Here is a 186267-nt window from a genome sequence, read left to right on the forward strand (position 1 = left end):
GGCTGATAACCACTTGCTTCGGTTAAGATTGCAGGCTTTAAAAGGTTCAGTGAAATTTATCGGCAGTGCATTAGCGAAAACAGGCTGCCTGATAGAGCTGGCTGGCGTTGGAGAAAAGTTTAACGGTAATGCCTTTGTGTCGGCTGTAACACAGGAAATTAAAGACGGCAACTGGACAACCGGTGTTAAGTTTGGTCTCGATCAGCAATACGTGTATGAAATGCCGGGTTTTTCCTATCCGTCTGCGGCAGGACAATTACCCGGGATACAAGGTTTACAGGTGGCAACAGTATCAAAATTGTCTGAAGATCCGCAGAGTTTGTACAGAATACAGGTAAGCATTCCGGGCAACGCCGAATCCCCGGTTAGTGCCTGGGCCCGCTATTCCAACTTCTACGGAACGGCTGCTGCTGGTGCTGGTTTTTTCCCTGAAGTTGGTGATGAAGTCGTGATAGGATTTTTGGAAAATGATCCGAGATTTCCTGTGATCCTTGGTTCGTTGTATGGTAGTAAAAAAGCATCACCCAATGAGTTAAAGGATGAAAACAATTACATCAAATCGCTTACTACAAAAAGTAAAATGAAATTGTCGTTTGACGACGAAAAAAAGATCATTAAGATTGAAACACCGGCAGGAAATAATATTGTTTTTAGTGACGACAGCAAAGCAATTGAAATAACAGATCAGAATAGTAATTCAGTAAAAATGTCTTCGTCTGGAGTTGAGATCACTAGTAATAAAGATATAAAACTGACAGCTACAGGAAACATCGAGCTAAGCGCGACAGGAAAGGTTTCAATATCTGCTACGCAGGATGCTGAAGTTTCAGGTCTTAATGTTAATGCCACAGCGCAAGTGGGCTTTACCGCAAAAGGTAATGCTACTGCCGAGCTTTCAGCATCTGGTCAGACAACGGTGAAGGGGGCGATGGTGATGATTAATTAGGCTGAAAGCCTAAAGCCTAAAGCCCAAAGCTTAAAACTTAGTTGGTCCGATGATGGAACTACTGCGCGACAATCATATGTTGTTCAAGATTAAATAAGCTTAAAGCCTAAAGCTCAAAGCTTAAAACTTAGTTGGTTCGATGATGAAACTACTGAGCGACAATCATATGTTGTTCAAGATTAAATAAGCTTAAAGCCTAAAGCTCAAAGCTTAAAACTTAGTTGGTTCGATGATGGAACTACTGCGCGACAATCATATGTTGTTCAAAATTAAACAGGTTAAAAAATGAAACCTATTCAAAATTAAGTACTTCGTACCTCGTACTTCGTACCTCGTACTTCGTACTTGAAAAAATATTATTAACAGTCGAAACTCAAACGATAACACACACAAGCTTTAAGCTTTAAGCTTTGGGCTTTGAGCTTTAAGCTAAAAAAAATTCTATGGGAATGATGGCCGCCAGACTAACGGACATGCATACATGTCCTATGCAAACACCGGGACTTCCTCCAATACCGCATGTTGGTGGCCCGATTGTAGGTCCCGGAGCTCCAACTGTATTGATTGGCAATTTGCCGGCGGCAGTGTTGGGCGACAGCCTTGTTTGTGTTGGTCCCCCCGATTCAATAGTTAAGGGTTCTGCTACTGTTCTTATTTGTGGTAAACCCGCGGCGCGCATGGGCGATACAACAGCTCATGGTGGCACAATAGTTTTAGGATGTCCTAACGTTTTAATTGGTGGATGATGGAACAAAATAGCATGCAATCGTTTCTCGGAAAGGGGTGGGGATTTCCTCCTGCTTTTGATAAAATGAATAACAGCGTTCAAATGATAGAAGATATGCTTGATGTGGAAGAAAGCATACGCATCATCCTGGACACGATCCCCGGTGAAAGGGTTATGCAGCCAGAGTTTGGTTGCTATATCAAAAAACTTGTATTTGAAAAAGCTGATTCGAATTTTTTAAATGAGGCCCAGGATATGATCCGTCATGCATTGTTGAATTTTGAACCGCGAGTTGTTTTTAATGATGTAAAGGTCATTGATGAAAATTTTGACGAGGGGGTTATTATTCTTTCGATCAACTATACGCTCAGTATTACAAATACACGACATAACATTGTCTATCCTTTCTATCTCGACGAAGGTACAAACATAGGGGAGATGAAATAGTATGATGATGGGGAACTACAATATGGCAGATGGCATAAGCCAGGCAGAAAGGTTTCCTGTGCAGTTGTCGGATAGCTTCTTTTTAATAGACGGAAAAACAACCGGCGAACTGTTGAAGTTTGCCACCGCACTTGCAACGCAGATCAATTACTACAATTTTAATCACAAGCCTGATGGAACCTGGGAGAGTTTTTTTGATAGCGATATAGATGTACTGGCCGCACTTGTGCTTCAATTTGATTTGGCTGAATGGATGAACAGGTATGATTCGTTGAAGGAGCAAATTATGCAGGTGAGTGAGAATAACGAAGCGACAATGTTATTGAACAACCTGTTTAAATTGTTGTACGATTGCTCATCGTTAATGTCACTGCTGAAAGATAAACTTGCTCTTGCTGAAAATAGCCACACTGGCCTGACTGAGTCAGCAGAATTTTCCATCTCATTCACAGGTGCACATAAGCGGTTATTGATGTATAACAGGCAAGCCGCAGACATCTTCTCTCACATCATCAAATTAAAAGGCAGCCAGGAGCAAACAGAAGATAATGATCAACTTATTTTTAAAGGAGACGACATTATAGAACAGGTACAATCTTCTGTTCTGTATTTCGATGAGCTTTTTGCGGAGATCAGGCAGGAATTCGGAAAACTGTATAAGGCTATTGAGTTTTATAGTAGCCAGGTGAGGTCAATAGGGGATCTGTATCAGCCGCATATGGCTTTGTTTGTTGCATTTCTCGAATTGTATAAACATCTTCAGTCTAACATAAATCAACTGGTAAAAAAACACCTGGACTTTTATTTCAACTCTCTTCTTGGGATAAATTATTTAAAGCCGGAATTGCAATATGTCTTACTGGTGCTTGATGCCGCCGTTAATACGGATAACTTTTCGTTGCCCCGTAAGGAGCTGGTGTTTGGTGAGTTGCCCGGTAAGCAAACCGTCTGGTATGAAACGGAAGAGGAATTATCCGTATTAAAAACTTCTGTTGTTGCTATCAGGAACATTTTTGTGAACGAGCATATACATAAACCCACCAACCGTACTTTAATGTCGCTATCGGAACACACCATTTACTGTGGTGATTATCCTGTTGTTACAAGTGCTGCTTTTGCTGCAAATCCTTTGGCGGCGCCTTCAATACCGGTCCTGGGCGAAGATCAGATCTTAAAGCCCGCTGAAGAACGGACCATGCAGGAAGCGCCGGTTGGTTTTATGATCGCATCATCATTGCTGTATGTGCGGGATGGTTCAAGACAGATTAGCATTAGATTTACGTTGACTTCAGAATCTCATAAATACCTTCAAAGCTATGTGGCTAGTTTTGCCGATGACACGGAACAAGCCAGCCAGACAGCCTTGTATGAAATACTCAACAATACATTTATAATAGACGCTACAGGAGATACAGGATGGGTGATGTTCAAAAAGATCAGCATTGTTGCGGCTAATGCAGATGAAGCATCGGGCAGTATTGATGTTACATTGGAGCTGAATGCAGAAGATCCGCCTTTAAATGTGTACAATCCGCTCGTGCATGGCGACAACTATTCAACAACAAAGCCTTTGCTTCGTTTTCTGCTCAGCAACCGTTCATTGCATAATGGGTATCATCTGTTTAGTAGCCTGGTTATCCGGGATGTGTCAATTGCGGTGGAGGTGCATGATTCTTCAGCAATACAACTGAAGAACAATCTTGGCGACCTGAATATAAATGCACCTTTTCAACCATTTGGTCCTGTGCCGGTGCCCGGCAGCTACCTTGATATCAGGAACACCAACATTCTAAACAAGTACACGGTTGATTTTTCCGTAAACATTGAGTGGTTTGATCTGCCAAAAACAGAAGGCGGTTTTGAAGCGTACTATGCAGCCTACGAAAACAACATCCGCAACAATTCTTTTAAAGTGGGAGCAAGTTCATTCCGCGAAGGATGGTTTCAACCCGCAGCAATTTCACAACAACAATTTGACCTTTTTTGTGTCGATGAAAGTAAAAGCAGGAGCTGGAATTATTTGAGTTCCACTACCGTAATAAAGGATGTTAATCTGAAAAAAGTTTGTTTTAATAATGAGCCTTTATTGAATAATGAAATAAAGAATAACAACATAAGATCCGAAGGCGTTTTGCGTTTGGAATTGCTTGAGCCTGAGGATCCTTTTGGACATAAAGCCTACCAGGTTGTATTTCCGGAAATTGTGCTGCACAACTCAAGAAGATTTGTCCGGAAAAAACCTCTTCCCAATTTGCCGTATGTACCTGTGATTAAAAGCATAACAGTCAGTTATAGTCAGCAACAAAGAGAGGTCTTGCGCCAGTCAGATGCTGTCAATGATGACCTTGATATTGAATTGACGCACATTCATCCTTTTGGTTATGAGGATATTTATCCTTCTGCCAAATTGCATCAGTACACCTTTCTGCCGCAAATTGATTATCCCTGCAATTTGTTAGTAGGACTGAGGGATGTTATTGACGACTCAGTGATCACGTTGCTCTTTGATCTGGAAGAAACCAATTTTAAACATAGCACGTGGCAGCCGGATATTATTGAGTGGAGCTACCTGGATGGTAATGAATGGGTACTTTTTAACCCTTCGGATATATTATCAGATTCAACTGAAAACTTCATTAAAACAGGAATACTTAAAATACGGTTGCCGGATAATGTTATCTACGATCATACAATTTTGCCTGCAGGTTTGTTTTGGTTGAGGGCGTCCTGTAATTCGCTTTCGGTAGTCAATAACAAACTGCGCGGCATTTTTCCGAACGTAGTAAAAGCAGTCTTCTCAACAACGGAAAATAACCTTGCACAAAACGCATTGTATGCACCGAAGGGAACAATAAAAGATTTTAAACGGAAGATCCCGCAGGTGCAGAAGATATGGGATTTCTATGGATCTCATGGCGGAAGAGCCACTGAATCTACGCCGCAATATTATATCAGGGTTAGTGAGCGTCTGCGTCACAAACAGCGGGCATTATCAGTGCTGGATATTGCTCAGCATGTACTACAGGCCTTCCCGGATCTTCAAATGGTTAAATGCCTGGATGCGGATAAACTGCAAACTGAAACAGTATATCCTGTTGATATTAAAGTAGTAGTTGTGCCCCGCAAAAAGAAAACAGCGGAAAGGGGAGTAATGCCCCAGGTAAGTTTATCTGAACTGCTCGAAATAAAAAAGATGCTGCAGGAGTCTTTGGTTTCTTTTGCTACAGTTGATGTTGGTAATCCGGTGTATGAAACGCTGAAAATTAATTGCTCCGTGGTGTTCAATAAGGAGGTGCTTAATGCGAGTGATGGTTATTTGCTTCAGCTATTGAATGAGGATATAAAACAAATGATAGCACCCTGGTTGTACGATGAAACAAATGATGTAAAAATCGGGAGTCCCATTTATGTAGCCGATATCATTAACTCAATAAAAAAACTGTCATACATAAAATTTGTGACGGAGTTTTCAATCCTTCAATTTTATGAAATGTATGATGAAAAGGTACGCGAGTTCGTTGTTAAGCTGAAAGATACTGCTTACGAACCGGTAGAACAGATATCTCCTTCAAGGCCTGATGCTGTATTTATTTCGGCAGACAATCATCTGATCAATGTAGAAAAGAATTTTGTATACGAAGTAGCTGCAGTTGCTGGCATCAGCAATCTTGTATTGGGTAAGGAATTGTTGATAATGGAACCGCCGGAACAGAAGCAAGAAGTAAAAAGTGTTGTTGCGTCGCAAGATGAAACATTTGATTTCACTGTTAAAATATAATGCTATGATTGGCAAAACCTCGGTAAAGAATTTGAACCGCGATGATTTGAAAAAATTCTTTCGCAATGGGCAAATGCCTTCAGAAAATCATTTCGGGTATTTGATTGATTCAATGATCAACAAGCAGGATGATGGTTTTCGGCATGATGATGATGAAGGCCTTGTTCTTTCATCTTCTTTGCGTAAAAGATTTGTGACCCTTTATAAATCTATGGACGATAGAAATCCGTTCTTTAGCATGGGAGCGGATGATAAAGATGAGCAGGATAATCAGAGCCTGCGCTTTACTTCGCTTACAGGATCTGCAACAGAGGCCGCGGCGCAAAGTTTTTTTCTTCATGCCAATGGTAATATGGGGGTCGGCAAAAAAAGCGAAAAGGAATATAAGGTTGATGTGAATGGTTTTGTTGCTGCCCAGGGCAGAGTTGGTACTTATATACAAGACAGTGTTCCCGCCGATGGTAAATGGCACTATATTACTCCTGATCTGGATAATTGTAGTGCGTTTGAACTGATTGCACGAACAGGGAGAAGGACGACAGGTCGCTTTGCCATTTTACACGCAATTGCATTGAGTGCTTTTGGCCGCTCAAGAAGCCGCATAAGAAAAACATCTGCTCACTATGGTTCTTTCTGGAATAAAATAACTGTAAGATGGAAAAGCACGGGTACGCACCACTACCGGTTACAGTTAAAAACAAGACGTAACTATGGCGACGGTGTGCTTATTTTTTTTAAGATTGGAAAATTGTGGGATGACGAGCTGTTTATGCCGGCGGAATATTTTTATTGACATCTGGTTTAGCGTCTGCGCTTATGTTGTTTGTAAAAAAAAGTAGTGATTATGGTGATTGAAAAGAAATATGGTCCGGAGTCCCCGCTTGATTATACTTTTTTGCGAAAGAAGGCAATAGAGCTGGTACAGAAATACGCCGGAAAAAGCTGGACAGATTACAATTACCACGATCCGGGCGTAACGATTTTGGAATGTCTGTGTTATGCGCTAACGGACCTGGCTTATCGTACTGATTTCAAAATTGAAGATATTCTTAGTTCCCCCAGTGGGATAGTAGACAGGGTAAAAAATTCTTTTTATACTCCGCAGGAAATATTGACAACTGCACCTGTTACGCTTAAAGATTACAGGCGGGTACTCATCGACAGAGTGGATGAATTGCAGAATATCTGGATTGAACCAGTGGCCAGCAGTTATACCCGTTCTAACGCGCGCGGACTTTATCGCGTTATTCTGCAATTCAACAATGATGTGACCGTTCGTTTAAAAGATGATGCGCAGCTCGAAAAAGAGTTAGTTGAAAAGGTAAGACGGTTTCTTGTTGGTTGCAGAAACATTGGTGAAGATTTTCGCGAGTTTGTCGTATTAAAACCCCAGGAGCTGGAGATAGAAGCTTCCGTCATCATACAACGGAAGAGCATTGCCGAAGAAGTGCTTGCGAAGATCTGTTATACAGCTGAATGTTATCTTAGCCCAATAGTAAAAACATACCTTCCTGATGAGCTTCTGGCGAAGGGAATGGCTATAGATGATATTTATGCAGGGCCATTATTGACTAAAGGCGTAATACTGGAGTCAGATCTTACCGAAAGAAAAGAAGTTATCGATCCTTTTGAAATTATTAAATCCATCTCAGAAATTGAAGGCGTTGTTCACATAAGCAGATTTGCCATAACATGGATGGGAACGCCTACTTCTCTCGAGCCATTCCATTTTCCGTTCCTTGATCTGGATACAAAAATACCGGCTATCCGGTTGTATCATAACAACCTGCCGCTGGTTATCAACGAAGATGTTTTCAGGGATCATCTGCATAAATTGCGGGATGCCAGCCGCGGCTCCTATATTTCGCAATTATATAAATCATCACAGCAATCAGTAATTAAAGGCGTTTATAAAAACCTGCATGAGTATGTTAGTATGCAGAATATGTTTCCCGCCATTTATGGAATAGGTAAGGAAGGCGTTGAAGAAAGTCAACCCGCATCCCGTAAGGCCAAAATCAAACAACTTAAAGCCTATTTGTTGTTTTTTGAACAGATAATGGCTAACTATTTGTCTCAGTTAGGCAAGGTGCCGGAGTTGTTTTCGCCCTTGTTTACGCTGGAGGATGATATGTATACTTATTTTACACAACCCTTATATAAAGTGCCGCATGTGCGTCATTTGTTGAATGCATTTACTGAAAGGACAAAGCTGGAATGGATCAAATTTAAAAGTGATGGAAACAACAAATATGTAGAAGCGCTGAAAGATTATACAGAACAGTCTCATCAATTCAGGAAACGAAAAAAACGTGCAATTGAACATATCCTGAGCCGCTTTAATATTATGGTGGATGCATACCCGGCTATACTGTATGAACGTTTATATGGCCGTTGGGGAAAGGATGATAAAATTGATCATGAACTTGTTTTTAAATCCAGGCTGCTTGCAAACGTAAGGGCCATTACCTGCTTTAGAAATACTGGTTTTGACTACCTGGATGTGCATGAAATGGAGGAGCAGATGAATGGCTATGAGAACAAACTCAGGCTACTGTTGTATATACCTTCTCAGCCGGAAGGAAGGATTGCGGATATGGTGCTTCAATATATTAATGTACCACCAGAAACGCCGCGGGAAGGAGAAGATAGTGAAGTGCAAACTAACCCCGTGTACACTTCTTTTTCGTTTAAAAAACAGAATGAATCGTTGTTTCTCTTTGGTGCAGACAGAAATAATTATCGCATAGAGCAATCTGTTGCCGATGGTGAATTCGAGATACACTTTAAGGATGATAAGACAGGCGCATGGGAAATGGTCGCAAAAGATAAGAGTAAGGCAAATGCGCGGAAGCGTATCGTTGATTTTATAGGCTTGCTCAATAAAGTGAGCATTAATTCCGAAGGATTTTATATTGTTGATCATTCTTTGCTGGCTCCCCATCTTGCACTGGATGTTTTTGGATTTGAATTGTACGATGAAAAGGGAAGACGGATGTTAAAAAACAAGCGCTGGCGCAGTTTCAAAGAACGGGAAGAAGATATTGACAGCATGTTTAACCGAGTAGAACACAGCATCGGCAAAGATGCCCGGGAGCTGGTTGCTATGATAAGTGAGTACTGTGATATTTTGGTGCCGCTAGAGAAGCCTGATGCGGCGGAGTTATTTATAGACAGCCTGGTTTCTGTTATTGAACTGATCAAAAAAGATGCACCGGCGAGATTTCCGGCGTTCAGGTATGTTGTCAACCGGTTAGATCTGACTGTTCTGCCTGAAAATTTCTTTGCATCAAAATTAACGGTTGTTCTGCCTTCATGGCCTTCACGTTTCCAGGAAAAATCTTTCCGGGATTTTACGCAACGGTTGTTCCGCTCCTGTACGCCTGCTCATGTGCGCCTTGAATTTTTGTGGCTGTCATTTTCCAAAATGAAAGCTTTTGAGGATGTCTATTACGAATGGTTGCCTACCATAAAAGAAATAAACAGGGATGTAGACAGAATTGCAATGAACGAAGATATGATCAGTTTTTTGTTAGATGATACTGCAACCAAAAAATGAGTGAGTGAAAAATGATTTTGTTATACAAGAGGTAATGTTTGATGTTGACTTCTCCTCACGGTCGAAAGCGCACAATCTGCAAAATGCGCTGAGTAAATTGTATAACGAACGCTGGCATTATGTAATGCAGGATTTTTTTGAAGAACATATATCTCCTCACACACGTCTGCATATAGATAGCATTGTGCTTGATCTTGGTACCGTGCCATATGATAATCTGGAAGATGCAATCACTAAAAGCCTGATGGATGCGCTTGCTGCGATGTTTATTAAACGTCCGGGTTATGATAATACGTTCGCAGGCAACGGAAGTGAGACTGAGTTATTCACCGGTAAGCTTGATGTTTTGAGCTATTTTTTTACTACCGGATTATTGCCATGGTGGACGAGTATAGATTTGCTGCGTGATATAAATAAATTGGTGGATGATCTGTTGAAAGGACAAGCAGATATGCTTGTGCAGATGATTCGTAAAGCAGGAAAAGTAAAAGCTGCGAGACAGAGGCTGATCGGGCATGTTCAGGATCCAACGCTGAAAAGCCTTGTTGCTAAAATGTTGCCGGGAGAAGCCGATTTTATAAGTGAATATCATGATAACGTAGTTAGCCTGAATGAAAAAGACCAGGTGATAAAAAGTGAAAGTAAAGTTGTTTCAAAAGCATTATGGGAAATAATTCTTGCGTTTTTGATTGAAGAGTATGGCAGCCACTTTAACAGGAAGGAATTTACGAAAAGCACACTTCGCAGCATGGCCGCTCATTTTGGAGTGCACTATGAAGATTTGTTGTTGCTGCTGATTAACCATACATCTTCGAGCCGCGCAAAAGAACAGTTGCCACTTCTACAGGTACTACATGAGATTGCGGATGAATTGGTTGAAACGCAGAATTTAGCTGATAAACAGGAAGTATCAACGCAGTGGAAATATGCATTATTTGAAAAAAATAAGTTGATGCAGGATACACATGCCTTGCTGTATTTTTTGATGAATGGTTCTTTGCCTGCTGAAGTTGGTTCCTTTACAAAAAGCCGGCTTTTTGGAATATTCCGTACGTTTCTCAATAATTATCCGGTGACCTTGCAGGCAATGATAAGAGGGTTGTTCCGAAATGAGCAGCTGTTTGAAAACGTTTTCCTGTTGGCTGAGGAAAAAACAGTAGGTATGTTATTGAGATTATTTCAGCCTGTGCGTGCTATAGCTTTAAGGGATATGTTGATCGGGAAGGAAAACCAGTTTGAAAAAACGGGTTCATCTTTAGTAAGGTTGTTGTTGCATAAAGAAACTTTAGAATACTTGCTTCGGAATCCATTTGTTGAAACACATGCACTCGATCAATATCTGCAACAAAAGTTGGATGCCGTAATACCTTTGAAAAATAATATTCCGGCTACAAGTGAAATAGCAGAAGTTTTAGAAAGGAGTACTATTAGTGCTTATGACCTTATTGTGTTCTTTCTAAGAAACGGTGTGCTTCCATGGTGGGCAGCAGACAAGAACCCCATAGAGGCCTTAAATACACTTATTGCAGGGAATAAAATGCAGGCCCGTGCTGTACTTGTTTTTGCAGGAACCAGTAAAACAATGCGTGAGCGATTGTTGCTGCAATTTCCTTTGGCCACGATAGCCGAATTGTTTAAACTATTGCCATCTTCAACAAAAACGCTGGATGCGATTGATAGCGTAGTGCAGTTAGGCAACGTTTTAAATGTGCGGTCATCTCAAACCGGATTGCCCCTTTTGTATGAAATACTGTGGCTCAATTATATTGACTTCCGGTATGAGTCCTGGAGCCCACGTTTATTTCTTCTGCAGTCAGTTACGTGGATTGTTTCTAAAGATGTGGGTAAGCCTTATGTCCAAATGCTGTATATTCTCACTGACATAATAAATAGTGCAGATAATGACGTTCTTTCAATATTCAAAGCAGCCATCAGGCAAATTACTTATAGCGGTTTTGCACGCTATTCAATAAAAGATTTTTCATCTGCTAAGCATCTTATCAACAATATTCAATACGCGTTTGCCCTGGAACCGGCTTTTTACAAACTTGAAACTGCAGGATTGGTAGAAATGTTTTTTCCTGCTGTGACTAAGCAACAGCTCGATGCAATTTTGAATGCCGGAATGAATTCCGTTGTGCTGATTCATTTACTTGACATCGTCAATGCAGGTTACAGTGACGTTTTCGATGAGTTTAAAACGGCCATGTCGTCTTACCCTGTTTTAATGAATAAATTAAAAATGGTTTTGTGGTTGCATAATCAGCAGCATCTGCTGACGGGTCTGGAAGTACAACACAAAAATGTGCATGATATTGTTTTATTGGATATGTTCAACAAATCGGATAAGGCTGACCGGTGGTCAACTGAAAAATGGCAAACACATCTTGAAGCGCCGGACACAGACATGTCATCTATTAAGAATAAGATTGGTGACGTTGTTGAATATATTTTAACGTGGGGTTCCTTGCCTCCGTCAATTACAGGTGTGCAATATCACCAGGTGGTTTTGCAGGCTGTTATTTTCTTGTATGTCAATGACAAAATGCGTTTGCAGCAATTACTGACATCTTCCAAAACACTTCCGTCAGTCCGGTTACAGTTATATCATCTGTTTAAGGATGCAGAACCAGCGAGGGGGCGCGATATAGCTGCATTTATAGAACAGTATGCAGCTTATGATAAATGGAAGTACGCACGCTCATTAACAATCGATAAGTCGCTTAATGCGAATCAGAAAAAAACATCTTTTGAGAAAACTGGAGAAAGTGTAACGAATAAAGATGATTCAGCCACGCTTCTTAGTCTTTTTTTGAGTAACCGTGATCAATCATCACTTAGTGTTCCGGATAATGCGGAGGCGGGAAAGCTGCTTAATGCAACGGATGTGCTGTTCCGGCAGGATAAACATTTGTTGGAGGATCTTCTTGCTTCATCCTCCGTCGATCCGGTTGCAAAAATGCGGCTTCATTTGTTGTTCGAAAAATTTCGGCATTCTCACAATGAATTGTTTACTTTTTTGAACAGGGATTACGAAAAAGATCTGCTTTTATGGGGGCGACAAATATTTGGATTTGACAGCCAGCGAACAGAAACTGCTCAGGAGATGTTTGCGGAATTGCTCAATCATGGCGGTGTTGATCAGGTAAGGAAGTTTTTACAGGTAGCGGCAGGCTCAGATAAAATACTAGATCTTATATCTGTTAAAGTATCGCTGAATAAGTTAGAGGACATCGTGATTTCTGTTTCTCAAAAGTGGGGCGAGGAAGCTGTAAATGCTATTAAGGCGATGAACACAATGCTCCTTGCACTGTCTGCTGAAGTGCATGCTGAAAACAGAATGCAGATTCTCTTGAATAAATTCTATCTTGAATGGTTATCTGGTAATCGCAATATATATGACATAAAAAGTTTTATGCGCAGCATTTTGGATGAAGCTGGAATTCGTGAAATTCTTCGCCGGTTAGACAAAAATGCACTTGCTGTTAATATTGATCATCAATTTAAAGGAGAGCACATCAGGCAGATAATAAGAAGCCAGATCGGATTTTTGAGTGTCAAAAGTTCTCCGGAACTTTCAAATAGCACCGATGCTTCTAGAAGTCTGTTGAAGCAACATGAGCATTCAATGCAGTTATATGAACTGGTTTCCCAGCAGTTGAATGCTGAACAAAAAGCCATTGATGAGAAGAATAAAGCGTTATTACCACAGGGTGATGTTTCAAAGATCTATATAAATAATGCAGGTCTTGTTCTGTTGCAACCTTTTATTCCCTTCTATTTTCAACTGCTTGGCCTGACAGAAAATAACATTTTTGTGGATGATGCTTCGCGTCACCGGGCTGCTTTGCTAACGCAATATCTGGTGAATGGGCAAACTGAGATGGCCGAATTTGATCTGCCACTCAACAAGATTTTGTGTGCAATAAATTTTGAGGAAGTTGTGCCTTCCGTGCTGGAACTTTCAGAGCAGGAAGTACGAATATCTGAAGAACTTTTCAAGACACTCTTTCAGCGATGGGACAAGATGAAAAATTCATCCATAGAAAATTTCCGGAACGCCTTTATGCAAAGGCAGGGATCATTAGTGAAAATGCAGGATGGATGGACTTTGAAAGTTGAACAAAGAGGCTATGATATTTTGCTGGAAACATTGCCATGGAGTTACCGTATGATCAAATTTAAGTGGATGGATAAGCCTTTGTATGTAGAGTGGATTTAGTGCTTTGAATGAGTTTTGTGGCGGGTAAATTTATACATTGAAGTTCGTGCCCGCCGGTTATGTTTATCTGTAAATTAAGTGTAGATTAGTATTACAATATAAAAAGCCTCTTCTATGCACACCAAAGCCGGTAAAACAGCTGAAAATAAAAGCGTGGCTATCGCAAATATGCCAGTTCAAAAACAAGGTGAACAGCAACCTGTTGACCAGTTTGTTGATAATCGTCCTGAAGCTCTTGCACAAAGAAAGCTCCGGGATGCTATTAACAATAGTCCTCGTGTGCAACAATTAAAAGCTTACCAGGCGATGGCTGATCATTACGCTGTAAACGGGCTGATGCAGCGAAAAGAAACTGAGGACGAAGAGCCTTTACAAGGCAAGTTTACAGGCTTAGAGAAAGAAGAGACAAATGAGCTACAAACCAGGACGCTTAGCACTCCTGTGCAAAAGCAATCCAACAATACAGGATTGCCTGATAATTTGAAATCGGGTATAGAAAACCTTTCCGGTTACTCAATGGATGATGTAAAAGTTCATTATAACTCTGATAAACCCGCACAAATGCAGGCACACGCTTATGCACAGGGAACAGATATCCATGTTGCGCCAGGGCAGGAACAGCATCTGCCACACGAAGCCTGGCATGTGGTGCAACAGAAGCAGGGCAGAGTACAAGCGACCATGCAGATGAAGAGTGGCGTGAGTGTAAATGATGATAAAACCCTGGAGCATGAGGCGGATGTGATGGGCGCAAAAGCGGTTGCAACGGGCATTACAACTCCGCAGGCGACGCTACCTGCCGGCAGCATTCAACGCAAAGAGAACATCATCCAGGCCAAATCGTACACTACCACCGCCAATAAAAACAGGCTTGGGCTGGCAGGCTCAGTAGACGTTACTGCGGGAGATACATCCATCACACTGGCGGGCACCCTGAAAAATGGCGCCAACCAGGACGTACCTGCTACCGGTACCGTGTACATTCCGCAATACAAGACCGATAAGGATAGGTCCAAAGAGCCGGTGGCTGAAAAGGATAGGGGATGGTTTGAAAAAAGGTGGGATCCGGCGGATGCCCTGCGGGTAATGAACCTCTCGGCTGACCCCAGGGGTATGAAATTGGGCCAGTTACTCACTTATCATCATGGACTCGAGGCTCAAAGACAGGGCAAGCCCTATGTGATTGCCATGAAGGTGAGTGATGCCCGGGGACCGTTTTACACACCATTGGGATTTACGGATTATAATGGCTCGAGGCCGTACGATCTGATAAAGCAGCAAAGGGATGACATAGATGCGTTGTTGCGTTCACAGCAAGGTGCAGCACTGGGACAACAAGAGGTTTCTGCATTTGTGGAAAAGCGTACGGAGTTGACGAGCGAAATGGAAGCGAGCTCGATGATCATCTCAACAGAGGATCTGATTAATAACTCTCAGCAGCAGTTGCAAACTATCTGGAATGGGTAATTGGTTGAGAGGTGTCAATATCAGGCAATATCAGGCACTCATAACATATCCCGATTAGTTCACTATCCGGGAGGACTTCCAGTAGTACCAACCACAGATTTGCATGGTATACACTCTGTGCCCCTCTGTGTCTGCTCAGTGTATCTTTGTGTAACTGTTTTTTGGACAACAAGAGACATCTTCCATAGTTTCGATGAATGCTTAACTAAGCAATATTTGCTGTTAATACATAGCCTTCCCCTCTTTTGCGAATTCTTTCCTGATCCCTTCTTCTATGTCATGGAGAAGGACAGTAGTAGAATTTCTTTTTATTGCTTTAAGCGAACAGTACCGTGCAATATTAATAATAGACCCACCGGTAAGTTCATACTTTTCAGCGATCTCATCAAGAGATGTATTTTTTTCAAACTGAACGTTTGCAGTAAAAGAGTTCTGCCACAATTTTTTTCTCAGCTCAGCATCGGGCGGAGCAAAATATATCACAGACTGGAAGCGTCGCGTAAAGGCTTCATCTATATTCGCTTTAAAATTGGTGGACATAATCACAATGCCGGGAAAGTCTTCAACCCGCTGCAACAGATACGATACTTCCTGGTTGGCATAACGGTCGTGGGCTGACGAAGTTTCGCTGCGTTTGCCGAATATTGCATCTGCTTCATCAAAGAATAATATCCAGTTTTTGTTTTGCGCCGCATCAAAAAGCAGTGCCAGGTTCTTTTCGGTTTCGCCAATGTACTTGGAAACAACCAGCGATATATCTATTCTATAAACGCTGAGTCCTGTTGTTTGTCCTAATAAAGCCGCCGTCAGCGTTTTACCGGTACCCGGTGGTCCGTAAAACAATGCACGGAACCCCGGTTTTATTTTCCTGTTCATTTTCCACTCATTCAGTAATATATCCCCATAGTTTATCCAGTCTTGAATTTCGAGTACATTGTTGAGCGTATGTTCATCCAATACAAGATCATCGAAAGAAAGAGGAGTAGTCAGCAGCCTCGCAGGAAAATTACTGCCATAATGTTTTGTGCTGGCTACACTATTGGTAAGAAGGTCAATAAAGTCTGGATGTATTTTTAATATACCGCTTAACAAAGGCTCATCCGTTGGGGCCGAATCAAGAGATAGTATATTGTATATTTTAAAAAAATGTGTGTCGCTAAAAAGCTGCAATAATTGTAGTCTTTGTTTGATGTCGTTCATCGTAAGCAGGAATGCAGCAGTTTCGCCGGTTGGGATAAAACCCGCGTGCTGATGGCCTTTTATTCCACCGAATTCAGTAAAGCCACGGTCGTAAGTTGAGTTCTTAACAAAAAAAACATCCAGTAAATGCGGTTGTAAATGCGGAGCAAGTGCAAGGATCAGTATCAGTCTTTCCGCGTGATTCATGTTGTGGCGGTTAACGGCGCCTGCATATGCTGAAGGATCCTCTGTAAGATCTGGAGGAAGTATCGCGTCAATATCGGTAGGCTGACCTTCTATGTTGTTCCAGTATAATTTAAGCCGGTGATCGATGACCTCGCTTAGCCATAAAAGTTCTTTTAAGAGCGTTTCGGCACTGGATTCACTGGTAGCTGATTTCATGTTGCGTTAAAAATAAAATTTGTTTGATAAACATTTGAGCAGGAAACTCACCCCGCTTGCTTTTTCAAAACCCCTCACCGTCATTGCAGGCGATATCGAATTCACCTCATTCAGGATCTCCACTTCTGTCCATGCAGGCTCAGTAAACTTAATATATTGTAATATAAGCATATTTAAATACGTGAACAAGTGACCTGCACATCTTAAAGATGGAAGCAGAACAGTGCAGGATGGTTTTTTTGTAGCCGATTATTATCATGCATCTTTTATGCGCGAAATTGGTATAGTTAAAGGGTGATTGTTCGAGGCTTAGACTGATTGGGAGAACTGCAGCCTTTTAATAGGCTGTTGCTGCTCATTTTTGTAATTTTAATAATTCACGATTGCCATTGAGCGCCTCAATAATATTATTCTTATAAGGGCTTGTTTATGAAAATACTGGTTGCCACAACCTCAATACTTGCGTTCATTACCTTAGGTGTAATAAATACCGGCGTGGCACAGCCTGCAGGCGCTGAAGTAGTGCAGCATTTCTGGCTTTGGTCATTTCTCGGAAGACTGCATCCAATGATAGTGCACTTTCCTGTCGGGATATTAATAGCTGCTTTATTAATGGAAGTCATCGAGTGGAGATGGAAGAATAACAATTTTAACTCAGCCATCAAAGTATTGGTTTGTATTGGCGCGATATCGGCGGTGTTTTCTGTTGTTTTCGGCCTGCTCTTGTCCAATACTGAAGAATATGGCAGTGACATCCTCGGCATACATCAGTGGACAGGTATTGCAACAATGGTGCTTGGGCTTTGTTCGGCTTATATGTATCTGAAGGGCTCCCGCCGCATGCAAGTGGCATTACTCACACTGACAGTTATTGGAGTTACAATTGCAGGACATTACGGTGCCGGCTTGACGCATGGTGAAGATTATCTTACCAGCGTATTGCCTGCAGAGGATGTATTGCCTGAAAAGGACAATCCTGTTTTTGCACTGGCAAGCCAAAAAGAACCCTTGACCGAAAGCCAGGTTCAGGACCTGAATGTGCAGGTGCGCACCATTCTTGCGCATAACTGTTATAGCTGTCATGGTTCAACAAAGGTTAAAGGAGAACTCCGGTTAGACACGAAGGATTTGATCATGAAAGGAGGAGAGCATGGTGCAGTTGTTGTTCCGGGGCATCCTGAGAAAAGCGAAATGATCAGGCGCATATCTCTTCCGCGCAGCGAAAAAAAATCCATGCCCACAAAAGGGAAGGGACTTACAAAAGATGAGATTGCAGTGCTTGCATTTTGGATAAAGCAAGGTGCACCATGGCCCGCAGGAAAGGAAAAAAGCCTGTATCGCGTAGCAGACCTCGCACCGCGAAGTCCTGCAGTTCCTGCGGCAAAAGGCGATCTTACACAACCGATAGACTTATTTGTTGACGCTTATTTTAAAAAGAAAAATATTCAATGGCAACAACCTGTAGATGATCGCACATATATAAGAAGGGTGTTCCTGGATGTTACAGGACTGTTGCCAACTGCGAATGACATAGATGCCTTCATGCAGGATAGAAGAGCAGATAAACGTTCGCAACTGGTGCAACGGTTATTGCAGCAAAATGAAGCTTATGCGCAACACTGGCTTACTTTCTGGAACGATGCATTGCGTAATGATTACTCCGGTACAGGATATATTACCGGTGGACGGTTTGATATAACGCAATGGTTATACACATCTCTTATTGCCAACAAGCCTTACGATGTTTTTGTAAAAGAACTGATCAATCCGGCAAAACAATCTGAAGGTTTTATTCGTGGCATTCAATGGCGCGGTACAATCAATGCCAGTCAGCGGACAGAAATGCAGGCTGCTCAAAATGTGGCTCAGGTATTTATGGGATTAAACCTTAAGTGCGCTTCCTGTCACGATAGTTTTATAAGCGACTGGAAGCTGGATGATGCCTATTCCTTCGCGAACATTTTTGCTGATAGTACACTTGAAATCAATCGCTGTGATGTGCCTACGGGACGCATGGCAGGAACCCGTGTGCTTTACAGCGAATTGGGGAATGTTGATGCTAAAGCTAAAAAGCAGGAACGCCTGAAACAACTTGCAGATGTACTCGTGCAGCCTAAAGATGGCCGTTTGTACAGAACGCTTGTCAATCGCATATGGGCGCAGGTGATGGGCAGAGGCATTGTAGAACCTGTTGATGCGATGGACAATGAACCATGGAGCCAGGATCTGCTTGACTGGATGGCTTCAGATTTTGTAGCCAATGGTTGTGATATTAAAAAACTGCTTTACCAGGTGCTTATATCGCGCACTTATCAATTACCCTCTCAAAGTGTAAAAGAGCCGGATCAGATAATTGCACCGGCCTATGTATTTAAAGGGATGATGCGTCGCCGCTTAACTGCAGAAGAGTTTTCTGATGCAGTTAGTGAAACCATTCAGCCTATATTTCCTGATAGTGCTGTTGTATATAAGTTGTTTCCGAATTCTGTTAAACAATCAATGCATTTTCCACGTGCCGCGTTTGTCATGAACAACGCTTTCCTTACAGCATTGGGCAGGCCAAACAGGGAAACCGTTTCAACCAGCCGCGCTTCGCAGGCAAGTTTGCTGCAGGCGCTGGAACTAACAAACGGCACTTTGTTTAATAAGGCCATGGAACGAGGGGCAGAGAGATTGCAACAAAAATATCCTGATGCAAAAACAATGATCCAGGAGGTATATAAGAGCACGCTGGGCCGCTCGCCAACAAACGATGAGCAGGCCGTAGCATACAAAATGCTGGGTGATAAACCTGGTAAGGATGCCATTCAGGATTTTGTTTGGACGATGACATTGCATCCGGAGTTTCAACTCATTTATTAATTGAAAATTGAATGTTGAAAATTGAAAATGATGGGAGAATGTGCGAATGTGCGAATGTGCAGATTGATGTAATTGAAAATTGAAAGTTGACAATTGAAAATGATCGCGAATGTGCAAATGTGCGAATGTGTAGATTGATGTAATTGAAAATTGAAAGTTGATAATTGATGTGATGTGCGGATGTGCGGATTGATGTGATTGAAATGGGAAGTTGATAATTGAAAATGTGTGGATAGCAAATTGGATAAATTGATGACTGGAAGTTGGCTAAGCATTTAGGTAATCGTTCACTTACGTTCAAGCCCTGAAGGGGCGCTGGCATTAGGGCAGGGCAACGCCCTGTCAAAAATAACAAACGGTGGTTAAAGCCCTGTAAGGGCGCAAGCAGATAAAAATATGCCAATCAATTTTATCGAAGTGAATGAGCCCTTAAATGAAAAAGAATCCTGCGCTTTTAATACGCGGGGAGAATGGTATTGATATGTTACGAATTTTAAAATTAAAAGCTGAAAGCTGAGAGCTGACGGCTGAAGGCTAAATTCTTCACCATGCAACGAAACTGGAACAGAAGAGAATTTCTAAAGACAACAAGTGCAGCTACACTGGCTGCGATGGCAGCGGGGGCACCGGTGGCAAGCCTGTTGTCAGGTTGCGGCAAAGGCAGGCCCGTGGCAACTGCGGATACAGTGATATTGCTGTGGATGGCTGGCGGTATGGCACACACGGAAACTTTCGATCCTAAAAAATATACACCGTTTGAAAAAGGTATGCAGGGTGATAGGGTTTTGAGCACATTCAAATCAATGCCGACAGCTTTAGACGGGGTTTACTTTTCCGAGGGATTACAATCCATTGGAAAGGTTATGGATAAAGGAACGCTGATCCGTTCTTATGTTGCAGCTGACATGGGGCATATACTCCATTCCCGTCATCAATATCACTGGCATACATGTTATGAACCTCCACAGACTGTTGCCGCCCCGCATCTGGGTGCCTGGATTGCAAAAGAGCTTGGTCCAAAAAATCCGGTGATTCCGGCGTTCATAGATATTGGTCAGCGTTTTACAGTAGGGGAGGCTGAAGAGTTGAAAGCCTTTCATACTGCGGGTTTTCTTGGCAATGAGTATGGCCCCTTTTTTATTCCCGATCCCAGCCAGGGACTGGAAAGTGTGCGTCCTCCTGTTGGAATGGATGCAAAGCGATTTGAAAGACGTAATCAATTATACAATGAACTCATCAATAAAAGCCCCTTTGCAGATCATGGAAGTGATTACCAGAAAGAGTCCATAAAACGCTCTATGGAGCAGGCTTACAGGTTGCTTAATTCGCCCGAGCAAAAAGCGTTTGATCTTAGTCTTGAACCCAAAGAGATCTATGATATTTATAACACGGGTCGCTTTGGATTGGGTTGCCTGCTTGCAAGAAGGCTGACAGAGCAAGGCGCTCGCTTTATTAGTGTGACTACTGAATACGAACCTTTCATGGGTTGGGATACACATGAGAATGGCCACACACGCGCAGAAGGAATGAAGAAAATGATTGATGGACCCATCTCTCAGTTGATCAAGGATCTTGATAAGACCGGTCACCTTGACCGGACTATTGTAATACTTGCGAGCGAATTTAGCCGTGATATGATGGTAGAAGGCCGTCCTGATGCCAAAGTACAGGAGCAGGTCAATCAGCCGGATGTATTAAGTGAATTGAAATTCTACGGTATGCACCGGCATTTTACGGATGGATGCTCTATACTGATGTTTGGAGGTGGTATAAAGAAAGGGTTTGTCTACGGCAAAACTGCAGATGAACGTCCATGTAAGAGTGTTGAGAATCCGATTAAGATAGACCAGGTTCATCAAACAATCTATCATGCCCTGGGTATTCCTGAAGATACACAATACGAAGTGGAAAAGCGTCCATTCTATACAACGCCAGACGGGAAGGGTAAGGCTGTTATGGATTTGCTGAAATCAGCTTAAAGCTTAGAGCCTAAAGCCTAAAACTTTGGTACACCTGGTAGTTTGTTTGTGTTCGATAAGAGTGCCTGTTGTAAGAAAGTTCTTTACAGATTCTTCATCGTCTTTTTATCAATATTATCGTCAATCCTAAACCCTTTTATCTCCTCAATATTCTGCGTAATTATAGTAAAAATGTGAACTTAGTCATAACTACAATCCAGGTACATTAAATCACCTTCTGTATCTTGTAGCTTTCGAAATCGAAACTAACGGGTGCGGGGTTTGTATTGCGTTGCGGCACTCTTTTTCAATTGCCGTACTTTTGCCGGCAAAGACAGCGTAGAGCGTGTAATGAGCAACTTATATACCTACGGGTTATAAGTCACCGTAAACAACGTATAACGTACAACTTATAACGTACAACTCCTGGCGTGAATAAACAATTGATTAAAGGCTCCGCCCTTGTTGCTTTAGGTGCAGCCTGTTATGGCGTGTTGGCAACATTTGTAAAAATGGCGTATGATCACGGCTTTACAACAGCCGAGATAACGACTGCTCAATCTTTGTTTGGTGTGATAGGTTTGTTTTTATTAAATGTGTTTTTTCGTGGAAAGAATGAACCTCAGTCAGTGACAAATAGAAAAAGCGTTTGGATGTTGGTATTGTGCGGAACATCCATGGGGCTAACCAGTATTTTTTACTATCTGTCAGTTAAATATATCGCAGTATCAATTGGTATTATTTTGTTGATGCAAACTGTCTGGATGGGCGTAGTGTTAGAGGCATTTTTGCAAAAGCGGTTTCCATCTGCCATAAAAATTATTGCTGCTTTAGTTATTCTTGTAGGGACGGCTTTAGCAGCCAACCTGGTAAATGTAAATGTAGTGCTTGATTGGCGCGGTGTTGCATTCGGTATACTTGCCGCAATATGCTACACAATCACACTTTATACAACAAATAGCATTGCATTGGAATTGCCTCCTCTAAAAAGAAGTTTATGGATATTGGTGGGGAGTCTTGCAATAATTGTGCTTGTATTCTTTCCTTCATTGCTGCAGAAGTTTGCTATTACTTCTTTGTGGACGTGGGGATTATTTCTTGCGGTGTTCGGTACAATCCTGCCTCCGTTGTTGTTAACCAAAGGCATGCCGCTTACAGGCATGGGATGGGGTACTATCATAGCCGCCATTGAAATTCCGGTTTCTGTGTTAATGGCGCACTGGTTGTTACATGAAGAAATTTCTGTTGCGCAGTGGCTCGGCATTGTTTTGATATTGGGTTCAATTGTGTTGATGAATTTATCTGCTTTAAAAATAAAGCGGCTGCAAGCATGAAGCTTTCAGCCGCTTATTAAAGCGCTTTATATTCTCAGGCAACTGTTATCTGCTTTTCAAGATAAACGTCCTGTATGTCCTGCAATAATTCAATGCCATCGTTGAAAGATCGTTGAAATGCTTTGCGTCCGGATATCAATCCCATGCCGCCTGCCCGCTTATTGATTATGGCTGTCAGCACTGCTTCTTTTGTATCGCTTTCTCCAGTAGAAGCTCCTCCCGAATTAATTAAACCTGCCCTGCCCATATAGCAATTAAGTACCTGGTATCTGCATAAGTCAATAGGATTGTCAGTTGCAAGTTGTGTATACATCCTTTCATCCAGTTTTCCATAACTGCTGCCGCCCATATTCAATGCCTTATAACCGCCGTTGATGGTTGGTAGTTTTTGTTTGATGATATCAGCCTGTATGGTTACGCCCAGATGATTGGCTTGCCCTGTCAGGTCTGCGGATACATGATAGTCCTTGCCATCCTTTACAAAAGCACTATTACGCAGGTAGCACCAAAGTATGGTTGCCATACCAAGTTCGTGTGCTTCTTCAAAGGCCTTTGAAACTTCAATGATTTGCCTGTCACTTTCCTGCGAGCCAAAATAAATTGTAGCGCCCACGGCTGTAGCGCCTAAATTCCATGCATCCTTCACTGAGCCAAACATTACCTGGTCATGTTTATTGGGATAGGTGAGCAGTTCGTTATGATTAATCTTTACAATGAACGGAATTTTATGAGCGTATTTTCTTGCAATCATGGCCAGGCCGCCAAAGGTTGTTGCCACTGCATTACAGCCACCTTCTATCGCCAGCTTAATAATGTTTTCGGGATCGAAGTACATTGGGTTGGGGGCAAATGATGCGCCGGCACTATGTTCTATGCCCTGATCAATTGGTAGTATGGACAAATATCCGGAGCCTTGCAATCTGCCATGATTAAACAGCGATGAAATACTTTTTAATGTTTGTATATTTCTATTGCTTTCTGCAAAAACAGTGTCCGTAAAATGCGGTGATGGCAAATGCAGCAAGTCTTTTTTTACGGTTGAAGATGTATAGGAAAGGAGTGCTTCGTTTTCTTTTCCTATCAGGTCAATCATTTGTTCGTAATTCATAATTAAAAGATTAATTGCCGGTTATTAAAATGCTGATTCAGTATATAAAACATTAGTTAATATAGTTTGTTCGTTTTGCTGATTCTCAACTAAAATGTTTTTTTTATGTTATGAAAAAGGGATGAGATGTTGAAGATGCAACCGGGTAAGCGAACCTGAATTTACAATTTTAACGGCTAAAGAAATACCTGTTATGAAACATTCCATAGTCACAGTTACGTTTAACGCCGCCATAGACAAAAGCACAACCGTTGCCGGTATTGTGCCTGAGAAAAAACTACGTTGTGCAGATCCGTTATATGAAGCCGGTGGAGGCGGTATTAATGTTTCCAGGGCTATTAAAAAACTTGGGGGAAAATCCGCTGCTATTTATCTTACCGGAGGCAGAAGCGGCGGTTTGCTGACTGAAATATTAGTCGACGAAGGCGTTCATTGCATACCGGTTGAAACACAACGTGAAACAAGAGAGAATTTTATTGTATTTGATAGCACAACTCAATTGCAATATCGTTTTGGAATGCCTGGAACGCTGATTGAAGATGATGAGTGGCAGGAATGTTTACAAATGGTGCGAACATTGCCTGATGTTGATTATATAGTCGCCAGTGGTAGTCTGCCTCCGGGTGTGCCCGTGGATATTTTTGCCAGAATAGCGTCTATCGCCAATAATAAGGGAGCCCGGTGCATTGTTGATACGTCCGGAGAAGCTTTGGAAGCAGTTATTGAAGAAGGCGTGTTTTTGATAAAGCCAAACCTGCATGAGCTTGCGCAACTCGTAGGCAGGGAAGAATTGCAGATTGAGGATTTGAAAGCAGTAAGTCAGGCACTTGTTAGCAAGGGGTGCAGCGAAGTATTGGTGGTTTCCATGGGTGCGGCAGGAGCAATGCTTGTCACTGCAGATCAGATGCACAAGATAAGTGCGCCGCCTGTAAGGCGCAAAAGTACTGTTGGTGCCGGGGACAGTATGATAGGAGGAATTGTATTTAAACTTGACGCTGGTGCAAGGGTTCTTGAAGCTGTTCAATATGGAGTGGCTTGTGGTACCGCTGCAACAATGAACGCCGGCACTGCACTTTGCCGTTTGCAGGATGTGGAACAGTTGTTCAGGCAAATACAAACGTCTTGAGGATGTACGATGTACGATGTACGGTGTACGATGTTTGATGTACGATGTGGGGGAGAGGAGTGAGGTGTAAGGTGTCAGGTTTCAGGTTTTAGGTATCAGGTTTGAGGTGTACAGGCTTGAGGTTTGAGGCAAGGTTTCTGGTGTTGAATATAAAGAGAGGTTAAGTGGATGATTGGATGTAACACAAAGCCCACACCCGTAACCAAATTCCTGCAGTTGTATATTTTTCCTTCCTTTTCTAAAAATGATGGTTCAAGTCAAAAACAGTTGGTAAATCAGCCGGATTCTTGTAGTAACTGATTTAGACAAGAGCCTGACGAAACCTAATAAAAAGTAAAAGGGTGCAAATGATCATCATATGCACCCTTCCTATTTTCCTAACGTTCTTACTATCTTACTATCTTACTGTCTTACTATCTTACTATCTTACGGTCTTACATGTCTTACACGTCTTATTCTCTTCTCCCAACTGGAAACGTTACACCCAAATTCAATATCATTTCATAAGTGCCAAATCCCTGCCGGGCTTTTCCTTCGTAGATTTTTAAACCGGAATAACGCGCATAGTCAAGTTTATTGGCGTATTCAAGATATACATATTTGAAAAAGGTTGCGCGAATCGCTCCTTCAAGGCCAACATTCCATCCACCCAGTTGAAAATGAGGGTCGTTGGATTTACCAAATAAAGTATTTTCAACATGCGGAATAACCGGGCCTATACCTGCCTTTGCATAAAAATCGAGCTTGACATTTTCCTTTTCGTCAACATAAAAATTCCAGCGTTTGGTCAGGTTAAACAGCAGGAAATTTGCGCCATTGTTCAGGAAGTAGGAGAATCCATTAGCCTGGTTGAACATAACGGTGCTGTCAACAGGCTTGTGGTTGAGCGTGCCTGTTATTGCCGCTTTTTGATCTGAAATAATGTATTTGGTGTGATCGAAGTTTATTTCCACACCCCATCCTTTTTTCCTGTCTATAATATAGCCAAGCCTGTAATTATATTGCGGAATAGAGAGTGCTTTAGAAAAAAGACCTTCATCCCATCCGGGATGGTCATGCGCCTTGATCTGTTTTAACGTGTAGTTGTTGCCAATAGATGGCTGGCTAACTTTCAGGTTGCTGTGAGTATACCACTCTTTATTGTATCCCCACGAAAAATAAAATTCGTGCTTCCTTTTTTTTGTTGTGTTTTGAGCTTTTACAACAAAAGGTGTCGTGAAAAAAAGGCAAAAAAATGCCTTAGTCACATTTCTGTTCAGTACGTACATATGCTAGTCATTAAATCGATGAGTTGGTTTCGGTAGGGCGGCGCAAATGTATTGCGTTTTCGCGAAAAGAAAAACATTGCGTTATACACCTACGTCAATTAACTATTTAATCGCGATAACAAACAGTGTGATTTAATGTTCGCATAAAAACGGATTGCTTGAAACAGTTTGCAATAATTTAAAGCAGTTAGTTGTCTTTATGCTTTTTTCTGTTGCAAATTATATAGCCGATCAAAAACTTAATACTTAAACCCTTTTAATTAACAGAGACGAGCTTTATCTTTAATATTCAAGCTCATGTCAGACGCCGCTAAATATACCGAGAATGGCCTGGTTGCGTTGCTGAAACAACGCGATGTACCTGCATTTGAATATTTGTATGAGCATTATTCTGCGGCATTATACACTGTTATACTGAATATAGTGGATGAAAAGGAGGCAGGTAACGATGTATTGCAGGACGTTTTTGTCAAGATTTGGCGCCAGATTGATCAATATAATGAACAAAAAGGCAGGCTGTTTACCTGGTTATTAAATATTGCGCGTAATGCGGCGATTGATTTTAAAAGAAGCAGGCAGTTTAGAAACAGTCGTCAAAACCTTGAGCTGACGGACTCCGTATATTATTCAACCGGGGTAACCCAGCTCGATACTGATAAAATAGGTCTGGCAGGATTGGTGGAAAAATTGCCGGAAGAATACAGGAAATTGATCCGTCTTAGTTATTTTGGAGGTTATACACACGAGGAAATAGCCTCGGCAGAAAATATTCCTTTAGGAACTGTAAAAACAAGAATAAGAAAAGCACTAAGTGAACTAAGAAAACTGATGTAATTATTGTGGATATTAACGCATACATAGAGAGTGGTATAATTGAAAGCTACGTAATGGGAGTAACAACGCCTGAAGAAACGGCGGAAGTTCGCTCTATGGCTGCAACGCATCCTGAAATTGCCAGTGCTATATCCGCTTTTGAAGTAATGCTGGAAAAACAGCTGAAAAGTAATGTGCAGGCGCCGCCGCAAATCGTACGAGACAAAATTTTTTCCGAGATCATATCCCCTGATGAGACCGGTAAGGTTGTTCCTATGGAATCCGGCAGAGGTGACATCTGGCGATTTATGGCCGCCGCAAGTATCTTGCTGTTCATAGCCAGTGCATTGTTGAATGTATATTACTACCGCAACTATAAGCAAATGCAAAGTAGTTATCAGCAACTACTGGCAGATCAGGGCGTAATGCAGGCGCATGTTGACAAAATGCAGACCCGGATGAATCTGCTTGACAGCAGTATGGAAATGTTGCAGGATCCTTCTATGAAGGTTGTTTCTATGAAGGGGAATGATGGCGTAGCTACCGTGTACTGGAGTAGCAAGACTAAAGATGTTTATCTGCTCAAAAATAACGTACCTGCTGCTCCGGCAGGAAAACAGTATCAGCTATGGGCCATCGTTAATGGTAAGCCCGTTAATGCCGGAATGATCGGCGACTGTGTTGGTTTGTGTAAGATGCAAAATATTCCCGAAGCTGAAGCATTTGCCATTACACTTGAAAAAGAAGGCGGAAGCCCTGTGCCTACTTTGTCAGCGCTGTTTGTAATGGGGAAGGTGTGAGGCAAAGGCAAAAAAAGCAAAATTCAAAAGTCAAAAGTAAAAAGTAAAAATTCAAAAGTAAAAAACTCTGATGCAGGCTTTCGATAAAAGGGAAACAGCTTAATGATGCATCGTCTTTTTGAATTTTGACTTCCTAGCTCTTCACAAAATCATAGATGCTCCTCGCCGCCGTGGCCGAAGCATCACCGCCGCCGGATAACAGTTGTTTTAACGCAGCATAATCTTTTTGCAGTTGCTGTTTACGTTCAGGATTTTCCAGCAAATTTTTCAACTCGCTCACAAGATTGTCAACTGTCAGATCGTCCTGGATTAATTCCTTCACTACAAGCTTATCCATAATCAGATTTACCAGCGAAATATATTTAACCTTGATCAGCCGTTTGGCGATCTGGTAACTGATATTACTTCCTTTGTAGCACACTACTTCAGGAACACCAAAAAGAGCAGTCTCAAGTGTAGCCGTGCCGCTGGTAACGAGCGCTGCAGTTGATTCAAGCAGCAGATCATAAGTTTTTCCTCTAACGGAGGTCACGTTGTTGTAAGGAGCCAACAATGGTTCGTAAAAACTATCTTCCTGGCCGGGCGCTTTTGCAACAACAAATTGATAGTTCTCAAAATGCCTGCTTACCTCGAGCATTATCGGCAGCTTTTTCAGGATCTCCTGTTTCCTGCTGCCGGGAAGTAGCGCTACTATCTCTCTATCGTGCGGATGTCCGGTCGATTGCTTTTTATAGTTGTCGATTACCTTAACAAGCGGGTGGCCGACATATTCAACATCCCAGTGCCATTTATCTTTATAATAATCTTTTTCAAAAGGAAGTATGACAAGCATCTTGTCAATATACTGCTTCATTTTCTTCACACGACTTTCTTTCCATGCCCACACTTGTGGAGAAATGTAAAAAGCTATTTTATAGCCCCGCGCCTTGCCCCATTCGGCAATGCGAAGATTAAAGCCGGGATAGTCAATCAAAACCAACACATCTGGTTTATATGCATCAATATCTTCTTTGCAGAAAGCAATATTTTTCAGGATGGTTCGCAAATTCATCAACACTTCAACAAATCCCATGAACGCAAGATCTTTGTAATGCTTTACCAGTGTGCCGCCGGCCTCGCGCATCAGATCGCCTCCCCAACACCGGATGTCAGCATCCTTATCGAGCAATTTTAATTCTTTGATCAGGTTGCTTCCATGTAGATCACCACTTGCTTCACCAGCTATAATATAATATTTCATTTGTTTGTTTTTCCCTTCGGAATAGTGAAAAGCTTCTCTATCCGGCTCGCAAAATACAACTCTATTATGATTAGGGTGTGAATTGTGTTGGCACTTTCAATTTTAATTGGAGGAAATACTTGTCCGGGATACTTTTGCTTCCGCCAAAACATCACAATTCTTTTACCCAATGATGCGCCTGAATTCTACCTTAAATAAAAAACTTGCAGAGATTACCCTTAAAGCAATAGCAGTAGTAGCTCGCGTTCCATTAAAGCATGCAATGTTTTGTTGCTGCATAGCAATATTCTTTTGCGCATGCAAAGCTGAGTATGAAACAGTCGTGCAGGATCATGTTGTGACTGATGTAGTTCAAAATTCAAAAGGTACTTATCGCATTAAGTCACGTGCATTAACCGGCTCCCGTCCTTTGAGAAAGACAAAAATTTCTCCCGGCGATACGTTGCAGTGTATGATTCTACGTAGAATTAGATAGAGTTGTAAGTTATACGTTTTATGCAGATCAGTCGTAGTGCCGATCCCTTATCTAATACAAAGAGAAATCCGGGTGTTATAGTAGTATTACCTGACACCTGACATTCATACCTCACGCCTCCTACCTCACGCCTCTGTCACGTCCTCCTACCACACACCTCACACCTCACACCTTATACCTAATTCAATAAACGTACAACGTAAAACTTACAACGTACAACGTCTTACAGCTTTCTAACCCAAATGTTACGATAGCTCACCGGGTTTCCGTGATCCTGCAGTTTGATGGGTTCGCTGTCACTGTGCTTTTCGTAAGATGCAATGCCAATGTATTGTGTGCTGCCTATAAGTGTAGCATTGTTTTGAACAAGAACACCATTGTGAATGACAGTAATACGTGCAGCCATTTTAACTGTACCGTCTTCGTTAAATCGGGGAGCAGTGAAGATCACGTCGTATGTTTGCCATTCTCCGGGTTTACGGCTGGCGTTCACCAACGGTATTAATTGTTTGTAGATACTTCCTGCCTGCCCGTTGGAATATGTGCGGTTATTATAAGAGTCAAGCACTTGCAATTCGTATTTTCCCATCAGGAAGATGCCACTGTTGCCCCGGCCTTGTCCGTCTCCTTTTACTTCAGCTGGCGTTCTCCATTCAATATGCAGCTGGCAATCGCCGAATTTTTCTTTGCTTGTTATTTCACCAGAGCCGCCTTTTACCGTCATAGCGCCGTCGGCAATATCCCATTTAATGGGGCCGCCGTCAGTTCCAACCCATGCATCTGTGCTTTTACCATCAAATAATACAATGGCGTCAGAAGGTGCAGAGGAGGCTGATGCACCGGGCGTAATAACCCTGGGCTCAGGTTTCCAGACTTCAGTAAGGGACGGTGGATCTTTTTTCTCTTGTGCCATTGCACCGGCAACACATAACAAGGCTGCCGCTCCTGTAAAAAAAATCTTTGAATTCATGTTGCAATCGTTTATTAATTGTGATTTGTTTCGTAGCCCACTTGTAAGACTGAAAAACCATTATAAATGGCTTTTTTAATGCAAAAACAGTCAGACAATTGGCGATGATTCCAGATAGCAATATAAAAATAAATAGAATCAGATACGAGAATAATGTGAAGATGGAGAGCCGCATCAAATTGAGTAGCAAAAGAGATTTTTTGTGCCTTGCTTATGATTGCAAGTTTTCTCTAGTCTCTTTAACTTCAATAGGTGATTTTCTATCAAAGAAGAATGTCATTCTATAGTGAATGATTAATAAAGGCTTTTCAGTTATTGAATCATCTTTGTATGCCTGAACAAAAAAAATCTTTCCGGCGCCGGACGTAACGAGATAGTAATAATCCTTGTCGTCATTCGGAAATGTTGTTCTTATTACCTCCGCAGCCATGCTGCGTATCTTGATCGTTGTATCATATGCTTGTTGTAAATCTTTTTCCCAATTGTTGCTGAAGCGTTTTATCAACAGGGCGCGTGTTGTATTATTTAGATTTCGAATGCTGTCCATCGTAACCTTTGAAACAACACAGCCAAAAGAATGGAATTTAACGCCGTATCTTTTTCCGATAGCATTTAATTGAATGGATGATTCGAGATCTGGAACACCAGTTGTAATAATTGTCGGAAGAGTGTCTTTGGCCAAATTATTTATGCTTCGTGTTTTAGTGCGATGCTTACAGGCAAAATATAATGCCACAAAACAAATGAAGATTAGCCGATACATACGGTTTTAAGCCAAGATGCAGAGATAGGAAAACTGCATATTTTTTAAGATCCCGTTATATCCTCATCTTAACTTTTCCTGGTATTCGAAGTTGGTTTTGAGGACTTATCACACTTTTCTTACGCCTTCAAAAAGCATTTTGGTTTTTCGCCAACTGCATTAAAACAAAAGCCCGGCTGCTAAGTAGTATAAATGCATGCCGGGCAATAAATAAAATGAATGATTTACGCTTTGATCAACAGCTTACATTCTTCCAGCAATATATCCTTGTTAATTGCTGCCGTTCCAACTTCCTCGCATACCAGGCCGCCGGCAATATTGGCCATTTCCGCAGCCATGTTAATGTCTTTTGTTGAGGCATATACAAGAGATGCTACAGCGATCACTGTATCTCCCGCGCCACTTACATCGGCAATATTTCGCAAATGAGAAGGAATAAGATTTGACTGTGTTTCATTTTGGAAGAAAACACCTTTCTCTGATAAAGTTATCAATGATGTATGGTGATCCAATCTTTCTTTCAATTGTGTATGAATGCTGTCAAGCACCTCTTTATTAACGTTTTCAACCAATATATTCAAGCCTTCTATTACTTCTTTAAGATTGGGCTTAAAGATGTCGACATTCTTATAGCTAAAGAAATTTTTACGCTTGGGATCTACTGTTATAATGATATCGTTTTCCTTACAGATCTGCGTAATGGTTTTTATGATCGTTTCGGTAAGTACACCTTTATTGTAATCTTCAAAAATTACAACGGAAGGTCTTTCTTTTTGCACATAAGTCATGAATGCCGCAACCAATGCATCTTCGTCAGTTTTTGTAATATCTTTTGTGATTTCGGCATCAAGACGCATCATTTGCTGATTGCGGCTGATAATGCGGATCTTGTTGGTGGTAATGCGTTTGTCGCTATGAACAATATATTCGGTATTGATATTGGCCTGCTCAAACAAACCCTTCAGAATTTTAGCATCATCATCGTTACCGACAACAGAAAATACAGTTGTTGCTGCCTGCAAAGCAGCGGTATTTAATGCAACATTTCCTGCACCTCCAATACGGTATTCTTTTTTGTCTACAGCAACAACCGGCACCGGCGCTTCTGGTGAAATGCGTTCCACATGTCCCCACCAATAGGTGTCCAGCATTACATCGCCTATTACCGCGACTTTTATGGAAGCAAAATCATTGAATAGCTTATTGAAATCTGTCATAATATGTCTGTTCTGTCAGGCGCAAAACTAGGGTATTAAAGGGAAAGCTTAAAGCTTAAAGCTTAAAGCTCAAAGCCTAAAACTTAAAATCGCCGCAAAATAAGAATGCTTGCGTTTATGAGTGGTTTGCAGCGCCCAATGATTTTGGCATTCGACTGTTGAACTTTAAGCGACAAAAAAAAGCCTCGCTCAATATTAGAACAGAGGCTTTCTTACATTTTATCATAAAGGTTTTTGAGATAAGCTTATTAACCGGAATCACCGGTCGCGTCAAATAGTTTTAAGCTTTTAGCTTTGGGCTTTAAGCTTTTTCTGCTCCTTCTTCTTCCCCCCATGTGCCAAATAGTAAATAGGTATGCCAATGCCGGCGATCAGCAATCCCCATTTAACGTAGGTGCTTTTATAAATAACCAGTAATACGCAAAATGCAACGCCCAGCAGTATGTAGATGGCTGGCAAAACAGGATATAAAAACGCCTTGTAAGGTCTTTCAGCATTTGGCATTTTCTTCCGCAGAATAAATATGCCAAGTATGGTCAAAACATAAAATACAACCACTACAAATGAAACCATGTCCAGCAAGTCGCCATATTTGCCGCTCAGGCACAGGAGAGAAGCAACGATACATTGTATCCATAATGCAAAACCGGGTACAGCATTTTTATTCAACTCGCCTGTTTGCTTAAAGAACAGGCCGTCTTTTGCCATCGTATAATAAACCCTGGCACCGGATAAAATAAGACCATTATTGCAGCCAAAAGTTGAGATCATGATCATAATGGCGATAACATAAGTACCCGCATTGCCAAAAATGGCGTTTGATGCGGCAACAGCTACGCGGTCTTTCTCTGCGGAAGCTATTTCCTGTAAAGGAAGCACTGCTGTGTACATTACATTCGCCGCAACGTAAATAATGGTCACGATAAGCGTTCCCAGGAAGAGGCTCAGGCCAATATTGCGTTTAGGATTCTTGATTTCACCGGCAATAAATGTAACGTTCTCCCAGGCCACACTACTGAAAATGGAGCCAACCATAGATGCGGCTATTGCGCCCAGTGCTGCTGCAATTGCATAGTGCGATACACTACCATCAGGACTCAATGCATGAAGGTCCCAGGCGTTGGTCCAGTTAGCGTGCCATATATCTCCTTTTGCGGCTAAAAATCCAAATACGATCAGGCCGAATAAACTGAGGAGTTTGATAATGGTCAGCGTCGTTTGGATGATCTTGCCATTTTTAATGCCCCGGGAATTAATGTAGGTGAGCAATATGATGGTAATGATGGAAAGGATCTGCGCAGGCGAAATGCTGATTTTTCCTATTGTAAACAGTACCAGGTCCTCACTTACCTGTGGAAAAAGATATGCCGTAAATTTCGAAAAGGCCACGCCAACTGCGGCGATGGTACCTGTTTGAATAACAGCAAAAAAACTCCAGCCGTACAGGAATCCGATCAGCGGGTTATAGGATTCTTTTAAATAAACATACTGTCCGCCGGCTTTAGGAAACATGCCACTCAATTCGCCATAGCTTACTGCGGCTGCTATAGTCATAAAGCCGGTAATAAGCCATACTGCTATAAGCCATCCGGATGAGCCTACATTACGGGTAATATCCGCACTAACAATAAAAATACCGGAGCCTATCATGCTACCGGCAACAATCATGGTCCCGTCAAGCAAACCAAGCGTTGGTTTGAATGAAGATTGGTTTTCCTGCATACTTATATATTTCTCTCAAAAGCAGCATGGAATAAGGTGTTCATTGGAGTTATTCCAGCCCTGGTTATTAATAAAATAAAAAATCCCGTTTTATGCGGGATTTGAAGATAGAATAATTAATGTAATTATTTACTTTTTGTACTCTTATGTTGCGCATTCAGGTAAAAGATCACGCTGTCTGTAATATTACGCGTAGAGTCTTTGAAATACAGATTGTCTTCTTCACTTGCTGCAAAGACATATGAGTAGCCTTTTTCCTGGCAAAATCCTTTCAAAAAGTCCTGTATTTTCAGTTTTACATCCTGCAGTTTACGCATGCCTTCTGTATTCAGTTGCTGTTGCTTTTCTTCCTGTTCTGCACGCAGATCATTCTGCATTTGGTATAATGTCTGCTCGTACTGGCTTTGCTCAGTCTGAGACATGGTTGGCCCTTTCTGCTGATACTCTTTCACTTTCTTCATGTAGGCGTCTTGCTTAGCCCTTAGGTCACGTGCGTTCTGCTCTGATTTTGCAGCAAGATTGTCCCGGACTTCTTTATAATATTCGTACCTGTTTTGTAAAGAATCCAGTTCGAAATAAGCTATTTTAAATGTCGCTGATTCAGGCCCCTTTACAGCAGGTACTGTCTGGCTGCTCTTACCCTTACCATCAAAATGTAAATAAAATAGAACACCTACTGCAATAAGCAAAACAACATTAAGTCCGATTAAAAATCTATTCATGCAAGTCCCTTTTTTCGGGGTTGGAAAGTTATAGGTAATATTAGTGATAGAATTGTTAAAATGACCTTTTTGCAGGAATGAAATAGGTGGTTGGGGGAGAAGGTGTGAGGAGTGAGGCGTGAGGTGTAAGGAGTGAGGCGTGAGGTGTGAGGAGTGAGAGCTTAAAGCTGTTTTAAGTTATACGTTGTACGTGATACGTTTACCGTAGCGAAGGAATCAGTATAAAATTGGCGCAGTTGCTACATTGACCGTTGGATATGACGATTTACTTGAAAGTAGAGGGCTGATAGCTAATTGCTGATAGCTGACCTGACAGCTCTTTGCTAATAGCTAAAACAAAACAGGAAGCTTATTCGGCTTCCTGCTTGTTATTTGTTTATACTTAAGTACTGTTTGTGTTTACTGATGATGATTCACCTGAACACATCGTACATCGTACTTCGTAAATCGTACATATTTAGTTAAGTACTGTCCGTGTTTAATGAGAATGATTCACCTGAACACATCGTACATCGTACTTCGTAAATCGTACATATTTAGTTAAGTACTGCTTGTGTTTAATGAAGATGATTCACCTGAACACATCGTACATCTAAAATCGTACATCGTACATCGTCTTATTCTTCGTCATCGAAGTTCATCGCTTCACGTGCAGTAGAAAGCAATTCATATTCTTCCTTGCTACCAACAATGATGCTTTCGAACTCTTTCTGACCAGTACCTGCTGGTATCAGGTGACCGGTGATAACATTTTCTTTCAATCCGAGCATGTCATCGCTCTTACCTTGTATAGCTGCAGAGCTTAATACTTTGGTAGTTTCCTGGAACGATGCAGCTGAGATCCAGCTTTGTACACCCAGTGAAGCTTTAGTGATACCTAACAGTACAGGCTGTGCTGTAGCTGGCTCTGCATCACGAACTTCAGCAAGTTTCTTATCGGAACGGCGCAGGATGGAGTTTTCTTCTCTCAACTCACGCAATGTTATGATTTGACCAGCTCTCAGTTTACTGCTGTCTCCCGGATCAGTTACTACTTTCTTATCAAAGATCCTGTCGTTCTCATCGATGAACTCGAAACGGTCAACCAGGTCTTCTTCGAGGAATTTAGTATCACCGGCATCAACGATCTCCGCTTTCTTCATCATCTGGCGAACGATCACCTCAATATGCTTATCGTTGATCTTCACACCCTGTAAGCGGTAAACTTCCTGAATTTCATTTACCACATATTCCTGAACTGCGAATGGTCCTTTGATTGTTAAGATATCAGCTGGAGCAGTTTGACCATCGGAAAGGGCAGCGCCTGCTTTTACGAAGTCGCCATCCTGAACCAGGATCTGTCTTGTCAACGGAACCAGGTATTTTTTAACAATACCGTCTTTCGCTTCAACAATGATCTCACGGTTACCACGTTTAACATTACCAAAAGCAACCACACCATCAATTTCACAAACTACTGCCGGATTGCTTGGGTTACGGGCTTCAAACAACTCGGTTACGCGAGGAAGACCCCCGGTGATATCACCGCTCTTACGCAGTGTTCTTGGTATCTTCACAATTACCTGTCCGGCTTTTACGCTTTCGCCTTCTTCAATGATCAGACGGCTTCCGACAGGTAAGTTGTAGTTTTTGATTTCTTTGCCTTCAACAACCAGTCCCGGAATCTTTGTTTTATCTTTTGTTTCGATAACCACTTTGTCACGGTGACCAGTTTGTTCATCAGCTTCTTCACGGTAAGTAACACCTTCAATAACATTCTCGAATTTCACTTCACCTGCAATTTCAGCGACTACAACGTTGTTGAACGGATCCCATGTACAGATTATTTCTCCTTTCTTCACGAGTTGTCCGTCTTTTACATTCAGGACTGCACCATAAGGAATGTTGTTGGTGATTAATAACCTGTCATTTTTCAGATCCATGATCCTCATTTCACCTGTACGACCGATTACAACCTGTACTTTATCGCCTTCGTTGTTTTCTGTAGTTACAGAACGAAGACCATCGAACTGGATTGTACCGTCGAACTTGGCAGTTAATGAAGATTCTACTGAAGAAGAACCGGCGATACCACCCACGTGGAAGGTACGAAGTGTTAACTGTGTACCTGGCTCACCGATTGACTGGGCAGCGATGATCCCAACAGCGTCACCTCTTTGAGCGATGTAACCTGTAGCAAGGTTTTTACCATAACATTTCACACACACACCGCGTTTGCTTTCGCAGGTAAGTACAGAACGGATCTCTACAGTTTCAATGCCTGCTTCTTCAATTGCTCTTGCAACGTCTACGGTAATTTCATCACCAGCAGCAACGAGGAGTTCTTCAGTAACCGGGTGGAATACATCATGTAAAGATGTTCTACCCAAAATTCTATCTAACAATGGTTCTACTACATCCTCATTGTCTTTCAATGCAGATGTTGCAATACCACGTAATGTTCCACAATCTTCATCAGAGATCACCACATCCTGTGCTACGTCAACAAGACGACGAGTCAGGTAACCGGCATCGGCTGTTTTAAGGGCCGTATCCGCAAGACCTTTACGCGCACCGTGCGTAGAGATAAAGTAATCCAATACGTTCAAACCACCTTTAAAGTTGGAAAGGATCGGGTTCTCGATGATCTCAGATCCTGTAGAACCTGATTTTCTCGGTTTAGCCATCAGACCCCTGATACCAGCCAGCTGTTTTACCTGCTGTTTAGAACCACGCGCACCGGAGTCAAGCATCATGTACACAGAGTTGAAGCCCTGTTTGTCTGTTGCCATTTCACGGATCAGTGTTTCTGTAATGCGGGTATCCACACGGCTCCATATATCAATTACCTGGTTGTAACGTTCGTTATTGGTGATAAGACCCATGTTGTAGCTTTCCCAAACTTCTTCAACTTCAGCCTTAGCCTGCTCAAGTAATTCGTTTCTTACTTCAGGAATGATAAGGTCATTAACGTTGAACGATAAACCACCACGGAAGGCCATACGGAAACCTAAGGTTTTGATATCATCCAGGAACTTAGCCGTTTTAGGAACGTTAGTGATCTTGATGATATCACCGATGATCTCTCTCAGTGATTTTTTGGTGGCTAATGCGTTTACGAAACCTACTTCTTTTGGTACGAACTGGTTGAACAATACGCGACCAACAGTCGTTTCAATCAATTTGTTTTTCAGTTCACCACCTTCACGCACATTGGTTTTTACTTTAATGAAAGCATGCAGGTCAACCTGGTTTTCATTGTAAGCGATTAAAACCTCTTCAGTGCTATAGAAAGCTTTGCCTTCACCTTTAACTTTTTCAGTTTCAGTGTTTCTTTTACCCTTAGTGATGTAGTACAGACCAAGTACCATGTCCTGGGAAGGCAGGGTGATCGGCGTACCGTTCTGCGGGTTAAGAATGTTGTGAGAAGACAGCATCAGTAATTGTGCTTCCAAAATTGCGGCGTTGCTCAAAGGCACGTGAACCGCCATCTGGTCACCATCAAAGTCGGCGTTGAACGCACTCGTTACCAATGGGTGAAGCTGAATGGCCTTTCCTTCCACCAAACGTGGCTGGAATGCCTGGATAGATAAACGGTGCAGTGTTGGGGCACGGTTTAACATTACAGGGTGACCTTTCAATATGTTTTCAAGGATATCCCAAATAACTGCTTCTTTTTTATCAACCAGTTTCTTGGCTGATTTTACAGTTTTTACGATACCTCTTTCAATTAATTTACGGATGATAAATGGTTTGAAAAGCTCGGCAGCCATGTCTTTTGGAAGACCGCACTCGTGCATTTTCAATTCAGGACCTACCACGATTACAGAACGGCCGGAGTAGTCAACACGTTTACCCAACAGGTTCTGACGGAAACGACCTTGTTTACCTTTCAGAACGTCAGACAAGGATTTCAATGCTCTACCACCTTCAGCTTTAACAGCGTTTGATTTACGTGAGTTATCGAACAGGCTGTCCACAGCTTCCTGCAGCATACGTTTTTCGTTTCGCAGGATCACTTCAGGAGCTTTAATCTCCAACAGACGTTTCAAACGGTTGTTACGGATGATCACACGACGGTAAAGGTCGTTCAGGTCAGAAGACGCGAAACGGCCACCATCCAATGGAACCAATGGACGCAATTCCGGTGGAATAACAGGGATGTATTGCATTACCATCCACTCAGGGCGGTTGGTAATTCTTGTGCTTGCATCACGGAAACCTTCTACAACGCTCAAACGCTTTAAGGCGTCTGCTTTACGTTGCTGAGAAGTTTCAGTAGCTGCAGCGTTACGTAATTTATAGCTTAACTCATCCAGATCCAATCTTGCCAACAGGTCGTGAATTGCTTCAGCGCCCATTTTAGCGATGAATTTCTGAGGATCTTCATCAGGCAGGTATTGGTTGTCTTTTGGAAGTGTATCAACAATATCCAGGTATTCTTCTTCAGTAAGAAGATCACCGGTATTCAGGTTTTCTTTTACGCCACCTTGTATAACTGCATATCTTTCATAATATACAATTGTCTCTAATTTCTTAGAGCTCATACCTAACAGGTAGCCAATTTTATTGGGTAAACTTTTAAAATACCAGATGTGAACAACCGGAACAACCAGTTTAAGGTGTCCCATGCGTTCGCGGCGAACTTTCTTTTCGGTCACTTCAACACCACAACGGTCGCACACGATGCCCTTGTAACGAATACGCTTATACTTACCACAGGCGCACTCATAATCTTTTACCGGACCAAAAATTCTTTCGCAGAATAAACCATCACGTTCAGGTTTGTAAGTACGATAGTTGATGGTTTCAGGCTTTAACACTTCACCAAAGCTGCGTTCTAAAATACTGTCCGGGGATGCCAGACCGATAGTAATTTTAGAAAAAGTTGCCTTAGGACGATTGTCTTTTTTAATGGCCATATTTAAAATTGCAATTTTATAAAAATTTGTCAACCGGTTATTTTGAAGAAAAGGGGGTGAATTAACTAATGCGATGTCAATAAACTATGATGCCCCAATGAATTGATAATCAATTACATTGAGGTACAAAAAGGTTAAAAACAATATGTAAAAGCCGCAAAAGACGATCCAACCGAATACAAATCTTCAAAATGCATAGGTCGGCAAAGGTAAGGAAATATATAAAAAGGAAAAAAGCAAATTTTTTTTGCTGACTATTATTTCTTAAGACCGTTAAGATAAAGTTAAAGGAAAAAACCTCAAACCGTTGTCCGTTCAACGATTTGAGGCAAAATCAATTTTTTAGAAGGGATTTGAAAGCTGTCTAAGTACGATTTACGAAGTACGAAGTACTCTGATTCAGTCAGGCTTCTTTTCTATTGGAAGTCGCTTTTCTTTCAGCTCCATATGTCTGAAACCTGAGACCTGACACCTGACACCCAATAGCTCACAGCTGATAGCTAAAAGCTCACAGCTAGTAATTCGGATTCTGTATCAACACTCCCTTACTCTCATCAATCACCACCTGCGGAATTGGCATGTAGTAATCCTTCGGACGTTTAAACGTACGGCCGGGAATTAACACAGCCCCATTGTATGGTTGTAACGGAGAAGTGGATTTTGGCTTGGAGTAGATGGTATCCAGGTTGATAATCTTCGCCTTGTCCCATCTCATCAGATCCTGGTGACGGATATTTTCGCCTCCAAGTTCTACGCGGCGTTCGTGAATAAGATCATGCATTGTTGCGCCATGGATATCCGCCAGTCCTGCACGTGCGCGAACAGCATTGATCTCTACATCGCCAGCTCCGGCTCCGGATTGCCTGATCTTGGCTTCTGCAACAATCAGGTAAATGTCTGCAGTGCGAAGGAGCGGTTGTTTCAAATCGCCATCCAGTTGACCGGAACCATCCGGATTGTATGCAGTATACTTCCTCAGGCAATAACCTGTCAAAGAATTGCTTGGTAACATTCTTCCGGTTTGCTGGCCTTCCTTTCCTGTAAACATCTGGTATGCATCGCCGGGTGCGATGGTGATCAGGTTTGTTTGATTGGCAATGGAATCTCCAACTGATAACAACGTAGTTCTCTTGCGAATACTGTCCTTTGCCTCAAACTCTTCCGCAAAATTTTCGGTAGGGTGGTGGAAACCCCAACCGTTCCAGGCTCTTGGCGTAAAGTAAATGTTGATAGGAGCGTTATTATAGTTGTTTTTGTTCCATACAGCAAATAACAGTTCTGTATTGTTTTCCTGCATGCCAAGGAAAAAGTTGTCGGTATATCTTGGTGCAAGCGCGTAGTTCGCATTTGTGATCACCTTGGTGCCAAATTCCTGTGCTTTGTCGAGCTTCTCCCAAAAAATGTACAGCTTAGCCAGTAAACCCCATGCAGCTCCCTTACTTACGCGGCCTTTATCTTCAGCACCGTAAGACTCGGGCAACATGTCTGCTGCTTTAAGCAAATCGGATTCCATTTGCATTCTTACAGAATCAACAGAAGACTTTGGAATGTTGTAATTGCCGTTTAGCACATTCTGCTCAAGGATGATGGGAACTTCTCCAAAGATCTGGCTGAGTACCCAATAGCCGTGCGCACGCAGAAAATAGGCTTCACCCATTGAGCGGGTGCGGATATTTTCATCCATGCTCGGAACTTTCGGAATGTATAATATGGCATTGTTGGCGCGTGCAATTTGTTCATACGCCCATCCCCAGGTTGGTCTTAACTGGTAAGTAGTAGGGTTAGCGTTAAATTTCTCAATGTCCCAAAAATCAGGGTGGTCACCATCAACTGAAATATCATCTGACTGGTCATCAAATGCATACAGGTTGTGACCGACTCCTTCTTCCTGCGTAAGTACATTGTAAATGCCGTTAATGCCTGTAACCACATCACTTTCATTGCGCCAGTAATTCTCAGGCGTATACAAACCAACGGGTGTTACGTCCAGTATCTTCTTCTGACAGGCAGAGGCCGCCAATACTGTAACAACCGCCAGTATGTAGTGTATATATTTTTTCTTGATCATGGTTCTCTGTTTTAAAAATTAAAGGTTGCTCCAATGGTCAGCGTTCTTGCGGATGGATATTGTGCCACGTCTACACCTCTTTGTTTATTGCCATCAGTATAACCCAGTTCCGGTGTATAGCCCTTGTACTTGGTTATATAGAACAAGTTGTAGCCGCTGAAGTAAATTCTTGTTTGCGGCATGGGAACCTTTGCAATTTGTACGTTCTTGAAAGTATAGCTAAGTGTAACAGTCTTTAGTGCGAGATAGTTACCACTTTCAACCCAGAGATCTGATGACCTGTTATTTTGATTGGCATTTGTTCTGCTCAGTCGGGGAACGCTGTTGCTTGTTCCTTCACCGTGCCACCTGTTGTTTGCTTCTGCATAAAGGTTGAAAACCTGTGTGCCGTCAAGACCTGTGAGCCTGTCAGCATTATACAGTTTGTGACCAAATGCACCGGCAAACAAAAAGGCCAGGTCAAATCCTTTATAACCAACACTACCGTTTATGCCAAGTGTTACACGTGGGTTGGGATCTCCGAGATTAACCCTGTCCTGATCATTTACAATGCCGTCGCCATTTACATCAAGGAAGCGTACATCTCCGGGTTTGATCACACCTCTGTTCGGATCGTTTTTCCTGTTTGGATCGTCATCAATGTCTTTTTGATTCTGGTACAAACCATTTGTTTTATATCCGTAGAAAGAAGCGATTGGCTGGCCCTCATAGGTTCTGGATGTTTCGATTGACTGACGTCCGTAGAATGAAGAACCTATATAATCAGCTTTAGTACCATACAAATGCGTAACCTTATTTTTAATGAAAGAAGCATTTACACCGGCTGAATAACTTACTCTTCCTGCCATATTGCTGTAGTTCAGTTCAACTTCAACACCACGGTTGTTGAGGGATCCCAGGTTTTGATTCGGAATAGTAACATTGCCGCCAGGAATGTTTATCGTTGCCCCGTAAGTTTCTACCAGTGAATATGGTATCAGCATATCCTTGGTGTTTTTGTTAAAATAAGTAACCACACCATTCAGTTTGTTTTGTAACAAGCCAAATTCAAGACTGACATTGCTCATTTCAGCCCGTTCCCATGTGATGTTGGGATTGGACAGGCTGGTTACATAAGAGCCATCAACTATGTTGGTATTGCTGCCGAAGTTGTATGTAATACCACCGCCACTCTGGATGATAGACAGATACTGGAAGTTGGGAATTTCCTGGTTACCCATCTGGCCCCAGCCGCCGGTAACTTTCAAGGTGTTTATAAAAGAAACATTATCCTTGAAGAATTTCTCGTCGGAGATCCTCCATCCCAAAGAAAATGCCGGGAATGAACCCCATCTTTTGTCTGGCGGAAACCTGCTTGAGCCATCGTCGCGCCAGGTGAAAGTGGCCAGGTACTTACTTTTATAAGCATAGTTGGCCCTTACAAAATAAGATCTCAGTCCATTTGCGCCCTGTGATCCATTGGCGAACTGATTGGCACTGCTACCGTTGTTCAGGATCCTGTGATCCCAGGCCGGATCATCGTAACCACTTCTTGCCGCTGAATAGGATTCACTGTTAAAGCTCTGTGCAGAGTAGCCAGCAGTAACATTTACACTGTGCGTGTTGTTGAAAACATTATTGTAAGTAAGAAAATAGTCAGTCAAAAATGAAGTGCCCTGACTGTAACTTCGTGTTAAATTAGCCAGTGAGTTAACCCTAGTTTGATCGGGTGTTGCAATGGCAAAATTATAACCGTTGTACATGTTATAGTCGTAACCAAAATTGGCTTTGGCAGTCAGCCCTTTGATGATTTCCAACTCAATGTATGCATTGGTTAAAATGTGGTTGTTTTTGTTGGACTGATCTGTGGTAGCCGCGGTAAATACCGGATTGTTAATGTCTCCTAACTCGTTACTGGCCTTGGAGCTTCCCCATGAACCATCGGGATTGTGCACCGGAATTGCGGGATTGAAACGCAGTGCGGTCCATACCAACCCGGTTTGTGTTGATCTTGTATCTACACCGCTGCTGTTGGTAAACGAATAAAGAAAGTTTTCTCCGACTTTTAGCCTTTTACCCAATTTGTGTTCAGAATTAAAGCGCGCACTATAACGTTGAAAATAGGTGTTGATGATCATGCCTTTTTCATCGTAATAGTTTCCTGAAAGACTGAAATTGGAACTGGCGCTTCCTCCGCGTAAGGCAACATCCACATTGTTTGTTTTGCCTGTATTGAAGAGCTCGCGTTGCCAGTCTGTACGTTGTGTGGCATAGTAGGGATCATTCCAAATAGGCGGTACGGGATTACCATCGTTGGTAAATTCTTCCTGTTTCAGCTTTACCAGGTCAGGCGCTGTCGCCAGGTCAAGATACTTGAGTGGATTTGAATTACCTGTGTACGCATTCACAGTCGTTTTAGCCTTGTCGCCAAAATTTCCTTTCTTGGTAGTGATAAGCACTACACCGTTTGCGGCCCTGGTTCCATAGATGGCTGAAGACGATGCGTCTTTCAGAATTTCTATGGAGGCAATATCATTGGAGTTAACATCGTTGAGACCGCCTGCGGGAACGCCGTCAATAACTACCAACGGATCTGCACTGTTGATTGTACCCGTTCCTCTTATACGGATTGTAGGAATACTTCCAGGTGCTCCGTCAGCGCGAACAATATCAACGCCGGAAGCACGGCCCTGAAGGGCTGACGCCGCGTTGCTAACCGGGATGTTTTTTATGTCATCTCCTTTAACGCTGGCAATGGTACCCGTCACGTCTCTTTTACGTTGGGTACCGTAACCAACAACAACAACATCTGCAAGTGCATTGGCTGCAGCCTGCAAGGTTACGTTGATTGCAGTTTTGCCCTTTATTGGAAGGGTTTGCTTTTGATAACCCACGAGCGTAAATTCCAGTTCCGTGGTACCATCTGGGACGGTAATACGAAAAGCTCCATTTTCATCGGTTGTTGTTACGGTAGATGTTTTCGGTACACCCACAGTAACACTTTGTAGTTTTTTGCCGTCGGGATCAGTTACTGTTCCTGTAACAGTAGACTGGGCAAATACAGCGGTTGTGCCAAGAATGATGAAAAGAGCAGTTAATATGCGTTGCTTCCATCTCATACTGGTGTTTGGTTTAATTGTGAATAAAAGGTCAGCTTGTTATTAAGGAAGAGCGTTTGATTTTACCTGTTTTAGAATCCTGACAGGGCCATTATTATTCGCAGCCACTATGTACAGGTTGTTACCTCCTTTTAGTTTGATGATATTCCTTGTGTCATTATTCAGGTATAGTCCTGTTTGTGCATAATCAAGCGGAAGAAAATTGCCGTTGCCTTTGTTCTTCAGAACAAGTCCGGTACCACCATCCAATGGACCTATCTGCACCCGGAAAGGATAAAAATTTCCTGCGAGAATAATGTCAGTGTTTCCGTCTTTATCAATATCCTCGGCAACCAGTCCGTTCGCCATGCTTATTTGTGCCTGTGCAGGTAATGGTTCCGCGTCGAATTTCTTGTTGTTCTGATTTCTTAAGAAAAGAGAATTTGTTTGTGTTAGTTTGATGGTCTTTGCTTTGGCTAGCTGCTCTTCTGTAAACAGATCCTTTAGCTGTGCATCCGAATAGTCACTGTAGTGGAGGAATTTCTTTTGTAACGAAGGAACCTGGTCAATCATTTCATCTCTTGAGAAATACGGATAACTCTTTCCCCCATTATAATAACATAAAACAGGGTTGATTGTTCCATTGCCATAAAAGTCACCATAGGTAATAGTTACCGGTTCCTTTACAGAGGCTTTAAAAGGAATATTATTGCCTATGTTACCTATAACCAGGTCTGTGTCTCCATCATTGTCAAAATCGCCGGCTAAAATTCTTGTCCACCAGCCTTCTGTATCGGTAAGTCCGTATTGCTTGGTTTGATCAGAAAGTACACCGTTGTGATTTTCGAAGACCTTTACCGGCATAAATTGGCCAGCGACAATAAGATCGGGCCAGGAGTCCTTATTGAGATCCACCCACATAGCGTCGTACACCATTCCACAGTTTAGCAGCGAAGTATCTTTTTGAGAAGCGTCTTGTACAAACCTGATCGCTCCGGGCCTGCTCATATTTTTCAAGACAAAGCTTTCCGCACTTACGGGAAATTTACCTGGTATGCATTTGCTGCCAACAAATAGATCCGGCAGACCATCTTTATTGATATCTGCAGCCTTTGCACATGCTCCGCTGAGTGCCTCCGCCGGAAGCGCATCTGTAACCTGCCTGAAATTGCCTTTGCCATCATTTTCAAAAATCCGGTCCTGGTAGTATTTGTTGTTTGCAGGATAGTCAGTTCCGCCGCTAACGAGATAAAGATCCATATCTCCATCTTTGTCTGCATCAAAGAACAACGCATCTGCATTTGTATATCCTTTATCGTTGTTCCAGGGTTGTGACTGAGAAGGTTTGAAGCTGCCTTCTTTTGTTTGCAGATACAATACGCTTTCTTGTCCGGCAGACGCACCGATAAAAAGATCCTCCAATCCATCGCCGTCAATGTCGGCTTTTGCCAGGCACGGGCCTAGCTTTGACAATTGGTATGGCAATAATGGAGAGATCTTAAAGTCAACGAATAACGAAGGCTGATGAGTGAAGTGAATACCAGATGATGCAGTTATGTCTTCAAAAATCGCATCCGGTGTTTTTTTTATTGGAGTTGCTGAGCTTGTATCAGCATCTTTTTCTGAGATGGTTAATAATGTGTCCGAATGAATGTTCTTTAATACAGATCTTTTTCCTCCCGGCCAGTTCACCTGTATTTGCTGAACAATGCTATCGCTGCCAAGTCCTATATGCATAACCGGGTCCACAGATGACTGAAAGCCGCGGGTCAGGAATTGTTCCTGTGTTTGATGGCTTTTGGCTGTTTCGATAGATATTTTTGCGCCTATGCCGAGTGTATTTTGGTTGTCGCCCTGCAGTTTTATCCTGATGTAATGCGATTGCTTATTGCCTGAAGTATTATTCTGGTAAATGGTCGCACGGTCATTAAGTTGATTTACAACCAGGTCCAGATCTCCATCGTTATCCAGGTCCGCATAGGCGGCTCCGTTACTTATTCCTTTTTTTGAAAGCCCCCAGTTGGTTGTCACATTTTCAAAGCCGAGATTATGATTGTTTTTAAAAAGATAGTTAGATAGTTTAGTAGCTGGCATTTGCTGGATCAGCTGCCACATTTCTTCTTTTGATCCTTTTTGGGCTGTAAGCGAAGCCGTGTAGCCGGAAGTATATTTTACAAAATCAAGATTTGTAATATCTTTAAAAATGCCATTGGTAATGAAAAGATCTTTCCATCCATCGTTGTCAAAGTCTGCAAAAAGTGGCGCCCAGCTCCAGTCTGTAGCGGAAATTCCCGCAAGCTGGCCAACCTCGCTAAAAAGCGGATCGCCCGCTGAATCCACACCATTATTCATCTGCAACGTATTGCGCATTTGCTGCTTGTGAAAATGATGTTCCTGGCGCATGGTGTATTTATCGTACGCATCGGCGCCCTTCAGCAATTTTTGCCTGTGGTTATCCTCTGGCAGCATATCAAGCACCATTATATCGGGCCGGCCATCGTTGTTATAATCAGCTATATCTGAACCCATGGCAAACTCGGAGATATGTCCTGCAGCTTTGGTCAATACTTCGTGAAACGTGCCATCGTGGTTATTGATATATAAGAAATCTCTTTCATCATAATCATTGGTAACATAAATGTCTGTCCAGCCGTCATTATTCAGATCGCTGGTAGCAACACTTAACCCGAAGTTGAGTCCACTGCCGTCGATATGCGCCTGTTCACTTATATCAACAAAATGTCCGTTGTCATTTCTGTACAGCCGGTTACCAAATTTTGGATGACGGGTTGAACGAAGTTTATCCGTATTGAAAAACGGGTTATAAAACATATCAGCATGGTTCACCAGGAACATATCCAGGTCGCCATCATTGTCCATGTCGAAGAAAGATGCGGTTGTAGTAAACGTACCCGGTGCATCAATGCCGTAAGCTTTTGCCTCTTCCTTAAACCAGGGAACACCATTTTTTAATCCCTGGTTAATATATAGTTCATTCGCGCGTTGTTCATCGGTTCCTGGTCCGGAATAACAGACATACATGTCCAGTTTTCCATCGCCATTAACATCAACCATAACCACACCGGTTTTCCACTTGCTTCTTCCGGCTACACCTGCTTTATCTGTAATATCTTCAAATTCAAAATTTCCCTTATTTAAATAAAGTTTGTTAGGCGTCATATTGCCGGTGAACATTATGTCCGGTAATCCATCGTTATTTACATCTCCTGTAGCAACCCCCGCTCCGTTATACAAATATTCATATGTGAGAATGTTGTAATCCGGGTTTTCCTGTATATCATTTTTAAATTCTATATGAGAATGGGAAGACTGTACTTCTGTAAACAATGCAGATTGTTTTTTTCCGCATGATGACACTATGAGGCACGCAATAATTGCTATTAAAAAGCGTGATGATTCCATGCAATTAATTTCCGGAGGGTGACGCAGTTATTTTCGGCGAATATGGGGTATTTGTAAGCGTGAGTTCTCAATATTATATTTTTTATTTACGAAACCGGTTTCGTAAATAAGCAGTGAAAATATTACCTTTCCCGCGGTTAAGGACTTAACAGCTAACTTATGAGCACAATCACTATCAAGCAGCTGGCTCAGGAATTAAATCTGTCCGCGGGCACGGTATCGAAGGCATTGAAGGACAGCCACGAAATAAGTGCGGAAACCAAAAAACGGGTGAGGGAAATGGCTAAAGATCTTGACTATGTGCCAAATCCATATGCCAGCAGTCTTCGACGACGCAAAAGTAAAACCATCGCCGTGGTGTTACCGGACATTGCAGACAGTTTTTTTTCTGCAGCAATAAAAGGAATAGAAACGGTGGCGCAGGACAAGGGCTATCATGTATTGGTTTACTTAACGCATGAGCTGTCTTACAAAGAATGTTCTATTCTTAACGATTTTAAGAGTGGAAGAGTAGATGGTGTACTCATTTCGGTATCACGAGAAACTACAGAGAACCATCATGTTAATGAACTGCAGGCGAATGGTATTCCGGTTGTTTTTTTTGACAGGGTATTGCCTGAAATCAACACGGCAAAAGTTGTAACGAACGATTTTGAAGCAGCCCGTATAGCAACCAAACATCTCATCGAGAAAGGATGTCACCGGATCGCTTACTTGTCCTTTTCCCGCACGTTATCGATCTCAATGGATAGACTGGAAGGGTATAAGCAGGCTCTATGTGATGCCGGTATGGAACACGCTATTGATGTGGTGTTTTGCTGTAATGATGAAGATGAAAATAACAGACTGATAAAGGAAGCCTTATCCCGCCAAAGCAAGCCCGATGGAATTCTGGCATCCGCAGAAAGTCTTACGATTGTCGCTTATCATGTCTGTCATGAAATGGGAATAAAAATTCCCGATGATATTAAAATTGTAAGTTTCTCCAATTTGGCTACTGCACTTATTTTAAATCCTTCACTTACAACTATTTCGCAACCGGCATTCGAAATGGGTGAATCTGCGGCTCTATTGCTTTTCAAATCTCTGGAAAAAAACAATTTTGTATTGGAAGGGGAACAGATTGTTATTCCTTCGGTATTAATGGAGCGGCAATCCACGGCCTGCTCAGGTGTTCCCGGAACGGAATTGAACGCATGATTTCTAAAATTACTTTTCATTAAAGCCTCAAACAGTAACTATCGGATCAAAACCGCTGTACCTTTCTGCGTAACATGTTTTCCAGCCCGTGTTTTGTATTGCATCATCCAAACATAAGATGCCGGCGGTTGTACCTGGCCATTAATTTTTCCATCCCAGCCTTTATTTATCGCCGTTGTATGGAACAATAGTTGTCCCAGCCTGTTAAACACCGAGAATGAATAATCTGAAACAAATCCGTAATTGACCACAGGACGGAGATAATCGTTTTTCATGTCGCCATTGGGTGTAAAGGCATTCGGTACCATTATCGTATCGCATGGTAATATCCCTGTTTGCGAATAGGACAGATCTATTTGAACAGAGTCAAGTACGCAGCCGGTTTTGTTGTTCACGTAAGCCTGGTACATGCCCGGCAACAATTTTATTTCATTACCCGTATTGTAGAGTGAGTTACCAATGCTATACCTGTAGGGTGTTTCCGGGCCATTGATGAAAACTTGCAGTGTGGCACGCTCGTCCACAAAACAAACGGGCGTCCTGGCAATAAGATTAACGGAAGGCTTGATAATTACGAAGGGATTGATCGTAGCTATCGTATCCCAGATACAACCATAACTGTCTTTAATGCTTATTGTATAATTACCGGGTGTGAGGCTGGTGATCTTTGCGTCATTTATAAAGGGTGAGTTGTTGTAGCTGTAAGTATACGGAGATGAACCATTGCCGGCGTTTATGGAAATATGCCCATTGTTTCTGTCATAACAATCTACATCTCTTGTCGTGATACCGATAGATGGTTTTTGAGTGGTTGTTTTTTCTACAGTTGCTAAAGTATCAAACGAGCAGCCATTGTAAATAAACGAAATGTAATGGACGCCCGCGGATACATTAGCGAAAAAGGGACTTTCCTGCACAATGCCATTGTTGAGTCTGAAATTAGTTGCCGTTTTGCCGGAAAATAACTCTATAGCTATGCTTCCTTTTTTCTCGCAGATCTCAGGAGTTAACCGGATGTTTTGTACCGGCGTTGGCAGCTTTTGCAGCGCAATGGATTGACTGGTATCAGCCACACAGCCGTTGTTGTCTTTTAACTTGAAATACTGTGTGCCTTCTTTTAACCCATCATAAAAAAGTTTATCCTGAAAAGCCTGGTTGTTGAGTGATAAATAAACCTGGCCGGCGTTCTCGTTCATTGTAAAGGTTATTGTTCCCGTTCCGGCATCGCAAAGGGTAGGCGTGCTTTGAATATTTTCAATCTGCAATGCGGAATTGGTTGTGCCCACAACTGCCTGCAATGTATCTGTGATACAATTGTTTTTGTCAGCAATCTGGAGCTGATAAGAGCCGCTGTACAAGCTTTTTATTGAGTCATTTGAAGCATAACTATTGTTGTTAAATGCAAATGTATAAGGCTGATCTTTCCCGGTAATAGATAGCGAGACTGCACCATTCGGTTTTAACCAGCAAATAGCGTTGGATGTGTTAATCACAGAACCAGGCTTGACGCGCGTATAAAAGAGTGATACTGCAGTATCCCAAATACAACCTGCATTGTCTTTTATTTTAAAAGTGTAATTACCGTTTGCCAACATCTGGAAATTGGGCGTTGAAGCAAGTGTATCATTTGAATACAATGAGAATGGAGCATTGTTTCCTGTAATGTCGAAACGGATCGCTCCATCTTTTTTTGCGGTACATGTAGGAGTATCGGCCAAGATCAATATGTTTGGATGTTCAGGTAATTCTTTTTTTACTTCAATCAATGTATCATAATTGCAGCGGTCAGTCTCAAGCGTAACCGTATAAACGTTTGCCCGTAAGTCAGGGATAGTGGTGGGTTGTCCTAAAGGAATCTGGTTCAGTCTGACTGCATTAACCCTGTTTTCATAACTAAGTGTAATGCTGCCCAAATTGCATATTTCGGGAATAGCACTAATGGCTTTTAAAGGGGTAGGAGGCATGTAAGAATTAATTGTGAATGAGGTGTCCATGTAGCACCCGATTGCAGTCGTTCCGCGCAATTTGTATTGTTTTGCATGCAGCTTTTCATACAACGGCTCAGTCTGAGACATCGTGTTATTGAGCGTATAAGTCAACGGAGGCGCATTTGTGCTGCCGGCAATATGAATTGAGCCAACGGCTTTGAAACATGTATCCGGTTGTATTAGAACGGAGACTTTTGGCACACTTCCCTTTCGTATGGTGGCTACTGAATCCGCAAAACATCCGTTGCTTGCTTTTACATTAATCGCATAAACCCCTTCGGCAAGATTGGGAAAAACGCCGCTTTGATTGGTTGCACCGCCGTTAATGCTATATGTCAACGTGGAACCTGGCGCAGCGGTGCCGGCTTTGACCTGGATACTGCCAATACTTGTAGCCGGAGAACATATATTTTCTACGTTAATCGCATCAATATTCACGCCCTCTGTATAGCCATTCTCGGTAATACTGGCTGCGTCAAAAATAGAAATCTGTGGCGTGCAAACTATCCGGCCGATTCTCCTGTTTTCAAAATCAAGCTCATAAATCGAGGATGAAATGCCGTATACTTTATTCTGGTTGCATCCATCCGGTATGTTGATAATGCCAAAGAAACTGGCCTGGTTCGGGATGTAAAGGCGGCTTAAGGAAGGTTCTTCAATATTTATTTGGATGATGCCCTGATCAGAAGCCAGGTATAATTCCTTTTTATAGAAGAAAAGGTCACCGGCGGAGAAATATGGCAGATTGCGGATAAACGTTTGCTGTCCCGAATAAGAATTAATCCCAAGAAGTGTATTTCCGGCACATATGTATAAGGTTCCATCAGGACCAATTGTCATCGCATTGCCCTGGTAAGGAGATCTGGCAATCAGCTTGCATGAATTTGGCTTATTCAGGATCTGGCGGTAAATGATACTTCTGGTTGTCAGTATGTATAAAGTATCCTTTCGCATTGCTACAGAGAACGCATCTCCATACAGACTTCTGCCACAGTCGGCAAGTGCTGTATATGCGCAAGTTTTAGGATTGAAATCGTAAAGATCCCCATAAGAATCACACACGACTGTTTTTTGAGCCTTAGCAATAAAGGCAATCAGCATCAAAACGATTGTCAGACTAGTTTTATACGAGTTTACGTTAAAAAGGGCCAAGTATCAGTTGTTTTATTTCAATGGGGACGAAGGTATCCGGGAAAAAACAAATGGCAAAGAAAACTGTATAAGCGGTCCGGTCCGATTTTAAAAATTCGATAAGCTGGAGTTGAACAAAAAAAAACGGCCCCAAAACTGGAGCCGTTTCCTGTTGTTTTATTTAAAATTTAAACACTCGCACCTTCTTCTGTTTTCTTGAATTCAAAAACAATTTTGTTGTTCTCTTTATCAAAGTCGGCAACAAGAACGTCACCTTGTTTAACGTGCATGTTAAGGATCTCTTCTGCCAAAGGATCTTCCAGGTATTTCTGGATAGCTCTGTGTAATGGTCTTGCACCGAATTGCGCATCATAACCCTTATCAGCAATAAATTCCTTCGCACTCAACGTAAGTTCCAAAGAGAATCCAAGATTGGTAAGACGTTTCATCACGCCTTTCATCAAAATATCGATGATCTCGAAAATGTGGTCTTTGCTAAGTGTGTTGAATATCACAACGTCATCAATACGGTTCAGGAACTCAGGAGAGAACGTGCGTTTCAGCGCTTTCTCAATAACAGCTTTGTTATTTTCTTCCTGGTTCTGCAAGCGTGATGCAGTTGCAAATCCAACGCCATCACCAAATTCCTTCAACTGGCGCACACCAATATTGGAAGTCATGATGATCAACGTGTTTTTGAAATCTACTTTACGACCTAAACCGTCAGTCAGCTGGCCATCATCCAATACCTGTAACAGAATGTTGTAGATGTCAGGGTGTGCTTTTTCAATTTCATCCAGCAGAATTACGCTGTAAGGTTTGCGGCGTACTTTTTCAGTAAGCTGACCACCTTCTTCATAACCTACATAGCCGGGAGGCGCACCGATCAAACGGCTCACGGTGAATTTTTCCATGTATTCACTCATGTCTATTCTTATCAATGCATCTTCAGAATCGAACATGTATCTTGCTAATGCCCTTGCCAGCTCTGTTTTACCAACACCGGTAGGACCAAGGAATATAAATGTTCCGATTGGCTTTTTAGGATCTTTCAAACCAACCCTGTTACGTTGAATGGCTTTTACCACTTTGCTGATTGCCTCATCCTGGCCTACAACCATTCCGCGCATATCATCGCTCATTTTTCTCAACTTCTCTGTTTCAGCCTGAACCATTCTCTTCACTGGAATACCTGTCATCATGCTCACTACTTCAGCGATGGCTTCTTCGTCAATTGGGTAGCGTTTGTGTTTGCTTTCCTCTTCCCAAATGCCTTTTGCTTTTTCCAGTTCTTCGCCCAAACGTTTTTCAGTGTCGCGCAAAGCAGCAGCTTCTTCAAAACGTTGGCTCTTTACAACTTTATTCTTTTCCTGTTTAATATCTTCTATCTGTTTTTCAAGATCGAGGATGTTTTGAGGAACGTTGATATTCTTTAAGTGAACTCTTGCACCAACTTCATCCAAAACGTCAATTGCTTTGTCCGGCAACAGCCTGTCTGTCATGTAACGGTCGCTCAGTTTAACACACGCATCAATTGCATCATCGCTATAGATTACATTATGGTAATCTTCGTATTTGGATTTGATGTTGGTTAAGATCTGAATTGTTTCTTCTACTGTTGGAGGATCAACCATTACCTTTTGGAAACGACGGTCAAGTGCACCATCTTTTTCAATGTACATTCTGTATTCATCCAGTGTAGAAGCGCCAATGCATTGGAGTTCGCCACGGGCAAGAGCAGGTTTGAAGATGTTGCTTGCATCCAGTGAACCACTGGCGCCACCTGCACCTACAATTGTGTGGATCTCATCAATGAAGAGGATCACATCCCTGTTCTTTTCCAGCTCATTCATGATAGCTTTCATACGCTCTTCAAACTGTCCGCGGTATTTGGTACCTGCAACAAGAGCTGCAAGATCCAGGCTTATCACTCTTTTGTCGAACAGCACACGGCTAACTTTACGTTGAACAATGCGCAATGCAAGACCTTCAACGATAGCTGTTTTACCAACGCCTGGTTCACCAATCAGGATCGGATTGTTCTTTTTACGACGGGAGAGTATTTGTGAAACTCTTTCAATTTCTTCTTCCCTGCCAACAATGGGATCCAGTGCACCGGTTTCTGCCAGTTTGGTAATATCGCGTCCAAAATTGTCTAAAACAGGTGTTTTGCTTTTAGCGTTACCCTGTTGTTTACTTCTTTGTTGTGAGGAATATCCCTTTTTCTCATCTTCAAAATCGTCATCATTTTCTTCGGCATATTCACTTCTCGGCTCATTACTTCTTACCATACCTAGTTCATTCCTGAAAATATCATAGTCTACATCAAACTGACCAAGTATTTGTGTAGCGATATTTTCTTTGTTTTTTAAAATAGATAGCATAAGGTGTTCTGTTTCTACAAGCGGGCTTTTTAAAGCTTTCGCTTCGAGAACGGTAACCCTTATAACTTTTTCTGCCTGTTTGGTCAACGGCAGGCTGTTGATGTGTGCAATATTTTTACCAGTCTTGTCCTTAACGGCAAGTTCTACCTCTTTTCTTAACTCGTACAAATCAACATTTAATTGTTTGAGGATTTTTATGGCTGTATTTTCTCCTTCGCGGATTAACCCCAGCAGCAAATGTTCTGTGCCAATAAAATCATTCCCCAGCCTAAGCGCCTCCTCCCTGCTAAATGAAATGATCTCTTTTACCTGGGCTGAAAAGTTGTTATCCATGTTAATTTAAATTAGTATTGATACAATTATAACAAATAAATTTGGACCTTGTTACAGCAGATTTATGCACATACTGTTAATCATTTAATAATACAATTATGCAAGTCAAAATTGATACCAAGGAAAAATTTACGGTTATTACGCCTGACGTTGAAAGAATATCTGACAAATTAACAGTACAATTTACGTCGCTATGCATAAATTTCCTGCAAAAAGACATAAAAAATATTATCCTTAACATGAAATATGTTAATGGAATAGACGAAAAAATTGCTCAGGAGTTGCCCGCATTGCAGGAAAAATTTGCTGAGAACAAAGCCTCTTTTGTTGTGTGTGAAATAAATAAAGAGCTTGAAAAACAATTACAAGAATATAACGTTTTGGAGTTATTGAATATTGTTCCCTCAGAAAGTGAAGCCTGGGATATTGTGCAGATGGATGAGATTGAAAGAGAACTTTTTAATGATCAGGAATAAGCTTTCCCAGCGAATTTGTCAATGTTTTAATGTTATTTTATCATTACCCAACAGAATCAGATATAGTTTAATAATCTTCTCATTATCTTGCGTTTATGGCTAAAGCGAAAAAGAAAGCTCAACCGGTTATTTTAATTACCAACGATGACGGAATTTCTTCACCTGGTATCAGAGCATTGATAGAAGCGGTAAAAGGGTTGGGTAAAGTTGTGGTAGTAGCACCGGACAAGCCTCAAAGCGGAATGGGACACGCAATAACAATAGGACAACCTTTGCGCCTGCACCCTATGCATATTTTTGAAGGCGTAGAAGCCTATCAGTGCAGCGGTACGCCGGTAGATTGTGTAAAGCTTGCTGTAGATAAAGTATTGCATCGCAAACCTGATATTTGTTTAAGTGGTGTAAACCATGGGCCGAACCACTCCATTAATGTCATCTATTCAGGCACAATGTCTGCAGCGCTTGAAGCGGCTATAGAAAGTATTCCGAGCATTGGTTTTAGCCTGATGGATTATAGTATTGAAGCTGACTTTACTGCAGCGCAAAAATATGCACGGATATTGGTTGAGCAGATATTGAATAAGCCGCTGGACAAACATTTATGCCTGAATGTAAATATTCCCGGCATACCTGAAAGCCTGATTAAAGGAATGAAGGTGTGTCGCCAGGCTTATGCAAAATATGAGGAAGAATTTGCCGAGAGAAAGGATCCCCGCGGGCATAATTACTATTGGCTTACGGGTGAATTTGTAAATTTTGACAAAGGAAAAGATACCGATGTATGGGCGCTGAAAAATAACTACATAAGTGTAGTGCCCGTTCAGTTCGATCTTACCCATTATACCCTTAAAGCGAAACTTGAAAAAGTATTACACAACTGATGTTTAAAAAAGACAACCTGCTGTATGGCGTCATTCTCGGCTTATTTGCTCCCGTTGCCGGTATGATAGCCTTTTATTTCTGGAAGTTTAGTTCAGTAAGCTTCACAGATTTTATTAAGTTTCTTGGCATCGAGAAGAAGATCATTACCAGTATGGTAAGTGTATCCCTGTTCATGAATGCGGTGCTTTTTACTATTTATATTAATAGAAAGAAGGACAGCACGGCTAAGGGGATCTTTTATATCACTTGCGTATATGCGATTGCTACCCTCTTGCTGAAGCTCGTTTTTTAGACAATATTACCCCTGTTAGATGGCATCATGTTAAAATGCCGGAATTAATTGCGTTTGCAGAAGTAGCCAGCATTTTCAATAAATCTTTTCTTTGTTACCAGGATTTAAGTTTATCCTGATCGTTCATACAGATAGAGTAATAAAAGCTATGTCGAAAATGGTCTGTATCGTTTGATCAGTTGGCATTATTCATTAAGTAAATTTTCCCGATGAAAATTGTAAAATCATTTGCCTTTTTACTGCTGAGTTTTTTCACCTTATTCAATGTATATGCTCAAAAATATACACAGAATGTAGATCCCTATATCGGATCGGGAAGACATGGCCACGTGTTTGTTGGTGCCAACGTGCCGTTCGGAGCAGTGCAGCTAGGGCCAAACAATATTTATAAAGGGTGGGACTGGTGTTCAGGTTATCACTATTCCGACAGTATTATCATCGGATTTTCTCACACGCATCTTAGCGGTACTGGCGGAGCTGATCTGGGCGATGTGCTGATTATGCCGTATACAGGGAAGCAGCGTTTGCTTCGTGGCGAACAGAATGATTATAAGAAAGGATATGGTTCGCTTTTCTCTCATAAAAACGAAACGGTAAAGCCTGGCTATTATGCAGTGAAGCTGGATGATTCAGGCATCAAAGCTGAATTAACGGCCACAGAGCGTGTAGGTTTCCACAGATACATTTTTCCAAAGAAGGAAGAGGCTCATATTATTATTGATCTTAAAGAAGGTATCGGTGACAGGGCGACAACAACTTTTATTGAGCAGGTTGATGCATATACTTTTAAAGGATACCGTTTCTCAAAAGGCTGGGCACGAGATCAACGTTTATATTTTGCCATCCGGTCTTCTGTTGCGATCAATGATTTTAAAGTGTTTAACAATGATACATTGCTGACTGGAAAAAGCGATAGCGGGCATGCGATAAAAGGTTTGATCAGCTTTGCAAAAGCTCCGTCGAAAGTGCAATTGAAAGTTGGTATTTCTCCGGTTAGTGCAGACAATGCACTTGCAAATATTAATGCAGAAGTGCCGGGATGGGATTTTGATGCAATTGTTAAACAGGCAGATGAAAAATGGAACAAAGAGTTGTCAAAAATAAACGTGCAGACAAATAATGAAACTGACAAGAAGATCTTTTATACTGCTCTCTATCATACAATGATCAACCCTTCTCTATTTAATGATCATAACAAAGATTACCGCGGTACTGATAAGAAAGAATATGCTGCGGCATCTTTTGATAATTACACCGTATTTTCTTTGTGGGATACCTATCGCGCAACGCATCCACTGTTCAACCTGGTGCAACCTGAAAGAGCAGGGAATATGATTGCGACAATGCTGGCAATTTACCAACAACAAGGCAGATTGCCCATCTGGCACCTGGCAGGATGTGAAACACAATTAATGCCCGGAATAAGCGGAGTGCAGGTTGTTGCCGAAGCCTATCTCAAAGGCATTAAAGGCTTTGATACTGCGCTGGCATGGGAAGCGGTAAAGGCTTCTACAACAAGAGATGAATTAGGACTGAAGTATCAAAAGTCTTTACAGTATATTCCATGCAATAAAGTGGAGGAAGCTGTAGCAAAAGCGATGGAATATTCTATCAGTGATGGAAGTGTGGCATTGATGGCAGCTCGCATGGGTAAAACAGATGACGCAGCATATTATGCAAAACGATCTATGAATTACAGGCTATATTATGATTCTGTTACAAAGTTCTTTCGTGGTAAAAGAGATGACGGAAGCTGGAACCCTGTTTTCAATCCTGTTAAATCATCTCATCCTTACATTGACGATTTAAGCGAAGGCAATCACTGGCAGTATCTGTGGTTGGTTCCCCAGGATGTTAATGGTCTGATCCACGTGCTGGGAGGTGAGGAGGCTTTCATCAAAAGACTTGATTCATTATTTGTCATACAGGCTGAATATGATCCAAAAGCGCCGCCAGATATTGAGGGCATGATTGGTCAGTATGCCCATGGTAATGAACCAGGACATCACACAACCTATTTGTATGCTTTTGCCGGCCAACAATGGAAGACGGCTGAAAAAGTAAGGCAAATCCTTAAAACCATGTATCATGATCAGCCGGACGGAGTCAGTGGTAATGAAGACTGCGGACAGATGTCTGCGTGGTACGTATTTTCCTCACTTGGTTTTTACCCTGTATTTCCTGCAAACGGAAACTACGTAATAGGTAGTCCGTTATTTAACGAAGCAAGCATTGACGTCGCAGGTGGAAAATTTGTAGTTGAAGCTGTTAACAATACTCCCGAAAACAAATATGTGCAGCGTATAGAACTGAATGGCAAGCCATACACAAAGTCCTTTATCAGTCATGAGGATATTATAAAAGGTGGAAAGATGCGCATCTTCATGGGAAGCAAACCCGCCTACGACTTTGGCAAAGCCCCCGGGGATCGCCCGGTTTCGGCAGCTGAAAGACAATAAGGTTAAGTCAAAAGTCAAAATTCAAAAGTTAAAAACGCTGTTGCGGGTGTTGCTCATAAGTTTTAAAAACAAACCATAATTTAAATTTGATATAAACGCCAGGTAAGTGTAGTTGATACCAATCCTGTGTTCAATCCCATCTTACCTGTCTTACCATCTTACGCGTCTTACGGTCTTACACGTCTTACGATCTTACGGTCTTACTATCTTACGGTCTTCTTTTGGTCGATTGGCAAATTTGAAATAGCTTAACGCTACCATTTATATTAATCAGCCAAACATGAAAAAAATCTTTACGATTGCGTTAAGCGCGATTGGCATTACGTCATCTTATGCCAACATAAAGCTGCCGTCCGTTATCAGCAGCAACATGGTATTACAGCAGAAGTCAGCAGCAAAACTTTGGGGATGGTGCAGCCCCGGCGAGAAAATTTATATTACCACTTCCTGGGATAATAAAACAGACTCAACCAAAGGCACCCGCGATGCTAACTGGCAATTAGCAATACAAACACCGGCGGCCGGAGGCCCCTTTACAATCACCATTAAAGGAAGTAACACCATTACACTGGATAATGTGATGAGCGGAGAAGTATGGGTTTGCTCAGGTCAGTCCAACATGGAATGGGGATATCAGCAGGGACTTCAACAGGTGAAGGATGAATTACCCGCTTGCTACAATAAGAATATCCGGTTCTTCAATATTCCAAAAACAACTTCCCTTCATCCGCAGGACGATTGCAATGCTAAATGGGAGATCTGTGATTCTAACAGTCTGAAATATTTTAGTGCCATTGGGTATTTCTTCGGCAAAAAATTAAATCAGGATATCAATGTGCCGGTTGGCCTTGTAAATAGCAACTGGGGTGGAACTCCCGCAGAAGTGTGGACCCCTGAAGAATTGGTGACAGGCAGTTCTTCGTTACAGACTGCGGCCAATAAAATAAATCCTTCAGACTGGTGGCCCTACAAACCGGGATATACTTACAATGCGATGATCGCCCCGCTTGTTAATTTTCCCATTGCAGGTGCAATATGGTACCAGGGTGAAAGCAATACCGGAACAGCATCCACCTATTCTCAATTGTTCACTACAATGATAGATGGCTGGCGTAAAGCCTGGAACAAAGAGTTTCCGTTCTATTACGTTCAGATCGCGCCTTTCAAATACGGGGATAAAAATGTAGGTGCATTGTTACGTGAAGCGCAGGCTAACAGTATTACGCACAATAAAGTTGGGATGGTAGTTGTAACTGACCTTGTAGCTGATACCAACAACATTCATCCCATCGACAAAAAGAACGTGGCATTAAGACTTGCAAACTGGGCGCTTGCAGAAACTTATGCACAATCGGTAAATGGGTATAAAAGCCCGATGTTTAAATCGCTTAATGTTAATAATGGCAAGGCATTTGTGACGTTTCAGTATGCTGACAATGGCCTGGTTTCAAAAGATAAAAAAATCACTGAATTGACGGTCGCGGGCGATGACAAAGTGTTTTATCCGGCAGAAGCAAAGATCGAAAACGGGCAATTGGTTGTGTGGAGTCCAAGTGTAAAAAATCCTGTAGCGGTACGTTATGGTTTTAGCAACACAGCAATGGGTAATTTATTTAGCAAAGATGGTTTGCCCGTTTGCCCGTTCCGCACTGATAGCTGGGATGTAGATACGTCACACAATTAAATCAAAGTTCATATTTGTTTGCAGGGAATTCCTGTGAACTTTTTTAGCAAAGCCCCACAACCGTTTGGCAAATGAAAACCGGTTGTTGGGTTTTCTTTTTTACCAAAGCACTGATAACTGTTTGAATTGATGTGCTTTATTAGTATATTTATAACAATTAGTATAGTCACATAAGTTTTAGCAGAAAAGGGCTTTTATCGGTTTCCCGATTAAGAAAAATTATTCAACATGGTTGACAGGCTTCTACGTAATATAACCGAAAGAGTTGAGCTCTCCCGCTATGAACAAGAGCTTTGCAAAACTTACTTCACGCACAAGAGGATACGCAAAAAGCACTATTTACTGCAACAGGGCGAGGTCTGCAAACACATGGCTTTCGTTCAGAAAGGCCTGCTTAGATCATACATAGTTAATGAAAAAGGTGGCGAACACATTATTCAGTTTGCGTTGGAGGGCTGGTGGATCTCTGACCTGTATAGTTTTTTAACGGGTGAAGTCTCTAACTATAACATAGATGCACTGGAAAATTCAGATCTTCTTTTGCTCAGTCGTACTGCAGAAGAAGAAATGCTTTCACGTATCCCGAAACTTGAACGTTATCTCCGCCTGCTGATGCAGAATTCTTATATAGCAATGCAAAAAAGAATGGAGCGGACATTGCGTTTATCGGCAGAAAAAAAATATGTTACTTTCGCCGACACCTACCCCGAGTTGATAAAACGTGTTCCTCAGCATATGATCGCTTCATATCTGGGAATAACTCCTGAAACACTCAGCCGCATTAGAAAACAGCTTTCACTGAAGGAAGGCGGGGTTGATTTAGATCAATAGTATTTATTGAACAATCTCAATAATCGCTTCTCGGGCATGTTATAACTTTGCATGCGCAAAAAGATTCTTTTGCTGGAATGTGCGATAATACACTAGCAGTAATAGTGATCCAGAAAAGAAAGAGGAGTTACGGATATGGCAAAACTGTCGTCTTTTAACCGGTTTATTTCAACCTTAAACAACCAGGGTTCTTTAATGCCGGTTTTGTTTATAGGTCATGGGTCTCCCATGAATGGTATAGAGGACAATATATTTAGCAACCAGTGGAAGGAGTTGGCAAAACAAATTCCCGTTCCTTCAGCAGTAATAGTGGTTTCAGCTCATTGGCTTACTCACGGAACACATGTTACGGCAATGGAATTTCCCAAAACGATTCATGATTTTGGAGGATTTCCACAAGAGCTATTTGAAGTGCAATACCCGGCGCCGGGTAATCCGGAGCTGGCAAAAGAAACAGCAGGCCTGGTCCATTCTACAGAAGTTGGACTTAGCCATGAATGGGGATTGGATCACGGTACATGGACAGTAGTGAGGCATATGTATCCGGAAGCAAACATTCCGGTATTACAATTGAGCATCGACTATTATAAACCACTCCAATATCATTATAATCTTGCGAAAGAATTATATGATCTTAGAAAGAAAGGCGTACTGATTATCGGCAGCGGAAACATGGTTCATAACCTTCGCCTGGTGGCCTGGAACAAGATAAATGAACCGGAATATGCATTCAACTGGGCAGATGAAATGAATGCATTATTTAAGAAGCATATCTCCGGAGGAAATCACGATATCCTGATCGATTATGAAAAGCTTGGGAATGCAGCGAAACTGGCTATACCAACGCCGGATCACTACCTGCCCCTGATCTATACGCTGGGTTTACAGAATGCAAATGATGATATAAGTTATTTTAATGATAAAGCAGTAGGTGGATCGCTAACGATGACCTCTGTAAAAATCGGCTAGATTTTATTTACGGTTAAACTTATAAAGTTTAAAACGTTTTTATTTAATCCCCAATGTCCGTTATTAATCACCGAACTATGAAAGGCTCAAGCCTGGTCCTCGCGGCCAGGTTTTTTTATTTGGAAACCACGGAGGCACGACGGCGGGACGAAACACAGAGATTTTGCCACAAAGACGCTAAGGCGCAAAGGAGCACAAATCGATTAAACCACGGAGGCACTGTGGCAGGGCGAAACACAAAGGATTTTTTGCCGCAAAGTCACGAAGGGCACAAAGTGCACAAAGGTTTGGCGAAGCTGGTTGGTTGCGTAATCAGTTTAAGCTTTAGGCTTTACGCTTTAAGCTGGCTTTTAAACCACTAACACAAAGAGGCACAAAGGTTTGGCGATGCTGATTGGTTGGGTAATCAGTTTTAAGCTTTAGGCTTTACGCTTTAAGCTTTACGCTGGTCTTTCCACGCCGCGTCGCTGCTTCTCTGCGTTCTTTGCGTGAAATGTCTTGTGTCGTTTCCCGGATGTATAGTAGACAACCATGGAGATTCCCATCAATAACAGGCAACCTGCACAAACTCCGGCCCAGCCGTACAGTTTCCACAGAAAAAGGCCGATTGCTGATCCACAGGCGGTGCCAATAAAGCTCATAGACATAAACACGGTGTTCAGCCTGTTCCTTGCTTCAGGAATCAGCGCGTATACTCTTGTTTGATTGGAAACGTGAACAGATTGCTGGCCAACATCAATTAGAATAATTCCGATCACAAAGCCGATGACATTTTCGCGTGTAAGATAGAGTAAGATAAGGCTAATGGTCAGAATGAAGATGCCGATGCCTACTGTCTTTCTCGGACTTCCTTTGTCACCCAGCTTGCCAACTAATGGGGCCGCCATGGCTCCTGCGGCGCCAGCCAGTCCGAATAAGCCGATTTTCTCCGAAGTGAAATGGAATGGTTCATTTGAAAACAGCAATACCATTGTTGTCCAGAAAGCGCCGAATACTGCAAAACAGCACATGTTAATGGCCGTAGACTCGCGCAACAACGGTTGCGTTTTGATTAGTGTGAACAGTGAGCGCATCAAATGATGGTATTTACCGCTAAAAGCTGATTTGCTTGCGGGGAAACGTTTGTACATAAGCCCGAGTAAAGCTGTACAAAGTGCGGCTGCGATCCAGAACATGCTGCGCCAGCCTAACCATTTGCCGATGGCACCACTTAATGTTCGGGATAATAGGATACCTATCAGCAAACCACTCATGACACTTCCAATGACTTTCCCACGTTGAGACGGCTCAGACAGAGTAGCTGAAAGGGGTAAGATTAATTGAGGAACAATTGACCCTGCACCCACAAGAAAACAACAGATCTGCAAAATGTAAAAAGTAGGAGACAGGGCAACACCGATCAGGGCTAATATGCTTATAGCAGTGGTAACCAGGATCTGCTTTTTTCGCTCAAACATATCTCCTAAGGGGACGAGCAAAAATAAACCTACGGCATAGCCTGCCTGGGTTAGCCATGTTGCACTGCCCGCAACGTTCTCCGGTATATTGAACTCTTTGGATATTAATACGATCAGCGGTTGGATGTAATATATGTTAGCAACAATAAGTCCTGTGCAAAATGCCATTAACAGGACATCCTTCTTACTTAAATGCATGGTGCAAAGTTAGGGGAAGTGAGGAGGGAAAATTGAAAAATTGAGAATTGAAAATTGAAAATGCCCCCTGACAGCCGGGCAGGAAAAGTCAAAAGTCAAAAGTCAAAACGTGCCGTGCTGCTTTGACAATTCAATCAATTAACGTTGAATTAGTTAACCGGCTTTCCAAATCTTCACATTCGCATATTTGCACATTTACTCACCCGCACATTTTTTGACTTTTGAATTTTGACTTTTGAATTATGCTAGTTGTTCACCAGCTTCATAGATCCATCACTATACCGTTGTCCTACATTTGGATATTTTGCAAGAAGCGCTTCAATATTTTCAAGATCTGTGGATGTTAGCTGGATATCTACAGCGGCTGCATTTTCTTCCAGGTACTTTCTTTTTTTAGTGCCGGGAATTGGGATAATGTCATCTCCCTGTGCAAGAACCCATGCCAGCGCCAGCTGTGCAGGTGTACTGTTTTTGGTGTTTGCAAAATCTGCAAATTCTTTCACCAGGTTTTGATTGTTTTGCCAATGCTCATCATGAAACCTCGGAAGTGTGCGGCGGAAATCATCGTCAGCCAGTTCACTTGTATTGCTTACAGTTGCAGTAACAAGGCCTCTTGCGAGTGGACTGTAAGGAACAAAAGTGATATTAAGCTCACGGCACAATGGCAATATTTCACCTTCAACGTCTCTTGTTAGCAATGAATACTCGCTTTGTAGCGCCGTTATCGGGTGAACCGCATGCGCCCTGCGAATTGATGAAGGTGAAGCTTCTGATAATCCTAGATAACGGACCTTGCCTTGTTGAACAAGTTCAGCCATCGCGCCAACCATGTCCTCAACAGGAACAGACGGATCAATTCGGTGTGCATAATAAAGATCGATTGTATCAATTTTCAGTCTCTTCAAACTGGCCTCTACTGCAGTTTTAAGATATGCAGGAGAACCGTCAAAATAAGTTCCTGAATTATCTTCTTTCAAACGGAAACCAAATTTTGTTGCAATGAAAATCTTATCCCTGTTTGGTACCAACACTTGCGATATTAGCTTTTCGTTGCCGCCAAATCCATACATGTCGGCAGTATCCCAAAAATTAATGCCCAGATCAAGCGCTTTATGAAGCGTCGCAATCGATTCAGTATCATCCACAGGTCCGTAAGCAAAGCTCATGCCCATGCAGCCAAGTCCAATCGCGGATAATTTTTCTCCGGTGTTTGCCAAGTTTCTGTATTTCATTTTTTGTCTGTTTTGAGACATAAAATTACAGCGGTCATTCTTCTGCGCCGTTATAGTTATCAAACGGAAAATTATGAAATTCAAACAAGAGGGAGATGGTCAATAGTGAATAGTCAATAGTGAAAGGTGTGGCTGGTTGCATTTTGTTGAGGCAAGCTTTATTTGTGATGGGTGAATAGTTAATAGGAAAATAGTCAAAGGTGAAAGGTGGGGCTGGTTGTGGTTTGTTGGGGCACGTTGAATTTCAATGGTGAATAGTGAAAGGTGAATAGTCAAAAGTGTGACAGGTTGCGTTTCTTCGATAGTCATGAATTATCAAAGGGCCGCTCTGTTAAGAGATTTGAAATCAGTTGTTCTGTCTCATCTTTCACTATTCACGATTGACTATTCACCATTCACTCCCCCCCAATCATTCACTTCTAAACGCCCTGGGCGTCACATTCGTTTGTTTCTTGAAAAAATTATTGAAATAAGAAGGATATTCAAAGCCAAGCGCATAGCCTATTTCAGAAATGTTCCAATCGGTGTGAATAAGCAATGCTTTGGCCTCGTTGACAATACGCTCGGCCACGTGTTCCGTTGTTGTTTTGCCTGTGATTTCTTTAACTGCTCTGTTAAGATGATTTACATGAACAGAAAGACGGCTGGCATAATCCTTCGCTGTTTTAAGTTTGAGTGTGTTTGCAGGTGTGTCTATAGGAAACTGTCTTTCCATCAACTCTATAAACAAATTGGCTATGCGCGAGGATGCATTTGAATGTGCAACAAATGTTTCAGCCGGACGCATTTTCATAGCCTCATGCATCAACAGGTTAATATAGTTGTGCATGAGATCATACTTGTATGTGTACTCAGATTCCATCTCCTCCAGCATTTTTTCAAATATGAAGCAGATGTTTTTTTGTTGCGCTTCATCGGGAAAGAAAACAGGATGGCCGCCGATCCTGTACATGGGATTGTCAGATAAATTATCGTGGCGTGATCCCGATTTAAAAAAGTCTTCAGTAAAAAGACAGAAGTACCCAGTCTGTTTTTCTGAAGTTATTTCCCATGAGTACGGAACGTTTGGATTAGAGAATAGTAAAGTATTGTTATTCAGCTCAAGGCTTTTATCTGCATAATGCAAAACACCGGTACCTTCAATAAAAGTGATCTTATAAAAATCTCTCCTGCTATAAGGCACGCAACTCTTGCACATAAACTCTTCCCTGCGATACACATTAAAATGCCCGTAGCCATTATTTCCATTAAGCGATGGCTTGTTAGCAACGGCATGCCCGGCATAGAAATCTTCGAGCGTTTGTGTTTTATTCATTCACTAAAATTATACAAATCAAACATTGCGGCAATGGGATCGGGGCGACTAAGTTAAAACTGAGTTGGATCTGATCTTGCTGAAAGTAGATATTCTTTTATACAACTAGTGAATAGTCAGTAGTCAATGGTGAAAGTCCGGTCTGGCTAAGTAAATGCATTATCGTTTAAGTGCAATTATTATTGCAGGCAAAATTCTTATTTGCTCTTATATGCCTATATGGTTTAAAAAAACTCGCTTCGGTCTGCTTTAAACTTTATAAGTTGTTTACTATGAAACGTTGTTGCGGCCGACACCTTACTTCTATACAGCTAGTGAATATAGTCAATAGTGAAGGTCTGAGCAGGCTAAGTAAATCTATTGTCGTTTATGTGTTATTATCCCAGGTAAAAGTTCTTATTTGCTCTTACATTTCTTAAATGGTTAAAAAAGCTTCGCTTCGGTCAGCTTTAGGCTTTGGGCTTTAAGCTTTAAGCTTAATCGTGTTTCAGCCTGTATTGACAATCTCTTCCATAATATTAACTGTTAACTTTTTTTGATGGATGGATGTGATATATTGCGCGCCTGTACTGCAATTAATTGTGATCTTTAAAAGTAAAATTTAGCGGATGAGAAAAAGTCTCTTGTTTGTAACGTTGTTATACTTTACAACAAATCTTAATGCTCAGCAAAAGGTAAATGCTGATAGTATCCGGAACAAAATGGAATGGTTTGCCGATGCGAAGCTCGGGATCTTTATTCATTACGGCATTTATGACGTAAATGGCATTGATGAAAGCTGGAGCTTTCACAACAAGAAAATATCCTGGCCCGACTATATGAAGCAAATGAAGGGCTTTACCGCTAAAAATTATGATCCGCAAGCCTGGGCTGATCTGATTAAACAAAGTGGTGCAAACTATGCGGTGCTAACAACCAAACACCACGATGGTGTGGCATTGTGGGATACAAAAGAAAAGCATTACAGCGTAGTAAAGAACACACCTGCAAAGCGCGATCTTGTAAAACCTTTCTTTGATGCATTGAGAAAAGACGGAATTAAATGTGGTGCTTATTTCTCACTGATCGACTGGAGTTATCCTGATTATCCCGGCTTTCTAAAAGACAGCAGCCGTTACAGTGCAGCAAATCAGCCTGAACGCTGGAATAAATTCAGGAAGTTTATGTTTAACCAGCTTACTGAAATAAGTACACAGTATAACCCAGACCTGTACTGGTTTGATGGAGACTGGGAACACAGTGCGGAAGAATGGCAAAGCCAAAATGTTCGTGCATTGTTGCTCTCAAAAAATCCAAACACCATCATCAATGGTCGCTTACAAGGTTATGGAGATTATGAAACGCCGGAGCAGAATTTCCCTGTAACACGTCCACATTACAACTGGTGGGAACTGTGCATGACGATCAATAACAACTGGGGATATCAACCACAGGACACCAACTGGAAAACACCGTATGAAGTGATTACCATCTTTACAGACGTAGTTGCAAACGGCGGTAATTTGTTGCTGGATATCGGACCAAAAGAAGATGGAACAATTCCCCAGGAAGAGGTTCATGTTTTACAGGAGCTTGGCAAATGGAATGCAAAACATAAGGAAGCAATTTTTGGTACATTGGGTGGAATTCCCCTGGGACATTTTTATGGTCCTACCACTTTGTCTAAAGATTCAACAGTACTGTACTTATTTCTGCCTGGTAAAACAAGTGGAAACGTTGCAATAAAAGGACTTGTAAATGGTATTAAAGAAGTGGAGGTTGTAGGTAATGGTACAAAATTGCAACATAAAGTAGTCGGCAAAATATCATGGAGCCCTGTGCCTGGCATAGTTTACATCAATGTACCTGACAATGTACAGGATGAATATGAAACAGTATTAAAAGTGACATTGGATAAGCCTGTTAAACTTTACAGAGGCAGAGGTGGATTAGGAACAGATATTAATTAGCCGTGAGCTATCAGCTATTAGCTTTTAGCTGAATGCCTGTATTGAATCAGTTTAATTTATTGGTAACAACCATAAAGACCCGGCAAACGTTGCCGGGTCTTTTCATAATAACTTTGTCGAAGCTTACATGCCGCGCCCCATTGTCAATTCTCAATTTTCAATTTTCCATTGTACTTCGTACATCTAAAATAATAAGCCCGTTACTTGAGGTTGTAACGGGCTTTCGTTTGAAGCAATTAGCTTGGAAATTATTATCGGTTTTTCAATCGCATTTTTAAATCCTTTGCTTTGGCGCAGAAGGACTTCTGGTTTCTTAGCATACGGATTGATCGCCGATTATATTAAGCACTCAGCTCTGTCAAAGGCTGTAAAGCCGGATCTGACATTGGCTGCCTTTTCTGTTGCTCTACTTCTTTTATATAATGTTGTTTTGTAAGTTTCGCTGTTTTATGGTCTCCGGTATGGCTCCATCCCGGAGGCATGATGATATACAACAGTTTATTTTTAAGCCCTGGGGCTCTGTAAACATCTTTTGCAAGACATACAATTTCACCAAAATAAACATCAAGAAAATTGTGAGAATTCATCTCCCTTGTAATTCCGTACTCTGGCTTAATTTCCGTTTTCTCATCCTGGTAAGTCTTGAAGACCTTATCCCAAATATTGAGCAAGTTACAAAAATTGGTATCCATATACAATGGATTTCTGGCGTGATGAACACGGTGGTGTGACGGCGTTAATATGATCTTGTTTAAAAAGCCCAGACGCCCGTCTTTTAGAATATTCTCACCTATATGTATAAATGCACCCCAGGTGCCGTCAATAAACATAATAAGGAACAAGAGCGGCGGATTCACACCCATTATGATACAAATTGAAGTACGTATCACATCTGCATATGGCGCTTCAAGGATGAAGTGCGCATAGGTTACTGAAAGGTTCATGTGTTCCAGTGCATGATGTGTTGAATGCAGGCACCAGAAGGCCCTCACTTTGTGTCCGAAATAATGATAGATAAAATGCGAAAATTCCCATATTATGTATCCGTAAATAAACCAGTACCATGTAAAACTGGTTTTTACAATGGCGTATTTTTCAAAAAGGCCGATGCAAAATGCAACGGCAGCTATTGAAATAAACCTCGAAGCAAAACGGTTGAAAATGTACAGCAGAAATACAACCTTGTATTCGGAAGCCTTAAACCTTTTAAATATAGCTGCGCGTATGATCTCCAGTATTAGTAAAAAAGGAATGAGTGGACCAATCGCAGCTCTCAATCCATCGTAAGTTAATAGCGAACTATAGTTTCCTGATTGCAGGATCTCGAAAATATGCCTCACTCCAAGGAAACGAATGGCTTCATCAAACAAGGTGTTTAAAAACTCCATAGGCTTAATTTTTAGCTTTATTAACCGGTATCATCGTTAGAAAACTAAAAATAGCAAATCCCACCGAACTAGCCGACTTTATTTATCCATATGTTTGAACAAAGTTTTTTTACCGGGATATTTAAGGATTGAAAGCCGAACATAATCGACTGAAAATAAATCTACTGCATTTCGCCACCTTCATTTCCATAAAAAATGACCCAGGTAGCAAAATCTTCCGTAAAATCAATAAAACGGTGCTCCATACTGGCAGGAACAAATAACACATCGCCGGTTTTGCAGGTAACGGTATCGCCATTGCGAAAAAAGAAACCTGATCCGCTGGCTATAATATATAATTCGTCCTGTTTGTGAGGTTGTTGATGATCCACCTTTTCAGGCTTGTAATATTCAACGCTCATGCTGCCGTGCTGCATTAATGTAGTAAATGTTGCCTGGTCAGTTTCTTTAAGTCGTGTAACAGCATCTTCGAGAGATATCTTAAAATTGGCCATAACCTGAAATTGTTGTTATTAATAGAGCTGAACAAATTGGCAACTCAACTTTCATACTCTTCAAACGCAATGCCGTTCAGCCTTAATTCGCTGAGTACCGGGTCATAAATGCTTTCAATAACAGGGATGTGTAATCCTCTTGCAGGTATCTTATTCTTCAGGATCAGATTGGCAGCGATCCCTAAGGGTAACCCCACTGTTTTCGCCATCGCAGTAAAACGGTTGTTATCGCCTTTTACAGCAAGCACACTTTTTATAACGGATTTTTTCCGGTCCTTCTCATATTCAATTTCATGCATCATAACTACCAGGTCCTTATCATCGGACTGTAATGCCAATTTTTTTTCCAATATCATTTGCATAATATCTGCAGCACTGCATGTATCCTTATTTATGAGGGACTGATCCTCCAGTCCAATAAAAAATAACTGGTTCATACTAACGTTGGCTTCATGCATCTGTCTGGCGATTTTTTCTGCAGCCATCGTCTTAACATTGTCTGTCGTTACCGTATTAAGCTGTCCATGCTGATCAACTAACATCATGTCATTTGCCACATCTGCCACGTCTGGCAGTTGCTCATCCTGTTGAACAAGCATCATCAGTTTTTCCATCAAATCCCTGGCGAAATCTATTCTTGAAGAAAGCATATTTTTAAGCCATTCGCCAAAACCATGTTTTTCAAAATGGTTTTTAAAGAATGCGGCAATGGTCATTCCGTTGGTATCGTAAATCTTCTCTTCGTTTGTCAGTTGCAGATCCACAATGTTTTTCCAGCCAAGACAAAAATCGGGATGCCTGAGTGTGGTTCGTACAAATGTATTGGCTTCATCAAGATGGTAAAGCGGAATATAGCTCAATGAATCCCTGTTTGGGTAATAAGCAAAATCCTGCAGTCCCGGCACGTGTACTAACCTTTCACTATCAAATAACGTTTCATAACCCAGGTGAACGGCCTTGTTATCCTCGCGGTATTCTGCACCGGCTTTGCCTGCAAGAATCACATTTCTCGGGTTCCAGCTTATTTTATAATGCCACGGATTATCATCGCTTTCCGGTGCGACCAATCCACCACAATGAGATTTGAAAGACGTTATTCTGGCACCGTTGTTTTTTATCCTGTGAATCAGCTGCATTGCGCTCATATGATCTATTCCCGGGTCAAGTCCCATTTCACATAAGAACAACAGATCATTTTTTACAATGTCTTTTTCGAGTTGCCTGATGTTGTCGTCGATATATGATGCCGTGATCAGATGCTTTTTTTCTGCAACACATTCTTTCGCTACAAGATAATGTAGTGCGGGCGGCATTAAAGAAATTACCACATCGGCCTTTTGTACCAGGTTTTTGCGGGCTACATCGTCGTGTATATTGATTTCAATCGGAGTAACAAGGGGATGATTGCCTGTTTTTTCTTGTGCCGCATAAAGGTTATTGTCGGCAACTATAGCTGTCCATTGGTTTTCAGACGTTATTTTTTTCAGGTACTCAATCAGTACAGAAGAAGACTTGCCTGCGCCGAACAATAGTATTTGCTTCATGTAACGCTTTATTTAATAATTACCAATCAGGCCGGTTGAGGTAAGTCAAAATTAAAAAGTCAAAAGTTAAAAGGTTCCAGCGCAGGCTTGCTAATATTTTTTTAGAGCAAGCCCTCTCGGGGCACTACAATTTTTTGATTTTTTACTTTTGAATTTTGACTTTAATTACTTCCGGTTGTTTTAGTGCTTATTAAAAATAAAAATTAATCGGCTACAACATACAAACCTTTTTGTTCGGAGCTTACAAGGGATACTTTATAGGTTATATTAGAAGCGTTAAGATCGTCAGGCGCCTTTACAGTTATATCCCTGTTAGCAGGCACATTTTTTATGTAGAGGGTTTCACCTTTTTTGTAAAATCCCTTTTTATCATAGTACTGCAAATCAACCACAACAAGATCCAAAACGGAGGTCGTCATATTACGAAGACTGAGATGCACGTCTTCAACTACGCCAGGATATCGTGCTGACTGATTAACTTTAATCAACTCATCAACTGTTTTTGTATTGCTTTTAGGCAGAACGGGCGTTTCAATCACCGGCTGTTGTTTTGCTGAATTAATAGTTGAAGGATTAATTACAGTGTTGCTTGCTGTTTGGTAAAGCTGGTCATTGCCTTTTACGGCTGCGCCGTTTTTAGTGATAGCCTGGTGAATGATACCGTTTGATGTAGTAGCAGCCGGTTTCAAACTTTTAACGGTAGCTTGTTTTGGCTGTGTTTTAGCCACTTGTTTACCATTATGCGGATTTTTTGCCGTAGTACGCAGTTTGTTTTCAGCTGCGTTGATGTAAATCGGCGTTTTAGCATGCTCTTTTGCTACTTCTGCCGGAACCGCTTGCGGTGCCTGCTGTGGTTCTTCGTCTTGTTGTGGGGCGGTTTGTTCCTCGTCAACTGCAGACTGATCTGCTACAATGGTCTTTTGTTCAGCAGGCGTTTGTTTAGGTGCAACAGTGGTTGTTGCAGCCTGAGCGTTTTCTGGTTTTTCCGGTTTAAATACCATCCAAAGTCCCAGGGCAATTACGCCCAGCACCAGCAATGTCTCCATTAATTGTTTTCCGCTAACCGAAAGTGTGGGGCCATTTTTTCGCTTGTTACCGGTTAGTAAATGCTCAACATATCTTTCTTTGATTTCCTGTAGTGGCTGCTCGAACTTGGTTGTAAGTTCTACCGGCTCCTGTTTGCGCGGTGCCGGTTTCTCGGCCGGCTTTTCCGGTTGTGGGGAAGTGGCAGGTGTATGTTGTTGCCATTCTGAATACACTTCTTTCCATGAAGGAGTTTCTTCCTTTGCAGCCGGAGCAGCAGGGGTTTCGTCTTTATCTATCCTTCTCCAGGCGGCAGAAATTCTGAATTTAGGCTTCGCTGTGGCCGGCTTTGTTGTTGCAGCAGCCGGTTTTTTATAAAACCTGTCAAACGGCTGTTCTTCAATTACGGGCGCAAATTCTTTCAAAGCCGGTATCTCGCTGGGATAAAGCCATGCAGCAGTTCTACCTTCCTCCCAAATCAGGTCGTAAGGTTTCAGCCCCATTTTAGCCAGCTGTTCAGCGGTGAAGGGGCCCGATTCTTTATTGTTTCTCAGTAAAAGGTACATAAAGCCGGAGTTAGTCACCTAATAATGCATATTGCATGCCTATTATTGTAAAAAATAAGTTATTACTCATATTTTTTTTGAAATATGGGCGTTTGGGCAATGATCTTGCTTAAACTACGTTCATGTGGGCCGTTAACAGGGCATACCCTGCGCAGCCCGCTAAATCAGGGTTCAACTAAAATGTTCGTATCATTGCACTAACTATTAAACTATGGTTCAGAAGAATTTTGGGATATATGGCGAAGATGACGCTGCAACCAGGCTCTATGTTGAGATTGGTGACAGCATCATAGCATGCTGGAGTATCACTGATAATAATGACTGGCTTCATTCTTTCGAATTATTTGAATTTGGCAAGGATATGTCTGACTACGAGGAGATATTCCGTCAGACTAAGCTTTATTCCAAATTATTGTCTCAATCCTATCCGGATGTAAAAATTATTCTCAACAATAAGGACGTGGTTGCAGTTCCGGGGAGTTTTTACAGGGAGGATTCATTGAATGATTATTTTCTGTTGGAAACGGGTGCTCCCGCTCATGGAAAGGTGATGAAGGATATAGTTCCGGATTATATAGTGGCTTATTGTATACCGGAAACAATTCTTGCTGCTGCCGAACGCGCTTTTCCGAAAGTTTCATTCTCGCATAAAAAAACGCTTCTATACAATACAGATACGCAGGAATATCCAAAGGATGCGCTATTGCAGGTAGCATTTTACAGAAATAATTGTTCGGTTGTTGTTTATCAACAGCACGCAATTTCACTGGTGCAGAATTTCTGTTACCAAACTTCAGAAGACGTGTTGTACTTTCTGTTGAATTGCATGAAACAACTGAATATTGAAAATTCGGACGCAACGGTACAGGTAAGCGGCTTGATCGATAAAAACTCGGCAATGTATGGTGAATTGTATAAGTACATTGCCAATCTTGAAACAGATGACCTTTCGGCTGATAAGCTGGATAAGGCTGTTTTTGAGGATTACCCGTTGCATTATTTTTCACCCTTTTATAAAATGGTTGTATGAGGATAATATCCGGAAAATGGGGCGGAAGAAAAATTAGCCCTCCGGCCAAAATGCCTTATACAAGGCCAACTACAGATATTGCCAAGGAAGGATTATTTAATATTCTCCAGAACAGGATCAGTTTTGATGATATAAAAACCCTCGACCTGTTTGGCGGTACAGGAAGCATAAGTTATGAACTTGCTTCACGTGGTGCATCGGATCTGACAATTATTGAGAAAGATCCGCAAATGTATTCCTTCATTAAAAAGAACATTGATACGATAGGTATTGAAAACTGCAAATTGCTTAAGATGGATGTATTTGGTTTTCTGTCTTCCTGCAACGACCAGTTTGATTTTATTTTCGCCGGTCCTCCCTATGCATTGGGAACTATTGACGAGCTACCTAAAATCATTGTGGAGAAAAAGCTGATAGCGCCTGACGGCTTTTTTGTGCTGGAACACACACCGCGTAATGCTTATGAACAATTTGAAGGCTTCAGCTTTTTGCGCAATTACGGAACAACGTTGTTTTCTTTTTTTGTTGCTTCATAGCAAAGAATGGAGTAACAGTTTTTTCTGATATCTTACAAATCCAAAAACCATTATGCGGCCCATTTTTATAACAGGCATAGGCACAGGTGTAGGAAAAACGGTAACGGCGGCCATTATTACCGAAGCGTTGCAGGCGGACTACTGGAAGCCGGTTCAGACCGGTTTGGAAGAAGGTACCGACGCCAATACCATTCAAACATTGCTTTCAAATACAAACTCCCGGGTTTTTGATGAAGTGTACAGACTGCATTTACCTGCCTCTCCGCATATTGCAGCCAAAGAAGAAAATGTAGTTATAGATACAGATAAAATTCTTGCCCGTTATCAGCAGCTGCAAAAAGATAGCGATCTGATGATAGTAGAAGGTGCAGGGGGATTGTTGGTGCCGTTAAATGACGATGAATTTATTCTTCACCTGGCAAAGAAACTGAATGCTAAAGTAATTCTCGTAAGCAGAAATTACCTCGGAAGCATTAATCATTCGTTGTTAACTGCAGCCGTATGCAAACAGCACAATATTGATGTAATTGGCTGGATGTTCAATGATCAGTTTCAGGGTTATGAAGAAGATATTGTACGTTGGAGCGGTTATCCTAAAATAGGATCAGTTCAACAAGCCGGCACCGTAAGTAGATCTTTTGTTGCTGAGCAGGCTGCTGCTGTACGATCATCACTACAAGCATTACTATGACAAAAAAGGAATTAAGAAGCACATATAAGCAAAAGCGGCTGGAAATATCTTCAAAAGAGAAACTCAGGCTGGACGATCTGCTTCTCATAAGATTTCAACAACTGGCTTTTGAAAATGTGGAAGTATTGTTGTCATACTGGCCAATGGGGCATCATGCCGAGCCAAATACGATTCTTTATACTTCGTATCTCAGGCACAGTATACCAGGCCTGCGAATCGGATACACAAGAACCAACTTTGGCGATTGCTCAATGCAGGCTGTTGAGATTAATGAAGATACACTGTACACAACAAATCATATCGGAATCACGGAGCCATGCGGCGACATATATATTGATCCTGAAGAAATAGATCTTGTATTTGTGCCGATGCTTATCTGTGATGTTGATGGTTACCGGGTGGGATATGGAAAAGGCTTTTATGACAGATTTTTGTCTCGTTGCAGGCCGGATGTTTTAAAAGTTGGTTTCAGTTATTTTGAACCGGTTTCAACAATAGACGACCGTAATGAGTTTGACATACCTTTAGATTACTGTATTACACAAGACTGTATTTATGAATTTTAATGCCATCTTTTTAAAATCTTTCAGGGTATTATTGTTGCCATTTGCCTTAATCTATGGTGTCATTGTTATGCTTAGAAATTACCTGTTTGATAAAAAGATCATTAAGTCGGCATCATTTAACCTGCCACTGATCTGTATCGGTAATTTATCGGTGGGCGGAACCGGAAAATCGCCCATGGTTGAATATATTGTAGAATTGTTGCAAAATAAATTCTCGGTAGCCACTTTAAGCCGCGGTTATAAAAGAAAAACAAAGGGCTATGTACTGGCTGGTGAACAAACTACAGCGCTGGAAATTGGAGATGAGCCTATGCAGTTCCATATTAAATTTCCCGGAATTCCCGTAGCAGTGGGAGAGGAGCGAATTGTAGCTATTCCGCAATTGTTACATGACAGGCCTGAAGTGCAGGCGATAATCCTGGATGACGCATTTCAGCATCGGTCAGTAGAAGCCGGCTTGAACATTTTGCTTACGGATTATAATAATCTCTTTACGAGAGACTTCTTTCTTCCAACAGGCGACCTGCGCGATCAACGCTCTTCCTATAAAAGGGCCGATATGATCATTGTTACTAAATGCCCCGGTTCTTTGAGTGCAGAGGAAAGACAAAAAATTAGTGATGAGATAGAACCGCTGGCAGATCAGAAAATTTTCTTCACGACAATTGAATATGGGGTACCATATCATATCAGCAGTCATAAGACAAGGTATATTACAGAGGTGGATGAGATCTTGTTGGTAAGCGGCATTGCCAATCCAAAACCGTTAAAAGATTATCTTCAGGATAGCACCGGTGCTTATTATGAAATGGTGTACAGCGATCATCACATTTTTACAATAGATGATCTGAAAGATATTCAAAAAAAATACGATGGCATACAGGTGCAACAAAAATATGTGCTCACAACAGAGAAGGATGCTGTAAGATTATTTAAATTTAAGCAGCAACTGGAGCATATGGCCGTGTACGTGTTGCCCATCACTCATAAATTTCTGTTTGAAGAGGGCCCGCTTTTTGATGCTGCGATACAGGGATTTATAAGAAATTTTAAAGACAAGCATGATGCCGGCAATTAGTTGACCGGCAATAAAAAGATAGTCATGGGAAGAAAAGATTCAAAGAAGAAAAATAAAGTGAAGACGAAACCGGGACAACCCGGCGGATTGAAAGGTGCTTTGGAAATTACCCGTTCTGGTATCGGATATGTTGTTATTCCGGATGGAAGCGGCGATATATTGGTGCGGCCGGGAGATTTTAATACAGCATTAAACGGAGACACCGTTCGCGTGCGTGTTGTAAAAGAGAATATCGGAAGCGGACGTAAGGAAGGTAAAATAACCGAAGTGGTTCAACGTAAACAAACCGAGTTTATTGGTACACTACAAATGGCAACAAATTTTGCCTTCTTTGTGCCGGACACAGATAAGCCAATGCCGGATCTGTACATTCCATTGGAAAACTTGCATGGTGCACTCCACAAGCAGCGCGTTGCAGTCAGATTGGTTAAATGGGATAAAGATGATAAAAAGCCCGTGGGAGAAGTGATCTCAATTTTGCAGGAAGGCGACGAGAATGATGTGGCCATGAAGGAAATATTAGCGGAGGCCGGATTCCCATTGTCCTTTCCTGATAAGGTAATGGAAGAAGCCGCGCGGCTGCCGGACATCATTAGCCAGAGTGAAATAAATAAAAGAAAAGACTTTCGGGATATATTGACATTTACGATTGACCCGATTGATGCGAAGGATTTTGATGATGCGCTTTCAATAAGATTACTGAAAAATGGTCTGTATGAAATAGGCGTGCATATTGCAGATGTGAGCCATTATGTTGAACCCGATACAGTGCTGGACGAGGAAGCTTACAAAAGAGCGACATCAGTGTACCTGCCGGACAGAGTAAATCCTATGCTGCCTGAGCATATCTCCAATGTGTTGTGTTCATTGAGGCCACGTGAGGATAAGCTGACTTTCTCAGCTATTTTTCAAATGGATATTAAGGGAAAGGTAAAGCAATATTGGCTTGGTAAAACCATTATTCATTCTGATCACCGTTTTACTTATGAAGAGGTGCAGGACGTGATAGAAAAAGGTGGAAGCGACAGCCCTTATAGTGATGAATTGTTGCTATTAAACAATATAGCGCAAAAGCTGCGTAAACAGCGGTTCAGCAAAGGCGCTATCAACTTTTCATCACAGGAAGTAAGATTTCAGCTGGATGAAGAAGCAAAGCCCATCGGCATAGTTGTGAAAGAAAGTAAAGAAGCGAATCAACTGATTGAAGAGTTTATGTTGCTCGCTAACAGAACAGTTGCTGAGAATGTTTCAAAAATTAAGGTAAACAAGAAGAATATTCCGTTTCCATACCGTATTCACGATCAGCCTGACGAACAGAAATTGCTGCCGTTTATAACTTTCGCAAAAAAATACGGTCACAAGTTCGATATAAGTTCACCCGAAAAAATTGCCCAAAGCTTCAACCAGATGCTGGACGATGTAGAAGGAAAGCCCGAACAGCATGTATTGGAGCAACTGGGTATCCGCACAATGGCCAAAGCTGTTTATTCAACGGAGAACATTGGACACTATGGCCTTGCTTTTGAATTCTATTGTCATTTTACATCACCCATCCGGCGTTATCCGGATGTAATGGTGCATCGTGTATTGGAATCCATTCTCCACGAAAAACCGATGATCGATAAGAAGATGGATGAAAAATGCAAGCACAGCAGTGAGCGGGAGCGTGCCGCCATGGAAGCTGAACGTGCGAGCAATAAATACAAGCAGGTTGAGTTTATGAGGAACTACCTGGGTGAAACTTTTGAAGGTGTCATTAGTGGTGTTGCCAGTTTCGGATTCTGGGTTGAGACCATTGACTATAAATGTGAAGGACTGGTAAGTATAGCCAGCTTATCAGATTATGATGATTTCCGTTCGGTAGAAGGTGACTATAGTCTTGTTGGTTTGCGCAGCGGAAGAAAATTCAGAATGGGAGACAAAGTTACCATCAGGGTAGTTGCTGCAAACCTGGATAAACGTCAGCTCGATTATGAATGGGTGTTGAGACCAGATGAAGAAAGCGAAGATGCTAAAAAAGTTCCTGCTAAAAAAGCTGCACGAAAAAAGGCTGCGGAGAAAGCACCTGCGAAAAAGAAGGCTGCGGCTGCAACGAAGAAAGCTCCTGCAAAAAAGAGTAAGAAAGAGAGTTAATAAACAACCCAGCGTTGGGTGCGGTTCCATTTTGAGAGCACATCAACACCGAATGAACTACGCGCTAAAGCCTGAGCAATTGAGCTGACTGCAGTTGTTTGGTGTCAGCTTTGCAATGTATGCAAGCACACCAACAACCTGTGAGAGAAACAGGAATTTGCTACGTCTGGTATTATTAGTATTATTATTTAACCGGATTTAATAAGTCAGGAAGTCCTTCTTTGTCGAATAATATTTTGCCAATTTTTAATTCTGACCAGCCTTTTTTTAGTTGATAGTTAAATGATGGAGAGCCATTCTGCAAATCACAATCGAAATAGAAAGCCGCAATTTTGTTCTCCTGGGATAATGCCATATCTTTTAACTGGCTTAAATGTGTAGAAATCAGAAAATACGATTGGTTGAACTGAGTTAGTCCTATAATTGTTGAAGAACTTATATGTAACGCGTCTTCAATGTTTGTTCCTCTGAACAGCTCATCAAAAATCGCAAAGCATTTCCTGTTATCCGAGGCATCAGTTACAACCTGCTTTAAGTTTTTTAATTCAGTCATGAAATGACTATAACCCTGCATTATGTCGTCATTAAGATTGATCGCGATGGAAATGCTATCGAAATATGGCATTGCAGCGGCCCCGGCAGGCACGGCCAATCCCAGATGTCCGAGATAAACCGACAAGCCTAAAGCTTTTAAGAACGTTGACTTGCCGGACATGTTGGGTCCTGTGAAAATGATGACGTTATTACAAAGTGTAATATCGTTTTTAACCGCTTGCTTTAATAATGGGTGATACAGGCTTTTAAATGAAAAATCATTTTCAGTAAAGATTGGAAAACTATAGCCATACATGACGATCGCTTTACTGATCGAAAGATATGCTTCGAAAATAAACAGGCGTTTCCAAAAATTTGAATGTTCGTCGTTCGTAACCTTTTGGGTAAGCAAATCCATGAAGTTCACAATGTGACTGACGCGGACTTTATTTTCCCTGATTAATCTTTCATTATTAATAAGATTAAGATCCTCCAGAAATTGGGCTATTTTCTGCAGTTCCTGTCTGTAGCTCTCCGGAAATACCCTGGCGTCAATTCTTTTAAAATAGAAGTGATTCAGTCTATTCAGGAGTAAAACAGACTGAATAAATTTTGACCGGGCCCAGTCACGTCGTTCTTTTGAAAATTGAAGATCAATCATTAGAGTGAGCTTCGGAATAGCTTTGGTATGGAGGCTTGCAAGAAAATTATACACTTCGAAAAAGTCCAGCTGGGAATAAGAATAATCTTTTAAGATGTCATGATTAGCAATAAACCCTCTCAGTATTTCCTGTCTTGATAATATCTCTTCTTTAGATTTTAAAGGCTCGCTCAGTACTTGTACCAGCTCTTCCTTCGAGAAACTATTTTCGGTGCGGTCAAACAGTGGTAAAATCTCCTGCCTGATTCTTAAAGCGCTGGTGTTATTCATTAAGAGTTTGTATATATGCCCGTTAGTTTCATGATAGTTATAGCGACTACTGAAAGCAGTGCCAGTAATCCCCATAAAAGCGATTTCTTTGTTTTTGAATCCAGATTCTTACTCATCCATGCCTTATAAAAACTCCAACCTGTCAAAGCCGTACAAACAGTTCCAGTTGCCCCAACAAGAAATTTATTGCTTGCGACATAAACGCATATCATGCATGCGAGATTTATCAATGACAGCAAAGTGGTATATTTCTGCAATTGCGGTTGTGAATTTTCCGTATTTACCTTGTTTACGCTAGCAATTAGCGATTCGAATTCTTCATAGTTGTCAATTTGGGCAGGAACAATGATCTCATCCGCGGGATCTTTACTCCTGATTATAAATGTTCCATTCTTGTATTTTGCAATCGAAGTGATGTCGCTATAGTATATCGATATTGTTGGTGTATTTGCCTGCTCTCGCGTAATCGAATTATTTGATACTGTTAATATATAACTGTCCATGAGAGACTTTTGCCTTTTTAAACCTTTTCGAATTCCCCAGGCCAATATGAGTACAAAAAAAGGAACGGCGATAAACAGCCATGTAAAATCGGTTTCCTTGCTAGTAGTATTGGAATAGTTTATTGCAATAGCGGCAATGCTTACAAGCAATAACATTGGGATGCTTCTGATGAGCATTTGTTTTTTTATCTCCTTGAATTTGTTCGGGTTGACGGTAAACTGCTGCATGGCTTTGAATAAGAATTGATACGGTATTTATAAAACGAAGCAATTTAGCGTGTGATAGTATTATTTGATGAATTTGTCACAATTAAATTTTCGGGCATGTAGCCAGCCACTTCAATCTGCTTACAGTGGGTTTTTGATTAGGCGAAGGGCGTGTAAGCATTCCAATAACGGTTAAGGCTATGTTTTGCAACCCTAAAGCAATAAGCTTATTGCTGATTGCTGACAGCTCACAGCTCTTTTATTCACATTTGTCCGGCCCCCATCGCTATAATTTCAATTCATCCTGTATCTTCACCCCCATGAAATCTTTTAAAGAGCTGGTTGCCAGTTTTGCAGAGGTATTTAATGTGAGTCATTTTCCTAAAGAACCTGCGGGTTTGTATGAGCCTGCCGATTATTTTCTCACAATAGGGGGCAAGCGCATCAGGCCGGTAATGTGTTTAATGGGTAATGAATTGTTTGGTGAAATAGTTCCGGATGCTTTTCACGTAGCCACAGCGATTGAACTTTTCCACAATTTTACTTTAGTTCACGACGATATAATGGACAAGGCAAGCCTGCGTCGCGGGTTGCCGACAGTTCATACAAAATACGATGAGAATACAGCCATTTTAAGTGGTGATGTGATGATGGTGGTGGCATATTCGTATCTTAATAAAATTAATGTATCTTACCTCAGCAAAATTTTAGGGTTGTTCAATAGAACGGCCAGGGAGGTTTGCGAGGGCCAGCAACTGGATGTAGATTTTGAACGCCGGAATTCGGTTTCATTGCCTGACTATATCAGGATGATTGAGCTGAAGACCTCTGTCCTGCTCGCCGCCAGCCTTCGTATGGGGGCTATATTAGGCGGTGCCAGTGAAGGAAATCAGAATGAGTTGTACGAATTCGGTAGAAACCTTGGTATCGCTTTCCAGGTACAGGATGACTACCTGGATGCTTTTGGAGATCCCGAAAAATTTGGGAAAGATGTAGGCGGAGATATCAGGCAAAATAAAAAGACTTTCCTGATGCTGCACGCGCTGGAAGTTGCAAATACCCAACAAAAAAATGAATTGCTAAGCCTGATGGAGGAAAATCCTGCAGATAAAGTTGAACGGGTTTTACAAATATTCAGGGATTGTGATGTTGATGGCTGGGCAAAATCACTCAAGCAACAATATCTTGATAAATCTATGAAGCACCTGGAAGATATAGCTGTAGTTTCTTCACGCAAAAAACCTTTGCGCGAGTTGGCTGACTTTCTTATCCAAAGGGAGCACTAGAAAAATACAAGTACAAGCTAAAATGCCGGAACTATGAAAACACCGGTATCAATCAATATAACATGTCTTTATTTCGTAAGAAATCTCTTGAGAAAATTGTTGCTGAGGCACAAGCCGGCGAACTGGATGGTCATGCGCCTGGCATGAATAAAGTGTTAGGTGTTCGTGATCTTACCTTTATGGGAGTTGCCGCCGTTATTGGTGCCGGTATTTTTTCCACGATTGGTACGGCAGCGTTTAACGGAGGCCCCGGTGTAATATTCCTATTTATTATTACGGCAATTACTTGTGGCTTTACTGCGCTCTGTTATGCTGAATTTGCTTCGAGGGTTCCTGTTTCCGGAAGTGCTTACACATACTCTTATGTCACTTTCGGAGAGCTGATCGCATGGATTATTGGCTGGGCTTTGATCCTGGAGTATGCTATCGGAAACGTGGTAGTGGCTATATCCTGGAGCGCATATTTCAATAATATTCTCAAAGCAATTCATATCAATCTTCCCGAATGGCTTACAATTGGCTATCAGACCGCCAAAATGAATTATGATGCCGCTATTGCTGCGAATCAAAGTACCGCAGACCTTGTGTACACACATGCTCCGTCAATACTGGGATTTAAACTCGTGGTAAATCTACCCGCATTCATAATTGTAGGGTTAATCACCATGCTTGCTTATATCGGTATTAATGAAAGCCGGCGAAGTGCCAATTTTATGGTGGGATTAAAGATTGTCGTGCTGATTTTTATTGCCATCGTTGGCTTTTGGTTCATTTTTTCGAATGGAACAACAGATAACTGGTCACCCTTTCTTCCCAAGGGAATGACAGGTGTTTTGAAAGGCGTTTCTTCTGTGTTCTTTGCCTATATAGGGTTTGACGCTATATCAACAACAGCAGAAGAGTGTAGCAATCCACAGCGGGATCTTCCGCGTGGAATGATCTATTCATTGGTAATATGTACCATCATTTATGTAGTTACCACATTAGTGATAACAGGAATGGTAAATTATAAGGAGTTTGAGGGTGTGGCAGATCCGTTGGCATATGTCTTCGATAAGATCAATATGCACAAGATCGGGTTTGTTATTTCTGTATCTGCGGTTATAGCAGCCACAAGTGTATTGCTTGTGTTCCAGATTGGTCAGCCAAGAATATGGATGAGTATGAGCCGCGATGGCTTGCTTCCAAAGCGTTTCAGCACAATTTCACCCCGTTATAAAACACCCGGTTTTGCGACTATGATGACCGGACTTCTGGTGGGTTTGCCCGTGCTTTTTGTGGACGATAAATTAATGACCGATCTTACCAGCATCGGAACGTTGTTTGCATTTGTGCTGGTTTGCGGTGGAGTTTTATACCTGCCAAAACTTGCCAGGCAATCAGGGAAATTCAACATCCCATATATCAACGGAAAGTTGATCTATCCGGTGCTTGTGGTGTTGATCATTGTATTGATTGCATTGTTTAAGCCTTACCGTTTTGATGATGCTTTTCATGGTTTATACCTGAAAGATCGTGCGGTTCTTCAAAAAGAATTAACTGTCAATGACCTGAACAATATACAGAGCGTTACTTCCGGAGGAGCGAAAACACTCTCAATTACTAAAGAACAGTTGAATGAGTTTAGCGACGCGGAGTTTGGTGACACGTTAAGAAGTATTCCTACGTTGCATAACAAGATATTCCTCGGGGGATTGCTGGCAATTGTCCATAACCTTCCTATTTATCTCTTCCTTTTACTGATCGTCTTTATGGGGATATTCAGCTTCGCAAAAAGTTTCTCACTGATCCCATTGCTAGGTGTTACCTGTTGTGCTTACCTGATGATCGAGATCCCGGCCAAAAGCTGGATGGTATTTTTCGGATGGATGGCAATAGGGCTTAGTATTTACTTTTTGTATGGAAGAAGTAGAAGCAAGTTAGCGCTGCAACGATAAAGTTGTTTCTTTTTTAATATACTTAAGGGTTACACAGAGCTACACGGAGAAGACACAGAGTAGCACGGAGATATTCTCTGTGCGACTCTGTGTCTTCTCTTGTATTTCTCTGTGTAACAGTGTATTTGATAATGCGAAATGCCTAAATCTTACCCGCTTGTATTCGTCCTATGGAATCTGTAGATATCTGTTTTCCATGATTACGTTAAAGTGTATTTCAGCTTTCAGTGCCCTGAAAACCTTAATTATAGTGTCAATTGTTGCACTGTTTGCGTTGCTTTCCAGTTTTGAGATTTGGGATTTTTGAACACCGACAAGTTTTCCAAGTCCGTCCTGCGTAAGCTGGCGTTCCTTTCGGGCTTTTTTAATCATCAAACCCAGAACTTCCATATTAAGTTCATATTCGTATGTCTCTCTTTCTGGGGATCCTCTCTTTCCGATGAATTCATCCTTCATCTCATCAAGGGAAATAGTTTTTCGTGGTGTCATATCATTTGCTGTTTTGCTCAAAATATCTTTTTCGAATGCTAATAGCTTTTTCAATTTCTTTTGAAGGCATTTTGTCTGTTTTTTTGATAATGCCGTGCGTAGCAATCACCAAAGTTCTCTCTGGCGAGCTCTGATCCCAAAAGGCCAACAGTCTGTATTGAAGATTGCCGTATTTTGTTCGGAATTCCCAAATTTCATCACGCAACTTTTTAAAAAGTTTTGAATCGTTTGTTCTTTCCGCTAAATCAAGATTCCATAGTATTTTGTTGACGGCATTCTTATCAATCTCTTTGAAAAAATTTCTGATCTCAGGTAAGAATTCCGTCTGGAAACATCGGGTTGGGTTTTCAGACATGGCACAAAAGTAAATAAAAAAGTTTCCAAAATTGGAAACTTTTTTATTTACATCGCACATCGTACACCGTACCCGCCCGAACGTGCCGTCGGTACGGGCAGGCATCTAACATTTCTTCCTATTCCTCACTTACCGGTTTATGCTTCACATAATTCCTCCATTTCTCAATTACCGCTTCCATGTCTTCAGCTAATGGTGATTCGAAGAACATTTCTTGTTTTGTTACAGGGTGCACAAATCCAAGTGTTTTTGCATGCAGGGCACATCTTGGACAAATAGCAAAACAGTTGTCCACAAATTGTTTGTATTTGGTATATACAGTTCCCTTTAAAATCCTGTCGCCACCATATTCCCAGTCATTAAAAAGCGTATGCCCTACATGTTTCATGTGAACACGGATCTGGTGTGTACGACCCGTTTCAAGAATGCATTCAACAAGGGTAACATAATTCATACGCTCAAGTACCCGGTAGTGAGTAATAGCATGCTTGCCGGTTTCTCCTTCCGGATAAGCTGCAAACATTTTCCTGAAACGCTGATGGCGTGCAATATGTGCGTTGACGGTTCCTTCATCTTCCTCCATATTTCCCCACACTAATGCGACATATTTACGTTGAACTGTGTGATTGAAAAATTGTTTGGCCAGACTGGCTGCGGCTTCTGCTGTTTTAGCCAGCACAATTAAACCGGTTGTGTTTTTGTCTATGCGATGCACCAGTCCATAGCGGGGCAGTTCATCTTCGTTAATTGACGGGTTTTGTTGCAGTAAATGGAATGCAACACCGTTCAGCAATGTACCTGTATAATTTCCAACGCCGGGATGTACCACCATATTGGCAGGCTTGTTGATCACCATCACCGCATCATCTTCATAAACTATATTGAGTGGAATGTTTTCAGGTTTAACATCCGTAGTTTCCGGGTTAATATAGCTCATCAGGATTATTTCATCGCCCGGTTTAACCTTGTAGTTGCTTTTCTCCTGTTTGCCATTTACTGTGAGAAAGCCTGCTTCAATAGCATTCTGGATCTTATTTCTACTGGCATTTTCAAGCCGCATCTGAACCCATTTGTCAATACGCATAGGTTCCTGTCCCTTATCCACATAAAACGATTTTCGCTCATACAGCTCTTCAGGCTGATCATCATTCATTATTTCCTGATCGGTGTTCATATCAGGCAAAAATAAGCAGAAAGGTGGAAGGGGAAAGCTTAAAGCCCAAAGCTTAAAGCCTAAAGCAATGAGCCTTTGACTGACTCCGGCATTTTCAATTGTCAATTTTCAATTCTCAATTAACTAAATTTGCAAAATGAGCAAAAAAGTAGTGTTTAAAGATCTGGGTGCGCAATCTTATAAAGAGGTATGGGATTACCAGGAGCAGTTGCTGAAAGAAAGTGTTAATCTGAAATCTCCGTCAAATACAGGCGAAACACCTTTACCGGTTAACTATTTTTTATTTGTGGAGCATTCCCCGGTTTATACGCTTGGCAAAAGCGGAAAACCTGAACATGTATTGATTAACGAGCATGAGCGCGAGGAAAAAGGCATAGAATATTTCCATATAAACAGGGGAGGAGACATCACTTTCCACGGGCCGGGACAATTGGTAGGCTATCCAATTCTTGATCTGGATCAATTCCGTACCGATCTTGGCTGGTATTTACGCAGCCTGGAAGAGGTAATCATCATGACCATTGCAGAATATGGTTTAAAGGGCGATCGCAGCCCGGGAGAAACAGGTGTTTGGCTTGATCCCGACTTAAAAGGCAAAGAACGTAAGATCTGTGCAATGGGAATAAAAAGCTCCCGTTGGGTTACGATGCATGGCTTTGCGCTGAATGTTAATACCGATCTTTCTTATTTTAATCATATTATTCCATGCGGCATACAGAATAAGCAGGTGACCTCAATCGAAAAAGAATTGGGTCATCCTGTTTCAATGGAGGAAGTAAAGGAAAAACTTAAACGCAATTTCGAGAAGGTGTTCGAAGTCGAACTGGTTTAGGTTTCAGGTATCAGGTATCAGGTATCAGGTATCAGGTATCAGGTAACAGGTGTGAGGCTAGAGGTGTAAGGTGTAATGTAAGGCATAGGCACGCTATACTTTGTAAATTGTACTTCGTATTTGACATCGTGCATCTAGTACTCTAAATTCTTCACATCATATATTCTCTCACGCTGTTGCACCTATGTACTTCGTAAATCGTACTTCGTACTTATACATCATACATCATACATCGTACATCTAACATTGAATGACACCGTACATTGTTAGAATTCTCTCTGTAAATAAAACTTATTCTTCTCCTTTAATCTGTCATTCTCATACAGTTCAAAGTAGAACCATCCGGAATGAAGAAAATTTGCTTTGTCAAGTGTAAGATCGCTTTGCGCGAGATGATGGATGGTGAACAATTCATGGAATGAATCGTCAAAGAAGACGATTTTATATTTATTGTTCGTTGCGTCAGGGATATTGATGTAAATATTCCCTTCCTTGTTGGTGAAGATATATCTTGACGGCACAAATACTTCGCCGCGGGAAACATACGGACGAACCATAATGGTGCTGTCGTTGATAAAGAAGAGACTATCCTGGGTCTGGTATACGATGGAGTCTTTGAATTGTTTATATTTTTCGTAAGGAACAACAGCATAAACTTTATCCCGCACCTGGATAGTGACGTTTTTGTTCATAGCCATCTTATCATCCGCCTGCTGTTCAACGAAGCCCATTCCGGATCTTTTTGGTTTTGTGAAATAGTATGCTCCGCCATTCAGCACATAAAAAATCCGGTAATACATTCTCCCGTTCAGATTGGATGGATCGATAAATCCATTTTCCGGAAGCTCCGGCGAGGGCGTAGAAAAAACAGTACGGAAATTGCGCAAACTGTCATAAGAGCGCTGAACATTTATTTGTACGAGAGCGTCTCCATAGGGGTTTTGCCAACTAACACGGATTCGGTTTTGCCCTAAATTTTCTGCTTTAAACACGAAGCTGGTGTCTTGCTGCGCGAATGAAGAATAAGCCGAAAAAAGTATAAGAGCAAATAACAAGACCTTTCTAAACATCATTCAAAAAAAAATTGTAGACAAATATAACAGACTTGATTATAAAAACGGCAACACACCCGGCCTTAATGATAAATTACCCTGCAGCCCTCCACAATGCACTGTGAGCACTTTTGAGCCTTGCGGAATAATATGTTTTGTTATCATATCTTTTATAGCATATAACGCTTTAGAAGTATATACAATATCAGTGGGAAACCTGTGTTCGGTCCATATATCCCTCATAAAATTTAATAATTCTTCCGGATGTTTTGCATAGCCGCCGAAGTGATAATCGTATACAATTTTAAACGGATGGTGCTTGTCCGGTAATATTGCCCGGACCTCATCTTCTATGCTGAAATTGTTTTTCAGGACACTTACGCCTATTACCTGTTGATGTGGGAAAGATGCGGTTATTAGTCCGGCCAACATGGTACCTGTGCCTACTGCACAAACAATATGTGTGTAACTGGCAAGATCATTCGCGAAGGATAATATCTCGGCTGCACCCTTTACACCAACCGGTCCGTAGCCACCTTCACTGATCCAGTAAACACCGGGGAAGTCCGGTTTGATCTTTTCTGCATTGTTATATTCTTCCCGGCTTACAAAATGCAGATGCATGCCAAGTTCTTCGGCATCACGGAGCGTGTGGGACAGTTGTTTTGGCCGTTCGCCTCTTATTACGCCAATACACCTAAGGCCAATTGCCTGCGCCGCATAGGCTGTAGCTATGATATGGTTGGAATAAGCTCCTCCGAAAGTGCCGATTGTTTGGGCGTTCTGACTTACGGCTTCCTCCAGGTAGTATTTTAGTTTGAACCATTTATTGCCACTAACTACCGGGTGAATTTTGTCGATGCGCAGAATGTCCAGCCTTGTGTTGTTGGCTTTCAGCCAATCAGCATCAAACGTTTGCGTGTTTATTGAACTAAAATGCAATATATCTTTCAGCATTATATTTCGGTAAGTTTTTTGTAATCGATTATTCCTTTTTGCAAAAATTGTTTTATATCCATTAGATTCGCAAAGTTTAAAAAAATAGATATGCAAGCAACACTAGTTATTCTGGCCGCAGGAATGGCCAGCAGATACGGAAGTATGAAGCAAATACAATCCTTTGGCCCTTCAGGTGAAACCATCATGGATTATTCTATTTATGATGCAATTAAAGCCGGATTCACAAAAGTTGTGTTTATAATACGTGAAGATTTTGCTGAGAACTTCAAGGCGATCTTCGAGCCCAAACTCAAAGGCAAAATTGAAACCGCTTATGTTTACCAGAAGCTGGATTCTTTTACAGGTGGAAGAGAAATTCCTGCCGACAGAGTTAAACCATGGGGTACTGCTCACGCGGTATTATGTTGCAAAGACGCGGTAACTGCTCCATTTGCAGTGATCAATGCAGATGATTTTTATGGTGCTGATGCATTTAAAAAAGCATACGAATTTTTGAAAGATAAATGTAATGACCAAACTTATGCTGTAATTGGCTATGAATTGGCAAACACATTAAGTGAGCACGGAAGTGTAAGCCGCGGTGTTATTGCTGAAAATGACAAGCAGGAGATGGTTGGCATTGACGAACGCTTGAAGATTTACAGAAGTGACGATAAAATTGTTTATGAAGATGGCGATGTGCTGACTGAATTGGCCCCTTCAACCAATGTAAGCATGAACTTTTTCTGCTTCGCTCCAAGCTATATCGCTATGTGTGAAGAAGAGTTTGGTAAATTTTTAGACGCAAACATCAAAGATCTTAAGTCTGAATTTCTGATCCCCCGCATGGCTGATCATTTCATTAAAACCGGGCAAGGCGTAATCGACATCGTTCCTACCAGTGCAAAATGGTTTGGCGTAACCTATAAAGAAGATGCTCCAATTGTTCAGGCAAGCATTGATAAGCTGATTGCTTCGGGAGAATATCCTTCAAACTTGTGGGAGAACTAATTAACAATTGAAAATTGACAATTAATAATGGATTGCAGTTTTCGTTTAGAATACTGAATATGTTTTTGAATAAAAGAGTGTGAGAAGTTGAAGTGTCTCACACTTTTTGTCATTTTCATCTACAATTAGCCCTTTCTAACTATTTCATAAAAAAAAGCGTGAGTAAATGACGTTCTCACGCTTTTATCATTTTCAATTTTCAACTTTCAATTTTCAATTGATTAAGGGAAAATTCCCAATTCCGCATACGAAGTACCAACCTTGTTAATGGCTACAACATAAGCTGCAGTACGCATGTCGGGTATTTCCGGGTTGGATTTCCAGGTGTTCATGATCTCTCTTGTAGCTTCAATCATCGTTTCTTCAAGACCACTATACACCAGGTCAACCTCATCAGGGCCATGTTCAATTAACTTCTTGTCGCTGTCATTCACTTCTTTCCCTGTAAGTGTCTCCATCTGACCAAGAATATGCTTATTCATGTTTTCAGTGAAACGTTTTTCCATACGGCCGTAACGCACATGGCTAAGGTTTTTCAGCCATTCAAAATAAGAAACGGTAACACCGCCTGCATTAAGGTACATATCAGGAATTACAAGCGTTCCATTTTTGGCAAGGATGTCATCAGCATCTGGTGTTAGCGGACCATTAGCTGCTTCGCCTATGATCTTTGCTTTAACACGCCCGGCATTTTCGCCATTGATTACATTTTCCAATGCAGCAGGAATCAAAATATCACATTCCATTTCTAATGCGTCACCGGTCTTGGCGAGGTTGGTAGCGCCAGGGAAATTAAGAATTGAGCCGGATGTTTTTCTGTGTTGAAAAACCTCTTCTTCGTTTAGGCCATTCTCGTTGTAAATAGCGCCTTCATATTCTGAAATAGCTACAACTTTAGCGCCGTGCTCACGGAAGAATTTGGCAGAGTGATAACCCACGTTTCCAAGTCCCTGTACAATCACACGTTTATCTTTTATACCCACTGGTAAACCGAGACGTTGCATTACATCTGGCATGTTGCACACTTCTCTTACGCCGAAGAACACACCCAGGCCTGTAGCTTCTCTACGACCTCTTACGCCGCCCTGGGAAACGGGCTTGCCTGTGACACAACCCATTGCGTCCACTTCTCCGGGATGCATGGTAACATAAGTGTCGAGGATCCATGCCATTTCTCTTTCGCCCGTACCATAATCCGGCGCCGGAACGTCAGTGCCCGGTCCGATGAAATTCTTACGGATCAGTTCGGCAGTATATCTTCTTGTGATTTTTTGAAGTTCAAAGGCTGAGTATTTTCTCGGATTGATCTTAATACCGCCTTTACCTCCACCAAAAGGAACATTTACAATAGCGCATTTGTAGGTCATAAGGGCTGCAAGCGCCATTACTTCATCCTGGTTAACTTCGTCACTAAAGCGGATACCACCTTTACACGGCGTTTTGTGATGAGAATGCTGCACACGGTAAGCCTCTATCACTTCAATTGAGTTGTCATCTCTGCGTACAGGGAACCTGATCTGGTAAACGGCATTGCAGGCTTTAATTTGCTCCAGTACGCCCGATTCCCAACTAGTGAACTTTGCTGCCTTATCAAAGCTTCTTGTGACGCTGTCAAAAAAGCTGTAATTCTGCTCAGACATAAAATTGATTTTTTAGTAGTGAGTTATGAGTTGAGGAGTTGAAAAATGGCTATTTATAAATACTCCATACGAGGAGAACAAGAAAAATATTTAGCTAGACGTTATCTGTAATGAGCGGTAGTAGAACGTTAGCAAGCAATCGATTATTTGGCTAGGGTTTCGTTTTATTGTCTTTTTCCAGGCGGCTGATTTTTTTATCAAGATTAAACAGGTAAATAAAAATGCCAAGTACAATTACCACAACAACTGCAATTACCACGTAAATTTTACCATTGCTTCGCATAACGTCGGCAGAAGGGGCTGTTTGTGCGTTGGCAAAAGAATGCATCATACAAAGTATGATTAACATTGCGATAGAAGAAAGCTTATTCATCCGTAAATTTTTCATTTTTTGGTGAGTATTCATTAAGTCCTGCAACATGTTAATATGTTGCCAGGACAAGTTGGTTAGATTAGTTCATTGATGTTTTATGTACCAAAACACTTACCCTTGCTCTTAGTGTAGCAATCCAAACGCCCAGCAAAGTCCAGCCGATGATCGCAGGATAGAACACCAGGCGCATGGCAGGGTCAAGGTCGCCGCTGTTCAGTCCCGGATTGCCCTCACTTCCTTGTCCGCCAGGGTGCAGCGATTCTGTCAATCTCGGCAATATCCATATTGTTGGGAATAACATACAAAAAGCAAAAATGTTATAGACCGCACTAATGCGAGCTCTCTTTTCTTCGTCATTAAACGAACCTCTCAAAACAAAATAGGCGAAATAAATGAGTAGCGCTATAGCTGCGCCATTTTGCTTAGGATCACCGCTCCATGGCGCACCCCATTGATAGTTTGCCCATATTGCACCGGTAACAATTCCTAAAGCCCCGAAGAGTGTTCCAACGGCTGCAAAAGCACTTGATTTGATATCATTGATTGCTTCGCCATTCCTGAGGAACTTAACTGCATATACGACTGAAGTACCCAGCAATATCATCATTCCAAACCACATGGGAACGTGGAAAAACATGTTCCGGATTGACTCCTGCATACGGTCGTCCAGTTTTGGGATTTTTACCAGGAATCCGTTAATGCTTGTATATATAAGCAGGATGAATGCCAATATTTTCCACCAGGCTTGTTTGATCATAATTTGAATTTTACACGTTCAGTAACTTGAACCATTGTGCGGGGCAAAATTAGGGGAAAGGAGTATTGCAAACATGCGTTAGTTTTAAATTTTTTGTTGAAACAAAAAATAGTGAGTAGTCATAGTTAATAGCCAATGGTCAATAGTCAATGGTCAATAGTGAAAGGTGCGGCATCAGAAACTTCAGTCGAACCCGTTCATTTTTGAAGATCTTATAACTTATAGTTTACAAACAACTTAACCCTTTAAGCTTTTCCCCTCCGCTTCAAAAAACGTATAACGTACTACTTACAACGTATCACCACTTTTAAGCTTTAGGCTCTGAGCTTTAAGCTTTTCCCCTCCGCTTCAAAAAGCGTATAACGTACAACTCACAACGTACAATCAGTTCTAAGCTTTAGGCACTGAGCTTTAAGCTTTCCCCATCCGCTTCAAAAAACGTATAACGTACTACTTACAACGTATCACCAGTTTTAAGCTTTAGGCTCTGAGCTTTAAGCTTTTCCCCCTCCGCTTCAAAAAACGTATAACGTACAACTCACAACGTACAACCAGTTCTTAGCTTTAGGCTCTGAGCTTTAAGCTTTTCCCCTCCGCTTCAAAAAACGTATAACGTACTACTTACAACGTATCACCAGTTTTAGGCTTTAAGCTCTGAGCTTTAAGCTTTTCCCCTCCGCTTCAAAAAACGTATAACGTAAAACTTACAACGTATCACCAGTTTTAGGCTTTAAGCTTTGAGCTTTAAACTAATCCTTCCACAAGAATGGAAACAATATTACAGAAAGAAAGATCACCAGTATATCAAACCCCACCAGCAACAATGTCATTTGCCAGAAACTTCCCTGAACCACATCGGAAAAAGCCACTTTGGATATCCTGGAAAGAAGCAACAATTGAGGTATAATTACCGGAAAGCCCATAATGGCCATTAGCGCAGCCTGTTGTTGTGCTTTGGCGGCGATGGCGGCTAAAAAGGTAAATACAAAACTTAGCCCCACACCGCCCAATATGCTGATACCCACAAAAGTAAGCGTGTTTGTGAGCGGGTTATTAAGGAACAAAATGAAAATTACCAGGCTGAGGAGACTCATGGCAAACATCAATACACCGTTAAACAGCAATTTGGAGAGCATAAAATCTCTTGCTCCTGCAATAGAATAAAAATAAAGCATGCGCCCCTTGCTTTCCTGCAAAAAACTTTTGGCAACGGCGTTGGTACAAACAAATAACTGAACTACCCAAAACAAAGCGTTCCATACTTCATCTTCAGGATGTCCCATCGTTAAATACACAACAAATATGGTAGATGCAACGTAAAGCAGAATACCGTAAAAAGTGTACTGCTGGCGTATTTCCAGTAATAAATCTTTTTTGAAGAGTGTGTATATATGTCTGTAGGAATTCGTTTGCATTGGTTGCAAGGTAATGAAGTTATATTAACTGCACAGCGTCAGGCAATTGCGATGGTGTTGTTATCTTCGTTTTCATAATAGCAATGCCTGCACCTTGGCTCATAGGCTTCTTTCTCACCGAGCAATATCTGATCATCTCCGCTCGTTTTTCTGTAAGACATGCTTGCAAGGTTTCCACATCTTACGCAAATGGCATGCAGTTTGGTAATAAAGTCGGCAATTGCTAAAAGTTGAGGCATTGGTCCGAAAGGGTTGCCCTTGTAATCCATATCCAGGCCGGCCACGATAACTCTAACGCCGCGCACGGCTAAAAGTTCGCAGACATGAATAATCTCGTTATCAAAAAACTGTACCTCGTCAATTCCAACAACGTCAATGTTCTGGCATTCAGAAAGAATATCCTTAGAATCTATAACTGGTATAGAAGGAATGATATTTGCGTTATGACTAACAATTTGAGCCTCGTCGTATCTCGTATCGATAGCAGGTTTAAAAATTTTTAAAGAAAGATTGGCGATTTCGGCACGCCTCAGGCGACGTATAAGTTCTTCTGTCTTTCCACTAAACATGGAACCGCAGATAACTTCAATCCAGCCGCGGCGTTCCCCTCTGATACTTGGCTCAATAAACATTTTCTTAATCTTAATATTGTTGCAAAAAACCTTTGTAACTTTAAGCGCTATTTAAACCATCAAAAGTATTATTTCCCATGGAAAGAGTGGGCATTTTAATAGAACGATTGCAGGAACAATATCAACAACATGCGGATAACTATTATTTGATTGTAACTGCACAAATGCTATTGGCTGAACTGCAGCAAAAGCAAAAGGTAGCTGATGCAGATAAAAAAGTAGCCGTGATTATGCCTGCAGCGGGCCAGTCTATCAATCATTTGGCTGGCAGTGCAACTGAGCAAAAGGAGCCTTCATTTGTAAATAATATAAGTGCGCATACTTCTAATAACAATGGAGCTGCTGTTGCTGCGCCTCCGGTTCAGGTGAAAGAAGCTCCTGCGGTTGAACCCGTAGCAGAAAAAATTGTTGCACATGAACATCATGACACAGAGCATGTTTCACATATTGACAGAGAGAAAGAAAAAGAACGTTACAGATGGGCCTTTGATCCCGTTGCCGAAGTGCCTACGCTCGCGCACCAGGATAAAACCGTTTATGAGTTAAATGAAGTGATGAAAGCAAGCGAGCAAAGTTTAAACGAAAGGCTGAGGGTAGAAAAGCTTGAAGTTGCGTCACTTTTGAAAGAAGCTCCTATTCGTGACTTACGTAAAGCTATCGGTATTAACGACAGGTACTTATTCTTAAGCGAGTTGTTCCGCGGTGACGAAACGATGTATGAAAGAAGTATCAAAACAATCAATGATTTCAAAATTCTTGCAGAAGCAGAATACTGGATCCAGCGCGAATTGAAAACAAAAATCGGTTGGAATGAGTCATCAGAAGCTGTGCGTTTATTTGATCAATTAGTGAGAAGACGTTTCGCATAAATATATTGCATGATATTGCCGGTTGCGCCGGATTTTTCATGAACATAATCGCCTGCATTTTTGCAGGCATTTTTGTATGTAGCACCGTCACCTAATAGTTCGTCAAGCTGCTGCTCCAGCTCCAATGCATCATCAACTGTAAAAGCGCCACCTTTTTCAACAAGTTCTACAGCCTCAAAATATTTGTCGTATACAGGTCCGAATACAACAGGTTTATTATAAACGGCAGCTTCGAGTACATTATGAACACCGTCACCACCAAAGCCACCGCCAACATAGCAGATGGTTGCATACTTATAAAGCCTGCTCAACATGCCAATGTTATCAATGATGATGGTATTGATTTCCTGCAAGGGTACTTTGCCCTGCAGCAACTGTTGATAGGTTGAATAACGTACTGCATGTTTGTATAATGTTTCACATTCCCTGATGCGTTCTTCACTTATATCATGTGGTGCAATAATGAAACGGTAATCGGTATGTATGTGTGAGTAGTGATCCAGTTCTTCATCATCTTCTGTCCATGTACTCCCGGCAACAATCACTGTATGGTTTGATGCAAAGTCTTTAAGATCGGGGATGTCGGTAAAGTTGCCGGCTATTTGTAATACACGGTCAAATCTTGTATCCCCGCTTAAACTTGCATTCGTAATTTGAATAGACTTTAATAGTTCAATTGATTCGTCATTTTGTACAAAGAAATGAGTGAAAGCTCCGAGCATCTTTCTGTGAAAACCGCCATAGCTTTTAAAGAAGGGCTGGCTTTTTCTGAAGATACCGGACACCAGCAGTAAGGGTATATTTCTTTGCCGCGCTTGTAATAAATAATGATACCAGAATTCATACTTTACAAAAAGGATCAGCGAGGGGTTAACGATATCGTAAAATTTTTTTGCATTAGATGCAGAATCCATCGGCAGATAAAAAATATAATCTGCATAAACATATTTCTTCTGTACTTCATACCCTGATGGAGAGAAAAAAGTCAGCACGATTTTACAGGAAGAATCTACTTTTTTAAGATCTTCTATCAAAGGCCTGCCCTGTTCAAATTCACCCAGGGAAGCGCAGTGAACCCAGACAGTTTTTGATGTGTTGCCCGCAAGTTTTTCCTCAATTTGCTGAAGCAAACCTTTTCTACCCTGCACCCATTTCCTGGCTTTTGGGTTAAATGGTGAAATCAGGCTGGCAATAAAAGGATAAAGGCTGGTGAATATATTGTAAAATATTTTTTGCATATGTCTTTGTAGAGAAAGGATATGTAAAGATAGTTAAAGTCAAAAGTTATTAATAAAAAAGCTGCGGGTTGCATTGAAGAGACCAGGCGGTAAATAAAATTTCGGTGGTTTCGGAAAAATTGATACATTTGCATTCTTCAATGTATTTTTAAATGACTATTGCATTTAAACAAGTGGAAAAGATATCTAAGGCGCTGGGCGATGCCAACAGGCTTAAGATACTGCACCATATCTCTAAAAAGGGTGGGTGCGGACAGTGTTGCGAGATCCAGGATGTGGTAGATCTGGCTCAGCCTTCAATAAGTCACCATATAAAAATTTTGATCGAAGCAGGTCTTATTGAACCTGAGAAAGAAGGAAGAAACCACAAATACACGCTTAACAATCATGTATTGCAGCAATACATAGACGTAATTGGCGCTCTTCAATCCTAGAAGCCCCTTTTTTTGATTTATTAATCGAAGTTTTTAAATATATAAATTCATCAATTAAATTGATAGTTGTATGAGTGCATCACTGCCATTCACACCTTACAAATTGGGAGACATTATCCTCAACAATCGCCTTGTTATGGCGCCTATGACCAGAAGCAGAGCCGTTAACAACGTTCCCAACGATCTTATTGCAGAATATTATGCCCAGAGAGCTTCTTCCGGGCTAATCATAACCGAAGGTACCTCACCTTCACCTAACGGTCTTGGCTATGCGCGCATCCCGGGCATATTCAGCGACGAACAGGTTGAAGCCTGGAAAAAAGTAACCAAAGGGGTTCATGATAAAGGAGGAAGAATATTTGTGCAATTAATGCACTGCGGTCGTGTAGCGCATAAAGCAAATATGCCTGAAAGTGCTGAAATTATTGCTCCTTCAGCGATTCCCGTTAAAGGCGAGATATGGACAGATGCAGAAGGTATGCAACCTTATGCGCTTCCCCAGGCAGGTACGTTAGCGCAACTCGAACAAACTAAAAAAGAATTTGTACAAGCTGCAGTGAATGCTATCAAAGCAGGGTTTGACGGTGTTGAATTGCATGCAGCCAATGGTTATTTGCTGGAGCAGTTTATTTCTCCGCTTACCAATCAGCGCACAGATGAATATGGTGGAAGTATAGAGAACAGAGCGCGTTTTGTACTGGAAGTCGCCAGCGCGGTGGTTGAAGCAATTGGTGCACATAAAACCGGCGTCCGTTTGTCTCCATATGGTGTTAATGCGGACACAGGATATTATGAAGAAACTGATGAAACACATATATACCTGGCGGAAGAGTTTCAGAAATTGAATCTTGTATATCTGCACCTGGCAGACCATTCAGCAATGGGTGCGCCTGAAGTTCCTCAAAGAATTAAAAAAGCAATTCGCCAGAAATTCAGAAATACACTTATTCTTTCAGGTGGATATGATCTGGAAAGTGCAGAGAATGATCTTAGTTCCGGTTTTGCTAATCTAGTCGCATTCGGACGACCATTTATTAATAATCCGGATTTGACGATACGGTATAAAAATCAATGGCCGCTTGAAACAGAGCTTGACTTTTCAACATTTTATATGCCCGGCGCAAAAGGTTTTACGGACTACCCTTTTTATAAATCGCAGCCGGTTTTACAATAGAACTTAGTAATACTTCAAAAATAACAAGACAATGAAAAACAATTTATCAGTATTGGCTCCCAGGTTGGTACTTGGACTTATATACTTCGTCTTCGGACTTAACTTCTTTTTGCATTTTATTCCACAATCAGGGCCTGCGCCTGAAGGTGCTGCTGCCGCATTCACCGGCGGTTTGTTCCAGTCAGGTTATTTCTTTCCCTTCCTTAAATCGCTTGAAATAGTATTTGGTTTATTGTTGCTGATCGGATGGCTGGTGCCGCTGTCGTTGATTGTGCTTATGCCCATTAGTATAAACATTTTATTATTCCATTTACTGTTGGCTCCTGGCGGATTCCCTGTGGTGCTTTCATTAGTAATAGTCGTATTGAACCTTATTGTGGCATGGCATTACAGAAATTATTACATCCAGCTGTTTAAGGTAAAAGCACAGGCTGTATAGCTATTGGCTATCAGCAATCAGTTTTCAGCAATCAGCTTTTAGAGAGGTGAGAGGTATCAGGTGTCAGACAACATCGTACATCTAACATCGTAAATCGTACATCGTACATATTTAAATTTTGTTCTTGAGATTTGGTTGGTATTAGAATGATGATTAAGAGAGAGTGATAAAGGGTCGGCATTATGCCGGCCCTTTTAATTTTAGAAAAAGTTTTTCTAAAAAATAGCACAATAAAATAAAATGTATTATTTTACTGCCGGATTTACCATTTCTGCTTATCCTATAAGTGTTCACAACACCCGAAAAGCTTCCTCAGCCGATTAGCAAGCCTCAATTGAAAATCTGCAATATCCATATATTATTGGCGAATATTCATTATTAGAATACATTAGCTTTGCCCGCGTAAAATAAGATGACTATGAAGCCAATTCAAATGGTTGATTTAAAGAACCAGTATCTTAGAATAAAAGAGGAGATTGATAAAGCTGTAATTGATGTATTGGAAAGCACTGCTTTCATTAATGGAAAACCTGTACAGGAATTCGCAGATAATCTTGCAGCTTACCTGGAAGTAAAACATGTAATTCCTTGTGCAAATGGAACTGATGCGCTGCAAATTGCAATGATGGCATTGGATTTGCAACCGGGTGACGAAGTTATTACGCCGTCCTTTACTTTTATAGCAACCACAGAGGTGGTGGCGCTACTTAAATTGAAGCCGGTATTTGTGGATGTTGATGAAAAAACCTTTTGCCTCGATCCTGACTCGGTAAGAAAGGCCATCACACCAAAGACAAAAGCGATAGTACCTGTTCATCTGTATGGCCAATCGGCCAATATGGAAGCTATCATGCAGATAGCTAAAGAACATGACCTGTATGTGATAGAAGATAATGCGCAGGCAATTGGAGGTGATTACACTTTTAGTGATGGTACCACCAAAAAAACAGGATCCATCGGAACTATAGGATGTACATCGTTTTTTCCATCGAAAAACCTGGGTGCCTATGGAGATGCAGGTGCAGTGTTTACGAATGATGATGATTTGGCTGCGAAGATGAAAATGATCGCCAATCACGGACAAAGCAAAAGATATTATCACGATTTAGTCGGTTGTAATTCCAGGTTGGATACAATACAAGCCGCTATACTGAATATAAAACTGAAACATTTGGATAATTATATCTTAGCAAGAAGGCAGGCAGCTGATTTTTATGATAAGGCGTTTGCCAATCAGCCAAAAATCACGGTTCCTTTCAGAGAGAAAAATTCTTTACATGTGTTTCATCAATATACATTAGTTTTGCGTGAAGCCCAGCGGGACGGTCTCAACCAGTTCCTAGCATCCCGCAACATCCCATCCATGATCTATTATCCTGTGCCAGGACACTTACAGAAAATGTTCCAAGCCTATAATGCCAGCTCTGCCCAATTGCCCGTCACTGACTGGTTAACGGAGAGAGTTATTTCATTACCTATGCACACTGAGCTGGATGCAGAGCAATTACATTTTATTGCTTCATCCGTATTGGAATACATCAACTCTTAAAACAAAAAGTATATGAAAATTGCAGTTGTAGGTACAGGTTACGTAGGATTGGTAACCGGCACCTGTTTTTCTGAGACCGGTAACTATGTTACATGCGTAGATATCGATAAGGAGAAAGTTGCTAAACTATCAAATGGAGAGATTACCATTTTTGAACCAGGACTGGAGAAATTATTCGCAAGGAATCTTAAAGAAGGCCGTCTGCAATTTACTACCTGTCTTGCTGAGGGTATCAAAGAGGCTGAAGTTATATTCCTTGCATTGCCAACACCGCCCGGTGAAGATGGCAGCGCTGATCTTAGCTACATTCTTGGTGTAGCAGAAGAAATCGGTAAACTTCTTACTGATTACAAGATCATCATCGACAAAAGTACCGTTCCCGTTGGTACAGCTGAGAAAGTAAACGCTCAGATCAGGAAAAATTATTCAGGAGATGTTGATGTATTAAGTAACCCGGAGTTTTTGCGTGAAGGCGTTGCTGTAGATGATTTCATGAAGCCTGACCGTGTTGTTATCGGTACTACTTCTGAAAGAGCCCGTAAAGTAATGAGCGATCTGTATGCTCCTTACGTTCGCCAGGGTAACCCTATCATCTTTATGGATGAAAAATCTGCTGAGTTAACTAAATACGCAGCAAACTCTTTCCTCGCTACAAAAATTTCATTCATGAATGAAATTGCACAATTGTGCGAAAGAGTAGGAGCAGATGTTGACATGGTTCGTAGAGGTATTGGCAGCGATGAACGTATTGGTAAACGCTTCCTTTTTCCCGGTATCGGATATGGCGGAAGCTGCTTCCCTAAAGACGTTAAAGCGTTGATCAAATCTTCTGTAGAACATAGCTATGACTTCAAGATCCTTCACGCAGTTGAAGAAGTGAATGAAGCGCAGAAACTGCACCTGCTGCCTAAGATTAAAGAATACTTTGACAATGATCTGACCGGCAAACATTTTGCTTTGTGGGGATTAGCTTTCAAACCTAATACAGATGATATCCGTGAAGCTCCGGCTTTGTACATCATTGATGCGTTGTTGAAAGCCGGTGCAACTGTTACTGCTTACGATCCCGAGGGAATGAAAAACGTGCAGAAATTGCTCGGACATAAAATTGCTTTCGCGCACGATCAATATTCTGCATTACATAAAGCTGATGCATTGATCATTGCGACTGAGTGGAACGAATTCAGAACGCCTGACTTTGAAAAGATCGCTGCTTTGTTGAAAGAAAAAGTGATCTTCGACGGACGTAACCTTTTTGAAGTTGAGCGTACACGTCAGGCTGGTTATCACTATGTAAGCATAGGCAGACCTTAATTAACTTCTGTACAACTTGTGAATAGTGAATGGTCAATGGTGAAAGGCACAAACTGGCTGAGTAGGTATAAACTGTTTTAGTCAGTACCATCCTTCAGGATTAGGTCTTATACGTCCTTATATGACTTATATGGTTTAAAAAACTTCACTTCGGTCAGCTTTCAGCTTTGGGCTTTAAGCTTTATCAGTTGTTTACAAAGAAACGTTGGCACGGCCAACAACTTACTTATATGGAAAGAAAAAGAGTATTAATAACCGGTGCTGCCGGCTTCTTAGGATCGCATCTTTGCGACCGCTTTATAAAAGAAGGTTTTCATGTAATTGGGATGGACAATCTTATTACAGGCGACCTGAAAAATATCGAGCATCTTTTCAGTCTTGAACAATTTGAATTCTATCATCACGATGTGAGCAAATTCATTCACGTATCCGGAAAGCTTGATTACATCCTTCACTTTGCTTCACCGGCAAGTCCGATCGATTATCTTAAAATTCCTATCCAGACATTGAAAGTGGGTTCATTGGGTACGCATAACTGTCTTGGATTGGCGAAAGCAAAAGGTGCCCGTATTCTTGTTGCTTCTACAAGTGAAGTATACGGCGATCCGCTGGTGCATCCGCAAACGGAGGAATACTGGGGTAATGTAAACCCGGTTGGCCCACGCGGTGTGTATGACGAGGCCAAACGTTTCCAGGAAGCTATTACCATGGCTTACCACACGTTCCATAACGTGGAAACAAGAATCGTCCGCATCTTCAATACATACGGTCCGCGCATGCGTCTCAATGACGGACGTGCATTGCCGGCGTTCATCGGCCAGGCGCTTCGTGGCGAAGATCTTACCGTATTCGGTGATGGCAGCCAGACAAGAAGTTTCTGTTATGTAGATGATCTTGTAGAAGGCATTTACCGCCTTCTGATGAGTGACTATGTAAGACCTGTGAATGTTGGTAACCCAAGCGAAATCACCCTGAAGGAATTTGCTGAAGAAGTGTTGAAGCTTACCGGGTCAACAGTTAAGATCGCTTACAAACCTTTGCCTGTTGATGATCCTAAACAAAGACAGCCGGATATTACAAAGGCCAAGGAAATTCTGGGTTGGGAACCTAAGGTGTCAAGAGCCGATGGATTACGCATTACTTACGAGTACTTCAAATCTTTACCTAAAGAAGAGCTTGTTAAACAGCCGAAAGAGTTTCAAAGCTTAAAATAGTCTGATTATTTTTTTCAGCCGCTGATTGTTCATTGCAGGAGTGTACACTTTTGAATGAATGACCGGCGGCTGTTTATTTATCCCTTATTGCAATATTATCCTGTAAATTCGCGTGATATAGCCCGGTTGAAACCATGCTGTAGCAGGTTTTCGTGAGGCTTATTCACCGTTGAATTTTACAATACATGATACTTAGCTGGTTAATAGAAAAACGCAGCAAGCTTGCTGTAATAGGATTGGGATATGTAGGATTGCCTGTTGCGCTTGGTTTTGCAAGGAAGCTTCCGGTGATTGGTTTCGACATCAACGAGGAAAGAATAAGAATGATGCAACTGGGTTTGGATCCTGCCAATGAGATGTCCCCGGATGATTTTCTTGATGCTGATATTACTTTTACTTCTGACGCAAAAGATCTGAGTGAGGCTTCTGTTTTTATCATTGCAGTCCCCACTCCTGTAGATGAGCATAATGTGCCGGATATCACCTTATTGATCAAGGCATCAGCTACGGTAGGTGCCGTAATAAAAAAGGGCGATTATGTGATCTATGAATCCACCGTTTATCCCGGTTGTACCGAAGATGATTGTGTACCTGTAATAGAGCAGGTAAGCGGGTTTACAATGGGAGAGGATTTCAAGGTGGGTTATTCTCCTGAACGTATAAATCCCGGAGATAAAATCCACACATTTGAAAATGTTATAAAAGTTGTAGCAGGATGTGACGATGAAGCAGCGAAGAATATTGCTGCGATTTATAGCCTTGTTGTAAAAGCAGGTGTGCATGTAACGTCTAACATAAAAGTTGCGGAAGCAGCGAAAGTAATTGAGAATACACAGCGCGATGTAAACATTGCGCTAATGAATGAGCTGGCGATTATATTCGACCGGCTTGGCGTGAATACATACGAAGTGCTTGAAGCAGCGGGTACAAAATGGAATTTTCTGTCATTTAAACCGGGTCTCGTTGGCGGACATTGCATTGGCGTAGATCCTTACTATTTAACGTATAAGGCTGCGGAGCTGGGCTTTAATTCCCGTGTTATATTATCTGGTCGGTATGTGAATGATAATATGGGCAATTACATTGTAAAGAAGATTTTACAGCATGTTATTGCCAATAACTCCAATGTAAAAGATGCACATGTGCTGATAATGGGCGCGACTTTCAAAGAAAATGTAAGTGATGTCAGGAATTCCAAAGTTGCTGACGTTGTAAGGGAATTGAAAAAATATCATTTAAATGTTGATGTATACGATCCCCGTGCAAATGCTGATCATATAGAAGAACAATACACTTTTACACTGATTGACAAGCCTGCAAAGATCTATGATGCAATAATTGTAGCTGTTGCGCACCAGGAATTTATGGAGCTTGATGAAGCCTATTTTCTTGCTATCAGCAAGCCAAATGCTCTAATAGCAGATTTAAAAGGATGCTACCGGAATAAAATTAAGCAAAGAAAATACTGGAGTTTGTAATTTGCGGCATGCAAAAAAACACAATAATAGTATCAGGGAGGAATGGACAGTTGGGTAACGCGTTAGAGGCGTTAACTGCGTCCGATAGCGCGAATGAATATATTTTTCTTGGCAGAAGTGAACTGGATCTTTCCCAACCGTCTTCTATAAGCCGGATTTTTGATCAATACAAGCCTTCGTGGTTTATTAATTGTGCAGCATACACAGCGGTTGACAAAGCTGAGTCAGACCAGGAAAATGCTTATGCTATCAATGCGGAAGCCGTGGGCGCAATTGCTACGCTTTGTGAAGCCCACAATACAAAACTTGTACATATCTCCACCGATTATGTGTTTAACGGCAATGGTACCAGTCCTTATCGTGTTGATGAGAAGACAGAACCAATAAATTATTATGGTTATAGCAAATGGCTTGGTGAAAACCTTGCGTTGAAGAACAATCCTCACTCCGTTATAATCCGTACATCATGGGTGTATAGTGACCACGGCAACAATTTTGTGAAAACGATGTTGCGGTTGATGAAAGATCGCTCAGAGATCCGTGTTGTCAGCGATCAGATTGGTTGCCCCACATATGCTTATGATCTGGCTGCGGCAATTCTTAAAATTGTGCAGGAAACCGAAGCCGGCAATGCGCATTACGGCGTTTATCATTTCAGCAATGGCGGCGCTATTTCATGGTGCGAGTTTGCCTCTGCCATCCGCGATGAAGCAGGTCTGCATTGCCGTGTTCAACCTATTCCAACCAGCGATTACCCCACACCTGCAAAGCGTCCGCACTATTCAGTAATGGATACACAAAAAATTCAAAATGACTTCGGTGTTCAAATCAAACCCTGGCGGGATAGCTTGAAAGAATGCTTGAAGAAATTGATAATTGAAAGTTGAAAATTGACAATGAGGTGGAGGATATAATGACTGCCTTTTATTCGAAAAAGAAAGGCAGTTACACAGAGCTGCACTGAGGACACACAGAGGGCTGTTGAGTAAACACAACAGTTTTTTTTGGATCTTGCATTTGCTTCGTCATTAGCTTAATCAAAAATCTTTGTGCCTCTTTGCGTCTTAACGTCTTTGTGGCAAAAAAAGCAGTGTTCGTTTGTGTCGCCCTGTCTCCGTGGTTCCAAAAAAAATCCCGCCGAAGGCGGGACTCTTGTTGGTCCATAAGGATTCGAACCTTAACGAACAGAACCAAAATCTGTCGTGCTACCGTTACACCATGGACCATTACCGTTAATGGGCTGCAAAAATAGGGGCTGAGATTAAATCAACCAAAAAAAAGTAAACAATTTGTTTGTTTTTTTTCAGGTGGTTATTAGTTATAATATGAAGCGAACATGTATATCAATATATAACGAAATACATATAAAGCACTAAGTTTGGCAATTGAAAAAAGAGCGTTATGGCATATTCATCATTGGAAGCGTGTTTAAATGACCTGGAGAAAAATAATCAGCTTATACGTGTCAGGGAAGAAGTAGACCCATATCTGGAAATGGCAGCCATACATTTGCGTGTGCATGAAGCTAACGGCCCTGCCTTGTTGTTTGAAAATGTAAAAGGTTCTAAATACAAAGCAGCGTCTAATATTTTCGGAACAATTGAACGCAGCCGCTTTATTTTCCGGGATACATTTAAAAAGGTGCAACAGTTAATCGATCTCAAAAATGACCCGGTAAAAGCCATCAAACATCCCATACAAAATTTCAACACGGGTTTGGCTGCGATGAAAGCACTGCCGCTAAAAAATCCATCTTCAAAACCTGTATTAGCTAATGAAATGCAAATTAGCGATCTGCCGCTTATTTATCACTGGCCGATGGATGGAGGTGCTTTTGTTACATTGCCGCAAGTGTATACAGAAGACATTGATCAACCCGGCATCATGAAAGCAAACCTGGGTATGTATCGCATTCAGTTATCAGGAAATGAATATGAACTAAATAGAGAAATTGGTTTGCATTACCAGATCCATCGTGGTATTGGTGTGCATCAGTCAAAGGCAAATAAAAAGGGACAACCATTAAAGGTCAGCATTTTTGTAGGCGGGCCCCCATCTCATACTTTATCAGCTGTAATGCCGTTGCCTGAAGGCATGAGCGAGATGACTTTTGCTGGTGTACTTGGAGGCAGACGATTCCGTTATACATACCATGATGGATATTGCATAAGTACCGATGCTGATTTTGTAATAACAGGAGAAGTGCATGGCAATGATACAAAACCTGAAGGGCCGTTCGGTGATCATTTGGGATACTACAGCCTTACGCACCCATTTCCTGTTTTGAAGGTACATAAAGTGTACGCCCGCAATAATGCTATATGGCCATTCACTGTAGTTGGACGACCACCACAAGAAGATACCATGTTTGGTGAATTGATTCATGAACTAACAGGCAATGCGATCAAAGAAGAAATTCCCGGCTTAAAACAAGTACATGCAGTAGATGCATCAGGTGTGCATCCTTTATTGCTTGCTGTAGGGAGCGAACGCTATACACCTTATCAACAGGTAAAGCAGCCGGCAGAGTTACTTACGATAGCCAATCATATATTGGGCACTGGTCAATTAAGTCTTGCAAAATTTCTGTTTATAACGGCGGATGATAGAAATCTTATTTCTGCTTATAAGATCGAAGATTTCCTGCAATACGTCCTTGAAAGAATTGACTTTTCACGCGATGTTCATTTTCAAACAAACACAACTATAGACACCCTTGATTATTCCGGTACAGGAATCAATACAGGTAGTAAAGTCATTCTCGCTGCATATGGTGATGTAAAAAGGAATTTGTGTAAGGAAATTCCTGCAGTGTTGAATGAACTAAGATCATTTGAAAAAGCACGCCTTGTACTGCCGGGTGTAATAGCAGTGCAAACAAAAAAGTTTGCGGACTATGAGACCGCTCAACAAGAATTTGACTCATTAAATGATCAGTTAAAAGACAAGCTGGAATTGTTGAAAAGTGTGGCTTCTATCGTTGTTTGTGATGACGCTGATTTTATTGCAGCGTCACTCAATAACTACTTATGGGTTACCTACACACGATGCAATCCGTCTCATGATTTGCATGGCATAGACAGTTTCACTCAATATAAACATTGGGGTTGCAACGGTCCATTGGTATTCGATGCAAGAATAAAACCTCATCATGCGCCGGCACTTGAAAAAGATGCTGCAACGGAAAAGAAGATAGACAGACTGTTCATTATCGGTGGAAGCTTACACAATAAAATAAGAGGATTATAGCCTTATGATTGCGGTCATATAATTGTTTGTAGTGCAGTTCTACATTTGCTGAAACCTTAAAGTAAATGTAGTACTTATGAAAAAGTATTTTACCCCCCTTCTTGCAACTATCTTGCTTATTTCTGCCTCATGCAATTCACCTGAGACTGATACTGCTGCCAGGCCGGCTGCACAATCTGCAGAAACAGGCAAAGGCCAGTCTGGTGTAAGTGATGACGCTTCGGAAAAGAATGTCGTTCAAATCGCAGCAGGCAGCAAAGACCATAGTACCCTGGTAAAAGCAGTACAGGCAGCCGGTCTCGTAGATGCGTTAAGCAACGCCGGTCCCTTCACTGTATTTGCGCCTACAAACGAGGCCTTTAACAAATTGCCTGCCGGCACACTCGATGAATTGCTAAAGCCAGAAAAGAAAAATGATCTTATCGACATCCTGCAGTATCATGTCTCTCTCGGTGTGTATAAAGCAGATGCTTTAAATGATGGCCAGGTACTTGGACAGGTAAATGGCGGCAATATCAAAATAACAAAGAAAGATGGCAAGGTGATCGTCAATGGAACAGCCACCGTTGTAGCTTCCATACCTGCATCCAATGGCATTATTCACGTTATTGATGGCGTGTTGGTTCCTGCTAAACAATAATTTTCAATGAAATTCCTTAGACACATAACTGTAGCCTGGCTTTTGTCACTGATGATTATTCAATCATTAATGATGCTGGGTATGTGTTTGCTATACAGTTACAGTAAGGATGCTGTTATTGAGAAGTACTGTGTTAATAAGAACAAACCGTCAATGCATTGCAACGGTAAATGTTACCTGTTTAAAAAAATGCGACAGGCCGAAGAAAAAGGAGGTGCCTCAGAAGAGAATGCATCTTCCTTTTTCTTCTTTGTGTTTGTTAAACCGGAAATGTATATACGGCTAAGCAGGCCAACCAATATAAACACTAAACCATTACTGTATAATCAGCCTCTTTATCAGTTTATCTGGTCCAAAGACTTTTTTCATCCTCCACTGGTGTGATTTATTTATTAACCAGTCCAAAGTCGTTTAGTTAAGCAGGCAGCGTCAACTTTGGGAGATGTCTCCTATCGTCGACATGACGATCCTGGCTTATCAGAAAAAGTAATCACACTAGCACTGGCAACAAGTACATAATAATGTGCAAGTCTGGAACCGCATCGTCACCTCGACGAAAGGAGAGGTCTCCCGAATATTGACCTGATCGTGATACTTTATCCGCGTTGCATATTGCCAACTATTAACTAAACAATATTTATTATCCAATTTATTCGTGTGTGAGTATTGTCTTCATGCACTCATGGCTTATTGCCATTGATAAACTGATTTCTAACCATTAATGATAAAATATGTTCTTTAAATATGCTTGCATGGCAAGCGCTGTATGCGCATGCCTGCTAATGAGCTCTTGTAGTAAAACCTCAGACGCAGTAGTTGTAAATCCTGAAGATAAGTTATTGAAGGTAGGCGAATCTTATGCTGAAGGCGCAGCAACAAAAGTGGTGTTGTATGCAGACCGGACCCTGACTGCAGGGTATAACAAGATGTACGTTGCATTGTATGATTCTGTGAACAGCACACAAAAGACAACCAATGCGGATCTTGTACTATCTCCTGAAATGACGATGAATATGAACGGGATGACAATGAAACATGGTTGCCCTGTAGAAGATCCGTCCTACGACGCTACGAATAAATTGTTTGCCGGTGCCATTGCATTTTCGATGGCTTCCACTACTGCTGACAGTTGGTCGCTCGCTGTTAAAATAAACAATAAGGAAAATCACAAAACAGGTGTCGCAAGTTTTTCTCTCAATGTTGCGGTTACCACAAATAGCAGTATCAAGTCCGTTACATTAACTGATGGTACTAAACTTACAATCGCTGTAGTCGCTCCGGGCAAGCCGGTTGTTGGCGTGAATGACCTGGAACTTGCGATCTATCAAAAGAAAGATGCTTACCAGTATTTGCCTGCTACAGGATATGCGATAAAGCAAGATGTGGAGATGCCTTCAATGGAACATGGTTCGCCTAATAATATAGATCCTGTGGAAACTTCGGCTGGTCATTATAAAGGAAAAGTGAACTATACCATGACCGGTGATTGGCGAATAAATCTTAGTATACTCACGGATGGAAAAGCCGTTTCTAACGGATTGTATTTTGATCAGAATGTCCGGTAAATGTCAGTTCAAATTAGCAAATACAGTTACACAGAGAGTCACGGAGGAAGCACAGAGTTGCACAGAGAATAGATCAGGGCTCACCGGGGAATCCTGCTTAACTAAAAGACATTGACATGTTTTTCCTTAAAAAGAATTTGATGAAAAAAATAGGTTTGGCGATCCTTATCTTTTCTACTATGAGAGGATCATCTCAGGATACATTGACTTCGATCGGATTGTTGCATGACGTTACTGTCACTGCGATAAAGGAGCATGTATCGCCTTCAATGCGTTTTTTAAAAAAGCAATTTTTTAGCACGACAGAAGATATGCTGTGCAGAATGCAGAGTGTATACCTTGTCAGGCGGGGTGCATATGGGCAGGAGCCGGCGATCCGCGGATTAAATGGTGGGCAAATAAACATGACGATAGATGGCATGCGTGTATTTGGTGCCTGTACGGATAAAATGGATCCTGCCACAATTTATATTGAGCCCATTAACTTAAAGAACATCCAGGTGAGTACTTCCGCAGATGGAGGTGTGTCTGGCAGTTCGCTGGGCGGAAGTATGAATATGCAATTGTATGATCCCATTTTTGCCACTGGAAAAAAGCTGGATGGCAATCTTTATGTTTCTGGTCAAAGTGTTGCGAATGGAATTAACACAGGAGGTGATTTTAGTTATGCAACTGCTAACGAAGCTATGCGGATAAGTAGCGTGTACAGGAAACAGCAGGATTATAAAGATGGAAATGGAATTGTTGTAGCGCACAGCGGTTACGAGAAACTGAATGCTTCTCTGAGTTACAAAAGAAAGTTAAGTGATCATTCAACGCTTAAACTGGACGCGCTTGTAGATGACGGCTGGAATATTGGTTATCCTGCACTGCCAATGGATGCGGGCTACGCAGCAGCACGGATCTTGTCGGCGACATACTTGCGCAATATGTCAAAAAGCTGGATCAGCAATTTGCAAGTGAAGGGTTATTACAACAACGTTCGTCATTATATGGATGATAGTCATCGTACGGATATTGATATGCATATGGATATGCCGGGAAGAAGTGAAGTAGAGGGTGCAATTATCCAGGCAACCACTCCGAAGCTGGCAAATCATTTAATTACTGCGAAAGCAGAGTGGTACAGGAATGCAGCCGTAGCATCCATGACCATGCATGAAGATCATGAACGGTCAATGTACATGCTCACATTGCCCAATACAGAGCGCAACGTAACATCACTGACAGTGAAAGATCAGTGGAGTGTTGATTCTTTAAATAAAATATTCATCTCCTCAAGTGTTGATGCCGCATGGATCAATATGAATGCTGACTTAGGTAAAGCAGAGCTGGGTGTGTTTGGTCAGTCAGATTTTAATCAATCCAGATCAGCGTGGTCAGTTAATGCGACCTGGCAAAGAAAGATTGCAGGAAACTGGCAGTCGAGAGTTGGAATTGGCCGTGGTGAACGTTTGCCTGTAAACAATGAGTTGTTCGGGTATTATTTGTTTAACCGGCAGGACGGCTTCGATTATGTGGGTAATACATCGCTGAAAAATGAATGGTCCATCAACTCCGAAGCTTCTTTGAAATACACATCAACGATGGTTGAATGTGATCTTTCTATCTTCTACAACAATATTCATAATTATATCATTGGTTACATTATTGAGGGTGCAGTGCCGATGACCAAAGGAGCTTCCGGAGTGAAACAATACAATAACAATGGTGTGGCTAATTTATATGGAGTTGAGGCTACGGCAATTTTTTCTCCTGGCTGTCATTTAAGGATTGTCCATACTTCCAAATGGATGCAGGGGCAATATCAGAACGGCGGCTACATGCCTATGATTTCGCCATACAGAGCAGTAACATCCGTTGGATATTATCCTGGCAAGTTTGCTTTCTCAGTAGAGAATGAAGCTGCAGCTGCTCAGTACAGGTATGACAAAAGTTATGGAGAAGATTTGACAAACGGTTATGCTGTGTTTAATGTAAAATGTGATTATTCGTTTCCGGTAAAAGGATCAACAATAAAATTATTTGGCGGGGTTGATAATATGTTTAATAAAGTATATCATGATCATTTGGACTGGGGAAATATCAATCGCCCGGGAAGGAATGTAGTGATGGGAGTGCAGGCGAGGTTTTAACGGAGAAGAACTTCTGGTGAATAGTGAATGGTCAATAGTGAAAAGTGCGGCGGATTAATTGTTTCCGGTTAGCGAGCATGTTTGAGTGGAAATAATGTAAATCAGCGAGGCGCGAGGCTTCGCTGATTGCATTTTGGTTTGTTGCTTTCATTAGTAATCTGGATTATATCATGAACTTCAAACTAAGCAAAGAAATGCCAGGCCCAATTTAAGGTAATCCCGAAGGGCAATGTCATTAAGTTAAGAGTTGACATATCAAACGCTCATAAAAATATCGCTATCAGTTCATATTCGAGAGACCTCTCCTGTCGTCGAGGTGACGTTGCGGTTGCTGACTTGCTCATTATTCTATACTTATTATTGATACTGTTGTGATTACTTTTTCTGATAAGCCAGGATCGTCATATCGACGATAGGAGATATCTCCCAAAGTTGAAAATGTCTGTGCTTAACTTAATTACATTGCCCGAAGGGATGGAATTATTATAGAAAGATGTACATGTGCGTATTTAAAACCCAAAGCCCGCCTGACCGTACGGGCAAGGGTTGATATTTTATTATACTAACTCCTCGGCTTTTGAATAAATTTATAGCCTTATCTCTAACAATTTCATCCCTTCGGAGTGTACGTATTGAGTTTAATGTTTTAGTAAAGCCTTGCGTGCGTTGGATGTTATTTCAATTGTTGTGATCTATACACATCGCTACAAGCGATAGAGTAATACCACGAAGCCTGGAAGCATAGCGGAGCGGATGGTATGCCGCAAATTGGATGTTGTAAAGAAGCAATGCATTTTGTCGCCACATGCATTTCGCGAAAGATTTTGAACCATGTAAGGAGTATAAGAGCATATAAGGGCTTGCATTCAATGCTTGCCGTGAAAATATAAGCGAGCAGCACTTTAACTGAGGCTGAAGGCCTCACAGAATTAGCCCAGGGCAACGCCCTGGGAAAAATACCAAATGGCAATCAGGCCCTAAAAGGGCGAAAGCAAACAGATCAATTATTGTCCGTTAATTTTCGATTCTTCAGAATTTACCGGGCAAGTAAATTAGTCTGCAGGTCCAATTCTGTTCTATGTTGGAATATTGATCTATGCGGCTTGCTGAGGCTTTTCATCGGCGTTAAAATTCATCGCTAGAAGCGATAGAGTAAGGCTGCGAAGCAAGGAGGCTTCGCGGAACTTTAAACCTCCTTGCTTCGCGCAAGAAATAACGGCTTCAACACAGCGGAAATGTTTTTTAGAAAAATAGTATTAGTTTTTTTATGAACTTAAAGGAGATATGTTATTACCCACAATTTTTGTCTGCATTACTACTGATATGCTTGTCGCCCGGCGTTTGGCAAGCTCAGCTTTTTCTCCTTCAAATAATTCATCAACGGTTTGTGTGAACAACTTGTTCCACTGCGAAAAATGTTTTTTGGATAGCGGATTTTTTTCGTGCAACCTGGTGTGGCTTTTCATCGGATTGCCGTTGTATGTGCCTGAATAAAATATGGCGTTGTCCCAAAAATTATACATCGTCGCGAGATGTTTGCTCCAATTGGTCTTTTCAAAAAAAGGGCCGATCAATTTATCCTGCGACACCTTTTGGTAAAATGAATCAACTATCAGCTTAATGTCCTCTACAGTTTCAATATCTCTTTTGCCGTTTTTTTTCATTGTGGTAAAGGTTAAGTGGTTATAGATCTTTTCTTATGAATTTCCTGGTTGAGAAAAATAAGGGAACAATGATCCAGAGCAGCAACACAACGAACGAAATGCTGATGCCTGTCGTCGTTCCAAAAAAGTCTTTAAATATAGCGCCGGTATAACCCATCAATGCTGATACGTCCATTTTCAATAAAATCAAAATCCGGCCAAGATCAATCGGGTTTAAGGCACTTACTCCAATCATCGCTTTTTCTAGTGGATAGTCGGCAAACTGAAACAACAGGAACAACACTATTCCATCAAATACCAGGGCGAAGTACAGCCAGATAAGAATAGTAATTCCTATCCCTTTGGCTTTGTCCCTGGTTTTTACTGCGGCAAACATTGCCACTGCAACAAATATCACAGACAATAAAACACCAACTGCGATTATCATCAATCCAGTCGCCGTTGGTTCAAAAAGCAGAATAGGAACACCTGCACCAATCAAAAATGCGATGGTAAAAGAAGTTGCCAGGCCGGTAAAAAGACTGAGCCAGATTTTTTTTCTTTGCAGGGGCTGGCTAACCAGCAGTTCAATGAACTCGGCGCTGTTGTAAATGTAAATAGTTGAAAATATGATGCTGATGAGTGGCACGACTATAAGAACAATATTCAGCAAGCTCAGCAGACCTTTCGAGCTATTATCCTCCAGGCTGAAAATAGTAAAGGAGATCGCAAGGAGAAAAATTGTGTATGACAATATGATCTTGTTGCGAAGTATATCTGTGATTACGTATTTAATAATCTTTTTCATGTTCTTCAATTAAGGCTTGCAGAAAAGACTGTTTTATTGACATTGCACCATAACCGATGCAATAGCTCTTGATAATTTATGTTCACCGGTTTCATGCTTTAGTACCTCAATTGGCTTATGAAATACCAGTTTGCCGTCCTGCATGTAAATTACCTGTGTGGCCAGATCATCCAGCTCGCTCAGTATATGCGATGTTATCAGGATAAGTTTTCCGCTTTTCTTTTCGGCGATGATTTTTTGCTTCAGTATTTCTGATGCAACAGGATCCAATCCGGCTGTTGGTTCATCAAGTATCAATACTTCAGGATCAAACATAAAGGCGAGAGCTGCGCTCACTTTTTGACGGGTGCCGCCGGATAATGTACGCATTCTTTTATCCAGCAAACTCTTGAAGTCAAATTCGTTCAACAGGTCGTTGTCTCTTCTCCCTTCATGCATTCTTATATCACTCATCATGTCCAACACCTGGCCAATGGTCATATTCTCGGGATAGCGTCCGATTTGCGGCATATAGCCTATTTGGGATCTATACTGCCAGTTGTTGGATATATTTTGACCATTAAATGTAATGGTGCCGCTATCCGGAACAACCATTCCCAGGATGCTCTTTATTAACGTTGTCTTGCCGCTTCCATTAGGTCCAATCAGTGCAACGCACTCGCCTTTGGAACAGGAAGCGGAAACATTGTCCAATGCTATTAACTTTCCAAAGCGTTTGGTAATATTTGTAGCTATGATCATAGGTTCATTGGTTTAATCAGAGGCTTTGCGTCGATCAGATTCTCAGGGGTAAGGGAGGGTAGAACCTTTTCGGTCTTATCCAGCAATGTTGTCATAAAACTTCTGAAAAGGATCATGGCAGGCGGATTCCTTTCTACTATCATGGAGTACATGCTGACAGGCCTGTACGGTACATCACCTACGTTGTCCTTATTCAAATCATATCCTTCGTATTTGTCCCAATAGTTGCCGTTGAAATTATTCAAAACCAGCGATCCATTGGTGCCTACGTCAAATGTATTTCCAAGGAAATTGTTTTTGTGTACCTCGTTGTCCATGCAGCTTGCCTGGATCTTCAGCGCCCAACCATTATTTCTAAAGGAATTTTTTATAACTGTTACTCTGCTGGCTCCTTCCATATAAATGCCGCTGGTGTTTTTTATAAAATAATTTCCCTCGATGTGGCTGTCTGAAATCTCTTTCAGTAAAATGCCATATGCTGCGTCACCCCAATTCTCTTCAAAATGATTGTTGAACATTTTCACATGGTGCGAATACATTACAGAAACGCCGGCTCCGTTATGTTTAAATGTATTGCCAACGTAGGTATCACTATTAGAAAACATGAAGTGAAGACCATATCGCAGATTGCGCTGGGATTGATTGCGCCATATCACTGAGTTGGTAACAAATTCAAAATAGATGCCATCACGGTGTCCCGTAATTGAATTGCCAACAATTTGCATACTATCACTTTTCCAGCAGTGAATTCCGTTGCCGCTTTGCTGTTCCTCTTTCTTGAACGCTGTTAACGTATTGTTGCGGATAATACAATTGCGGCCGTACTGCGAGTAAATACCAAAGAAGGTTTGTATAAGAACATTGTTTTGTATGGTAACATTTCTGCTGTTATACAATTTAATGCCCGCAAAATCTTCAAGACTTGAAGTGCCTGAATTAACGACTTTTAAACCATCTACAACCACACTGTCAGCTTTAATTGAAATTACCTCGTATTTGTTTTCGCCGTCAATTACAGGCAGGTTAATTCCTTTGATCGTTATTTTTTTTCTGATGATAAGATTGCCTTCTGCATAATGACCACTTTGTATAAGGATGGTATCGTGGTCTTTTGCCAGTTCCAGGGCAGATCTGATTGTGCTTATCTTTTCATTTTTACCTACCTGTATGGTGTTTGCAAGGTTGGCAGTATAATAAAAGCAGCATAATAATAGTATGAATGTTTTCATGGCTTCACTTTCACATTAAGGTTCTGTTGCTGCCCTTTCCAGGCCGCTCCATTCTATCTTTTCTCCTTCGAATTGTTCCTGCACATGCTTTATGTCTTGTGTTCGTTTGAATGCTACGATATTTCCGTTCATTGGGCTATTGAACTTGTCGCTTTTGTAAAAGAACATTTCGTCTTTAGGGAGTAACTGACCCGGGCTGTAAAAATCTGTAAAGTAAATAGCTTTCACATCAGCACTGTCAAGTGATTTCTTTTTTAAAAAGGACATGATGCAATGGGTGTCATCAAATTTAAAAACGCGTCCTTTTTTCGAAATGATCTCAGATGCAAATTTAGGATCGCTGATGTTCATTTTGCAGAAGCTGCATTGATCTCTTCCCGCATTAATGGGCTGTGGTTGGGCTGAACAGGAAGATGCAAATATGCTTATGATGAATAGTACTGCAATTGAACCGGCTAGGCGGCTGTTTTTAGTGATTCGTGCTGCTTTATATTCAAAAAAACATGAAATGCATAATACTAATGCTGTAATAAAGATCAGGAACCCGCCCGTAGCCGGGAATGAGTATGCTGCAAAATTTAATAGCTGTTTATAACCAAGTAATGGTGGCTGATAAGCCATTCCTGGCACTTTGATGGCAGCATTGTCATCAAGATTGTGTCCGTAATTATATTCCCATCTCCAGAAGTCAACCATGGCAACCAGGCAGAATAAGATGAATAATGCGGATGTTGTATAGAGTAATTTTCGTTTGCCGGCAATTGCAGTAATTAACAGTAAGACGCTAAAGAAAACAAGTATGTAAGGTAATACCGTAAATTCGATAAAGTCGTTTGCATGAAGTGTTTTCATGCCGATGTAGTGATTTAATCCATTGACAATGTCAACATCTCCGGCAAGTTTTCCTGCGTGAATGTATAAAGTAAGTCCTTCAGGATATTGTGGTGCATCCAGATCGATGCTCCATATTGGAGTAAATAAAGCACCTGCAAGAGCGATGGCGGACAGGATCAGCAGTACTCGTACCCATTTTTTTATATGTTGTTTCATGGTTGATATTTCAATAGTTAAAAACAGGTAATCAAAAGAAAAGGGAACGGGAATCCGCTCCCTTTATTTTTCTCATGTTACTTTCCGGAAGTGCTGTCTGCCGGTGGTAGATTTTTACCTGTGCTATAGGTAAGTGGAACATTGCTTCCAGCCGGGGAAACTCTTATGTATCCCTGCATTTCCTGGTGCAAAGCACTACAGAAATCTGTACAATAGAAAGGTGACATACCCACGCGGTCAGGTACCCATTTCAATGTTTGGGTTTCGCCTGGCATAATCAGTAATTCTCCGTTATTGGCACCTTTAATACCAAAGCCATGTGGTATATCCCAATCCTGTTCAAGGTTGGTGACATGGAAATATACCTCATCACCCATTTTTATGCCCTCTATATTATCTGGCGTAAAGTGTGAACGGATACAAGTCATGTACACATGAACTTTGTTTCCTTCCCTTACAATTTTGGCCGTGCTTTCACCTTTAGAAACATAAGGATTACTATTTTCTTCCAGTTTGAAGAACTTAACTGAATTATTCTTGATCAGGTCAGCAGAAACTGCCTGTGCATAGTGCGGTTCTCCAATTGTAGGAAAGTCGAGAATCAGTTGCATTTTGTCTCCTGAAATATCATACAGCTGTGCGCTTTGTGCAAGCTCAGGTCCTGTAGGCAGGTAACGGTCCTTTGTGATCTTGTTGTAGGCGATTACGTATTTGGCATTTGGTTTTTTAGTGTCGCCACCTGGTATGCAAAGGTGTCCAACTGAATAATAGGTAGGAGCACGGTCAAGCACTTTCAGGTCTTTAATGTTCCATTTAACCAGTTCTGAAGAAACAAAGAAAGAAGTGATTGCATTTCCCTTGCCATCAAATTCTGTATGTAAAGGTCCTAATCCTGGTTTCTGAACCTCTCCATGCAGTGCAGCTTCGTATTTAATTACGGGGATACCGTCGTATTCTCCTGCAAATTGTTTGTTGGCAATAGCGTTTTGTATTTTATCGAAACTGAAAACCGGGATCAGCGCAGCAAGCTTACCGCTTCCTACTATGTACTCTCCTGTTGGGTCTACATCACAACCGTGAGGTGATTTAGGACAAGGAATAAAATAGCAGATATCTTTCAGCTCTTTAGCATTAAGAACAGTGACTTCATTTTTTATTTCTGATGAAGATGTGTGCGTTTTATCATCGTATGTATTGTGCGCATATTTCACCGGAACTTTTTTTCCTTTGCCAGCTTTGAGATACTCTTCTGCTTTTTTCCAGTTCACGGCCATGATGAAATCTTTGTCACGTTGTGATGCGTTCACCTCAAGCAACGTGTTGGCTTGTTCAGTATTGTAGCAGGAGAAGAAGAACCAGCCGCTTGACTTGTTTTTGCCGGAGTGGCTAAGGTCAAAGTTAATGCCGGGGCATTCGATTTGGAAGGACACATCCATTTTGCCACTCGTTTTGTCAACTCCAATAAAGCTAATATATCCTTTGAAATTCTTTTTATAACTGTTAATGGGCACGTCGCCGTTTACATCATCAGGAGGAACAGAAAAGCGTGTTCCCGCAACAACATATTCTGTATTGTCGGTGATGAAAGGAGATGAGTGATTGCCGGCGCTGTTTGGTATTTCTATTATTTCCGATGTACGGAAAGTCTTAAGATCCACACGGGCAATTCTTGGTGTATTGTTGGCATTCACAAAAATCCATCGCCCGTCAATTTCGCCATTTGTTTGGGATAACTCGGTATGATGCAGGTCATCCCAGGGAACTGTACCATGAGAAGTGTTGAGCATCGGCTTTGTTTCCTCGCTATATCCCCAGCCTTTTTCCGGGTCAACAGAGAAAACCGGGATAACACGCAGTAAGCGTCCGCTGGGTAACCCGTAAACGCTTAACTGGCCGCTGAATCCACCAGATACAAAATTGTAGAATTCGTCATATTTACCGGGGGCAACGTACGCTTTGGACGCTGCATCTGCACTTACGGCAGTGGCTGCATTCTTTGGTTTGCAGCTTGTAGCGGAAAGCAACAATGCGGCAGAGGATGCAACCAGTAAACTTTTTGTTGAGTAATGCATAATCTCTCTTAATTAAGGATTATAAATGTTGAGTAAGGATGGTTTATGAAGATTATTTAACGCCATCGTTTTTGCGCATGAATTCATACACTGCTCTCGCTTCGTCGTCAGACAGGTTTTGATTGGGCATGCGTACAAGACAAATTTCCAACTGAGCCTGGGCTGCCGGGTCTTTGTTAAGCATTTCGTCGGTATTGGTTACAAAATTCATGATCCATTCAGGTGCATGACGTTGTGTAACATTCTTCCAGCCCGGACCGACAAGTTTCTCCTCAGTAAGCTTATGGCAGCTTTCGCATTTTAACTTGTACGTTTTGTTACCATTCTCGGCCATGGCCGCATTTAATGCAGGGGGCACATCAACATGTGTAAATTTACCTTCTCCTCTTTTGGGGTCATAAGATGGATTTTCGCCAGATTTTGCTTCTTCCTTTGCAGGTTCCGCAGCGGGAGTTTTATCGGTGCCTGCTGAGTTACCACCCCCGCATGCAATAAGAGCTGTAGTCAGAGCAAACATTGCGTAGACAAATGTTCTTTTCATAAAGGTTTCATTTTACTGCAAGATTAAAAAGATAAAAATCTCTTTTTTATGCGCGCAATCATATTTGGCGAAACGATTAAAAGGCTTCTTTATATCTTAACGGTCCACAAATAGAAAGATGTAGCGAAGCAAACGTTATACGTATATTGTTAAGTATCTGTGTCTTGATTATGTTGAAGGTTTTATGGGTCTATTTTATGCCATCATTTTTTCTCAGAAATTCATAGACGTCTCTGACATCTTCATCGCCCAGGTATTGATTGCCCATACGGATCTTATATTTTTTTAGCTGCTCTTTTGCAAAAGGATCTTTATCAAGCATCACGTCGGTATTAGTCATAAAGTTCATAAACCATTCCGGTGTGTGTCGAGTTGTAATACCTTTTAATCCAGGCCCGACCCGTTTATCTGCAGACAGGTCGTGACAACTTTCGCATCTGGCGTGATATACTTTTTTGCCATTTTCGGCCATAGCGGTATTCAGCGTTGGGGAAACTTTTACATTAGTAAACCTGCCTTCCCCCTTAGCCGGATCATACGAAGAATCAATTGGCTCAGACGGCTGTTCAGCGGGCGTTATTTCAGCGGAGATCTTGTCATTTTTAACAGGGGCTGTATTGCATGAGGTATATGTGATGATAGTAGATAAAAGCGCAATCGATATTAATTGTTTCATAATGAGCCTTTAATTACAAGAATAAACTCACAGAGTGATCTGTAAAATGCTTTTAATCAACTTTAAAATTTTCGAAGAATTGAACAGTACGGCCATTTTGTTTGTTTTAACTCAATATTTGGCAGACAATATGACTTAAATCATAAAAACTGGTGTCTATTGTCATCTTTTGGTGGTGTGAGTATATCTACGTTTGTACAAATCTTGGATTATGATCGATAGTGATCTTTTATTATCCTGGGGGGCGACCTATAAAAAAGTGCCAGCAGGCGAATTTCTTTTTAAAGAAGGCGCTTCATGCAATTTTTACTGCCAGGTTGAGTCGGGAAAATTTAAGCTTATTAATATAGAAGATAACGGTAAAGAGTATTTACAGGATATTGTTGAGCCGAGCGACTGCATCGGCGAGTTATCTCTGTTTAATGGCAGTTTGTATGAAGTTTCAGCGATAGCTCTTGTAGATTCCATTGTTATCAGGTTGTGTAAAGACAGCTTTGAACGTTTACTCCGGGACTATCCCAATTTACATAAAGGTTTTACGGACAAACTTGCAGAAAAATTAAGATTCAAATCACAGTTTCTAAAGGAATTCAGTTGTCACGAGCCCGAACATCGAATCCGTGTGCTTCTAAAATATTTAATTGCAACAAACAAGAATTACTGCAAGCACTGTAGCCAGGTTAAAATGACGCGACAGCAAATTGCAGATATGACCGGTTTGCGCGTGGAAACTGTAATACGGGTCATGCGCACAATGCATGAGAAAGGACAGCTACTGATCAACGGCGGTAAAGTATATTACAATGATATGAGTGGGATCATAACCAAATGCTGTGTTGCTTCTTAATTTGACAGCAAAAAAAATGTTGCTAACTATCAATAAATGGACGCGTCTTTCTTTAGTGAACTTCCTTGTGGTAGCGTCTTTAGGAGTTGTTCTCCGCTATAAAATTCTTTATCCGCTTTACTTCATCGAGCAGAAGCATTTATTGCATGCTCATTCTCATTTTGCATTTTCTGGCTGGGTAAGTCAAATGCTGATGGTATTCTTTGTTCACTATCTGCAGAGGCAGAACCTAAGCGCTGGCTTGCGAAAATATGAACGTTTATTGGCAGCAAACTTCATTTGTTCCTATGGTATGCTGATCGCATTCGCCATTCAGGGGTACGCGTTTTACTCCATCTTATTTTCCTTTTTATGCATTGTTATTGCCGTATTCTTCACCGTGTTTTACTGGCGTGATGTAAAAAAAGGAGGATTGGCTTCGCTGTGTTTTAAAACTGCACTTTTTTTTAACCTGCTCTCGTCGCTGGGTACGATGGCGCTGGGCTTTTTAATGTCTATAAAAGCTGCACATCAGGATTGGTACCTTGGAGCAATTTATTTTTATCTCCACTTTCAATACAATGGGTGGTTTTTTTTCGGATGTATGGGGATCATGTTTATGCTTTTACCTGCCTCAACATGCCTGATTGAGCGTGCACGAATCGCATTCTGGATGCTTGCAATCAGCTGTCTGCCTGCCTACCTTCTATCTGTCATAACGTTTAATATTCCTGTTGTGCTTTATCTACTGGCGGTTATTGCGGCAGTAATGCAGATGACAGGGATGATCTTGCTGGCAACATCCTTAAAACCGGCTCTTAAAGTTTGCAGTGGCAAAACCAGATTCTTTGGAGCACTATTGGTAATTGCTGTTATTGTTAAGTTTGGACTGCAGGCATTGTCTGTTCTTCCCGCGCTAAAAAATCTGGCTTTTGGTTACCGGCCCATAATAATTGCATACCTGCACTTTATGCTATTGGGAATCGTTTCGCTTTTTCTCCTGGTGAGCATAAGAGCGCTTTTCCGGGGCGGACGTCTTTTTAACGCTGGTTTAATGTTTTTTATAATTGCCGTTGCCATCAATGAAGTACTGTTGGTGTTACAGGGCTCAATGGCCTATTTAGAGGTAATTGTTCCGGCAACCCAGGAAATGTTATTGGGTGCGGCAGTATTTCTTTTCCTTTCAATCCTCATGATAAACGTAGGTTTCAGAAAGGCAGAAAGATCTGTGACCTTTTAGCAATGCGACTTTTAAATGATGGATGAAGACAAAATTGTGTAAGTAATTTTGAGGCTTTGACTTGAATGAAAAAGGTTTGGACAAAAAAATAGGGGCGGAGGAAAACCAACGCCCCTTTTTCAACCCTAAACCCTTAAAAAACTGAAACAAAAGTACGAAAATCATGCCAATGTCCAAGAAAAAAATCTCATTTATTTTGCGAAAAATACTACAAGGGGTTGTTTTTCAACATTTAGTTAACATTTAAGGTGAAAAAGTTGAACAGAGTTTAAACAAATGTTAACGTTTGTTATTTATGTTAAATTGGGCTAAAGAAAGGCTATAAAATAAATTAAAGGGGAGGAGCCATTTTGACGGATGTGTGGTGTGACATCAATGCTTATTTGTAAGCCGTAAATTTAAATTTGCCGGACATTACAAAAAAAGCCGCTTAAAGCGGCTTAGTTATTTTGATCAGGCTGGAGATTATTCTCCCACTTCTTCTTCCAGCTTCATGATCTTTTCGAATAATCCCTCATATTCTTTATTGGCCTCTGCTATCTTTTGCTGAACAGATTTATAGCCAGCCTCAAGACTGGTAAACTTGTTTTTATCTGAGTAGCTTTCCGGGTTGGCGAGTTCCAGTTCAAAATTGTTTTTTTCCTTATTATAGGCGTTAATTTGTTCCTCGAGTTTTGAGAATTGTTTTTGCAGGCGTTGCAGTTCTTTTTTTAATTCCCGGTTGACTGGTGTGTTGGCAGGCTTAACCACGGGCTTTTCTTCTACGATAACCGTTGGTTGAGCTGTTGCTTTGTCAATGGCTTTTTGTTTTTCCGCAGCAGCTTTCGCCTTTGCCATTCTTTCTTTCCATTCAACATATTCATCATAGCCGCCTTTAAATTCTTTTATTTCGTGATCTACGATTTCCCAGATCTTATTGGCGGTCTTGGATATAAAATAACGGTCGTGACTAACCAGTATTAACGTGCCTTCGTACTTTTTTAAAGCATCAATCAGCAGTTCAACACTATGAATATCCAGGTGGTTGGTAGGTTCATCGAGCATCAAGAAATTGGCTTTGCTGGTAATTACCTTGGCAAGCGCAACCCTCGCTTTTTCTCCTCCGCTCAGTACTTTAATTTTCTTATCTACATCATCCCCGCTAAATAAAAAACATCCCAGCAGCGATCGCAGCTCCAGTTCGGTTTTGCCGCTGCCACAGGATTTCATTTCATCCAGAATGTCGTGATTCAGATTAAGCGCTTCCAACTGGTGCTGCGCATAAAAGCTTTCTTCTACATTATGCCCCCAGATCCTTTCTCCTTCAAATTGCTCGGCGCCGGCGATAATTCTTAAAAGAGTTGATTTACCTTTTCCATTTGCACCTATCAGGGCAATCTTGTCGCCCCGGTCAATTTCCGCGCTCGCGTTTTCAACAATGGTCAGGTCGCCGAATTTTTTGGTAACATGTTTTAAAGTTGTCAAAACCCTGCCCGGTTGTTTATCCACCTGGAAATTGATCCTGAGGTTAGGTCGCTCAATTTCCACGCTTTCCACACGCTCAAGCTTGTCAAGCCTTTTCATGGCACTTTGCGCCTGTGTAGCCTTGGTAGCTTTAGCTTTAAATCGTTCAATAAAACGTTCCTGTTGTCTTATATATTCCTGCTGGTTTTCAAATGCACGTTGTTGCATTTCTATGCGCAGCTGCTTTTCTGTTTCGTAAAAAGAGTAATTGCCGGAGTAAAAATGCAGGCGCTGCTGATATAGTTCAACAATCTTGTTTACCATGCGGTCCAGGAAATACTTATCGTGACTTACAATCACAACCGATCCCTGGTAATGTTGCAGGTATTTTTCCAACCATTCAATTGAAGGAAGGTCAAGGTGGTTCGTTGGCTCATCAAGCAGCAACACATCAGGCTGTTGAAGGATCATTTTTGCCAGCAGCACACGCATGCGCCAGCCACCGCTGAACTGTTTGTAGGGCTTTTGAAGGTCGGCATTTGCAAAACCCAAACCCTGTAACACTTCTTCTGTTTTGTGGTGAATATTGTATCCGCCGAGTACTTCAAGTTCGTGAAGCTTGTCGGTATATTCAATCAATAACTTTTCGTCAGATGTTTCCTCCAGCTTTTTACCAACGGCTTCAATTTCTTTTTCCAGTTGTTTTACCCGTTCAAAGGCTCCCATGGCAACTTCAAGGATGGAATCGTTCGTGTCAAAGCTTAAAAGATCCTGGTGAAGGTAGCCAACCGTCGTATCTCTCCCTTTTTCAACCGTTCCTACAGAAGGCATATATTGGCCCACCAGTACTTTTAACAAGGTGGACTTGCCGGTTCCATTATAGCCAATAAGGCCTATACGCTCTCCCGGGTGGATATGCCATGTTGCTTCTTCAACAATAACTCTTGCTCCAAATTCAAATGTAACATTGTTCAATCCAATCAGCATGCGGTAAAATTTTTTGCAGCGCAAAACTAATAAATGTGCTTCACGTGGCAAATGTGTTACAAGCGGCGATGTTTGACACGCTTTATTCGCTACTTTTGGGTATTAAAATATTTATTAATGGGAAGCGGCAGATTTTCTTGCTCTTGCAAAATTTATGCTGGCGTTTAACGTTTACAATCAATTCACTAACAACAAAACATACGATGAAAAAGGGTTTACTGATTATTGGTTTGGCCGTTGCGGTAGTAGCAGTGTATCTTCTGTTTTTTAATAAAAGTGACGATAAAAAAGACGATGTTAAGCAGCAGCCGCTTGCTATAAGTAAAAATGATGATGCTTTTAATAAACCATTTAATGAATTTCTGAATGGATATTACACATTAAGTAATGCGTTTGTTGAATGGGATTCTACCGGGGTCGACAAGGCTGCAAACGAATTGATTCAACTGGCCGGTAAAGTTCCGTACGAGAAAATTAAAGCAGATAGCTCTATTGTTAGCACCGGTAAAAGTTTTTCTGATAACGTGATTGCGGAAAGCAAGGGAATTGTAGGTGAGCCAACATTGGAAGGCAAAAGAAGATCTTTTTATACATTGTCTGAAAACCTGTATAATCTTATAAGAACAGTGCAGTACGATCAGCAGGTAATCTATCATTTCAAATGTCCGATGGCATTTAACGATAATGAAGAAGCGTTTTGGATCAGCAATAACAGCGCAGTAACAAATCCCTACCTTGGAAAAAAGCATCCTAAGTATAAAGGTTCAATGATCTCTTGCGGTAATGTGACTGATTCAATAGACTTCAGGCAGAAATAATATTATTGCTGAAGTTGATGTTATACTGTATGAAAGTAATGGTGGTCATGATAACATAATATTTATAGCTTACAGCAGTAAGATTAACATATGCATGGTTTTTGCTAACCCTTCCTGTCGCAAAACACGAAGGGTTTTTTATTATATAATGAATTACATGAAGCATGCAATATTAACCGGGGCTTTCGTTTTTTTACTATTGTGTGCTTTTGGTCAGCGAAAGTTCACATTGCACGGATATATCCGGGATTCAGCTTCCGGAGAAGCATTGATTGGGGCTAACCTTTCCATTTTAAAGAAGAATGAAAGCACTGTATCCAATCAATATGGTTTTTATTCGATAACACTCGACAGTGGTAAGTATGATATTGTCTGTACCTATGTTGGTTACCAGCCACAAGTAATTTCTGTTGATCTTATCAGCAATACACAGTCAAATATTTTGTTGGGATCCTACAGCGCTAATATTGAAAATGTAACTGTAACCGCAACGAAGAAGGAAAGCAACATAAAGGGCGCGCAGATGGGTAAGCTTGATCTGTCGATGAATACTGTTAAAGCGCTGCCTGCTATCCTTGGTGAGACAGATATATTAAAGACGATCCAACTCATGCCCGGTGTAAGAAATGCGGGTGAAGGAAATTCCGGGTTCTATGTTCGTGGTGGTGGTCCGGATCAGAACCTGATCATGCTGGATGATGCTGTTGTATACAATACCGGTCACTTATTTGGATTCTTCTCCGTATTTAACTCCGATGCTATCAAAAGCCTTTCTCTTATTAAAGGAGGTATGCCTGCGCAATATGGCGGCAGGCTGGCATCTGTGGTTGATGTTTCTATGAAGGAAGGTAATCTTAATAAGATGGAAGTGGATGCCGGAATTGGTTTGATCGCGTCAAGATTTTCCATTCAGGGGCCTATCAAAAAACAGAAATCATCGTTCATGGTTTCTGCAAGAAGAACTTACCTGGATGTATTGATCAAACCTTTTATTAGCAAGAACAGTTCGTTCTATGGATCCGGGTATTATTTCTATGATCTGAATGCTAAAATGAATTTTATATTTTCTCCCAAAGACAGACTTTATGTAAGTGGTTATTTCGGTCGCGATGTATTTAATTATGAAAACAGGAAACGTTCTTTCAATATTAATGTGCCATGGGGAAATGCGACAGCAACGCTAAGATGGAACCATGTGTTTAGTCGCAAAATGTTTGCAAATACAACAGTTGTATACAGCGATTATAAGTTTGATTTTGCCGGTGAACAAAATGATTTTTTGGTTAAGTTGTCTTCAGGTATAAAAGATGTTAATATAAAACTGGATGTTGACTATTACCCAACCCCCGCTCATAAAATAAAATTCGGCGGCTTAAGCACCTTCCACACTTTTTTGCCAAATGTTGCCAGCGGTTCTCAGGATACGGTAACATTCACACCCAACAATGCTGTTAAGAAATTTGCTAACGAAGCGGCAATTTATATACAGGATGAATGGGATATAAACAGAAAATTCAGAGTTAACGCAGGGCTCCGGTACAGCAGGTTTATGCAGTTAGGGCGTTATACTTCTTACACTCGCGATGACAATGGCAATAAGCTTGATAGTACGGTTTATGGAAGGGGAGAAGTAGTAAAAAGTTATGGTGGCTTTGAACCGAGATTGACCTTACGGTATGCCATTGACGATGTAAGTTCAATAAAAGCCGGCATAACCCGCAATCTTCAATATATACACCTGGTGAGTAATTCGGGAACTACTTTGCCGACTGATATCTGGGTGCCCAGTACTTACAGGGTAAAACCGCAAATGGGCTGGCAATACGCTTTAGGCTACTTCCGGAATCTGAATAATAACATGTTCGAAACATCATTGGAAGTGTATTATAAAAACATGCAGAACCAGGTTGAATATAAAGAAGGCTATACGCCTAATTTTAATGATGTAGAAGAAAGCTTTGTATTTGGAAAAGGATGGGCATACGGCGCCGAATTATTTGTTCATAAACTTCAGGGACGGCTTACGGGTTGGATTGGTTATACGCTCAGTTGGACCTGGCGCAAATTTCCGGATTTAAATAGCGGGAAAACTTATCCGGGTAAATATGATCGCCGCCATGATCTCTCTGTTGTAGCAATGTATGAGCTTAGCAAGAAATGGAAATTGTCTTCTGTCTTTGTCTTCGGCACAGGTAATGCCATCTCCCTGCCAGAACGGTTTTATTTTATTGAAGGTACATTAACCCAGGAGTACAGCCGGATCAATGCTTACAGAATGGAGCCTTATCACAGGCTTGATCTTTCTGCCACGTACACGCCACATCCTGAAAAGCAAAAGAAATTTAAAACCAACTGGGTGTTCAGTATTTACAATGCATACAGCAGGCTCAATCCTTATTTCTATTATTTTGACCAGGAAGGAAATCTCACTAATGGAAATCTTACAGTGACTGCAAAGAAGGTGGCGCTGTTTCCGATTATTCCGGCGGTGACGTGGAATGTGAAGTTTTGAGGAAAGGCGTGAGGTGTGAGGTATCAAGCGTCAGGTTGTGTGTACGATGTACGATGTTAGATGCCTGCCCGTACCGACGGCACGTTCGGGCTGGTACGATGTGTGCGGATGGCTGATCGCTGATTTTCTGATTTCTTCAAGTGTAGCAGTTAAATTAAACATCGCCGCCTTTTTAAGAGGCAATCAAAAAAACACATACATGCATTTCATTTACATTGTGTGCGGTATATCAAATCAGACATCAGATATCACACATCGTACACCGTACCCGCCCGAACGTGCCGTCGGTACGGGCAGGCATCTTACATCGTACATTAAATCAGAGATCAGCAAATCAGACATTAGACATTCACACACATCGTACACCGTACACCGTACATCTGACATCGTACATTATACATTCCCGATTTTCTGGTATTTTTTATATTCTTTCATCCAATGCAACAAGCCGAAGGTAGCAATGATGGTGAATGCGAAATATTCGAGGCTATAGAACTTGATGCCCTTGATATAATAAAGAACGGTGGCAACAATATCAACCAAAATCCAGATAATCCAGCATTCTATCTTTTTCTGGATCATGAAGAAAGTGGTTACAATGCTCATGGTCAGGATAAAGGAATCGGCGTAAGGGTAGGCGCTGGGTTTGGCAAACACGATGGGAAACCATTCGTGCAGGCGACTGGCTGTTGCACCTACAACAACAGTTCCTGCCAGTCCTAATGCCATTAATAATGTGAGTTGTGATACACGCATATAGCTCACTTTCAACTGGTGTTTTTTATCTTCCTCTTCCGGTCTTGGATTGGCCCATCGCCACCATCCGATAATATTTGTCACGAAGAAAAATATCTGCAGGAACATGTCCGGATACAGTTGAACCTGGAAGTACAATATAAAGGCGAGTATCACATTGATGATGCCGATCGGCCAGCTCCAGATATTGGCTTTGGCGGAAAGCCAGATGGCTGTTAAACCTGTAATCACCCCAAAAAATTCAATATAACTCATAGGATATCCCATGATATTGAAAAAAATATGGGAGACATCAAAGAAGTTTTTCATGTATTATCTATTGATAAGTGGCGCGGAAATTACATTAAAATGCTTCCCCGGGAAACAAAAAGCCCAAAATGTTCAAATGGCGCAGTATTGGGTCTGAAAAAGCTCAACTATAAAGTATTGTTTTTTGTTATACCTAAACGGCTAACGCATGTTATCCCAAAATAGAATAAATTCGCAAACTTTAATTTTAGGGTATGATCAGGATTGAACTATCAAGAAAAGAGAACGATTTTGGTTTCGAAGCCACAGATGCAAACGGGCATACGGTAAAAATGGACACAAGTCCCGATAGCGGCGGGCATAACTACGGTGTAAGACCAATGCAGATGTTGTTGATGGGCTTAGCTGGCTGTAGTGCTATTGATGTCATCAGCATTTTGAAAAAACAACGCCAGGAAGTAAGAGATTACAAAATGGTAGTAGATGGCGAGCGTGAAGCTGGTAAAGAGCCTTCTCTTTGGAAAACGATAAACGTAGAGTTCCATATTTATGGAGATGTTGACGAAGACAAAGCGAAACGTGCCGTTGAACTGTCTGTAGACAAATATTGTTCAGTGGCTGCAACCCTGAAAGAAGCTGGTGCAGAGCTGGATTGGAAAGTATTTATACATAAGTAAAAAGTCAAAAGAAAAAAGTAAAAATTTTGCGACTTCGTTCTGTTGCCAAAACATGGAAAGTCGCACAGAGGCTTTTGACTTTTGAATTTTTACTTTTGACTTTGACTTCTCTTCCGTTTAAAACAACGCAACAACTTAATAATGTCAGATAATAATTTACATCCTATTTCACAGGCTGTCCGTATCCAGACGCCAACAACATGGCAGGGCGAGCATTCAACACCATTGTATTTAACCAGCAGCTTCAAGTTTGAAGAGGCAGATGATATGAGAGGTGCTTTTGCCGAAGAGAACGATGATAATATTTATACACGCTTTAGCAATCCTAACGTAGACGAATTTGTGCAGAAAATGGTGGCGCTGGAAGGGGCTGAAGCTGGCTTTGCAACAGCATCGGGAATGGCAGCTGTTTTTTCTTCGATGTTTGCTTTGCTGAAACAAGGTGATCACCTTATTTGTTGCAGCTCAGTGTTTGGAAGCACATTTACCATTGTTACAAAATATCTACCTAAATACGGCATAGAGTGTACACTTGTTGCTGCAGATGATAAAGATGCATGGGAGAAAGCTGTTAAGCCAAACACAAAGATGATTTACCTGGAAACTCCAACCAATCCTCAATTGGAGATCATTGATCTTGAGTGGGCAGGTCAGCTGGCTAAAAAGCACAACCTTATTTTGAATGTGGACAATTGCTTTGCAACTCCGTTGTTACAAAGGCCAATTGAATACGGTGCTAATTTGTCTGTGCATTCAGCGACAAAATGGATAGACGGACAAGGACGCGTATTAGGTGGAGTTGTTGTTGGTGATGCTGCATTGATAAGGGAAATTTACCTGTTCTGCAGAAATACAGGACCGTCGTTGTCTCCATTTAATGCATGGGTCTTAAGCAAAAGCCTGGAGACATTGGATGTGCGCTTGCAAAGACATTGTGAGAATGCCCTGAAAGTGGCACAGGTACTGGAAGAGCATCCCAATGTTTCCTGGGTAAAATATCCCTTCCTGCCAAGCCATCCTCAATATGAAATAGCAAAAAAACAAATGAAAGCCGGCGGTGGCATTGTATGTTTTGAAATAAAAGGCGGACTGGAAGCAGGCAAGAAATTCCTGAACTCATTGAAGATGTTATCAATGACGGCAAATCTTGGAGATTCAAGAAGTATTGCTTCTCACCCTGCAAGTACAACGCACTCCAAATTAAGTGAAGAAGAAAGATTATCAGTGGGCATAACTCCGGGATTGATCAGGGTTTCTGTAGGGCTGGAATATGTTGATGACATTATTAAGGATATTGTGCAGGCGTTGGGATGAGGAAAGTGAATGGTGAATAGTCAATAGTGAAAGGTGCGAGTTGCGAAGTAATTTGTGACAACAAAATTGTGCAACTGTTCTATCAAATAAAAAAGATAAAAAGCGGAAGTAGTCATTTTACTTCCGCTTTTTGTTTTGTAAGAGTTGATTTTTATTGAAAGATGATTTTCGACAATAAATCGTATTGATGAGTTTTTTTTATTTGTACATATGCACCTATCAACGTTATTGGAATTGTTGTACAATTATTTGTACAATATGGTGTGGAAATTGCTATTTTTGTAAAAAAGAAGTTTGATGGAAATTACGACCTATTCGTCTTTCAGACAGCACCTCAAGGAATATCTTGATAAAATCTTTACTAATCATTCGGCCCTTTTTGTTACAAGAACAAAAGGCGAAGATGTCGTGGTGATGTCGAAACAAGATTATGATAGTATTATGGAAACTTTTTATTTACTGCGAAGTCCTAAAAATGCAGCCCGGATTTTGAGTGCGCTTGAAGAATATAACAAAGGCAAAGGAAAAGAACAGAAACTAATAGAAGAATGAAAGTGATCTTTATTAACGAAGCCTGGGAGGATTATTTGTATTGGCAGAAAACTGATAAAAATGTTTTGAAGAAAATAAATACGCTCATTAAAGAATCTTTTAAATCGCCCCACACTGGAGTTGGCAAACCGGAACCACTTAAATATGATTTGGCAGGCTGGTGGAGCAGACGAATAGATATTGAGCATAGGCTTGTGTATAAAGTTGAGGCAGGCGCCATTATAATCCTTCAATGCCGCTATCATTACTAAGTCAGAATAGATAACACTGCGGCACTTTGTCTTTTCACAATTCATTACTAGTTTAACAGAGAATGGTCAATAATGAAATGTGCGAATTGCGGAATTTTTGTGACAACAAAACTGTGCAACTGTTCTTTCAAATAAGATAAAAAAAGCGGAAGTAAGAATGATTACTTCCGCTTTTTCATTTATAAGATCTTGTTCTATTAATTACGTGGCGTGAGTAAAATTACGCTGCTGCACCTTTCACTATTGATTATTCACTTTTCACCATTAAGAGAATCGATGCCCCCTCAAAAAATCTTCAACCTTCATTCTTTTTTTGCCTTCAAGCTGAAGCTCTGTAATGTGAATAAAGCCATCGCTGCAGGCAAACTTTAAATAGGATTTTTGGTCAGTATGGAAAGAGCCCGGCTCAAAACTGTGATTTGTAATTTCTCTTTTGCCGCGATAAAGTTTTAGCATCTTTTCATTCAGATAAGTGAAGGCGCCGGGGAATGGTGAAAGACCGCGAATGAGATTGTGAACTTCGTCTACACTTTTACTCCAATCAACTTTGCAGGTTTCGGTAAATATTTTTGGCGCATGACGAAGTTCCGATTCGGGGAAGGATGACTGGCTTACTTCCTGCAACGTTCCTTCTGAAAGTTGCTGCAATGTTTTTACAAGTAGCCGCGCGCCGACCATCATCATTTCATCATGTAATTCGCCGGCGGTTTCGTCTTCACTGATGTCAATTGTGTCCTGTAATAATATATTCCCGGTATCTATGGCATGTTGCAATTTAAAAGTGGTGACGCCTGTTTGCTTTTCTCCGTTGATGATTGCCCAATTGATGGGGGCAGCTCCTCTGTATTGGGGAAGTAGCGAACCATGTACGTTGATGGTGCCTGATGGTGGCATGTTCCATACAATTTCCGGAAGCATGCGAAATGCTACCACAATTTGAACATCTGCGTTCAACGATTTGAGTGATTCAATAAACTCAGGATTTTTCAGTTTCTCAGGTTGCAAAATATTCAGACCTTTTTCAACGGCATATTTTTTCACAGCACTTTCATTCATTTTCATGCCACGTCCTGCGGGTTTATCAGGTGCGGTAATAACGCCAACAATATTTCCACCTGCTTCAACCAGCGCATTCAGCGAAGCCACAGCAAAATCGGGCGTACCCATAAAAACAATCCTGAGATCTTTAAAATTCTTCATCGCAACAACTTTAGCTTATAAAACGCGAATATCTGCATATTTAGCAACCTGCCTGCCAATACCGCCCTCAATTTTACAATCACACGAAAATTAAATAAACACTTCATTCACACATCCGCACATTCACACATCCGGACATTCACACATCTGCACATTCACACATCTGCACATTTGCACATCCGCACATTTGCATATTCGCACATCCGCACATTCGCCCATTTACTCATACAACAAATACTTTCTTCTTATTTTTTTAAATGCATCCAGTGCCGGCTGCCAGCTCTCGCGAATTTCTTCCTCTGATCTGCCTTCTGTTATTTGCTGCATAAGTGTGCTATTCCCTGCAAGTTTGTTGAAAAAATAATCTTCAGGTCTGCCCGATTTTGGTTTTATGAAGAATGAGTCTTTTGCCGGAAATTGTTTATATGCATTCAGCAACCAACGGAGCTGTATTTGTGTAGGAAATGCCTCTTTTGTTTCAAAGAGATTCCACCCATAGCAACGCTTGTCTTTCAATTTCGGATCTTTTGCACCAGCAGTGCTTTCCGGAGTAAATGCATACAGGAAATTTGGCAAAGACGGGTGACCAAATATTTGAAAAGGATGAGGTGTGCCTCTGCCCTCGCTTAGTACTGTACCTTCAAAAAAACAGGTGGACGGATACCAGTAAACGGAACCCATCTCAGCCAAATTGGGAGAAGGTTGTACCGGCAATTCATATTTTTTTGCATGTGTATAGTTCTTGCATTTGATCACCGTTAGTTTGAAATCCGGCCTTTCCTGTTCAAAGCCCAGTGCTTCACCCAGGGTAATACGCTTATCCTGCTTGCGGATAAATTTCCAGTCGAGCCATTGTTCTCCAAGTAACATTTTAGCATATTCGCCAATGGTCATGCCATAAACTACGGGAACTGGTTGCATTCCGACAAAGCTTTTATAGGTGGGCTCAAGCACAGGACCATCTACATAAAAGCTGTTGGGGTTGGGCCTGTCAAGAACAATAAGCGGCTTGTTATTCGAAATAGCACTTTCTATCAAACCCTGCAGGGATGAGATATAGGTATAGAACCGCACACCAACGTCCTGTATGTCAAACAGCAATATGTCTACATCTATGAGATCCTGTGGAGTTGGTTTTGTTTTGCTTCCATATAGGGAAATTACAGTAATGCCTGTCGCCTCATCCTTATATGTGTCCACTTTTTCTCCTGCATCTGCTGTACCGCGAAAGCCATGTTCAGGACCGAATATCCTGGTTATTGTAATACCCAGTCTTGTAAGCGTATCGATGAGATGTGTCTGATTAATCATCGATGTCTGATTAGCAAAAACACCAATGCGCTTACCTTTTAATAATGGAATGTATTCACTTGTTTGAAAGGCTCCGGGTAATATGGCAGTGGCCCTGGATGTTCGCGGCTGAGAAAAGGCAGCACATCCTATTAGAAACATTGCCATGCATAACATCAACTGTTTCATGCAGATTATTTACCTGCTAATGTATAAACGTTTATGATTATTGCCCATTTTCTTTTAAGGTGCCACAGAGTTCGGTCCTCAATGATTTGTAGACGGCAAATGAGGTTAAAAGAGTTATGTATTTTCCGATTATACTCTTACCTTTCCGCCGGATTTCAGTTTATGCCGTTGTTGCAATTAATGATGGGCTGATTTCCGAAAATCAACCAAAATGTATTTATGCAACAAGTAAAACAAGGTGACAAAGTTAGAGTGCATTATCACGGAAAGTTAACCGACGGAACTACTTTTGACAGCAGTGAAGGTCGTGAGCCACTTGAGTTTGAAGTGGGAAGTGGGATGGTAATTCCGGGATTTGACAATGGTGTTTTAGGTATGAGTGTTGGTGATAAGAGAACTGTTGAAATTCCTGCTGAAGAAGCTTATGGTCCAAGAAATGACCAATATATCACCGAGTTTCCAAAAGACCGTTTCCCTGAAGATATGACACCTGAAGTTGGCATGCAACTGGCTATGAGCGATGGTCAGGGTCAACAGATCCCTGTTGTAATTACTGAAGTGCTGGAAGATGTTGTTGTGCTTGATGCCAATCATCCGTTGGCAGGTGAAGATCTTGTTTTTGATATTGAGCTTGTTGAAATAGTTGGAGGAAGCCCACTGATCATCATGCCGTAATAAGCAATAAATTTATTGAGAGAAGCTCTGCAGATCCCCGGATTTGCGGAGCTTTTTATTAATGGACGGTTGAAAATTGACAACTGTAAATGTTTGAAAAAATATTCAGGCTGGTCATTTTTGATTTTTGACTTTTGGTTTTTGACTTTTAATTTGTGTTGCCAAAAAATATTGACCGATATGGATAATTATGCTTTTACTGTTGCAGAGAGATTTATGCGTTACGTTCAGATAGATACTCAAAGTGATGTTGATTCAGCATCATTCCCCACAACTCAGAAGCAAAAGCAATTGAGTAACCTTTTGGCGCAGGAGCTTAAGGAGATGGGAATACGTGATGCTGAAGCAGATGAATTTGGTTATGTGTATGCAACAATACCAGCAACAATTTCCGAAAAAAGGCCGGTGGTGTGTTTTTGCGCGCATGTAGATACAGCTCCTGATTGTAGTGGTACCAATGTAAAGCCCATACTCCACAAAAAATTTGAAGGCAAAGACATTGTTCTGCCTGATGATGGTACGCAGGTTTTATCAGTTAACGAATATCCCTATCTGGAAAAACATATCGGAAGCGACATTATAACGGCCAGCGGATTGACGTTGCTTGGTGCAGACGATAAAAGCGGGGTTGCTATTATAATGGATATGGCTCATTATCTTCTTACACATAAAGAAGTAAAACACGGTGAAATAAAAATTCTTTTTACACCGGACGAAGAAGTGGGTAAAGGAACCGCGAAAGTGAACCTGGCAAAGCTGGGTGCAGATTTTGCTTTTACGTTAGATGGCGGGGAAGCCGGTACATTTGAAGATGAAACATTTAGTGCGAATGCCGTTCGTATAACAATTAACGGTGTTATTGCTCATCCTGGTTATGCTAAAGATAAACTGGTGAATGCTATTAAAATTGCCGGAGATATTCTTGCTATGCTGCCAAAGCATTCGTTCAGTCCGGAAACAACAAGCGGCAGGGAAGGCTTCGTGCATCCTGTTGGTATAAACGGTATCGCTGAACAGGCTACACTTGATTTTATTATCCGTGATTTCGAAACTTCGAATCTTGCCAAATACGAATTGCGGCTAAAAGCTATTGTTGAAGAAGTTTTGCAACAATATCCAAAAGCAACTTTCGAATTTGATGTTACAGAACAATATCGCAACATGAAAGAGGTGTTGGCTGAGCATCCTGACATAGCCCGGATGGCTGAAGAAGCATATAAAAGATCAGGACTGGAATTTGTGAAAGAGCCTATACGCGGTGGTACTGATGGCAGCAGGCTGAGCTTCATGGGTTTGCCATGCCCCAATATTTTTACGGGTATGCAGGCTATTCACAGCCGTAAAGAGTGGATAGGCGTTAAGGATATGTACAAGGCAGTTGAAGTTTTAGTAAATTTGGCGCAGGTAATCGCAGAATAACGTTGTAATCATATAATTGTTGAGGGTTTTACCGAAAAAAAATCATAACATCTTGCATGAGTGAACGAATTGATTTATTTTTAAGACCACTTATACTTCATTTCTCCAATATCCCTCTCAACGATTGCATGCACGAAAAGAACATTAATCTTGGTGGTTTATGAATGTTACGGAGATAAAAAAGATATTTAATTGTATTTGAAACGTGGATTTCAGGTGCAAACCATTAAACCTAGCTGTGCATGAGTTTTTTAAAAAAATTATTCGGGCAAAAAGAGTCGCTGGAATCAAAGTTGCCGACCAATTTGCCTCCTGCTACATCCGTACAACAATTACTGGAAACGTATGGCGGAATAGTATTGGAAAAGCAGCGGAACTTTGAGGATCTTATCGGTGACAGGTCATGGCAATTTGAGATGGCCACAGGAGAAATTACATTCGGAGAAGATCTGCACTTCCCTGTTCAGATCCTTGGCACATGGTCGTCAGGTACCTGGCTGGCTGCATGGGCCAATGATAAATCCGGCATTCCCGCCTCTTTGTTGGAACAAACTTTTCTGTTGAAAAAATATGGAGAAGAGAATGATATTGATCTTCTTCGGATCTCAACATTTGAAGGTGACAAAAATGAAGGGCTGATCATTTCAATGATCGCTTCAGGACTGTTTGGATCTGGCTGTTATTATGCTGCGGATTATGGCGATGGAATTATGTTTGTTACAATCGATGCAAAATATCTGTTACCTGCAAATTCCGGAAGTCATCAAAAAGCCTTCGCATCATTTTCGCAACTTATTTCACTGTTCGATGTAAATCACCGAGCAGCCTTTAGAAATTACCTCAAGGCAAAAGGCTACGACGTTACAGAAGAAGGTTCTGTTGTTTATGGCATGAAGGACAGTCTTGCTATAATCGGCGACTTTGATGAGGCTGACAGGCTGGTTAATTTGAAAGGATGAGCGGATGTACGGTGTTAGATGTAAGATGTACGATGTGTGATTTAAGTACGAAGTACGATTTACGAAGTACGGAGGTGCAGCATCGTGAGAGAATGTGGGACGTTAGATATATGGTGTACGATGTTAAAGTATGACGTGCGATTTACAAAGTTTAACAAAGCCATACCTCACACCTTACGCCTCACGCTTGATCCTGATGCCTGAAACCTTACACCTGATAGCTGACTGCCGATAGCAAAAACCGCTCTTTCTTCTTTCCCTAAAAGTATTTACTTTCAGGGCCGTTTAAAATAACTGCCATGAAAGAAAAAATAAGATGGGGGATATTAGGTCCGGGCCGTATTGCAAGGAAGTTTGCAAGTGATTTAAAGTTAGTAGAAGATGCAGAACTTGTTGCTGTTGGCTCGCGCTCTCTAAGCTCAGCAGAAGCTTTTGCTAAAGATTTTCCCGTACAATATATCCATGACAGTTACGAAGGCCTCGTAAAAAATGATGATGTGGACGTGATCTATATAGCCACGCCGCACAGTTTTCATTACGAGAATACCTTGCTTTGCCTTAACTATAATAAGGCTGTCCTTTGCGAAAAGCCATTCGCAATTAATAGCAGACAGGCCAGGGAAATGATCGCGTTGGCTAAAGAAAAGAAGGTATTTCTGATGGAAGCGATGTGGTCGAAATTTCTGCCTCATTTCAATAAAGTGCGCGAAATGATCGCTAATGGCGAGCTCGGCGAAGTAAAAAGTTTTCACTCAAATTTTGGTTTTAAGCCCGTTGAACCTATAGCGCCCAGGATCTTCGATCCGGCATTAGGCGGTGGAACTATTTTGGATATTGGTATCTACAACATATTTTGGGCGATGAGTATGCTGGGTGAGCCACAAAGCGTTTCTGCTACCGTTTCGCCGAATGCTACAGGAGTTGACGAGCAATGCGCTGTGTTATTTACTTATAAGAATGGTGCAATGGCTCAGTTGTATTCAACATTCACGAGTAACCTGGCCACCGATGCTGATATATGTGGCGACAAAGGACGTATCAGGTTGACTACAAGATTCTACGAGCCTTCCGCTACCATTGAATATTATCCACAGCATGTAGACAGTAAACAGATAGTTGAAGTGGATAAGGAGCCTGGTTTTGGCTATCAATATGAAGCCCGCCATGTAAACGAATGTCTGAAAAAGGGTCTTACCGAAAGTCCAATTATGTCATTCGATGATACGCTTAAGTTGATGGAAATGCTGGACAAGGTCAGAAGTTTAGGAGGCGTAAAATATCCTGAAGACGACGTTTAAAACAGTTAGTCAATTCGCCTTTTGCTGAAAATTTTAAAAAGTTAATCGAAAATTCACAGTTTCGTTGCTGTAATATCAGTTTTGCTATATTTACTTTTCTAAATGCCAAACTAATAATGCCGTACTGTGAAGTCTTAGCGTTGTTGCAGCAAGGAGAGGAGTCGGCTCTTTCAGCATTGATGAAAGAGTTTTACAACGACCTGTACAACTATGCATATAAGTTTGCAAAGGATGATGCGCTTGTAAAAGATGCTATTCAGGAGGTTTTTATTGATCTCTGGCAACGCAGACACAACGCGGATAAAATAGTGTCCATTCGGTTTTACCTGTTAAAAGCAATAAAAAATACTGTTCTCAAAAGCATTGAAAAAAGAAAACGTTTTTTGGGTGAGTCAGATGTTGAACCGGCTGCATTTGAATCCGTTTTTGATGTTGAGAAAATTATCATTGAGCGGCAGGTGTCTGAAGAACAGGCAGCACGCCTGCGTCTGCTACTGGAACAATTATCTGCCAGGCAGCGCGAGATTATCTACCTTACTTTTTATCAACAACTTACTGCCGGTGAAATTGCCTTGTTGATGAACATTAACAAACAGTCCGTCTATAATTTACTTCACGAAAGCCTCCAGAAGCTGCGTTTATACTGGAAGCAGCAGCCCCTCAATGCCGGCGCGAATGCAGCGTGTGCGCTATTGGCGATGATGATCGCCAATTAATGGACAATTGAAAAGGGACAATTGAAAATGAAATGTCTGTTTCGTTAAATGCGTCATATAGAATGCTCGTAAATATTCTTATCTGGCGCATGTTCGGGAGACCTCTCCTGTCGTGCAAATGACAGATTTTATAAAAGTTACAATTTTTCCCGTAGCGAATTAAGCTCAATAGAAATGATTGAATCGAGAACCTAATAGTCCGTTAGGACTTTAACCAACAAACGGGTTAATGTCCTACGGACAAAAGAAGCATAAATTATTGGCTTTTCTATTGAGCTTAAAGCCCTACGGGCTATCACACCAGGCTTACTGTCATTACCTTTTTGGTTGTGGTTAACCCAATTTTCCGGTCGAGGAGACGATGCGGTTGCAAGCTTGCACATTATGAGGTACATGTTATCCGTGCTGTTGTGATTACTTTTTCCGATGAGCCAGGATAGAAATATCGACGATAGGAGATATCTACACTAAACAAATGTCCTTCATTGTCAATTGTCCATTTTCAATTGTCAATTAAAAAAGTATTTCGCCGTGCCGCAATGTCTCCGTGGTTCAACATAAAAAACATCATCTTTTTTCAAAAAAAACTTTCGAAAAAGCCAGTAGAAAATTCAGATCAGGGGAACTCTTTGTCTAAAACCTGCATTTAGTATGAATGATTACCGGCAGTATACTGTAATGAATTTTGTAACGGACCCTGATTTTATGCGTTGGGTGAGATTTGGAAACCCTGCCGACGAACAATTCTGGAATAACTGGATAAATAATAATCCTGCCAGCAAAGAAATTGTAGAAGAAGCAAGGCTGCTTCTTTTGTCTGTAAAGACGAAGGAAAAAACAGCCGGCGAAGAAGAATTGCAGCAGGAAGTTGACCGGTTAATGGGTTCCATAAGAACATTTCCTGTTGAGCAAAAGGGTGTAGTGCGCGGAATGTTCGTGCAGCCGTGGATGCGAATAGCAGCATCCATAATTATTATACTTGGCTGCGCGATATCCGGCTATTTTCTATTCTCCGGTGGAAAGAAAAATAGCTATAGTTATGCCGATGTAGTTTCAGGTCATAACGACCTGATTGAAAGAATAAATTCAACCCTAAGTCCGCAAAAAATTCTATTGCCAGATAGCAGTAGCGTAGAACTTGCCGCCGGAAGCCGGATTAGCTACAGTGCCACTTTCGCGCGCAATGCAACGCGTGATGTGTATTTGTCTGGAGAAGGATTTTTTACCGTTACAAAAGATGCCAATCATCCCTTCCGCGTTTTCGCAAATGAAATAGTTACGAAAGTGTTGGGCACAAGCTTTATTGTAAAAAGTATTCAGGGAGAAAAAGACATTCATGTAATTGTGAAGACAGGTAAAGTGAGTGTTTACGCGCAGGAGAACGCATCAGCCAGCGAAACTGCTGCTCCCAAACAATTGGGTGGTATTTTGTTAACGCCCAATCAGCAGGTGATCTATTCAGTTGCGGAAAAGCATTTTGAAAAGAAATTAGTTGAAGCTCCTGAAGTTGTTACTTCTGATGAAACCAAAGTAAAGCAAGTGCAAAGTCTCGTCTTTGCAGATGCCCCTGTTGCCAGCGTGTTTGAACAAATGAAAACTGTCTATAAAATTCCCATCGTATACGACGCCGGGAAATTAAGCCACTGCACTATTACAGCAGATTGCTCAAATGAAAGTTTCTACAACCAACTGGATCTGATCTGCGCCGCCATCAACGCCAGATATGAAGTTAAAGATGGAGAGGTGGTTATCACGGCTCCGGGTTGTAAGTAACGGCCCTTCAAATTTATTCACCATTAAAACCAGCATATGTAAATAATATCACGCCCAATGAAATAAAAAAAGAAACCGGTATTGCGCCAACAACACCGGTATTCATTTAGCCCCGCCATGTGAAAAGAGGGGATCGTTTTGATCATCTAGTATTTAACCAAAACAATGTAAAGTTATGCAAAATGCAAAACTAGCCAAACAGCTAACTATTATACTAATGCGAGCCGGATTGCTGCCTTTATTATTGCTATTTATTTTGTGTGGTACAGCTTATGCTGATCACGTTGAAGGCCAACAGGTGTTAGACAAAAAAATTAAAGTTCAGGTAGAAGGTGCTGAGCTTAAAACAGTTCTTTCAAAATTGTCACAAATTGCCGAGGTAAAATTTGTGTACAGCGCACAGAAAATTCCCGTTCAGGCAATAGTAACGCTAGACGCCAATAATGAGCGCCTGGAAGAAGTGCTTGATAAATTGCTATCACCATTACAGATAGAGTATAAAGTAACGGGCAACCAGGTTGTCTTGATCAATAAAAATGCAGAAAGAGCTCCCGAGAGTAAACAGAAACTTACAAGTCCTGCAGAAAATATACTCAACGCCGCGTATGCTAACAATGTAAAAGGGCGTGTTACAGATGAAAAAGGAAATCCTCTGCAAGCTGCGTCGGTAATGGTGAAAGGAACCACCAGGGGTGTTACAACCAATGAAAATGGTGTGTTTACTATCAGGGCTGATGAGGGGGAAACGCTGGAAATTACCGCGTTGGGATATCAGCTCAATACAATTGTTGTTCCTGCCGGCAGTAATGATCTTTCAGTAATAATGAAAGCCGCTGAAAGCAGCCTGAATGAAGTGGTTGTTGTGGGTTACGGTACACAGAAAAAATCGAATATTACCGGCGCAGTAAACACGGTAAAGATGAAAGATGTAGTGGGCGACAGGCCTGTTACTTCCGTTAGCCAGGCATTGCAGGGTGTAGTTCCCGGCTTGCAGGTAACATATGGTTCAGGTGAGCCGGGCGCAAGAACTGATGTGAACATACGCGGTATGACCAGCATTAACGGAGGTAGTCCGCTGATATTAGTTGATAACGTTCCTGTACAAGATCTAAGCCTTGTTAACCCGAACGATATTGAAAGTGTTTCTGTATTAAAAGATGCTGCATCTGCTTCAATTTATGGCGGCCGTACAGCATACGGTGTGGTTCTTATCACAACTAAAAAGCCAATTGGTGATAGAAAAACAAGGTTTGAATATTCAAACAATTTTGCATTCAGCCAGGCTACAGATATACCAAAAAGTGCCACACCACTTCAAACGTTACAAATGTTTAAAGATGCCGGCGGCATTACTTATTGGGGTGAAGCGCAGGATCTTGACAAATGGATCGGTTATCTGAATGATTATAATAAAAATCCATCCCTGTATCCAAACGGTGTGGTAATAGATAACTCCAAGCACTACTGGCTAAAAGAAAACAATGAAGCCAAAGATCTTTTCAGAACAGGATTTGCTCAAACGCATAACATTGCGATGAGCGGCGGTTCTGCAAGAAACTCTTACCGGCTGGCATTGGGGGCAACAAATTCAGATGGAATACTATCAAGCAAGAAAGATAGTTACAAACGTTACAACGTAACATCTTTTGTAAATTCAGATATTGCAAAATGGTTAACTGCCCAATTGAATTTTGGCTATACCAATTCAGAAAAAAGTTTTCCGATCACATCATATCCTGCGGGGATCTTTGGTAACATTGCCAACATACCTTCTTTCGCACCAATTGGATTTGATTCGGCGAACAACAGGCCATTTGCCACGCCGAGAAATTTTACAGATCTGGCTTCTACCAGCAATGCAAAACTGAATGATATAAGAGCTACAGGACGGATCATTTTAAAACCAATGGCCGGACTTACTATTACCGGTGAATATACTTTCGATAGACTGACAAGCGATTCAACAGCGTTTGATAAGAAGTTCCTTGTAACTGATGTAAGTACTTATCTGCCGGCCACTTCAATAGCCAACTCCGTATTTACAAAAGCAAATTCCTTTACCAACTATAACTCAGTAAACTTGTTTGCCAATTATGACAAACGTTTTGATGATCATAACCTGAGTGTGATGGTTGGTTATAACCAGGAATTCAGTCATACTGAGTTGTTCTATTCACAGATGACCAATATGATCAACGATGATCTGCCTTCACTTTCCCAGGGTACCGGTGTTTTGAAATCACAGGACTTTTATACGGAGTATGCAGTGCGTGGTTGGTTTGGCCGTATTAACTATGCTTATAGGAACAAATATTTGTTGGAAGCAAACGGCCGCTATGATGGTTCTTCCAAGTTTCCTCCCAATCATAAATACGGGTTCTTTCCTTCTTTCTCTGCCGGATGGCGCGTAAGCGAAGAGAATTTTATGCAGGTACTGAAGCCTGTTTTATCAGAGTTGAAACTTCGCGGATCATGGGGTGAGATTGGCAACCAGGCTACGATCAACAGCAGTGGTTATCCGTATTTCCCTAATAACTATCCTTATGTTCCGCAAATGTCTGCCGTATATTCTAACTGGGTAGCCAATGATGCGGTATATACTACGCTCACTACACCGGCATTGGTTAGTTCAAACTTTACCTGGGAAACGGTAAGAACACTCAACCTGGGTTTAAATGTTGGCTTGTTTAAAAACAAATTGCAGGCTTCGTTTGATGCTTATCAACGTCAAACGCTTGGAATGCTTGCTCCGGGAGCGGCTTTGCCATCTATATTGGGAACATCAGCTCCAAGGCAAAATGCCGCTAACCTGAAAACCAAAGGTTGGGAGCTGGAAGCATCCTGGAAAGATAATATCGGTAAAATATCTTACTCAATCGGATTTAACCTGTATGATACAAAAGCACAGATAACCAGCTATAATAATCCAACAAAATTGCTGCAGGACAAAGATGGCAACTATATGTACTATGCCGGCCAGCAGGTTGGTGAAATCTGGGGCTACACAACTTCGCGCTATTACACTGAAAATGATTTTGCTGAAGGTACGCTTGATGCAAACGGTAAGAACGGTACATTAAAAGCAAATGTGCCTTTTGTTAACGGCTATCCGAAACCGAATCCTGGTGATGTGTTGTATGTTGACAGAGATGGAAACGACACCATTAAAACAAATACAAATACGGCAAACGATCCGGGCGATAGAAGTATCATTGGTAACACAACACGTCGCCTGCAATTTGGTATTAACGGAACAGTTGCATGGAAAGGATTTGATTTCTCGTTCTTCGTGCAAGGCATTGGTAAACGTGATCTGTGGTTAAATAATTCACTTATTTTTCCTTATGCTAACGGAAGGTTTAGTAACATTTTTGCCTCTCAAACCGATTACTGGATGCCCGATCGTCCCAATGCTTATTTCGCACGTTTATATGATGAAGGACTTGGTAATACCAGCGCTAACCGTATGACCCAAACCAAATACCTGGTTAATGGTGCTTACTGGAGATTGAAGAACGTAACGCTGGGTTACACCTTGCCTTCTGCATTACTAAAACGGGTGCATCTTGAAAAGTTAAGGGTATTTGTCAGTGGTGAAAATCTGTTCACCCGCAAGCATGTGCCGTCAGGTGTAGATCCGGAAAGTGCAGACAAAGGCTACGGCGTTGGCTATCCTTTCATGAAAATGTATTCATTCGGCGCAAACCTTACTTTTTAACGCACTTAAATCATTCTATACATGAAACGTTCACTAATCATATTAGCCGCAGTTATACTTGTTTTAAGTGGGTGCTCAAAAACTTATCTTGACAGATATCCACTTGATCAGCAAACAGAAGTTACAGCCTTCAAAACAAGCGATAATTTTAAAACATACGCGTGGGGATTGTATGGTACTGCTTTTGTTGGATACGGAAATGATAATGGCGGAGCTGATGATCCTGCTCTGTTATATGGCGATCGCAATTCAGATAATATGGGTTATGGCACAGCAGATAACTCAAATGCCTGGGCGCTGCAAACAGTTGTTGTTCCCAATTCAGGTGGTGTTCCTTCAACCGGTGTATCATGGGATTTTTCTTACATACGCAGCGTTAACCTGATGCTGGATAATGTTGATCAGTCTGCCATGACGCAGACCGATAAAGATCATTGGAGAAGTGTTGGTCTGTTGTTCAGATCCGTTCGTTATATGCAATTGTTATCAGGCTATGGGGATGTGCAATGGGTTGAACATGTAGTAAAAGATAGCGATAAAGATATTCTGTACGGTAAAAGAGATCCGAGAGATACAGTTGCTGCAAGAATATTAAGAGATCTAAAATGGGCAGAAAGCCACATCAAACCAAATGGTGATGGTCCTAATACTATTAATCAAAACGTAGTAAGAGCCATCATCAGCCGTTTTGGCTTGTTCGAAGGTACATGGCGGAAATATCATGGCCTGCAGGGTGCTCAGACATATCTCCTGGCAAGTATTGATGCATCAGCGCAGTTGTTGGCCGCATTTCCTGCTATCAATCCAAGTTATGATCTGTTGTTTAACTCAGAAAGTCTCGCAAATGTTCCCGGTGTTATCTTGTATAAAGCTTATGCTGTAAGCCAGCGTACACACGGTATGACGCGCTATTCAAGAACATCTTCCTGGAATTATGATCTTACAAGAGACGCTGTTGAAAGCTATCTATGCTCCGACGGTAAACCTGTTAAAGCGAGTGCTGATTATAGCGATTCAACGATGTACTCCGAATTTCGTAAGCGTGATCGTCGCCTGTACTACACAGTAATTCCACCGTACCGGGTTGTGACAGCTAACGGTAATGCTACCTGGTCTCACACCGGGAATGTAGCAGACAGGGAGTTTATTGATACAATGAACAATATCCGCGGGGCAAGTTCTAAAGCGTTACCTGTTTCTAACTGGAGCTCATTATACGTCGATGCGATCCCGCACTTTAGAGGTACGGGCGCTGCGTTTGTCGCATCAAGACTGGGTTATTATTTCTGGAAATTCTACAACACAACAACACCTACTGATGCGACCAATAATACAACAGATTGTCCTGTTTTACATATTGAGGAAACTATGCTGAACTATGCAGAAGCGATGTATGAAATGGGACAGTTTAACCAGGGCGTAGCAGATCAGACAATTAACAAGCTTCGTGCAAGAGCAAATGTGGCGCCAATGCAAGTGGCTGATATCAGCGCTTCATTCGATCCGGCAAGAGATGCTTCTGTAAATCCCGTGTTATGGGAGATACGAAGAGAGCGTCGCGTCGAGTTGATGGGAGAAGGCTTCCGTTTTGATGATTTAAGAAGATGGAACAAGTGCAACTATATCAATCAGCATTCTCAATTGGGCGTTCGTGTTAAAAGATCCGATTATCCTGCCAATGTGGTGAAAATATACCAGAATGCAGATCAGGGATATGTACAATATTTCCAGGATGCAACAACTAAAACATGGCCGGATTATTATTACCTGCATCCGTTGCCGTTAAATGATCTTACACTTAATCCAAACCTGGTACAAAACACAGGCTGGAAATAACGACGAAACAAATACCGTTCAGCCGAACAATTTTCATAGCAGTTAGTGTTTAGAAGAGCGGTACTGTTTCTTAGTTTTTCTCGTAGTTAAAACAGGTAACCGATTTAAATCAAACGGTTGCCTGTTCTTTTATCTGGTTATTTCATTTTCTTTGATATTTAGTCTCAGAACAATCGTTTTGCACATCTTAAAACTTGCGCATGAAAAGGATGTATTTGTTAGCCGCGTCTATGCTGATATTAGCACACCTCGGCCTGCTTGCTCAATCACCCGCAAAAAAGCCCAATATTATTTTTATTCTCGCCGATGATTTGGGATATGGAGATATTGGCCCGTACGGACAAACAAAAATAAAAACGCCTCATTTGGATCAGCTTGCTGCTGAGGGCATGAAGTATACTCAATTCTATGCTGGCACATCTGTATGTGCTCCTTCACGTTCGTCACTAATGACTGGCTTGCATACAGGCCACACATATATTCGTGGTAATAAAGAAGTACAGCCTGAAGGGCAACAACCTATTCCTGATTCTGCAATCACAGTGGGAGAAGTAATGAAACAGGCTGGTTATACAACTGGTATTTTTGGTAAATGGGGACTTGGTCCCGTTGGTAGCGAAGGCGATCCGCTAAAGCAGGGCTTTGACAGATTTTACGGATACAACTGCCAACTGCTGGCACACAGATATTATCCTACACATATTTGGGATAATGATACAAAAGTTGATCTTGATGGTAATGATAACCTGCTTCAGGCAAAGACTTATGCTCCTGAAATGATTCAGCAAAAAGCATTGCAGTTTTTGGATGACAACAAGTCCAAACCATTCATGTTATTCCTTACCTATACTTTGCCGCATGCAGAGCTACTTGCACCCGACGATAGCATCTTTCTTGAATACAAAGGAAAGTTTGATGAGAAGCCATACAAGGGTAATGATTATGGTCCAAAGGCAAACAAAGGAGGTTATACTTCACAACAATATCCTCACGCCATGTTTGCTGCAATGGTTACAAGGCTGGATGTGTATGTAGGACAGGTAATGAATAAATTGAAGGCCCTGGGAATAGATGATAATACACTGGTGATCTTTACAAGCGACAATGGTCCGCATCTTGAAGGCGGCGCTGATCCCGATTTCTTCAACAGTGGTGGAGGGTTGCGCGGATATAAAAGGGATTTGTATGAAGGCGGTGTGAGGGAACCGTTTATTGCCAGGTGGCCGGGTAAAGTAAAAGCAGGTACAGTGAATGATTATGCAGGAGCTTTCTGGGATGTATTGCCCACGTTTGCGCAAATAGCAGGAGTACAGGCACCTGCAAACACAGATGGAATTTCATTTCTCCCTTCACTATTACAGAAAAAACAAAAGCAGCATGATTACCTGTATTTTGAATTTCATGAGAATGGCGGCACACAATCGGTGAGAAAAGGGAAGTGGAAGGCAGTCCGTTTAAACGTGTTTGATAAAAACAAGACATCAGTTGAACTATACGATCTTTCAAAAGATCCCGCAGAAAAAAATAATATAGCTTCCTCAAACCCCACCAGGGTACAGGAGCTTACCAAATTGATGGATCAGTCACACGTCGAATCCTCGATATTCCCGTTTGAGAAATAAAGTCCATAAAACCATTCGTCGCTCTCTCTAATAAAGAAGGTGCGAGAAAAATAAACCTGCCTGCGTTAACGTACCTCGTGCCTGATGCCGGTTGTAACTCAAATATTATGAAGAAAATCATCCTGTCGCTTTGTTCGCTCTTTTGTTTGCATTTTTGTTTCGCGCAAATTAAAAATGTAAAGCACGTAGTGCTTATTGGTTTTGATGGATTTGGTGCGTATAGCTTTGATAAAGCGGATATACCCAATATCCGAAACGTGATGAATAGTGGCTCATGGAGTTTGCATGCCCGTTCCGTATTGCCTTCTTCAAGCGCTGATAACTGGGCGAGTATGTTAATGGGTGCAGGTACAGAACTGCATGGCTATACAGAGTGGGACAGTAAGAAGCCGGAGTTGCCGTCACAGCAGCTCGATCAGTTCAATATGTTTCCTTCGATCTTTACCTTGTTAAAGGAGCAAAAGCCAGCTGCAGAAACCGGCGTTGTTTATGAATGGGGAGGCATTGGTTACCTGTTTCCTCACAATGCGGTAAGTTTTTCATTGCATGCCGAGGGGGATAGTAATACGCTTGTGAAATCCATTGATTACATCAAATCTAAAAAGCCCTTGTTCACCTTTGTTCATTTTTCTGATATAGATGGTGTTGGTCATAATATAGGGCATGGTACACCTGAATATTATCAGCAGGTACATAAAAGTGATAAATATGTTGGTGAGATTATGCAGGCACTTGACGACGCCGGCATGAAAGAAAATACGATTGTGATCATCAGTGCCGATCATGGTGGAATTAATAAAGGCCATGGAGGCAAAACGCTACAGGAGGTAGAAATACCGTGGATAATTGCGGGACCGGGCGTAAAAAGCAATAACGAGGTAAAGGAAAGCATTATGACTTATGACACAGCTGCAACGATAGCGTATATTCTTGGGTTAAAAACTCCCCAGGTGTGGACGGGGCGCAATGTTGCGGCTGCATTTAAAAAGTAGACGGTTTTACGCAGTGAACGCAAAGAAGCGGCGACGCGACGGAACTACCTTTGGCCGTTACCTGTCTTTTTGGGTTTGGGTGAATGAATTCGTTAACATCCCCAATATAGAAGGATGGTTGCAATAGTGGGGAATTTCTTCATCTATAATCACCGCCTGTCAATTAGAAATCCCGGGAACGAACAATTTTGCGGTTTGAGGGTTTATATAGAAGGCTGAGGCGGTGTAAGCCGGCATTAATAACACCAAAGCCGCGCAGCAATTTAATCCGGAGTTCCCCTTGTTTGACTCTTTTGTAAATATTTTTGCATTTTGCCGGTTTAAAGCATTAAGGGTTTGGCAAGGTTATTGGAAAATTGGATATAAACGAAATTGTATAACCTAAAAAACTTAAATACAATGAGTGCAAAACAAATCTTAATCGGAACTATCTCCGGCCTTATTGCAGGTGCAGTTGTAGGTTTAATGGTTGCTCCCGCTTCAGGCGCTGAAACTCGTCAGAAAATTGCCGACTCTGCTGATGATCTGAAAAAGAAATTAAAAAGAATGAAGAGAAGGGCAGGCACTGAACTATCAGATCTGGAAGAAGTATTTTCAAATCAGGTCTCCGGACTGAGAGATGATGTAAGAGAAAAAATTCTTAAGCTGATCGCTCAGGGTAAAGAAAGCTACAACAACCTACGGCAGGAAGCTTCTTCTAATACTAGTATGAGTTAAAGAAAGAAAATATTTTTTTTGAGAGCCTGATGCAATATTGGGCTCTTTTTTTATATTTACTTCTGTAACACTTATTTTACTCCTTAAAACATTACTATGCTTTTGAGAAACAAAAGAAAACTGCTTGTATCTCTCGGAATAGCCTCGGTTGTCATCACCGGCGTTGCATTTAATAAACCTCAGCAGGGTTTTAAAAATGTAAAAGTCTTGTCGAACGATATTTCTCATGATAGCCTTATTGCTGTTATGAAAGAATTCAATAAATCTTTGGGCGTAAAATGTGGTTTTTGCCACGCTCCGCGCAAAGATGATGCTTCAAAACTTGATTTTGCCAGCGACGAAAAAATGGAAAAAGAAGCAGCGCGCCACATGATCAAAATGACGCGCGATATCAATTCCAACTATTTTAATTTTAATGGTTCGGCACAACCGGATACCATCCAGGTTGTAGGTTGCATTTCATGCCACAGAGGAGATCCTCATCCAAAATACCGCGAACTGTATGTTCCGGAAAAAGAGCAGCAATAGTTCAAACAAGCATATTTCGAAGAGCCACTTATTTCAAGTGGCTCTTGTTTTTTGTGTTGTAACCTCCGGCAACTTAAGCAGCTTTCGGCTAGCGGTTCGGGTGGCGAATGAATTTTTTGTAACAGTGTATCTATATGGCAAGTAATATTTGTGTGGTTGTTACGCATTGTTTATTTTTAAAACAACGGAGGCTGTGTGAGTTTTGAGGCGGAACGGCAGTACATATAACTTTTATACGGTAAAGCATGAGTAATAATGATGACAAAGTAAAAAAGGGTAGAACCAAAAAAGAGAAAATATTGCCGGTTGCAGGTTCAGAGCCTGCAGAAATTGCGAAACCTGCGGGAGTTCCGGCAGCGGATACCGCACCGGCAAAAGCAATAAAAAAAGCCAGTACATCTAAAAAGAAGAAAGAGAATAGCAGCGAAATTCCGGCCGTGTCAGCAGAACCGGTTGTTCCCAAAAAAGCAGCGGCGAGGAAAAAGGCCGTTAAAGAGCCGGAAAAAAGCGCGTCAACTCCCGGTTCAGATCCAGCTCCGGTCGAGGAAAAGAAACCTGCAGCAAAGAGAAAAACAAAGAAATCAGAAGCTGCCGCCAGTGTCACCTCAGTAGCAGCAAATATCCGTACAGAGGAAAAGGCAGCGCCGGTTAAGAAAGCTGCAACAAAAAAAGCAGCAGCACCCACAAAAAAAGTAAGCGGAGTAGTCAGGCCGGAGACAAAAAAAGCGGCCGGCAACAATACGATCATCTATACAATTGAAGTCCGGTTCTACACAAGACCGGGTGAGGACCTGTTTATTACAGGCAACCATCCCGCTCTGGGAAATGGTGATCATGATGAGGCGCTGAAAATGGATTATTTAAGTCATGATACCTGGACCGCAACTTTTAAACTAAACCGCAGTGAAATACCGGAGAGCGGTATTGGCTACAATTTTATGGTCAGGTATCCCAATGGTGTTACGGCACTGGATTGGGGAAATGATAAGATATTGAAATTGGCAGAAAGCAAGGCTTCCAGGGTACATGTTAAAGACTCCTGGAATCATCCCGGCTATTATGAAAATGCTTTTTATACAGAGCCGTTTACGCAAGTGCTTCTTCGTCGGAATGGAGAGCCGCTAAAAACGCCCGCAACAGGTCTTACCACGCATTTGTTTAAGGTGAAAGCCCCGTTGATTTTGGAGCACCAGAGTATTTGTATACTCGGCAATGATGCTGCATTCGGCAGTTGGGATGAAGCACGGCCGGCGCTGCTTACCAAAGAGGAGGATGGCCCCCATTTTATCGGAGCTTTTGATCTGGGTGAAGCGGTGTTCCCGCTTGTGTATAAATATGCAGTGTGTGAAACTGGCACCGGTAGAATAGTGGCTTATGAGGAAGGCGAAAACCGTGTATTGCATGGCGATGCAGACGATGACACTTTTACCGTTGTAAACGATGGTTTTGCTGTATTGCCAAATAATACATGGAAGGGTGCCGGTACAGCTGTTCCTGTATTTAGCCTCAGGAGCGAAAAAAGTTTCGGCGTGGGCAGTTTTTCTGATATCAAATTGCTGGCCGATTGGGCACATGCTACAGGGCTGAAGCTAATTCAGATCCTACCGGTAAACGATAGTACGGCGGCGCATTCGTGGCTGGATTCTTATCCCTATGCTGCTATTTCAGCTTTCGCGTTGCACCCGATGTATCTTGACCTTGCAGCAATCATCAACAAAGGGCAGGAGCATTTATTGACTGGGATTGAGCAGGAACGCGTTGCGTTAAACCGTAAAGACACCGTTGATTATGAGGCGGTGAACAGGCTGAAATGGGATTTTGTAAAACAGGTATATCCACTGAACAGTGCTAAAGTATTCGCTTCAAAAGAATATAAGGATTTCTATAAGCAAAACGAGCACTGGTTAAAGCCATATGCGGCGTTTTGTTACCTGAGAGATAAATTTCATACAGCACATTTTAACCGCTGGCCAGTCTTCAACCAATACAATGCCGATGAAATTGAGCTGATGATCAATGAAGACAAAGAGGTAGCAGACAGTATTGCCATGTATTATTTTGTACAATATCATTTGCATCTGCAATTAAAAGATGCGGCTGATTACGTACATAGCAAAGGCATTATTTTAAAAGGTGATATTCCAATTGGCGTATACCGTTATAGTGCCGATGTGTGGCAGCAGCCGGAATTGTACAATCTTCACCTGCAGGCAGGCGCGCCACCGGATGATTTTGCGGTAAATGGTCAGAACTGGGGTTTCCCTACATATAACTGGGATAGAATGAAGCAGGATGATTTTGACTGGTGGAAAAGGCGCTTCAGGCAGATGTCTTATTACTTTGATGCTTTCCGTGTGGATCATATCCTTGGTTTCTTCCGGATCTGGAGTGTTCCTTATAATTCCCTGGATGGAATAATGGGACATTTTGAGCCGGCTGTCCCCGTGCATATCAACGAGTTCCATGCGCGGAATATTCCATTTGATTATGACCGCCTTACAAAGCCATACATAACCGAGGAAATATTGCACGATATTTTTGGCGACCAGCAGCATTATATCCGCAATACTTTCCTGATCAATCATGGCTACGGTCACTATAGCATGAAACCTGAGTTTGATTCTCAGCGAAAGGTCTACAATTACTTTAAACATTTTGAGAACAATCCACATAATCGCTGGCTGCAGCAGGCGTTAAATTCACTGCTGGCAAATGTTATTCTGTTTGAAGCTGAAAACAGCGAAGGCGAACAATTTCATTTCAGGTTTAATATGTTCGAAACCACGTCGTTCAAGCAATTGGACGAGCATAGCCGGTTTCATTTAAATGAATTGTATGTTGACTATTTCTTTAGGAGGCAGGATGAAGTATGGAAGCAGGAAGCACTGGAAAGATTACCCCGTTTAAAGAGGTCGACCGACATGCTGATCTGTGGAGAAGATCTTGGCCTTGTACCTGCCTGTGTGCCGGATGTAATGAAACAGCTTGGCTTGTTAAGCCTGGAAATTCAGCGAATGCCAAAGGATAGTTATCACGAATTCTTTAATCCCGCAGACGCGCCTTACCTAAGCGTTGTTATGCCTTCCACTCACGATATGAGTACCATTCGTGGTTGGTGGGAAGAAGACAGGAACAAGTCTCAGCTTTTTTACAACCAGGTAATGGGTTACGAAGGATATGCACCATACCTGTGTGATGCCTGGGTAAATACTGCAATAGTCAAAGAGCATTTATATTCTCCAGCCATGTGGAGCATTTTTCAGCTACAGGATCTGTTGGGCATGAACGTAGCTATAAGAAGAGATGATCCGGCAGAAGAAAGAATTAACATACCGTCTGTTGCACGCCATTACTGGAAATACAGGATGCACCTTACACTGGAAAAGTTGATTGCAAGCACCTCTTTCAATAACGAGCTTAAGGGCTATGTTGACGAAAGTGGCCGGGGGAGGAGAGGGTAGGGTTCAAAGCCTAAAGCTTAAAGCTTAAAGCCTAAAGCCTAAGTAAGCATATTTTCTTTAGTCGATGATTACTTCTGGAGGAATATCGGTTCTACGCTTTAGGCTTTGGGCTTTCTGTGCTTCCGTGTTTCAGTGGCAAATGCCCAATCTCTCCAGTAGTTTTAAGCTTTAAGCTTTGGGCTTTCTGTGCTTCCGTGTTTCAGTGGCAAAATCGCAAATCACACCGCCAGGTTTTAAGCTTTAGGCCTTGGGCTTTAAGCTTTAAGCCTCACTCCGTGTCCTTTGTGAAAATCAACTCTGTGGCAATCTGTGGTTAAGTATTTCTGTGTTTCAGCGTTTCAGTGGCAAAATCACCAATCACTTCCCATGGTTTTAAGCTTTAGGCTTTGAGCTTTAAGCTTTGCGCTTTAAATTGCTTCTTTTTCCAACGCAAATGGTTGTTAATGAAGCTTAGTTACCGTTCTTACGAACTACCTTTTCAATACCCGTTCACAATTTCCAATGGCCGCACCAAAACGCACCAGCCTATGCTGGGCGTAGCGTTGTCTGTCGGCCCGGTCACAGGATATGGCGAAGCGCCCGCGATAGCCTACTATGACATTACGGTTGAGCAAATGATGGGGGACCTGGAACGCAAGAAAATGTTCGTGGAGAAATTTGCATTTACGGAGCCGGAGCGTTACTGGCATTATCTGCATCATCTGTATCCCAAAAATCCTTTCCTGGTTTCCGCGTTGGATATGGCTGCCTGGGACCTGTTCGGTAAAATGAAGGGAGCTCCGTTGTATTCCCTTTGGAATACGAAATGGGAAAATACACCAGCCACGGATTATACTATAGGTATTGATACAGTGGCAAAGATGTTGGACAAAATGAAAGCAAAGCCATGGCCCATCTACAAGATTAAACTTGGGACGCCCGATGATATTGGAATAATAAAAGCATTGCGCGAAAATACAGATGCAGTGTTGCGTGTAGATGCCAATGCGGGCTGGACAGTGGATGAAGCAATGCAAAAGATACCGCAACTAAAAGAACTGGGCGTAGAATTTATTGAGCAGCCGTTGCATAAAGATGACTGGGATGGAATGAAAACACTATACCGGCATTCAGTTTTACCACTGTTAGCAGATGAAAGTTGTGTATTTGAACAGGATGTTGAAAAATGCGCCGGGCATTTTCATGGCATTAATATAAAATTGACAAAATGCAGTGGCATAACGCCCGCCATAAGAATGATTCAAAAAGCCCGTGAGTTAAACATGAAAGTAATGATGGGAAGCATGAATGAATCAACTATTGGCTCTGCGGCGATAGGCAACTTTCTTCCTCAACTGGATTATGTTGATATGGACGGTCCTTTATTGCTTTCAGAGGATAAAGCTGTCGGTATAGTTTTTGATAATGGCATGGTGCATTTAAGCGGAAAACCGGGATTAGGCATAGAAGTAATATCTTAAACAGCTGATAACTAATTTGTTGAACTGGCCCTGGATTCTATGACACAAAACAAGTTTGCGATTGCTGTTGTTTGTTGAACCCTGGCGCGTTAAATCATGTAATGGAATTTTTTGTGCGATGATAAAATGATGCTGAATTTGTTAACTATTTATTTTGGTAACCTGCTGAAAAAATATTGTATTTGTAGTTTAAACGGGATACCTGTACATATGAAAAAAATGGCTTTTGATTTAAGAGTGTGGATACTTTCTTTTATGCTGACTTTCTTTGCTGTATGCGGTTACAGCCAGGCCCAGGACGTTTCCCAAAAAGAAATGCCGCCCTTTCATATCGTACTCACGAATGGTAATTACCTGAAGGCAAACGACTTAAGAAAAAATGCTCCTGCCATGCTGGTTTATTTTTCGCCGACATGCGAGCATTGCCAGACTTTCACCAAAAAAATGCTCGGCAGCATGGATGAACTTTCTCAGGTACAGATTATTATGATTTCCTATCTGCCTTATCGCGATATCAAAAAATTTGAAGCGGACTTTGGCCTGGCAAAATATCCCAATATCAAAGTAGGAACTGAAGGATACACATTCGTGGTCCAGAAATATTATGACATAAAAAACTTCCCTTTCCTCGCGCTATTTAACAAAAAAGGCAAACCCATTACAACCTATGCCACTGCTCCCGAAATCTCCGAGGTAATTAAAAGGTTCAAGGCCTCTTAGTGTTGCCAACAAGAAGTATAGTAAGTTTTACTTCCGTGCAAATGGTAATAGTCTTCTTCTTCAACAAAAAAATATTCTGGTATTTCTGCTCGTTTTATTGTTTATAAAATCGTGTGGTTGTTGACTCTCTGACGCACTTGAATTACAGATGCTTTTAGCCCGGATATTTTAATCGAACATTCTTTCGTGATTTGTGTTTTATATAAATTATTGATAAGCAATAGTAATGGTTACCGGCTAGCCCTATGTATTTGTTTATTACCGTTTAGAGAACACTTATGGCAACAACACTGGAACAAATCAAGTTATTGCGTTCACGAATGCAAGCGGCCATTATTGGCCAGGAAAATGTGATTGATAAAATATTGATTGCGCTGCTGACAGACGGAAACGTTCTTTTAGAGGGCTTGCCTGGTTTGGCCAAAACACGCGCCGTAAAAAGCCTCGCCCAAAACCTTGACAGCAAGCTTAGCCGCATTCAATTTACGCCCGATCTGCTTCCGTCAGATATTACCGGTACGGAGATTTACCAACCACAAGCGGAAGAGAAATTTGTTTTTCAGCCCGGGCCGATCTTCAGCAACCTGGTGCTGGCCGATGAAATAAACAGGGCCCCCGCGAAAGTACAGGCAGCACTGTTGGAGGCTATGGAAGAACGGCAGGTTTCTGTTGCTGGTAAAACACATAAAATGGAACCGCTGTTTATGGTGCTGGCCACGCAAAATCCTGTTGAGCAGGAGGGCACATACCCTTTGCCGGAAGCTCAACTCGACAGGTTTGTGATGAAGGTCCTCATTGAGTATCCAGATACTGATAGCGAACGGAAAATAATGGAGCTGGTAAGGAATGAGACAAAAGGCGACACAAAAAAAGAGGAACCCATTTTAAAAGATATCGTTTTTGACGCACGTAAAGAGATCAATAATGTGCAGGTTAAGGAGCCTGCTGAAAACTATATCGTAGATATAATCAGCGCTACACGCTATCCGGCCAAATTTAGCCCGGATGCTGCGAAATGGATCAATTACGGCGCCAGCCCGCGCGGAACCATCGGAATAGATCGCTGCGCAAGGGTTGTCGCCTGGCTCAACGGAAGAGACTATGTAACCGCCGATGATGTGCGCTATATTGTTCACGACGTATTAAGGCACCGCCTGATTCTTACTTACGAAGCAAATGCCGAAGGCGTAAACGCTGATAAAGTAATAGATGAGTTGCTGAAAGTTGTAGCGGTAGTTTGATGGAGGTACGATGTAAGATGTACGATGTACGATGTAAGGTGTAAGATGTGCGATGTAAGGTGTAAGGTGTACGATGTACGATGTGATTATGTAGAGTATGAAAGACCTGACACCTGATACCTAACAGCCGCCACCTCAAAGCTAAAAGCTCATAGCTGAAAGCTCAAAGCTTAACACATGTTCAAATTCAGAAAAAACAAGGAACAACATTACCCACCTGAAGTGGTGACTGATCTTGATGATCTGATGAGATTTGAATACCTGGTTCAGGGTGGAAATATATTACCTGCTCATCCCGTTTATTCGCTGCTCGCAGGCCGGCATGCGTCTAAACTGCGTGGGCGCGGACTTGATTTTGAAGAAGTGCGCCAATATGTAGCCGGAGATGATATCCGGAATATAGACTGGAAAGTAACTGCACGCACTGGCAGTACGCATTCAAAAGTGTTTAACGAAGAAAAAGAACGTCCCACATTTATAGTTGTTGACCAAAGTGCAACGATGTTTTTTGGATCGCAGCGATTTGTCAAGTCGGTTACTGCCGCTCACGCGGCGGCGCTTAGCGCATTCTACACGCTGAAACGTGGTGACAGATCTGGCGGGCTTGTCTTTAACGAAGAAGGTTATGATTACATATCGCCCAAGCGAAGTAAATCACTGGTCCAACATTTTTTGCAATGTATTGTTGAAAGAAATAAAAAACTGCCTTTACGTAAAACCGTTGAAGCTAATACTGAACTGCTAAACAGGATGCTGCAAAGAACCCGGTCCAGCATAACCCATGACTACGTGGTGACGGTGATCAGCGATTTTTTTGCGATTGATGCTGAGACAAAAATGAATTTGCGCAACTTATCATACCATAATGATGTTATACTAGTACACGTGTTTGATCCGATGGATGCCGCGTTGCCGGACGGTAAACTTTTGTTGAGCGACGGCAGAAAACAAATTGAATGGAAAAATAGCCGGCATAACTGGGGGAAAAAATACGGTGATGATTTTATACAATCACGGAATAGGTTACAGGAAGAATTCCGGCATTATAAAATACCGATGGTGTTTCTGAGTACGGCTTTTCCGGTTGAAGAACAGGTGACGAGGTTGTATGGATGATCAAAGAATGGAAGCATTTCGGTGAATGCATTATATGAACTTAAAAGCCACATTATATGAAACGCGCTTTAGGTTTTATCTTACTTCTTTTTGGCTGTTTATGTGTAAACGCTCAGAGCGACACAATAACATCCCCGGTGGAAAAGCCAAAACCAACAGCACCCTGGTTTGTGCAGCGATTTAAGGTTGCAGCCGGTGGTTTCGTGCCCATCAACAATACACAAATTGAAGTAGGTAGCCAGGATGGATCATTCGGAACTACGATTGATTTTGAAAATGACCTTGGGTATTCAAAAACTACAGGTACTTTCCTGGGTGATCTGCAATGGCGGATATCGAGAAGATCGCGATTGGATTTTGCATATTACCACATAGATCGCAGTTCGAGTCACCGCCTGGAAAAAAATATCGAATTCAAAGACAAGGTGTACCCGGTTAACGCAACTGCGAAATCGTATTTTAACACTGATATCTTCCGGCTGTCTTACGGCTATGCATTTTTTAGCCGGCCGCGTTTCGAGGCAGGAGCCCTGATTGGTGCACACATAGTAAAAGCTGGAGTAGGCTTGTCTGCCAGTGGAACCAGCGGAAACATAGATGTTAGCAATGATTTCGGTTTTACGGCACCCTTGCCTGATGTTGGGTTATGGGGAGGGTATGTAATTGCGCCGCGCTGGTCAATAAACGGAGAGATCAGTTATCTGGCGCTTAAGGTTGATAATGTAGATGGCCGCCTGATCAACTACAATATTGCAGTGATGTACGAGGTGCTGAGCCATTTCACTTTGGCGCTGGGTTACACCGGCCTCAACTTCAGAGTTGATGTAGATAAAGACAAGTACAAAGGATTTTTCAAGTGGGGTTATAACGGACCATCCCTTGTTGCTGCATATAGTTTTGGAAAGAAGAAATGGTGAGACGAAGTGATGTACGGTGTACGATGTACGATGTGTGATGTACGATGTGGGATGTACGGTGTAGGATGTGTGTACTTTCTGTTTGAAAAAAATGCAAATAAGTGTAAGATCATGGATGAATTGATTGAACCGGCACCGGTAAAATTCAGCTTTGAAGCACCGGGTTGGTATGTTGTTGGGATATTGTTTGTCCTGCTGCTTATTACAAGTGCTCTACTTTGGTACAGGCATTATAAACGTAATAATTACAGGGCTGCTGCACTGTTACAGCTCGCTAAAAAAGTGGAATTATTTATCCCTCAGCAACGGTATGATGCACTGGTGTATGAAAGTGATCTTTTGGTAAAACGCATTGCTATGAAGAAGTATGGCCGGAACAATGTGGCCGGTCTTACCGCTTCACAATGGATAGACTATATTAACCAAACATGGAAAGAAAAATCTTTCACTGCAGAAGAAGGACAACTCCTGAATCAGAAGGTTTATGCCTTCAATAACAATATTTCCAAAGAAGAGGCTGAAACATTTGTGGAGAAGAGTAAAAGGTGGATTAAAAAACACCGGTGATGAGAATTGAAAATTGATAATTGACAATTGAAAATGGGCGCTTCATATGGGAATCTGTAATCTTTTCTGTTACACACTCAACTTATAACATAATACGTACAACGTATAACGTATAACGTAAAACTTACAACGTACAACGTAAATGCATTTTGAAATAGCATACAAGTGGGTAGTTTTTCTATTGCCACTGCCATTACTCATATATTGGCTAATGCCGGCAATGCGCAGAAGGAGAGCCGCAATGCTGGTACCTTTTTTTAAAAGAGCAGCAACCGTTTCCCATCAGCGACCAAAGAAAAGTGCATGGGTTACACGTCGCAATTTTTTTGCGTGGATTGGTCTTTTTCTTTGTTGGATCTGTTTGCTTGCGGCGGCATCCTCACCCCGTTATGTAGGTAAGCCGGCTAAAAAAACTAAAACAGTACGCAGCTTTCTTATCGCAGCAGATATTTCTTTTAGCATGGCTGAGACCGACTGGGTAATGGACGGCAAAAGAGTTAGCCGTTGGGATGCTGTAAAATCCATCATGAAAAATTTTGTAAAAGAGCGCAAAAGTGACCAGATAGGCCTGGTTATGTTTGGAAGTAATGCTTATCTGCAGGCACCATTAACTACAGATCTTTCTACCATTTCCTGGTTGTTGGATCAAACGGAAGTAGGCATGGCGGGCCAAATGACCAGCATTGGACAAGCTATTGCTTTTGGTATTAAAGTATTTAAAGAAGATACCATCAAGCAAAAGATCATGTTGCTGCTTACAGATGGTATTGATGCAGGACAGGATATTCTTCCGCTGGATGCTGCACAAGCGGCGCGTAAAGATTCAATAATCATATACACATTGGGAATAGGGCAGGCCAAAGGAAGTGGCGGATATGATCTGGATGAAAAAACATTAAAAGATATCGCCAGCGCTACGAATGGGAAATACTTTAACGCGATGAATGAGGGAGAACTAAAAAAAGTGTATGCAGAACTGGATAAAATGCAGCCGGTTGAATATGAGGAAGAGAGCTATAAGCCGGTTACACTGCTGTATTACTATCCTCTTATAGCGGCTGCATTGGTCGGGTTAGTGTTTCATTTGATCAGTGGTACTATTAGTTTGTTCAGGCGGTCGTCTTGAGAATTAAGTGTCCTACACTTTAGAAGTGTAGGACACTTAATTCTTAAGCTAACTCTGTTATGTATCCTGCAATTTCAACGTGTAGGACAAATAACATCTCACAACAACTTTCAACATGTTCGATGATATAAAAAATATAATCACGCACATAGACTGGCAGCAATTTCATTTTCTGCGGCCGCTGATCCTTTGGCTATTTCTTCCCCTTGCAGCAATTGTGTTGTTGCTTGTTCTCAGCAATAAAGAAAAAAGTAAATGGAAAATGGCGGTGCAGAAAAAACTGCGCCCTTTCATGTTTACAAGAGGTAGCAAAACCGCGATCATATTGCCTTTGCTGGCCTTTGTTTTTGGAAGTAGTTTTGTTATTGTTGGCGCTGCAGGGCCTACCTGGAAAAAGAAAGATATCCCCGGTGAAAAAATACAGGCAGTGGTACTCATTGCGCTTAATCTGTCCCGTTCAATGGATGCAACCGATATTCAGCCAAGCAGGCTGCAAAGAGCAAAATTTAAAGTAAGTGATTTTCTGGATGCCAATCCAAGGGCCAGGGCCGGGCTTGTTGCATATGCGGGTACGGCCCATCCTGTGTTGCCTTTCACTTCTGATTACAAGCTGATAAAGCACCATGCGCAAAGTCTTGAAAATCGCGTAATGCCGGTGCAGGGAACTAATATGGAAGTGCTGATAAATGTAATTGATACATTGATGAGAGGTGTGCTCGCACCAAGTACTGTTTTGCTGATGACGGATGAAATAGATCAGGACGACGCAACACTAATTACGAATTATGTAAGAGGCTCGATACACAAAATAGAGATCCTGTTGTTTAATACACCAGCCGGCGCTTCTGTTCCCGGACATCGTGGAGCTGTTTCAAAACAAGATGCCGGGGTCATTCAGAACTTGTCACAGGATACAAGCATTCATATTACACCGTTAACGCTGGATAAATCTGATGTGAGCGGCATAGCTAAACGCATCGGTGATAAACTTGTTTTTGAAAAAGATACCAAGCAGGATGATAAAGACTGGGATGATATGGGCTGGTTATTGGTGATTCCTGCACTGGTAATTACGGCTTTCTGGTTCAGAAGAGGATGGGTGATACAATGGTGCTGGTTGGGGTTAATATGTGTAACTTTTTCTTCCTGCGGCGTTGATAGCAAAGAAGCTGACTGGTGGTATACAAAAGATTACCAGGGACAAAAATTATATAACCAGGGAAAATATGCTGAAGCTGCTGAAAGGTTTGCCGATGACAAGCATAAGGCAGTGGCTTATTTCAAAGCCGGCAACTATTCAGCAGCGGCTGATCTTTTTGAGCTCGACACTTCTGCAGCCGGCAACTATAACCGCGGCCTCGCTCTCGCTAAGCTCGGTCGTTATGATGAGGCCGTTGCTGCTTTTGATAAAGCAATAGATCTTGATGGTTCGCTGAAGGATAGGGCATCAAAAAACATTGTGCGGGCAAAACAACAAATTGATAAAATAGACTCCGTAAACCGTTTTACAAAGAATGATATAGGTAAAGGCAAAACGCTGAAAGAAAATAAAAAGAAAAAAGAACCTTACAAAGAAGAAAAACATAATCCGCAAGAAGGTTCATTAAGTAATGAAACACAGGTAAAACAACTGCCTCATTCAGGAGAGCGAAGTACCGAGACCGTAGCCACCAACATCCGCAAAGCAAAAGAATCAGAAACGCCTGGTAAGAATATGCAGCATGATAAACATGAGTCACTGTCCAACAATATCCTTCTGCGAAAAGCTTCTGCAGATCCGGCGGAGTTTCTTCACAAACGGTTTGTGTTACAGGAAAAGCGTTATTACAAACATGTGAGTAAAAGCAAACATCCATGGTAAAAAAACTGGCGATATTGCTACTGTTCTGTTATTCGTTTATAAAGATAGAAGCGCAGGTTAATTGTTTTGCCAATGTAGCAATTGATAAGCACAGTGTATATGCGCAGGAGCCATTTAAGGCAACAGTAACGGTGTCTACAGCCACATGGTATACAGCGCCGCTTGATTTTGACAACATTCAGATATCAAATGCTTTTATACTGCCATTCAGCAGAACTTTTTCAACAATGCTTACAGTTAATGGTAAGCAATATGCCAGCCTTCAGTTCTACTTTATTGTTTTTCCCTATAAACCAGGAAACTACAGTTTTCCAGCCATAAATATCCGGGTGGAAACGCCTCCTTTAGGAAGCTCAACAAGCCAGAAAGTAACTATAAATACTTCACCCCAAAAGTTTGTAGTTAAAGATATTCCGCAGAAATTTAAAGGAGAGAACTGGTTTGTTGCAAAGAACGTCTACGTATCCGAACACTGGAATAAATCGCTGAATAATTTAAAAGTGGGCGATGTGTTAAAACGTACTGTAGTGATAGACGCAAAAGGTACACTGCCGCAATTTATACCGGGGTTCAAAAATGATTCACTGGATTGGGCTTCTGTTTATCCTGATGATCCTGATCTTGCAGATACAAGAGATGATTACGATGCAAATGGAAAGCGAACGCAAACTATTACTTATTTGCTGGAGAAAGAAGGGACGTTTGAAATGCCGGCCATAAATATTGCATGGTGGAATCCTTATGCCTCCAGGCTATACAAAAGAAGTGCAGCAGGCGCAACCTTGCACGTAAAGGCTAATCCGAACCTGGGCATGCTTACAACATTGAAAGATAGTCTAAGTGCTTTTTCCGCAGCAAAGGAAGCTGTCCACCAACACAAAGGAGCACTACGTATATATGGTATTTTGTGGTATTGGTTCCTGCTCTATGCCTTGATAGCATTGTGTCTTACATATGTAGTTGTCCGGATGATCATAGCAGCCTATAAAAAGATCAGGCAACGGCGCAGGCTTTATGTAGTGAGTGAGCCATATTGGTTTAAGAAATTTTTGAGTGCACAAAATAAAACAGGCTCCGTGGTAAATGCCTTGTACGCCTGGTGGGACAGATGGATCGCGAAAGATAAATTTCCCTCAGTAAATCAAACACTTCAGGACGGACAGGATAAACATATTCTCGAAGAGATGAATACCTATAATAAAGAAGTGTATAATGAAGGGAACAAAAATGCCCTTGTAGATAAAGATTTTAAAACGCTCATCCGTCAATTAAGAAAAGAAAGAACAAGTACGAATGAACCTGCAAGACAGGTAGACGAACGTCAGGATCTTTGGGAAGAGTCATAATTATATGAGGATGCTCAAAGCTTAAAGCTATTGTCTTAGCTTCAATAAAGCTCCATCATTTTAAACATATTCCCCTGAGTGTTGTTAATGATAAGCAGGTGAAAATATCAACAATACCGCATGCTATTTTCAAAAATAGCTTTTCGCCGGATGTCAGATGTATAAATTTTTCAACTATTACATTAAATACGTTGTTATGAAAAAGCAAATCTTGTTAGTTTTTGTTTTGTTTGTAGCTGCCCAGCTATCTGCGCAGTCCACTGTGGATGATGATATGGCCATCATTCAATCTGTGTTTGGTAAAGAAAAAAAGGAACTTGTTGGCAGTTTCATGGCTCTGACCGGAGATACTGCCACTAAATTCTGGGCCGTATACGACGAGTACGAAGCCGAAAGAAAATCGCTGGGTAAAGAACGGTTTAATGTAATCAAAGATTATGCGAACCAATATGCATCACTTACCGATGAGCAAGCGGCGGCGCTGGCAAAACGTGTTATGGGCAATGATCTGAGTTATGCCAAAATGCACGAGAAATATTTTAAGAAGGTGGAAAAAGTAGTTGGTGGAAAAAATGCAGCGAAGTTCTTTCAGTTGGAAAGTTATATTCAAAACACCATCAGAACGAATGTTCAAAATCAGATTCCTTTCATCGGAGAATTAGAAGAAGCTTCCAAACAGAATAAAAAATCCTGATGCAGTCAAAATAATATCATGATTGTATATAAGAAGTAAGAAGGCGTGGATTAGCTAACATCCGGCCTTCTATATTTTGTAACTTAGCCTGGTGCTTAAACAGATGCAGAAAATATTATTCGCCATACTTTGCTTTTGCTGTACCGGCAAAGTATTTGGTCAGTGTGAAATCCAAAACAGGTTAAGGCCCGATGGAACGATGTATTATCACGCTCCGCTGACATTGTTATACCAGACAAGTGATATTGAACTGCAAGGTAATCTTGTTACTGATAAGGAAAGCTATTTCCTAAGGCTCATACCTATACAACAATCTCAGCCAATCAGAACAAAAGATGCTGTGAAAAAAGATCTCCTTGTAAAATTGCAAAACGATTCTGTGTATGCATTGAAATACTATGATTCATGGTACGGGAGAAAAGATTCAACGTTTAATTTGTTATACCTGTTCAGTAAAGAGCAATTGAACAGTTTTTTGAACAATAATATTCAATCTTTTAATATAGTTATAGGTAAAACGGCGCGTGTACTTATTTTTAAACTTCACCCCGATATTATAAAGCAGCAGTTTGCCTGTTTTAAATCGTCTGCGACCAAATTATAAATCAGATTTTTGGGGCTCGTGGAATATTTTTTTTGTGATGTTGGAAAACAGGTTATTGAACAGCACATTTATTTGAAGTGCGTTATAAATCTCATTTCCTCCGCTACGGGGTAAATATTCGTTGGCATAGCTTACTTCAAGTTGAAAATCATCGGTGAAAGAATATCCTGCACCAATAGTAAAACGGTTTCTGTCAAAGAATTGCGAACCGGTTAAGTTATTACTCGTCTTCAGGTATATTTCTTCGGAAGAAAAGCCATAGATAGAATTTTTCCGGATGACCTTACTGTTAAACGGATAAACCAGCTTTATTTGTTGCCTGTAGCGGTATGATGCGTTATAAACATTATTGGAGTCGAGTATATGCCTGTCTTCAAGCCGCATTCTCGTGCTTAGCGTATAACCTATCTTTTTGATGAAATAAATAGCCTGGTAGCTGGCGCGGAGTTCCGGTAGCCTGGATTGATTGATTTCCGGTACGTCCTTATTATAAAAATAGGCATAAGAGAATGACAGTTTCCATCTTGGAGAAGCGTAATAATGTACCCATGCCCGCAAATAAAGTTGAGAATTGGTGTGAAAGAAATTCTTATCAACAGGTGTACTCGTCCATGTTTGGCCAAGGTTAAATTCAAGGGCCCACTTTCCCTTTAGTGGTCTTGTAAATTGAAATTCGTTCCAGAATTGGTTGTAAGTTTTATTTTGACTGTAGCCGGTATTACATAAAAAAACGAGTATGACAAGCCGGAAAAAATAGTGCAGTAAGCGTAGGGCGAACCTACGCTGGTAAATTGTATCATGTATCTTGTTTTTTCTATTATAGGTTGGCTGCATAAAGGCGCTGCATTTTCTTTCGCATGGCTGGCCAGACTCAATATGTTACAGCAATAGCATGTTGAGTGGTGGTTATAAACATCTTATAACAACCAATTTACCGCTTTGTTTATTGATCATTACGGGCCGTAAACTGAAAATTCCATAAACCATTACCAAAATTTTATAAACCATGAATACTAAAAAGCTATAGTTTTGTGATATCTTACAACATCGTTGTTTACGTGAAAAAAGTAATCGTCGCCATATTAGCCATCGTTTATATGTCCACCACAAGTGGAGCAACGGTGCATTTGCACTATTGCATGGGCGAATTACTTAGCTGGGGTTTGTCTGCAGAGAAAAAGGAAAAATGCGACAACTGCGGAATGCAGAAGGGGACGTCTAAAGATTGTTGCAAAGATGAGCACAAGGTATTAAAGGTTGAAAATGATCAGAAGCTTTCTGAAAGCGCTTTTCAGGGCATGCAGTTAGCTGCAGTGACCCTTCCTTCTCTGTCAACAGGTTATATTACAGAGGCTTTACCCAGTGTAACTGAAGCATATCCTGTTACAAACGGTCCGCCAGATAGTAAGGTTGTTCCGGTTTATCTGCGCAATTGTGTTTTCCGTATCTGATTCTATCCTTTCTTAAGCTGAAAATACACGCTTTCAGCAATCAGCGAATTGATCAATTACCCGTATTCGCTGACGAAATTCATTCTCTTTTTTTTGATTTGTTTGGTTCGAAATTATTGCCGGGGCAGTTGATAACGGCGCATTTTGATAAGTCTGTCAAATCGCTTTTCCGCTGTTCTTATCCGGTGCTCTAATGCATGATTCGCCTGCGCGTGTCACTTTCAGGTTGAACAGTATGCTTGTTCAGCTAAACAAATCGTATCTGGGCTTTTTAATCATTTCTTCATTATAAAATCAATTGTATGAAATCAGTAAGATTAGCAATGATGGCATTGTTAACAATGGCAGGAAGCGTATTATTCGCACAAAGCACTAAAACAGAAAACATTAAAGTGGCAGGCAACTGCGGCAGCTGTAAAAAGAAAATTGACAAAGCCGCCACTATTACCGGCGTTACAAAAGCTGACTGGAACAAAGATTCCAAAGTACTTACCGTAACATACGATCCTGCTAAAGTCACCAACGATGCTATTCAAAAAAGTGTTGCCGGCGTTGGTTATGATACGGAAAAATACAAGGCAGATGATAAAGCTTACAACAAACTGGATGAATGTTGCCAGTATGAGAGGAAGAAAGGGAAATAGTTGGAAAGCTTAAAGCCTAAAGCTTAAAGCCCAAAGCTCAAAGCCTAAAGCCTTAATAATATCGGAATCATTGTTCCCGATAACTTATCATGTGAGTTTAATTATTAGGGTTAGACAAAATAATCTGTTATCGATCAACAAGCTTTAGGCTTTGAGCTTTGGGCTTTAAGCCAAAAATAACAATCATGGTTCAAAAACTTATAGAAATATCCATTCGTAACAGGTACGTTGTATTGGTGCTGGCAGTGGCCTTGTTCATCTGGGGGATTTTTGCGGTAAATAAAAATCCCGTTGATGCAATTCCTGATCTGTCGGAAAACCAGGTAATTGTTTTTACAGAATGGATGGGAAGAAGCCCGCAGGTATTAGAAGATCAGGTTACGTTTCCGTTGGTCAGCAATTTACAGGGTATTCCAAAAGTCAAAAATATTCGTGGTTCTTCTATGTTCGGGATGAGTTTTGTCTACATCATTTTTGAAGATAATGTAGATATCTATTGGGCCAGGACGCGCGTGCTTGAACGGTTGAATTACGCACAGCGACTGTTACCGCAAGGTGTAACGCCTACTATTGGACCGGATGGAACCGGGGTGGGACACGTATTCTGGTACACGCTGGACGCGCCAAGGATGGATCTGGGTGAACAACGGGCTTTGCAGGACTGGTACATAAAATACGGTCTGCAAACAGTTCCCGGCGTAGCTGAAATTGCCTCTTTCGGTGGCTTTGAAAAACAGTATCAGCTTGTTGTAGATCCGGTAAAGTTGCAGTTCTATAATCTCTCCCTGATGGATGTGATGAACAAGATAAAAGCCAATAATAATGATGTCGGCGGCCGCAAATTTGAAATGAGTGATATGGCTTATATCATTCGTGGTCTTGGTTATCTGAAGAACAAAGAGGATATAGAAAGCATTGCTCTGATAAACTACAACGGAATACCGGTTAGAATAAAAGACATAGGTAGTGTACAAATGGGTGGTGATTTACGCCTGGGCATTTTTGATGAGAATGGTGAAGGTGAAGTTGTTGGTGGTATCGTTGTAATGCGGTATGGAGAAAACGCTGACAAGGTTATAAAGTTGGTAAAAGAAAAAATGAAAGAGGTTGAAAAAGGGTTGCCTGAGGGAGTGCATTTTAAAACTGCATACGATAGAAGCGACCTGATTGATGCTGCAATAGATAATATTAAAGAAAAACTTTTGGAAGAGATGATAGTGGTGTCTCTTATTGTAATTCTCTTCCTGTTTCACTGGCGCAGCGCTATCAGCATCATTATCCAGATCCCGCTTACTGTTGCTATCAGTTTCATTTTACTCAATGCTTTTGGAATATCATCCAACATTATGTCACTAACAGGGATCGCATTAGCGATAGGTGTGATTGTAGACAATGGAATTATAATGGCCGAGAATAGTTATCGAAATCTTGCTGAGTGGCAGGAAGTAAAAAGTAAAAAAGTAAAAATTCAAAAGTAAAAATTCAAAAAAAGATACACTACGTTCATTTCGATAAAGTGAATGACAGAGGTGCGCTGCTGCACTATGAGCTTTTGACTTTTGAATTTTGACTTTTGACTTCAAGTGTGATTTTCAAAAAACGAACCGCATGGCTAATTATTATAAAATACCAAAAGAAGAACGGCTCGCTATTATAGAGAAATCCTGTAAGCAGGTATCCAGGGGTGTTTTCTTTTCAACGATTATCATTATTGCATCTTTTTTGCCGGTTTTTTTGTTAACCGGACAGGAGGGGAAGCTCTTTCATCCACTGGCTTATACAAAAACATTTATCCTGGTAGTTGATGCTGTACTGGTAGTAACGCTGGCTCCCGTGCTTATCTCCTTTTTTATGAAAGGCAGGTTCAGAGGAGAGGCTGCGAATCCTGCTAACCGTTTGCTGGAAAAGATTTATGAGCCATTGATCCGTTGGTGCGTTAAATGGCGGAAGACTGTGCTGGGGATCAATATTATTGCCTTGCTGATCAGCATCCCGATGATCATGAGTCTTGGGCGGGAGTTTATGCCGCCACTTGATGAAGGTTCTGTTCTTTTTATGCCGGTCACATTGCCGGACGTTTCCAACTCGGAAGTGAAGCGCATTTTACAAGTGCAGGACAAGATCATCAAGTCCGTTCCCGAAGTGAAAAATGTATTGGGAAAAGCCGGCCGTGCAAATACAGCAACGGATAATTCTCCTATCAGCATGATCGAAAGCATCATCCTGCTGAAGCCAAAAAATGAATGGAGAAAAGGAAAGACAAAAGAAGATATCATCAACGAGTTGAATAGTAAACTGCAAATTCCCGGCGTAACAAATGGATGGACACAGCCGATCATCAACAGGATCAACATGCTTTCAACAGGTATCAGAACGGATGTAGGGGTGAAGGTCTATGGACAAAATCTTGATACTATCTATGCATTTGCAGATAAAATACGAAAAGAATTACAGGCGGTTGATGGTGTTAAAGATCTGTATGTTGAGCCGGTAACAGGCGGTAAATATATAGACATAGACATTAAGAGGGATGAAATAGCACGTTACGGACTGAGCATTGACGATGTGAATGCCGTAATAGAGAGCGCATTGGGTGGCATGAAGCTCACGACAACAATTGAGGGCAGGCAGCGATTCTCTGTGAATGCACGATATGGGCAGGATTTTCGGGATAATCTTGAGGCTTTAAAAAGATTGCAGGTGCAGACCATGCAATTTGGCCCCGTGCCGTTACAGGCAGTGGCGGATGTTAAAATATCGGAAGGGCCCGCGATGATCAATTCGGAAAATGCTTTGCTGCGTGGTGCCGTGTTATTTAATGTGCGTGACCGCGACCTGGGAAGTACCGTAAATGATGCGCGGGGCAAACTGGAAACGATGTTGGCTAAAATGCCAAAAGGATACTTCATGGAGTGGAGCGGCCAGTATGAAAATCTTATCCGCGGTGAACGTACATTAATGTTCATTTTGCCTGTAGTACTGCTGATAATATTTGTTTCAATGTATTTCGCATTTCATTCAGCACGGGAGGCGTTACTAAGTCTCATTACAATTCCCTTTGCCCTAATTGGAGGAGCCTATATGGTTTATTTCTGGGGCGTGAACCTTTCTGTCGCCGTTGCTGTAGGATTTATCGCTTTGTTTGGATTGGCAGTTGAAACCGGTATCGTAATGGTTATATATCTCAATGATGCGATGCAACAGCTTATTGAACAAAAGGGCAACTCAGCAGCAACAATATCCAAAGCTGATCTGCGCGAATACGTGATCCATGGTGCAGCAAAGCGGTTGAGGCCAAAGATCATGACAGTGTGTGTAGCCTTGTTTGGTTTAATTCCAATCCTCTACAGCACAGGTGTTGGCAGTGATGTAATGAAGCCAATTGTACTACCCATGATCGGAGGTGTATTCACTTCGTCTATTCATATCTTACTGGTAACACCTATCATCTTTTTGATGAGCAAAGAATATGAATTGAAGAAGCACGGAAAAATCGAACTTAATTGACGGGAAAATGTGCGAATGTGCGAATATGTAAATGTGCAAATTAGAGATAACAAATTAATCGTGTTAATCTATTAATCCAGCAAATCCCGGTCCAGACAAAATCAAATAAATCTAAGTATGAAATACTTGCTTCTAATATCATTCCTCACCCTTTCGTTGGGTGCCTATTCCCAATCACGGATGAAGCTTGACGAAATACTACAGACAGTGCAGGCAAATCATCCATCTGTAAAGATGTATGATGCCGAGGTGCAGTCTATGGATGCAGCAGCAAAAGGCGCTAAAAGCTGGATGCCCCCGGAGTTTGGTACAGGCTTGTGGATGGTGCCTTATAATACGGCTCTATGGAAAAAACAGCCGGAAGGGATGAATGGCATGGGGCAATATGCGGTTTCTGCGCAGCAAATGTTTCCCAATAAAAAAGAGCAGCAGGCAAATGCACAGTATATGCAGGCTATGTCATCTGTAAACAAAGAGAATAAAGAAGGAACGTTGAACGAGTTATATGCCTCAGCAAAATCTTCTTTTTACGCCTGGATAATATTGCAAAAGAAGCTTAAGGTGCTTGACGACAATGAAGATGTGTTGAATTTTATGATCAAAAGTGCGGAGCTGAGGTATAAGAACGGGCTGGGCAAGATAAATGCATATTACAAAGCAAAGGCTGCCATTGCTAAACTTGAAAGTGATCGCATTGCATTGCAGAATGATGTACAGCAACAAAAAGTATTACTGAATACATTAATGAATCGTGAAAAAATGACGGACTTTTCTATCGATACTTCTTACGAGTTAAAGGAATACGATTTTCATGATGATAGTTATTTTGTTCAGACCAGGAGTGATATAAAAGCAGTGGAGAGGAATATCGATCTCACCTACCTGCAGCAGAATTTGGAAAAGTCTAAGCTGAAGCCGCAGTTTGGCGTACGGTACGAGCATATGTTTGGCTTTGGCGGTATCCCAATGCAGTACAGTCTTATGGCAATGATGAAACTTCCGATAGCCGGGTGGTCTTCAAAAATGTACAAGGCAAACGTTGAAAGCTTAAAATGGAAAGCAGAATCACTGGAACAACAAAAACAAATGATGGTAAATGAAGCTTCCGGTATGTCGAACGGAATGATGGCTGCGATAAAAAGTAAGAAAAAGCAGGTGCTTCTGTATGAGCAGAATATTATGCCGGCCGTGCAAAAGAACTTTCAAAGTATGCAGTTGGCTTACGAACAGAATACGGAAGAATTGTTTGAGCTGTTTGATGCATGGGAAACCATGAATATGACAAGGATGGAGTATTTTGATCAGTTGCAGGAATTGTTAAACATGCAGGTAATACTTGAAAAAGTATTGCAGCAAAAATGACAGGTCAATAAGAAAAGCTTTTTTGAAATAAAGAGATATCGTACCGTAATACTTACGGGAAAAAAAGAATAAGATGAAATACCTGGTAATAAGTCTGATGGTTTTGCTGGCTGCATGTAATGGCAGGCAACACAATCATGCAGAAGAAAAAAGCGTGCAGGCACAGGAGGAAATTTATACCTGTCCCATGCATCCGCAAATAATTGAACATAAGCCTGGTAAGTGTCCTATCTGTGGCATGGATCTGGTTAAAAAAGAATTTACCAGTCATGAAAAAGTAGATGTGGATCTGGCTACTTTGCTCAAGCCAACAAACAGTTATGTGCTTTCTTCAATTGCGTCAACCACGATTCAGAAAGACCAGAAAGAACTGACAATTAAGGCGCTCGGTTCAATCGATTACGATACACGCATGGTAAACGTAATTTCTTCCAGGGTGTCAGGTCGCATTGAAAAATTGTATGTAAAGTATCGTTTTCAGCACGTACATAAAGGCGACAGGGTTATGGACATATATAGCCCGGAACTGGTTACTGCCCAGCAAAATCTGCTCTTCATTTTAAATTACGATCCTGAAAATAATAACCTCATTCAGGCTGCAAAGGAAAAGTTGTTGCTGTTGGGAATGAGCGCTCAGCAATTGCAACAACTGATTAACACGAAGAAAGTAATCATGAGTATTACAGTGTATAGTGGTTATACCGGTCATATACATGAAGCGGGCATGATGAATGAGTCCGGTACAGCAGCGGAGCGGATGGATCTTTCAAAAATTACGGAAGAGCTGGCTATAAAAGAGGGGATGTATGTGGAAAAGGGAAAGGCCATTTTTAAGATCTACAACACCGATAATAGCTGGGCAGTGTTAAATGTATACGCCGCAGAAGCACCGCTGGTTAAAACAGGTATGCGGGTAACTGTAACGCCTGAAACAGATCCTTCTAAGTCATTTGACGGCACGATAGGATTTATAGAACCATTCTTTCGAAAAGAAGATAAGACGGTGACAGCAAGAGTTTACTTTAACAACGCCTCATTGCAGATACCGATTGGCAGCCAGGTTGCTGCGTCTATAAATGTAAGAAGCAATGAAATGGATTGGTTGCCTAAAGATGCAGTGTTATCACTTGGACTAAATAAGGTTGTGTTTTTAAAAGAGGACGGCTTGTTCAAAGTTCATCCTGTACAAACAGGAATAGGCATAAAGGATTTTATTCAAATTACCGGGGGACTGAATGCTACAGATAGCGTTGCTGCCAATGCGCAATATTTGATGGATAGTGAAAGCTTTGTGAAACAGGGGAAGTGAGGGAAGGTGTTAGGTGTGAGGTATCAGGTGTGAGGTATCAGGTGTGAGGTATCAGGTGTGAGGTTGCAGGTATTAGGATGTACGATGTTAGATGTACGATGTTAGATGTACGATTTACGATGTCGGATTTCTTCATATTATGAAACGATAGCTTGTAGCTAAAAGCTGCCAACCTGATACCTGACACCTGATACCTGACACCTGACACCCTTTCAAAAATAAATTTATGAGACAAATTATTATTGCCGTACTACTCAGCTGGATGATCATTAGCTGTGGTACAAAAAAAGAAAAGGCTGCAGTTGCAGATGATGTGTATTATACCTGTTCGATGGATCCGCAGGTGGTAGAGGCAAAGCCTGGCAAGTGTCCTATTTGCCATATGGAGCTGACGCCGGTGTCAAAAAAACTGCAGGAAGCTGCTAATGAAATTCAGCTGAGTCCGGAGCAGATAACACTCGGAAATATCCATGTGGATACTTTACGCAACGGAATGTTCAACAATAAAACGATACTGACAGGTACGCTAACCTTTAACGAGCTTACAACAAATGCAATTAGTGCAAGAATAGGAGGAAGGATAGAAAGGCTATACTTTAAAAACCTCGGTGATAGAATTGCTAAAGGTGATAGATTGTTTGATCTCTATAGTGAAGAGTTAAACAACGTAAAACAGGAGTTTTTACTTGCTGTTGAAAAACAAAGCAAACTTGGTAATAGCTTAATCGACTATAAAACGCTTGTTGAAAGTGCCAGGAATAAATTGGTTTTGTGGGGAATGTCAGATAGCCAGATTGAATCTCTTAAAACATCAGGAAAAACATCCGTGGTTACAACTTTTTATGCTACCGCATCCGGAACGGTTACGGAGTTGCCGGTTAAGGAAGGCGACTATGTTATGGAAGGAGGAACCATTGTAAAGCTTGCTGATCTTTCTGCGCTTTGGGCGGAAGCACAGGTATATACTTCGCGTCTTTCCCTGCTTAACACAAATGCCAGTGCGTTAGTGCAGATCCCTGATGTGGTTGGAAAGACATTGACCGGTAAGATTGAATTTGTCAACCCTGAAATAAATCCGGATACCCGCATTAACCTTATCCGCATCAATGTTCCGAACAAAGATGGTTCGCTTAAACCCGGTATGCCTGTTTACGTCACCATTCAGGATCCTCCGCAAAAGATGCTAAGCCTTCCTGTTGATGCAGTTTTGCGTGATGGAAAAGAAGCTGTTGTGTGGACCCAGGTATCGGCAAACAAATTTGCTAGCAAGACTGTTGAAACAGGCCGTGAAGCAGAGGGGATGATTGAAATAACATCAGGATTGAAAGATGGTGATGTGGTTGTTGTTAGCGGCGCCTATTTGTTACAAAGTGAAAATGTGTTTAGAAAATAACAGCAGATTTCGTTATTTTGATTTGACGTAAATAACGATTGCCATGCTCCATTCTAAAATTGCCGGAATAGGCATGTACGTTCCGAAGAATGTATATACCAATAATGATCTCGCCCAGTTCATGGATACCAGTGATGAATGGATACAGGAAAGAACGGGCATCAAGGAACGCCGGTACGCAGACAGAACAGGAGAAACGACTGCGACAATGGGAGTAGAAGCCGCAAAAGTGGCCATATCCCGTGCAGGTATTACACCGAATGATATTGATTTTATAGTATTCGCAACCTTAAGTCCGGATTATTATTTTCCGGGTTGTGGTGTGTTGGTCCAAAGGGCTTTACAAATAAAAGAGGTAGGCGCGCTTGATGTTCGCAATCAGTGCAGTGGCTTTGTTTACGGGTTAAGTGTGGCTGATCAGTTTGTTAAAACAGGAATGTATAAAAATGTTCTTGTAATTGGTAGTGAGAAACATTCATTTGGTCTTGATTTTAGCACCCGCGGCAGAAATGTCAGTGTGATTTTTGGTGACGGCGCCGGCGCTGTTGTGCTTCAGCCTGCTGAAAATGGAGAAGGTATACTAAGCACGCATTTGCATAGCGACGGCAATGACGCGGAATTGCTTGCAATGTTCAATCCCGGCACTCATGCCAATCATTGGATGGAGAAAAAGCTGGCTGACTTTGATGATGCATCGATTGGAGAAATGTTCATGAGTCATGCAATGATAAATAATGCTCAAAATTTTCCCTATATGGATGGGCCGGCAGTCTTTAAAAAGGCAGTGGTTAAGTTTCCGGAAGTGATTATGGAGGCTCTTGCGGCAAATAATTTAAAGCCCTCCGATATCAATATGCTTATACCACACCAGGCCAATTTACGCATAGCTCAATTTGTGCAACAATCACTCGGGTTGCGCCCGGATCAGGTTTATAACAATATTCAAAAATACGGGAATACAACAGCCGCATCTATTCCCATTGCGTTGTGTGAAGCCTGGGAAAAAGGTATGGTCAAAAATGGGGATCTTGTTTGTCTTGCCGCATTTGGTAGTGGTTTTACGTGGGCAAGTGCACTTTTAAGATGGTGATCCTTACATGATTCTGGCGGTGCTGCATTTTATGCGATATATTATTTCAACCGGGTGCCTGCTGTTTTTAATGCTTTAAGCGACTGGCTCAGCAGATTTCGCGCGGCCTGGTAGTTGATCTGCATAATGTAACTTATTTCTTCATAGTCCATGTTCCGGTAAAAGCGCAGGTAAACTATCTCTCTTTGCCTGGGAGTGAGTGCGTTTAAAAGATCTCCGACAAAACTTGCCCTTTCTTTTTCATTTTCTTCTTCAACCAGTAAAGTTTCTTTATTTATCTCAAAGGGAACATCAACAATAAAAGAGTCACCTAATGGTGTACCTTTTTTGAGTGCAATTTTTTTGTAGAGCTTATATTGAAGTGACTTAAACAAATAGGCTTTTACAGATTGTATTTCTGACGTGTTGTTGTTATTCCAGAGCTCCAGAAACAGTTCCTGAATAGTGTCTTCCAGCACATTTTTATCCTGAATAATTTTGTATCCGTACAGATAAAGCTGCGAATAATAGTTGCGGAACACTTCCCGGAAAGATTCTGTGTTTCCGGATTTTAGGATCAATGTTTCACAGGTGTTTTGTTGCGTAGTATCTTCTGCCAATTTGCAGATGTTTTAATAATCTATAGGAAAGATAAGCCAATCTTAGAAGAATTGTATCGTTCTTCACCACGGCGACAATGGCTACGAGATTAAAAATAAATTAAATCGAGAAAAAGCAGTTACAAAAAAATAAGACGGAACACTACTATATAAACTGTTGCAACTAAATGGAAAATGAGTACCTGTCTCCTGAAGAGTTTTTGTGTGATGAATCTTTTATTGATTGGCTTAACAGGTCTGATCCCAAAAAAACCGGGAGATGGGAGCAATGGATAAAAAAGAATCCCGGAAAACAGCATTTAGTAGATGAAGCTGTAGAATTGTACCATACACTGTTTGTGACCGAATCTTTGAAACCTGAACAACTGCTGTCAGCCGAGGAGAAAATATTTGAAACAATTGAACCTTCAGTACCACGTGGAAAGGTATTTAACATTCAGCGATGGATGATTGCGGCTGCAATAGCTGCAGTCTTTGCTGCGGCAGTGTTAATGTTCTATCATGAAAATAAGCAGGAAAAAATAAAGTCACAGTTTGGAGAGGTTGTGAAAAATATTTTACCCGACGGGTCAGAAGTAATGTTAAATGCCAATAGTAGCGTACGATATAACTCAGGTTGGGATTCGACCATGGAAAGAGAAGTGTGGATAGAAGGCGAGGCTTTCTTCCACGTTGCTAAAACAGCAAAACACAATCGGTTTGTAGTTCATACGGACAGGTTTGATGTTGTGGTAACGGGTACACAATTCAGCGTGGTTAATAAAGCAGAAGTGTCAAACGTGGTGTTGAAAGAGGGTAGCGTTACAGTTCAGGCAAAAAACGGCAAAGTCGTTTATATGCGTCCCGGTGATTTTATAGAGTTGAGGGATGATGCGTTGACGCAGAAAAAAGTAACAGCTGAACAGGCATTGGCATGGATGGAAGATAAGTTGTATTTCGATAAAACCCCGCTTGCAGAAGTTGTAAAAATTATATCTGAACATTATGGTGTTGCTGTTGAACTCGCAGATACAGGCCTGTCTGCAGAAACAATCAGCGGCGTCATACCCAACAACAACCTCGATACGGTATTAAAAGCTTTAGGTGCCGTATCTGACTTATCAATTGAACGGAAGGAAAACCATGTTCTTTTGACAAGGAACAACCACTAAAGCTGGCTGACTAATTACAAACATCCAAAACAATCTTGCTATGACAAGCAAAACACAGAGAATTCTGGTGTGTTGCTGCCTGCTTATTGCATTGACTGTCGGCTCTACAGCATATGCGCAAACTTCTTCAGACCGCGCATTGTATGCAGTAAACAAAAAGGCATGGCATAACACATCTTCAGCAACTGAGTATGAGCAATCCGGCCGCAATAAAAATGAAGAAAAGCTATCTGTTCTGCAAGTCCTCAATCAATTAAACAAAACCAAAGGCGTGTACTTCCTGGTAGCGGACAAATCTTTGCAGAACATAAAAGTGTTCCCCGTTAAGAACATGCAGGATGATGCCGAATCTATCCTTACTGAGTTATTAAAGGGCACTTCTCTTACCTACAAAAAAATAGACGAAAAGACCTACGTAATCATCAGGGCCAGGGAGAAAGCAGATTCTCTTAACGAGGTATCGGGTTACTACAGTATAAGCAACACACAGTATGCATACGAAGCAAGGTCCCCGCAACAAAAGATTACAGGGAAAGTTACAAACACATCCGGAGACCCACTCGTAAGCGTAAGCATTGTTGTACAGGGCAAATCAAAAGGAACAAATACAGATAGTAAAGGTGTATATTCAATTGATGCATCAAAAGGTGATGTACTTGTTTTCAGTTTTGTTGGGTTTGCTACAAAACAAATTACCCTGGGGGACGAGACCGAATTAAATGTTGTACTAAGTGAGTCTCAAACAAATTTAAGTGATGTAGTTGTTACTGCGCTTGGTATACAAAAGCAGGCGCGATCATTAGGGTATTCAACAACCGAAGTTGATGGTTCAAAATTTACACAGGCGCGCGAAGTAAACATTGGTAATGCGCTCACTGGTCAGATCGCCGGCGTTAGTGTAGCAGGTGTAAGTACTGGTCCGTACGGTAGCAGCAGGGTTATCATTCGTGGCAACGCATCATTAACAGGTAATAACCAGCCGCTGTACGTAATAGATGGAATTCCTTACGATAATAAGAACCAGGGTAGTGCGGGCATGTGGGGTGGCGCAGATTACGGAGATGGCTTATCGAATATTAATCCCGATGATATCGAAACCATGCAAGTGCTGAAAGGTGTTGCTGCTACAGCCTTATATGGCTATCGCGGAGGAAACGGAGCCATCCTTATTACTACCAAATCCGGTGCAAGATCCAAAGGCATTGGAGTAGAAGTCAATAATAATTTTACGCTGAGCAAAATATTTGATACGAGAGATATTCAATATGTATACGGTCAGGGTACGCAGGGTGTAAAGCCTGTCGATATTAATGCAGCCAATGCGACTGCGGAATCTGCATGGGGCGCTAAAATAGATGGTTCTGATGCCGTAAACTTTCTTGGAGATACGTACAAGTACAATGCGTACAAGGATAACTATAAGAATTTTTATCAGACAGGTCTGACCAATCAAACCTCTGTCGCATTGCTTGGCGGCAATGATAAAGGGCATTTCCGCCTGGGATTGTCCAATCTCTATCTCAACACAAATGTTCCCAATTCGAACATGAAGCAACAGGGAGTTAATTTCAACAGTACTTATAATGTCACCCCGAAACTGCAAATGACGCTCACTGCCAACTACATCTTTGAACAAGTAAAGAACAGGGGATCATTATCTGATGCACCTGGTAACTATGTGGCATCGCTTAACTTCCTTGCTAACACATTCGATGTGCGTTGGTTGTCACCGCGTGTAGATGCAAACAAGAATGAACTGCTGCCAGGATCACAGGATATTTATTTTGAAAATCCTTACTTCATTGCGTATGATTTTGAAAATCAGACAAACAGAAATCGTTTGACAGGTGGCCTCACTATCAAATACAATATCCTTGACTGGCTGTATCTGCAAGGCCAGGTTACCAGGGACGGATATAACTTTGATACAAGAAGTGTAACACCTAATGGCGTACAGTATTCCAATGCCGGTGGTGGTTCTATTAATATGTCTAATATCAATCAACGTGAGTTGGATTGGCACGGTATGATTGGTGTGAACAAAAAGATCAATGAAAACTTTACCATCAACGCCAACGTGGGTGTGTACTCACAGGATAATCAGTGGAAGTCATACAGTGGCGGCGGTGGACCATTCAATGTTCCCTTCTTTTACAGCATAAGCAATGTAACAAGCAGGCCGTTTAATTATGGCTTCACACATTCAAGGGTTAATTCTGTTTATGGAAACGTGGATGTAGGGTATAAAAACTTCCTGTTCATCACAGCTACAGCGCGTAATGACTGGTTCTCTATGCTGAACCCGGCCAGTAACCATTACCTGTATCCATCAATATCCGGAAGCTTTGTATTTTCAGATGCTTTTCATATGCCTGACTGGATAAGCTTTGGTAAACTGAGAGCATCTTACGCACAGTCTTCCAATACCGGTGCGGCAACTCCATATCAAACTGTGCTGACCTATGGGTTACAGGGTTATTCAATTGGCGGGCAGCCGGTAGGTTATGTTGTAAACGGTAGTATTCCCAATCAGAATTTAAGACCCGTAAAAATCCGTGAAGATGAAATTGGGTTGAATATGCAATTCTTCAAGAGCAGGGTAGGCTTTGATGTAGCTGTGTACAATAAGAAAACGGAAGATGATATAGTGCCGGTTACTGTTAGCTCAACTTCCGGATATAATTCAAATACCATTAATATAGGCAAACTTGAAAACAAGGGTGTGGAAGTATTGATAACAGGCACACCTGTAAAGACAAAGAATTTTTCATGGAACGTATCATTTAACTATGCGTATAATAACAGCAAAGTGCTTGACCTCGGAGGTGTTCCAAGTCTTTCTCTGGACGTGCCACGTTTTGGTGATGGTGTAAGTATTAGCAATGTTGTGGGAATGTCTTACGGCCAGATCATGGGTTTCAAATACAAGCGTGATGATAAAGGAAGTATTATTTACGATACATCAGGATTGCCTTTACGTTCCGATGGTATAGTGTCACTTGGTTCTGGTGTTTACAAGCAAACCGGTGGACTTACCAATGAATTTCATTTCAAGGATTTTGTTTTTTCTTTCCTGATCGATTACAAGTTTGGAGCAAATATTTATTCAGGAACCAACCTGGTATTGTATTCAGAAGGTCTGCAGAAAAATACACTTGCAGGCAGGGAAGGAGGCTATGTTGGTCCGGGTGTTACTGAAGATGGAAAACCCAACACAAAAGCAGTGCGGTCAGAAACATATTTCAATGCAATTGCGGGCGGTGCGAACAGCATTTCAGAAGAATTTGTGTACAACGCAGGGTTTATTAAGCTACGCTCAATGACATTAGGCTATGTGTTTCCCAAAAGCATTTTAAAGGACGGATTTATAAAAGGATTATCATTAACGCTGGTTGCACGCAATCTTGCTACATTGCTGAAACACACACCTAACATAGATCCCGAATCGAACTATAATAACACAAATGCGCAAGGACTTGAATTATCAGGTTATCCGCCGGTACGAAGCCTTGGATTAAACCTGAATATCAAATTCTGATTGTGTAACCAAACTAAATCATTGATCATGAAACGTACAACTATATATATCGCGTTTGCTGTTTCGGGAATGATATTGGGAAGTTGCTCTAAGGATTTTGAAGCAATCAACACGGACCCCGAGCACCTTACCAATGCTAATATGAACTACAACTACCTGCTTACCGCGGCGCAGTTAACTACATCAGGAAACAGTGATGCAAATGCTTATGAGGACTGGCGTAACAATCTTATTTATGCATCCTGCATGATACAGCATTTGTCCAGCACATTTGGCTATTGGGGCGGTGATAAATACACATATAATGCAGGCTATAATTCCGCTTACTGGGATCAAACTTTTAATAACCCGGTAAGGAACATCATTGAAGTGATTGAAAATTCAAAAAATGATACCGCTCACCAGGATTTGTATCAGATCGCGCGAATCTTCAAGGTGTTTATGTTTCAGCGCGTGACTGATATGTATGGCGACTGTCCTTACTCAGAAGCCGGTAGAGGATATACAAATGGCATCACTTCTCCTAAGTATGATAAGCAGCAGGATATTTATGCTGATATGCTGAAAGAATTGCAGGAAGCTGCAGGTGCATTGGGTAGTGGAGCAAATACAGTTGGTTCTGCTGATATTTTGTATAGCGGAGATCCCGTTCAATGGAAAAAATTTGCTTATTCTGAAATGTTACGCCTGGCAATGCGCATGGTTAAGGTGGATCCTGATAATGCCAAAAAATGGGCGCAGACTGCTGTTACAGGTGGTGTAATGACTAGTATAACCGATGATGCCGTTTTTTCACATCAGACTGGCGTACCCGGTACTGCCACTACCAACGGCAGCGCCCTTGTGTTGGATGGCGTTGATCCCAATGCGGCACGCCTGAGTGCGACATTTGTGAACTATCTTGTCGCAACAAAAGATCCTCGCTTGATCTACTTCGGTACAGTTGCCGAAGATCCAAACAACACGGATGATCTGGGGGACAATTCGCCGGCTATTCAACTTGGACAGCCAAATGGATACGATAATGCCGGCGGTGCATTCGACATAACAAAAGCGCCCGGATATCCCGGAAGCCAGGCGAAGTATTCCATTGTAAATCGCAACACTTTTGCAAGATTAGATGCACCGACTTTCTTCCTGACTTATGCCGAAACAGCATTGTTGCAGGCAGAAGCTGTTCAAAGAGGCTGGATAAGCGGAAGCGTTTCCGATTTTTATACCAGGGGAGTTACTGCTGCAATGAACCAGCTGGGGCAGATAGCAAAATATGTAAACGCCACACCTGCACCATTGCCTGCAATAAGCGCAGCGGATATTACTGCTTACCTGCAGACAAATCCCTTTAATGCCGGCGACGCTCTGAATCAGATAAACACGCAATACTGGATCGCGACATTTATGGATGAATATGAAGCCTGGGCAAACTGGAGAAGAACCGGTTTTCCGCATCTGAATGAAATAAAAAATTACCCGACCAATGTAACCAATGGAAGCATTCCTCGCAGGTTCACTTATCCATTGTCTGAAGCAACAACCAATACGGATAATTATAACGCTGCCGTTGCGGGGTTAAGCAATGGCGATAAAATGACTTCAAGAGTTTGGTGGGATAAGTAGCTGTGAGCTATCAGCTATTAGCTTTCAGCTTTGGAACTGTCTCGCTCTGCTGATCCTCCAGGCTCTGCAGTGTTTTTTCTGTCGCCTCTGGCGACCAGGCATCGTTTCATAAACGCTACAAGCGATAAAGTAGGCCGCGAAGCCAGGAGGCTTCGAAGAGTATAAAAGCTTCGCAGAGCGCAAACACAAAAGCCGTCCATTAATCGAACGGCTTTTGTGTTATATCGTTGCTTCATCTTTCACTATTCACTATTCACTATTCAATGTCGTTGAAATAAGAGTTCTTTGAAAAAGTTGTTTATAAGCAGGTTGATTTCAATAAATTAGCGGCTCAAAAAATACTACTAAGATTATAGGGTAGCCACACTTAAAAATATAAACACACTGATTGACGATGAGCAATTTATC

140 protein-coding genes and 1 tRNA gene (1 of these 141 running past the window's edge) are annotated in these 186267 nt (G+C 41.4%); 91 read left to right on the plus strand and 50 right to left on the minus strand.

All coding sequences use genetic code 11. The features are described 5' to 3' along the window. The 8 genes from vgrG to QTN47_RS05100 form a co-directional block, all read left to right on the plus strand. On the plus strand, positions 1 to 946 hold the 3' portion of the coding sequence (vgrG, locus tag QTN47_RS05065; RefSeq protein WP_369328240.1) for a type VI secretion system tip protein VgrG. The gene continues 857 nt to the left of window position 1, outside the view; 946 of the gene's 1803 nt are visible here — the last part of the coding sequence; its start codon lies beyond the left edge, outside the window; it ends in the stop codon at positions 944 to 946. Between the two features lie 443 nt (positions 947 to 1389). Further along, positions 1390 to 1692: a PAAR domain-containing protein gene (locus tag QTN47_RS05070; protein WP_369328241.1), complete on the plus strand. Its 303-nt coding sequence runs from the start codon at positions 1390 to 1392 to the stop codon at positions 1690 to 1692. A gap of 14 nt (positions 1693 to 1706) precedes the next feature. Continuing rightward, positions 1707 to 2120: a GPW/gp25 family protein gene (locus QTN47_RS05075; RefSeq protein ID WP_369328242.1), complete on the plus strand. Its 414-nt coding sequence runs from the start codon at positions 1707 to 1709 to the stop codon at positions 2118 to 2120. A 22-nt stretch (positions 2121 to 2142) separates the two neighbouring features. Further along, positions 2143 to 5898: a baseplate J/gp47 family protein gene (locus QTN47_RS05080; RefSeq protein WP_369328243.1), complete on the plus strand. Its 3756-nt coding sequence runs from the start codon at positions 2143 to 2145 to the stop codon at positions 5896 to 5898. 4 nt (positions 5899 to 5902) lie between these two features. Next, positions 5903 to 6691, plus strand: a complete 789-nt coding sequence (locus QTN47_RS05085; protein WP_369328244.1) for a hypothetical protein — start codon at positions 5903 to 5905, stop codon at positions 6689 to 6691. Between the two features lie 51 nt (positions 6692 to 6742). Beyond that, positions 6743 to 9457: a baseplate wedge protein gene (locus QTN47_RS05090; protein WP_369328245.1), complete on the plus strand. Its 2715-nt coding sequence runs from the start codon at positions 6743 to 6745 to the stop codon at positions 9455 to 9457. Between the two features lie 4 nt (positions 9458 to 9461). Then, the gene (locus QTN47_RS05095; protein WP_369328246.1) at positions 9462 to 13679 is read left to right on the plus strand and encodes a contractile injection system tape measure protein; all 4218 of its coding nucleotides are present in this window, start codon (positions 9462 to 9464) and stop codon (positions 13677 to 13679) included. Positions 13680 to 13793: 114 nt separating this feature from the next. Beyond that, positions 13794 to 15146, plus strand: coding sequence for an eCIS core domain-containing protein (locus QTN47_RS05100; RefSeq protein WP_369328247.1), 1353 nt, complete (start codon positions 13794 to 13796; stop codon positions 15144 to 15146). A 222-nt stretch (positions 15147 to 15368) separates the two neighbouring features. Here the strand turns inward: QTN47_RS05100 and QTN47_RS05105 are convergent, their stop codons facing one another. Continuing rightward, positions 15369 to 16727 carry an ATP-binding protein gene (locus QTN47_RS05105; protein WP_369328248.1) on the minus strand — a complete coding sequence of 453 codons (1359 nt, stop codon included), beginning with the start codon at positions 16725 to 16727 and terminating at the stop codon, positions 15369 to 15371. Between the two features lie 429 nt (positions 16728 to 17156). Between QTN47_RS05105 and QTN47_RS05110 the strand changes: the two genes are divergently transcribed. The 3 genes from QTN47_RS05110 (at position 17157) to QTN47_RS05120 (ending at position 22881) form a co-directional block, all read left to right on the plus strand. After that, positions 17157 to 19589 carry a DUF1549 domain-containing protein gene (locus QTN47_RS05110; RefSeq protein WP_369328249.1) on the plus strand — a complete coding sequence of 811 codons (2433 nt, stop codon included), beginning with the start codon at positions 17157 to 17159 and terminating at the stop codon, positions 19587 to 19589. 548 nt (positions 19590 to 20137) lie between these two features. After that, complete coding sequence (locus tag QTN47_RS05115) at positions 20138 to 21568, plus strand: DUF1501 domain-containing protein (protein ID WP_369328250.1); 1431 nt, start codon at positions 20138 to 20140, stop codon at positions 21566 to 21568. A 410-nt stretch (positions 21569 to 21978) separates the two neighbouring features. Continuing rightward, a complete protein-coding gene (locus QTN47_RS05120; protein WP_369328251.1) occupies positions 21979 to 22881 on the plus strand; it encodes an EamA family transporter in 903 nt (300 codons plus the stop codon). A gap of 34 nt (positions 22882 to 22915) precedes the next feature. On the opposite strand, the gene QTN47_RS05125 is transcribed toward QTN47_RS05120, so the two are convergent. After that, on the minus strand, positions 22916 to 23989 hold the full coding sequence (locus QTN47_RS05125; RefSeq protein ID WP_369328252.1) for a class I fructose-bisphosphate aldolase: 1074 nt from the start codon (positions 23987 to 23989) through the stop codon (positions 22916 to 22918). 193 nt (positions 23990 to 24182) lie between these two features. Between QTN47_RS05125 and QTN47_RS05130 the strand changes: the two genes are divergently transcribed. Beyond that, the gene (locus QTN47_RS05130) at positions 24183 to 25115 is read left to right on the plus strand and encodes a 1-phosphofructokinase family hexose kinase (RefSeq protein ID WP_369328253.1); all 933 of its coding nucleotides are present in this window, start codon (positions 24183 to 24185) and stop codon (positions 25113 to 25115) included. 452 nt (positions 25116 to 25567) lie between these two features. Here QTN47_RS05130 and QTN47_RS05135 read toward each other — a convergent pair whose 3' ends face one another. Then, positions 25568 to 26383 carry a hypothetical protein gene (locus tag QTN47_RS05135; protein WP_369328254.1) on the minus strand — a complete coding sequence of 272 codons (816 nt, stop codon included), beginning with the start codon at positions 26381 to 26383 and terminating at the stop codon, positions 25568 to 25570. Between the two features lie 297 nt (positions 26384 to 26680). Between QTN47_RS05135 and QTN47_RS05140 the strand changes: the two genes are divergently transcribed. Both QTN47_RS05140 and QTN47_RS05145 read left to right on the plus strand, forming a co-directional pair. Continuing rightward, positions 26681 to 27217, plus strand: coding sequence for an RNA polymerase sigma factor (locus tag QTN47_RS05140; protein ID WP_369328255.1), 537 nt, complete (start codon positions 26681 to 26683; stop codon positions 27215 to 27217). A 5-nt stretch (positions 27218 to 27222) separates the two neighbouring features. Further along, positions 27223 to 27996 carry an anti-sigma factor gene (locus QTN47_RS05145; protein ID WP_369328256.1) on the plus strand — a complete coding sequence of 258 codons (774 nt, stop codon included), beginning with the start codon at positions 27223 to 27225 and terminating at the stop codon, positions 27994 to 27996. A gap of 133 nt (positions 27997 to 28129) precedes the next feature. On the opposite strand, the gene lpxB is transcribed toward QTN47_RS05145, so the two are convergent. The 3 genes from lpxB to QTN47_RS05160 form a co-directional block, all read right to left on the minus strand. Continuing rightward, a complete protein-coding gene (lpxB, locus tag QTN47_RS05150) occupies positions 28130 to 29236 on the minus strand; it encodes a lipid-A-disaccharide synthase (protein ID WP_369328257.1) in 1107 nt (368 codons plus the stop codon). Between the two features lie 698 nt (positions 29237 to 29934). After that, positions 29935 to 30681: a 3-keto-disaccharide hydrolase gene (locus QTN47_RS05155; RefSeq protein WP_369328258.1), complete on the minus strand. Its 747-nt coding sequence runs from the start codon at positions 30679 to 30681 to the stop codon at positions 29935 to 29937. 211 nt (positions 30682 to 30892) lie between these two features. Continuing rightward, positions 30893 to 31363 carry an FEKKY domain-containing protein gene (locus tag QTN47_RS05160; RefSeq protein WP_369328259.1) on the minus strand — a complete coding sequence of 157 codons (471 nt, stop codon included), beginning with the start codon at positions 31361 to 31363 and terminating at the stop codon, positions 30893 to 30895. A gap of 159 nt (positions 31364 to 31522) precedes the next feature. Between QTN47_RS05160 and QTN47_RS05165 the strand changes: the two genes are divergently transcribed. Continuing rightward, on the plus strand, positions 31523 to 31627 hold the full coding sequence (locus QTN47_RS05165) for a helix-turn-helix domain-containing protein (protein ID WP_369328383.1): 105 nt from the start codon (positions 31523 to 31525) through the stop codon (positions 31625 to 31627). A gap of 41 nt (positions 31628 to 31668) precedes the next feature. Here QTN47_RS05165 and QTN47_RS05170 read toward each other — a convergent pair whose 3' ends face one another. The 7 genes from QTN47_RS05170 to QTN47_RS05200 all read right to left on the minus strand — a co-directional run bounded on the left by QTN47_RS05170 (position 31669) and on the right by QTN47_RS05200 (position 48499). Beyond that, a complete protein-coding gene (locus tag QTN47_RS05170) occupies positions 31669 to 32661 on the minus strand; it encodes a bifunctional heptose 7-phosphate kinase/heptose 1-phosphate adenyltransferase (protein WP_369328260.1) in 993 nt (330 codons plus the stop codon). A gap of 288 nt (positions 32662 to 32949) precedes the next feature. Continuing rightward, complete coding sequence (locus QTN47_RS05175; protein WP_369328261.1) at positions 32950 to 34383, minus strand: APC family permease; 1434 nt, start codon at positions 34381 to 34383, stop codon at positions 32950 to 32952. Between the two features lie 125 nt (positions 34384 to 34508). Continuing rightward, positions 34509 to 35105: an OmpH/Skp family outer membrane protein gene (locus QTN47_RS05180; protein WP_369328262.1), complete on the minus strand. Its 597-nt coding sequence runs from the start codon at positions 35103 to 35105 to the stop codon at positions 34509 to 34511. 617 nt (positions 35106 to 35722) lie between these two features. Continuing rightward, entirely contained in the window at positions 35723 to 40006 is a 4284-nt protein-coding gene (gene rpoC / locus QTN47_RS05185; RefSeq protein WP_369328263.1) for a DNA-directed RNA polymerase subunit beta', read from the minus strand. Positions 40007 to 40520: 514 nt separating this feature from the next. Beyond that, the gene (locus QTN47_RS05190) at positions 40521 to 42074 is read right to left on the minus strand and encodes a RagB/SusD family nutrient uptake outer membrane protein (RefSeq protein WP_369328264.1); all 1554 of its coding nucleotides are present in this window, start codon (positions 42072 to 42074) and stop codon (positions 40521 to 40523) included. Between the two features lie 11 nt (positions 42075 to 42085). Beyond that, positions 42086 to 45172 carry a SusC/RagA family TonB-linked outer membrane protein gene (locus QTN47_RS05195; RefSeq protein ID WP_369328265.1) on the minus strand — a complete coding sequence of 1029 codons (3087 nt, stop codon included), beginning with the start codon at positions 45170 to 45172 and terminating at the stop codon, positions 42086 to 42088. A gap of 42 nt (positions 45173 to 45214) precedes the next feature. Continuing rightward, complete coding sequence (locus QTN47_RS05200) at positions 45215 to 48499, minus strand: VCBS repeat-containing protein (RefSeq protein WP_369328266.1); 3285 nt, start codon at positions 48497 to 48499, stop codon at positions 45215 to 45217. A gap of 234 nt (positions 48500 to 48733) precedes the next feature. On the opposite strand from QTN47_RS05200, the gene QTN47_RS05205 reads away from it, so the two are divergent. Next, complete coding sequence (locus QTN47_RS05205; RefSeq protein ID WP_369328267.1) at positions 48734 to 49774, plus strand: LacI family DNA-binding transcriptional regulator; 1041 nt, start codon at positions 48734 to 48736, stop codon at positions 49772 to 49774. 38 nt (positions 49775 to 49812) lie between these two features. Here the strand turns inward: QTN47_RS05205 and QTN47_RS05210 are convergent, their stop codons facing one another. Together QTN47_RS05210 and QTN47_RS05215 are read right to left on the minus strand one after the other, a co-directional pair. Continuing rightward, on the minus strand, positions 49813 to 52914 hold the full coding sequence (locus tag QTN47_RS05210; RefSeq protein ID WP_369328268.1) for a T9SS type B sorting domain-containing protein: 3102 nt from the start codon (positions 52912 to 52914) through the stop codon (positions 49813 to 49815). A gap of 167 nt (positions 52915 to 53081) precedes the next feature. Next, positions 53082 to 55610 (minus strand): ATP-dependent Clp protease ATP-binding subunit, encoded by a 2529-nt coding sequence (locus tag QTN47_RS05215; protein WP_369328269.1) that lies wholly within the window; start codon positions 55608 to 55610, stop codon positions 53082 to 53084. A 98-nt stretch (positions 55611 to 55708) separates the two neighbouring features. On the opposite strand from QTN47_RS05215, the gene QTN47_RS05220 reads away from it, so the two are divergent. From QTN47_RS05220 to ygiD, 7 genes are all read left to right on the plus strand, one after another. Next, positions 55709 to 56086: an STAS domain-containing protein gene (locus QTN47_RS05220; protein ID WP_369328270.1), complete on the plus strand. Its 378-nt coding sequence runs from the start codon at positions 55709 to 55711 to the stop codon at positions 56084 to 56086. 95 nt (positions 56087 to 56181) lie between these two features. Then, entirely contained in the window at positions 56182 to 56967 is a 786-nt protein-coding gene (surE, locus tag QTN47_RS05225) for a 5'/3'-nucleotidase SurE (protein ID WP_369328271.1), read from the plus strand. Continuing rightward, positions 56967 to 57260, plus strand: a complete 294-nt coding sequence (locus QTN47_RS05230) for a hypothetical protein (RefSeq protein ID WP_369328272.1) — start codon at positions 56967 to 56969, stop codon at positions 57258 to 57260. The genes surE and QTN47_RS05230 overlap by 1 nt, the downstream gene beginning before the upstream one ends. Before the next feature lie 209 nt (positions 57261 to 57469). Continuing rightward, the gene (locus QTN47_RS05235; protein ID WP_369328273.1) at positions 57470 to 59719 is read left to right on the plus strand and encodes a GH92 family glycosyl hydrolase; all 2250 of its coding nucleotides are present in this window, start codon (positions 57470 to 57472) and stop codon (positions 59717 to 59719) included. A gap of 280 nt (positions 59720 to 59999) precedes the next feature. Further along, a complete protein-coding gene (locus QTN47_RS05240) occupies positions 60000 to 61403 on the plus strand; it encodes a sialate O-acetylesterase (protein WP_369328274.1) in 1404 nt (467 codons plus the stop codon). A gap of 228 nt (positions 61404 to 61631) precedes the next feature. Beyond that, positions 61632 to 62234 carry a Crp/Fnr family transcriptional regulator gene (locus tag QTN47_RS05245; RefSeq protein WP_369328275.1) on the plus strand — a complete coding sequence of 201 codons (603 nt, stop codon included), beginning with the start codon at positions 61632 to 61634 and terminating at the stop codon, positions 62232 to 62234. A gap of 135 nt (positions 62235 to 62369) precedes the next feature. Then, on the plus strand, positions 62370 to 63203 hold the full coding sequence (gene ygiD / locus QTN47_RS05250) for a 4,5-DOPA-extradiol-dioxygenase (protein WP_369328276.1): 834 nt from the start codon (positions 62370 to 62372) through the stop codon (positions 63201 to 63203). Positions 63204 to 63643: 440 nt separating this feature from the next. Here the strand turns inward: ygiD and QTN47_RS05255 are convergent, their stop codons facing one another. From QTN47_RS05255 to QTN47_RS05265, 3 genes are all read right to left on the minus strand, one after another. After that, positions 63644 to 64858, minus strand: coding sequence for an MFS transporter (locus QTN47_RS05255; protein ID WP_369328277.1), 1215 nt, complete (start codon positions 64856 to 64858; stop codon positions 63644 to 63646). Positions 64859 to 65103: 245 nt separating this feature from the next. Continuing rightward, entirely contained in the window at positions 65104 to 66090 is a 987-nt protein-coding gene (locus QTN47_RS05260) for an aldo/keto reductase (RefSeq protein ID WP_369328278.1), read from the minus strand. Between the two features lie 409 nt (positions 66091 to 66499). Beyond that, positions 66500 to 67405: a helix-turn-helix domain-containing protein gene (locus tag QTN47_RS05265; RefSeq protein ID WP_369328279.1), complete on the minus strand. Its 906-nt coding sequence runs from the start codon at positions 67403 to 67405 to the stop codon at positions 66500 to 66502. 608 nt (positions 67406 to 68013) lie between these two features. Between QTN47_RS05265 and QTN47_RS05270 the strand changes: the two genes are divergently transcribed. Continuing rightward, positions 68014 to 69354, plus strand: a complete 1341-nt coding sequence (locus QTN47_RS05270) for an alpha-L-fucosidase (protein WP_369328280.1) — start codon at positions 68014 to 68016, stop codon at positions 69352 to 69354. A 341-nt stretch (positions 69355 to 69695) separates the two neighbouring features. On the opposite strand, the gene QTN47_RS05275 is transcribed toward QTN47_RS05270, so the two are convergent. From QTN47_RS05275 to QTN47_RS05290, 4 genes are all read right to left on the minus strand, one after another. After that, a complete protein-coding gene (locus tag QTN47_RS05275; RefSeq protein WP_369328281.1) occupies positions 69696 to 70742 on the minus strand; it encodes a sterol desaturase family protein in 1047 nt (348 codons plus the stop codon). Between the two features lie 161 nt (positions 70743 to 70903). Further along, entirely contained in the window at positions 70904 to 71236 is a 333-nt protein-coding gene (locus QTN47_RS05280) for a cupin domain-containing protein (RefSeq protein ID WP_369328282.1), read from the minus strand. Between the two features lie 44 nt (positions 71237 to 71280). Next, positions 71281 to 72780, minus strand: a complete 1500-nt coding sequence (locus QTN47_RS05285) for a saccharopine dehydrogenase C-terminal domain-containing protein (RefSeq protein WP_369328283.1) — start codon at positions 72778 to 72780, stop codon at positions 71281 to 71283. A 203-nt stretch (positions 72781 to 72983) separates the two neighbouring features. Then, on the minus strand, positions 72984 to 74369 hold the full coding sequence (locus tag QTN47_RS05290; protein ID WP_369328284.1) for a hypothetical protein: 1386 nt from the start codon (positions 74367 to 74369) through the stop codon (positions 72984 to 72986). Positions 74370 to 74580: 211 nt separating this feature from the next. Between QTN47_RS05290 and QTN47_RS05295 the strand changes: the two genes are divergently transcribed. The 6 genes from QTN47_RS05295 to rnr are packed head-to-tail and all read left to right on the plus strand — an operon-like array spanning position 74581 to position 80403. Beyond that, positions 74581 to 75399, plus strand: coding sequence for a DUF3822 family protein (locus QTN47_RS05295; protein WP_369328285.1), 819 nt, complete (start codon positions 74581 to 74583; stop codon positions 75397 to 75399). Then, complete coding sequence (locus tag QTN47_RS05300; RefSeq protein WP_369328286.1) at positions 75396 to 75935, plus strand: RsmD family RNA methyltransferase; 540 nt, start codon at positions 75396 to 75398, stop codon at positions 75933 to 75935. The genes QTN47_RS05295 and QTN47_RS05300 overlap by 4 nt, the downstream gene beginning before the upstream one ends. Before the next feature lie 52 nt (positions 75936 to 75987). Next, positions 75988 to 76626 (plus strand): dethiobiotin synthase, encoded by a 639-nt coding sequence (bioD, locus tag QTN47_RS05305; RefSeq protein ID WP_369328287.1) that lies wholly within the window; start codon positions 75988 to 75990, stop codon positions 76624 to 76626. Further along, positions 76623 to 77192, plus strand: coding sequence for a 5-formyltetrahydrofolate cyclo-ligase (locus tag QTN47_RS05310; protein WP_369328288.1), 570 nt, complete (start codon positions 76623 to 76625; stop codon positions 77190 to 77192). Before bioD ends, QTN47_RS05310 begins: the two co-directional genes overlap by 4 nt. Then, complete coding sequence (lpxK, locus tag QTN47_RS05315) at positions 77182 to 78270, plus strand: tetraacyldisaccharide 4'-kinase (RefSeq protein WP_369328289.1); 1089 nt, start codon at positions 77182 to 77184, stop codon at positions 78268 to 78270. Before QTN47_RS05310 ends, lpxK begins: the two co-directional genes overlap by 11 nt. 24 nt (positions 78271 to 78294) lie before the next feature. After that, positions 78295 to 80403: a ribonuclease R gene (rnr, locus tag QTN47_RS05320; RefSeq protein ID WP_369328290.1), complete on the plus strand. Its 2109-nt coding sequence runs from the start codon at positions 78295 to 78297 to the stop codon at positions 80401 to 80403. A 184-nt stretch (positions 80404 to 80587) separates the two neighbouring features. Here rnr and QTN47_RS05325 read toward each other — a convergent pair whose 3' ends face one another. Together QTN47_RS05325 and QTN47_RS05330 are read right to left on the minus strand one after the other, a co-directional pair. Continuing rightward, positions 80588 to 81868, minus strand: coding sequence for a MutS-related protein (locus QTN47_RS05325; protein WP_369328291.1), 1281 nt, complete (start codon positions 81866 to 81868; stop codon positions 80588 to 80590). Then, the gene (locus QTN47_RS05330; RefSeq protein WP_369328292.1) at positions 81868 to 82599 is read right to left on the minus strand and encodes a hypothetical protein; all 732 of its coding nucleotides are present in this window, start codon (positions 82597 to 82599) and stop codon (positions 81868 to 81870) included. Before QTN47_RS05330 ends, QTN47_RS05325 begins: the two co-directional genes overlap by 1 nt. A gap of 299 nt (positions 82600 to 82898) precedes the next feature. On the opposite strand from QTN47_RS05330, the gene QTN47_RS05335 reads away from it, so the two are divergent. Then, entirely contained in the window at positions 82899 to 83864 is a 966-nt protein-coding gene (locus QTN47_RS05335) for a polyprenyl synthetase family protein (protein WP_369328293.1), read from the plus strand. Between the two features lie 62 nt (positions 83865 to 83926). After that, positions 83927 to 85801, plus strand: a complete 1875-nt coding sequence (locus QTN47_RS05340; protein WP_369328294.1) for an amino acid permease — start codon at positions 83927 to 83929, stop codon at positions 85799 to 85801. 168 nt (positions 85802 to 85969) lie between these two features. Here QTN47_RS05340 and QTN47_RS05345 read toward each other — a convergent pair whose 3' ends face one another. The 3 genes from QTN47_RS05345 to QTN47_RS05355 are packed head-to-tail and all read right to left on the minus strand — an operon-like array spanning position 85970 to position 87819. Continuing rightward, on the minus strand, positions 85970 to 86344 hold the full coding sequence (locus tag QTN47_RS05345; protein WP_369328295.1) for a helix-turn-helix domain-containing protein: 375 nt from the start codon (positions 86342 to 86344) through the stop codon (positions 85970 to 85972). Further along, complete coding sequence (locus QTN47_RS05350; protein WP_369328296.1) at positions 86292 to 86750, minus strand: type II toxin-antitoxin system RelE/ParE family toxin; 459 nt, start codon at positions 86748 to 86750, stop codon at positions 86292 to 86294. The genes QTN47_RS05345 and QTN47_RS05350 overlap by 53 nt, the downstream gene beginning before the upstream one ends. 13 nt (positions 86751 to 86763) lie before the next feature. Next, the gene (locus QTN47_RS05355) at positions 86764 to 87819 is read right to left on the minus strand and encodes an RluA family pseudouridine synthase (RefSeq protein ID WP_369328297.1); all 1056 of its coding nucleotides are present in this window, start codon (positions 87817 to 87819) and stop codon (positions 86764 to 86766) included. A gap of 136 nt (positions 87820 to 87955) precedes the next feature. On the opposite strand from QTN47_RS05355, the gene lipB reads away from it, so the two are divergent. Further along, positions 87956 to 88651: a lipoyl(octanoyl) transferase LipB gene (lipB, locus tag QTN47_RS05360; protein WP_369328298.1), complete on the plus strand. Its 696-nt coding sequence runs from the start codon at positions 87956 to 87958 to the stop codon at positions 88649 to 88651. A gap of 266 nt (positions 88652 to 88917) precedes the next feature. On the opposite strand, the gene QTN47_RS05365 is transcribed toward lipB, so the two are convergent. Continuing rightward, positions 88918 to 89724 carry a hypothetical protein gene (locus QTN47_RS05365; protein ID WP_369328299.1) on the minus strand — a complete coding sequence of 269 codons (807 nt, stop codon included), beginning with the start codon at positions 89722 to 89724 and terminating at the stop codon, positions 88918 to 88920. Positions 89725 to 89760: 36 nt separating this feature from the next. Next, positions 89761 to 90660 carry a 1-aminocyclopropane-1-carboxylate deaminase/D-cysteine desulfhydrase gene (locus tag QTN47_RS05370; protein WP_369328300.1) on the minus strand — a complete coding sequence of 300 codons (900 nt, stop codon included), beginning with the start codon at positions 90658 to 90660 and terminating at the stop codon, positions 89761 to 89763. Positions 90661 to 90750: 90 nt separating this feature from the next. On the opposite strand from QTN47_RS05370, the gene QTN47_RS05375 reads away from it, so the two are divergent. Then, positions 90751 to 91653: a sugar phosphate nucleotidyltransferase gene (locus QTN47_RS05375; RefSeq protein WP_369328301.1), complete on the plus strand. Its 903-nt coding sequence runs from the start codon at positions 90751 to 90753 to the stop codon at positions 91651 to 91653. A gap of 221 nt (positions 91654 to 91874) precedes the next feature. Here the strand turns inward: QTN47_RS05375 and QTN47_RS05380 are convergent, their stop codons facing one another. The 5 genes from QTN47_RS05380 to QTN47_RS05400 form a co-directional block, all read right to left on the minus strand. Then, a complete protein-coding gene (locus QTN47_RS05380; protein WP_369328302.1) occupies positions 91875 to 93293 on the minus strand; it encodes a Glu/Leu/Phe/Val family dehydrogenase in 1419 nt (472 codons plus the stop codon). A gap of 151 nt (positions 93294 to 93444) precedes the next feature. Further along, positions 93445 to 93666 carry a CcmD family protein gene (locus QTN47_RS05385; protein WP_369328303.1) on the minus strand — a complete coding sequence of 74 codons (222 nt, stop codon included), beginning with the start codon at positions 93664 to 93666 and terminating at the stop codon, positions 93445 to 93447. Between the two features lie 79 nt (positions 93667 to 93745). Further along, entirely contained in the window at positions 93746 to 94423 is a 678-nt protein-coding gene (ccsA, locus tag QTN47_RS05390) for a cytochrome c biogenesis protein CcsA (RefSeq protein WP_369328304.1), read from the minus strand. Between the two features lie 749 nt (positions 94424 to 95172). Continuing rightward, positions 95173 to 95838: a heme exporter protein CcmB gene (locus QTN47_RS05395; RefSeq protein ID WP_369328305.1), complete on the minus strand. Its 666-nt coding sequence runs from the start codon at positions 95836 to 95838 to the stop codon at positions 95173 to 95175. Between the two features lie 38 nt (positions 95839 to 95876). Beyond that, the gene (locus QTN47_RS05400) at positions 95877 to 96470 is read right to left on the minus strand and encodes a thymidine kinase (RefSeq protein ID WP_369328306.1); all 594 of its coding nucleotides are present in this window, start codon (positions 96468 to 96470) and stop codon (positions 95877 to 95879) included. A 77-nt stretch (positions 96471 to 96547) separates the two neighbouring features. Here QTN47_RS05400 and QTN47_RS05405 point away from each other — a divergent pair, with 77 nt between their 5' ends. After that, the gene (locus QTN47_RS05405) at positions 96548 to 97339 is read left to right on the plus strand and encodes a DUF8457 domain-containing protein (RefSeq protein ID WP_369328307.1); all 792 of its coding nucleotides are present in this window, start codon (positions 96548 to 96550) and stop codon (positions 97337 to 97339) included. Here the strand turns inward: QTN47_RS05405 and QTN47_RS05410 are convergent. Continuing rightward, positions 97312 to 98577 carry a 3-deoxy-D-manno-octulosonic acid transferase gene (locus tag QTN47_RS05410; protein ID WP_369328308.1) on the minus strand — a complete coding sequence of 422 codons (1266 nt, stop codon included), beginning with the start codon at positions 98575 to 98577 and terminating at the stop codon, positions 97312 to 97314. The genes QTN47_RS05405 and QTN47_RS05410 overlap by 28 nt on opposite strands. A gap of 152 nt (positions 98578 to 98729) precedes the next feature. Between QTN47_RS05410 and QTN47_RS05415 the strand changes: the two genes are divergently transcribed. The 8 genes from QTN47_RS05415 (at position 98730) to rfbD (ending at position 107066) form a co-directional block, all read left to right on the plus strand. After that, complete coding sequence (locus QTN47_RS05415) at positions 98730 to 99011, plus strand: ArsR/SmtB family transcription factor (RefSeq protein WP_369328309.1); 282 nt, start codon at positions 98730 to 98732, stop codon at positions 99009 to 99011. A 70-nt stretch (positions 99012 to 99081) separates the two neighbouring features. Then, positions 99082 to 100185, plus strand: coding sequence for an alkene reductase (locus QTN47_RS05420; RefSeq protein ID WP_369328310.1), 1104 nt, complete (start codon positions 99082 to 99084; stop codon positions 100183 to 100185). A gap of 31 nt (positions 100186 to 100216) precedes the next feature. Then, a complete protein-coding gene (locus tag QTN47_RS05425) occupies positions 100217 to 100624 on the plus strand; it encodes a hypothetical protein (protein WP_369328311.1) in 408 nt (135 codons plus the stop codon). Positions 100625 to 101042: 418 nt separating this feature from the next. Further along, entirely contained in the window at positions 101043 to 102173 is a 1131-nt protein-coding gene (locus QTN47_RS05430; protein WP_369328312.1) for a DegT/DnrJ/EryC1/StrS family aminotransferase, read from the plus strand. A 12-nt stretch (positions 102174 to 102185) separates the two neighbouring features. Beyond that, positions 102186 to 103487 (plus strand): UDP-glucose dehydrogenase family protein, encoded by a 1302-nt coding sequence (locus tag QTN47_RS05435; RefSeq protein WP_369328313.1) that lies wholly within the window; start codon positions 102186 to 102188, stop codon positions 103485 to 103487. Between the two features lie 230 nt (positions 103488 to 103717). Next, positions 103718 to 104701, plus strand: coding sequence for a UDP-glucuronic acid decarboxylase family protein (locus QTN47_RS05440; RefSeq protein ID WP_369328314.1), 984 nt, complete (start codon positions 103718 to 103720; stop codon positions 104699 to 104701). A gap of 185 nt (positions 104702 to 104886) precedes the next feature. Beyond that, positions 104887 to 106179 carry a nucleotide sugar dehydrogenase gene (locus tag QTN47_RS05445; protein ID WP_369328315.1) on the plus strand — a complete coding sequence of 431 codons (1293 nt, stop codon included), beginning with the start codon at positions 104887 to 104889 and terminating at the stop codon, positions 106177 to 106179. A gap of 8 nt (positions 106180 to 106187) precedes the next feature. Next, on the plus strand, positions 106188 to 107066 hold the full coding sequence (gene rfbD / locus QTN47_RS05450) for a dTDP-4-dehydrorhamnose reductase (RefSeq protein ID WP_369328316.1): 879 nt from the start codon (positions 106188 to 106190) through the stop codon (positions 107064 to 107066). A 268-nt stretch (positions 107067 to 107334) separates the two neighbouring features. Here the strand turns inward: rfbD and QTN47_RS05455 are convergent. Beyond that, positions 107335 to 107405, minus strand: a tRNA-Gln gene (locus QTN47_RS05455). A 175-nt stretch (positions 107406 to 107580) separates the two neighbouring features. On the opposite strand from QTN47_RS05455, the gene QTN47_RS05460 reads away from it, so the two are divergent. The 5 genes from QTN47_RS05460 (at position 107581) to QTN47_RS05480 (ending at position 113768) form a co-directional block, all read left to right on the plus strand. Continuing rightward, positions 107581 to 109428 carry a UbiD family decarboxylase gene (locus QTN47_RS05460; protein WP_369328317.1) on the plus strand — a complete coding sequence of 616 codons (1848 nt, stop codon included), beginning with the start codon at positions 107581 to 107583 and terminating at the stop codon, positions 109426 to 109428. A 76-nt stretch (positions 109429 to 109504) separates the two neighbouring features. Continuing rightward, a complete protein-coding gene (locus QTN47_RS05465; RefSeq protein WP_369328318.1) occupies positions 109505 to 110068 on the plus strand; it encodes a fasciclin domain-containing protein in 564 nt (187 codons plus the stop codon). 6 nt (positions 110069 to 110074) lie between these two features. Next, positions 110075 to 110452, plus strand: coding sequence for a hypothetical protein (locus tag QTN47_RS05470; RefSeq protein ID WP_369328319.1), 378 nt, complete (start codon positions 110075 to 110077; stop codon positions 110450 to 110452). A gap of 368 nt (positions 110453 to 110820) precedes the next feature. Further along, complete coding sequence (locus QTN47_RS05475; RefSeq protein ID WP_369328320.1) at positions 110821 to 111633, plus strand: FixH family protein; 813 nt, start codon at positions 110821 to 110823, stop codon at positions 111631 to 111633. A gap of 140 nt (positions 111634 to 111773) precedes the next feature. Continuing rightward, the gene (locus tag QTN47_RS05480) at positions 111774 to 113768 is read left to right on the plus strand and encodes a TonB-dependent receptor domain-containing protein (RefSeq protein WP_369328321.1); all 1995 of its coding nucleotides are present in this window, start codon (positions 111774 to 111776) and stop codon (positions 113766 to 113768) included. A gap of 1265 nt (positions 113769 to 115033) precedes the next feature. On the opposite strand, the gene QTN47_RS05485 is transcribed toward QTN47_RS05480, so the two are convergent. The 8 genes from QTN47_RS05485 to QTN47_RS05520 all read right to left on the minus strand — a co-directional run bounded on the left by QTN47_RS05485 (position 115034) and on the right by QTN47_RS05520 (position 122528). Further along, entirely contained in the window at positions 115034 to 115432 is a 399-nt protein-coding gene (locus QTN47_RS05485; protein WP_369328322.1) for a group III truncated hemoglobin, read from the minus strand. 19 nt (positions 115433 to 115451) lie between these two features. Then, positions 115452 to 116219: an ABC transporter permease subunit gene (locus QTN47_RS05490; RefSeq protein ID WP_369328323.1), complete on the minus strand. Its 768-nt coding sequence runs from the start codon at positions 116217 to 116219 to the stop codon at positions 115452 to 115454. A gap of 33 nt (positions 116220 to 116252) precedes the next feature. Then, positions 116253 to 116960: an ABC transporter ATP-binding protein gene (locus QTN47_RS05495; RefSeq protein WP_369328324.1), complete on the minus strand. Its 708-nt coding sequence runs from the start codon at positions 116958 to 116960 to the stop codon at positions 116253 to 116255. Further along, positions 116957 to 118189, minus strand: a complete 1233-nt coding sequence (locus QTN47_RS05500) for a nitrous oxide reductase family maturation protein NosD (RefSeq protein ID WP_369328325.1) — start codon at positions 118187 to 118189, stop codon at positions 116957 to 116959. The genes QTN47_RS05495 and QTN47_RS05500 overlap by 4 nt, the downstream gene beginning before the upstream one ends. Before the next feature lie 15 nt (positions 118190 to 118204). Continuing rightward, positions 118205 to 119239 carry a nitrous oxide reductase accessory protein NosL gene (locus QTN47_RS05505; RefSeq protein ID WP_369328326.1) on the minus strand — a complete coding sequence of 345 codons (1035 nt, stop codon included), beginning with the start codon at positions 119237 to 119239 and terminating at the stop codon, positions 118205 to 118207. Positions 119240 to 119316: 77 nt separating this feature from the next. Further along, complete coding sequence (gene nosZ, locus QTN47_RS05510; protein WP_369328327.1) at positions 119317 to 121311, minus strand: Sec-dependent nitrous-oxide reductase; 1995 nt, start codon at positions 121309 to 121311, stop codon at positions 119317 to 119319. A gap of 52 nt (positions 121312 to 121363) precedes the next feature. Continuing rightward, positions 121364 to 121852 (minus strand): c-type cytochrome, encoded by a 489-nt coding sequence (locus QTN47_RS05515; RefSeq protein WP_369328328.1) that lies wholly within the window; start codon positions 121850 to 121852, stop codon positions 121364 to 121366. Between the two features lie 190 nt (positions 121853 to 122042). Next, positions 122043 to 122528, minus strand: a complete 486-nt coding sequence (locus QTN47_RS05520) for a c-type cytochrome (RefSeq protein ID WP_369328329.1) — start codon at positions 122526 to 122528, stop codon at positions 122043 to 122045. Between the two features lie 211 nt (positions 122529 to 122739). On the opposite strand from QTN47_RS05520, the gene QTN47_RS05525 reads away from it, so the two are divergent. Together QTN47_RS05525 and QTN47_RS05530 are read left to right on the plus strand one after the other, a co-directional pair. Then, positions 122740 to 123375 carry a Crp/Fnr family transcriptional regulator gene (locus QTN47_RS05525; protein ID WP_369328330.1) on the plus strand — a complete coding sequence of 212 codons (636 nt, stop codon included), beginning with the start codon at positions 122740 to 122742 and terminating at the stop codon, positions 123373 to 123375. 16 nt (positions 123376 to 123391) lie between these two features. Beyond that, on the plus strand, positions 123392 to 124594 hold the full coding sequence (locus QTN47_RS05530) for a hypothetical protein (RefSeq protein ID WP_369328331.1): 1203 nt from the start codon (positions 123392 to 123394) through the stop codon (positions 124592 to 124594). Between the two features lie 465 nt (positions 124595 to 125059). Here QTN47_RS05530 and abc-f read toward each other — a convergent pair whose 3' ends face one another. Further along, positions 125060 to 127024 carry a ribosomal protection-like ABC-F family protein gene (abc-f, locus tag QTN47_RS05535; RefSeq protein WP_369328332.1) on the minus strand — a complete coding sequence of 655 codons (1965 nt, stop codon included), beginning with the start codon at positions 127022 to 127024 and terminating at the stop codon, positions 125060 to 125062. Between the two features lie 203 nt (positions 127025 to 127227). Here abc-f and QTN47_RS05540 point away from each other — a divergent pair, with 203 nt between their 5' ends. Together QTN47_RS05540 and QTN47_RS05545 are read left to right on the plus strand one after the other, a co-directional pair. After that, positions 127228 to 127842, plus strand: a complete 615-nt coding sequence (locus QTN47_RS05540) for a DUF3347 domain-containing protein (protein WP_369328333.1) — start codon at positions 127228 to 127230, stop codon at positions 127840 to 127842. Between the two features lie 157 nt (positions 127843 to 127999). Continuing rightward, a complete protein-coding gene (locus QTN47_RS05545; protein ID WP_369328334.1) occupies positions 128000 to 130354 on the plus strand; it encodes a TonB-dependent receptor in 2355 nt (784 codons plus the stop codon). A 393-nt stretch (positions 130355 to 130747) separates the two neighbouring features. Here QTN47_RS05545 and pnuC read toward each other — a convergent pair whose 3' ends face one another. Continuing rightward, positions 130748 to 131419 (minus strand): nicotinamide riboside transporter PnuC, encoded by a 672-nt coding sequence (gene pnuC, locus QTN47_RS05550; RefSeq protein ID WP_369328335.1) that lies wholly within the window; start codon positions 131417 to 131419, stop codon positions 130748 to 130750. A gap of 194 nt (positions 131420 to 131613) precedes the next feature. Between pnuC and QTN47_RS05555 the strand changes: the two genes are divergently transcribed. The 4 genes from QTN47_RS05555 to QTN47_RS05570 all read left to right on the plus strand — a co-directional run bounded on the left by QTN47_RS05555 (position 131614) and on the right by QTN47_RS05570 (position 134153). Continuing rightward, on the plus strand, positions 131614 to 132036 hold the full coding sequence (locus tag QTN47_RS05555; RefSeq protein WP_369328336.1) for an OsmC family protein: 423 nt from the start codon (positions 131614 to 131616) through the stop codon (positions 132034 to 132036). Between the two features lie 141 nt (positions 132037 to 132177). Next, complete coding sequence (locus QTN47_RS05560; protein WP_369328337.1) at positions 132178 to 133350, plus strand: trans-sulfuration enzyme family protein; 1173 nt, start codon at positions 132178 to 132180, stop codon at positions 133348 to 133350. A gap of 297 nt (positions 133351 to 133647) precedes the next feature. Further along, the gene (locus tag QTN47_RS05565; RefSeq protein WP_369328338.1) at positions 133648 to 133902 is read left to right on the plus strand and encodes a type II toxin-antitoxin system Phd/YefM family antitoxin; all 255 of its coding nucleotides are present in this window, start codon (positions 133648 to 133650) and stop codon (positions 133900 to 133902) included. Next, entirely contained in the window at positions 133899 to 134153 is a 255-nt protein-coding gene (locus tag QTN47_RS05570; protein WP_369328339.1) for a Txe/YoeB family addiction module toxin, read from the plus strand. The genes QTN47_RS05565 and QTN47_RS05570 overlap by 4 nt, the downstream gene beginning before the upstream one ends. 264 nt (positions 134154 to 134417) lie before the next feature. Here QTN47_RS05570 and fmt read toward each other — a convergent pair whose 3' ends face one another. Next, positions 134418 to 135353 (minus strand): methionyl-tRNA formyltransferase, encoded by a 936-nt coding sequence (gene fmt, locus QTN47_RS05575; RefSeq protein ID WP_369328340.1) that lies wholly within the window; start codon positions 135351 to 135353, stop codon positions 134418 to 134420. 219 nt (positions 135354 to 135572) lie between these two features. After that, complete coding sequence (locus QTN47_RS05580) at positions 135573 to 136832, minus strand: exo-beta-N-acetylmuramidase NamZ family protein (RefSeq protein WP_369328341.1); 1260 nt, start codon at positions 136830 to 136832, stop codon at positions 135573 to 135575. A gap of 219 nt (positions 136833 to 137051) precedes the next feature. Between QTN47_RS05580 and QTN47_RS05585 the strand changes: the two genes are divergently transcribed. From QTN47_RS05585 to QTN47_RS05700, 24 genes are all read left to right on the plus strand, one after another. Beyond that, positions 137052 to 137507, plus strand: a complete 456-nt coding sequence (locus QTN47_RS05585) for an FKBP-type peptidyl-prolyl cis-trans isomerase (RefSeq protein ID WP_369328342.1) — start codon at positions 137052 to 137054, stop codon at positions 137505 to 137507. A gap of 180 nt (positions 137508 to 137687) precedes the next feature. Continuing rightward, the gene (pepT, locus tag QTN47_RS05590; RefSeq protein ID WP_369328343.1) at positions 137688 to 138926 is read left to right on the plus strand and encodes a peptidase T; all 1239 of its coding nucleotides are present in this window, start codon (positions 137688 to 137690) and stop codon (positions 138924 to 138926) included. A gap of 242 nt (positions 138927 to 139168) precedes the next feature. Next, on the plus strand, positions 139169 to 139885 hold the full coding sequence (locus QTN47_RS05595; RefSeq protein ID WP_369328344.1) for a DUF6882 domain-containing protein: 717 nt from the start codon (positions 139169 to 139171) through the stop codon (positions 139883 to 139885). 299 nt (positions 139886 to 140184) lie between these two features. Beyond that, positions 140185 to 141183: a Gfo/Idh/MocA family protein gene (locus tag QTN47_RS05600; protein WP_369328345.1), complete on the plus strand. Its 999-nt coding sequence runs from the start codon at positions 140185 to 140187 to the stop codon at positions 141181 to 141183. Between the two features lie 116 nt (positions 141184 to 141299). After that, positions 141300 to 141899 carry an RNA polymerase sigma factor gene (locus tag QTN47_RS05605; RefSeq protein WP_369328346.1) on the plus strand — a complete coding sequence of 200 codons (600 nt, stop codon included), beginning with the start codon at positions 141300 to 141302 and terminating at the stop codon, positions 141897 to 141899. A gap of 651 nt (positions 141900 to 142550) precedes the next feature. Continuing rightward, positions 142551 to 143672, plus strand: a complete 1122-nt coding sequence (locus QTN47_RS05610; protein ID WP_369328347.1) for a FecR family protein — start codon at positions 142551 to 142553, stop codon at positions 143670 to 143672. A gap of 175 nt (positions 143673 to 143847) precedes the next feature. Next, on the plus strand, positions 143848 to 147390 hold the full coding sequence (locus tag QTN47_RS05615) for a TonB-dependent receptor (protein ID WP_369328348.1): 3543 nt from the start codon (positions 143848 to 143850) through the stop codon (positions 147388 to 147390). Positions 147391 to 147411: 21 nt separating this feature from the next. Continuing rightward, positions 147412 to 149226: a RagB/SusD family nutrient uptake outer membrane protein gene (locus QTN47_RS05620; RefSeq protein ID WP_369328349.1), complete on the plus strand. Its 1815-nt coding sequence runs from the start codon at positions 147412 to 147414 to the stop codon at positions 149224 to 149226. Between the two features lie 200 nt (positions 149227 to 149426). Beyond that, on the plus strand, positions 149427 to 150848 hold the full coding sequence (locus QTN47_RS05625; RefSeq protein WP_369328350.1) for an arylsulfatase: 1422 nt from the start codon (positions 149427 to 149429) through the stop codon (positions 150846 to 150848). Between the two features lie 107 nt (positions 150849 to 150955). Then, positions 150956 to 151840 carry an alkaline phosphatase family protein gene (locus QTN47_RS05630; RefSeq protein WP_369328351.1) on the plus strand — a complete coding sequence of 295 codons (885 nt, stop codon included), beginning with the start codon at positions 150956 to 150958 and terminating at the stop codon, positions 151838 to 151840. Between the two features lie 399 nt (positions 151841 to 152239). Continuing rightward, positions 152240 to 152557, plus strand: a complete 318-nt coding sequence (locus QTN47_RS05635; RefSeq protein WP_369328352.1) for a YtxH domain-containing protein — start codon at positions 152240 to 152242, stop codon at positions 152555 to 152557. A 96-nt stretch (positions 152558 to 152653) separates the two neighbouring features. Next, on the plus strand, positions 152654 to 153085 hold the full coding sequence (locus QTN47_RS05640) for a c-type cytochrome (protein ID WP_369328353.1): 432 nt from the start codon (positions 152654 to 152656) through the stop codon (positions 153083 to 153085). Positions 153086 to 153330: 245 nt separating this feature from the next. Continuing rightward, on the plus strand, positions 153331 to 156546 hold the full coding sequence (locus tag QTN47_RS05645; RefSeq protein ID WP_369328354.1) for a 4-alpha-glucanotransferase: 3216 nt from the start codon (positions 153331 to 153333) through the stop codon (positions 156544 to 156546). 443 nt (positions 156547 to 156989) lie between these two features. After that, positions 156990 to 158006 carry a dipeptide epimerase gene (locus tag QTN47_RS05650; protein ID WP_369328355.1) on the plus strand — a complete coding sequence of 339 codons (1017 nt, stop codon included), beginning with the start codon at positions 156990 to 156992 and terminating at the stop codon, positions 158004 to 158006. A gap of 210 nt (positions 158007 to 158216) precedes the next feature. Continuing rightward, positions 158217 to 158726 (plus strand): thioredoxin-like domain-containing protein, encoded by a 510-nt coding sequence (locus QTN47_RS05655; RefSeq protein ID WP_369328356.1) that lies wholly within the window; start codon positions 158217 to 158219, stop codon positions 158724 to 158726. Between the two features lie 278 nt (positions 158727 to 159004). Then, entirely contained in the window at positions 159005 to 159967 is a 963-nt protein-coding gene (locus QTN47_RS05660) for an AAA family ATPase (protein ID WP_369328357.1), read from the plus strand. Between the two features lie 177 nt (positions 159968 to 160144). Next, positions 160145 to 161083 (plus strand): DUF58 domain-containing protein, encoded by a 939-nt coding sequence (locus tag QTN47_RS05665; protein WP_369328358.1) that lies wholly within the window; start codon positions 160145 to 160147, stop codon positions 161081 to 161083. A gap of 56 nt (positions 161084 to 161139) precedes the next feature. After that, the gene (locus tag QTN47_RS05670; RefSeq protein WP_369328359.1) at positions 161140 to 162000 is read left to right on the plus strand and encodes a hypothetical protein; all 861 of its coding nucleotides are present in this window, start codon (positions 161140 to 161142) and stop codon (positions 161998 to 162000) included. 111 nt (positions 162001 to 162111) lie between these two features. Beyond that, positions 162112 to 162567 (plus strand): DUF4381 domain-containing protein, encoded by a 456-nt coding sequence (locus tag QTN47_RS05675; protein ID WP_369328360.1) that lies wholly within the window; start codon positions 162112 to 162114, stop codon positions 162565 to 162567. Between the two features lie 142 nt (positions 162568 to 162709). After that, a complete protein-coding gene (locus tag QTN47_RS05680; protein WP_369328361.1) occupies positions 162710 to 163693 on the plus strand; it encodes a VWA domain-containing protein in 984 nt (327 codons plus the stop codon). 115 nt (positions 163694 to 163808) lie between these two features. Then, complete coding sequence (locus tag QTN47_RS05685; RefSeq protein ID WP_369328362.1) at positions 163809 to 165554, plus strand: VWA domain-containing protein; 1746 nt, start codon at positions 163809 to 163811, stop codon at positions 165552 to 165554. Beyond that, the gene (locus tag QTN47_RS05690) at positions 165548 to 166900 is read left to right on the plus strand and encodes a BatD family protein (RefSeq protein WP_369328363.1); all 1353 of its coding nucleotides are present in this window, start codon (positions 165548 to 165550) and stop codon (positions 166898 to 166900) included. The genes QTN47_RS05685 and QTN47_RS05690 overlap by 7 nt, the downstream gene beginning before the upstream one ends. Positions 166901 to 167096: 196 nt before the next feature. Continuing rightward, on the plus strand, positions 167097 to 167594 hold the full coding sequence (locus QTN47_RS05695; protein WP_369328364.1) for a hypothetical protein: 498 nt from the start codon (positions 167097 to 167099) through the stop codon (positions 167592 to 167594). Between the two features lie 103 nt (positions 167595 to 167697). Further along, the gene (locus QTN47_RS05700) at positions 167698 to 168198 is read left to right on the plus strand and encodes a hypothetical protein (protein ID WP_369328365.1); all 501 of its coding nucleotides are present in this window, start codon (positions 167698 to 167700) and stop codon (positions 168196 to 168198) included. Here QTN47_RS05700 and QTN47_RS05705 read toward each other — a convergent pair. Then, positions 168193 to 169032, minus strand: a complete 840-nt coding sequence (locus QTN47_RS05705; protein ID WP_369328366.1) for a DUF2490 domain-containing protein — start codon at positions 169030 to 169032, stop codon at positions 168193 to 168195. The genes QTN47_RS05700 and QTN47_RS05705 overlap by 6 nt on opposite strands. A 224-nt stretch (positions 169033 to 169256) precedes the next feature. Here QTN47_RS05705 and QTN47_RS05710 point away from each other — a divergent pair, with 224 nt between their 5' ends. The 8 genes from QTN47_RS05710 to QTN47_RS05745 all read left to right on the plus strand — a co-directional run bounded on the left by QTN47_RS05710 (position 169257) and on the right by QTN47_RS05745 (position 178954). After that, on the plus strand, positions 169257 to 169649 hold the full coding sequence (locus tag QTN47_RS05710) for an HYC_CC_PP family protein (protein WP_369328367.1): 393 nt from the start codon (positions 169257 to 169259) through the stop codon (positions 169647 to 169649). Positions 169650 to 169951: 302 nt separating this feature from the next. Continuing rightward, positions 169952 to 170293, plus strand: a complete 342-nt coding sequence (locus tag QTN47_RS05715) for a heavy-metal-associated domain-containing protein (RefSeq protein ID WP_369328368.1) — start codon at positions 169952 to 169954, stop codon at positions 170291 to 170293. A gap of 185 nt (positions 170294 to 170478) precedes the next feature. After that, positions 170479 to 171771 carry an efflux RND transporter permease subunit gene (locus tag QTN47_RS05720; protein ID WP_369328369.1) on the plus strand — a complete coding sequence of 431 codons (1293 nt, stop codon included), beginning with the start codon at positions 170479 to 170481 and terminating at the stop codon, positions 171769 to 171771. 130 nt (positions 171772 to 171901) lie between these two features. Continuing rightward, positions 171902 to 173800 carry an efflux RND transporter permease subunit gene (locus tag QTN47_RS05725; protein ID WP_369328370.1) on the plus strand — a complete coding sequence of 633 codons (1899 nt, stop codon included), beginning with the start codon at positions 171902 to 171904 and terminating at the stop codon, positions 173798 to 173800. A 117-nt stretch (positions 173801 to 173917) separates the two neighbouring features. Then, a complete protein-coding gene (locus tag QTN47_RS05730; protein WP_369328371.1) occupies positions 173918 to 175162 on the plus strand; it encodes a TolC family protein in 1245 nt (414 codons plus the stop codon). Positions 175163 to 175235: 73 nt separating this feature from the next. Beyond that, positions 175236 to 176471 (plus strand): heavy metal-binding domain-containing protein, encoded by a 1236-nt coding sequence (locus QTN47_RS05735; protein ID WP_369328372.1) that lies wholly within the window; start codon positions 175236 to 175238, stop codon positions 176469 to 176471. A 226-nt stretch (positions 176472 to 176697) separates the two neighbouring features. Next, positions 176698 to 177864 carry an efflux RND transporter periplasmic adaptor subunit gene (locus tag QTN47_RS05740; protein WP_369328373.1) on the plus strand — a complete coding sequence of 389 codons (1167 nt, stop codon included), beginning with the start codon at positions 176698 to 176700 and terminating at the stop codon, positions 177862 to 177864. Between the two features lie 43 nt (positions 177865 to 177907). After that, the gene (locus QTN47_RS05745) at positions 177908 to 178954 is read left to right on the plus strand and encodes a 3-oxoacyl-ACP synthase III family protein (RefSeq protein WP_369328374.1); all 1047 of its coding nucleotides are present in this window, start codon (positions 177908 to 177910) and stop codon (positions 178952 to 178954) included. 41 nt (positions 178955 to 178995) lie between these two features. Here QTN47_RS05745 and QTN47_RS05750 read toward each other — a convergent pair whose 3' ends face one another. Next, positions 178996 to 179553 (minus strand): RNA polymerase sigma factor, encoded by a 558-nt coding sequence (locus QTN47_RS05750; RefSeq protein WP_369328375.1) that lies wholly within the window; start codon positions 179551 to 179553, stop codon positions 178996 to 178998. A 167-nt stretch (positions 179554 to 179720) separates the two neighbouring features. Between QTN47_RS05750 and QTN47_RS05755 the strand changes: the two genes are divergently transcribed. From QTN47_RS05755 to QTN47_RS05765, 3 genes are read left to right on the plus strand one after another with little or no spacing between them, the layout of a single operon-like run. Continuing rightward, a complete protein-coding gene (locus tag QTN47_RS05755; RefSeq protein WP_369328376.1) occupies positions 179721 to 180704 on the plus strand; it encodes a FecR family protein in 984 nt (327 codons plus the stop codon). Positions 180705 to 180744: 40 nt separating this feature from the next. Continuing rightward, positions 180745 to 184242: a SusC/RagA family TonB-linked outer membrane protein gene (locus QTN47_RS05760; protein WP_369328377.1), complete on the plus strand. Its 3498-nt coding sequence runs from the start codon at positions 180745 to 180747 to the stop codon at positions 184240 to 184242. 27 nt (positions 184243 to 184269) lie between these two features. Next, the gene (locus QTN47_RS05765; protein WP_369328378.1) at positions 184270 to 185859 is read left to right on the plus strand and encodes a SusD/RagB family nutrient-binding outer membrane lipoprotein; all 1590 of its coding nucleotides are present in this window, start codon (positions 184270 to 184272) and stop codon (positions 185857 to 185859) included. The last annotated feature ends 408 nt before the right edge of the window (positions 185860 to 186267 follow it).

This window comes from Danxiaibacter flavus, assembly GCF_041060425.1.
Classification (GTDB): Bacteria; Bacteroidota; Bacteroidia; order Chitinophagales; family Chitinophagaceae; genus Danxiaibacter; species Danxiaibacter flavus.

Bases quoted from the DNA above. Each gene is read 5' to 3' on its own strand.
- QTN47_RS05735 (WP_369328372.1), top strand. From the start codon at position 175,236: ATGAAATACCTGGTAATAAGTCTGATGGTTTTGCTGGCTGCATGTAAT.
- pepT (WP_369328343.1), top strand. From the start codon at position 137,688: ATGGATAATTATGCTTTTACTGTTGCAGAGAGATTTATGCGTTACGTT.
- QTN47_RS05745 (WP_369328374.1), top strand. From the start codon at position 177,908: ATGCTCCATTCTAAAATTGCCGGAATAGGCATGTACGTTCCGAAGAAT.
- QTN47_RS05420 (WP_369328310.1), top strand. From the start codon at position 99,082: ATGAGTGCATCACTGCCATTCACACCTTACAAATTGGGAGACATTATC.
- pnuC (WP_369328335.1), bottom strand. From the start codon at position 131,419: ATGAAAAACTTCTTTGATGTCTCCCATATTTTTTTCAATATCATGGGA.
- QTN47_RS05625 (WP_369328350.1), top strand. From the start codon at position 149,427: ATGAAAAGGATGTATTTGTTAGCCGCGTCTATGCTGATATTAGCACAC.
- QTN47_RS05155 (WP_369328258.1), bottom strand. From the start codon at position 30,681: ATGAATTCAAAGATTTTTTTTACAGGAGCGGCAGCCTTGTTATGTGTT.
- QTN47_RS05365 (WP_369328299.1), bottom strand. From the start codon at position 89,724: ATGATGTTTAGAAAGGTCTTGTTATTTGCTCTTATACTTTTTTCGGCT.
- QTN47_RS05740 (WP_369328373.1), top strand. From the start codon at position 176,698: ATGAGACAAATTATTATTGCCGTACTACTCAGCTGGATGATCATTAGC.
- QTN47_RS05725 (WP_369328370.1), top strand. From the start codon at position 171,902: ATGGCTAATTATTATAAAATACCAAAAGAAGAACGGCTCGCTATTATA.
- QTN47_RS05290 (WP_369328284.1), bottom strand. From the start codon at position 74,369: ATGTACCTTTTACTGAGAAACAATAAAGAATCGGGCCCCTTCACCGCT.
- QTN47_RS05140 (WP_369328255.1), top strand. From the start codon at position 26,681: ATGTCAGACGCCGCTAAATATACCGAGAATGGCCTGGTTGCGTTGCTG.
- QTN47_RS05125 (WP_369328252.1), bottom strand. From the start codon at position 23,989: ATGAATTACGAACAAATGATTGACCTGATAGGAAAAGAAAACGAAGCA.
- QTN47_RS05505 (WP_369328326.1), bottom strand. From the start codon at position 119,239: ATGAAACAACATATAAAAAAATGGGTACGAGTACTGCTGATCCTGTCC.
- QTN47_RS05595 (WP_369328344.1), top strand. From the start codon at position 139,169: ATGAGTTTTTTAAAAAAATTATTCGGGCAAAAAGAGTCGCTGGAATCA.
- QTN47_RS05325 (WP_369328291.1), bottom strand. From the start codon at position 81,868: ATGAATAACACCAGCGCTTTAAGAATCAGGCAGGAGATTTTACCACTG.
- QTN47_RS05755 (WP_369328376.1), top strand. From the start codon at position 179,721: ATGGAAAATGAGTACCTGTCTCCTGAAGAGTTTTTGTGTGATGAATCT.
- QTN47_RS05260 (WP_369328278.1), bottom strand. From the start codon at position 66,090: ATGAAATACAGAAACTTGGCAAACACCGGAGAAAAATTATCCGCGATT.
- lpxB (WP_369328257.1), bottom strand. From the start codon at position 29,236: ATGAAATATTATATTATAGCTGGTGAAGCAAGTGGTGATCTACATGGA.
- QTN47_RS05425 (WP_369328311.1), top strand. From the start codon at position 100,217: ATGAAAAACAATTTATCAGTATTGGCTCCCAGGTTGGTACTTGGACTT.
- QTN47_RS05395 (WP_369328305.1), bottom strand. From the start codon at position 95,838: ATGCAAACGAATTCCTACAGACATATATACACACTCTTCAAAAAAGAT.
- nosZ (WP_369328327.1), bottom strand. From the start codon at position 121,311: ATGCATTACTCAACAAAAAGTTTACTGGTTGCATCCTCTGCCGCATTG.
- QTN47_RS05350 (WP_369328296.1), bottom strand. From the start codon at position 86,750: ATGCCTGCCCGTACCGACGGCACGTTCGGGCGGGTACGGTGTACGATG.
- QTN47_RS05640 (WP_369328353.1), top strand. From the start codon at position 152,654: ATGCTTTTGAGAAACAAAAGAAAACTGCTTGTATCTCTCGGAATAGCC.
- lpxK (WP_369328289.1), top strand. From the start codon at position 77,182: ATGAATTTTAATGCCATCTTTTTAAAATCTTTCAGGGTATTATTGTTG.
- QTN47_RS05765 (WP_369328378.1), top strand. From the start codon at position 184,270: ATGAAACGTACAACTATATATATCGCGTTTGCTGTTTCGGGAATGATA.
- QTN47_RS05460 (WP_369328317.1), top strand. From the start codon at position 107,581: ATGGCATATTCATCATTGGAAGCGTGTTTAAATGACCTGGAGAAAAAT.
- QTN47_RS05075 (WP_369328242.1), top strand. From the start codon at position 1,707: ATGCAATCGTTTCTCGGAAAGGGGTGGGGATTTCCTCCTGCTTTTGAT.
- lipB (WP_369328298.1), top strand. From the start codon at position 87,956: ATGAGCAAAAAAGTAGTGTTTAAAGATCTGGGTGCGCAATCTTATAAA.
- QTN47_RS05515 (WP_369328328.1), bottom strand. From the start codon at position 121,852: ATGAAAAGAACATTTGTCTACGCAATGTTTGCTCTGACTACAGCTCTT.
- QTN47_RS05490 (WP_369328323.1), bottom strand. From the start codon at position 116,219: ATGAAAAAGATTATTAAATACGTAATCACAGATATACTTCGCAACAAG.
- ccsA (WP_369328304.1), bottom strand. From the start codon at position 94,423: ATGATCAAACAAGCCTGGTGGAAAATATTGGCATTCATCCTGCTTATA.
- surE (WP_369328271.1), top strand. From the start codon at position 56,182: ATGGCTAAAGCGAAAAAGAAAGCTCAACCGGTTATTTTAATTACCAAC.
- QTN47_RS05475 (WP_369328320.1), top strand. From the start codon at position 110,821: ATGGCAAGCGCTGTATGCGCATGCCTGCTAATGAGCTCTTGTAGTAAA.
- QTN47_RS05430 (WP_369328312.1), top strand. From the start codon at position 101,043: ATGAAGCCAATTCAAATGGTTGATTTAAAGAACCAGTATCTTAGAATA.
- rfbD (WP_369328316.1), top strand. From the start codon at position 106,188: ATGCAAAAAAACACAATAATAGTATCAGGGAGGAATGGACAGTTGGGT.
- QTN47_RS05355 (WP_369328297.1), bottom strand. From the start codon at position 87,819: ATGAACACCGATCAGGAAATAATGAATGATGATCAGCCTGAAGAGCTG.
- QTN47_RS05480 (WP_369328321.1), top strand. From the start codon at position 111,774: ATGAAAAAAATAGGTTTGGCGATCCTTATCTTTTCTACTATGAGAGGA.
- QTN47_RS05280 (WP_369328282.1), bottom strand. From the start codon at position 71,236: ATGGCCAATTTTAAGATATCTCTCGAAGATGCTGTTACACGACTTAAA.
- QTN47_RS05470 (WP_369328319.1), top strand. From the start codon at position 110,075: ATGAAATTCCTTAGACACATAACTGTAGCCTGGCTTTTGTCACTGATG.
- QTN47_RS05405 (WP_369328307.1), top strand. From the start codon at position 96,548: ATGGAAAGAGTGGGCATTTTAATAGAACGATTGCAGGAACAATATCAA.
- QTN47_RS05555 (WP_369328336.1), top strand. From the start codon at position 131,614: ATGATCAGGATTGAACTATCAAGAAAAGAGAACGATTTTGGTTTCGAA.
- ygiD (WP_369328276.1), top strand. From the start codon at position 62,370: ATGGCAAAACTGTCGTCTTTTAACCGGTTTATTTCAACCTTAAACAAC.
- QTN47_RS05375 (WP_369328301.1), top strand. From the start codon at position 90,751: ATGCAAGCAACACTAGTTATTCTGGCCGCAGGAATGGCCAGCAGATAC.
- QTN47_RS05615 (WP_369328348.1), top strand. From the start codon at position 143,848: ATGCAAAATGCAAAACTAGCCAAACAGCTAACTATTATACTAATGCGA.
- QTN47_RS05340 (WP_369328294.1), top strand. From the start codon at position 83,927: ATGTCTTTATTTCGTAAGAAATCTCTTGAGAAAATTGTTGCTGAGGCA.
- QTN47_RS05215 (WP_369328269.1), bottom strand. From the start codon at position 55,610: ATGGATAACAACTTTTCAGCCCAGGTAAAAGAGATCATTTCATTTAGC.
- QTN47_RS05560 (WP_369328337.1), top strand. From the start codon at position 132,178: ATGTCAGATAATAATTTACATCCTATTTCACAGGCTGTCCGTATCCAG.
- QTN47_RS05645 (WP_369328354.1), top strand. From the start codon at position 153,331: ATGAGTAATAATGATGACAAAGTAAAAAAGGGTAGAACCAAAAAAGAG.
- QTN47_RS05500 (WP_369328325.1), bottom strand. From the start codon at position 118,189: ATGAAAACATTCATACTATTATTATGCTGCTTTTATTATACTGCCAAC.
- QTN47_RS05385 (WP_369328303.1), bottom strand. From the start codon at position 93,666: ATGAATAAGCTTTCTTCTATCGCAATGTTAATCATACTTTGTATGATG.
- QTN47_RS05265 (WP_369328279.1), bottom strand. From the start codon at position 67,405: ATGAATAAAACACAAACGCTCGAAGATTTCTATGCCGGGCATGCCGTT.
- QTN47_RS05090 (WP_369328245.1), top strand. From the start codon at position 6,743: ATGGTGATTGAAAAGAAATATGGTCCGGAGTCCCCGCTTGATTATACT.
- QTN47_RS05655 (WP_369328356.1), top strand. From the start codon at position 158,217: ATGAAAAAAATGGCTTTTGATTTAAGAGTGTGGATACTTTCTTTTATG.
- rnr (WP_369328290.1), top strand. From the start codon at position 78,295: ATGGGAAGAAAAGATTCAAAGAAGAAAAATAAAGTGAAGACGAAACCG.
- QTN47_RS05600 (WP_369328345.1), top strand. From the start codon at position 140,185: ATGAAAGAAAAAATAAGATGGGGGATATTAGGTCCGGGCCGTATTGCA.
- QTN47_RS05100 (WP_369328247.1), top strand. From the start codon at position 13,794: ATGCACACCAAAGCCGGTAAAACAGCTGAAAATAAAAGCGTGGCTATC.
- QTN47_RS05605 (WP_369328346.1), top strand. From the start codon at position 141,300: ATGCCGTACTGTGAAGTCTTAGCGTTGTTGCAGCAAGGAGAGGAGTCG.
- QTN47_RS05175 (WP_369328261.1), bottom strand. From the start codon at position 34,383: ATGCAGGAAAACCAATCTTCATTCAAACCAACGCTTGGTTTGCTTGAC.
- QTN47_RS05525 (WP_369328330.1), top strand. From the start codon at position 122,740: ATGATCGATAGTGATCTTTTATTATCCTGGGGGGCGACCTATAAAAAA.
- rpoC (WP_369328263.1), bottom strand. From the start codon at position 40,006: ATGGCCATTAAAAAAGACAATCGTCCTAAGGCAACTTTTTCTAAAATT.
- QTN47_RS05230 (WP_369328272.1), top strand. From the start codon at position 56,967: ATGTTTAAAAAAGACAACCTGCTGTATGGCGTCATTCTCGGCTTATTT.
- QTN47_RS05270 (WP_369328280.1), top strand. From the start codon at position 68,014: ATGAGAAAAAGTCTCTTGTTTGTAACGTTGTTATACTTTACAACAAAT.
- QTN47_RS05670 (WP_369328359.1), top strand. From the start codon at position 161,140: ATGAAACGCGCTTTAGGTTTTATCTTACTTCTTTTTGGCTGTTTATGT.
- QTN47_RS05620 (WP_369328349.1), top strand. From the start codon at position 147,412: ATGAAACGTTCACTAATCATATTAGCCGCAGTTATACTTGTTTTAAGT.
- QTN47_RS05580 (WP_369328341.1), bottom strand. From the start codon at position 136,832: ATGAAACAGTTGATGTTATGCATGGCAATGTTTCTAATAGGATGTGCT.
- QTN47_RS05285 (WP_369328283.1), bottom strand. From the start codon at position 72,780: ATGAAGCAAATACTATTGTTCGGCGCAGGCAAGTCTTCTTCTGTACTG.
- QTN47_RS05335 (WP_369328293.1), top strand. From the start codon at position 82,899: ATGAAATCTTTTAAAGAGCTGGTTGCCAGTTTTGCAGAGGTATTTAAT.
- QTN47_RS05760 (WP_369328377.1), top strand. From the start codon at position 180,745: ATGACAAGCAAAACACAGAGAATTCTGGTGTGTTGCTGCCTGCTTATT.
- QTN47_RS05440 (WP_369328314.1), top strand. From the start codon at position 103,718: ATGGAAAGAAAAAGAGTATTAATAACCGGTGCTGCCGGCTTCTTAGGA.
- QTN47_RS05190 (WP_369328264.1), bottom strand. From the start codon at position 42,074: ATGATCAAGAAAAAATATATACACTACATACTGGCGGTTGTTACAGTA.
- QTN47_RS05700 (WP_369328365.1), top strand. From the start codon at position 167,698: ATGCAGAAAATATTATTCGCCATACTTTGCTTTTGCTGTACCGGCAAA.
- fmt (WP_369328340.1), bottom strand. From the start codon at position 135,353: ATGAAGAATTTTAAAGATCTCAGGATTGTTTTTATGGGTACGCCCGAT.
- QTN47_RS05635 (WP_369328352.1), top strand. From the start codon at position 152,240: ATGAGTGCAAAACAAATCTTAATCGGAACTATCTCCGGCCTTATTGCA.
- QTN47_RS05245 (WP_369328275.1), top strand. From the start codon at position 61,632: ATGGTTGACAGGCTTCTACGTAATATAACCGAAAGAGTTGAGCTCTCC.
- QTN47_RS05295 (WP_369328285.1), top strand. From the start codon at position 74,581: ATGGTTCAGAAGAATTTTGGGATATATGGCGAAGATGACGCTGCAACC.
- QTN47_RS05730 (WP_369328371.1), top strand. From the start codon at position 173,918: ATGAAATACTTGCTTCTAATATCATTCCTCACCCTTTCGTTGGGTGCC.
- QTN47_RS05665 (WP_369328358.1), top strand. From the start codon at position 160,145: ATGTTCAAATTCAGAAAAAACAAGGAACAACATTACCCACCTGAAGTG.
- QTN47_RS05080 (WP_369328243.1), top strand. From the start codon at position 2,143: ATGGCAGATGGCATAAGCCAGGCAGAAAGGTTTCCTGTGCAGTTGTCG.
- QTN47_RS05300 (WP_369328286.1), top strand. From the start codon at position 75,396: ATGAGGATAATATCCGGAAAATGGGGCGGAAGAAAAATTAGCCCTCCG.
- QTN47_RS05630 (WP_369328351.1), top strand. From the start codon at position 150,956: ATGAAGAAAATCATCCTGTCGCTTTGTTCGCTCTTTTGTTTGCATTTT.
- QTN47_RS05370 (WP_369328300.1), bottom strand. From the start codon at position 90,660: ATGCTGAAAGATATATTGCATTTTAGTTCAATAAACACGCAAACGTTT.
- QTN47_RS05690 (WP_369328363.1), top strand. From the start codon at position 165,548: ATGGTAAAAAAACTGGCGATATTGCTACTGTTCTGTTATTCGTTTATA.
- QTN47_RS05380 (WP_369328302.1), bottom strand. From the start codon at position 93,293: ATGTCTGAGCAGAATTACAGCTTTTTTGACAGCGTCACAAGAAGCTTT.
- QTN47_RS05205 (WP_369328267.1), top strand. From the start codon at position 48,734: ATGAGCACAATCACTATCAAGCAGCTGGCTCAGGAATTAAATCTGTCC.
- QTN47_RS05585 (WP_369328342.1), top strand. From the start codon at position 137,052: ATGCAACAAGTAAAACAAGGTGACAAAGTTAGAGTGCATTATCACGGA.
- QTN47_RS05520 (WP_369328329.1), bottom strand. From the start codon at position 122,528: ATGAAACAATTAATATCGATTGCGCTTTTATCTACTATCATCACATAT.
- QTN47_RS05435 (WP_369328313.1), top strand. From the start codon at position 102,186: ATGAAAATTGCAGTTGTAGGTACAGGTTACGTAGGATTGGTAACCGGC.
- QTN47_RS05410 (WP_369328308.1), bottom strand. From the start codon at position 98,577: ATGCAAAAAATATTTTACAATATATTCACCAGCCTTTATCCTTTTATT.
- QTN47_RS05530 (WP_369328331.1), top strand. From the start codon at position 123,392: ATGTTGCTAACTATCAATAAATGGACGCGTCTTTCTTTAGTGAACTTC.
- QTN47_RS05565 (WP_369328338.1), top strand. From the start codon at position 133,648: ATGGAAATTACGACCTATTCGTCTTTCAGACAGCACCTCAAGGAATAT.
- QTN47_RS05195 (WP_369328265.1), bottom strand. From the start codon at position 45,172: ATGAGATGGAAGCAACGCATATTAACTGCTCTTTTCATCATTCTTGGC.
- QTN47_RS05610 (WP_369328347.1), top strand. From the start codon at position 142,551: ATGAATGATTACCGGCAGTATACTGTAATGAATTTTGTAACGGACCCT.
- QTN47_RS05170 (WP_369328260.1), bottom strand. From the start codon at position 32,661: ATGACAGATTTCAATAAGCTATTCAATGATTTTGCTTCCATAAAAGTC.
- QTN47_RS05485 (WP_369328322.1), bottom strand. From the start codon at position 115,432: ATGAAAAAAAACGGCAAAAGAGATATTGAAACTGTAGAGGACATTAAG.
- bioD (WP_369328287.1), top strand. From the start codon at position 75,988: ATGCGGCCCATTTTTATAACAGGCATAGGCACAGGTGTAGGAAAAACG.
- QTN47_RS05330 (WP_369328292.1), bottom strand. From the start codon at position 82,599: ATGCAGCAGTTTACCGTCAACCCGAACAAATTCAAGGAGATAAAAAAA.
- QTN47_RS05240 (WP_369328274.1), top strand. From the start codon at position 60,000: ATGAAAAAAATCTTTACGATTGCGTTAAGCGCGATTGGCATTACGTCA.
- QTN47_RS05115 (WP_369328250.1), top strand. From the start codon at position 20,138: ATGCAACGAAACTGGAACAGAAGAGAATTTCTAAAGACAACAAGTGCA.
- QTN47_RS05415 (WP_369328309.1), top strand. From the start codon at position 98,730: ATGACTATTGCATTTAAACAAGTGGAAAAGATATCTAAGGCGCTGGGC.
- QTN47_RS05650 (WP_369328355.1), top strand. From the start codon at position 156,990: ATGAAGCTTAGTTACCGTTCTTACGAACTACCTTTTCAATACCCGTTC.
- QTN47_RS05105 (WP_369328248.1), bottom strand. From the start codon at position 16,727: ATGAAATCAGCTACCAGTGAATCCAGTGCCGAAACGCTCTTAAAAGAA.
- QTN47_RS05130 (WP_369328253.1), top strand. From the start codon at position 24,183: ATGAAACATTCCATAGTCACAGTTACGTTTAACGCCGCCATAGACAAA.
- QTN47_RS05720 (WP_369328369.1), top strand. From the start codon at position 170,479: ATGGTTCAAAAACTTATAGAAATATCCATTCGTAACAGGTACGTTGTA.
- QTN47_RS05715 (WP_369328368.1), top strand. From the start codon at position 169,952: ATGAAATCAGTAAGATTAGCAATGATGGCATTGTTAACAATGGCAGGA.
- QTN47_RS05705 (WP_369328366.1), bottom strand. From the start codon at position 169,032: ATGCAGCCAACCTATAATAGAAAAAACAAGATACATGATACAATTTAC.
- QTN47_RS05495 (WP_369328324.1), bottom strand. From the start codon at position 116,960: ATGATCATAGCTACAAATATTACCAAACGCTTTGGAAAGTTAATAGCA.
- QTN47_RS05235 (WP_369328273.1), top strand. From the start codon at position 57,470: ATGAAAATTGTAAAATCATTTGCCTTTTTACTGCTGAGTTTTTTCACC.
- QTN47_RS05135 (WP_369328254.1), bottom strand. From the start codon at position 26,383: ATGTACGTACTGAACAGAAATGTGACTAAGGCATTTTTTTGCCTTTTT.
- QTN47_RS05445 (WP_369328315.1), top strand. From the start codon at position 104,887: ATGATACTTAGCTGGTTAATAGAAAAACGCAGCAAGCTTGCTGTAATA.
- QTN47_RS05180 (WP_369328262.1), bottom strand. From the start codon at position 35,105: ATGAATAGATTTTTAATCGGACTTAATGTTGTTTTGCTTATTGCAGTA.
- QTN47_RS05570 (WP_369328339.1), top strand. From the start codon at position 133,899: ATGAAAGTGATCTTTATTAACGAAGCCTGGGAGGATTATTTGTATTGG.
- QTN47_RS05465 (WP_369328318.1), top strand. From the start codon at position 109,505: ATGAAAAAGTATTTTACCCCCCTTCTTGCAACTATCTTGCTTATTTCT.
- QTN47_RS05680 (WP_369328361.1), top strand. From the start codon at position 162,710: ATGCATTTTGAAATAGCATACAAGTGGGTAGTTTTTCTATTGCCACTG.
- QTN47_RS05685 (WP_369328362.1), top strand. From the start codon at position 163,809: ATGTTCGATGATATAAAAAATATAATCACGCACATAGACTGGCAGCAA.
- QTN47_RS05275 (WP_369328281.1), bottom strand. From the start codon at position 70,742: ATGGAGTTTTTAAACACCTTGTTTGATGAAGCCATTCGTTTCCTTGGA.
- QTN47_RS05085 (WP_369328244.1), top strand. From the start codon at position 5,903: ATGATTGGCAAAACCTCGGTAAAGAATTTGAACCGCGATGATTTGAAA.
- abc-f (WP_369328332.1), bottom strand. From the start codon at position 127,024: ATGCTGATTGGATTGAACAATGTTACATTTGAATTTGGAGCAAGAGTT.
- QTN47_RS05070 (WP_369328241.1), top strand. From the start codon at position 1,390: ATGGGAATGATGGCCGCCAGACTAACGGACATGCATACATGTCCTATG.
- QTN47_RS05220 (WP_369328270.1), top strand. From the start codon at position 55,709: ATGCAAGTCAAAATTGATACCAAGGAAAAATTTACGGTTATTACGCCT.
- QTN47_RS05400 (WP_369328306.1), bottom strand. From the start codon at position 96,470: ATGTTTATTGAGCCAAGTATCAGAGGGGAACGCCGCGGCTGGATTGAA.
- QTN47_RS05660 (WP_369328357.1), top strand. From the start codon at position 159,005: ATGGCAACAACACTGGAACAAATCAAGTTATTGCGTTCACGAATGCAA.
- QTN47_RS05675 (WP_369328360.1), top strand. From the start codon at position 162,112: ATGGATGAATTGATTGAACCGGCACCGGTAAAATTCAGCTTTGAAGCA.
- QTN47_RS05255 (WP_369328277.1), bottom strand. From the start codon at position 64,858: ATGCATTTAAGTAAGAAGGATGTCCTGTTAATGGCATTTTGCACAGGA.
- QTN47_RS05695 (WP_369328364.1), top strand. From the start codon at position 167,097: ATGAAAAAGCAAATCTTGTTAGTTTTTGTTTTGTTTGTAGCTGCCCAG.
- QTN47_RS05310 (WP_369328288.1), top strand. From the start codon at position 76,623: ATGACAAAAAAGGAATTAAGAAGCACATATAAGCAAAAGCGGCTGGAA.
- QTN47_RS05545 (WP_369328334.1), top strand. From the start codon at position 128,000: ATGAAGCATGCAATATTAACCGGGGCTTTCGTTTTTTTACTATTGTGT.
- QTN47_RS05540 (WP_369328333.1), top strand. From the start codon at position 127,228: ATGAAAAAGGGTTTACTGATTATTGGTTTGGCCGTTGCGGTAGTAGCA.
- QTN47_RS05110 (WP_369328249.1), top strand. From the start codon at position 17,157: ATGAAAATACTGGTTGCCACAACCTCAATACTTGCGTTCATTACCTTA.